At 47.9% G+C, this 230,686-nt stretch carries 204 protein-coding genes, 1 tRNA gene, 1 pseudogene, 4 riboswitches and 2 other annotated features (1 of these 212 cut by a window edge); of the genes and pseudogenes, 44 read left to right on the top strand and 162 right to left on the bottom strand.

The annotated features are described in order from the left end of the window. Positions 1-403: 403 nt before the first annotated feature. From ACQ5BJ_RS21145 to ACQ5BJ_RS21170, 6 genes are all read right to left on the bottom strand, one after another. Entirely contained in the window at positions 404-2,734 is a 2,331-nt protein-coding gene (locus tag ACQ5BJ_RS21145) for a LysM peptidoglycan-binding domain-containing protein (protein ID WP_430112265.1), read from the bottom strand. Between the two features lie 151 nt (positions 2,735-2,885). Continuing rightward, on the bottom strand, positions 2,886-3,746 hold the full coding sequence (gene pheA / locus ACQ5BJ_RS21150) for a prephenate dehydratase (RefSeq protein WP_005547397.1): 861 nt from the start codon (positions 3,744-3,746) through the stop codon (positions 2,886-2,888). A gap of 21 nt (positions 3,747-3,767) precedes the next feature. Further along, complete coding sequence (gene thrB, locus ACQ5BJ_RS21155) at positions 3,768-4,727, bottom strand: homoserine kinase (protein WP_367667684.1); 960 nt, start codon at positions 4,725-4,727, stop codon at positions 3,768-3,770. Next, positions 4,727-5,794 (bottom strand): threonine synthase, encoded by a 1,068-nt coding sequence (gene thrC / locus ACQ5BJ_RS21160; RefSeq protein ID WP_430112268.1) that lies wholly within the window; start codon positions 5,792-5,794, stop codon positions 4,727-4,729. Before thrC ends, thrB begins: the two co-directional genes overlap by 1 nt. A 35-nt stretch (positions 5,795-5,829) precedes the next feature. Beyond that, positions 5,830-7,116: a homoserine dehydrogenase gene (locus tag ACQ5BJ_RS21165; protein WP_005547392.1), complete on the bottom strand. Its 1,287-nt coding sequence runs from the start codon at positions 7,114-7,116 to the stop codon at positions 5,830-5,832. 84 nt (positions 7,117-7,200) lie between these two features. Next, positions 7,201-7,638 carry an ACT domain-containing protein gene (locus ACQ5BJ_RS21170; protein ID WP_005547391.1) on the bottom strand — a complete coding sequence of 146 codons (438 nt, stop codon included), beginning with the start codon at positions 7,636-7,638 and terminating at the stop codon, positions 7,201-7,203. Between the two features lie 295 nt (positions 7,639-7,933). On the opposite strand from ACQ5BJ_RS21170, the gene ACQ5BJ_RS21175 reads away from it, so the two are divergent. Continuing rightward, positions 7,934-8,536: an aldo/keto reductase gene (locus ACQ5BJ_RS21175; RefSeq protein WP_430112270.1), complete on the top strand. Its 603-nt coding sequence runs from the start codon at positions 7,934-7,936 to the stop codon at positions 8,534-8,536. Positions 8,537-8,611: 75 nt separating this feature from the next. Here the strand turns inward: ACQ5BJ_RS21175 and obgE are convergent, their stop codons facing one another. The 17 genes from obgE to ACQ5BJ_RS21260 form a co-directional block, all read right to left on the bottom strand. Further along, positions 8,612-9,928, bottom strand: coding sequence for a GTPase ObgE (obgE, locus tag ACQ5BJ_RS21180; protein ID WP_005547389.1), 1,317 nt, complete (start codon positions 9,926-9,928; stop codon positions 8,612-8,614). A 12-nt stretch (positions 9,929-9,940) separates the two neighbouring features. Continuing rightward, positions 9,941-10,696: a Spo0B domain-containing protein gene (locus ACQ5BJ_RS21185; RefSeq protein ID WP_005547388.1), complete on the bottom strand. Its 756-nt coding sequence runs from the start codon at positions 10,694-10,696 to the stop codon at positions 9,941-9,943. Between the two features lie 371 nt (positions 10,697-11,067). After that, positions 11,068-11,379 (bottom strand): 50S ribosomal protein L27, encoded by a 312-nt coding sequence (rpmA, locus tag ACQ5BJ_RS21190; RefSeq protein WP_005547387.1) that lies wholly within the window; start codon positions 11,377-11,379, stop codon positions 11,068-11,070. Between the two features lie 22 nt (positions 11,380-11,401). After that, the gene (locus ACQ5BJ_RS21195; protein WP_005547386.1) at positions 11,402-11,728 is read right to left on the bottom strand and encodes a ribosomal-processing cysteine protease Prp; all 327 of its coding nucleotides are present in this window, start codon (positions 11,726-11,728) and stop codon (positions 11,402-11,404) included. Positions 11,729-11,739: 11 nt separating this feature from the next. Next, the gene (gene rplU / locus ACQ5BJ_RS21200; protein WP_005547385.1) at positions 11,740-12,051 is read right to left on the bottom strand and encodes a 50S ribosomal protein L21; all 312 of its coding nucleotides are present in this window, start codon (positions 12,049-12,051) and stop codon (positions 11,740-11,742) included. A gap of 13 nt (positions 12,052-12,064) precedes the next feature. Beyond that, positions 12,065-12,144, bottom strand: a sequence feature (ribosomal protein L21 leader region). A gap of 53 nt (positions 12,145-12,197) precedes the next feature. Next, positions 12,198-13,463 (bottom strand): Rne/Rng family ribonuclease, encoded by a 1,266-nt coding sequence (locus tag ACQ5BJ_RS21205; protein ID WP_268599230.1) that lies wholly within the window; start codon positions 13,461-13,463, stop codon positions 12,198-12,200. 164 nt (positions 13,464-13,627) lie between these two features. Beyond that, a complete protein-coding gene (locus ACQ5BJ_RS21210; RefSeq protein WP_005547382.1) occupies positions 13,628-14,497 on the bottom strand; it encodes a site-2 protease family protein in 870 nt (289 codons plus the stop codon). Further along, positions 14,490-15,422, bottom strand: coding sequence for a peptidoglycan DD-metalloendopeptidase family protein (locus ACQ5BJ_RS21215; RefSeq protein WP_430112274.1), 933 nt, complete (start codon positions 15,420-15,422; stop codon positions 14,490-14,492). Before ACQ5BJ_RS21215 ends, ACQ5BJ_RS21210 begins: the two co-directional genes overlap by 8 nt. 223 nt (positions 15,423-15,645) lie before the next feature. Beyond that, on the bottom strand, positions 15,646-16,803 hold the full coding sequence (locus ACQ5BJ_RS21220) for an FtsW/RodA/SpoVE family cell cycle protein (protein WP_005547378.1): 1,158 nt from the start codon (positions 16,801-16,803) through the stop codon (positions 15,646-15,648). 7 nt (positions 16,804-16,810) lie between these two features. After that, positions 16,811-17,608, bottom strand: coding sequence for a septum site-determining protein MinD (minD, locus tag ACQ5BJ_RS21225; protein WP_005547377.1), 798 nt, complete (start codon positions 17,606-17,608; stop codon positions 16,811-16,813). A gap of 4 nt (positions 17,609-17,612) precedes the next feature. Beyond that, on the bottom strand, positions 17,613-18,269 hold the full coding sequence (gene minC, locus ACQ5BJ_RS21230; RefSeq protein WP_040736033.1) for a septum site-determining protein MinC: 657 nt from the start codon (positions 18,267-18,269) through the stop codon (positions 17,613-17,615). A gap of 227 nt (positions 18,270-18,496) precedes the next feature. Continuing rightward, the gene (gene mreD / locus ACQ5BJ_RS21235) at positions 18,497-19,024 is read right to left on the bottom strand and encodes a rod shape-determining protein MreD (RefSeq protein ID WP_005547373.1); all 528 of its coding nucleotides are present in this window, start codon (positions 19,022-19,024) and stop codon (positions 18,497-18,499) included. Continuing rightward, positions 19,021-19,923 carry a rod shape-determining protein MreC gene (gene mreC, locus ACQ5BJ_RS21240; protein WP_040735979.1) on the bottom strand — a complete coding sequence of 301 codons (903 nt, stop codon included), beginning with the start codon at positions 19,921-19,923 and terminating at the stop codon, positions 19,021-19,023. The genes mreD and mreC overlap by 4 nt, the downstream gene beginning before the upstream one ends. A gap of 187 nt (positions 19,924-20,110) precedes the next feature. Beyond that, positions 20,111-21,145, bottom strand: a complete 1,035-nt coding sequence (locus ACQ5BJ_RS21245) for a rod shape-determining protein (protein WP_005547368.1) — start codon at positions 21,143-21,145, stop codon at positions 20,111-20,113. 43 nt (positions 21,146-21,188) lie between these two features. Beyond that, positions 21,189-21,875, bottom strand: a complete 687-nt coding sequence (gene radC, locus ACQ5BJ_RS21250; protein WP_005547366.1) for a RadC family protein — start codon at positions 21,873-21,875, stop codon at positions 21,189-21,191. 170 nt (positions 21,876-22,045) lie between these two features. Beyond that, positions 22,046-22,654 (bottom strand): Maf family protein, encoded by a 609-nt coding sequence (locus ACQ5BJ_RS21255; protein ID WP_005547364.1) that lies wholly within the window; start codon positions 22,652-22,654, stop codon positions 22,046-22,048. Positions 22,655-22,918: 264 nt separating this feature from the next. Then, a complete protein-coding gene (locus ACQ5BJ_RS21260; RefSeq protein ID WP_367667624.1) occupies positions 22,919-24,280 on the bottom strand; it encodes an SPOR domain-containing protein in 1,362 nt (453 codons plus the stop codon). A gap of 183 nt (positions 24,281-24,463) precedes the next feature. On the opposite strand from ACQ5BJ_RS21260, the gene ACQ5BJ_RS21265 reads away from it, so the two are divergent. Beyond that, entirely contained in the window at positions 24,464-24,700 is a 237-nt protein-coding gene (locus tag ACQ5BJ_RS21265) for a hypothetical protein (RefSeq protein ID WP_005547360.1), read from the top strand. A 124-nt stretch (positions 24,701-24,824) separates the two neighbouring features. Here the strand turns inward: ACQ5BJ_RS21265 and murC are convergent, their stop codons facing one another. The 3 genes from murC to ACQ5BJ_RS21280 all read right to left on the bottom strand — a co-directional run bounded on the left by murC (position 24,825) and on the right by ACQ5BJ_RS21280 (position 30,308). After that, on the bottom strand, positions 24,825-26,192 hold the full coding sequence (gene murC / locus ACQ5BJ_RS21270) for a UDP-N-acetylmuramate--L-alanine ligase (protein WP_040735977.1): 1,368 nt from the start codon (positions 26,190-26,192) through the stop codon (positions 24,825-24,827). Positions 26,193-26,199: 7 nt separating this feature from the next. After that, positions 26,200-27,579 carry a bifunctional folylpolyglutamate synthase/dihydrofolate synthase gene (locus ACQ5BJ_RS21275; RefSeq protein WP_005547355.1) on the bottom strand — a complete coding sequence of 460 codons (1,380 nt, stop codon included), beginning with the start codon at positions 27,577-27,579 and terminating at the stop codon, positions 26,200-26,202. A gap of 92 nt (positions 27,580-27,671) precedes the next feature. Next, complete coding sequence (locus ACQ5BJ_RS21280) at positions 27,672-30,308, bottom strand: valine--tRNA ligase (RefSeq protein WP_197266668.1); 2,637 nt, start codon at positions 30,306-30,308, stop codon at positions 27,672-27,674. A 200-nt stretch (positions 30,309-30,508) separates the two neighbouring features. After that, positions 30,509-30,802, bottom strand: a binding site (T-box leader). A gap of 163 nt (positions 30,803-30,965) precedes the next feature. On the opposite strand from ACQ5BJ_RS21280, the gene ACQ5BJ_RS21285 reads away from it, so the two are divergent. After that, the gene (locus tag ACQ5BJ_RS21285; protein ID WP_005547353.1) at positions 30,966-31,130 is read left to right on the top strand and encodes a hypothetical protein; all 165 of its coding nucleotides are present in this window, start codon (positions 30,966-30,968) and stop codon (positions 31,128-31,130) included. A gap of 81 nt (positions 31,131-31,211) precedes the next feature. On the opposite strand, the gene ACQ5BJ_RS21290 is transcribed toward ACQ5BJ_RS21285, so the two are convergent. The 3 genes from ACQ5BJ_RS21290 to hemL form a co-directional block, all read right to left on the bottom strand. Then, complete coding sequence (locus ACQ5BJ_RS21290) at positions 31,212-32,795, bottom strand: LysM peptidoglycan-binding domain-containing protein (protein WP_430112279.1); 1,584 nt, start codon at positions 32,793-32,795, stop codon at positions 31,212-31,214. 143 nt (positions 32,796-32,938) lie between these two features. After that, positions 32,939-33,826: an RluA family pseudouridine synthase gene (locus tag ACQ5BJ_RS21295; RefSeq protein WP_430112281.1), complete on the bottom strand. Its 888-nt coding sequence runs from the start codon at positions 33,824-33,826 to the stop codon at positions 32,939-32,941. Between the two features lie 146 nt (positions 33,827-33,972). Next, on the bottom strand, positions 33,973-35,277 hold the full coding sequence (hemL, locus tag ACQ5BJ_RS21300; protein ID WP_171418338.1) for a glutamate-1-semialdehyde 2,1-aminomutase: 1,305 nt from the start codon (positions 35,275-35,277) through the stop codon (positions 33,973-33,975). Between the two features lie 78 nt (positions 35,278-35,355). On the opposite strand from hemL, the gene ACQ5BJ_RS21305 reads away from it, so the two are divergent. Beyond that, complete coding sequence (locus ACQ5BJ_RS21305) at positions 35,356-36,033, top strand: Crp/Fnr family transcriptional regulator (protein ID WP_005547342.1); 678 nt, start codon at positions 35,356-35,358, stop codon at positions 36,031-36,033. Positions 36,034-36,131: 98 nt separating this feature from the next. Here ACQ5BJ_RS21305 and hemB read toward each other — a convergent pair whose 3' ends face one another. From hemB to ACQ5BJ_RS21370, 13 genes are all read right to left on the bottom strand, one after another. Next, the gene (gene hemB / locus ACQ5BJ_RS21310) at positions 36,132-37,136 is read right to left on the bottom strand and encodes a porphobilinogen synthase (protein ID WP_005547340.1); all 1,005 of its coding nucleotides are present in this window, start codon (positions 37,134-37,136) and stop codon (positions 36,132-36,134) included. 1 nt (position 37,137) lies between these two features. Further along, entirely contained in the window at positions 37,138-38,724 is a 1,587-nt protein-coding gene (gene cobA / locus ACQ5BJ_RS21315; protein ID WP_268599234.1) for a uroporphyrinogen-III C-methyltransferase, read from the bottom strand. A 5-nt stretch (positions 38,725-38,729) separates the two neighbouring features. Next, entirely contained in the window at positions 38,730-39,662 is a 933-nt protein-coding gene (gene hemC / locus ACQ5BJ_RS21320; RefSeq protein ID WP_197266639.1) for a hydroxymethylbilane synthase, read from the bottom strand. 20 nt (positions 39,663-39,682) lie between these two features. Next, positions 39,683-40,345, bottom strand: a complete 663-nt coding sequence (locus tag ACQ5BJ_RS21325; RefSeq protein ID WP_268599235.1) for a precorrin-2 dehydrogenase/sirohydrochlorin ferrochelatase family protein — start codon at positions 40,343-40,345, stop codon at positions 39,683-39,685. A 3-nt stretch (positions 40,346-40,348) separates the two neighbouring features. Beyond that, positions 40,349-41,176, bottom strand: coding sequence for a cytochrome c biogenesis protein CcsA (gene ccsA, locus ACQ5BJ_RS21330; protein WP_005547335.1), 828 nt, complete (start codon positions 41,174-41,176; stop codon positions 40,349-40,351). Between the two features lie 27 nt (positions 41,177-41,203). Beyond that, positions 41,204-42,589, bottom strand: coding sequence for a glutamyl-tRNA reductase (gene hemA, locus ACQ5BJ_RS21335; protein ID WP_430112285.1), 1,386 nt, complete (start codon positions 42,587-42,589; stop codon positions 41,204-41,206). A 198-nt stretch (positions 42,590-42,787) separates the two neighbouring features. Further along, entirely contained in the window at positions 42,788-43,324 is a 537-nt protein-coding gene (locus ACQ5BJ_RS21340; protein WP_005547327.1) for a hypothetical protein, read from the bottom strand. 136 nt (positions 43,325-43,460) lie between these two features. After that, a complete protein-coding gene (gene speD, locus ACQ5BJ_RS21345; protein ID WP_005547325.1) occupies positions 43,461-43,859 on the bottom strand; it encodes an adenosylmethionine decarboxylase in 399 nt (132 codons plus the stop codon). A 337-nt stretch (positions 43,860-44,196) separates the two neighbouring features. After that, complete coding sequence (locus ACQ5BJ_RS21350; protein ID WP_430112287.1) at positions 44,197-44,781, bottom strand: non-ribosomal peptide synthetase module; 585 nt, start codon at positions 44,779-44,781, stop codon at positions 44,197-44,199. A gap of 158 nt (positions 44,782-44,939) precedes the next feature. After that, positions 44,940-45,533, bottom strand: coding sequence for a ribosome biogenesis GTP-binding protein YihA/YsxC (gene yihA, locus ACQ5BJ_RS21355; RefSeq protein WP_005547321.1), 594 nt, complete (start codon positions 45,531-45,533; stop codon positions 44,940-44,942). Positions 45,534-45,653: 120 nt separating this feature from the next. After that, complete coding sequence (gene lon, locus ACQ5BJ_RS21360) at positions 45,654-47,987, bottom strand: endopeptidase La (RefSeq protein ID WP_005547319.1); 2,334 nt, start codon at positions 47,985-47,987, stop codon at positions 45,654-45,656. A 97-nt stretch (positions 47,988-48,084) separates the two neighbouring features. Beyond that, entirely contained in the window at positions 48,085-49,821 is a 1,737-nt protein-coding gene (lonB, locus tag ACQ5BJ_RS21365) for an ATP-dependent protease LonB (RefSeq protein WP_163978789.1), read from the bottom strand. Positions 49,822-49,923: 102 nt separating this feature from the next. Then, positions 49,924-51,339 (bottom strand): alanine/glycine:cation symporter family protein, encoded by a 1,416-nt coding sequence (locus ACQ5BJ_RS21370; RefSeq protein ID WP_005547315.1) that lies wholly within the window; start codon positions 51,337-51,339, stop codon positions 49,924-49,926. Between the two features lie 287 nt (positions 51,340-51,626). Here ACQ5BJ_RS21370 and ACQ5BJ_RS21375 point away from each other — a divergent pair, with 287 nt between their 5' ends. Continuing rightward, positions 51,627-52,694 carry a M23 family metallopeptidase gene (locus ACQ5BJ_RS21375; RefSeq protein ID WP_268599237.1) on the top strand — a complete coding sequence of 356 codons (1,068 nt, stop codon included), beginning with the start codon at positions 51,627-51,629 and terminating at the stop codon, positions 52,692-52,694. Positions 52,695-52,721: 27 nt separating this feature from the next. Next, entirely contained in the window at positions 52,722-53,129 is a 408-nt protein-coding gene (locus ACQ5BJ_RS21380) for a bactofilin family protein (RefSeq protein WP_430112290.1), read from the top strand. Between the two features lie 118 nt (positions 53,130-53,247). Here ACQ5BJ_RS21380 and ispG read toward each other — a convergent pair whose 3' ends face one another. The 5 genes from ispG to ACQ5BJ_RS21405 all read right to left on the bottom strand — a co-directional run bounded on the left by ispG (position 53,248) and on the right by ACQ5BJ_RS21405 (position 59,009). Continuing rightward, positions 53,248-54,345 carry a flavodoxin-dependent (E)-4-hydroxy-3-methylbut-2-enyl-diphosphate synthase gene (gene ispG / locus ACQ5BJ_RS21385; RefSeq protein WP_005547310.1) on the bottom strand — a complete coding sequence of 366 codons (1,098 nt, stop codon included), beginning with the start codon at positions 54,343-54,345 and terminating at the stop codon, positions 53,248-53,250. Between the two features lie 43 nt (positions 54,346-54,388). Next, a complete protein-coding gene (gene clpX, locus ACQ5BJ_RS21390; protein WP_005547308.1) occupies positions 54,389-55,636 on the bottom strand; it encodes an ATP-dependent protease ATP-binding subunit ClpX in 1,248 nt (415 codons plus the stop codon). A gap of 13 nt (positions 55,637-55,649) precedes the next feature. Then, entirely contained in the window at positions 55,650-56,246 is a 597-nt protein-coding gene (gene clpP, locus ACQ5BJ_RS21395) for an ATP-dependent Clp endopeptidase proteolytic subunit ClpP (protein ID WP_005547306.1), read from the bottom strand. A 353-nt stretch (positions 56,247-56,599) separates the two neighbouring features. Next, entirely contained in the window at positions 56,600-57,886 is a 1,287-nt protein-coding gene (tig, locus tag ACQ5BJ_RS21400; protein WP_430112293.1) for a trigger factor, read from the bottom strand. Between the two features lie 172 nt (positions 57,887-58,058). Then, positions 58,059-59,009, bottom strand: coding sequence for a hypothetical protein (locus ACQ5BJ_RS21405; protein ID WP_268599238.1), 951 nt, complete (start codon positions 59,007-59,009; stop codon positions 58,059-58,061). A gap of 256 nt (positions 59,010-59,265) precedes the next feature. Here ACQ5BJ_RS21405 and ACQ5BJ_RS21410 point away from each other — a divergent pair. Beyond that, a tRNA-Arg gene (locus ACQ5BJ_RS21410) sits at positions 59,266-59,342 on the top strand. A gap of 156 nt (positions 59,343-59,498) precedes the next feature. Here the strand turns inward: ACQ5BJ_RS21410 and ACQ5BJ_RS21415 are convergent. The 3 genes from ACQ5BJ_RS21415 to ACQ5BJ_RS21425 all read right to left on the bottom strand — a co-directional run bounded on the left by ACQ5BJ_RS21415 (position 59,499) and on the right by ACQ5BJ_RS21425 (position 60,364). Beyond that, on the bottom strand, positions 59,499-59,627 hold the full coding sequence (locus ACQ5BJ_RS21415; protein ID WP_005547207.1) for a hypothetical protein: 129 nt from the start codon (positions 59,625-59,627) through the stop codon (positions 59,499-59,501). Between the two features lie 73 nt (positions 59,628-59,700). Continuing rightward, positions 59,701-60,051 carry a hypothetical protein gene (locus tag ACQ5BJ_RS21420; protein WP_005547205.1) on the bottom strand — a complete coding sequence of 117 codons (351 nt, stop codon included), beginning with the start codon at positions 60,049-60,051 and terminating at the stop codon, positions 59,701-59,703. Next, a complete protein-coding gene (locus ACQ5BJ_RS21425) occupies positions 60,038-60,364 on the bottom strand; it encodes a hypothetical protein (protein WP_005547203.1) in 327 nt (108 codons plus the stop codon). The genes ACQ5BJ_RS21420 and ACQ5BJ_RS21425 overlap by 14 nt, the downstream gene beginning before the upstream one ends. Before the next feature lie 205 nt (positions 60,365-60,569). On the opposite strand from ACQ5BJ_RS21425, the gene asnB reads away from it, so the two are divergent. Further along, positions 60,570-62,417: an asparagine synthase (glutamine-hydrolyzing) gene (gene asnB / locus ACQ5BJ_RS21430; protein ID WP_268621090.1), complete on the top strand. Its 1,848-nt coding sequence runs from the start codon at positions 60,570-60,572 to the stop codon at positions 62,415-62,417. Positions 62,418-62,516: 99 nt separating this feature from the next. On the opposite strand, the gene ACQ5BJ_RS21435 is transcribed toward asnB, so the two are convergent. The 4 genes from ACQ5BJ_RS21435 to ACQ5BJ_RS21450 form a co-directional block, all read right to left on the bottom strand. Next, positions 62,517-63,824, bottom strand: coding sequence for a homocysteine synthase (locus tag ACQ5BJ_RS21435; protein ID WP_005547200.1), 1,308 nt, complete (start codon positions 63,822-63,824; stop codon positions 62,517-62,519). Positions 63,825-64,030: 206 nt separating this feature from the next. Next, a complete protein-coding gene (locus ACQ5BJ_RS21440) occupies positions 64,031-64,690 on the bottom strand; it encodes an XTP/dITP diphosphatase (RefSeq protein ID WP_005547196.1) in 660 nt (219 codons plus the stop codon). Further along, a complete protein-coding gene (rph, locus tag ACQ5BJ_RS21445) occupies positions 64,674-65,459 on the bottom strand; it encodes a ribonuclease PH (protein WP_005547193.1) in 786 nt (261 codons plus the stop codon). Before rph ends, ACQ5BJ_RS21440 begins: the two co-directional genes overlap by 17 nt. An 81-nt stretch (positions 65,460-65,540) precedes the next feature. Then, positions 65,541-66,608, bottom strand: coding sequence for a GerMN domain-containing protein (locus ACQ5BJ_RS21450; RefSeq protein WP_268599240.1), 1,068 nt, complete (start codon positions 66,606-66,608; stop codon positions 65,541-65,543). Positions 66,609-66,882: 274 nt separating this feature from the next. Between ACQ5BJ_RS21450 and ACQ5BJ_RS21455 the strand changes: the two genes are divergently transcribed. Next, positions 66,883-67,434, top strand: coding sequence for a phosphatidylglycerophosphatase A family protein (locus ACQ5BJ_RS21455; RefSeq protein WP_005547188.1), 552 nt, complete (start codon positions 66,883-66,885; stop codon positions 67,432-67,434). A 4-nt stretch (positions 67,435-67,438) separates the two neighbouring features. On the opposite strand, the gene ACQ5BJ_RS21460 is transcribed toward ACQ5BJ_RS21455, so the two are convergent. The 8 genes from ACQ5BJ_RS21460 to ACQ5BJ_RS21495 all read right to left on the bottom strand — a co-directional run bounded on the left by ACQ5BJ_RS21460 (position 67,439) and on the right by ACQ5BJ_RS21495 (position 76,211). Further along, positions 67,439-68,410 (bottom strand): MBL fold metallo-hydrolase, encoded by a 972-nt coding sequence (locus ACQ5BJ_RS21460; RefSeq protein ID WP_430112298.1) that lies wholly within the window; start codon positions 68,408-68,410, stop codon positions 67,439-67,441. A gap of 103 nt (positions 68,411-68,513) precedes the next feature. Continuing rightward, positions 68,514-69,251 (bottom strand): class I SAM-dependent methyltransferase, encoded by a 738-nt coding sequence (locus ACQ5BJ_RS21465; RefSeq protein ID WP_268599242.1) that lies wholly within the window; start codon positions 69,249-69,251, stop codon positions 68,514-68,516. Positions 69,252-69,487: 236 nt separating this feature from the next. Beyond that, entirely contained in the window at positions 69,488-70,624 is a 1,137-nt protein-coding gene (locus ACQ5BJ_RS21470; RefSeq protein ID WP_430112300.1) for a glycosyl hydrolase family 8, read from the bottom strand. 662 nt (positions 70,625-71,286) lie between these two features. Continuing rightward, a complete protein-coding gene (locus ACQ5BJ_RS21475; protein ID WP_430112302.1) occupies positions 71,287-72,336 on the bottom strand; it encodes a Gfo/Idh/MocA family protein in 1,050 nt (349 codons plus the stop codon). A 39-nt stretch (positions 72,337-72,375) separates the two neighbouring features. After that, entirely contained in the window at positions 72,376-73,095 is a 720-nt protein-coding gene (locus ACQ5BJ_RS21480; protein WP_268621093.1) for a ThuA domain-containing protein, read from the bottom strand. A gap of 154 nt (positions 73,096-73,249) precedes the next feature. Further along, on the bottom strand, positions 73,250-74,218 hold the full coding sequence (locus tag ACQ5BJ_RS21485; protein WP_430112304.1) for a sugar phosphate isomerase/epimerase family protein: 969 nt from the start codon (positions 74,216-74,218) through the stop codon (positions 73,250-73,252). Between the two features lie 58 nt (positions 74,219-74,276). Beyond that, a complete protein-coding gene (locus tag ACQ5BJ_RS21490) occupies positions 74,277-75,359 on the bottom strand; it encodes a Gfo/Idh/MocA family protein (RefSeq protein ID WP_268594120.1) in 1,083 nt (360 codons plus the stop codon). 93 nt (positions 75,360-75,452) lie between these two features. Continuing rightward, positions 75,453-76,211, bottom strand: a complete 759-nt coding sequence (locus ACQ5BJ_RS21495) for a sugar phosphate isomerase/epimerase family protein (RefSeq protein WP_412071038.1) — start codon at positions 76,209-76,211, stop codon at positions 75,453-75,455. Between the two features lie 213 nt (positions 76,212-76,424). Between ACQ5BJ_RS21495 and ACQ5BJ_RS21500 the strand changes: the two genes are divergently transcribed. The 4 genes from ACQ5BJ_RS21500 to nagA all read left to right on the top strand — a co-directional run bounded on the left by ACQ5BJ_RS21500 (position 76,425) and on the right by nagA (position 80,215). Continuing rightward, the gene (locus tag ACQ5BJ_RS21500; protein ID WP_005547179.1) at positions 76,425-77,294 is read left to right on the top strand and encodes an AraC family transcriptional regulator; all 870 of its coding nucleotides are present in this window, start codon (positions 76,425-76,427) and stop codon (positions 77,292-77,294) included. 155 nt (positions 77,295-77,449) lie between these two features. Beyond that, positions 77,450-78,307: a MurR/RpiR family transcriptional regulator gene (locus ACQ5BJ_RS21505; protein ID WP_163978770.1), complete on the top strand. Its 858-nt coding sequence runs from the start codon at positions 77,450-77,452 to the stop codon at positions 78,305-78,307. Positions 78,308-78,315: 8 nt separating this feature from the next. After that, positions 78,316-79,044, top strand: coding sequence for a glucosamine-6-phosphate deaminase (gene nagB, locus ACQ5BJ_RS21510; RefSeq protein ID WP_268621098.1), 729 nt, complete (start codon positions 78,316-78,318; stop codon positions 79,042-79,044). After that, entirely contained in the window at positions 79,037-80,215 is a 1,179-nt protein-coding gene (gene nagA, locus ACQ5BJ_RS21515) for an N-acetylglucosamine-6-phosphate deacetylase (RefSeq protein ID WP_430112308.1), read from the top strand. The genes nagB and nagA overlap by 8 nt, the downstream gene beginning before the upstream one ends. A gap of 276 nt (positions 80,216-80,491) precedes the next feature. Here nagA and ACQ5BJ_RS21520 read toward each other — a convergent pair whose 3' ends face one another. Together ACQ5BJ_RS21520 and ACQ5BJ_RS21525 are read right to left on the bottom strand one after the other, a co-directional pair. Further along, complete coding sequence (locus ACQ5BJ_RS21520; protein WP_005547175.1) at positions 80,492-80,716, bottom strand: helix-turn-helix domain-containing protein; 225 nt, start codon at positions 80,714-80,716, stop codon at positions 80,492-80,494. Positions 80,717-80,961: 245 nt separating this feature from the next. After that, positions 80,962-81,804, bottom strand: a complete 843-nt coding sequence (locus ACQ5BJ_RS21525) for a YhcN/YlaJ family sporulation lipoprotein (protein WP_430112311.1) — start codon at positions 81,802-81,804, stop codon at positions 80,962-80,964. Positions 81,805-82,123: 319 nt separating this feature from the next. On the opposite strand from ACQ5BJ_RS21525, the gene ACQ5BJ_RS21530 reads away from it, so the two are divergent. Continuing rightward, the gene (locus tag ACQ5BJ_RS21530) at positions 82,124-83,134 is read left to right on the top strand and encodes a ketoacyl-ACP synthase III (RefSeq protein ID WP_430112313.1); all 1,011 of its coding nucleotides are present in this window, start codon (positions 82,124-82,126) and stop codon (positions 83,132-83,134) included. A gap of 97 nt (positions 83,135-83,231) precedes the next feature. On the opposite strand, the gene ACQ5BJ_RS21535 is transcribed toward ACQ5BJ_RS21530, so the two are convergent. The 10 genes from ACQ5BJ_RS21535 to ACQ5BJ_RS21580 all read right to left on the bottom strand — a co-directional run bounded on the left by ACQ5BJ_RS21535 (position 83,232) and on the right by ACQ5BJ_RS21580 (position 95,443). Then, entirely contained in the window at positions 83,232-84,278 is a 1,047-nt protein-coding gene (locus tag ACQ5BJ_RS21535) for a DUF4340 domain-containing protein (protein ID WP_268622186.1), read from the bottom strand. Then, a complete protein-coding gene (locus ACQ5BJ_RS21540) occupies positions 84,275-85,660 on the bottom strand; it encodes a GldG family protein (RefSeq protein ID WP_430112440.1) in 1,386 nt (461 codons plus the stop codon). The genes ACQ5BJ_RS21535 and ACQ5BJ_RS21540 overlap by 4 nt, the downstream gene beginning before the upstream one ends. 6 nt (positions 85,661-85,666) lie before the next feature. Beyond that, on the bottom strand, positions 85,667-86,374 hold the full coding sequence (locus ACQ5BJ_RS21545; RefSeq protein WP_005547168.1) for an ABC transporter permease subunit: 708 nt from the start codon (positions 86,372-86,374) through the stop codon (positions 85,667-85,669). Further along, complete coding sequence (locus ACQ5BJ_RS21550; RefSeq protein WP_005547166.1) at positions 86,367-87,311, bottom strand: ABC transporter ATP-binding protein; 945 nt, start codon at positions 87,309-87,311, stop codon at positions 86,367-86,369. Before ACQ5BJ_RS21550 ends, ACQ5BJ_RS21545 begins: the two co-directional genes overlap by 8 nt. A 251-nt stretch (positions 87,312-87,562) precedes the next feature. Continuing rightward, positions 87,563-89,932, bottom strand: a complete 2,370-nt coding sequence (locus ACQ5BJ_RS21555; RefSeq protein ID WP_430113418.1) for a histidine kinase — start codon at positions 89,930-89,932, stop codon at positions 87,563-87,565. 9 nt (positions 89,933-89,941) lie between these two features. Then, positions 89,942-90,526, bottom strand: coding sequence for a potassium-transporting ATPase subunit KdpC (gene kdpC, locus ACQ5BJ_RS21560; RefSeq protein WP_005547162.1), 585 nt, complete (start codon positions 90,524-90,526; stop codon positions 89,942-89,944). Between the two features lie 97 nt (positions 90,527-90,623). Beyond that, the gene (gene kdpB, locus ACQ5BJ_RS21565) at positions 90,624-92,633 is read right to left on the bottom strand and encodes a potassium-transporting ATPase subunit KdpB (RefSeq protein ID WP_430112443.1); all 2,010 of its coding nucleotides are present in this window, start codon (positions 92,631-92,633) and stop codon (positions 90,624-90,626) included. A 94-nt stretch (positions 92,634-92,727) separates the two neighbouring features. Further along, a complete protein-coding gene (kdpA, locus tag ACQ5BJ_RS21570; RefSeq protein WP_430112316.1) occupies positions 92,728-94,407 on the bottom strand; it encodes a potassium-transporting ATPase subunit KdpA in 1,680 nt (559 codons plus the stop codon). 54 nt (positions 94,408-94,461) lie between these two features. Next, positions 94,462-94,542: a K(+)-transporting ATPase subunit F gene (kdpF, locus tag ACQ5BJ_RS21575; RefSeq protein ID WP_065291998.1), complete on the bottom strand. Its 81-nt coding sequence runs from the start codon at positions 94,540-94,542 to the stop codon at positions 94,462-94,464. Positions 94,543-94,843: 301 nt separating this feature from the next. Beyond that, positions 94,844-95,021: riboswitch (cyclic di-AMP (ydaO/yuaA leader) on the bottom strand. Positions 95,022-95,035: 14 nt separating this feature from the next. Further along, positions 95,036-95,443: a hypothetical protein gene (locus ACQ5BJ_RS21580; RefSeq protein WP_005547154.1), complete on the bottom strand. Its 408-nt coding sequence runs from the start codon at positions 95,441-95,443 to the stop codon at positions 95,036-95,038. Positions 95,444-95,513: 70 nt separating this feature from the next. Continuing rightward, positions 95,514-95,704, bottom strand: a riboswitch (cyclic di-AMP (ydaO/yuaA leader). Positions 95,705-96,096: 392 nt separating this feature from the next. Here ACQ5BJ_RS21580 and ACQ5BJ_RS21585 point away from each other — a divergent pair. Continuing rightward, positions 96,097-96,468 (top strand): hypothetical protein, encoded by a 372-nt coding sequence (locus ACQ5BJ_RS21585; protein WP_005547152.1) that lies wholly within the window; start codon positions 96,097-96,099, stop codon positions 96,466-96,468. 139 nt (positions 96,469-96,607) lie between these two features. Here the strand turns inward: ACQ5BJ_RS21585 and ACQ5BJ_RS21590 are convergent, their stop codons facing one another. The 5 genes from ACQ5BJ_RS21590 to ACQ5BJ_RS21610 form a co-directional block, all read right to left on the bottom strand. After that, the gene (locus ACQ5BJ_RS21590; RefSeq protein WP_005547150.1) at positions 96,608-96,826 is read right to left on the bottom strand and encodes a hypothetical protein; all 219 of its coding nucleotides are present in this window, start codon (positions 96,824-96,826) and stop codon (positions 96,608-96,610) included. Between the two features lie 51 nt (positions 96,827-96,877). Continuing rightward, the gene (locus tag ACQ5BJ_RS21595) at positions 96,878-98,266 is read right to left on the bottom strand and encodes a glycosyltransferase family 2 protein (RefSeq protein WP_005547149.1); all 1,389 of its coding nucleotides are present in this window, start codon (positions 98,264-98,266) and stop codon (positions 96,878-96,880) included. 82 nt (positions 98,267-98,348) lie between these two features. Then, positions 98,349-99,341 (bottom strand): dTDP-glucose 4,6-dehydratase, encoded by a 993-nt coding sequence (gene rfbB / locus ACQ5BJ_RS21600; RefSeq protein ID WP_005547147.1) that lies wholly within the window; start codon positions 99,339-99,341, stop codon positions 98,349-98,351. Continuing rightward, positions 99,338-100,069, bottom strand: a complete 732-nt coding sequence (locus ACQ5BJ_RS21605) for a sugar phosphate nucleotidyltransferase (protein ID WP_005547145.1) — start codon at positions 100,067-100,069, stop codon at positions 99,338-99,340. The genes rfbB and ACQ5BJ_RS21605 overlap by 4 nt, the downstream gene beginning before the upstream one ends. A gap of 230 nt (positions 100,070-100,299) precedes the next feature. Beyond that, entirely contained in the window at positions 100,300-104,793 is a 4,494-nt protein-coding gene (locus tag ACQ5BJ_RS21610; RefSeq protein WP_430112320.1) for a WIAG-tail domain, read from the bottom strand. A gap of 292 nt (positions 104,794-105,085) precedes the next feature. Between ACQ5BJ_RS21610 and ACQ5BJ_RS21615 the strand changes: the two genes are divergently transcribed. Further along, entirely contained in the window at positions 105,086-106,183 is a 1,098-nt protein-coding gene (locus tag ACQ5BJ_RS21615) for a YheC/YheD family protein (protein WP_430112322.1), read from the top strand. 160 nt (positions 106,184-106,343) lie between these two features. Further along, a complete protein-coding gene (gene asd / locus ACQ5BJ_RS21620) occupies positions 106,344-107,162 on the top strand; it encodes an archaetidylserine decarboxylase (RefSeq protein WP_430112324.1) in 819 nt (272 codons plus the stop codon). 857 nt (positions 107,163-108,019) lie between these two features. Here the strand turns inward: asd and ACQ5BJ_RS21625 are convergent. The 7 genes from ACQ5BJ_RS21625 to ACQ5BJ_RS21655 form a co-directional block, all read right to left on the bottom strand. Continuing rightward, complete coding sequence (locus ACQ5BJ_RS21625) at positions 108,020-109,348, bottom strand: Spo0E family sporulation regulatory protein-aspartic acid phosphatase (RefSeq protein ID WP_430112326.1); 1,329 nt, start codon at positions 109,346-109,348, stop codon at positions 108,020-108,022. A 107-nt stretch (positions 109,349-109,455) separates the two neighbouring features. Next, positions 109,456-109,566, bottom strand: a complete 111-nt coding sequence (locus tag ACQ5BJ_RS21630) for an aspartyl-phosphate phosphatase Spo0E family protein (protein WP_412070992.1) — start codon at positions 109,564-109,566, stop codon at positions 109,456-109,458. A gap of 580 nt (positions 109,567-110,146) precedes the next feature. Beyond that, the gene (locus tag ACQ5BJ_RS21635; RefSeq protein WP_430112328.1) at positions 110,147-110,347 is read right to left on the bottom strand and encodes a hypothetical protein; all 201 of its coding nucleotides are present in this window, start codon (positions 110,345-110,347) and stop codon (positions 110,147-110,149) included. 47 nt (positions 110,348-110,394) lie between these two features. Further along, positions 110,395-110,625, bottom strand: a complete 231-nt coding sequence (locus ACQ5BJ_RS21640; protein WP_005550971.1) for an aspartyl-phosphate phosphatase Spo0E family protein — start codon at positions 110,623-110,625, stop codon at positions 110,395-110,397. A 215-nt stretch (positions 110,626-110,840) separates the two neighbouring features. Then, on the bottom strand, positions 110,841-111,008 hold the full coding sequence (locus tag ACQ5BJ_RS21645) for a hypothetical protein (RefSeq protein ID WP_430112330.1): 168 nt from the start codon (positions 111,006-111,008) through the stop codon (positions 110,841-110,843). Between the two features lie 12 nt (positions 111,009-111,020). Further along, positions 111,021-112,286: a helix-turn-helix domain-containing protein gene (locus tag ACQ5BJ_RS21650; protein WP_430113419.1), complete on the bottom strand. Its 1,266-nt coding sequence runs from the start codon at positions 112,284-112,286 to the stop codon at positions 111,021-111,023. Between the two features lie 276 nt (positions 112,287-112,562). Further along, the gene (locus ACQ5BJ_RS21655; RefSeq protein ID WP_268620032.1) at positions 112,563-113,348 is read right to left on the bottom strand and encodes a helix-turn-helix domain-containing protein; all 786 of its coding nucleotides are present in this window, start codon (positions 113,346-113,348) and stop codon (positions 112,563-112,565) included. Positions 113,349-113,654: 306 nt separating this feature from the next. Here ACQ5BJ_RS21655 and ACQ5BJ_RS21660 point away from each other — a divergent pair, with 306 nt between their 5' ends. The 3 genes from ACQ5BJ_RS21660 to ACQ5BJ_RS21670 all read left to right on the top strand — a co-directional run bounded on the left by ACQ5BJ_RS21660 (position 113,655) and on the right by ACQ5BJ_RS21670 (position 117,899). After that, the gene (locus ACQ5BJ_RS21660) at positions 113,655-114,953 is read left to right on the top strand and encodes an aminotransferase class I/II-fold pyridoxal phosphate-dependent enzyme (RefSeq protein ID WP_289354838.1); all 1,299 of its coding nucleotides are present in this window, start codon (positions 113,655-113,657) and stop codon (positions 114,951-114,953) included. A 248-nt stretch (positions 114,954-115,201) separates the two neighbouring features. Further along, complete coding sequence (locus ACQ5BJ_RS21665) at positions 115,202-117,397, top strand: ABC transporter ATP-binding protein (protein ID WP_430112333.1); 2,196 nt, start codon at positions 115,202-115,204, stop codon at positions 117,395-117,397. Continuing rightward, positions 117,390-117,899 (top strand): DUF1854 domain-containing protein, encoded by a 510-nt coding sequence (locus ACQ5BJ_RS21670; protein ID WP_430112335.1) that lies wholly within the window; start codon positions 117,390-117,392, stop codon positions 117,897-117,899. Before ACQ5BJ_RS21665 ends, ACQ5BJ_RS21670 begins: the two co-directional genes overlap by 8 nt. A 107-nt stretch (positions 117,900-118,006) precedes the next feature. On the opposite strand, the gene ACQ5BJ_RS21675 is transcribed toward ACQ5BJ_RS21670, so the two are convergent. The 8 genes from ACQ5BJ_RS21675 to ACQ5BJ_RS21710 form a co-directional block, all read right to left on the bottom strand. Next, on the bottom strand, positions 118,007-118,981 hold the full coding sequence (locus ACQ5BJ_RS21675; RefSeq protein WP_430112336.1) for a hypothetical protein: 975 nt from the start codon (positions 118,979-118,981) through the stop codon (positions 118,007-118,009). Then, positions 118,971-119,144 carry a GapA-binding peptide SR1P gene (locus ACQ5BJ_RS21680; protein ID WP_005550983.1) on the bottom strand — a complete coding sequence of 58 codons (174 nt, stop codon included), beginning with the start codon at positions 119,142-119,144 and terminating at the stop codon, positions 118,971-118,973. Before ACQ5BJ_RS21680 ends, ACQ5BJ_RS21675 begins: the two co-directional genes overlap by 11 nt. Before the next feature lie 613 nt (positions 119,145-119,757). Then, entirely contained in the window at positions 119,758-121,023 is a 1,266-nt protein-coding gene (locus ACQ5BJ_RS21685; RefSeq protein ID WP_005550985.1) for an ABC transporter permease, read from the bottom strand. Beyond that, positions 121,020-121,805 carry an ABC transporter ATP-binding protein gene (locus ACQ5BJ_RS21690; protein WP_005550987.1) on the bottom strand — a complete coding sequence of 262 codons (786 nt, stop codon included), beginning with the start codon at positions 121,803-121,805 and terminating at the stop codon, positions 121,020-121,022. The genes ACQ5BJ_RS21685 and ACQ5BJ_RS21690 overlap by 4 nt, the downstream gene beginning before the upstream one ends. Positions 121,806-121,989: 184 nt before the next feature. Then, positions 121,990-123,414 carry an ABC transporter substrate-binding protein gene (locus tag ACQ5BJ_RS21695; RefSeq protein ID WP_268599828.1) on the bottom strand — a complete coding sequence of 475 codons (1,425 nt, stop codon included), beginning with the start codon at positions 123,412-123,414 and terminating at the stop codon, positions 121,990-121,992. A gap of 205 nt (positions 123,415-123,619) precedes the next feature. Further along, a complete protein-coding gene (locus tag ACQ5BJ_RS21700) occupies positions 123,620-125,008 on the bottom strand; it encodes an ABC transporter substrate-binding protein (RefSeq protein ID WP_005550990.1) in 1,389 nt (462 codons plus the stop codon). Between the two features lie 191 nt (positions 125,009-125,199). After that, on the bottom strand, positions 125,200-126,492 hold the full coding sequence (locus ACQ5BJ_RS21705) for an ABC transporter substrate-binding protein (RefSeq protein ID WP_430112339.1): 1,293 nt from the start codon (positions 126,490-126,492) through the stop codon (positions 125,200-125,202). A gap of 357 nt (positions 126,493-126,849) precedes the next feature. After that, entirely contained in the window at positions 126,850-128,142 is a 1,293-nt protein-coding gene (locus ACQ5BJ_RS21710; RefSeq protein WP_268620027.1) for a DEAD/DEAH box helicase, read from the bottom strand. Between the two features lie 170 nt (positions 128,143-128,312). On the opposite strand from ACQ5BJ_RS21710, the gene ACQ5BJ_RS21715 reads away from it, so the two are divergent. Beyond that, positions 128,313-128,570, top strand: a complete 258-nt coding sequence (locus ACQ5BJ_RS21715; protein ID WP_005550996.1) for a DUF2573 family protein — start codon at positions 128,313-128,315, stop codon at positions 128,568-128,570. Positions 128,571-128,696: 126 nt separating this feature from the next. Here the strand turns inward: ACQ5BJ_RS21715 and ACQ5BJ_RS21720 are convergent, their stop codons facing one another. Then, on the bottom strand, positions 128,697-129,473 hold the full coding sequence (locus ACQ5BJ_RS21720) for an SDR family NAD(P)-dependent oxidoreductase (protein WP_005550997.1): 777 nt from the start codon (positions 129,471-129,473) through the stop codon (positions 128,697-128,699). An 81-nt stretch (positions 129,474-129,554) separates the two neighbouring features. Next, complete coding sequence (locus tag ACQ5BJ_RS21725; RefSeq protein WP_040736915.1) at positions 129,555-130,034, bottom strand: chemotaxis protein CheX; 480 nt, start codon at positions 130,032-130,034, stop codon at positions 129,555-129,557. Between the two features lie 779 nt (positions 130,035-130,813). Between ACQ5BJ_RS21725 and ACQ5BJ_RS21730 the strand changes: the two genes are divergently transcribed. Continuing rightward, positions 130,814-132,889, top strand: coding sequence for an acyltransferase family protein (locus tag ACQ5BJ_RS21730; protein ID WP_268620024.1), 2,076 nt, complete (start codon positions 130,814-130,816; stop codon positions 132,887-132,889). A 302-nt stretch (positions 132,890-133,191) separates the two neighbouring features. Then, positions 133,192-133,854, top strand: coding sequence for a 5,6-dimethylbenzimidazole synthase (gene bluB / locus ACQ5BJ_RS21735; RefSeq protein ID WP_289354842.1), 663 nt, complete (start codon positions 133,192-133,194; stop codon positions 133,852-133,854). Between the two features lie 84 nt (positions 133,855-133,938). Here bluB and ACQ5BJ_RS21740 read toward each other — a convergent pair whose 3' ends face one another. After that, complete coding sequence (locus ACQ5BJ_RS21740; protein WP_005551002.1) at positions 133,939-135,264, bottom strand: glycoside hydrolase family 125 protein; 1,326 nt, start codon at positions 135,262-135,264, stop codon at positions 133,939-133,941. Between the two features lie 319 nt (positions 135,265-135,583). Here ACQ5BJ_RS21740 and ACQ5BJ_RS21745 point away from each other — a divergent pair, with 319 nt between their 5' ends. Beyond that, on the top strand, positions 135,584-136,543 hold the full coding sequence (locus ACQ5BJ_RS21745) for a zinc dependent phospholipase C family protein (protein ID WP_005551003.1): 960 nt from the start codon (positions 135,584-135,586) through the stop codon (positions 136,541-136,543). A gap of 54 nt (positions 136,544-136,597) precedes the next feature. Here the strand turns inward: ACQ5BJ_RS21745 and ACQ5BJ_RS21750 are convergent, their stop codons facing one another. Continuing rightward, the gene (locus ACQ5BJ_RS21750) at positions 136,598-138,163 is read right to left on the bottom strand and encodes a hypothetical protein (RefSeq protein WP_430112344.1); all 1,566 of its coding nucleotides are present in this window, start codon (positions 138,161-138,163) and stop codon (positions 136,598-136,600) included. Positions 138,164-138,584: 421 nt separating this feature from the next. On the opposite strand from ACQ5BJ_RS21750, the pseudogene ACQ5BJ_RS21755 reads away from it, so the two are divergent. Further along, positions 138,585-138,836: pseudogene (locus tag ACQ5BJ_RS21755) on the top strand (RNA degradosome polyphosphate kinase); the annotation flags it as partial. A 330-nt stretch (positions 138,837-139,166) separates the two neighbouring features. Here the strand turns inward: ACQ5BJ_RS21755 and ACQ5BJ_RS21760 are convergent. Then, positions 139,167-140,477, bottom strand: a complete 1,311-nt coding sequence (locus ACQ5BJ_RS21760) for an MFS transporter (protein WP_005551006.1) — start codon at positions 140,475-140,477, stop codon at positions 139,167-139,169. A gap of 320 nt (positions 140,478-140,797) precedes the next feature. On the opposite strand from ACQ5BJ_RS21760, the gene ACQ5BJ_RS21765 reads away from it, so the two are divergent. Both ACQ5BJ_RS21765 and ACQ5BJ_RS21770 read left to right on the top strand, forming a co-directional pair. Next, the gene (locus ACQ5BJ_RS21765) at positions 140,798-141,700 is read left to right on the top strand and encodes a LysR family transcriptional regulator (RefSeq protein ID WP_005551008.1); all 903 of its coding nucleotides are present in this window, start codon (positions 140,798-140,800) and stop codon (positions 141,698-141,700) included. Between the two features lie 58 nt (positions 141,701-141,758). Then, on the top strand, positions 141,759-142,571 hold the full coding sequence (locus ACQ5BJ_RS21770; protein WP_289354831.1) for a histidinol-phosphatase: 813 nt from the start codon (positions 141,759-141,761) through the stop codon (positions 142,569-142,571). Between the two features lie 286 nt (positions 142,572-142,857). On the opposite strand, the gene ACQ5BJ_RS21775 is transcribed toward ACQ5BJ_RS21770, so the two are convergent. From ACQ5BJ_RS21775 to ACQ5BJ_RS21805, 7 genes are all read right to left on the bottom strand, one after another. Next, on the bottom strand, positions 142,858-143,832 hold the full coding sequence (locus ACQ5BJ_RS21775; RefSeq protein WP_268620022.1) for a DMT family transporter: 975 nt from the start codon (positions 143,830-143,832) through the stop codon (positions 142,858-142,860). Positions 143,833-144,028: 196 nt separating this feature from the next. Then, on the bottom strand, positions 144,029-144,781 hold the full coding sequence (locus ACQ5BJ_RS21780; protein ID WP_005551014.1) for a metallophosphoesterase family protein: 753 nt from the start codon (positions 144,779-144,781) through the stop codon (positions 144,029-144,031). Between the two features lie 145 nt (positions 144,782-144,926). After that, the gene (locus ACQ5BJ_RS21785; RefSeq protein WP_005551016.1) at positions 144,927-145,757 is read right to left on the bottom strand and encodes a metallophosphoesterase; all 831 of its coding nucleotides are present in this window, start codon (positions 145,755-145,757) and stop codon (positions 144,927-144,929) included. Positions 145,758-146,039: 282 nt separating this feature from the next. Continuing rightward, positions 146,040-146,399, bottom strand: coding sequence for a hypothetical protein (locus ACQ5BJ_RS21790; protein WP_005551019.1), 360 nt, complete (start codon positions 146,397-146,399; stop codon positions 146,040-146,042). A gap of 215 nt (positions 146,400-146,614) precedes the next feature. Continuing rightward, positions 146,615-147,379 carry a succinate dehydrogenase iron-sulfur subunit gene (gene sdhB, locus ACQ5BJ_RS21795; protein WP_040736919.1) on the bottom strand — a complete coding sequence of 255 codons (765 nt, stop codon included), beginning with the start codon at positions 147,377-147,379 and terminating at the stop codon, positions 146,615-146,617. 2 nt (positions 147,380-147,381) lie between these two features. Then, positions 147,382-149,139, bottom strand: a complete 1,758-nt coding sequence (gene sdhA, locus ACQ5BJ_RS21800; protein ID WP_005551021.1) for a succinate dehydrogenase flavoprotein subunit — start codon at positions 149,137-149,139, stop codon at positions 147,382-147,384. A gap of 16 nt (positions 149,140-149,155) precedes the next feature. After that, positions 149,156-149,827: a succinate dehydrogenase cytochrome b558 subunit gene (locus tag ACQ5BJ_RS21805; RefSeq protein ID WP_005551022.1), complete on the bottom strand. Its 672-nt coding sequence runs from the start codon at positions 149,825-149,827 to the stop codon at positions 149,156-149,158. 329 nt (positions 149,828-150,156) lie between these two features. Between ACQ5BJ_RS21805 and ACQ5BJ_RS21810 the strand changes: the two genes are divergently transcribed. Both ACQ5BJ_RS21810 and ACQ5BJ_RS21815 read left to right on the top strand, forming a co-directional pair. Further along, complete coding sequence (locus tag ACQ5BJ_RS21810) at positions 150,157-151,062, top strand: LysR family transcriptional regulator (protein WP_005551024.1); 906 nt, start codon at positions 150,157-150,159, stop codon at positions 151,060-151,062. A 110-nt stretch (positions 151,063-151,172) separates the two neighbouring features. Beyond that, positions 151,173-151,952 carry a hypothetical protein gene (locus ACQ5BJ_RS21815; RefSeq protein WP_430112349.1) on the top strand — a complete coding sequence of 260 codons (780 nt, stop codon included), beginning with the start codon at positions 151,173-151,175 and terminating at the stop codon, positions 151,950-151,952. A 76-nt stretch (positions 151,953-152,028) separates the two neighbouring features. Here ACQ5BJ_RS21815 and ACQ5BJ_RS21820 read toward each other — a convergent pair whose 3' ends face one another. Both ACQ5BJ_RS21820 and ACQ5BJ_RS21825 read right to left on the bottom strand, forming a co-directional pair. Beyond that, complete coding sequence (locus tag ACQ5BJ_RS21820) at positions 152,029-152,700, bottom strand: potassium channel family protein (RefSeq protein WP_430112351.1); 672 nt, start codon at positions 152,698-152,700, stop codon at positions 152,029-152,031. A 39-nt stretch (positions 152,701-152,739) separates the two neighbouring features. After that, the gene (locus ACQ5BJ_RS21825) at positions 152,740-154,098 is read right to left on the bottom strand and encodes a TrkH family potassium uptake protein (RefSeq protein WP_005551029.1); all 1,359 of its coding nucleotides are present in this window, start codon (positions 154,096-154,098) and stop codon (positions 152,740-152,742) included. Positions 154,099-154,156: 58 nt separating this feature from the next. Next, a riboswitch (cyclic di-AMP (ydaO/yuaA leader) is annotated at positions 154,157-154,315 on the bottom strand. Between the two features lie 249 nt (positions 154,316-154,564). Between ACQ5BJ_RS21825 and ACQ5BJ_RS21830 the strand changes: the two genes are divergently transcribed. Next, positions 154,565-156,265, top strand: coding sequence for a CPBP family intramembrane glutamic endopeptidase (locus ACQ5BJ_RS21830; protein WP_268599824.1), 1,701 nt, complete (start codon positions 154,565-154,567; stop codon positions 156,263-156,265). Between the two features lie 97 nt (positions 156,266-156,362). Here the strand turns inward: ACQ5BJ_RS21830 and ACQ5BJ_RS21835 are convergent, their stop codons facing one another. The 12 genes from ACQ5BJ_RS21835 to trxA all read right to left on the bottom strand — a co-directional run bounded on the left by ACQ5BJ_RS21835 (position 156,363) and on the right by trxA (position 172,021). Beyond that, on the bottom strand, positions 156,363-157,631 hold the full coding sequence (locus ACQ5BJ_RS21835) for an ABC transporter substrate-binding protein (protein ID WP_005551031.1): 1,269 nt from the start codon (positions 157,629-157,631) through the stop codon (positions 156,363-156,365). A 138-nt stretch (positions 157,632-157,769) separates the two neighbouring features. Beyond that, positions 157,770-159,011, bottom strand: coding sequence for a response regulator transcription factor (locus tag ACQ5BJ_RS21840; protein ID WP_005551032.1), 1,242 nt, complete (start codon positions 159,009-159,011; stop codon positions 157,770-157,772). Next, positions 158,992-160,794: a sensor histidine kinase gene (locus ACQ5BJ_RS21845; RefSeq protein ID WP_005551033.1), complete on the bottom strand. Its 1,803-nt coding sequence runs from the start codon at positions 160,792-160,794 to the stop codon at positions 158,992-158,994. Before ACQ5BJ_RS21845 ends, ACQ5BJ_RS21840 begins: the two co-directional genes overlap by 20 nt. A 199-nt stretch (positions 160,795-160,993) precedes the next feature. Continuing rightward, positions 160,994-162,748 carry an amylo-alpha-1,6-glucosidase gene (locus ACQ5BJ_RS21850; RefSeq protein WP_268599820.1) on the bottom strand — a complete coding sequence of 585 codons (1,755 nt, stop codon included), beginning with the start codon at positions 162,746-162,748 and terminating at the stop codon, positions 160,994-160,996. 3 nt (positions 162,749-162,751) lie between these two features. Next, positions 162,752-164,335 (bottom strand): aminomethyl-transferring glycine dehydrogenase subunit GcvPB, encoded by a 1,584-nt coding sequence (gene gcvPB / locus ACQ5BJ_RS21855; RefSeq protein ID WP_268620017.1) that lies wholly within the window; start codon positions 164,333-164,335, stop codon positions 162,752-162,754. Beyond that, positions 164,335-165,822, bottom strand: coding sequence for an aminomethyl-transferring glycine dehydrogenase subunit GcvPA (gene gcvPA, locus ACQ5BJ_RS21860; protein WP_268620016.1), 1,488 nt, complete (start codon positions 165,820-165,822; stop codon positions 164,335-164,337). The genes gcvPB and gcvPA overlap by 1 nt, the downstream gene beginning before the upstream one ends. 37 nt (positions 165,823-165,859) lie before the next feature. Continuing rightward, positions 165,860-166,642: an SDR family NAD(P)-dependent oxidoreductase gene (locus ACQ5BJ_RS21865; protein WP_163978889.1), complete on the bottom strand. Its 783-nt coding sequence runs from the start codon at positions 166,640-166,642 to the stop codon at positions 165,860-165,862. 30 nt (positions 166,643-166,672) lie between these two features. Then, positions 166,673-167,485: a carbohydrate ABC transporter permease gene (locus ACQ5BJ_RS21870; RefSeq protein WP_430112356.1), complete on the bottom strand. Its 813-nt coding sequence runs from the start codon at positions 167,483-167,485 to the stop codon at positions 166,673-166,675. Positions 167,486-167,499: 14 nt separating this feature from the next. After that, positions 167,500-168,420, bottom strand: coding sequence for a carbohydrate ABC transporter permease (locus tag ACQ5BJ_RS21875; protein WP_430112358.1), 921 nt, complete (start codon positions 168,418-168,420; stop codon positions 167,500-167,502). 429 nt (positions 168,421-168,849) lie between these two features. Then, positions 168,850-169,353 (bottom strand): hypothetical protein, encoded by a 504-nt coding sequence (locus ACQ5BJ_RS21880; protein ID WP_430112360.1) that lies wholly within the window; start codon positions 169,351-169,353, stop codon positions 168,850-168,852. Continuing rightward, positions 169,343-171,514 (bottom strand): excinuclease ABC subunit UvrC, encoded by a 2,172-nt coding sequence (uvrC, locus tag ACQ5BJ_RS21885; RefSeq protein WP_430112362.1) that lies wholly within the window; start codon positions 171,512-171,514, stop codon positions 169,343-169,345. The genes ACQ5BJ_RS21880 and uvrC overlap by 11 nt, the downstream gene beginning before the upstream one ends. A 186-nt stretch (positions 171,515-171,700) precedes the next feature. Then, positions 171,701-172,021: a thioredoxin gene (gene trxA / locus ACQ5BJ_RS21890; RefSeq protein ID WP_005551049.1), complete on the bottom strand. Its 321-nt coding sequence runs from the start codon at positions 172,019-172,021 to the stop codon at positions 171,701-171,703. 249 nt (positions 172,022-172,270) lie between these two features. On the opposite strand from trxA, the gene ACQ5BJ_RS21895 reads away from it, so the two are divergent. Beyond that, on the top strand, positions 172,271-172,420 hold the full coding sequence (locus ACQ5BJ_RS21895) for a hypothetical protein (protein WP_005551050.1): 150 nt from the start codon (positions 172,271-172,273) through the stop codon (positions 172,418-172,420). Between the two features lie 192 nt (positions 172,421-172,612). On the opposite strand, the gene dnaI is transcribed toward ACQ5BJ_RS21895, so the two are convergent. The 4 genes from dnaI to ACQ5BJ_RS21915 form a co-directional block, all read right to left on the bottom strand. Then, positions 172,613-173,560 (bottom strand): primosomal protein DnaI, encoded by a 948-nt coding sequence (gene dnaI / locus ACQ5BJ_RS21900; protein ID WP_005551051.1) that lies wholly within the window; start codon positions 173,558-173,560, stop codon positions 172,613-172,615. A 30-nt stretch (positions 173,561-173,590) separates the two neighbouring features. Further along, entirely contained in the window at positions 173,591-175,099 is a 1,509-nt protein-coding gene (locus tag ACQ5BJ_RS21905) for a DnaD domain protein (RefSeq protein WP_040736925.1), read from the bottom strand. 607 nt (positions 175,100-175,706) lie between these two features. Beyond that, positions 175,707-177,446, bottom strand: a complete 1,740-nt coding sequence (gene abc-f, locus ACQ5BJ_RS21910; RefSeq protein WP_430112365.1) for a ribosomal protection-like ABC-F family protein — start codon at positions 177,444-177,446, stop codon at positions 175,707-175,709. A 479-nt stretch (positions 177,447-177,925) separates the two neighbouring features. Beyond that, complete coding sequence (locus ACQ5BJ_RS21915; RefSeq protein WP_163978897.1) at positions 177,926-178,222, bottom strand: YuiB family protein; 297 nt, start codon at positions 178,220-178,222, stop codon at positions 177,926-177,928. A gap of 247 nt (positions 178,223-178,469) precedes the next feature. Between ACQ5BJ_RS21915 and hemQ the strand changes: the two genes are divergently transcribed. After that, complete coding sequence (hemQ, locus tag ACQ5BJ_RS21920) at positions 178,470-179,222, top strand: hydrogen peroxide-dependent heme synthase (RefSeq protein ID WP_005551058.1); 753 nt, start codon at positions 178,470-178,472, stop codon at positions 179,220-179,222. A gap of 430 nt (positions 179,223-179,652) precedes the next feature. Here the strand turns inward: hemQ and ACQ5BJ_RS21925 are convergent, their stop codons facing one another. Continuing rightward, positions 179,653-180,849, bottom strand: coding sequence for an NAD(P)/FAD-dependent oxidoreductase (locus ACQ5BJ_RS21925; protein ID WP_430112368.1), 1,197 nt, complete (start codon positions 180,847-180,849; stop codon positions 179,653-179,655). A gap of 518 nt (positions 180,850-181,367) precedes the next feature. Here ACQ5BJ_RS21925 and ACQ5BJ_RS21930 point away from each other — a divergent pair. Together ACQ5BJ_RS21930 and ACQ5BJ_RS21935 are read left to right on the top strand one after the other, a co-directional pair. Continuing rightward, positions 181,368-182,378, top strand: a complete 1,011-nt coding sequence (locus tag ACQ5BJ_RS21930; protein WP_268594138.1) for an NAD(P)/FAD-dependent oxidoreductase — start codon at positions 181,368-181,370, stop codon at positions 182,376-182,378. A 63-nt stretch (positions 182,379-182,441) separates the two neighbouring features. Then, positions 182,442-182,693: a hypothetical protein gene (locus tag ACQ5BJ_RS21935; RefSeq protein WP_005551067.1), complete on the top strand. Its 252-nt coding sequence runs from the start codon at positions 182,442-182,444 to the stop codon at positions 182,691-182,693. A gap of 20 nt (positions 182,694-182,713) precedes the next feature. Here ACQ5BJ_RS21935 and ACQ5BJ_RS21940 read toward each other — a convergent pair whose 3' ends face one another. Further along, complete coding sequence (locus tag ACQ5BJ_RS21940; RefSeq protein WP_028533731.1) at positions 182,714-182,863, bottom strand: sporulation histidine kinase inhibitor Sda; 150 nt, start codon at positions 182,861-182,863, stop codon at positions 182,714-182,716. 280 nt (positions 182,864-183,143) lie between these two features. Beyond that, entirely contained in the window at positions 183,144-183,806 is a 663-nt protein-coding gene (locus tag ACQ5BJ_RS21945) for a YheC/YheD family protein (protein WP_005551068.1), read from the bottom strand. A gap of 196 nt (positions 183,807-184,002) precedes the next feature. On the opposite strand from ACQ5BJ_RS21945, the gene ACQ5BJ_RS21950 reads away from it, so the two are divergent. From ACQ5BJ_RS21950 to ACQ5BJ_RS21965, 4 genes are all read left to right on the top strand, one after another. Then, positions 184,003-184,209: a hypothetical protein gene (locus ACQ5BJ_RS21950; protein WP_005551070.1), complete on the top strand. Its 207-nt coding sequence runs from the start codon at positions 184,003-184,005 to the stop codon at positions 184,207-184,209. A gap of 155 nt (positions 184,210-184,364) precedes the next feature. After that, positions 184,365-185,045, top strand: a complete 681-nt coding sequence (locus ACQ5BJ_RS21955; protein ID WP_430112371.1) for a response regulator transcription factor — start codon at positions 184,365-184,367, stop codon at positions 185,043-185,045. After that, positions 185,042-186,454 (top strand): sensor histidine kinase, encoded by a 1,413-nt coding sequence (locus ACQ5BJ_RS21960; RefSeq protein ID WP_005551072.1) that lies wholly within the window; start codon positions 185,042-185,044, stop codon positions 186,452-186,454. The genes ACQ5BJ_RS21955 and ACQ5BJ_RS21960 overlap by 4 nt, the downstream gene beginning before the upstream one ends. 93 nt (positions 186,455-186,547) lie before the next feature. Then, positions 186,548-186,946, top strand: coding sequence for a DUF2871 domain-containing protein (locus ACQ5BJ_RS21965; RefSeq protein WP_005551073.1), 399 nt, complete (start codon positions 186,548-186,550; stop codon positions 186,944-186,946). Positions 186,947-187,085: 139 nt separating this feature from the next. On the opposite strand, the gene ACQ5BJ_RS21970 is transcribed toward ACQ5BJ_RS21965, so the two are convergent. Both ACQ5BJ_RS21970 and ACQ5BJ_RS21975 read right to left on the bottom strand, forming a co-directional pair. Then, positions 187,086-187,307 (bottom strand): hypothetical protein, encoded by a 222-nt coding sequence (locus tag ACQ5BJ_RS21970; RefSeq protein ID WP_163978907.1) that lies wholly within the window; start codon positions 187,305-187,307, stop codon positions 187,086-187,088. 209 nt (positions 187,308-187,516) lie between these two features. Further along, on the bottom strand, positions 187,517-187,876 hold the full coding sequence (locus ACQ5BJ_RS21975) for a HesB/IscA family protein (RefSeq protein ID WP_171416896.1): 360 nt from the start codon (positions 187,874-187,876) through the stop codon (positions 187,517-187,519). A gap of 267 nt (positions 187,877-188,143) precedes the next feature. Between ACQ5BJ_RS21975 and mqnE the strand changes: the two genes are divergently transcribed. The 3 genes from mqnE to ACQ5BJ_RS21990 are packed head-to-tail and all read left to right on the top strand — an operon-like array spanning position 188,144 to position 190,563. Then, positions 188,144-189,250, top strand: coding sequence for an aminofutalosine synthase MqnE (gene mqnE, locus ACQ5BJ_RS21980; RefSeq protein ID WP_005551078.1), 1,107 nt, complete (start codon positions 188,144-188,146; stop codon positions 189,248-189,250). Between the two features lie 47 nt (positions 189,251-189,297). Beyond that, a complete protein-coding gene (locus ACQ5BJ_RS21985; protein WP_005551079.1) occupies positions 189,298-189,459 on the top strand; it encodes a hypothetical protein in 162 nt (53 codons plus the stop codon). A 30-nt stretch (positions 189,460-189,489) separates the two neighbouring features. Continuing rightward, positions 189,490-190,563, top strand: coding sequence for an NAD(P)/FAD-dependent oxidoreductase (locus tag ACQ5BJ_RS21990; RefSeq protein WP_005551080.1), 1,074 nt, complete (start codon positions 189,490-189,492; stop codon positions 190,561-190,563). A 46-nt stretch (positions 190,564-190,609) separates the two neighbouring features. Here ACQ5BJ_RS21990 and ACQ5BJ_RS21995 read toward each other — a convergent pair whose 3' ends face one another. Continuing rightward, entirely contained in the window at positions 190,610-190,864 is a 255-nt protein-coding gene (locus ACQ5BJ_RS21995) for a YuzB family protein (RefSeq protein WP_005551081.1), read from the bottom strand. A 91-nt stretch (positions 190,865-190,955) separates the two neighbouring features. Here ACQ5BJ_RS21995 and ACQ5BJ_RS22000 point away from each other — a divergent pair, with 91 nt between their 5' ends. Further along, entirely contained in the window at positions 190,956-191,201 is a 246-nt protein-coding gene (locus tag ACQ5BJ_RS22000) for a NifU family protein (RefSeq protein WP_005551082.1), read from the top strand. Positions 191,202-191,319: 118 nt separating this feature from the next. Here ACQ5BJ_RS22000 and ACQ5BJ_RS22005 read toward each other — a convergent pair whose 3' ends face one another. The 9 genes from ACQ5BJ_RS22005 to ACQ5BJ_RS22045 all read right to left on the bottom strand — a co-directional run bounded on the left by ACQ5BJ_RS22005 (position 191,320) and on the right by ACQ5BJ_RS22045 (position 202,124). Beyond that, positions 191,320-192,465 (bottom strand): glycerate kinase, encoded by a 1,146-nt coding sequence (locus tag ACQ5BJ_RS22005; RefSeq protein WP_005551083.1) that lies wholly within the window; start codon positions 192,463-192,465, stop codon positions 191,320-191,322. Between the two features lie 154 nt (positions 192,466-192,619). Then, positions 192,620-193,888, bottom strand: a complete 1,269-nt coding sequence (locus tag ACQ5BJ_RS22010) for a GntP family permease (protein ID WP_005551085.1) — start codon at positions 193,886-193,888, stop codon at positions 192,620-192,622. A 191-nt stretch (positions 193,889-194,079) separates the two neighbouring features. Then, entirely contained in the window at positions 194,080-195,252 is a 1,173-nt protein-coding gene (locus ACQ5BJ_RS22015) for a sugar diacid recognition domain-containing protein (protein WP_005551086.1), read from the bottom strand. 125 nt (positions 195,253-195,377) lie between these two features. Beyond that, positions 195,378-196,160, bottom strand: a complete 783-nt coding sequence (locus ACQ5BJ_RS22020) for an SDR family oxidoreductase (protein WP_367667810.1) — start codon at positions 196,158-196,160, stop codon at positions 195,378-195,380. A 234-nt stretch (positions 196,161-196,394) separates the two neighbouring features. Continuing rightward, positions 196,395-197,237, bottom strand: a complete 843-nt coding sequence (locus ACQ5BJ_RS22025) for a MetQ/NlpA family ABC transporter substrate-binding protein (RefSeq protein ID WP_262866865.1) — start codon at positions 197,235-197,237, stop codon at positions 196,395-196,397. Positions 197,238-197,467: 230 nt separating this feature from the next. After that, positions 197,468-198,133: a methionine ABC transporter permease gene (locus ACQ5BJ_RS22030; RefSeq protein ID WP_005551092.1), complete on the bottom strand. Its 666-nt coding sequence runs from the start codon at positions 198,131-198,133 to the stop codon at positions 197,468-197,470. Next, complete coding sequence (locus ACQ5BJ_RS22035; protein ID WP_040736976.1) at positions 198,133-199,158, bottom strand: methionine ABC transporter ATP-binding protein; 1,026 nt, start codon at positions 199,156-199,158, stop codon at positions 198,133-198,135. Before ACQ5BJ_RS22035 ends, ACQ5BJ_RS22030 begins: the two co-directional genes overlap by 1 nt. A gap of 253 nt (positions 199,159-199,411) precedes the next feature. Then, positions 199,412-199,552: riboswitch (SAM riboswitch) on the bottom strand. Positions 199,553-199,629: 77 nt separating this feature from the next. Further along, a complete protein-coding gene (locus tag ACQ5BJ_RS22040; RefSeq protein WP_268620007.1) occupies positions 199,630-200,325 on the bottom strand; it encodes a Cthe_2314 family HEPN domain-containing protein in 696 nt (231 codons plus the stop codon). A gap of 5 nt (positions 200,326-200,330) precedes the next feature. Further along, the gene (locus tag ACQ5BJ_RS22045) at positions 200,331-202,124 is read right to left on the bottom strand and encodes a UbiD family decarboxylase (RefSeq protein ID WP_262866866.1); all 1,794 of its coding nucleotides are present in this window, start codon (positions 202,122-202,124) and stop codon (positions 200,331-200,333) included. A 308-nt stretch (positions 202,125-202,432) separates the two neighbouring features. Here ACQ5BJ_RS22045 and ACQ5BJ_RS22050 point away from each other — a divergent pair, with 308 nt between their 5' ends. Next, positions 202,433-202,567 (top strand): hypothetical protein, encoded by a 135-nt coding sequence (locus tag ACQ5BJ_RS22050; RefSeq protein WP_005551097.1) that lies wholly within the window; start codon positions 202,433-202,435, stop codon positions 202,565-202,567. Between the two features lie 134 nt (positions 202,568-202,701). Here the strand turns inward: ACQ5BJ_RS22050 and ACQ5BJ_RS22055 are convergent, their stop codons facing one another. Then, on the bottom strand, positions 202,702-203,670 hold the full coding sequence (locus tag ACQ5BJ_RS22055; RefSeq protein WP_268620006.1) for a COX15/CtaA family protein: 969 nt from the start codon (positions 203,668-203,670) through the stop codon (positions 202,702-202,704). 294 nt (positions 203,671-203,964) lie between these two features. Next, the gene (locus ACQ5BJ_RS22060; RefSeq protein ID WP_005551100.1) at positions 203,965-204,303 is read right to left on the bottom strand and encodes a thioredoxin family protein; all 339 of its coding nucleotides are present in this window, start codon (positions 204,301-204,303) and stop codon (positions 203,965-203,967) included. 226 nt (positions 204,304-204,529) lie between these two features. Here ACQ5BJ_RS22060 and ACQ5BJ_RS22065 point away from each other — a divergent pair, with 226 nt between their 5' ends. Continuing rightward, positions 204,530-205,801: a DUF2515 family protein gene (locus tag ACQ5BJ_RS22065; protein WP_268620005.1), complete on the top strand. Its 1,272-nt coding sequence runs from the start codon at positions 204,530-204,532 to the stop codon at positions 205,799-205,801. Between the two features lie 435 nt (positions 205,802-206,236). Here the strand turns inward: ACQ5BJ_RS22065 and ACQ5BJ_RS22070 are convergent, their stop codons facing one another. From ACQ5BJ_RS22070 to ACQ5BJ_RS22170, 21 genes are all read right to left on the bottom strand, one after another. Further along, complete coding sequence (locus ACQ5BJ_RS22070) at positions 206,237-207,847, bottom strand: acyl CoA:acetate/3-ketoacid CoA transferase (protein WP_268620004.1); 1,611 nt, start codon at positions 207,845-207,847, stop codon at positions 206,237-206,239. Then, the gene (gene fabG / locus ACQ5BJ_RS22075; protein WP_430112380.1) at positions 207,844-208,587 is read right to left on the bottom strand and encodes a 3-oxoacyl-ACP reductase FabG; all 744 of its coding nucleotides are present in this window, start codon (positions 208,585-208,587) and stop codon (positions 207,844-207,846) included. The genes ACQ5BJ_RS22070 and fabG overlap by 4 nt, the downstream gene beginning before the upstream one ends. Positions 208,588-208,607: 20 nt before the next feature. Then, positions 208,608-209,558, bottom strand: a complete 951-nt coding sequence (phaZ, locus tag ACQ5BJ_RS22080; protein WP_430112382.1) for an intracellular short-chain-length polyhydroxyalkanoate depolymerase — start codon at positions 209,556-209,558, stop codon at positions 208,608-208,610. Then, positions 209,555-210,619 (bottom strand): 3-oxoacyl-ACP synthase, encoded by a 1,065-nt coding sequence (locus ACQ5BJ_RS22085; protein ID WP_367667325.1) that lies wholly within the window; start codon positions 210,617-210,619, stop codon positions 209,555-209,557. The genes phaZ and ACQ5BJ_RS22085 overlap by 4 nt, the downstream gene beginning before the upstream one ends. Then, a complete protein-coding gene (locus ACQ5BJ_RS22090; RefSeq protein ID WP_005551106.1) occupies positions 210,606-210,905 on the bottom strand; it encodes a hypothetical protein in 300 nt (99 codons plus the stop codon). The genes ACQ5BJ_RS22085 and ACQ5BJ_RS22090 overlap by 14 nt, the downstream gene beginning before the upstream one ends. After that, positions 210,902-211,918, bottom strand: coding sequence for a branched-chain amino acid ABC transporter permease (locus ACQ5BJ_RS22095; protein WP_005551107.1), 1,017 nt, complete (start codon positions 211,916-211,918; stop codon positions 210,902-210,904). The genes ACQ5BJ_RS22090 and ACQ5BJ_RS22095 overlap by 4 nt, the downstream gene beginning before the upstream one ends. Further along, positions 211,918-212,784, bottom strand: a complete 867-nt coding sequence (locus tag ACQ5BJ_RS22100; RefSeq protein WP_040736928.1) for a branched-chain amino acid ABC transporter permease — start codon at positions 212,782-212,784, stop codon at positions 211,918-211,920. The genes ACQ5BJ_RS22095 and ACQ5BJ_RS22100 overlap by 1 nt, the downstream gene beginning before the upstream one ends. Positions 212,785-212,812: 28 nt before the next feature. Next, positions 212,813-213,517, bottom strand: a complete 705-nt coding sequence (locus ACQ5BJ_RS22105) for an ABC transporter ATP-binding protein (RefSeq protein WP_430112447.1) — start codon at positions 213,515-213,517, stop codon at positions 212,813-212,815. Beyond that, complete coding sequence (locus ACQ5BJ_RS22110; RefSeq protein WP_430112385.1) at positions 213,495-214,358, bottom strand: ABC transporter ATP-binding protein; 864 nt, start codon at positions 214,356-214,358, stop codon at positions 213,495-213,497. The genes ACQ5BJ_RS22105 and ACQ5BJ_RS22110 overlap by 23 nt, the downstream gene beginning before the upstream one ends. A 15-nt stretch (positions 214,359-214,373) precedes the next feature. Beyond that, the gene (locus ACQ5BJ_RS22115; RefSeq protein WP_430112387.1) at positions 214,374-215,750 is read right to left on the bottom strand and encodes a substrate-binding domain-containing protein; all 1,377 of its coding nucleotides are present in this window, start codon (positions 215,748-215,750) and stop codon (positions 214,374-214,376) included. 144 nt (positions 215,751-215,894) lie between these two features. Continuing rightward, the gene (locus tag ACQ5BJ_RS22120) at positions 215,895-219,245 is read right to left on the bottom strand and encodes a BTAD domain-containing putative transcriptional regulator (RefSeq protein ID WP_430112389.1); all 3,351 of its coding nucleotides are present in this window, start codon (positions 219,243-219,245) and stop codon (positions 215,895-215,897) included. Between the two features lie 103 nt (positions 219,246-219,348). Beyond that, the gene (locus ACQ5BJ_RS22125; RefSeq protein WP_430112391.1) at positions 219,349-221,013 is read right to left on the bottom strand and encodes a class I adenylate-forming enzyme family protein; all 1,665 of its coding nucleotides are present in this window, start codon (positions 221,011-221,013) and stop codon (positions 219,349-219,351) included. After that, positions 220,982-222,163, bottom strand: a complete 1,182-nt coding sequence (locus ACQ5BJ_RS22130; protein WP_430112393.1) for an acetyl-CoA C-acetyltransferase — start codon at positions 222,161-222,163, stop codon at positions 220,982-220,984. The genes ACQ5BJ_RS22125 and ACQ5BJ_RS22130 overlap by 32 nt, the downstream gene beginning before the upstream one ends. Positions 222,164-222,470: 307 nt before the next feature. Continuing rightward, entirely contained in the window at positions 222,471-224,450 is a 1,980-nt protein-coding gene (locus ACQ5BJ_RS22135) for a methyl-accepting chemotaxis protein (RefSeq protein ID WP_005551119.1), read from the bottom strand. 247 nt (positions 224,451-224,697) lie between these two features. Beyond that, positions 224,698-226,347 carry a putative polysaccharide biosynthesis protein gene (locus tag ACQ5BJ_RS22140; RefSeq protein WP_430112395.1) on the bottom strand — a complete coding sequence of 550 codons (1,650 nt, stop codon included), beginning with the start codon at positions 226,345-226,347 and terminating at the stop codon, positions 224,698-224,700. A gap of 143 nt (positions 226,348-226,490) precedes the next feature. Beyond that, entirely contained in the window at positions 226,491-226,976 is a 486-nt protein-coding gene (locus tag ACQ5BJ_RS22145; protein ID WP_005551121.1) for a DUF456 domain-containing protein, read from the bottom strand. A 45-nt stretch (positions 226,977-227,021) separates the two neighbouring features. Next, positions 227,022-227,756 carry a Cof-type HAD-IIB family hydrolase gene (locus tag ACQ5BJ_RS22150; protein ID WP_430112397.1) on the bottom strand — a complete coding sequence of 245 codons (735 nt, stop codon included), beginning with the start codon at positions 227,754-227,756 and terminating at the stop codon, positions 227,022-227,024. A gap of 252 nt (positions 227,757-228,008) precedes the next feature. Then, positions 228,009-228,893, bottom strand: a complete 885-nt coding sequence (locus ACQ5BJ_RS22155) for a metal ABC transporter permease (protein ID WP_430112399.1) — start codon at positions 228,891-228,893, stop codon at positions 228,009-228,011. Next, on the bottom strand, positions 228,890-229,843 hold the full coding sequence (locus tag ACQ5BJ_RS22160) for a metal ABC transporter permease (RefSeq protein ID WP_289354791.1): 954 nt from the start codon (positions 229,841-229,843) through the stop codon (positions 228,890-228,892). The genes ACQ5BJ_RS22155 and ACQ5BJ_RS22160 overlap by 4 nt, the downstream gene beginning before the upstream one ends. Before the next feature lie 5 nt (positions 229,844-229,848). Then, positions 229,849-230,619 carry a metal ABC transporter ATP-binding protein gene (locus ACQ5BJ_RS22165; RefSeq protein WP_005551128.1) on the bottom strand — a complete coding sequence of 257 codons (771 nt, stop codon included), beginning with the start codon at positions 230,617-230,619 and terminating at the stop codon, positions 229,849-229,851. A gap of 48 nt (positions 230,620-230,667) precedes the next feature. Continuing rightward, a protein-coding gene (locus ACQ5BJ_RS22170; RefSeq protein WP_430112401.1) for a metal ABC transporter solute-binding protein, Zn/Mn family crosses the window boundary here: on the bottom strand, positions 230,668-230,686 show its final stretch. Its footprint extends 980 nt past the window's final position; only the last 19 of its 999 coding nucleotides appear in the window; its start codon lies beyond the right edge, outside the window; its stop codon occupies positions 230,668-230,670.

Raw genomic sequence — 230,686 nt, forward strand, 5'->3', positions numbered from 1 at the left:
GCACGCCGCCAGCGTTCGTCCTGAGCCAGGATCAAACTCTCCGTTAAAGTTAAGTTTGAACTGCTCATATCTTTTGACGAGGTATTGCTACCTCATTCACAAACGTTGCTCGTTGTTCAGTTTTCAAAGAACAATCTTCGTTTCTTGTTGCTCCGACATCTTTCAACATCTTTCGCAACAGGAACTTCATCTTATCACAGGAGCTGATTTGTTGTCAACACTTTTTTTGAAATCTTTTTTCGAAAAAGATTGTTTCAAGCGTTGAAGCTCTACTGCGCCGCCGCATCTCGCGGCTGGATTTATAATATATCACGGCTTGTCCTACTCTGACAACAGGAAATATCAACCATGATAAACTGCGTTTTGCAGTTCCTTCATAGTTGATATTTCAATTCCCTTATGGCTAACCGTTGATCCAAGGAATACTTCTTGTTTTTATAGAAGAACGTTCCTGCGCTGTCGTCTTTTTCGACGATTTTTTCTTTTTAGTTGTCCGTGATGGAGTCCCCTTGATCTTGGCTTGCTTTCCCTTTGAACCCACATTGGAAATATGGCCTTCTTTATCCTCGGTGTTTTCAGTATCGACGTTCGAGTCTACTTCTTCTACTCCTCCCTCTGCACGCTCGCCGAGACCGTCAATATCCGCTGTATTTGAAGCGTTGCTCTCAATTGACGAATTCGCCAGTCCCGGAATTGCCCCATACAGGCTTGGATTGTAATTCACACCATCCGAGCTATAACCAGAGGGCCGCATATAAGAATCATTCTCTTTCATAATAGGGGCATGCATATTGGATGCATTTGGCCATGATTGATTTTCATAACTATGTTTGCCATGTTCACTTTCATAACCACAAGGATACACGAACGGTTGGCAGCCGACTGGTCCCCACACCCCTGTTGGAATGGCGGCCGGGATTGCAGATTGGATGTATCCAGGTACTGTTGAAGCTGCCCCACCATACACCGGAGGATAAGGGGGATAAATGGCGGTTGGAATAGGCGGGAACCCTGGATCGCAAAAGATCGGCGTCGGCATACAATGATAGTCGTAAGGAGCCAACTGGCTATTCGGTTCAACTTTTGGTTTCATGTTTGGTTCTACATTTGGATGGACATTAGGATGTATATGCGGATGGATGTTTGGTTCTATATTTGGATGTACATTAGGCTGGATATACGGATGAATGTTTGGTTCTACATTTGGATGGATGTTAGGATGTATATACGGATGGATGTTTGGTTCTACATTTGGATGGATGTTAGGATGTATATACGGATGATTGTTTGGTTCTATATTTGGATGTACATTAGGCTGTATGTGCGGATGGATGTTTGGTTCTACATTTGGATGGATGTTAGGATGTATATACGGATGGATGTTTGGTTCTACATTTGGATGGATGTTAGGATGTATATGCGGATGGATGTTTGGTTCTACATTTGGATGGATGTTAGGATGTATATGCGGATGGATGTTTGGTTCTACATTTGGATGGATGTTAGGATGTATATGCGGATGGATATTTGGTGTTACATTTGGCTCGATATAGGATGGATACCAATTACTATTTATTTGATTACAGCCACAAGACTCATAAGGGATCGGGGAAACATATTGCGGAAGAACTGGAACAGGAATCTCATAGTTTGGCGGGCATGATGGAGCCGGGGCTGCAAAAGGATGTTGGATATTGGGCTGATTCTGAAAAGATTGATTCCCCATAGGCTGATTGAAGCTCGACGGATAGTTCATCGGCTGATTATAGTGCAACTGTTCATTCCCTACCCATGGCACATTTTGTGGACTAACTATATTTACCTTTTCCATTTCATACATAAATTCCGTTTTACTCTTTGGTTTCTTCGTCTCTACTTTCGGTTGGACAATTTCAACTTTTGGTTTTTTTACTTCCTCTTTCGGTTTTATCTCAGCATTCGGCTTTGTTACTTCTTCCTTCGGCTTTATCTCAGCATTCGGTTTATTTACTTCCTCTTTCGGCTTTATCTCAGCATTCGGTTTATTTACTTCCTCTTTCGGCTTTATCTCAGCATTCGGTTTATTTACTTCTTCCTTCGGCTTTACCTCAGCATTCGGTTTATTTACTTCTTCCTTCGGCTTTACCTCAGCATTTGGTTTATTTACTTCTTCCTTCGGCTTTACCTCAGCATTCGGTTTATTTACTTCTTCCTTCGGCTTTACCTCAGCATTCGGTTTATTTACTTCTTCCTTCGGCTTTACCTCAGCATTCGGTTTATTTACTTCTTCCTTTGGCTTAGTAACTTCCGATTTGGGCTTCGTTATCTCTTCCTTTGGCTTGGTATTTTCGGATTTTGGCTTGGTCAGTTCTTCTTTAGAAGGCGGTGGCACATTCTCATTAGGTGCTGGAACATTTCCGTCTGCTTGCACTTTCGGAATGTTCACAACTTGACCGATTACCAGCACATTCGGATTTTTGAGCTGTGGATTCGCATCAATCATTGTTTGAAGAGGTATTCCCCATGCCTTGGACAGCTTCCACAGGGTATCCCCTTCCTTTACTACATGCTTGTGTACAATCTCATGCCCGCTAGAAGGAACCGGAGTAGAGGGAACTTTGATTTTCATGCCTACATCCAATTCATTCGGGTTTGCAATCTGACTATTCATGGAAATTAGTTTTTCTAATGTTATTCCGTATTTTTTCGCCAGCGCATAAAGCGTGTCGCCTTTCTTAACAATGTGTATTTTCACTCCATGCAACCTCCCACACGTTCGTCATCCTACTCCAATCGGACATACGCCCGTAATCAACTATTATATCCTATGCAGCAAATAGGCGTTTGACATCCTAATATACAATAAAAACTAAAAAATCCTCCCTATAATAGGGAGGACAACAACTCTAATCTGCTAACGAAAACTCGTACGAGTAACTTGGATAAGTACCAAGGATACGCACTTGACAGCCAATTGCTTCGATTTCTTCAATTGCAGCAGGAAGCAAGACTGTGTCTAAGGCCATTTCAACATCGATATAGAAATAATAGCTGCCTAGCTTTCTCTTTGTTGGCCGGGATTCAATACGCGACAAGTTAATTCGTCGCCATGCAAATGCAGAAAGCACCTGATGAAGCGCCCCCGGAAAATCCTCAGGCAGCGTAACCAAAATCGTCGTCTTCTGTGCTGCGGAAGGAGGTAATTGAAGCGGCTTCTTCCCAATGAGCACAAAACGTGTAAAATTATTTTGGTGATCCGTCACCTTCGGTGCCAATATATCCAATCCATGGGTTTGCGCACCGATTGTAGTTCCAATGGCTGCCCAGCCGCGGTCAGGATTTTGCTTCACAATTCTAATCGCTTCAGCCGTGCTGCTCACATGTTCCAGCTCGGCATGCGGCAAATACGTACGGATATACTGCATGCATTGAGCCATCGCCACTGGATGAGACATTATTTTTTGAATATTGCTCCAGTCCCCCTGCACTTCTTTTTGGCGGCCTACAAGATTTTGAATAGACGGATACACCCATTCCGCTTGAAACGGCAAATCTACCTCGTGAACAATCCAGTCCATATGGAGATTGACCGAGCCTTCAATTGTATTCTCAATCGGTATAACACTATAATCTGAGTCGCCACGCGCTGTAGAAAGGAATACATCCGAAATCAGCTTGTAGTGTACAAATTGATGGTCTTTTCCAGCTAGGTGCAAAGCGGCCTCATGAGAAACTGAGCCTTCCGGCAATAATGCAATTCGTGCCATGTACGCTAACTCCTTTATCGGCTATTCACGCATGTGTGCGGATAAAATCGATGCCATATCGCCCCATGAACCGATGCATACCGCACCTTCCCGGCTTGGCTCTAATTCCTTCACTACAGCTTCAATGCGATGTTCCGCAAATGTATCCTTCATAAACATAATCAACTCACGGCTATTACGGCGTTTGTCAATCATGGCAAGCAATGTCGGGCCGGCGCCACTTAGTGCGGCTCCAAGCGCACCATACTGAACAGCATGTTCTAAAATATAAGTCATGCCCGGTATTAGCTGTGCACGATAAGGCTGATGCAGGCAATCTTTCATCGCCTCAGACAGTACATCAAATCTTCCATTGCTGAGAGCAGCAACTAGCAGCGAGGAACGGCTAATATTAAATACGGCACTTGCTACATCTACTTGAGTAGGCAGTACGCCACGAGCTTGCTTCGTTGCGAGCTGAAATTGTGGAATAGCGACCACCGTAGACAGATGGAAGTCCGGCTCAACACGTACATATGTCGTATGCTTGCCATCCCATGCAGCTGCTACAACCCCGCCCACAAGAGATGCACCAACATTGTCCGGATGCTGCTCAATTGCTGTCGCCATGTCATACAAACGATCAAGATCGAGCGGTTCACCAATGAGCTTATTAGCGGCAACCAAACCGCCAACGATAGCTGTGGCGCTGCTCCCGAGACCTCTCGTTAATGGGATTTCACTGTATACGTCCATTTCAATCGGACACTGCTCAACACCCGCTTCGGCAAATACAGATTGTGCAAGGCGATAAATTAAATTGCTCCTATCTGTCGGAATCCCGTTCAAATTAGAGCCATGCAATCTGATGACAGTATGATCAGCCGGCTTCATTGCAATCCATAGATGCAGCTTAAGGGCCATGCCAAGCGTATCGAACCCTGGACCTAAATTTGCAGTGCTCGCCGGTACACGCACGAGCACGCCTTCTTCCCGCCACATTATTGTTCACGCTCCAGCTTCGCAATAGCTTCCATAACTGCCTCTTCGGTATCTTGGACAACAAGCGGTTCCTTGGCTACCGTCTTAATTGCGATATTCGGATCCTTCAAGCCGTGCCCTGTGAGCACACTCACTACCGTTTCACCACCCTTGAAGTATCCTTCCTTATGAAGCTTAAGCACGCCTGCTAGCGACGCTGCAGAACCAGGTTCAGCAAATACGCCTTCCTTCGCGGCCATCAATTGATAAGCTTCGAGAATTTGCTCGTCGGTTACGTAATTAATTTGACCGTTCGATTGTTCCGCAGCTTCCACTGCTGTCTTCCAACTCGCCGGATTGCCAATACGGATGGCCGTAGCAATGGTTTCCGGATTCGCAATCGGCTCGCCTTTCACGATTGCCATAGCTCCTTCTGCTTCGAACCCAACCATTCGCGGCAAGGAACTCGTCTTGCCCGCAGCATGGTACTCCTTGAAGCCTTTCCAGTAAGCTGATATATTACCGGCATTACCAACAGGGATCGCAAGTACGTCTGGCGCTTTCCCCAATTGATCGCACACCTCGAAGGCCGCTGTTTTTTGACCCTCGATTCGATATGGATTTACCGAGTTCACGAGTGTTATTGGATGCTTTGCCGTAATTTCTCTTACAATTTCAAGCGCACGGTCGAAGTTACCCTCAATGGCGATAATTTTGGCACCGTAGATCATCGCTTGCGCAAGCTTGCCAAGTGCAATGTTATTATTCGGAATAAGAACGATGCAATTCAAACCTGCACGAGCTGCATAAGCAGCAGCCGCAGCGGAAGTATTGCCTGTAGACGCACACATAATGGTACGGCTTCCCTCTTCAACCGCCTTCGCTACAGCCATTACCATGCCGCGATCCTTGAACGATCCAGTAGGATTTAGCCCTTCATATTTAAAGTACAAATCCAAACCAAACTCTTCGGATAGACGATCCGCGCGAATCAGCGGCGTATTGCCCTCATGCAGCGTTAGCTTCGGCGTATTGTCGTTGATCGGCAAATATGATTTGTATGATTCCAATAGTCCCATGTATCTCATCGAAATAACCCCTTTTCTGCTGCCAAAGTGAAGAATTAACCTTCTACCCGATATGCGCTCTTGATGGATTTAATAACGTCCAGTTCTTCAAAATGTTTAAATACCTTCTTCATACTGGCTTGGCTAGCTTGATGCGTAATAATAATAATTTCAGCATCTGGATGATGTGGATTCGGCTGCTGAACCACCGAGTCAAGACTGACATCGTATTCTGCAAACACTTGCGTAATCTGTGCAAGCACCCCAGCCTTATCTTCGACATGAAGAAGAATAAAGTTTTTATAGGAAATCTGATCGTCCGTCTTTAATTTCTTTTCCCTATAAGGAGTCAACGCCCGCAGACCATTCACGCCGAGCTTCATATTCTTGATTACAGCAGCCAAGTCCGACACCACTGAAGTTGCAGTAGGCATCTCACCTGCACCCGGACCATAGAACATCGTTTCCCCTACAGCCTCACCGTATACGTAAACTGCATTGAACACACCATTGACCGAAGCGAGTGGATGTGCACTGCTGATCATGGTAGGCTGAACAACAACGCTGATCTGATCGTCCTGACGCTCTGCAATGCCGAGCAGCTTCATCTCATAGCCAAGCCGCTTCGCAAATAAGATATCTTCTTTCTTAATTTGCGAGATGCCGCAGACTTCAACATCCTCTAAGGCTACGTCTGCATGGAATCCAAGTGTCGCTAATATAGCCATCTTACGTGCAGCATCCAGCCCCTCTACATCAGAAGTTGGATCGGCTTCTGCGTATCCAAGTTGCTGGGCTTCCTCCAACACTTCCTTGTACCCAGCACCCTCCTTGCTCATTTTCGTCAAAATATAGTTCGTTGTTCCGTTAACGATCCCCATAATCTTCTTAATGCGATCGGATGAAAAGCTCTCCATCAGCGTACGAATAATCGGAATGCCGCCAGCCACACTCGCTTCGTACAGCACATCACAATGGTTGGCTTTTGCCTTTGCCATAATCTCTCGACCATGAAGTGCCATCAAGTCTTTATTTGCCGTCACCACATGCTTGCCGCGATCCAGCGCATCCATGATATACTGCTTCGTCGGCTCAAGACCGCCCATGACCTCGATCACAATATCGATATCAGGGTTATTAATAATGTCTTCAGCATGTTCGGTTAATTTATACTCAGGAATGCTAATACTGCGTTCCTTATGAATGTTGTTCACGAGTACCTTCTCAATTACAATCGGAGATCCTACTTGGCTGGACAAATCTTCTTGATGCCCCTCCACAATACGTACAACACCAGTTCCTACCGTCCCTAAACCTAGCAATCCAACTTTAATTGGCTTCATAAACCGGTTCCTCCCCTTCTCCCAGCAACTGTCTGTATCTTCATGTAGTGATAACGAATACCGATGTAAATTAAGCAAGTACACTTATCCTTGTCCGATGATTGTCACACGCTTCACACCAGGAATATCACGAAGCGCATCCAGCATGTTACCGAACGGCTCTGCAATCAGTGATGTTTCTACTGAAATCACTACATTGGCTATTCCTTGCAGTGGAATCGTCTGATTAATCGTAAGTACGTTTCCTTCAAATGAGGCGACGGAACCAAGCACCTTGGACAAAATGCCAGAACGATGATCCAAATCCATAGAAATGGTTACAATCCGTTCGCGCTCCAGTTGATTAAGCGGGAAGATGCCGTCTTTATATTTGTAGAAAGCACTCCGGCTCAAATCAACTCGCTCAGCAGCCTCATGAACCGTCTTTACTTCACCTGTTGCGAGCAATTGCTTTGCTCTTACCGTCTTCACTACCGCCTCTGGCAATATGTCTTCTCTCACCAAGTAATATCGCTCTGCCATGATCAAGTCCTCCGTATAAAGACTTTTGTTTATTTATAGAGGACATTATAGCGGATATGTACATAGGTTGGCAATAGGCTATCTATAAAAATCGCTTATTCATGCAACTTGCTGTTCTAAAAAGTTGAATACATTATACATGATTATCCCCATCGTTTTCCTAGTTTTTTTCTAAAAATAAAATCTCGCTGAAAAACACGAAACCTTTCTCTCGCAATACAGTATCACCTTACAATCAGTGAAAATAAGCGCTTGCCTGCTGTATCCAACGATTTTTTGGGAGGTAGAATTTTTCATGATACAAACATGGCTTGGCAATTCTAATACGAAGGTATCTAGACTAGGTCTGGGATGCGCTCCCTTATCCGTCTCCGGCAGACCTGACAGGTCACAAGCAATTGCTGTCATTCAAGCTGCATTCGAAAGCGGTATTTCGCTATTTGACACGGCAAATACATACTGCCTCGATGAACACGATCTCGGTCACAATGAGCACTTGCTGCAAGAAGCGCTGTCCGGCTATTCGAGTGATGATTATCTGATTATAACGAAAGGGGGCTTGGCTCGTCCGAACGGTACATGGATTTGTGACGGCAAGCCCCACTCACTTCGAGCGGCATGCGAACACAGCCTGCGCACCTTACAGCGAGAATACCATCCTATGTACATCCTGCATGCCCCAGATCCTGATGTCCCGTTCGAGGAATCAGTAGGTGAATTAATCCGGCTGCAAAATGAAGGAAAAATTCTTCATTTGGGCTTGTCCAACGTCTCTGTCGCTCAGTGCCAACAAGCGCTTAATATGACTGACAGTACACGCGGTATCGATCTTCTGCTGGACGCGGCCGATATATCGCTTCTAACGAATCTTGCTTCGTCGAGCAAACACTCCATTTGATCAAGAATATGGCACAAATAAAAAACGCCAGACCCAATATAGGATCTGGCGTTCCATCGTTGATACAGTAGGCAATCAATAGTAGCTGCTGCCTTCGACAAATTCAAACTCAAAGTCAGCAATGCGCACAATCGTTCCATCCGTTGCGCCGCGCTTCCGCAGCGCTTCGTCGATTCCCATATGGCGAAGCGTACGTGCAAAACGCAAAATAGCATCATGCGAGTTCATTTGCATACGCTTCAGCATATTTTCAACCGCTTCGCTTTCGACAACAAATGTATCGTTCTCGCGACGAATTGTAAATTCTGAATCGTGTTTCGTTTTCTCAAAGCGGTAAATTTTACGTTCTTCAACCTCTGCAACTTCTTCTACTTCAGGCGCCTCAGGCAAAGCTTCAAGCATATCCATTGCTTTATAAAGCAGCTCTTGAATCCCTTGGCGTGTAAGTGAAGAGATTGGCATAATTTCGATATCGCTTCCCGTCATCTCACGAACTTTCTCACGGAATATTGCCAAGTTCTCTTCCGCTTCGGGCATATCCATTTTATTGGCTGCAATGATTTGAGGTCGCTCGGCCAACTTCTCGTTATACAGCTTTAATTCCTCGTTTATCTTCACCCAGTCGTCAAATGGCTCTCGCCCCTCAGTGCCAGCCATATCAACGACATGGATAATGATACGGGTACGCTCAACGTGACGAAGGAATTCATGACCTAGTCCAATCCCCGTATGAGCACCTTCGATCAATCCTGGAAGATCGGCCATTACGAAACTGCGTCCTTCTCCAACATCGACCATCCCTAAGTTCGGTGTAATTGTCGTAAAATGATACGCGCCAATCTTCGGCTGTGCCGAAGACACAACGGAAAGGAGCGTCGACTTGCCAACACTCGGGAATCCGACTAAGCCTACATCAGCCATAACCTTCAGCTCAAGAATAACCCAGCGCTCTTGTCCTTCTTCTCCACGTTCAGCAAGCTCTGGCGCAGGATTATTTGCTGTCGCAAAACGAATGTTACCCCGGCCTCCTCGACCGCCCTTCGCGATAACAACTTCTTGCCCTTGACGTGTCAGGTCTGCAATAACTTCCTTCGTATCGTCATCGATGACTACTGTTCCAGGCGGAACGCGGACAATCATATCCTCGGCATTCGCCCCATGCCGGCTCTTATTCCGGCCCTTCTCGCCACGGTCAGCCTTAAAATGCTTCTGATAACGGAAATCTACAAGCGTACGCAACCCTTCATCAACACGGAAAATAACGTCGCCGCCATTTCCTCCGTCACCGCCAGCGGGTCCACCCATTGGCACATATTTTTCCCTGCGGTACGAGACGATTCCATCGCCTCCGTCGCCGCCTTTTACATAAATCCTCGTCTTATCTACAAACATGCTGTCACCTCATTATGCACTGCATGGCACGACTATATGGTAGGCATCCTGCCCATCATGTTGATTCGCCGACAACTGCTCCAGCCGCACGCCGCGTTCCATCGCAATTCGTCTGAGCTTCTCGGCCACTTCGCCCGGCCGAAGCAGTTTACCCTCTAATTGATATTGAATGTTAAGTTGGTTCGGTTCACACCATATCGCAAGCTGCAGCGGACAATAAGCATCCCCCTGCTCCTTGGATGCGAAGCGGAACGTGTGAACTGACTCCACAATCATATTCGTCAAGCGGACGGCATCCACCGTCAGGTTCAATCGGTCGAGTTCAAGCGGCTCTGGAATTATTACCTTAAGCGGCATCGTACCTCCAGAGGTACGGTGCTGCATTAAAAACATAATAAGTTCCGGAAGACCAAGCTTGGCAATACGGCTTTCCTCCGCCATTCTTTCCTTTATTGTTTCCACGCAGTCCGGTAATTTATCGTATTTTTTCAAACGAACATATCCATACAGAAGCTGCAAGTCATTCATCCAATCATGACGCTGATGATTCATTAATTGAATTGCGGATAATTGGGCGTCTTGAAGCATTTCTTCACTTCGTCGCTTCAGTTGTCGCGAGAACAGCCAAAATGCTGCGCCAATACTGGCAGCCATAACGAATGTGAGTCCAATACGCCATCCGATGTGCATATTGCAACCAATGATCGCTGTTGCGCTAACTGCAGCGACAGCAAAACAACAGCCGATCCATAAGCTTGTCCTATTCATCCCTTCGCTCCCCGATACTCACACATTTCCATTTATGTACAAACTCCCCGAATTTCAGTATATCATGTGCCTGAAATCGCGTCCAAACAAAATCATACTAAGAATTAAAGGATTTACATAAATCATTCCAAATCTCAATAGAATTTAGAAAGCATGCGGACCGCTTGAAGTGCGGTGATATGCGGGAAATCGTAAGCAGGTTAAAAAGGAAATGTTGAGGCGCAACCTCTAACGAGACAGCCCTCTGCTGTGTAACTACAGTTTTGAACGAGCTGCCATATTTACAAGGAAAGCTCTTTGTATGACTGAGGAATCTCGTCACTCTTATCATTAAAAAAACCCTCGGCTCAAGCCGAGGGTTTTCAGTCGTCTTAGTTCTCCACAGCTGCTGCAACTGGTGCAGCTTCAACCGGGTAGACGCTCGCTTTTTTGCGATCGCGGCCCCAACGTTCGAACTTAACAACGCCGTCCACTTTTGCGAACAGAGTGTCGTCCTTACCGATGCCCACGTTGTTACCTGGGTGAATTTTCGTACCACGTTGACGCACCAAAATGCTGCCAGCAGTAACTACTTGACCGTCGGAGCGCTTCACACCAAGACGGCGACCGATACTGTCACGGCCGTTCTTTGTGGAACCTACCCCTTTTTTGGATGCGAACAACTGAAGGTTCAGTTTCAACATTATAGTCTACCTCCTTGCTCACTTAATTGTCTTCTATTTGAAGATACGAATCGTATGAAGTTTCGATCGTGTACAAACTGACGATCATCGACTCCAACAGCAATTGAACCTTAGCTTCGATATCAGGCTGTCCAATGTGCGGAACACGTCCGCTCAAAAAGCCATCCTTCATCTCGCAATCAAGCTCAATGCCTGTCAATGCTTCAATGGCGTTCACCACGCCCACCGATACCGAAGAGACTCCCGCACATACGATATCCTCTCCGTGGCGAGCATAATTCGCATGTCCTTCAATGGAGAAACTCTCGATTGAACGATCCGGCTTGCGCCGTATAGTAATGCGAATCATATGGCACCCTCTTACGCCTGAATGTTCTCAATCGTCACTTTTGTATATGGTTGACGATGACCTTGCTTACGACGGTAGTTCTTTTTCGCTTTGTACTTGTACACGACAATTTTCGCGCCTTTTCCATGCTTTTCAACTTTCGCCGTAACAGTAGCACCGGATACTACCGGAGTACCTGTGACCAAACCGTTGTCCTTGGATACTGCCAATACACGGTCAAATGTCACGCTTTCGCCTTCAGCAGCGTTCAGCTTCTCGATGTACAATACATCACCTGCTTGAACTTTGTACTGCTTGCCACCTGTTTCGATAATTGCGTACATTGTGTTGCACCTCCTCATGTCTCAGACTCGCCTAAATCAGGTGGTAAAGCATGGCTTCACTCTTATACCTGTCTGGAGCGGTTACAGCATGTGCAGCACTAGACTTTACACATACCCGTAGATCTTAGCATAGTTCGTCATAAAAATCAACGTATAAATTCCGTTCCCCGTTCGGAAAGAGAAGAGGGAACTACCCCGCTCCCCTCGCACTCGGGACAAGTGTGGAACAATTGATGCATAACCTGTGCACGAACTTTTTTTCGTGTCAGTTCCATCAGACCAAGCTTCGTCCAGCCAACAACCAGACACTTAGTGCGATCCTTCCGCATCATCGTCTCTAATCGTTCTACAACACGTACTCGATGTTCTTCCGTTTCCATATCGATGAAATCAACAATGATAATGCCGCCGATATCGCGAAGACGAATAAGACGCGCAATCTCTTCCGCCGCCTCCAGATTCGTTAAAAATACGGTTTCTTCCAAATCGCTTGTTCCCGTATATTTTCCCGTGTTCACATCAATAACAGTCAGCGCTTCCGTTTGATCCCATACAAGATACCCTCCGCTTTGCAGCCATGTCTTGCGCTGAAAGGCCTTGTCCAGTTGATCTTTAACCCGGTAACGAGTAAATAGCGGCTCGCTGTCCTTATATACGTGAATTCGATTTTCCAAATCAGGGGCAAACGAACGAACAAACGACTGAACCTTTTTCAATTGGCGGACATCATCAATGAGCAGCTGATCAACCTCGCGCGAGAATGCATCACGAACAAGCCGTTCCACCATGCTTAAGTCACGGTGCAGCAAAGTGGGAGCCTGAGCCTCCTTGGCACGTATACCGATATCCCCCCACAGCTTGCGAAGTGATTCAATATCCCCCTCGAGCGTCTCAGTTGATTCGCCTTGAGCAACGGTACGAATGATCATTCCCTCTTCGTCTTGGCGAAGCTGGTCAGCAAGCTGTTTCAAACGACTGCGTTCCGATTCTTGCTCAATTTTCTTAGATACACCGATATAATCAGCATATGGCATAAACACCGAATATCTGCCAGGCAGCGAATAGTGCGTTGTAACACGAGCGCCTTTGCTGCCTAACGGATCCTTCATTACTTGCACGATAAGCTCCTGTCCGACACGCAGCAGGCTTGTTATCGGCGGTTTTTGCTTAGGTTGTTTCTCCAAATGAGGATGCAAACAATCATCGACATATAAAAATGCATTCTTCTTCTGTCCGATGTCCACGAACGCAGCCTGCATTCCAGGAAGCACATTCACTACTCTCCCCTTATATAAACTGCCGACCAGCGTTGTGCCAGTTGCACGTTCGACTGCAAATTCGACGAGCCGACCATGTTCAAGCAACGCCATCTGCGTCACCTGTTCCTCACAGTGAACAATCATCTGATTCATGGTATCACCTCTACTACAGCGCGTCATCATCCATTGTAACATGAAGCAGGATACGGTGAACATGCCGGTTTATGGAACAGACCAGAAAAAATCTTTTTCGATCCTCAATTTAATTCTATAAGCTTGGTAAAGCAGTAAACTAAGCCAAAACCGCACACCTTGGTTCATTCCTTTATACTATTGCGAGGCGGCGGCTCTTCAAAAAAAGCATCGATTAGCTGCTGCTCTGGCATTATCCGTACAATTCGCCCTTCATCGCCTACTACGTATATAAAATGATAATCATCTCTTCGGAACAGACGCACAATTCGTGATAACGAGCGTCCGCCTTCTGTTACAATCGGGCGCCCTAATGTCACCGCCCGTTCCCACTCTCGCAATCTTGTTGGGCGATGCATAAGGAAGCGTACGAAGCGAAAAGGGATATTTCGATGCTCCTCCCAGTTGGTCCAAATCAAAAATAACGCCATCATCATGAGATTAAGATTCAGCTTGCCGCCTGTCAGTAACGGATACATGCTGTATAACAACATGATCACACTACAGCCAAGACTGATCCGGGCACCAATCAACAGTGTTCGATGGTAACTCATCCATAGTGAGTACGCAGCTTGCATCATTCTGCCGCCATCAAGCGGGAGGATCGGCAGCAAATTGAACAATCCAATAAAAGCATTCGCCTGAATAAATCCATCTGCCCATTCCGGGCTGCACCACCCCATCGTTTTCAAATACAACGCAATGAGTATCATGAGTCCGTTCTGCACGGGGCCAGCTATCGCTACTACCCACTCTTGCCATGCAGGAGACAGGGCCCCATCCTCGGTCTCTGCCATCCCCCCGAATGGAAGCAGCTTAACCTCAGTGATGCTCCAGCCAAATGCTTTGGCGCAAGCAACATGTCCTAATTCATGAATAAAAACAATTGCAAATAAGGTAAGCAGTTCGTACATATAACCTGTAACAGCAGCTGCAGCCATGAGAATGATGAATAATGGATGAAGCGAATAGGTGGTTCCACCCCATTTAATCAAGTCGTATCACATCCGCCGGGTCAATATATACTCCGCGCTGCTGCATGGCAAAGGTAAGCACGGGATTAGTGCCTATCCCTGCAGACTTTCCATTGCCCTGAATCGTGCCTATGGTCGCACCAGACTCAAGCCAGTCATCTACTTGAACCGAGCTGGATGAAAGTCCACCATATACCGACACTAGACCATCAGCATGCTGAACGACTACCGTGATGCCGTTCTTCTCATCTGTTGTTACTTGTTCAATTTTACCAGTAGCGATATTCTGAACTTCGATCGCTGTACCATTAGAATCATCAGGTTCAATAGCGACGCTCCTTAAATTCATAGCAAAAGGTTGCACAATCTGCCCCTTAATCGGAGGCGGATAGGAATGAGCGGCCTGTACAGTCTTCGTAGATTCCTTATCTTGTGGAAACAAAGGGATGAATACAGGTGTTCCAGCAAAGGTTCGTTCATACCAGGCCGCAATCGGCCGCATATCCATTTCGTCATGGAGAGACGTTTGTATCCAGGCCCGCATTGGTGCATTCCACTCAGCCGGGAAGGATGTAATTCCGTAAGCAGCAGCGAACAACAGAATAGATACAAGAAGTCTGGAACGCCAAGAACGCCACACACTGCCTCCCCTTGAAGGAGGTTCCTCCCATCCATAACGCTCATTCCATTGTGTTCGGTTCAGCTTCCACTGCTGCTCAGGGTCATATTGAGACCTCCGGCTCGATTCGTAGTCCTCGCGCTGTTCTATGTTTTTATTGTCAACCGTTGCGGAGGGATAGCTCAACACCACTTCAGGGTGAACAAAGGCAGGCGGAGACGATATTCCATCCACATCTTCCACCGCATGCGACTTGCGTTTTACTTCTTCAGCAATTAGAATGTCTCGGATTCGCTCCTGTCTTCGACGTCGAATGTCCTCTTTCATGCTTGTCTCATCCCTTCTTAACCCAATTCATCAGCAAGTATGCAAGTTTTAACCGACTTAATGAGGTGCTTATCCCATATGTATGACAAGCCCGCAGCATATATGAACAGCGAACTAGAGAACAAGCGGTTGTACGAAAAAGCGGCAGCACGTCCGTTATGGACATGCTGCCGCCGCAGTTGCAATCTGTGTATAGTAAGACCTTGGCTCAAGCCAGACCTAATTAAGGCTCTATTTGATATTTTTCCTGATAGATGTGTATGCTCATGACCAGTCCAATACAAATCATATTTAAGAGGAGCGATGTACCGCCATAACTGATGAATGGCAATGTAATCCCGGTAATTGGCATCAAGCCAATCATCATCCCTATATTCTCGAAAATTTGGAACACGAACATCGACACGATACCGATAATCATGTAGGATCCCCGCAGGTCATAGCACTGGAAGGCAATGAGAATCATCCTGTAAATCATCAGAAAGTATAACAGCAGCAGTAGGGCTGAGCCCTGGAAACCGAATTCTTCGCCAATTACGACGAATATAGCATCCGAGTACGTATATGGTATGAAGCTGCGCTGCTTCAGCTCGCCCTTCAAATACCCGTCGCCGCTTAGGCCGCCAGAGCCGATGGCAATCATCGCATAGTTGGACTGATGCTTCGCATCATCCGTTGCATCGTCTGGGTTAATAAACGTATTAATCCGTTCATACCAATGTTTCTTCTCGAGCTTGTAGACGAAGAAATCCTTCACTTCTTTGTTGAAGGTCGTAAACGAAGCATACACTGCTCCCCCTAAGACAGCCACACAAATGAGGGCCACAAGAACATGCCGGTATTTAACAGCTCCTATCCACAGCATCCCAATTAGAATAACGATATATATAATGGCGTTACCGAGGTCAGGCTGAATAACAACCAGTCCAAATGGAAGTAGCGTTATAAGTCCGATTGGAAGCAAATCCTTCGTAAACGTTAGCGGATCTCCGTCCCTTCTCCCTAGCAATTGCGCGAGCGCGAAGATGAGCGTAATTTTCGCAAGCTCAGCAGGCTGGAAGGTCTGCCCTCCGGGGAGCTTATACCAGCCAACAGCACCGTTTATATTCGCCCCAAAGAAAAACACGCCTACGAGAAGCACGATTGTGATTCCCATCGAAATGGGCCAGCTTTTTAATAACAGCCGATAATCGAACAGTGCTACAGCAAACATAAGGATGAAGCCGATCACATAAAATATGATCGTTTTCATCATCATGGAGGTATCACTAAACGTCGCATCTCCATGCGTTGCACTCAAGATGACCAGTGGGCTGAATATTGAAAACACGAGCAAAATACTGACTATTATCCAATCAATTCGTTTCAGCTTGTTCAGCACTGATTAATCATCCCATTCCAAAAAACTTCTTCACGCGGTTCAGCACGCCCTTCTTCTGCTCAAGCGGCATAAGCGGCACTGTATCCCCTAGGATGCGGCGCGCGATATTGCGATAAGCCACAGCAGCAGGAGCATCCGGATTCATGACCGTAGGCTCCCCAGAGTTAGCGGCTTTAATAACCAATTCATCATCAGGAACCACGCCGAGCAGATCGATATTGAGCACTTGCAAAATATCGTCCAACTCGAGCATTCCGCCATCCTTCTTCATCATATTGGCACGAACCCGGTTTACAATCAGCTTCGGCGAGGAGACTTCGGAATTCTCCAGAAGCCCAATAATTCGATCAGCATCACGAACTGCTGCATTCTCAGGTGTCGTAACGACGATAGCATGATCTGCGCCGGCAATTGCATTTTTAAACCCTTGCTCAATACCTGCCGGACAGTCAATGATAATATATTCGAAGTCCTTTTTTAACTCCAGAACGATATCCTTAACCTGCTCTGGCGACACTGCCAGCTTGTCCTTTGTCTGTGCTGCAGGCAGCATATACAATTCATCAAACCGCTTGTCCTTGACAAGCGCTTGATTCAAGCGGCAACGGCCATCCGCAACATCGCAAATATCATAGATGATACGATTTTCAAGCCCCATCACGACGTCTAGGTTGCGAAGACCGATATCTGTATCGATCATACACACCTTTTTGCCGAGCAAAGCAAGCGCGGTACCAATATTCGCGGATGTCGTCGTCTTACCGACGCCGCCTTTGCCCGAAGTGACGACGATTGCCTCTCCCATCCTCCTACACTCCTTTGAACATATTGATGTCCTTGCGAACGCGATGAAGCTGCGAGATTTTATCAATTTGCATGACATTGTCATGCACATAAGCAAACTCCATATGCGATTGAGTAACCCCCCATTCATCCGGCGGTCTGCTAATGATTTCACCTATGCGCAATTGCGTCGGTGCAAATAACGAGGCCGCGATGACAGCGGAAAGTTCTCCTTCTACTCCTGCATGAACCGTTCCACGCAGTGCCCCCAGGACAAATACATCGCCTGTGCATACAATTATTCCGCTAGGGTTGACATCCCCTAAAAACAATAAATTTCCTTCGTGACGCAGCACCTGTCCGGAACGTACCATACCGGTTCTCGTTTCGATATGATACCCCTTCTGCTCCGCCTTCTTATCCACAATAGATTCAATCGAACGTACGAGTAAATTCCCTTGCTGCCGCAGCACGCCCAGCACTTCTGTCTTCTGCTCGTCTGTCACAGCACGGGCTCCTAACTTGACATCGACATAAACAATTGGCCCGTCGAAAAAATGCGGTGTATGTTCAAGCTTGTCGCGCAATTCACCCAACAAGACTGTAAATTCACACTTATCGTCAAGCAGGAACACTAGGCCGTCCTTCGTGCCTTTAATCGTTACCAGTGGCTTGGCCGTCATGAAAGGTCCCTCCCCAATTTTATCTTTTTCGAGATGGAAGAGGAAAGTTCCTGCAATACCGTGTTGAAACATAAGAAATTCCCTCATAATTGTCTGTTTCTTCGAACGGGCTTTGTTTTATGAGAGTTGCTTTGTTACAAGCACATGTATTACGTATTCAACATACAATTTCTGATACAGGATCATAAAAAGGCACAAGCCGTCTGGAAACAATTCCAAGACGGCTATCACCCCTGTTCATCTTCGGTAGATTTCTTCCCAGATAAATGGTCGAACCATCTTCGCATCGGAACATATATGGCCAACGAAAATATAAGCTGCACAATCAGGCTCGGAATCATAAAATCGAATATTGCATATTCGAACGTCATTCCATGCAAGCCAAACAGCCGGTAGGCCGCATATAGCATCGTCTGATAGGCAAAGGTGCCGAATACTGAAATGATCATCATCGAAATCATGGCTGTGTGGCGGGACGCAAAAAGCAATCCCGTCAAATATCCGAGCAGCCCCATGCTAAATGTATGCGGGCCCAGCATATGTCCATAATATACAATATCCTGCAGAAACCCGAATCCCAATCCCATCATCAATGCAGCATGCCGATGATGATATACGGCATGATACAGGATTACGATGAATACCAACTGCGGCACAATCCGTCCTTGCCATGCATCTGGAATTAATACAGGCAGCAGCGATCCTTCCATCAGGAAGAGAATGAACATGAATACGATCATCCAGTTTCGATTCATTGCTGCGCCTCTTTCCCAGTCTCATTCATATCTGGTGTGATGACAATGAACAGCTCACGCCAGTCGCGATAAGTTGCAGCAGGCTTAACAGTTGCGGAATGCGTTAACCCAATATCCCCTACTTGCCGTGATACAACTTGCCCAAGAACGAGACCTTTCGGGAATGAACCTCCAAGGCCAGACGATACAATTGTATCCCCCTCCTCCAGTTCATCATCCTCTTGAATACGTGTCATTAAGAACGTACCGCTACTATGATCATAAGACTCAATTATGCCGAAAGACTTGTTTTCCTTGCCGAGCACAGTAGCCGAAATCGCAGGTGAATTCGGATCCTTCTCATCCATATTCGTCAGCAGCTGAACAGTTGAGGAGAATTCGAATACACGGCTCACAATCCCCACTACACCTTCCGTCGAAATGACAGGCATCCCTTGACGCACACCATTTTTTGAACCAAGGTTCAAGTTCAGCGTCTGGTTGAACGGATCCGCTACATTAATCGACGTCACCTGTGCAATGCGGTACTTGTAAGGCAAATTCATTTGCTTCTGCCGCTCTGTAAAGTTCAGATCGTCCTGAAGCCGTTTATTTTCCGCTGCAATCGAATTGTAGTAAGCTTTATCCCGTGTATATTGTGCGAGCATCGTCTTCAACTGCACGTTTTCTTCATGCAGGTCTTTCAGATTGCCAATATCCCTCACGAAATTCGATACATAAGAAGCTGGCCGATAGAAAATTTGCTGCACAAAGGTTACGGTGTCATGTACAAACTTCTCTGGCCATGTAAGATTCAGTCGTCCGCCTAACGTAAACCCCATCAACGCAATAAATAAAATAAGGCCGAACAACATCAAAAATAAACGTTTGTTCCCCAAAAGCTTAAACAGAATTAACACCTTCTCATCGTAAAGAGGTACTCGTTCCCTCAGAAAAGAGGTTGCTCATGATGCCCGCTTGCCATCATCCAGTCGTTCCCGCAAGCATCATGCCAGCATGAAGCTTGGCAGCAACCCTTAGCGATAACAATGCCCGCGTCGGTGGAACGAATCGACGCGGGTATCAGACTACCTCATGGGCGTATTCTTATCGTTTGGAACGAAGCGCTGAACTGCTGCGTCCCTTGAACAAATGAATATTGTCAAGCGCGCGTCCAGTACCAATCGCTACGCAATCTAGCGGGTTCTCTGCCACGATGACCGGCATTCCAGTTTCACGAGCCAACAGCTTGTCTAGATTGCGGAGCAAGGCGCCGCCGCCAGTCAGAACAATACCGCGATCCATAATATCAGCTGCCAATTCAGGAGGACATTTCTCCAACGTTACCTTAACAGCTTCCACAATTGAGCTCACTGTATCTGCCAATGCATCTGTAATTTCGTTCGAGGAAATCGTTAGTGGCTTCGGAAGACCTGTCAACAAGTCGCGGCCGCGAATTTCCATCTTTTCTTCTTCATCAAGTCCCATAGCAGAACCGATATCCATCTTCAACTGTTCTGCCGTACGCTCACCAATCATCAAATTGTATTGGCGCTTAATGAATTGAATAATTGCTTCGTCCATTTCATCGCCTGCAACGCGAACGGAACGGCATGTCACAATACCCCCGAGGGAAATAACAGCTACCTCAGTCGTACCGCCACCAATATCAACAACCATGCTTCCTGTCGGTTCCCATACAGGCAGATCAGCACCGATAGCGGCCGCAAACGGCTCTTCAATCGTATAAGCTTCTCTAGCTCCCGCTTGCTTCGTAGCGTCTTCAACCGCACGCTGTTCTACGGCCGTGATGCCGGAAGGCACGCATACCATTACGTTCGGATGGCGCGGGAACAGCGAACGCTGCTTCTGAGCTTGCCGAATGAAATATTTTATCATTGTCGCAGTTGTGTCAAAGTCTGCAATGACTCCGTCTTTCATTGGACGGATTGCACGGATATTCCCCGGTGTACGTCCAATCATATTTTTCGCGGCTTCACCTACCGCCTCGATCGTCTTCGAATCTGTGCGGATTGCTACCACAGACGGTTCACGCACAACGACACCTTTTCCGCGTACATAGACCAATGTATTTGCAGTTCCCAAGTCAATTCCTAAATCTTTCGTAAAGCCACCCAACATGATGTTAATCTCCTTTTTATAACCTTCAATCTCAATCATTATATTACATGAGCCCGCGTTCCTTCAAACTCACATATTGGTTATCGCCAATAACCAAATGGTCCAGCAGTTCGATGCCAACAATCTCCCCAGCCTCCATGAGCCGCCTTGTAAGGGCAACATCCTCCGGGCTTGGTGTTGGATCTCCACTCGGGTGATTGTGAGCACATATGATGGAAGCCGCACCGCACTTCAGAGCGGCTTTAAACACTTCGCGGGGATGTACCAAAGAGGCATCCAGGATGCCGATCGAAATCGTTTCCTGAGCTATAATTCGATTCTTCGTATTCAAAAACAAACAAATAAAATGTTCCTTGTCATAGTATCGCATAGATTCCATCAGCAAATCAGCAGCATCTTGCGGCTGTCGTATCTGCAGGGCATCTTCCAGACAAGAGCGCGACATACGGCGTCCTAATTCTAATCCGGCCTTCAATTGCAGCGCCTTAGCGTCCCCTATACCACGAATTGCAGTCAATTCCGTGATAGACATATCATGCAAATGCCGCAGTTGACCTACCTGATTCAATATTCGCTGCGCCAACGTAATAGCAGACTCGTTCCTTGTACCTGTACGCAGTAATATAGCAAGTAATTCAGCATGGCTTATCGATTCTGCCCCATATTGCATCATGCGCTCTCTCGGACGTTCTTCATGGGGAAGATCGCGTAGAAGTGGACTATGTCCCATTCTTACAACCCCCTATAGTCGATTGTCCGGTCGCCATCATGCGCCGACGAGGCATATCATTGTCGGCATCCGCTGTTCATTTGGACCGTCTTGTAATCATCATTTCACATTCATTACCCAATTGCAATCCATGCTTGCCATGCCGCTTTCAATTGCATTTCAGCTCGCCGCTACGGAACAATGATGTCGAACGTCGCCAGCATATCGCTGACGAGCGACAACGGCAATCCAACTACATTGAAATAACAGCCATCGATGTGCGTAACGAGCGTAGAGCCAATTCCTTGAATCCCATAGGCCCCGGCCTTGTCCATTGGCTCGCCTGTTGCAACATAGCGACGTATTTGCTCTTCTGTCCATGGCTTCATATGGACGGTTGTAACCCCATGCGCAACCTCAGTATGCTTTCCTGCTGCGTCGATCATTGCTACACCAGTATAGACCTTGTGAGCATTTCCTTGCAGCGAGGTCAACATTTGAACCGCATCTTCTTCATTTATAGGCTTGCCCAGTACCTTGCCATCCAGCACTACAATAGTGTCTGAACCGATAACAATACCACCCTCACCTGCTGCTCTGCGAATATCAGCTACTGCCCTCGCCTTGCGCAGCGCCAACGTTTCAACAATGCAATCTGGCGGCATATCAGCGGCTACCGTTTCATCAGCATCGCTTGGATGCACCACATAAGGAAGACCGAGTGATCGGACAAGCTCCTGTCTCCGTGGAGAGGAGGAAGCCATAACGATAGTTGGTCTCTCGAATTTTGATTTACTCATTTTCGAAGTCGCTCCTCGCCATTTTTTGACACTGTTCTATTATACGCGGAACTGACTGTCGAAACAAACATTCAAATGATGATCTTTGTAATAAATAGATGAACAATTTATGGTAATTCAACCAACACCCCCAATTTCCATCCGTTCGTCTCTCCCTTTCACTATTCCGATACGAATACAAGTTCTGTTATAGAAAAAAAACAAAGTCCATTACCGGACTCTGTCCATATGAGCAATCTAATGTGTCCGCTTCTGCTTCGCGTTTTAAACCTTCATCGTTTCTAGCCAAGCCGCCTCCGCATTGCGATAATGCATAACAGCCTGCTGAATGCTCCACAAATGCGAGGATGAAGGCTGCTTATTATATTCATTCACCGCGCTGATAGCCGTGTTCATGCTCTGAACCAGTTCTGTCCATGAAGTCTTGGATTGATCAGGGATCCCCTTTTGTACAGCGCTCATTTGCTGTGTCCACTTCTGGTGATCCTTTCTTAGCTGTTCCGTGATCTCTTGAGAGAATGCTTCTGTATTTGCCTTTTCTAAATAAACGATTGATTGCGTCATTAGCCAATCATTCACAACATCACTTTGACCAAGGAACTGCTCAACGGAGGCAGAATCGCCTTGAAATGCAAGCTTGGCAATGGCGGGCCGATTCAATGTCCGTACATATAACTCCATCTGTTTGTTTTTCAGCAGCGAACTTAATCCCATCGCATCCTCCTTCGAAGTTGCTATCGCTGCATAGACGCGATGCTGATCAGACTTCTCCGCCATCGCAGCCATACCGAGTTCCCTTAGCTCAGACGCTGCTTTCTGAGCCCCTTCTTCCTGCGCGAACACACCGTATTGCAGCATGTAAAATACTTTTTCCGGTATATTTACATCCGTTACATACAAGCCTGTAGCGGTGGCAGCCGAGCCTCCTCCACTCGCAGCAGACGACGGCTTGCTTGTTGTATCTCCTGCCTTCACCTTACTCTGTTCATTAGTTGCCGTTCCATGAGCGGAGGACTCGCCGCCTTTCCCTTGTTTATCGTTGGCGAATACGGGAATAGCATTGTTTGGATTCGGCATCGACACTTCTCCCTTGAACAAGGACAAAGCAAGAAAGCCGAATAAAGCACCTGTAGCAAGCGCTCCTGCAACCGATGCTATGACTCTCCATACCGGGGGCTTGCGAGAGCGTGTATGAACTCCATTCCATAGCAATTCCCCTTGATCGCTTAACGAACCGGAAGCAGGATCCTCTATAGAGGAGGAAAGAGAGTAACCGTTTTTCGGAATTTCATATCCAGGCTGATGATCCGTCTCACGAATCCATCTCTCTACTCGTTCATGCTCGTTCTCTACGGGTTCATGTATTGGTTTAACTGGAAGAATATCACTTTCGGCCTTCTCTATATGTCGGTTCTCCACCGTAATTGCCTCACTGTATTCCTCGTGTTCTGCCTGGCCTGTCCGGTCAGGCTCTATGCTATTCACAATCGTACCATCAGACAGCTCCTCCCAGTCCGTAAGACGCTCACTCTTCTTGTTCGTCTCCATCCCTTGGCGTTCAAGCTTATCCTTACCTTGATTGGAATCATCGAATCGAAATGTCATTTTCGCTCTCATGTTACTCATTACCGAACACCTACCTTGTCCTATTGGTTATTAGTAGATTTATGCTAGATTGCATTCCAATAGAACCGAACTCACAAATTAATTGCTAGAAAAAACACTTAATATATCATGCCGCAAGAGTCTTATCGCATCTCATAACTCTAGCATAGGATACAGAAGAAAGAACAAAGGAGGTGTAGTGGAGTGAAAAAAGCTAGAATTCAAAATTTTGGGTTGTCTCCTATCGAGGTTCGTCGATTTGTTAGACGAAATGTTGGTCGTCTCGTAGTTGTCGTTCTATGTTCAGGCGAAGTGTTGGTAGGTAGAATCATTTTTGCAGGTATTTTCTCCTTCCGCTTACGAATACGCCGCCGCGGAATCTCTATCATACGACGGATTCGATATGATGATGTACGTGCGATCAAACGTGTTTTCTGTTAAGCTCAATGCGTCAAACGGATAAACAAAAAGATCGAGTTAGAGGATCTGCATCCGAACTCGATCTTTTCTATACAATCATGTAATACAGACTTTATTGACCTTAGGAGTATTCCTTGCCAAGCTGCTATTTTAGCACCTCAACCAATCCACGCGCCGTCTTCCAAATATCGCCCGCTCCCATTGTGATGACCAGATCACCAGGTTTTACGATCGATTTCAGACGCTCCAACGCATCACTCTTATCCGCAATATACTGCGCATTGCGATTACTATTCTCACGAATGCGTTCAACCAGCTTCGAAGAGTGCACTCCTTCGATCGGCTTCTCTCCAGCTGGAGAATAAATATCTGTCAAAATCAACTCATCCGCACCAGCGAATGCGCGGCTGAATTGATCGAACAGGAAATAAGTTCGAGAATATCGCTGCGGCTGGAATACCGCAACAATGCGGCGGTTTGTTGCTTTGGCAGCTGATAGAGTTGCTTCGATCTCTGTCGGATGATGTGCATAGTCATCTACAACCAGTACGCCCTGCTCTTCACCGATGACTTGGAAACGACGTTTCGCCCCAATAAAGTCCACAATGGCTGCCGCTGCCTGCTCGAATGGAATTCCAGTACGCATAGCAACAATAATAGTAGCCATTGCATTCAATACATTATGCGTACCCGGAATAGATAGTTGAACCGAACCAAGCGCCTTGCCTTGATGATTCATCGTAAAGGTCATGCCGCGATCTTCCGCGATAATCTCTGTAGCTGTATAATCAGCCGCTTGCTCAATGCCGTATGTCACAACACCTGCACCCAAGCTCGGAAGCATAGCTCCGACAATTGGATCATCTGCACACAATACAGAGCATCCATCCGCGCTTACTTGAGACAGAAACTGTACATAAGCCTCTTTCAAGCGTTCGAAATCTCCGCCATAATTCTCTAAATGATCGGCTTCAATATTGAGTACAACCGCGATATGAGGGTGATAATTCAAGAAGGAGCCATCACTCTCATCCGCTTCCGCAACTACATACTCGCTGTTACCTGCTTGGGCATTCGTCCCTAGGTTCGTCACTTCGCCGCCGATGATATAAGTCGGATCCACACCACAGCGCTCCATAACAAACGCGATCATCGAAGAAGTCGTTGTCTTTCCGTGAGCGCCTGCTACAGCAATGCCTTTCTTCGCATTCAGTAAGCGTGCCAGCATTTGTGAGCGGTGAATAACTGGAATACCCTGCTGTTCAGCTGCAACCCGTTCCACATTGTCCTTCGGACAAGCTGTAGAATATACCACTGTATCTGCGTTCTGAACATAGGCTGGGTCATGCCCGATATGTACAGTCGCCCCTTTTTTGCGTAACTTTTCCGTCAAATCCTGTTCGGCCACATCGGACCCCGTGACGGTGTACCCCATTTCCAGCATGACACGAGCGATGGCGCTCATCCCATAGCCCCCGATGCCGATAAAATGAATATGTTCCGTCGTATTCAAAACGAACTCACCAACCCTTTTCAGATTCGGTCCGATGCAGAACGAAAGAACGAACGTCTGCAATCAGATATAAAGTCCCCGTAACTACTGCTAAATCTCCTGGTACTGTCATCGCCTGGAGCTGTTCCAAAGCTTTATGCCAGTTAGGCTCTACAAGGATAGTCGGACGATTCGTATTGTCTCCCATCACCTGCTCGGCAATATCTCGTAAGCTTTCCGCTTCCATCTTCTTGCGGAAATCAGGTTCTGTAAAAATAACGGTATTAGCTAAAGGTAGTATATGTCGCAGAACATCGTGATGATGCTTTGTCGACAGCATCCCCATCATAATATGAAGCCCTTTGTACTGGTACGTATCCCGCAGCGCTTGTGCAAGCGTCGCAGCCCCTTCCGGGTTATGCGCACCATCGAGCAGCAAGCGAGGTTCCTTGCATACCATTTCTAATCGTCCTGGCCACGCAGCACGCTTCAGTCCATCTCGCGTAGTTGTATCTTCCAAAATGAAAGCCATATATTGTCGCAGCACTTCAAGCGCCATCAATGAGGCAGCCGCATTCTTCAATTGATGAGCCCCGTTCATCGTAAGTGACATTTCTTCCATCGTTCGGAATGGGCCAAAGAATGTGAAGTTCTGTTCATTTTCAACCGCATTGAGCAGTTCCACTCGGAACTGTTCGTTCATGACATACAGAGTAGATTGATTCTTGGCCGCAGCCTGCTTAATGACCTCCAGCGCCTCTGGTTGCTCTACTGTCGTCACAGCTGGAACTCCAGGCTTAATGATGCCCGCTTTCTCGAAAGCAATCTGCTCGATAGTATCCCCCAGTATGTCCATATGATCATGACCGATATTCGTGATAATGGATACGATTGGAGTCACGATATTTGTTACGTCAAGTCGTCCGCCAAGCCCGGTTTCCCATACAACAACATCCGGGAACGTCACTGTCGCATAGTACATAATGGCGAGCGTAGTAGATACTTCAAACGTCGTCGGCGATCCTAGCGGCGTTTGCGCGATTTCATCCACCAACGGCTTCAGTTTGTTCACAAGTTGAAGCAGCGTTTCTTCAGGAATGTCCTCGTTATTGTATTTTAAACGATTCGTATACTTCTCAATATAAGGAGAAGTAAAGGTACCGACATCATACCCGTTAGCAAGTAAAACACTCGTTAACATCGCACAAGTCGAGCCTTTGCCATTCGTGCCCGCGACATGAATGAATTTTAATCGACGGTGTGGAGAACCTAACCGCTCCATCATCAATTCTACCCGATCCAAGCCCGGACGGATTCCAAACGGAATTAATGAATTGATCCAATCAATTGCGTCTTCTACCCGAACAAAAGGAAAATCGGTTGCTTCCGTCTCATTTGTCTCCGACATGATCCTCATCCTTTATCAGATGTCATTAAACGGCCGAACCGGCAAAGAGCAATGCCCAAACCCGGATCGGCCATACATATCGCACAGGTTGTTTACGCTTCTGTTAATTCTGTAATACGCGCCAATACTTTGTCTCTCTTCTCGCTGTAATCACGCTGCTTGGCACGCTCTTCCTCGATGACCGAAGCAGGCGCCTTCGCGATGAAGCCTTGATTAGCAAGCTTCTTATCGACACGTTCAACTTCTTTGTTCAGGTGCTCGACTTCTTTCTGAAGACGGGCAATTTCTTGTTCAATGTCAAGAAGGCCAGCAAGCGGCAAATACAGCTCAGCTCCAGTAACAATGGCAGTCATTGCCTTGTTCGGCGCACCAGCCTCTATGCTTACCTCCAGCTTGGATGTACCACAGAAACGCTCTACGAACTCTAGGTTATTCGTAATGTTCGCTTCGATCGTGCGATCAGCCGGCTTCACAATCAGCTCTACCTTCTTACTCATTGGCACATTCACTTCAGCACGAATATTGCGCACTGCACGGATCATATCCATAAGAAGCATCATCTCGCGGACTGCTTCAGGCGCTTCGAATTCGGCATGGTATACAGGCCATTCCGCAAGCGTTATCGTTTCGCCGGAGTGCGGCAAGTGCTGCCAAATCTCTTCTGAGATGTATGGCATGAATGGATGAATCATGCGCATTGTACGGTCAAGCACATAGGCAAGAACAGATTGCGTCTTTTTCTTCGCTTGCTCATTTGAGCCATACAAGCTGAGCTTCGCAAATTCAATGTACCAGTCACACAGATCGTCCCAAATGAAGTTATTGAGCACACGTCCTGTTTCGCCGAACTCGTATGCATCCATGAGGCGCGTAATTTCACGAGCCGTCTCGTTCATACGGTGAAGGATCCAGCGATCCGCTGTGCCCAATTCGCCTGTAATGTCGATATCCTCATAGGTCACGCCCTGCAAGTTCATTAAAGCGAAGCGCGATGCATTCCAAATCTTATTCGCAAAGTTGCGCGCCTGCTCGACACGTTCCCAACGGAAACGCAAATCTTGCCCTGGCGTACTGCTTGTGGAAATCATGAAGCGCATTGCATCGGCACCGTACTTCTCGATAACTTCAAGCGGATCGACGCCATTGCCAAGCGATTTGGACATTTTTTTGCCATCAGCATCACGCACCAAGCCGTGCATCAGAACGTCCTTGAACGGAATTTCATCTGTAAATTCCAGTGCCGTAAAGATCATGCGGGACACCCAGAAGTAAATGATGTCATAGCCTGTAACGAGCACGTTCGTTGGATAGTAGCGCTTCAGATCTTCCGTCTGATCCGGCCAGCCAAGCGTAGAGAACGGCCACAACGCAGAACTGAACCATGTATCGAGTACATCTTCATCCTGCTTCAAATGGCTGCTTCCGCACGATGTACATGCAGTTGCATCTTCTTCTGCAACATGAATGTGTCCGCAATCCTCACAATACCAAGCAGGAATGCGATGGCCCCACCACAGCTGACGAGAAATACACCAGTCGCGCACATTCTCGATCCAATGCAAATACGTCTTCTCAAAGCGTTCCGGCACGAAATTAACGCCTTTGCCCGTTTTTTGCGCTTCGATTGCGCGCTCTGCGAGCGGCTTCATTTTCACGAACCATTGTGTTGACAAATACGGCTCTACAACTGCGCCACTGCGCTCGCTGTGTCCAACCTGATGGACATGATCCTCAATTTTGATCAACACACCTTGTTCTTGTAAGTCCTTCACGATCTGTTTCCGGCAATCCGCACGATCCATTCCTTGATATTGACCAGCCAGCTCATTCATTTTGCCGGACTCATCCATTACCGTTATTTGCGGCAATTGATGGCGAAGTCCCATTTCGAAGTCATTCGGATCATGGGCTGGTGTAATTTTAACCGCACCGCTTCCGAAGTCTTTATCTACATATTCGTCTGCAATTACAGGAATCTCACGGCCTACAATCGGCAGCACCAACATTTTGCCAATCATATGTTGGTAACGCTCATCCTTTGGATGAACCGCTACTGCTGTATCGCCGAGCATAGTCTCTGGGCGAGTTGTTGCAACAGTAATTGAGCCGCTGCCGTCTTTAAGTGGATACTGCAGATGATATAGATGCCCCTGCACTTCCTTGTACTCAACCTCAATGTCGGACAATGCCGTGCGCGCTGCCGGATCCCAGTTAATAATATATTTACCGCGGTAAATGAGCCCTTTCTCATACAGCTTCACAAATACTTGGCGAACCGCACGGGACAGACCTTCATCCAACGTAAAGCGCTCACGGGAGAAGTCCAAGGACAGCCCCATCTTCGCCCATTGTTCGCGGATCGTATTCGCATATTGCTCCTTCCAATCCCATACACGTTCCAGGAACGCTTCACGCCCCAAATCATAGCGTGTTACTCCTTCTTCGCGCAGCTTCTGCTCTACTTTCGTCTGCGTTGCAATACCAGCATGGTCAGAGCCTGGAAGCCACAGCGCATCATATCCCTGCATCCGCTTGAAGCGAATAAGAATATCCTGCAATGTAAAGTCAAGCGCGTGACCAATATGAAGCATGCCGGTAACGTTTGGAGGCGGAATCACGATCGTGAACGGTTCAGCATCCTTGCGAACACCTGCTTTAAAATACTCGCCTTTCATCCAGAAATCATACCATTTCTGCTCCGCTGCCTTCGGATCGTACGTCGTTGGCATGGACAGTTGCTCTTGATTCTCTGTCAATCAAAATCCCTCCGTTACTTAATCATGAGTGTCTAATCGACAATACTATGCCTATAGAACCGAAGCGAATAACAACCCTGCGCTGTCTCCCATAACACTTCCTCAAGCGTCTAAACTATGGCATTTGTAAGGGATGCATTCACTTCTGCAGGCAAATAAAAAAACCTTACGTCGCAAAGGACGAAAGGTTTATCTTCCGTGGTACCACCTTTATTCCGCTCTTATATACAGACTTCCAAGCATACAGATTCTGCTGAGCGGCACTTCAGTTGCAAATAACGGCTGCGGCCGGCCTGTTCTAGCGTATGAGGAACACGATGAACACAATGTTCATACATTACCTTGATACGTTCAAATGGGCAACTCCCAGGTGACTTCAGCGCTGGACGATCCTGCAGGCGTTGCACCGTGTCGCTCTGCTCTCTGTAAGGGGCCGATCGCTTACTAATCCTGTTCATCGTTTTTCAATCAGTCAGCTATGAAAGTAAACAATAACATTTACGATATATTGTACCTTCGCACAACCTGCGAGTCAATAGACGGAGCGCAAAAGGATGCTGATAATTGGTTCCCTATTAGTCATAACCTGTTTTTCGTTTTTCATAACATGTACTATAGGAGGTGTTTTATATGGAACGGTGGTGGTGTCGTGTTCGAGGTTCCATTAAAGGGGTTCTTTTCCCCATCATTTGCTTGCAATTTATCCGCACGTTGCTTCTGCCAACAGCATTTGACGTATTTTTGCTTTTTGTACTATTCCTCATTTTCATTGGATTTTTGTGGGACGTGTATTGAAGCTTGTACAGCTGCATGCAGACACAAAGAAACCCGTCGCTCAATGAGCCATACGGGTTTCTTGCCTTTATGGAGATATCGTTACGAGGTGGGAATGTAGAGAACTTGCCCTTCGGATACATCCGATTCCGCCAAGCGATTGTAGAGAGCAATCTCTCGTGAATTCATGCTATATCGGTCTGCTATCGTGTCGAGCGTTTCGGAACGCTGCACAATACACAAGCGCACTTTTTTGAATGCACGTTCATCATCCAAACGTTGGAGGAATAACGACTGCCACTTTACTTCCTCTCCAGAGGCCTCCGTATTCGTCGCTGCCTGCTTCGCAGTCTCCTCTTCCGTCTGAACCCGATCCGACTCTTGTGGCTCCCGCTTCTTCGAAAGCAATGAACTGAACCCGAGCGGCTCGGCTGCTTCTGGCTCACTATTTTTCCCCTTGCCAATCGCAATCTTCATTTCCTGCTTTACTGCAGCTGCCGGATCAGCATCCGACTGTTCATTGACAACAGATCCGGCTTCTACACTCTCCCGCTCATCATCATGAGTTGAGACAAGTGACTCAAGCTCTTCTGACAATTGGGCAGCCGCTGAATCATCCGTTTCTGTAGAGGATACACGTTCCTTACGCTCACGCTTGTCATGGCTTGCAACGGGTTCGCGAGCATGGGCTTCCTCAGAGAATGTATGGAAATCAGACGGAGCTCCCTTCGGTGTGCGCACATGTTCACCTTCATGCGAATCAGCATTCGTTTCGCTTGATGCCTGCCGCTCGTCCTCCGAAGCTTCGGCACTTTGGCCTTCCATTCGCTCTTCCGCTTCTAGAATCTCCTTGTTCCATTGGGAACCACTCCACGTCAGTGGAACTCGTTGAGAATTGGATGAAGTGGTGTCGGATGGCTCATGATTTGATTGAGCAATCAACTGCTCATCTTCAGTTTCATCTTCGCTGGCTTCCAGTTCTTCTGCAGCTCGAGTATAAGATTCAGATTCTTCTTCCTCTTCATCTTGCATAAACTCGTGATCCTGTTCCTGCTTTTGTTCTTCGGAATTCCATGCAGAGCTGTACTCTCTATATTCCTCTCTTGGATCTGCATCCGATTCTACATTCGATGATTCGTTATTCGATTCATCATTCGATCCTCCGTTGCTCTCAGACAAACTCTCTTCATGACTCGATGTAAATGCCGGTGTATATGTACCGTAGTCACGCAGCCATGAAGGTTCCTCCTCATCCTGCTCGATCTCTGTTTGATGCACGACCGTAAATTGCTCAGGTTCCCAAGCTGCAGGCTCGATACTTTCCATCGAGATGCCGCGCAGCGATAAAATTCCTGTTATATTCAATGTTCGTGTCGATAATAGATCAACATCAAAGTGCTCAATGTCGACCGAAATATCTTCTAAGCTGCGCACCCGGTTTAAGGGCAGTGTGATTTCAACTGGTATCCAATGCTCAAGCGAATGGCTGCTTCGCAATTCATCGGCACCTACGTATGCTCCTGCCAGCAGCAAGCTGCCGCGCACCGTCACCTGGTCACCAGCAGGAATGACCTGAATGTGCGGTGTCAACTCCACTTCTTCCAATTGATCAATGCCGACCACTTCGTCGGACAAATGCACACGTTCATAAATATCAAATCGCAATCCATATGATTCATCGTTCACAGACCGCTCCTCCTCCCGCAGTTCATATGCCATCCTCCCTTGTGACCAGCACACATGCAATTCGACAACGATGTTAAGCTACAGTCGCAAAGTCAGACTCGTATCACTACTTCATCTATATGGGAAGAAAGAGAGGAGCATGACTATATTTTTTGCCGTAAACGCAACATGTCCTCTGGCCACGGGACATCCACCTGAATGTGTTCTCCCGACAACGGATGGCGGAAGCGCAAGCTTTCTCCGTGAAGCGCTTGTCTGCGAATCAGCTTGTCATCCCCGCCGTACATCACGTCTCCTGCAAGCGGGTAGCCCTTTGCACTCATATGCACCCGAATTTGATGTGTTCTCCCTGTCTCCAGAGACAACCGAACTAGAGACAGCTCTGAACCAGGCTGCAACGTATCATAATGAGTGATCGCACGTACCCCACTGTCACTTACCCGATATTTTCCGCGGTGATGACGATCCTTTCCTATTGGCGCATCAATTGTTCCAGAAGCCGGAGTCGGCGTTCCGTGAACAATCGCATGATAGATACGTTCAATCTTTTTTTCGCGCATCATTTCATCAAGAATAACTTGCGAACAGGGCTGCTTTGCATACAATACGGGCCCTGTTGTATCAACATCAAGCCGATGGATATGCAGTACCTTAGCCGACTGTCCTGTCCAAGCATAATGGCATGCTACAGCATGAGCCAAACTGTCCCGTCTCTTGGCCTGCTCAGGTGTCGAAGGATGAACCGCCATTCCCGAAGGCTTATAGGCAACAAGACAGGCATCATCTTCATACAGCACCTCTGCAGGCTCATCTGCAGGTTCATAGGAATCCGATTCACGAGTAAACCATCTCAGCCTCAGCCTATCTCCAGCCGTGCAAATATCTCCCTCATGCTTCATTCTTTGAACGAAATTTTTCGGCAAGCGCAGCTCTCCGATTAACCAAGAAAATGTTGACTCTTCCTCTTTGAGCACTCCCTTGCCAGGCATGAACTCTACCCATTCACCTTGGCGTCTCCAATACCGTGTCATGCCGCACCTCCACTCTAATTCCTTTTCATTTCAAAGCCCGGCACTCCGCTAGAGACGGGAATCGCCGGGCTTATCGTCGTTCTATTCCGTTGCAGGGTGTAGTCTAAAAGACTAATCTTTCAACCCCGTTTTAATTCACTCTATGCTTAGATGGACTTTTTCAGTGCTGCGTAGTGAGCTTGTATCGTAAACTCAATATCTTCATCAGTATGAGCTGCTGATACAAACATCCCTTCGAATTGCGAAGGCGCTACATTGACCCCTTCATCCAACAAATGCTTGAAATAGCTGCGGAACAATTCCAAGTTGGAAGTACGTGCCGTATCAAAGTTCGTGACCGCTTCATTCGTAAAGAACGGACAAACCATCGAGCCGATGCGATTGATTGTACATGGCACTCCAAGCTCCTGAGCATTTCGCGTGAAGCCTTCCTCAAGCATTGCGCCCTTGCGATCCAGCTCATCGTACACCTCCGGCGCAAGCAAAGACAATGTCGTGTAGCCCGCAGCCATCGCCAGTGGATTACCGCTTAACGTGCCGGCTTGATAGATCGGTCCGCTTGGCGCAATCTGCTCCATGTATTCGCGTTTTCCTCCGTATGCACCTACTGGCAGTCCTCCGCCAATAACCTTTCCAAAGCAAGTCAAATCCGGTATAACGCCAAACAAGCCTTGCGCACAGCTATAGCCTACACGAAATCCGGTCATGACTTCATCGAAAATGAGCAAGCTTTCAAACTGCTCTGTTAAATTCCGCAGCCCTTCCAAAAATCCTTCCTTCGGCGGAACAACTCCCATGTTACCTGCTACCGGCTCCACAATGACACAGGCTATGTCTTCGCCATAGCGTTCAAAGGCCAGTTTCACTGCCTCCAAATCATTGTAAGGAACTGCTATCGTATTGCTGGCCACCCCTGCAGGCACCCCTGGGCTGTCCGGCAGTCCTAATGTAGCTACACCAGAGCCAGCCTTGATCAGCAAGCTGTCTCCATGACCATGGTAGGAGCCTTCAAATTTAACAATCTTACTCCGCTTCGTTATTCCACGGGCCAGCCGGATCGCACTCATCGTTGCTTCCGTTCCCGAATTAACCATGCGGACAATATCTACCGAAGGCACACGCTCACATACCAGCTTGGCCATAGCCGTCTCGATCTCAGTAGGCGCACCAAAGCTTGTCCCTTTCGCCGCCGTTTCTTGGATTGCACGAACGACCTCTGGATGCGCGTGACCCATAATTAACGGCCCCCACGAACATACATAATCGACAAATACGTTGCCATCGATATCATACAGTCGGGAACCTTCCGCCCGCTCAATATAGGCAGGCGTTAGTCCGACAGATTTAAATGCGCGAACAGGGCTATTCACACCGCCAGGTATGTATTTTTTTGCTTCTGCAAATGCTGCCTGCGAACGAGTGTCTACACGGCCAGATTTTTTTTCAGACATGTTGGTAGCTCCTTCTTATTTATTCCTCTGTTCTATGTTACACTAGTAAAAAATCGGCTTGGCAAAGAGGGGAAAGTCATGATTGAATTGCTAAAACGCGTCCCACTGTTCTCTGATTTGACTGATGAACAGCTGGAAATCGTATCGTCCATCACATCCCGTCGGGAGTATGCCCCACATACGATTTTGTTCCAGCAGGGAGATCCAGGACACACATTCTGCATCGTATTACGCGGTGCCGTCAAAGTATACACATCCAACAAGAAAGGACAACAAAAGATCCTTTCCGTCTTCAAGAGCGGCGACAACTTCGGCGAGCTTGCGCTTATTGATGGCAAGCCGCGTTCTGCTACAGCAGAGACACTGGAGGATACCGTATTATTGACCGTTACTTCTGAAAGCTTCCATCTATTGCTGCGAGCCCATTACGACATTGCGAAGCAGGTTATGATTCAACTGTGCGGGCGGCTTCGTTCGACGAACGGATACGTCTATGACTTAACGTTCCTGGATGCTCCTAGCCGCATCGTGAAGAACATTGTCCGTATCGCTCAGCAGCAAGGCGAACGCCGTGGAGACAAAATCTACATCCGTACCGCCTTCGATCCCGATGCCATGTCAGGGCTTGCTGGTGTGCATCGCAACGTATTAGAGCAGGTAATCCGCGATTTGGAGCATCAGCGCATCTTGACGCTGCAACCTACCGAATACACACTGGATGTATCCAAGCTGTTCCAGAGTCCTTACGTAAGCTAGCTTCCTAAATGATTGGGCAGACAAGTACCCCTCCGCTGCATTTCGCTAAATGTGCTGGAGGGGTGCTTGCTATATATTCCATCCGCTTGCCCTGATAATTAGGAACGATCTGACAGCCAGCGCGCTGCATCCTTCGCATGGTACGTAATAATCATATCCGTTCCTGCACGCTTTAAACCAAGCAGCAGTTCAGTAACTATTGCCCGCTCGTCAATCCATCCAAGCTTGCTCGCAGCCTTCACCATGGAGTATTCGCCGCTCACATTATAAGCGACCAGTGGCAGATCGAACTGATCCTTTATCACACGGATGACATCCATATATGCCATGGCCGGCTTCACCATCAGCATGTCCGCGCCCTCCAGAACATCCTCTTCTGCCTCGCGAACCGCTTCACGCACATTAGCAGGATCCATCTGGTATGTCTTGCGATCGCCAAATTGCGGTGCGGAATGCGCTGCATCCCGGAATGGGCCGTAGAATGCCGAAGCATATTTCACAGAATAAGACATGATTGGCACATCACTGTAGCCCGCTTCATCCAGTCCTGCTCGAATCGCGTGCACGAATCCATCCATCATATTGGAAGGCGCAATGATATCGGCTCCCGCTTCGGCCTGGGATACAGCAGTACGAACTAAGTACTCGAGCGACTCGTCATTATCGATTTCGCCAATTTCACAGCCATTCACTTCATGCACATGTATCATGCCGCAATGACCATGATCAGTATATTGACAGAGGCAAGTATCTGCGATGACGAGCAGTTCGGGATGAGCAGCCTTTATTTGTCTTGTCGCTTGCTGTACAATTCCGTTCGTGTCGAACGCAGAACTTCCGACAGCATCCTTCGATGCCGGAACGCCAAACAACACGATAGCTTGAATCCCTACTTGTACGATTTCATTAATTTCTTCATCCAGACGATCTAGCGAAAAGTGGTACACGCCTGGCATGGAGCTGATTTCTTCCTTAATATTGGTGCCATGCGTTACAAAAATAGGCATAATTAAATCATTTACGGTTAATACTGTCTCGCGTACCATATTGCGGAGAGCTGCCGTCTTCCGTAGGCGGCGTAATCTTGTAGTTGGAAATACCATATTAGCAACCTCCTTGAATGTGTATATTTGACTTTTCACTATTGCATAGCTTGCTCATTGCTTCTACCAATCCTTTTATGGTAGAACGCTCGGCTACTGCATCAACCTGCAAGCCTAATTCGCGCGCTGTACGCGCTGTAATATCTCCGATGCAGACAACCTGAGCGCCGCTCAGTTTCGCTACTGGATTCGACACGCCCATGCGTGTTAACGACGCGATCAGGTTCGTTACAGTCGAAGAACTCGTAAAGGTAATAAGATGAATGGCGTTATCCTCAAGCAGTTCTAATAAGCAAGGATCATCCTCTTCGGGCAATACAGTCTCGTACAGATCGATCTCATCGACAATAAGACCATGCTGATGCAGGGTCTCCTTTAGCCAAGGACGTGACAAATCCCCGCGCGCTAGCAGTACGCGCTCCCCTGACGCAACGAGCGGGCGCAGTACGTCCCATACCCCTTCTTGACTAAACTGAGCAGCAGATACATCCGGCTGTACACCGTATTCACGAAGCGCCTCAGCCGTTTTTGGTCCAACCGTCACAATTCGTGCGCCAGCCCATTGACGAATGTCCTGGCCTTGATCCTGCAAATGCTGGAACCAATACGAAACACCATTCACGCTCGTTAGAATGAGCCAGTGATACTGCCTAGCCTGCAGGAATGCCTGTTGAATCGCCTGCTTCTGCCGCGCCGAGACAGGCGCACGCATTTCAATGACAGGAAATTCATAAGGCTCCCCTCCAAGCTGTTCGACGGCCCGCACAAGCTCGCTTGCTTGGCTACGGCTTCTCGTCACAAGCACACGCTTCCCGAATAATGGCCGCTCTTCTGCCCATGCAAGCTGTTCCCGCAGCTTAACAACGTCACCTACGATAATGATTGCAGGCGATTCAAATCGGATCCGCTCTGCTTCATCCGCAATCGTCGCTAAAGTTCCAACAATGGTGAACTGCTCTGCCCGTGTTCCCCAGCGTATCAATGCAACAGGTGTCTCCGCTGCCCGCCCATGGCTCATTAATCGTTCTACTATCGCACGCAGCTTGCCAATCCCCATAAGAAACAACAAGGTGCCTGCTGATTGAGTCATCTGTTCCCACTCAATGAATTCGTCCAGCTTGTCAGGATTTTCGTGTCCTGTGACTACGCAGAAGGAAGAGGCATACTCACGATGTGTCACGGGAATGCCGGCATAAGCCGGAACCGCCACCGCTGAGGTGACACCCGGAACGATCTCGAATGATATCCCATGCTCCTTCAGCACAGCCGCTTCTTCTCCTGCTCTGCCAAATACACATGGATCTCCTCCCTTTAAGCGAACAACCCGGTGTCCTTCCAGAGCCAGATCGGCAAGAAGCTGATTAATGTCCGCTTGCTTCATCGCATGCCTATCAGGCAGCTTACCGACATAGATCCTGCGTGCGCCGGGCTTCATATGCCTAAGCAGCTGAGGACTGGAAAGGCGATCATAGACAACAACATCCGCTTCCTGCAAACAGTTCAAGCCTTTGACCGTAATCAAGCCAGCATCTCCCGGCCCTGCGCCTACTAGATACACGATACCTAATTCAGAGGAATGCCGTTCCATTCTTATCAGCCCCTTAATTGGGATAACATTTGTTCCGCTCCTTGATCCAGCAGCCGCTCTGCAACTGCAATACCAAGTTCCTCTGGATGTTTACCTACCATAGTGTCGCTCACAATCGTATTGTCCTCGGCTGAGCCGACAAGGCCAGTCAAGCGCATCGTGCCATCAGCACCATGAAGCTCTGCATATGCCCCGATTGGAACTTGGCAGCCGCCATTCAAACGTCCTAAGAAGGCACGTTCTGCCTGAACCGTAAGAGCGGTGTCTGCATCGTGATAACGTGCAAGCAGCGCCAATACTTCTTCATCATCTGCGCGGCATTCAATCCCCAGTGCCCCTTGGCCTACTGCCGGCAGGCTTACTGCTGTGGGCAAGTAAGATGTAATGCGATCCTGCCAGCCCATCCGGTGCAGTCCTGCTGCAGCAAGAACAATCGCATCGAACCCTTCCGTATCAAGCTTCTTCAGCCGCGTATCAATATTGCCGCGCAATGGCTCGATTTGCAGATCAGGACGCTGCGCCTGTAATTGACAAGCTCTGCGCAGGCTGCTGGTACCCACCTTGGCGCCTATGGGCAAATCTTCGATCGAGGTGCCCGACTTCATAATCAAGCAATCTCTCGGATCCTCCCGTTTCGGCACTGCGCCAACCGTAAGTCCATCCTGCAGCTCCCATGGCATGTCTTTCATACTATGAACCGCAATATCAACTTCCTTGTCAATAAGCGCCTGTTCGATTTCCTTTACGAACAGCCCCTTGCCGCCTACCTTGGACAAGGTCACATCCAGTATGCGATCGCCCTTGGTTACGATCTTTTTAATTTCGAAGCGATACGGAAGATTATTTTCTTGGCAAATGGCTTCCAACGCTGAAATAACATGCCCGGTCTGCGTCAGCGCCAAGGCACTCTGCCTTGTTCCAACAATGATAGTACGCATCTAGTTGCCCTCCTGCTTGCCTATATTATGGATTCATTTATTGATAATTGCGCGAGCCATGCCTCTATCCACTCTTCCCACTTGGGAAGCGGAACGTGTTGCTCATAAGTTCGCCAGCATTCCTCTGCATAATGCCGCATTGCACGCTGGCGCTGGGCTGTGTCAGGCAGTACCGTATGGGCAGCTTTACGTGCGTGCAGCAGCAGTTCCGCAACTTGCGCCAACTCCTCGTCCATGAGCTTGGACAGCTTAGCAAGTATGCTTCGCGTCAAGGTGGGACTCGCACCACCCGTCGATACAGCCAGATGGACATCACCATGCTGAATCGCCCCAGGATTGGCAAAGTCACTATGATCCGGACTATGAGCAACATTAATTAGCGCACCGCAGCGCCTTGCCTCTGCTGCCACCCGTTCATTAACTTCACTATCGTCTGTCGCAGCAAACACGAGCAGCGCTCCGATAGCGTCCCCCTCCTCATACTCTCTTGCAACGTGCATAACGATTCCATTATTCACAAAATGCCAAAGCTCCGGAGTCAATATGGGACTGACCACCTTCACTTTAGCACCACTTGCCAGCAAATGGCGAATTTTGCGGGCAGCTACCTTGCCGCCGCCAATAACGGTACATGGCTTGCCGGCAAGCTTCAGCATAATTGGATACAGAGGGGAATCTCCCATTCGCTACACTCCAATCCAGCGATGAAATGTCGATAATGAATTCAATGCGAAATTGAGCATGATTACCGCATAACATCCTAAATTCAACAAAGAAAGTCGAAATCCTGTTGAATCATAGCGCGAGCGTTTCACAACATAGGAGCCATACAGCAGAAGCGCTGCTAATGTAAACCATATTTTTAAATCGATCAGCAGTTCCGTACGGTTGTCCAGCAGGATAGCTCCCACCGCTACAGCAAGCGACAACAGGAACATCGGAATGCCGATTACCGCTGCCAGGTAGGAGAATCGCTCAATTCGTTCAAGACTAGGCAAGCGCCTCACCGCATCCGACCACTGCTTGGCCTTAAGCTTATGATGCAGAAATACATACATGCCTGCAAATACTGCACTGACCGTCAAGGCTGCAAACCCAAAGGCCGCAAGCGAGATATGAAAGGAGAGCAAATTGCGCATCATCTCCCATTCCTTCATTGATGCAGGCATCGTTGGATCATTAAGCATGTTCACCAGCAATAAAGCAAAACCAATCAGGTTTACAAAGAATACGATAAATTCGATATGAAAAAACCTGCTAATAACAATGGATACGGTCACTAAGAACCATGAGAATAAGAACATGAATTCAAAACTGCTAAAAACAGGAACATCCTGATGTCGCACCATCCTCACAATTAAGAAAATGGTCTGGAGTACCCATACAAAAGTAAGAAGCCCTGCGCCCATCCGCTTCGCTTTCCGATTGACTCCTACCACATCGGAAAAATAAAACAGAAGGCTCAGGGCGTATGTGTATATAATCGCATCGTAAATCCAACTATTCGTAACCATCGATGCCTGCCGCCTCCTGTTCTTCCACTACCATGTGACGGCTGCCCAAGACAGCACAGACTTCCCCCGTTCGGGTTCAGCATTCCGATTCACGGGGACTTGCGTGGAGGGCTGTTCCTCTCCTCGCTCCTTCTTGCCATCCGCTTCCGGCTCCTCAAGTGCGAAGATTTGCGAGAACAATTGCAATGCCTCGTCTCCATTCTTCTCTGCGGCGAGCTCTTTAATTTGGTTAATTGGGTCGTGCATCATTTGATTCAGCATACTTTTCGTCAACCGGCGTATCAGCTTCGCTTCCCGGTCGGACAGCTCTGGTAGCTTATTGAACAAGCTTTGGAGCGTATCCTGATGAATACGGTCTGCCTTGGCCTGCAATGAGCGAATCATCGGGGTTACACCTAGCATTTTGAGCCAATGGCGATGCTCCTCGAGTTCATCTGCAATAAAAGCTTCAATCTTTGCCGCTTCCTTGCGCCGCCGAGCCAGATTGCTTTCTACAATACCTTGCAAATCATCAATGTCATACAAGAATACATTCGACAAATCGCTAATCGCAGGATCCAAGTCACGCGGTACGGCAATGTCAATAAAGAATAGCGACCGAGACTTGCGCTTGCTCATCGCCCGCTTTACATCATCCGCCGATAACACATATTCCTTAGCCCCAGTAGAGCTTATAACGATGTCTGCTTCAGCCAGCATTAGATCAACCTCGTCGAGTGTCCCCGCTCGTCCATTAAATTGCTTCGCCAGTTCCTCCGCACGAGATAATGTACGGTTCGCTACCATCACCTCAGCGGCACCGTTCGCATACAAATGCTTTACGGTAAGCTCGCTCATTTTGCCTGCGCCAAGGATGAGCACTTTCTTGCCATGGAATGATCCGAATATGCGCTTGCCAAGCTCAACAGCAGCATAGCTGACCGATACCGCATTTTCGTTAATGCTTGTTTCGGCATGTGCTCTCTTCGCGAGTGTTATCGCCTGCTTAAATACCGTATTGAGCCACGTTCCTGTTACCCCTTCATGTTGCGCAAAAAAGAAGGCATTGCGGATCTGACCAAGAATTTGCGTTTCACCGATGACCATGGAATCCAAGCCGCAGCTGACCCGGAATAAATGTTCAACGGCCTGATCATCTTCATATATATAGAGGTACGGTGTAAATTGCTGTCTAGGGATGCCGAACCATGTCTCCATAAAGCTGCGGATGAAGTAACCGCACATGTGCAATCTGTCGACAACCACATACAGCTCTGTACGGTTGCATGTCGACACCATCACACATTCGAGCACGCTCTTCGTCTGTCTCAATTGTCTCAGCGCCTCTTGCCATTCACTTTCGGGCAGCGCGAACTTTTCCCGAATCTCTACGGGCGCTGTACGATAGTTCATGCCGACGACGATGATGTGCATTCATTTCACCTGCTTTTCGATATTTAGTACATTCTCAGATGATAATCATTATAACATACATCACAGAGAACATTCGTTCGTAATTTGAAAATATTATGAAATGCATGTCAAATTTTAGTTTGTACGTGCTAACTGCACCTTATACTAACATTGCTGCGACCTAATGTCATTCTTTTTTATGCACTTTTTGCCAAACTATTACGGTGCAAAATAAGAATCCAGCACACTTATGAGCTCTTTATCGGCCAAGATGAGCTCTTCACGCTGTGACGCAATCCAATGTCCACTGCTGTTATAAATGAGAGCGTAACTGTCAACTAATTTGTTCGCTGCATCGGCGGAGGTGCTTATCACCTCTTTTTCACTGTCTGCAAGCGGGCGATCCCCATTTAATTGCAGCAATGTTATCATCTCTACAACCTTATTCATACTAGAGAGCTCTGGCAGCTTATCCTTGCCAACTGCACGCACCAGCCGTTCATGTGCAAAGGCTGCTGAGTAGGCAACCAGCTTCAATTTTTGCAATTGATCGGTTGTATGAACCCGTTTAGCTTCCTGCATCGATCCTTTTAACAAATTCATTTGAAATTGAGCTACCTCATACAGCATTTTTAGCGGATCGGATGCTTCTATCTTCGGTGACAAGAAGTTGTACACCTGAATAGAAGGCCAGATAAGCAGCATGAACAATACGACCATCCATACGACACCGCTTCGAAATCGCTTTGGTCTCATAGGCATTCTCCTACTATATATGATTATGTATATAGCTTATGGAGCTGCAAGTGGACAAATAACCAGGGTAAAATGAATAAAAAAAGCCCGCTCAACCCGGTGCCAAGCACTTAAGTGAGCGGGACTTTATTGTGTTCTATACCAATTCGGATACTTTCATATCCGGAGTAACCACTTGCAATTCGCCTAATCCGCGAACGAGCTTCTTCGCGTACGTTTTCTCCGGTTTCAACATAGAGACCAGGTAATCAATGGCTAGCTGCGGGTCTACTGTTTCTCCGCAAGTGTAACAATCGATTGCTGCAAATCCACGTTCAGGATAAGTGTGGATTGAAAGATGACTTTCTGACAACATAACTAGAACTGTTGCCCCTTGTGGGTCAAACTGTTTAGATTGAACAGACAAGACGGTTGCACCACACGCTTCAGCGGCTTCTACCAGTTGTGCTTCAAGCAATTGAGCATTGTTCAGCAAATCGAAGTCGACTCCCCACGTGTCAACAGCAACATGTCTTCCGAAAGTTGAGTATTCCATCTTCCGGTTCCCCCTTCCTAGGAATAAAATGTTTGAAAAAAATAATTTCATCCGCTAGGACCTACGTCATTCACTTCCCGAGGGAAAAATCTCTCGCAACATGCAATGTCCTGAGTGAATCCTGGTTCCTATATTGTTTTCAACGAGATTAAAAATAACATCTTATACACATAAATGCAACACTTTTTTATTCGCTTTTCACCAGACCATTTGTAATTCCCTGTCTACTATATGGAAAAAGCAGCCGTTAGGTGTTTATTTTCTTCCGCCCAATATGTGCAGAAAATAAAAAGAACTTAAGGCGCATGCCCTAAGTTCTTTTCTATTCCAATGCCGCTCAGGCTTCCAAGATGAACAATTGCTTTGCCATTTCTGCCAGCTCATGATCCACAGCTTGAATCTCATCCGCCGACAGACTGTGATTTCGCTTATCGAGGAGGCTGTTGATGCGCTCCTTGATACTCGCAATACGTATTTCTACACGATCGTTACGGTACATATTCTGCAAGTCTAGCACCGTATCCTTATGTTCGAAAATAACGCGAGGCTCTTCCTTCTGCTCCACAATCTTGCGAACTGCCCCATCCACGTAATAATAAGTGATTGTAAATCCCGCAAAAATCCGATTGACTACCGCTTCGCCACGGAATGTCGCCACAAGCTTATGCATCACTTGCGTCAATTTCGGATGAACCAAGCGGCAAGACGTTACACAGACATACCGATTGCCTTGTTTCTCGAACAGGAATATGATCTCATCACCCTGGCCGTCCTCAAGAACCACCTCTTGATTACCGTTTTCTAATACTTTCACCCGCCCTACAATAGATTGCTTCGCGAGCGATTGCACAAATCGGGCCAACTGAGCTTCCGTTAACTGTAAACTGGCTTTCACATACTCTGTGGCTAACCGCCGAGCCATAAAAACTCTCCTTAAACCGTATTCAACAAATTATATTTACACATCTTTATTATACTACAGGGATCACATGAATTCCTGTTCACGAGCCGCCATTTTATGGTGCATTTCGCAAAAAAACGGACTGAGGACGGAACTATCCCATATTTTATCCAACATGCTTACGAATTAACGCCTGCATGTTGATTAATAATCTCCCATAACTCTTCTCGGCCTTGTCCAGTTTCCGAGGAGAACATGACGAAGGGAGCATCTGGTGATAATCCGAGTGTGGTTCGGACTTGCTTTACATGTCTTGGAAGGTGATTCTTTGAGATTTTATCGGCCTTTGTAGCGACAACGCAGACCGGAATGCCATAATGCGTCAGCCAGTCATGCATCATACAATCGTCCGCTGTAGGAGCATGACGCAAGTCAACGACCAGCAGCACAAGCTTAAGTGTCTCACGTTCTTGGAAATATGCCTCAATCATGCGTCCCCAAGCAGCGCGCTGTGTCTTTGACACCTTTGCATATCCATATCCCGGAACGTCTACGAAATACATATTGTCATTGATGCGGTAGTAGTTCAATTGCTGCGTCTTGCCTGGCTGCGAACTTGTGCGCGCCAAGTTTTTGCGCATTATCAACCGATTAATCAAGGAAGACTTACCGACATTTGATCGACCTGCCAGTCCAATCTCGGGAAAACCGTCGTCAGGATACTGTGATGCTCCAACAGCACTAATAATAAATTCTGCATTTGTTATTTTCATGTTCGATTATCCTCACCTTACATTCTGTTCTGTCCATTGTACAATTGTACACGATTCCCGTCATTTCACAAAAACAAGAAAAACGGATGCGCTTACGCGCACCCGTCTACTTCTACATATTTATGAGGAAGCTTGCTCCAGCAAGGCATGCCGCAGCACTTCATCCATATGAGAAACCGGTATAAAGGTTAACTCCTGCCGTACCGTATCCGGGATATCCGCAAGATCACGTTCATTGTCATGCGGGAACAGAACCGTCTTGATTCCCGCACGGAGCGCGGCCAGCGACTTCTCTTTCAGTCCGCCTATCGGGAGAACGCGCCCGCGCAGTGTAATCTCACCAGTCATTGCAACATCCTTGGATACGTACCGGTTGGTGAACGCCGATACAAGTGCCGTCGCGATTGTGATTCCGGCAGAAGGACCATCCTTCGGAATCGCCCCTTCCGGTACATGGACATGAATATCCAGCTTCTCATGGAAGTCTGGCTCCAACTCCCACTGCGCTGACTTCGAGCGGATGTAGCTAAATGCAGCCTGCGCAGACTCCTTCATGACATCGCCAAGCTTACCTGTCAATTGAAGCTTGCCAGAACCAGGGACAACGGTTACCTCAATGTTAAGCGTGTCTCCCCCCGCTTCCGTCCACGCAAGACCTGTCACCGTTCCTATTTGGTCATCTTGTTCTGCCAGCCCGTAGCGATATCGAGCTACACCTAAATATTCAGATAATTGCTGGGCGTCAATCTGAATCTCATTTACCTGTTCAGACACGACACGCTTAGCTGCCTTCCGGCATAACGCTGCCAATTGCTGCTCGAGCTGACGAACGCCAGCTTCACGTGTATACTCGCGAATGACTTGTAGGATGCCCTCCTCTGTAACGGTCAACTGACCTTCCTTCAGCCCGTGCGCTTCTTTCTGCTTCGGAAGAAGGTGACGGTTCGCAATTTCCAGCTTCTCCAGCTCTGTATAGCCAGACAAGTTAAGCATCTCCATACGATCAAGCAGCGGACGCGGTATATTATGTACGGCATTAGCGGTTGTAACGAACAAAACTCGTGATAAATCAACCGGCAGTTCGACGAAATGATCGCTGAATGCGTTGTTCTGCTCTGGATCGAGCACTTCCAGCAATGCTGCTGCAGGATCCCCGCGGAAATCCGAAGCCATTTTGTCAATTTCGTCCAACAGCATCACAGGGTTCATCGTGCCCGCATTTTTGAGAGCTTGCACGATCCGACCCGGCATTGCCCCTACATATGTACGACGGTGACCGCGAATTTCTGCTTCGTCACGCACTCCACCTAACGAGATACGGACAAACTTCCGGCCAAGCGACTTCGCAATGGATCTCGCAAGCGAGGTCTTTCCTACACCCGGAGGGCCAACGAGACACAAAATCGGCCCTTTCATTTCCTTGACAAGCTGCTGTACGGCCAAGTATTCCAGCACACGTTCCTTTGGCTTCTCCAATCCGTAGTGGTCTGCCTCTAGAATCGACTCAGCCTTACCGAGATCAAGGTCATCCTCCGTCATTGTTGACCACGGGATTTGAAGCAGCCAATCAATGTAATTGCGAATGACCGATCCTTCTGCTGAGGAAGCAGGCATTTTCTCCAATCGGTCGATTTCTTTGCCGATCTTCTCTCGAACTTTATCCGGAGCATCAAGCTCCTTCAATTGGGCACGCAGTTCCTCAGCTTCCCCTGCACGTCCTTCTTTATCTCCCAATTCCTTTTGAATCGCCTTCATCTGCTCGCGCAAATAATATTCCTTTTGCGTCTTTTCCATTTGCTTTTTCACGCGCTGGCCAATTTTCTTCTCCATCTCCAGCACTTCGCTCTCATTATTGAGCAGCTCAAGCAACTTGTGCAGACGAGCCTTACTGTCCACCGTTTCCAGAAGCGCCTGCTTATCCTTCAGCTTGATTGATAAGTGGCTGGCGATTACATCTGCCATCCTGCCCGGTTCCTCAATGTCCGTGACGGATGCAAGCGTCTCCGGCGACACCTTCTTCGACATTTGCACATAATTTTCGAATTGAGTTAATGCCATGCGCATGAGCGCTTCGGTCTCTGAAGACTGATTTGCCTCTTCATGCAGAACACGCACCTGAACCTCATAGAATTCATCATTTGGCACATATTCAACGATTTCGGCACGCTCTACTCCCTCAACAAGCACACGTATCGTGTTATTAGGCAGACGAAGCATTTGGCGCACCTTCGCTATTGTACCAATGCGGAAAATATCATCCTGAGACGGCTCCTCGATGCTAACCTCTGACTGCGTACACAACAGCAGAAGCTGGTCCTCCAGCATCGCATGTTCAAGTGCCCGTACTGACTTATCGCGTCCCACATCCAAATTCAACACCATGCTCGGGTACACGAGCAAGCCTCGTAGCGGGAGCAGAGGCAGGTGGCGGTCTTTGTTCGATTTAAGCCCCATCGTTCGGCACCCCCATGGCTATCATGATCTATCTAGTATATTGCAAGCAACATTTTATCAAATGTTCATCTAAAACACCAATTTTAGGAGCGACCGATCAGCTATAGCTATTCCCGTCTGCGGAATTGCCGCTCTTCTCAGACGCTTCTGCATGAAGCAGCGGCAAAGAAGCACCCGCAGCTCGTTCGTATGGCTGCGGCTTGTGCTGAGCATCTCCCTTCCATTCGCTGCCGAACGCATGCTGGAAGCTTTCCTCAATATGTTCAACCGGAATCACCTGAACACCTTCCAGGCCTGCGAAAATTTCCTGCCAATTCTCCTTCGGAATGAGCACGCGAGTCGCTCCCGCTTGGAAAGCAGCCTCAACCTTGGCAAGCACTCCACCAACTGGCTTAATTCGCCCATGTAAACTAATTTCACCCGTCATCGCAAGCTTGTTATCCACAGGCCAGCCATTCAGAGCCGACGCGATCGCAATCGCCATTGCCATCCCCGCCGAGGGGCCGTCCACCGGCGATCCGCCTGGAAAGTTAATATGCAGATCGAAGTTCGATGTTTCATGTCCCAAGCTGCGTAGCACAGTTAATACATTCTCGATGGAACCCTTCGCCATGCTCTTGCGGCGCAGCGTTCGGCTTCCTCCACCCAGCTCTTCTTCCTCCACAACGCCCGTAATCGTATATTTTCCATGTCCGCTCTTCACGCGGATCGCACTCACTTCAATTTCCAATAGAGCCCCCATGCTAGGTCCATATACAGCTAACCCATTCACAAGGCCAACCTGCGGCTCTACAGGCACCTTGCGATCAGGACGCGGAGCAATCTGACTGCAATTGGCTACCCACTCTACGTCAGCCGCATCTATGGAAGCGCGGCCTTCCGACATCGCGAGACCCGCTGATAGCTGCACAATGTTGACAGCCTCTCGCCCATTCGTAGCGTACTTCTTTACCATATCTACCGCTTCCGGTGAATGTGGGAACCCGATTTTCTTCAGTCCATTCTCTGCGATGGTTCCGATTTCATCTGGCAGCAGAGGTCTGAAGTATATTTCCATGCAGCGAGAACGCAGCGCTGGCGGTAGCTCTTGAGAGGAGCGCGTCGTCGCTCCAACCAGTCTGAAGTCCGCAGGCAGCCCATTTTGGAAAATATCGTGAATATAAGACGGTACATTCGAATCTTCTGAATTGTAATAGGCGCTTTCTAAAAACACCTTCCGATCCTCAAGCACCTTCAAAAGCTTGTTCATCTGGATCGGGTGAAGCTCCCCAATCTCATCAATGAACAGCATGCCGCCATGCGCCTTTGTAACCGCACCCGGCTTCGGCTGCGGGATCCCTGCAACCCCCATCGCTCCTGCTCCCTGATAAATCGGATCATGTACTGAGCCGATTAACGGATCGGCAATGCCGCGCTCATCAAATCTAGCTGTCGTTGCGTCAATTTCTGTGAACTTCGATTCCATGGTGAACGGAGAGCTTGGATTCTTTTTCGCTTCCTCAAGCACAACCCTGGCTGCTGCCGTTTTCCCTACACCTGGCGGACCGTAAATAATGACATGCTGCGGGTTTGAACTGCACAGAGCTGCCTTCAACGCCTTCAGCCCATCCTTTTGTCCGACTATATCACTCATAATCGCAGGTCTTGTTTTCTCTGCAAGCGGCTTCGTCAAAGATATAGACCTCAGCTTGCGCAGCTTATCCATCTCTTTGCGAGATTCTCGATCCACAGCCGTGCGGTTGCCTTTCTGGCTGCGCAGCAGATTCCAGAAGTATATGCCGATAACTACGGCAAAGAACGCATTGATTAACATCAATATCACGCTTAAATTCATCGTTTCATCCTCCCATAACGCCCTCGTAAGGACAAAAAAATCCGGCAAAGTTAACTACTTGGTAGTATTACCCTTTGCCGGATGCATTATAAGCGTATGTGATTATGAGTTATTATTTCTTTCCCAACATTCTGCATGCTTCAGCCCTGGAACAGCATCTGCATAGAAGACTGGCTCCTCGCCGCGCTTACGCTGACTCATATAATCTTTCAAAGCCGCAAATGCCACTTTACCAAGCAGCATAATGGAAATGAGATTAATGAACGCCATGAAGCCCATGAACAAGTCTGCCAAATTCCAAACTAGGGTCATCTTCGCAACAGAACCGAAGAGAACCATTGCTACAACGCCTAACCGATAAGCAAGCATCCATCCCTTTTTCTTCGTAATGAATTCGATGTTGCTTTGACCGTAATAGTAGTTTCCGATAAGTGAAGTAAATGCGAATAAAAAGACAGCTAATCCAATAAAAATGTGCGCCCAATCTCCAACCTGAGTCGCAAGCGCATGTTGTGTCAATCGAATGCCGTTCTGCTCGCCCGTCGTTGAAATCCCGGAGAACAGGATAATGAACGCTGTTGACGAACAAACAAGCAATGTATCGACGAATACCCCGAACGACTGGATCAAACCTTGCTTGACTGGATGGCTAACATTGGCCGTTGCCGCCGCATTGGGAGCACTACCCATCCCGGCCTCGTTCGAGAACAGACCACGCTTAATTCCGTTCATCACCGCTGCGCCTACACCGCCAGCCAGCGCCTCCTCAAATCCAAAGGCGTTTTTAATAATAGAAGCAAATACGGCCGGAATTTCGCTAAAATTGACCAGCATGACGAACAAAGCAATCGCCATATATGCTAGCGCCATGATAGGGACTACGGTCGCAGTAACCTGCGCAACCCGCTGAACCCCTCCGAATATCGTCGGGATGACAAGGATTGCCAATACGATCCCCATCCAAATCGGATCCAAGTTAAATATATCCTGGAACGCCGCACTTGCTGTGTTAGCCTGTACAGAATTGAAGACGAATCCGAAACTGAAAATGATGAGGATGGCAAAAATAATGCCTAGCCAACGCGCGTTCAACGCCCGTTCCATATAGTAAGCCGGGCCGCCTCTAAAATGCTTGCCATCACGCACTTTATAAACCTGTGCCAATGTAGATTCGACGAACCCCGAAGCCGCGCCAATAATTGCAATCATCCACATCCAGAATACAGCGCCAGGGCCGCCTAACGAAATGGCAATAGCGACTCCGGCCAAATTCCCCGTACCAACACGCGAGGCTGTACTCATTGCGAATGCTTGGAAGGAGGAAACGCCTTGCTTTTCACCGGAAGACTTTCCTTTATCCCGCCCCAAAATAAGACGGAATGTTTCTTTAATTGCGGAAAGCTGTACAAAGCTTGTACGTAATGAGAAATAAAGTCCTGCTACTACAAGAACAAATATAAGCATTAAATACCATAAATCATTAAACTTCCCGATCCAATCCTGAATTTGATCAATCAATATATTGCACCTCACTTGTTGTCTAGTCCTAAGCCCGCGATATGTCAACTTTGCTAACACGGTACTAAATGATTGTAGCGTAAATCGAGCATAATGGCAAAATGTTTTTTATCATTTTTCAATTAATGATAAATTTTACCTTCCCCACCTTTCGACACAAACCGATTTTTATGTCGATTCCACACAATATCTACTTACTTTTCGCCGAAAATCATGTACAATAGGAATGTTATGTAAACATATTAGCTTATTTTACCTTGGAATCAATAAGGAGGAATCCTTGCAATATGGCGCAAGCAAACGATCGCCGCTGGACGTGGATGCTCATGCGCGGGCCAAATCGACCCGTTATACAATACAGTGTTCCAACCGTTGTTGTTAGGCTTGTTATGTTTATTGTCATTGGCGGAGTTGGCGCATTATTTCTTTCGTTGGTTATTCAGCGCTTTGCCATGCATGATATTGTTGTACGTCATGCACAATTGGAACAGGAACTGCAGAAGAAAGATCAGCTGTTAGCTGATATGGACAAGCAATTAACCATTATTACCGCCTCTTCCAACGATATGAAACAACGAATGGACAAGATATCTCAATGGGAGCAGCAGCTGCAATCTTACTTACAAATACCGACCGGCACTGGCCGGCAAAAAAATAACAATTCAATATCCAAAACAAGTCATTCAACGACTAACTCTGCAGCCTCCAAGCAAGAAACTGCCTCCCTTCCTCCTCTGCCGCTCGGCGGCGAGTATATCATGCTTCCAGCAACGAAGTTGTCTCCACTGCTATCCCCTGCCACAGAGAGCAAGGGCATTATTCCACCTGCCTCTCCTCTAGCAGCATGGGTAAGTATGAGCAAGCAGTTGCAAGACATGAATAAGAAGCGGCAGGAATGGGAGCAATCCATGCCCCAGTTGTTTAAAAATGCAAACGCCTTCCAGCGGCAATTGAACGCTACGCCTACTTTATGGCCGACAGAGAGTACGCGTATTACGTCCTTATTCGGGGAGCGAAGCGATCCATTCCAGCGCAGTGAAGCTTTTCATGCAGGCTTGGATATTGGAGGAGATACAGGGGATCCGGTATACGCAACTGCCGAAGGGGTTGTCCTTGCATCAGATAGAGATGAATTGAAAGGAAATTATATCATCATTAGCCATGGGAACGGACTTACAACCCGATACTTGCACTTAAGTGAAAGAATGGCAGCAAGCGGAGATAAGGTGAAGAAGGGAACACAGGTTGGCAAGGTTGGCACAACCGGTCGCAGTACGGGGCCACATTTGCATTTTGAAATTCGCAAAGACGGCGAGCCAATCGACCCAACCACTTATGTGGGTACGCCTGAATAAAAGCAATCAGAAAGGAAAGGAGCAGACATGTTCGCAAAAACATCTTCCGGCAAAAAAACAATCGGTACAGACTCCTTAATTGGGCAAGCGACTACAGTGGAGGGCAAGCTGGTATGTGAAACTGATCTGCGGATTGAGGGGACAATTACTGGTGATGTTCACTGCAGCCAAAACGTGATTATAGGGGAATCTGGCAAGGCTTACTCGAATATTCATGCTTCCAGTCTTATTATCGCCGGTCTGATGCAGGGCGATGTCAGCGTAACAGAGACCGTCATTATCGAGAGCTCCGGTAGATTAGAAGGCAATATATTGTGCCGTTCCTTTATCATCAAAGAAGGCGGGAAATTCAACGGCAATAGCCAAATGCAGCAGGACACCACTGCAGTGGCAAACATTTCTACATCTACAGATATCATCACTTCTGACCTATAAACCAGAGACCGTAACAAAATCGTATAAGCACAATAGGAACACCCGACAGCAGCCAACCTGCATGTAGGTGTTCCTATTTTTCGTAAAATAACTGGATTATCTATTTGTCTATTCCCGATTAGTGCTTGCGTCCAGGAATAGTGCCTGTCCGCTCATACTCAGCAACAATGTGGTCGATCTCTTTCTTCAATTCGGAGACAAGCTGATCCTCTGGCACTTTTCGAATCATCTCTCCGTAACGGAACAACAATCCTTCTCCACGAGCTCCAGCAATACCGATATCTGCTTCGCGCGCTTCACCCGGTCCATTTACCGCACAGCCCAGCACCGACACCTTAATCGGAACCTTCACCTTAGAGATATATTCTTCTACTTCGTTCGCAATCGAGAACAAATCAATATCAAGTCTGCCGCAAGTTGGACAAGAGACAAGTGTAGCCGCATTCGAGATTAATCCAAAGCACTTCAGCAGTTCGCGTGCGACCTTCACTTCCTCTACCGGATCCGCACTCAAGCTAACGCGTACTGTTGAACCGATACCAAGCGACAGCAAGGCACCTAGCCCCGCAGAGCTCTTAATCGTACCCGAGAACAGTGTCCCTGCTTCCGTAATCCCCAAGTGAAGCGGATAAGGAATCACCTCAGCAGCCTTGGTATACGCAGCTATAGCCATAGGAACATCAGACGCTTTCAGCGAGACAATAATATCATGGAAATCGAGCTCCTCTAGAATTCCGATATGGAACAGAGCACTTTCTACCATGGCCTCTGGCGTTGGATATCCATATTTCTCAAGCAGGTGATTTTCCAGCGACCCTGCATTAACTCCGATCCGAATCGGAATACCGCGTTCTTTGCAGGCCTTCACGACAGCTTCCACTTTCTCACGACGCCCAATATTGCCCGGATTGATCCGCACCTTATCGATGCCGTTCTCAATCGCCTTCAAAGCCAGTCGATAGTCAAAATGAATGTCTGCTACAAGCGGAATGGAGATACGCTTCTTAATCTCCTTAATCGCATTCGCCGCATCCTCATTGTTGACAGTTACACGGACAATCTGGCATCCAGCTTCTTCTAGTCGATGAATCTCTGCAACAGTAGCTTCTACATCTGCCGTCTTCGTCGTGCACATGCTCTGAATGACAACTTCATTGTTGCCGCCAATCGTTACATTGCCTACTTTTACAGCTCTAGTCTGATGTCGCAAATACATGATACATTCTCTCCCATGTCGGAAACGGACGGAAAAGCGCCTATTAGGCGCTTTCCTCTTGTTTCTTATCTGTCGTCAGTTCCGGAATCATTCGTTCTTTCACTACTTGCTCCGTAATGACACACGTTGTTACATCGTCGCGTGACGGCACCTCATACATCACGTCGAGCATAATGCCTTCGATGATGGCACGCAATCCACGAGCTCCTGTATTCCGCTTTATCGCTTCCCGAGCAATGGCCTCCAATGCTCCAGACTCGAAGTCAAGCTTCACGTTGTCCATCTCCAGAAGCTTCTGGTACTGCTTCGTCAGTGCATTCTTTGGTTCGCTCAAAATACGAACCAGTGTATGCTCATCAAGCGGCTCCAATGTCGAGATAACTGGAAGACGACCAACGAACTCTGGAATAAGACCAAACTTCAACAAGTCCTCTGGAAGTGTCATCGTCAAATATTCGCCAGGCTTCAAGTCCTTCTGACCGCCGTCAGCATTGAAGCCGATAATTTTCTTACCTACACGACGCTTGATAATTTGTTCCAGTCCATCAAATGCACCGCCGCAAATGAACAAGATGTTCGTCGTATCGATTTGGATAAATTCTTGGTGCGGATGCTTGCGTCCACCTTGAGGAGGAACGGAAGCAACAGTGCCTTCCAAGATTTTTAGCAATGCTTGTTGTACGCCTTCGCCGGATACGTCGCGCGTAATCGAAGGGTTTTCGGATTTGCGGGCAACTTTATCAATCTCATCGATGTAAATAATGCCGCGCTCCGCCTTCTCTACGTCGTAATCTGCAGCTTGAATCAGCTTCAACAAAATATTTTCAACGTCTTCGCCTACATAGCCTGCTTCAGTAAGCGATGTTGCATCAGCTATCGCGAATGGCACGTTCAAGATTTTAGCCATAGTCTGCGCCAAGAGCGTCTTACCGGAGCCGGTAGGCCCTACAAGCAAGATGTTACTCTTTTGCAGTTCTACATCCTCAATCTTATTCTGTGTGTTGATCCGCTTATAGTGGTTATATACCGCTACGGACAACGACTTCTTCGCTTGCTCTTGACCAATAACATACTGATCCAGAATAGCACGAATTTCCTTTGGCTTTGGAATGTCTTTCAGATCGACTTCCTCTTCGTGACCGAGCTCTTCCTCTACGATCTCATTGCAAAGCTCGATGCACTCATCACATATATATACGCCAGGACCGGCAACCAACTTGCGCACTTGTTCCTGCGACTTGCCGCAGAACGAGCATTTCAATTGCCCCTTCTCATCATTAAATTTAAACAATCGGTGTCCCCCCTTACTTCAAACCCGGGCTTGCCGGATGCAAAACTTGGTCAACAAGGCCATATTCCTTCGCTTCATCAGCGCTCATGAAGTTGTCGCGATCCGTATCGCGCTCAATCTTCTCGATCGGCTGACCTGTACGTTCCACATAAATCTGGTTGAGCTTATGTCTTGTCTTCAAGATCCAGTCTGCGTGAATCTTAATGTCGGACGCTTGACCGCGTACACCACCAAGCGGCTGGTGAATCATAATCTCACTGTTCGGCAATGCGATACGCTTGCCTGGCGCTCCAGCTGTTAACAAGAGCGAGCCCATACTGGCAGCCAAGCCGACGCAAATTGTAGATACGTCCGGTTTGATATGCTGCATTGTATCGTAAATTGCCATGCCGGCCGTAACTGAACCGCCCGGTGAATTGATATACAAGAAAATGTCCTTCTCTGGATCATCTGCTTGGAGGAACAGCAATTGCGCAATGACGCTGTTCGCTACGTCATCATCGATGGCGCTGCCCAGAAAGATAATGCGATCTTTCAGCAGACGCGAGTAAATATCATAAGAGCGTTCGCCGCGATTTGTCTGTTCGATGACCATCGGGATTAAATTCATGGTACCGACCTCTTTTCTTTACATAGCTTTACATTTTTATTTTAACATTTTCTGACCGTGGTGTCATTTTTACACCGATTACCATTATTGTATGTGCGGCAAATGCCCGTAATCCCTACAGATAAGCTCTATATTACAGCTCATCCACAGACGGAATTCACCTAATATGTTACATATTGATTATGTACACCCATAATAGGGTGGTGAAACGTTATGTGGTCAATCAAAGAACTTACAATTCACAAACTTTCGCCAAGCAGGTGGTAAAAAATAAGGCACGCCCTTGAAAGTAACGTGCCTTATCCTGTTACGCCACGCCCGCATTTTCCATGCGTTGCGTAGCCGATATGCAATTAATTTTTGCTATTGTCCACGATGAATTTAACTGTTTTGCGAAGAGCTGCCTCTTCACGCAAGTTTTCGAGCGTACCGTTTTTCTCCAAGATTGTGCGAATTTCCTCCGCAGAACGTTGGTAGGAAGCTGCCATTTTGTCAAGCTCTTCTTGAAGCTCTTCATCGGAAATCGTGATGTTTTCCTCTTTAACGATTTGCTCAAGAACGAGGTTGTTTTTCACACGCTTGTTAGCCTCTATTTGCATTTGCTCGCGCAAGTCTGCAATAGTTTGGCCGGACAAAGTCAAGAACATGTCCATGTTCATGCCTTGCATGCGAAGACGGTTGTCCAAATCTTTTACCATGTGCTGAATTTCAGTTTCGATCATCGCACGTGGAATTTCTACTTCTGCGTTAGCAGATGCTTTTTCAACGAGTTCAGCTTCACGATTTGCTTCCAGTTCGCGTGTTTTGCGTTCTTTCAACTGTTTTGTAAGATCAGCTTTGTACTCATCCAAAGTTTCGAACTCGCTAACGTCTTTAGCGAACTCATCGTCAAGCTTAGGAAGCTGCTTGCGCTTGATTTCATGAATTTTCACTTTGAATGTTGCAGGCTTGCCAGCCAAGTTTTCTGCATGATAGTGCTCAGGGAATGTAACTTCAACGTCTTTGAAGTCGCCTGTTCCAAGGCCAACCAATTGATCTTCAAATCCAGGAATGAACGTATTAGAGCCAAGCTCCAATGTGTAGCGCTCACCTTTGCCGCCTTCAAATGCTTCGCCATCAACGAATCCTTCGAAGTCGATAACAACGCTGTCGCCTTTTTGTGCTGTTTCTTCATCAACGATAACGAGTTCAGCATGACGCTCTTGCAGACGCTTCAACTCAGCGTCAAGCTCTTCTTCAGTAACTTCAGCTTCCTTAGTTTCCACTTCAAGACCTTTGTAGTCTCCAAGCTTAACTTCAGGCTTAACAGTTACTTTTGCTTTGAATTTGAACGTTTTGCCTTTTGCAAATTGTTCAACTTCGATTTCCGGCTGATCAACCGGTTGGATGTTTGTTTCTTTTACAGCTTGTGTGTAAACTTCACCCAAGATGATGTCAATTGCATCTTGATACAAGCTTTCCACACCATATTTAGCTTCGAAAATTGGGCGAGGTACGCGACCTTTGCGGAAGCCTGGAACGTTTACACGCTTTGACACTTTTTTGAATGCCAAGTCCAATCCTTCTGCTACGCGATCTTCATTAACCTCAACTTCTAATACCCCAACGTTCTTCTCTATTTTTTCCCAAGTTGCTTTCATTTTATGCCTTCCCCTCCAAAAAAGATCATGGCTAGAGTGTACCTACCATAACACGTCCTGAATAACCATTTTAGTATAGCCGACTATGATAACTTTTTCAAGGAGTGCATCATTCCTACATTCACCCTCCTTGGAAAGCGCTATCGGCCGCCTGTTGCTTAGCATCCGGATCCTATGATTGCACGCGCAAGGATCGATTCAGCGATCGAAGTGCAAGCTCATATTGGACGCGCATCTCATTACGAATGCCGTACAATTGCTTTACTTCCACTTCTTCATCTATATGCAGCATTCGAGCTATGATAAAGTGCAGGGCTGCTGCCCATGCGACTGACTCCTCCTGCCCATGCTCACACAACTTCTCGTAAGCGGATGAACCGTAAATATGCTTCACATATTGCTGCCATAGCTCTTGAGCAAAATAGGCTAATGACGGCTCTCTTACAGAGGCAGCCTCGTTCACGCGCTCTGCGGGTGCCTTCGCCGCTGCCGGGAACGCCGTATAGTCAAGTGGCGTATCCTCTACTCGAACGTTCAACCATTCCTGCCCGCGAGGGAATCGAATTTCGCCATGCATCCCCCTCCGCTTCAAGACTTGAAGAATTCCGAACTGAAGCAAAGAGCTCAGTTCCTCCTCCTTCAGCAGTTTGACCAGAGCTTCGTCAATCCCCGCATCTTCTGCTGCCGCAAGCTGCTCCAGCACAAGAAGTTTACGATCATCCATTTCCCCATCCGCAAGTGTCGCGAGCAATCGTTCCATATATTGTCCATCTGCATTCAACTTCTGCTGAAATTGACGTCGCAGGATATCTTGTTCGGTTTCTTCCGATTCCTCTTCTGCAGTTGATTTCGTCCAGCCGGCTAATCCCTCTGGTATGTCCAGTTCGCGAGCATCTCTCTCTGCTTCTGGAAACGCCGATACGAGCCATTGAAGCAGCGCATCCCACTCTTCCCGAATCCGTGCATCCTCGCCATCACAAGTCAGCAGGAATTGAAGAAGGGCAATGGCTTCACCGTAGCGTTCAGATTCCAGCATCCGTGTTAACTCAATTTGGTAATAATCATGAGTTTTCGGAAATAGGATAACGTTGTTCCTGGACGGCTCTTTGTAATCTTCTGACATACGAACACCTGCTTTCTGTACTGCGCCTATATATTGCAAAAATCTCTGCTATGTATGCAACTGTATCAATTTATTCAGGCAAGTCTCTTATACGATGCATTATATCATACTCGCCCTTTATCCTGCGCGGTTGCCACGAGTGCTTTCCTGCACATCCAACTGTAAATATGATAGGTAAAATATTTTTTGATTTTTATGTTGCTAAAATTCAAATTCTTTGCTACAATCATACATGTTCTAAATTTACTTAACTTATGTCCCAGTAGCTCAGCTGGATAGAGCAACGGCCTTCTAAGCCGTCGGTCGGGGGTTCGAATCCCTCCTGGGACGCCATTCATTGCTTACAATATACATGAGCAGCCTCGCAGAGCCTAATTTGGTATGTGAGGCTTTTTTTATATCCCCAAAATCTCTACGGACATCTAACTGCATAAGAGGCCCTGCATATCGCAGAGCCTTGAATAATTGCGCTTCATTTCAGAATCCAGCTTATTTATTGTGAAACTCCCAATGGTTCTTTTCGCCCGGATGCTTGAAGTTCTTCGACAGAACCGCATCCGCATGTTTCTTCTGATGCGCATATTTATTGCCCTTATTTTGCTTGAATTGTTCTGGCATATTTACTCACCTCCCTTCATCGTACATCAATCACCTTAGTATGAACACGATGATAAGAAGCAAACCAAGTTGTTTACCAATTCATTTGGAACAAGTCGTCAACCGCTTCCCGTACCTCACTCGATCCAAGCACTGCATCTACGATCGAATCCCGGTCGCTGCAGCTAATTTCGTTATTATTGATAAATGTCTCTGCAGCCACTTCCTCAAAGGCATTATGCAAATTATTGTCGTACCAGTCTGCTTCAAAATGTGAATCATTGCGCAGCAAGCGAACAATCTCATAACCGCCATTTTGTACAGGAGCCACATACGCAAGCAGGGGAGTCTCCTTGTCATCATCTGGGATAAGTCCTACTTCTGCACACAGACGCCCTTCGATTTCAACCGGACGGCGAAATTTTGCAGCCTTAAATTCCATCATTGTCTTCGCTCCTCACTTCTCGTAATTGCTCCACAAATTGCTTTGTTTCTGTGGTTCCGAATTTGTGTATGTAGGCATATACACTATTGAGGTTTTGCTGATACGGCTCGTTAATCATGTCATTCGATTTGCTTGTAAATAACATGAAGCTGTATACTTGATCCGTTTCGGCGTCTCCCACCCCATTCAGCAGCCTTTGAAGCTCATCCCTTTCTGCCTCATTCACATGGACTACAAATTCATAATCACCCGCATCTTGTTCCGCAACAACAGAACGATTCTGTACGGATACATAATAAGGTCGGCGCTCCATTAAGCACCTCCTTTCCTTAATAGAACCATTGCTTCGCTTTGTTTAGATCAGGTTTCAGCTTTTAAGGGAAGCTTTTTTTATCATCTCCCGATGGACATACATCTTATGCCGATTTGCGCATACCCATGGTATTATCTCAATCTTCCAGCATACCGGTATTCGGTCTTCCGGGTGGACAGATTGGTGCGGAAAGGATGAACGTAACATGTGTGGAATTACAGGATGGATTGACTGGAACCGTGATTTGGCCCAATGTTCCGACGTTGTCGAGCAAATGACCGAAACATTATCTTCTCGGGGCCCTGATGCGAAGGGAACATGGATAACCGGTCCATGTGCACTGGGACACCGGCGCTTGTCTGTTATTGATCCAGCTAACGGCGCCCAGCCGATGATTCGGCACACGGAGCATGGCGTGTTCGCGATTGTGTATAATGGCGAGCTGTACAATATGAGGGAATTAAGATCGGAGTTAATGAGCCGAGGACATTTATTTGTAACACAGTGTGATACGGAAGTGCTGCTTGTAGCCTATCTGGAATGGAAAGAAGCATGCGTAGAACGGTTCAACGGCATCTTTTCTTTTGCCATATGGGATGAAGCTGGAAAGCATTTGTTCATGGCCCGCGACCGGCTTGGGGTGAAGCCTCTATACTATTCTCAAGGTGAAGGATGGTTCGTATTTGGTTCCGAGCCTAAGGCGCTGCTTGCCCATCCGGACATTGAGCCTGTCATCAGCTTAGAGGGAGCAGCTGAAATATGGATGATCGGGCCTGCCCGAACTCCAGGACACGGCATCTATCAAGCAATGTCAGAGCTGCGTCCAGGTCACACCTTGCAGTATAATCCAGATGGCCTGCGCATCCGCAGTTATTGGAAGCTGGAGAGCACTCCGCATGAAGAGGATGCCGAACAAACAGCCAAACATGTGCGCGAACTTCTGGAGGATACCGTTGAACGCCAGCTTATTTCTGATGTTCCTGTATGTACCTTATTGTCAGGAGGATTGGACTCAAGCGCGCTAACCGCCCTAACGGTTCAACATTATAAGCGTCACAAGCTTGGTCAGGTGCATACGTATTCGGTGGACTATGTGGATAACGACCTTTACTTCCAATCTCACGCCTTTCAACCAAATGCGGATGAGCCTTGGATTCGACGAATGGTAGAAGAGCTCGGAACGACTCACCATTGGATTCAATTTGATACCCCTGAGCTCGTTGCTTCGCTTGAGCACGCGGTAAGGGTTAGAGACATCCCGGGCATGGCCGACATTGACGGTTCATTGCTTTTATTTTGCAAAGAAATCAAGAAAGGCGCCACTGTCGCACTCTCTGGTGAAGCTGCTGACGAAGTATTCGGCGGATATCCTTGGTTCCACCGGAAAGAGGCGCTCAATGCCGGGACATTCCCTTGGGCGCTTGCTACGCCTCTCAGAGCCAGTTTGTTGAAGCCTGAGGTCGCTCATTTGCTCCGCGCAGAGCAATATGTAGCTGACCGCTATGCAGATGCGGTGCGCGAGGTGCCTGTATTGCCCGGAGAAGAGGCTCAAGCCGCGAAAATGAGAAATATGTCCTATCTCAACATTACCCGCTTCATGCCAACCTTGCTGGATCGCAAAGACAGAATGAGTATGGGCGCTGGTCTCGAGGTTCGCGTCCCATATACCGATCATCGGCTCGTCCAATATGTATTCAATATTCCATGGAACATTAAAACTTACGGCGGACGGGAGAAAGGGATCTTGCGAAAGGCGCTGGAGGGCGTTTTGCCAGATGATGTCCTCTATCGCAAAAAGAGCCCTTATCCAAAAACCCACAATCCAAATTACTTGAATACGGTTCGCCGACTGGCACTTGAGAGATTGGATGACCCTTCATCCCCACTCCATCAATTTGTCAATGCAGAACGAATACGGACGATTGCCGCTTCCGAGGAAGCAAGCTCAAATCTGCCTTGGTTCGGCCAGCTGATGTCTGGCCCTCAATTATTCGCTTATCTGCTGCAGGTAGATGCATGGCTGCGAGAATACGGCATCCGTGTAGCATGGTAATCTAACACTGAAATGCTGGTACCCACTGGCTTCCAACAAAAAGACACACGGTAAACGCTGCAGCGTACCGTGTGTCTTTCTTCATTTGTACATCGATTCTTATTTTACTGAGGCAGGCTGACTCGCGCGAATCGCCTGATCCAAATCATACAAAATATCGTCAATCGATTCCGTACCGATAGATAAACGTATAAGTCCTGGAGTTACACCGGCAGTAATTTGCTCCGCTTCATTCAATTGCTGATGCGTCGTACTTGCTGGATGGATGATGAGCGACTTGGAATCGCCTACATTGGCGAGATGAGAGAAGAGTTTGACATGATTTATTACCTGCCGCCCCGCTTCGATTCCACCCTTGATCTCAAATGTCAAAATCGCACCCTGTCCCTTAGGCAAATACTTCTGTGCCAACTCATAGGAAGAATGGCTTGATAGGCCACTGTAGCTGACCGACTGCACCCCTTCATGCGCTTCCAAGAACTGAGCTACCTTCAAAGCATTCTCGCTATGGCGCTCCATGCGCAGATGAAGCGTTTCGAGCCCCTGCAGAAGCAGGAATGCGTTGAATGGAGAGATCGTAGCCCCCATATCACGCATCAATTGTACACGAGCCTTAATAATATATGCAATTGGCCCGACTGCATCCGTATACACTAACCCATGGTAGCTAGAATCTGGCTCTGTCAATCCAGGGAACTTATCAGTGGCAGCCCAATCGAACTTGCCGCCATCCACGATAATCCCGCCAATCGAAGTACCGTGGCCGCCAATGAACTTCGTAGCGGAATGTACGACAATATCCGCACCATGCTCAAGTGGACGAAGCAGGAATGGACTCGGGAACGTATTGTCCACGATGAGTGGAATGCCATGCTCGTGTGCTATATCGGCCACTGCCTCGATATCCAGTACATCGCCCTTAGGGTTGCCAATCGCCTCCGCATACAGCGCCTTTGTCTTATCCGTGATCGCCTTTCGGAAGTTTTCCGGATCACTGGAGTCAACGAAGCGGACTGTAATGCCAAGCTTCGCCAATGTCGTTGAGAATAGATTGTAGGTTCCGCCATACAGACTCGTCGCAGAAACAATCTCATCTCCTGCTCCCGCGATATTCAAAATGGCATACGTGATCGCAGCTTGGCCTGATGCCGTAGCCAATGCCGCTGCCCCACCTTCCAATGCGGCTACACGCTTCTCAAATACATCTGTCGTTGGATTCATCAGCCGTGTATAGATATTGCCGAATTCCTTCAAACCAAATAAATCTGCAGCGTGATCGGTATCTTTGAAAGTGTAAGACGTTGTTTGATACAACGGGACTGCACGCGATAGTGTAGTCGGGTCGACCTCCTGTCCTGCATGTACAGCCAATGTTTCCAAGCCAAGTTCACGTGGCGCTTCACTCATCTTCATCAATCCTCCTTCGTCTTATTGCCCATAATTCTCTCATATTTTTCCGTTGTTGGAAAGTATAAAATCTGAGTATTTTGATAAGAAAAAAAGGACACCTAAACTGGTCATCTAGTCAGGTGCCCTTCGCTGAAAGGTTTTTGCTTTTAATTTTCTTATCTTTGTTGTGTCATCACGCTTCGAAATACGCTCGATTGACATGGTTACACTTGTGAGTGCTCCTTCTGCAGTACATCAAGTAGCATACGAATTGCATTTCCACGATGGCTAATGCTCTGCTTCTGCTCCGGAGTCAGCTCCGCCATTGTCTTGCCGAATGCAGGAACGTAAAATAGCGGATCATAGCCGAAGCCATGTTCCCCGCGCGCCTCGTCCAAGATGAACCCATCACATGTACCGGTCACATCGACATACTGCCGCTCTGCAGGATCATACAGTACTAGGCAGCAAACGAATTGCGCAGCACTAAGCACATGCTCCGAAGCTTCTCCCAGCTTATCGTGCTCCACGCGGCGAGCAGGCAGCTTCTTCAGCTCCTCAAGAAGCTTAGCATTATTCGCCTGCGTATCCCCGTGCCCACCGGCATATCGTGCGGAGTATACGCCAGGCGCACCAGCTAAACGTTCTACACAAAGGCCCGAATCATCAGCAAGAACAGGAAGTTGTATCGCTTCTGCCACTTCCTTAGCCTTCTTGAGCGCATTCGCATTGAAGGTATCCCCATCCTCTACCACTTCAGGCAATTGAGGATAGTCGGCCATACTGAGCACACGCTTGCCGAGCGAGGCGAAGGCAAGCTGAAATTCCTTTAGCTTGCCTTGGTTGCTGGTTGCAACAATAATCGTATCACTTGCTAGATGCATGTCCGGCCGCCTCTCCGCGTTCTAACGCTGCTCGTGCAGCAATCTTGTCCGCAATTGGGCCGAGTGCCTCCTTCTGCATCTCAACAAGCTCCAAGATTCCCTTCTCCGCAATGGCCAGAAGCCCGTTAAGCTCTTCGCGCGTAAATGGACTCTCTTCCCCTGTACCCTGTACTTCGACGAACTTGCCCTGACCTGTCATCACGACATTCATATCAACCTTCGCCGTGGAATCCTCTTCATAATTCAAGTCAAGCAGCGTATTTCCTTGGATCACTCCAACACTAACCGATGCAAGAAAATCCGTTATCGGATATTTATTTAATGAATGCTGGCTCGCTACTTTATGAATCGCCATTGCCATCGCAATAAAGGAGCCGGTAATGGAAGTCGTACGCGTACCGCCATCAGCCTGAATAACGTCGCAATCAAGCGTTATCGTTCTTTCACCTAATGCATGCAAATCAACAACCGAGCGCAATGCCCGTCCGATCAACCGCTGGATTTCCATCGTACGACCGGTTAGCTTGCCTCGATTCGCCTCACGCTGGTTGCGTGTCTGCGTTGCACGCGGGAGCATTGAATATTCCGCTGTAATCCAGCCTTTGCCTTGCCCCTTCATAAAAGGAGGAACTTTCTCGTCAACCGTAGCCGTGCAAAGCACCTTCGTGTCGCCTACTTCAATGAATACGGAGCCTTCCGCGTATTTGTTCGTGTTAGTTCGAATCGTAACTGGGCGGAGTTCATCCGCCTTTCGTCCGTTGCTTCTCATTTAATAGTGCCTCCTACATTTCCACTGTCGTCCGTAAAAAGTAACATCCCCTATTCTACCAAAGAGCTTGGCGAAAAGCATCTATCCTTTCCAAGCCATGTTCACAACAGGCCGCGAAACCGGCTCCGAATAGTTTATCTTGTCTGTTCCTTGAATATCCACATCGCCATTGATTTTCAACTTCACCTTCTTCACGCCCTGGCGCTCTGTAAGGGATAGAACGACAGCCTTAACCAACTCCGCAGGGACTTGATCTCCTTTTTCGAACATCGTGTCTGCCAAATCGATCGTAAGCATATCGCCATCAACCGCAATATCATTTATTTCCGTTTCCTTGGTTGCAACCATGTTCATCGATTTTTTGTCCAACGGTCCCGCTATCATCTGTTCGAGCGTTGTTCTCACTGGATCAGAAGATGGCTCAACCAATCTTGTCACAGGAATAAAGTAAGCTCTTCCCTCTTCGCTGTAGCTTGAGAAATATAAAGTCACCGGCATCGAGTGCAGGTAATTGACCGATAGATCCTTCTCTAAATTAATTCCAATTTGGCGTGACAATGGGGTGTCCATCGGCGTATGGTCAACCGGCATTTCGGTCAGTCTCTTGGAATCCATCCATAACTGCACCTGATCTACATTTGGCAGCGATGTAAGGGTCCAGGCGATAGACTCCATCACCTTACGTTCATCGTTTTTGTCGTATGAAGCAAATTCCTTGGACAGCTCCACCAATGCGGTCTTCTGCTCTGGCTTGAGGGTAACCTTTAAACTCGTCCCCTTCGGAAGGGTAGCGGTAAATCCCGGAGGCAGCATTCCCTGATGCACACCATCCTTCACAAGCATCTCCAGTGATGCTTGGGCAACAACGGCAGGATCTTCAGAGCTCCATTGATACGAAATGGGCGCCAAATAGCCATGGCGATCTTGAGCGTAAACCGTCATATTTGCTTTCTGCTGCGCTGCATCAGTTGGATTGACAGCACGATCAACCGCACCGCCCTCTCCTCCTGCTGCAGCCATCATTTTGGCTTCCACATCTGCTGGCGGCGGATCGATTGCACCGCTTGTGCCACCACAAGCCGTCAATAGAAAGGGCAGCATCAGTACTGCTGCCAGTACACCTTGTCGAAAATATTTTGTCCGCACCATAAGCGCAGCAACCTCCTCTATGCATCTATCGTGTGATCTGCGGGAGCCTGTCTACCTACATCGTGCATGCATAGGCGTCCCTTCGTCATACCCCTATATATACGATAAGGCTGTCCAAAACATGACGTAGTTTCATACATTGTAGCCTCAAAAAGCAAAAAGGAAGAGTAAGGAGAGAAGGGAATGGGTATATCATTGTCATATACCTTTCTCATGCTATGGTGAAGAATGAGTAGGTAGCATGCAATACGAATCAGAGATCGAGGTGACTTCCATGTCAGAACAAAAAGACACGAGAACAGCCAAAGCCTACAGCCTGGACAGCGAGAAGGTCGAAGCAGAAACACGCGAGTGGCTGCGCAAACGGGGAGTTCGTGTAGAGGATATTGCAGAATTGGTCATGTTCCTGCAGCAGAATTACTTCCCTGAATTGACAATAGACTACTGCATCTACAATGTGGAACAGGTGCTGAGCAAACGCGAAGTTCAAAACGCCGTCCTGACCGGAATCCAGCTTGATATTATGGCAGAAGAGGGCAAGCTTACACCTGCGCTGCAAGAGATGATTGAGAATGATGAAGGATTGTACGGCGTGGATGAAATACTCGCCTTCTCCATAGTCAACGTATACGGAAGTATCGGGTTCACCAATTATGGCTATGTTGACAAGTTGAAGCCAGGTATATTGGAGCGCTTGAACAATAAGGACAGTGGACAAATCCATACGTTCCTCGATGACATCGTAGGCGCAATTGCTGCAGCGGCAAGCAGTCGGATTGCCCACCGCAAGCAGGCAGAGCGTGAACAAGAAATGCAGTCCTTGTAATTCACTAAGATGATTGCCACCTTATGACTTGCTCAGAGTCCGTATTGGCAAGGCCACGACGTCTAAGCTCTACGAGATGAGCAAGAGTCTCACCCATGGCGAAACGGAACTGATGCACCATTAAACGATCCAGCGTACCGAAGCTGATACAGCACAACTCGTAAGCCGTCATCGGCTGATGAAGCGCGGCCTGCATCTCCTGTAGCCGTGCTTCATGATGCCGGATCAGCTCATCTGTCCGGTTCTTATAATAAGGAAACGGATGCCGGTGTCCCGGAAGCGCCAGTTCAACATCGAAAGCAGCGAGCCGTTCCAACCCAATAAGGAAGGAGTACAGCGGCTCGGGATCACTATTCGGCATAAGGCTAACATTGGGCGTAATTTGCGGAAGAACGTGATCACCGCACAGCATAATGCGCGAATCAGCATGATAGAAGCTCATATGCCCCGGAGCATGGCCACCCGTCTCTATTGGCTGCCAGTAATTATCTCCCAACAGCAATGGTTCTCCATCTCTGATGAAGGACACTTCCGGCAAAGGAGAAACTTGGGGGATAAAGCTATTCATATGTATGCCAATTGATTCTACAACCTCTGCAGGCGCTCCCTGCTTGTGGAACAGATCCTGCATATCCATCGTCATTGCAGCAGTTCCAGCCCACATCCGTTCCACATGTCTCCACCCGATTTCTGATAACCATACTGGTGCAGCTAAGCGCTGCTGAAGCCAGCCTGCCATACCGCTGTGATCTGGATGATAGTGTGTAAGGACGATGGAAGCCGTGTTTCCAGCCTCTATATTTAACTCTTCCATCAGATCAAGCCATGCAGCCTCTGTTTCCTCAGTTCGAAGACCTGGATCGACGATTGTCCATCCGGTTGAGCCTTGCAGTAAATATGTATTCACCCACCGAAGCGAGAAAGGAAGCGGCATTCGAACCAGAAAGATATGCTCATTCACTTGCTGAAACTTCATCTTAGCGTTCCCCCCAGACTAGATTGAGTCAATCACGAACCACGCATGCCATTATTTTCCTATCTTATCATCAACAGTGCTAGCATACCAACATCTCAATATCTCATTCCGGACGGGATCCAACCATAATCATTCGGGAGGAAGTAAACTCATCATATAACGACCCGTCATACCCGCCATATACCCTATCCATATGCAGCCCAGCCTGTTCAATCATCGAATGAAAATCCGCCAATTCATACAAACGAACAATTTCTTCATAATGGCGCCGTTCCCCTGTAGACTCGTCTGTTAGTGTAATCTCCTTCTTCACGAACCCATCCTCAATGAACCGGCGCTCTTGAATGGTTACCTCTTCATCCCTACGCTCCGATTCTGGAACCAGATGCTGTGATACATAGCTTGGATTTAGGAAATCAATAATAAATCGTCCGCCTGGGCGAAGCACCCGATTAATTTCATGGAATACCTTTCCATTGTCTTTGTCCACTTGAAAATACCCAAATGAAGTAAATAAATTCACGACGGCATCAAACGGCCCGCTAACTGGGAGCTCCCGCATATCCCCGGATAAGAAGGTTACTGCATGCATCTCATCTTGCTTAATCGCTTCCTTCAAAAGAACCTCAGATAAATCCACTCCTGTCACCTTGTACCCTACTTCCGCAAGCGCAAGAGAATGTCTGCCCATCCCACAGCATAAATCCAGTACCATCGCTGCAGGAGAAAGCTCCAGCCATTCCATCATCTGATGCACTTCCTTAGCTGCACCCTGAAAATCACGATGCTTATATACAACCAAATAGTCACGACCGAAGCTTCGCTCGTACCATTCTTTCATAACCATTCACCTCAATTTAAGTCTTCACTCCATTGTATCGAGTTGGGTTCGAAATGCAAAGATTCTTGCCTCATCCCTGCTGCAGGGTTTACACATATGATGGAAAAGGACTGCCCGACAGATAAGTAATTATCAGCGCTAGGCAGCCCCTTCCTATTAATTGCAAAGGCAAAAAAATTCTTATTCCCTATTCGTTCGATTCCCTATTACTTCCCTTTTCCTTGCACACTTTCGTTCTACTTCCCGGCAGGATTGATTTCAGTGAGCAGTACTTGGAGCTGATCAAACGAATAAGCGCTGTTGTCCTTCTCTTCCACAAAGCCACCGTAATTAGGGGATGAAGGGTGCTGTACAGCAAATGCATACATCCTGTGCTTCAATTGCTCAGCAAGCTCATGCTCATCCTTGTACTGAAGGAGTCTAACCGCAAGCGCATAGACCGATGGGGATTCGAATTCTTCTCGAACACTTCCATCCTCCGCATACACACTCGGAATCTTCCCTTTGTTTCTGCTCCACTCCTGTTTCAGAAATTGAATAGTTGCACTGACATCCTCGCCCTCTTCCGCCAAATAAAGCGCGGTATATAAGGAATCAATCATATTAATTTTCCCTGTTGAGGAAAAGCCTGTAGAAGGATTCCAATTGGCCCTAAACAACCCATTGCCCAAAGAGGAATCCTTCATCAGATTCAAACTGTTCATTCGAACCGTCTCCCACTTCTTATCAAACGCAGCAAGCATCCCCATCGTATGGATATCCATATAAGACATTGTTACACGATCCGAGCGGGATTTGAATTTCCAATCATAGTGATCGAACATGTAATCCTTGCTCACATTGCCATCAAGCAATGCCTTGCTGATCCCCTTCGCGATCCGTCTCGCCTCTTCAATTCCCCATTCCCGATCCGCTTCAAGCAATGCACGTGCAATGCGCAAATCATCGACTGCTGCATTCACCGCCGTCGGATCGTGCCGAGGGGAATACCGCCAACGGATATAGCCCTTGTCGGCTAATAGACGCCGCTGCAAAAAGGAAAACTGATTATCAAACAAATTGCGGTTGTTGATTTGTACCGCATGCAGCAGCATCAAGCCTGTTGATTCAGACAGCATCTGATGATTGGCCGCCTGATGCTCCGATTCGGGCAGATCATCACGTAAATTCGTGAAGATGCCCCCTTCTCCGCTCATCATGTGCTTCGTGACAAACAGCATGAGCGGGGATTCCTGTCCCGTCAGCTGGAGCGGCACTGCTGAAACCTGATTCGTATCTGACATCCATATATGTGCACCCACCCAAATGACTACAGTGAGTAGAACGGCCCCTACTAGCTTCCAAATAGTCGACCGAATTCTATTCTTTTTCAATGGAGATGGCTCCTTCCAAGTGAAATTCCGTTATTTCCGTCTCCTCTGTATTTCTCTTCAAATAAGCTCCGTTGTCCCTATAAGCACAATGCCGGACACTGCCGCTTTAGCAAACCGCACCTAATTGAACTTGCAATGAAGCCAGCCATTGCGTTCACCTTGCTTTTCCTTGATCAGATTATACGAACATGTTCGGTTTAGCGCATTAATAGCCATTACCTAGTCCTCGAGACGCATTGCCGCTGTCTTCATAAGTGATCTTTCTTATGAATATGCGTTCACGAGCCATTCTGCGGCGCACCGCAATCATCATGCAATGATCCCCGCTCAATGCGGTCAGTGTGTATTCATCCGTACAGAATGGTTCGCACTTTAAGGAGCTGCATCATTTCAATTCTTCAATCCTTTTCAGGATGCCATACTTCTCCCTCCAGTGTCCACCCTTCACGCGAGCCAATGAATATCCTCTTCTGATCCAGCCTGCTATACAGCTTGGAACTCAGAAGTCTATTGTTCCATGATGCATTCTCCATTTCGATGATAAAGCTTAATGCTGCAGGCATCTCGCACTAGGATGTGCTCGCTGTACGCAAAAAAACCTGAATGGCGAGGAAGCATGAGGCTCCCTTGCCATTCAGGTTGCGTTAGCAAAATGAATGAAATTACAGTCTAATTTCTCGGCCAAGCTCCGCCGATTCATAAATCGCATTCAGGATGCGAATCATATCTACACCTTGTTCTGGAGTAAATATAGGCTTCGCTTTGCCTAAGATGACGTCAACAAAATGATCAACATTTTCCTTATGTCCCGCTCCGTCTGTGAAACCTTCCGGCTTCATATTCATATGCTTGCCTGCTGCGACAGTGAACATTTGAAGCTCATTGTCATGCAGACTAAAGCCCGCTTCTGTCCCGCGCAGCTCAAGGAACGATTGCTCCTTCTCAATATGAGAAGCCCAGCTTACCTCAAGCTGAAGCGTCGCTCCATTGTCAAACCGGATAAATCCAGTCGCCAAGTCTTCTACATCGAACGTATCCCGACTGGCAGCAGGCGCTGCCTTATCCATGAAATGGCGGTATGTTGCTCCTGATACAGATACAGGCTTCGGATTGCCCATCAACCAAATAGCCAAATCGATCATGTGCACACCCAAATCAATGAGCGGGCCTCCCCCAGATTTCGATTTGGTCGTGAACCAACCGCCTGCACCTGGGATGCCTGATCTGCGAATCCAACCGCAGCGTCCCGTATACAACTGACCCATCTGGCCTTCCTCAATATACTGCTTCAAAAATTGGGAACGAGAACGGAAGCGGTTATTGCGCATTACCATCAGCACTTTGCCTGATTTCTCGGCAGCCTGCTGCATGCGAAGCGCATCTTCCGGGTTTGTCGCATCCGGCTTCTCGCAAAATACATGCAGCCCTTTCTCTAAAGCAGCAATTGCAACAGGCGCATGCAAGTAATTCGGGGAGCAAATATCTATAATATCCAGTTCCTCGCGTTCAAGCATCTCCTGCCAATCCTCATAAATCCGAACCTGACCAATGTGATCGGCAACTTCGCAGGCAGATGGCTTGTGCGGATCGCACACAGCGACGATCTGGACATATGGATTTGAGAGAAATGCGGGCATATGCGCCCCACGGAATATGTTCCCTGCCGAAACGACTCCGACGCGTAATGGTTGTGTAGAATCTATTGATGTCATGTTAAATACCCACTCTTTCTTTCCTAAATTGCAAAATGCTTAATTCAAAGGCTCTAACGGCTGTGCATTCCCATACTTCGGATAAGGACGCTCCGACGGCTTCGCCCATTTCACTGCATTTGCGATTACACGACGAATCTGCTCATTGTAGTAAGTTGGATATGTCTCGTGTCCTGGACGGAAATAGAACACTTTTCCCATACCGCGGTTATAACAGCATCCGCTGCGGAATACTTCCCCGCCTGTAAACCAGCTGACGAATACCAGTTCATCAGGCGCTGGAATATCGAAATGCTCTCCATACATTTCTTCGGCTTCTAGCTCAATATATTCCCCAATGCCTTCTGCAATCGGATGCCCAGGAGATACGACCCACAGCCGTTCTTTATCATTCGCCTCGCGCCATTTCAAATCACAGCCGGTGCCCATAAGCTTCTTGAAAATCTTCGAAAAATGTCCGGAATGGAGCACAATCAGTCCCATCCCGTGGAGCACGCGTTGATAGACGCGCTCAACAATCGCATTGTCCACCTCGTCGTGTGCCTTATGCCCCCACCAAATTAACACGTCGGTATCATTCAATACTTCCTCCGTTAAACCGTGCTCAGGCATATCGAGCGTTGCGTAGCGCACATGAAACTCCTGACCCAGTCCTTCGCCGATAGCTGTATGAATTCCTGTCGGATAAATGTCAGCCACCGTTTTGTTGTGTTGTTCATGTCTGTACTCATTCCAGATCGTTACGTTTTGTTTTGTCATCGCTGCATGCTCCTTTGTAGTCGAATCGTCCATTCGATTATATAAATCCATGAACAGACATTTGCTATTGTTCGTAAAGCAAAACGCATCTCCCTAACATCCCCTTGTGGACGAGAACGAGGAAGATGCGATGCATGTACACCTTATTTCTCGATTATACCCACCACATCTCGCCAAGCGGTTCCTTCATCAGAATTGGCTTCAAATTCTCAACTGCCTTCGTGAAGCCTTCATCAACCGACATTAAGCCGTCTTCATGCTCAATACTGACAACATAGTCATAGCCTAAAAGACGGAGAGCACTAATTATATCCGCCCATGTCTTCATATCATGACCATAACCGACCGTGCGGAACTGCCAAGCGCGATCCAACATCATCGTATAAGGCTGCATGTCTGTAATCCCGTGCTTATGCACGTTCACAGGATCAATTGTCGTATCCTTCGCATGGAAATGATGAATCGCATTTGACTGCCCTAATATGCGGATCGCTTGAACAGGATCGATGCCCTGCCACCACATATGGCTTGGGTCAAGGTTCGCTCCAATCGCTTCGCCTGCTGCCTCACGCAGACGGAGCATAGTGCCTGGAGAGTGAACCGAGAAGCCGCCATGCAGCTCAAGTCCGATTTTCAAGCCGCGTTCAGTTGCTAGCTTGCCAACCTCTGTCCAATAAGGAATGACCTTCTCATTCCATTGCCAGTCCAAAATTTCCTGATAGTCATTAGGCCATGGCGCTACCGGCCAGTTCGGGTATTTTGCGCCCTCATGGTCGCCCGGGCAGCCGGAGAAGCCGTTCACCACCGGCACATCCAGCTTCGCAGCCAAATCCAGCGTAGCGATGAAGTCGTCATGATATTGCTTTGCAATATCCTTCTGCGGATGCAGTGGATTGCCATGACAGCTCAATGCGCTAATCGTCAAACCACGGGAAGCAACTGCTTCCTTGAAAGCCTTGAGCTTCGCATCGCTAGCCAGCAGCTCATGCGGATTACAGTGCTTGTTGCCCGGATAACCGCCAGTACCGATCTCTACTGCCTCTACGCCTTTGGCCGCTACCGTATCAAGCGCCTCTTCCAAGGGCAATTGTCCGTACAATACTAAGAATACACCTAATTTCATAACCGTTCTTTGCCTCCTTCGGTTCTCAGTAAGCTCGCCTTCGTTGTCTTCTTACCGATTAGTCAAAGTAAATTGCTTTGCCGGTGCGGGAAGATTCGTAAATCGCTTCAAGAATCTCCGAAACCACGCAAGCTTGCTCAGGCGTAATAATTGGTGTCTTATCATTGTCAATCGCGTCGATCCACATGCGCATCTCTACATCTGGCGGGTTCTCAGAAGCACCCTCATAGAAATCAACGCCGCCAGCATTCAGCTCGAATTTTTGTTCATACAACTGGCCATACTTTTCGCCATTAATAGACAGACCATCATTCATGTCCGCTCCGCCTTCTGTACCGCAAAGTGTGCACTTCGCTTCAATACCGGAAGTCACGTTCAGCGCCCAGCTTGATTCCAAAATAATGGTCGCGCCGTTTTTCATCACGATCATACCAAATGCGGAATCTTCTACCGTGAATTTTTCTGGATCCCACGGCCCCCAAGCGTTTGCTGCATTCTCGCGGCTGCTCAGCTTATGGTAAGCTTTGCCGAGCACAATATGCGGCTCATAGTTGTCCATCATCCACAATGTCAGGTCGAGCGAGTGGGTACCGATGTCGATAAGCGGACCTCCGCCTTGCTTCTCTTCATCCAGGAATACGCCCCATGTGGGAACCGCACGGCGGCGGATGGCATGTGCTTTAGCAAAATAGATGTCGCCAAATGTGCCGTCTTCACACAATCTCTTCAAGTAGCGGCTGTCGCTGCGGAAGCGGTTGTTATATCCGACAGTCAGCTTCTTCCCTGTCCGCTTTGCCACTTCAACCATACGGCGTGCATCTTCTGCCTTCTTCGCCATTGGCTTCTCGCACAGAACATGCTTGTCGCTCTCCAAGAAAGCGATCGTAATTTCAGCATGAGAGTCGTTCGGCGTACATACGTGCGCGATGTCGATGCTGTTATCTTTCAAAACTTCTTTATAATCCGTATATATTTTCGCATCTGCCGTGCCGTATTTCTCTTTGGCTTCTGCCGCGCGCTCTTCAATGATGTCGCAGAATGCTACCATTTCCACATTGTTCAGCTTCGCCAGACTTGGCATATGCTTGGCATTCGCAATGCCGCCGCATCCGATGATTGCAATTTTATAAACCTTGGACATGAATCCATTCCTCCCAGAAAAGTGAATTAAATTGATATAAGATAAAGAATTTATCGTTCTATTTGTAGAGGCACGCACCTCTTGAAGTTCGTGTTACAGCCCAAGATTGTCCTTAATCCATTCACGGCTGCCGCGCACGCTATCAAGCGGAGCGCGCTGACAATCATCCTGCTCGACAATCAGCCATTCCGTTCCTGCTGCACGTGCAGCCTGTGCTACAGCTACCAGGTCGAGTTCGCCTTGACCAAGCTCCATCGTCATTGGATTGCCATTGTCATCATACTTCAAATCCTTGTAGTGAATGAAAGGAACACGGCCTGAATACTGATTGATGATCTCGAGCGGGTTATATCCGCCATGCTTCACCCAGCATACGTCCAGCTCAGTGAACAGCTTGTCTCCGGGCAACTTGCCAAACAGCAAGTCAAATACGGTTTCATCCCCGATTTTCGCTTCGAATTCATACCCGTGATTGTGATAGCCCAGCTTCATCCCATGAACTGCAAGCCGTTCAGCGACAGCCTCAAGCTTGCTTACTGACTCATTCAATATGTCTTCATCGGCCTCATGCAGCTTCGGGATACCTGGACAAATGATGTTACGGTTGCCAATAGCAAGATTCATTTCAATCTGCTCATCCAAATGATCTGTCAATTGCTCGATGCTGACGTGCGAACCTGCTGCCTTCAAGTTCAACCGCTTCAGTTCGCTGGCCAATTGCTCTGGCGTCAATCCACCGTAACCTGCAAATTCCACTCCCTCATAGCCCATAGTTGCCACTTGCTCCAGCGTTCCGATAAAGTCTCTGCCCATATCGTCGCGCAAGGTATAAAGCTGCACTCCAATTTTCAATGGATCCACCTCATTTTGTGTATGAATCTTTATGAAAGATAATGATATTAAGTTGTTTTTGAAAAGGTTTTCAATGAGCTGACTTCATTGTGCCACATTGCAAATTTGGTGTGAATGAAGGATATCCTTTTAACATGAACAATCTTGCTATCTTTGCTATACTCTTTGTAAAAGAAGCGAGGATTCTGAATTATAGGCACCGCGGAGGAAAATATGACTGAACCTGCTGTCAAACAAGAAGAATTTACAATTATGTACTCTGGACATGCCAGACACACCAAGCCATTCACGCTCGGCATACCGAAGCTGGAGCATTATCTCATTCGGATTCAGCTAGAGGGCAATGCCCATGTTTGGCTTGATGAAAGATATGTCGAATTCAAGCCTGGCGATATGCTAATGCTGGCTCCAGGCAGCCACTATGACTTGAAGATTGGTTATCGCCAGCCTGAAACTGGCGTTCCCCATAAAAAGGTTCATAGCCTGGACTATTATTTTATCTTAAATGGGCCTTGGATACAGGAATGGTGGAATCAGATGAAACCGCTCGGAAAGGCAGACATCGGAATCGATGATCGCCTCCTTTCCATTTGGCGGGAGATTATGCAGGAGCAGCGTTTATACGGAAGCCACAACATGAACGATATTGTTAAACACCTAAGCTTCGCGTACTTCCGCATGCTGGAGCGAACACTGAATGAGCGGGCACATCCCTCCTATTTGAATCGAAATCGAACAGAGCAGGTCGCCCATCACATGAAGCATTATATTGAGATGAATGTAACCGAGCCGTTCACCCTGCAAAATGTTGCAGACCGTGTCCAGCTCAGCGTCTCGAGAGCCTCTCATATTTTCAAAGAAACGTTCCATCAATCCGTCATGGATTATGCCATTCAACTCCGATTGACGATGGCATGCGAGCGGATTCTGCACGGATATATGCCGCTGGAGCAGATTGCTGAAATGTGCGGATTCCAGAGCTATTCGTACTTCCATCGTACCTTCAAAAATCGTCTCGGCATCGCCCCAAGCGATTTCCGAGAACAGCGTCAATTGGACAACCATGCCGAATCAGGCAAGTGATTAGGGCAAGAGTTGTGAGGAAATTGTGGTATTTTGCATAACTTCCTTGTGTTTCTCCTATAGATTGACTATGATGATATTGAAATTATTTTCATGATTATGAGATTTATCACTAAAATTATTTTCACCATATTGATGTAAGAGGATGATTGTTTTTGTCTAGCATATTGCACGCGATTCGGCAGCAGGTTCAGGATTTCCATCCGCAGGAGCGCAAAGTGGCGGACTATATTTTGCAATTTCCGGGTAATGTAGTGACGATGGGCATCACGGAGCTGGCTGAACAGTCCGGCACTTCACCCGCAACCGTCACTAGATTTTGCAAATCCCTTCATTTTCGGGGTTATCCGGATTTCAAAACGAAGCTGGCAGCCGATATGGCACAGCAATCCACTCCACTCTCCTATCAGGACATTATCGCAGGCAATCCGCTGCGCGATATTGTTACGGCCATCGAGTCCAATCATATTCGCTCGATATCCGACACGACGCGGCTGTTAGACATGATCACACTGGAACGTGCCATGCGCGCCTTCCAGGCGGCAAGACAGATCGATCTGTACGGGATGGCGACATCCGGCATTGTAGCCTTGGATTTCTATCAGAAGCTGATTCGCGTAGGCAAGCGTGCAACCTGCTTCTCTGACCCGCATATGCAGATTACATCTGCCGCCAATTTGAATGAGCAGGATGTGGCGTTCGCCATTTCCTATTCCGGAGAAACACCAGAAACGATTGATGCCTTGCAATGCGCGAAGGAGCGCGGAGCGACGACTATCTCACTTACGAAGGTCGGCGCCAACCGCCTAGCATCCCTGGCCGATATTAATTTATCCGCCTCCTCCTTGGAGGAGGGCATGCGCCGAGGCGATATGGCTTCACGCATCGCACAGTTGCACATCATCGATATCTTGTTCGCCGGAATGGTTAGTGAGAAATTCGATGATCATATTCCGAAGCTTGAGCAGTCGTATCGCATGGTACGCAAGTACCGTAAAGATAAAGGGAGGTAAACCTACTAATGAACATCTTGACTTTCCAAACGAATGAAGAATTGAACCAAATTGGTGCAGGCATCATTGCAAGCCTGGTTCAAACGAAGCCAAACGCCGTTCTCGGCTTAGCTACAGGCAGTACGCCAATCGGCATCTACCAAGAGCTGATTCGCTTGAATGAGAAAAAGCATGTTAGCTTCAAAAATGTACGTTCCTTCAATTTGGATGAATATGTAGGCCTTCCTGAAGGTCATCCGGAATCATACATGTCGTTCATGAACAAGCAATTGTTCGACCATATTGATATCAACAAGGACAACACTCGTGTACCGAACGGAAATGCAGCTGACTTGGAGCAAGAGTGCAAGCAGTATGATGAGATGCTCGCTGACGCATCTATCGATCTTCAATTGCTCGGCCTCGGCCACAATGGCCACATCGGCTTTAACGAGCCAGGCCAAAACCTGCATGCAGGTACACATCTCGTACAATTGAAGGAAGAAACGCGACAAGCAAACAAACGATTCTTCAATTCTATTGATGAGGTTCCTACCCAAGCGGTAACCATGGGTGTAGGATCGATCCTGAAGGCGAAAATGATTATGCTCGTCGTTCGCGGTGCGGACAAGGCGGACATTGTACATCGTGCGCTTAAAGGCCCGGTTACGACTGAAGTACCGGCATCGCTCTTGCAAACTCATCCGAATGTAGTAGTTCTGCTTGATAAGGAGGCTGCACAACATTTCCATGACTAATTCAACATTTACCTTAACCAATGCAAATGTCGTAACACCGAACGGCGTATTGTATGACGGAGTCGTTCGGGTAGAAGATGGTCTGATTTCCTTTATTGGAAAGTGGTCGGAATTGCCACAGCCCGAGCAAGATGCTTGGGGCAAGGAAAGTGTAGACGCTAAGGGCGGCTGGGTGCTCCCTGGCTTTATCGATTTGCATATTCACGGAGGCTTCGGCGCAGACTTCATGGATGCTAACGCTGAATCCTATAATAAGATTACGAAGTTCCATATGGAGCATGGTACAACGGCTATGCTTGCTACTTCCATGACGCAATCTCATGAAGCATTGGATCAGGTTATGGCAGCCGTTGATGCTTATATGAAGCAAGGTATGAAATACACTCAACTGGCAGGCGTTCACTTGGAAGGCCCGTTCGTGAATCCGAAGTACAAGGGAGCGCAGAACGAAATCTACATGATCGACCCTCAAATTGATTGGTTCGAGGATTGGCATGCACGCTTCCCTGGATTAATGAAGCAGGTCAGCCTTGCTCCTGAGCGCGCCAACGCCACAGAAGCCATTCGCTGGCTGCGCGCTCACAACGTAAATGCTGCAGCCGCGCATACGGCCGCAACGTACGACCAAGTAACAGCCGCAGCAAATGCAGGCTTGAATCAAGCGGTTCATACCTTTAACGCCATGACGCCGATTCATCACCGCGATCCAGGTGTAGCAGGCGCTGTGCTGACAGATGACCGAATTACAGCTGAGATCATTTCTGATGGCATTCACGTGCATCCGGCTTGTATCAAAATGCTAAGTCGTACGAAGACTTCCGGCAAGCTTGTAATGATTACAGATGCTATGTCTGCAGCAGGTATGCCAGATGGCCAGTATGACCTGGGCGGCCTCGCGGTAACGATGAAGGAAGGCGTATGCCGCCTGACTGAGGGCGGTTCGCTCGCCGGCAGTACGCTTACGATGATTCAAGCTGTCAAAAATATGATTCAATTCACAGGACTTCCGCTGCATGAAGTATCGCGTCTTGCAAGCTTGAATCCTGCGAAGCAAATCGGAATCGACAGCTTTACCGGCAGCATCGAAGTTGGCAAACAAGCTGACTTAGTATGGACAGATGCTGATTTGAATATCGAACGCGTATGGGTGAAGGGCAGCACTCATATGTAAGTTATTTTTAGAAAACAAGCCTATAGGAAAAAAAGATGGCTTCCCGATCGATGCGCATCATCGTACTTCGGGAAGCCATTTGTTGATTGCAGGGCATGACCATCGGAACAAAAAATAAAGCGTATGGGCCACGATGCTCGTTTTACTGCAGCATGGATATACGCTCGAATCTATCCGAGTCTGTCATTCGGACCTACTCTCAGAGAACCTTTCTTCCCACATCAAGCGATATGTTCCAGAAGGCTGAATTGTCAGGGCGATGGGCTTAGCTTATTGTTAGATTTTTAACTCCCCAAGCTTGATTAGCTCGACAACCGCTTGCGAACGACCTTTTACGTTCAATTTCTGCATCACATTCGAAATATGATTTCGAACGGTCTTCTCACTGATGAATAACTGCTGCGCAATGTCACGGGTCGTTTTGTCCTGAACTAATAATTCAAAAACTTCGCGCTCACGATTAGTCAGTAGAAACTTATTTTTGTGATCGCTACCCTTCAAGTGTCACCCCTCCTTGCCCGAGTTTTTGTAATTTAACAAGGTTAAGGGATACAGTCAAATTTATACTATGAAGGGTCATTACACTTGGTGCGGTACTGCTCAAAAATGGGCTTACTTATGTGGTGGAAAGATGCATTTCACGTATAATTCCGCTTGCATGACGAATGCTAAGCCTTATGTGCGAATATGTAAACAGGACTCCGTCCTCAGCAGTTGTGAGGAATGAAGTCCGTTCGGAACGAAAATTAGCGAGTTCCTGGTGCCATGTTATGAATGCGAGTCGGTTGATTGTAAGATTGGCTCGCAGCATTTGTTGGGAACAAACGGTACACCAGTTCTTGGAACTCATTGGTAAACCCTGCGATTGGATGTCCGGCAGCCGCTTGCTTGCTGTAATCATTCATGCGGTTGACGAAGTCTGGATTCGCAGATACATACACATTATTGCAGTTTGGAGCTTCTTTCTTCACAACGTTGGCAATATGTTCTTTGACAGAAGTAGACACATTATCATTTCCAGCAGGTGTGCCGTCATATGCACCCAAGTTCCCTGCAGAGTATGGACGCGGGCCACGGCCGGCTGGGTGGCTTTTGCTCTTCATGCCGGATGTTGTGTGATCCGTAACTACAGCAACATAAGCATTGTTATTGTTCGTCAACATAACATGTGCCGACTTTACACCCTTAACGGATGTCAGCTTGTTTGCAATCTTTTGGCTCATTTCCATTTTATTTACCGAATGAGCTCCATAGCGGCCGCCATCCATGCGGTTGTAGCCATCCATACGATTAAAGCCATCCATGCGATTGTAGCCGTAGTTGCGATAAGTACCGTTGCCGTAGTTGTAGTTGTTAGAACGGTAACCGTCTGGGCCGAAATCATTGCTGTAAGAGCGCAAACCGTCGCCTTGGAAGTTCGTATTGTAACGGTTCGCGTTGTAACGATGATCCGTTCCAAGTGGATTTATGCCATCATAATTATGCTGGCGCACACTCTTCGTGGACATATTTCTATTTCCACAACCTGTAATCCCCATTGTCATCACTAATGCTGCCGTCAACGTTAGCAGAACTGCTTTTGCTTGCATCAATGTTCCTCCTTGTTCAGTTCATAATTGGGGTGCCACCAACTTTAGCATGCGCCGACGCTCTAATGTTATGCCGATAGGTTTTTCCGATAATTCCACTCCTTGACTTTCATCATGAAGCTTTTAACAGAATGAGGTATGTTAGGATAATACTAATGAGAACAGAAGCTTGGATTGACAATAATTAACGTGAAACGTATTATTTTAGTATTAGGACATAGTACCAGGTACTAATTTTATTTCACAATTTCACTAGCCCTCATTATGAAACGGATTATTCAGCCTATACCCCATCATTGATTAGGAGAGGATATACCATATGCAAACGGTTAAGCTTCATACGAAAGCCCAAATCACAGCTTTTGGTACCTTTGTGCCTGAACGCCGTTTAACGAATGAGGATCTGTCGCAAATGGTCGATACGAATCATGAGTGGATTGTTCAACGAACGGGCATGATTGAACGCCGTATTGTTGATGAAGGAACCTATGCCAGCGATCTTGCTTACGAAGCTGCTAGAAATCTCGCCGACACGTATCATGTTGATCTCCATACGGTTGATGCGGTGCTTGTAGCTACATCAACACCAGACGCCTTCTTCCCGAGCACGGCTGGCATCATTCAGGGTAGACTTGGCATTCCTCATGCAATGGCACTGGATATATCGAATGCCTGTGCAGGTTTTGTTAGTGCCATGCAATTGGCAATAGGACTCATTGATGCGGGCATGCATCGGAAAGTATTGGTGATTGGCACAGAGGTTCTGACCCGTACGGTTGACTATGCGGATCGCAGCACCTGCATCTTGTTCGGAGATGGGGCTGGAGCGATTCTTCTGGAGGCTGGCACTGCTGAGCAGCAATCTTGTTTCCTTGCTTCTGGATCATTGACGACAGGAGATTTAGGCGGAATATTGCATCGAAAGGCTGTCGCCGATCGGATTGGCGATGTAGAGATGAAGCCTGACAGCACTTTAGTTCAAAACGGGCGTGAAGTTCTGAAGTGGGCACTCCGCCAAGTTCCTGCAGGCATCCAAAAATTGCTCCATGATACTGGATATACAGCAGAGCAAATTGATATCTTTGTGCCACACAGCGCTAATCTGCGGATGATCGAATCAATCTGCGAACGCAGTGGGATTCCGCTGGTGCGTACCCTCACAAGTGTTCAGTATTACGGTAATACATCCGCAGCCAGTATCCCGCTAGCCATCGCTGAGGGATTACGTGACGGACGTCTAACTCCAGGAGCACTCACCTTGTTGTACGGATTTGGCGGGGGTTTTTCGCAGTCGATATTACTGATGCGCTGGCCAGAATTACGGACGTGACCATTTGTGATTTCCCAGTTTCCCTACTAAAATGAATCCTGCACAAATAACCCGGCTATGTTTTTTCATAGCCGGGTTATTATAAAGTGCAACTACGCTATTTTGCTTTTTCCACTCTAGAGTCTATCCAGGCCTTGCATGTCTCGTCAAACGCATTCTTCGGAACAGCAAAGGCCCATGCTTCGCCCTGAGGGATGATCCATACCTTATCCCCTATTACATACCCTTCATAGCTCTTTTTCTCCGCTGAGCTGATCTCATCAGGCTTTAAGGACAGTTCGAGCTTCCAATCCGGATTGCGGGGTTTTCCGCCCAAAAGTTCTTTTTTTTGCTTCGGAAGCTCATTCGTAGACCAATCCCGAAACTGATTCATAAGCACAGAAGCCTTATCCTCCGTAATGGGCTTGCCCTGAAGCTGCCAATCCAGCTCGGTTTGCTCTGTCTGTTCAGCTTGATCGGATTTCCCCTCACCTACTGTAGTTGTATCCTGTTTTTTATCCGCTTGTGAAGGCTTGGATTCCTTCAATGGGTTCAATGTATAGGTCTTGCCTCCATAGCTCCACACGAACTGTTCTACACGTTCAAGCGGAAAGGTAATCGGCTCCTTCAGCACGAAATCATACGTACTCCGCTTCAGTCCCGACCATTCGGATTCCGAGACTTGATATACCTTGCCTTGATCATTCACCAAAGCGTAATAGGTGCCCGAAATCGGCGATTCATTGCCAATCTTGATCGTATACTTCGCTCCGTCTGCACCGATTGCCTCAAACGTCCATGCTGGCTGATCCAGACCGTATTTCTCTAAATGATCGGCCTGTTCCTCTACGACAGACTCTGCCTTCGCCTTCGTCAAAAGAGAAAGCCAATCCTGTACTGGATAAGTGTTGAGCGGATATGCGTTAGGCTCAGTCATCCCCCATTGTCCATTTTTCTTGTGAAACGATACCTTAGAGCCGTCTTCCGCTCCTGTTATTGTAAAAGAATTTACGTCCTGCTCCTGTAGCGATAAGAGCGACACGGATGTATCCTCCTTCTTACTACGGAAGAAATCATGAGAAGAAGCATATACATAGCCGGCAATAAAAACGAGCACCAGCAGCAAGGTTGGAATAAGCTTCTTTACTTGCGTATTCTTGTTCATGCAGCCCTTCTCCTTCTCCACCATAATGCAGCTCCGATCCCTAACAGGAGTACAGGGAAGCCGATAACTGTCGTCCAAAGTATCGTTTTACCTTGCCCAGGCGTGAGATAGGCGATTTGGTACGCTTCATTTTCCCGTGGACGAATCGTCACTTGATCTTGATTGCCTTGCAGCCAGTTCATGCTGTTCAATGCAAAATCACGATTGCCCTGCGTATAGAGATTCTGATCCTCAACATAGCTGGAACCACCGACAATGACTGCCTTCGGCTTCCCATCTGCAGTCGTCACAGCTGCTCCCAATGTCAATGGGCCCGCAATATCCTTAGCATCACGCTCACTCCCCTCCTGCATAAGGCGAGGAATATCTGTTTCACCATAGGAGTTGGCGGAAGTCTTCAAGATAGGCTCCACCTTTAGCTTATCCGTTCCCACTGCATCCAAATGTAGGCCAAGTGTAAGCAGCGTAAGCAAATTATATTGCGACAACTTGGATGTTAATTCATGCTCTCCGTATTCAGGCACAATTGTAAAAGGATCATACAGCGTGCTCTTCTTCGGCTCGACAGCGACTGCATGCTTGTTTGTCACACCTAGATGCTTCAGCAGACCATCGATATTTTTCCACGACTTAGCCATGTCCGGATTGAAGCCGAGCGCAATGTACAGTTTCCCTTTGTTGTCCACATATTGCTGCAGCAGCTTCGCTTCCTTGTCCGTTATATCCTTATTGGCTCCCAGCATCATGACAATATCCGCGTCTTGCGGGATTGCGCCCTCTCGATACAGGTTCAGTTCTTTCACTTGAATATTGTCCTCTTCCAGACTTGAGCGAAGTGCAGATAATTGCGATAACGGCAGTTCCTCATGTCCAGACAGTACGTAAGCTGTCGATTTATGATCATTGGTCAAGCTTCTTACTGCTTGCGTCATTTTTTCCTCACCACTGAAACGATAAGCCCCGTATCCTTCACCACTGCTGAACATTTCATACAATCCCACCGTCTTGCGCTTCGTCCCGCGCTCGAACACAAGGGAGCTCCCTGCTAGCCCATATTGCTGAGCTAAGGATGGTTCCTTCATTAAATCAATCTGCTCGAACGTAATATGCTTATTCCGCTTCGCATACTGCTCCGCCATGTCAGCAACCTCCCTAACAAGCACAGCATCATCCTGCGGCGTATAGAACAGCTTCAAATTCACCTTATCCTCGATCGAAGATAAAGCCGTAGTCGTTTGCTCGGACAGTGTAAAAGACTTGTTCTTCGTTACATCCCATTGCCAACCCGTCATCGATTGCAAAAAATAAGTCAACAACACAAATATTCCGAGAACGGCAGCCGATCGCACAACCGCATTCGTTCTTCGCAGCCATTTGTTCATCATTCGTTACCTCCACCGTTTTCTTTCAAGCACTTGGATGCTCAGCACAACGAACACAAGCGCAAGTGTTAGGAAAAAGAGTACGTCGGATCCATTCAGTACCCCTTTCATAAAGGATTGCAGCCGGTTGTTCATCGAAAAAGGAGCAATCCAATCGCCGACGGCAGATGACGATACGGAATCTAACAGCCAGAACATCAGCAGGATCACGAATGCGGCAATGGCAGTTACCATCTGATGCTCAGACAGTGCAGATGCGAATAAGCCAATGGATGCCATGGCAATCGTTAGCAGCAGCAGGCCAAGTACTGAAGTCATCAGCACAGGCATGTCCAATTTTCCAAAGAACGACATGACAAATGGATAGACCAAACTAAATCCGACCAGTACAACCATTAAGACACATGCCGCTGCATATTTGCCAAGCACAATTTCACTTATTCGCGCAGGTGAAGTGAGCAGCAGTTCATCTGTACCATGGCGGAACTCATCTGCGAATAGCCGCATCGTCAGCAGGGGGACGACAAAGATATACATAAAAGTCGTATTACCCGTTACAAGCCGGAAGTCAACGATACTCGGCTGAAACAACACAAAATTCAAATAGAACATAATCCCGGAAATCAGCACATACACCGCAAAGGCCGCATAGGATGTCGGCGATGTGAAATATGCAAGCATTTCTTTGCGAAATATCGCGCTACATCTACGCATCCCCAGACTCCTCCTCTGTCGTCAATCTTGTAAACACATCTTCCAGGCTTGTTGATTCCCGCTTCATTTCGAGAATTGGGAACCCTGCATTCGCCAAAGCAAAGAATAGGGCTTCCCTTACATCCGCCTGTTCTGTCGAGGTTATGCAAAGATGAACCTCTTGATCATGGCTTTCAGACTCAATATGAGCAATCTTCGGCACATTTGTTGCCGCATCTACTACCTCTGAAGCAGGGCCCTTCACGATTAGATGAAGTTTCGTTTCCTGACCTAGCGCCGCTCCCACCCGTTCAGGCAGTTCGTCTAGAACGATTTGCCCTTGGTGAATAATAATAACCCGGTTGCACAGCGCGTTCACTTCCGGAAGAATATGTGTACTTAGCAGTACCGTATGCTGCTCTCCCAACTCACGAATAAGCTGGCGTATCTCGACAATTTGGTTCGGATCAAGACCAGATGTGGGCTCATCAAGCACAAGCAGTTCCGGCTTATGAATGATGGCCTGCGCCAATCCCAGCCGCTGCCTGTATCCCTTGGACAGCCCACGAATAGTCTGAGTTTCTCTCCCTTGCAAGCCTAATCTGACTACCATCTCATCCATTCGTTTGCTTCGCTCCCGAACTGATACGCCTCTAATATCTGCTACAAAGCGCAAATACGACTTCACCGTCATATCTGGGTACAGCGGCGGCGTTTCTGGCAAATAACCTATCTTGCTTCTCGCTTGTTCCCCATGATCCGCCATGGAAATGCCATCAATCGAAATACTCCCGCTTGTCGGATGCAAATAACCCGTTATCATTCGCATCGTCGTTGTCTTCCCTGCGCCGTTAGGGCCGAGAAAACCCACGACTTCGCCGCGAGCCATAGAGAAGTCGATATGGTGAACACCTCGACGTTCGCTGTACAGCTTGCTGACGTCTTTCACTTCCAGCATCATAATCCCCCTTGTTCAGACTTGATACAAGGCGTACCTCGCCAGCAAGCATAAAGTACGCCTCTGTATGAATCGTTACTTCCATGTTATCGATCCAACTCTAAAGCAAGCTGAAAATAGGCTGAAAGGCAACTTAAAAACTTGTGTCTAATTTGTGAATAAAAAAATCATAGCCCGCTTACGGCTATGATTCATTCAGTTTATATGGGAAGCATGATCATCATACGCAGTTCCTGTAATTTTCATAGTCGTTATTTCGTTCGCAAATCCTCCCATTCAGAGAGGACGAGTACATCCATATGCCTTGCCTGGCGCATCAGTGCCTCCATTGCCCCCAGCCTGCCCCAGCGGCGGGAGCGGATTGGCATACCTACGATAATTTGACTGGCACGAAGCTGATCGGCCATTTGTACAGCCGACTCAGCCCATTTTCCTCGCGTCACTGCCGCGCGCTCGTGGAACGTACCTCCAAGCCGCTCGGTCAGTGCCCGCACTTCGGACATTTCCCTCTCCAAAACAACAGATATCTTGCGCTGCCCCCAGGGTGCAACCGGCAAATGAACGACATGCATGGGGGCCTTCAGGCGATGAGCAATCCGAAATCCATGCCGAACGAGTCCTTCTGGACGCACGTCAGGGCCAATGCAGACGAATATCACCTCTTGCCTCCGCCATGGACCGCGGAACAGTGCCCTTCGCTCCCACGATTCCAATCGCTCATCGACATCGTCAGCCACCTCTCGCAGCGCAAGCTCCCGCAAGCCGATCAGATTGGGAACGCGGAAGAAGTTCGATAAGGCTTGCTCTACTTTATCCGCCTTATAGATCAACCCAGCACGCATTCTTTCCTGTATCGTCTGGGGAGTTACATCTATTAATTGAATTTCCCGCGCTTGCCGAAGCACGATATCAGGCACAGTCTCGCGCACACGTACCCCGGTCAAATGCTCTACCGCGTCATTCAAGCTTTCTAGATGCTGGACATTGACTGTCGTGACCACGGATATGCCCGCTTCGAGCAAGCATAATACATCCTCATAACGCTTGGCGCGCATACTTCCTGGTACATTCGTGTGGGCCAACTCATCAACGAGCACGACTTCGGCATGAATGCGAAGCAGTTCTTCTGTATCCATCTCCTCCAGCATCTTGCCGTTATACGCAATACGCTTGCGCGGAACGATTGTCAGTGCTCCTACTTGAGACGCCGTTTCAGCTCTGCCGTGCGTTTCCAGCAGACCAATAACGACATCAACCCCTTGCTCAAGCAACCGATTGCCTTCTTGCAGCATATGATACGTTTTGCCTACGCCGGGTGCTGCACCAATAATCACCTTGAGCCTTCCCCGCTTCAAGCCAGCAGCCTTCTCTTGAATCCGCTGCTCCGTGACCCGCTTAAATAGCGGCTCCGCCTCAGCCGATGCAGCTAGGCGAGCAGGCAGTATCCGCTCTCCTTTCACGAGTGAATGATCGGCGATCAGGAACAAGTCTGTCGTTTCAATGCGTCTTAGCAGCGCCCCAATTAGCGAGCCATTCCACCACTCCTGCCATCGTGTCTGACGAGAGTGGCCGAGTACAAAGCGCGTGATGCCATGAATCTTCGCATACTCAGCTAATGCAGCGGCCATATCGCGGCGAGAGCGCGAAGGAATCTCCTCCCATACCGCTTCAGTCTTCATGGCCATCTTCTTCAGAGAACGGCGAAAAGCAGCCTGCTCCGTCGTTAATTCCATATCCGGCTGAACAAAGGTCACAATATAAAGCTCCCCGTTCAACCGCTTAGCAATCTGCTGCCCTCTTCGAACATATATCGAGCCATTCCAGCCGAATTGCGCGAGAACAAGAATTCGTTCGGATGCCCCCGATGGCCCCATAAGCCCCAGCTCATTTCGATGCTGCTCCAGAGAACCGTTCACATGATCAGCCATCGTTCGCAGTGCAAGCTCACGCAAGATGCTGATTCGGCTGCGTTCTTCTGCCCGGTGCTTCCGCGAATGACCCTTGCCTCTAAGCTGCCCATACGTTCTGCGCTCCATTAAAGACTCCGCAGACACGTCAAGGAGGCGGACTTCGTCTGCCTCCTTCAACACCTCACTTGGTACGGTCCATTCGCTGACGACCCCTGTCATTTTCTTGGCCGCCGCTTGAACACTTTCATCTTCATAGGCATTCATCGTCGCAATGACACTGATGCCGCGTCTGAGCAATTCCCGCACATCCTCTAGCCTTGTAGGACGCAAGGCAGCCATTCGATTACGATGAGCCAGCCCATCAATTAATACAACATCGGGCATCCGTGCCGTAATCGCCTCCACATCGATATCGTATCGATGCAGACCATCCTTCTGCCATGCGATCATCGCTATTGCTTTAAGGGGAGGCTCTTCTCCGCCTGCATCCAATCCTACCTCAGACCATATCTCCTGTGTTGGCAGCGCTGTCCCATATACGACATCAAGCCCTTGCTTGGTGCAATTCCATCCTTCAAGCAGAAGCTGCGTAGTCTTGCCCGCTCCACTAGCAACGGCCATCAAAATACGGAGTCTCCCCCGCTTCATTTGCTCCAGCATGCGCAATATCATTTCTGGCGACTGCCGACGATATTCATCCCCTTCATTCACAGCCGACACCTAGCCTTTCATTTCGTGCTGCACTTCCAGGTTAAGCATAAATACATTGACGCGCATCTGTCCAAATACGCCCAAGTCCCTGCCTTCCGTATATTTCTCAATCAATTGTTCCAACCGTTCCTTGGAAATACCGCTTGCTTTCGCTACACGAGTCAGCTGTACGCGCGCCGCTTCCGGTGTGATATGCGGATCAAGACCAGACGCGGAGTTCGTCAGCAAATCCTGCGGGATCGGCTTTGCAGCTACATCTGGGTTCACCTTGCCCCATTCCTCAACCGACTTCACTACTCTCTCCTGAAGAGCTAGATTTGATGGAGCGTAGTTCGGCGAACCAGAGCCGGCAGCATCATTGCCAATGCTCGAAATTCGTCCATGAAAATATTGCGGTTCTGTAAAATTCTGTCCAATCAGCTTCGAGCCTAGCAATTGCCCCTTCTCATTGTATACCATGCTTCCATTCGCCTGCTTCGGCATGACCGCCTGCGCAAGCCCCGTCATCGCAAATGGATAAGCTAGTCCGCACAGCAGCAGTAGACCGATTGTCGTCCGTACCATCGCTCCACCAATATTCATACGCTCTCCCATGTTCGTTCATCCTCTCTTCTTCCTTGATCGAACCCGAAATCATATATTCAACAATATTCTCTATCTATGTCATTGCCGCCAAACACCCAAGCCGATGCTACACCAGCATTCCCACAATCAGATCGATCAGCTTAATGCCGACGAAAGGAGCTATCAGCCCGCCCAAGCCATACACGAACAAGTTACGCTGCAGCAGTTTAGCCGATGACATCGGCTTATAGGCGACGCCTTTGACCGCCAACGGAATTAATAACGGAATAATAATGGCATTAAAGATAAGTGCCGATAAAATGGCCGATACTGGCGAATGCAAGTCCATTATATTCAGGGCAGACATTTGCGGGATGGCAATCATAAACATTGCGGGTATAATCGCAAAATATTTCGCTACATCATTTGCAATACTGAATGTCGTCAGAGCACCGCGCGTCATTAGCAACTGCTTGCCGATAGACACCACTTCAATAACCTTCGTCGGATCAGAGTCGAGATCAACCATGTTCGCAGCTTCCTTCGCTGCGGCCGTACCGCTGTTCATCGCAATGCCGACATCGGCTTGCGCCAGCGCAGGAGCGTCATTCGTACCGTCCCCAGTCATTGCTACAAGCTTGCCCTCCGCTTGCTCCTTGCGAATAAGCGCCAGCTTATCTTCCGGCTTGCTCTCCGCGATGAAGTCATCGACACCAGCTTCCCGCGCAATCGTCGCCGCCGTCAACGGGTTATCCCCTGTACACATCACGGTACGGATGCCCATGCGGCGAAGCTGCTCGAACCGCTCCCGCATCCCGGGCTTCACCGTATCCTTCAAATAAATTAAGCCATATATGTCACGTCCTACGGCTACCGCCAGCGGCGTGCCGCCGGCAGAAGCGATCGCATTCGAATTGGCATCCAAATCCTGAGGCACAGTACCTCCTTGGGCGATAACCCAGCGTTTCACCGCATCGACAGCTCCCTTGCGCACACAGCGTCCATCCTTCAAATCCACACCGCTCATGCGCGTTTCCGCTTTGAAAGGGATGAATTCTCCTTGGACAGCAAGCTCAGCATTATACGTAATTCCTGCCTTGGATACCCAATCCACGACGGAGCGCCCTTCAGGCGTTTCATCATGATGGGAGGCAACTGCCGCCCATTCAGACAAGGTATTCACACTCACGCCTTGAACCGGAATGAGCTCATGAGCCAAACGATTACCGAACGTAATGGTTCCTGTCTTATCCAAAATAATCGTATGAATATCCCCGCACGCTTCAACCGCCTTGCCTGATGTTGCAATGACATTAAAGCGGGTTACGCGATCCATACCAGCGATCCCGATAGCGGACAGCAAGCCGCCAATCGTGGTTGGAATCAAGCAGACCAGCAGGGCAATCAGTACCCCGGCATTCAATTCAACCTGCAAATAGTTACTGAATATAGGCAGCGTAACGACAACGACCAAAAAGATAAGCGTCAAGCTGACAAGCACGGTATGAAGTGCAAGCTCATTTGGTGTCTTCTTGCGCTGTGCGCCCTCTACAAGCGAAATCATCCGATCCAGGAACGATTCTCCAGGGTCGCTTGTAATTCGAACACGAATCTCATCACTGATCACTTTCGTTCCGGCCGTTACAGAGCAGAAATCCCCGCCTGCTTCTTTCAATACAGGAGCAGATTCTCCCGTAATCGCCGATTCATCAACAGAGGCCAATCCAGAGATTACCTCACCATCTCCAGGAATTGTTTCCCCTTCGCGAACAATTACGACATCTCCCTTGCGCAGCTCGGATGAGGATACGCGAACCGTACCTGCTTCCGTAATTTTATTAGCCCATAAATCCCGCTTCGCTTGCTTCAAGGAATCTGCCTGTGCCTTGCCCCGACCCTCTGCAAGAGCCTCAGCAAAGTTGGCGAACCACACTGTAATGAACAAAATGAAGCTGACTGTGCCGTTGAACCAACGCGGCATTGGCGAGCCAAATGCATCTGGTGCGAATGTAAGCAGCAGCGTAATGACGAAGCCTACCTCGCAAATGAACATCATTGGATTTTTAACCATCTGACTCGGATCAAACTTTCGCAGCGCATCAATCGAGGCTGCCCGCATTAAGCTGCCTTCGAACATGCTCCGTTCCTTCGTATCTGTAGTATGTCTGCGCGCCGGTTCATATGGTGCGGGTGTTTTCATCTGTTTTTCCGTTCTCATTTTCCGTTCCCCCTTATTTCCACAACGTCAGATGTTCTGCGACCGGTCCAAGCACGACTGCCGGGAAGAACGTCAGAGCACCTACAATAAGCACTGTGCCGACAAATACGATACCGAACAGCGCCGTATTCGTTTGGAACGTACCGCTTGTATTCGGAATCGGCTGCTTCTTCGCCATCGAACCGGCTACTGCCAGCAGAGTAATGAGCGATACATAGCGCCCTAAGAACATGACGATCCCTGTGGAAATGTTCCAAAATGGTGTTGCGTCGCCCAACCCTTCAAAGCCGGAACCATTGTTCGCAGCCGAGGACGTAAACTCATACAACGCCTGAGACAATCCATGGAACCCTGGATTGGACAGCGTATCCGCCTGTGTAGCAACTGCAATCGCAGTCGGTACAAGAATCAGGATCGGATGCACCAGCAAAGTAACTGCCAGCAGCTTCATTTCCCGGCTTTCCAGCTTGCGTCCCAGAAACTCAGGTGTTCGTCCGACCATGAGACCGGATAGGAATACGGCAATCATAACGTACAGCAGCACATTCATAAAGCCTGCACCAACACCGCCAAATACGGTGTTCAGCATCATATTCGCCATCGGGATCAAGCCGCCAAGCGGTGTCAGCGTATCATGCATATTATTGACGCCGCCCGTCTCTGATGCAGTCGTAACGACCGAATATAGCGAGGATTGAGCAACGCCAATGCGTACTTCTTTCCCTTCCATGCTGCCAGGTCCGCTTAATCCCGCAGCGTTCAATACCGGATTCCCCATATATTCCGCCGTAAGAGAGGAACTAAGCATAATTAGGAACAGGATCGCCATCGAGACGAATAGAACTCGTCCTTCCTTCTTGTTGCCGACCATACGGCTGTAGGTAAATGGAAGTCCTGTACACAGCATTAGCATGAGTAAAATATGAATTAAATTCGTCACACCATTCGGATTCTCAAATGGATGAGCAGAGTTCGCTCCAAAGTGGCCGCCACCATTGTTGCCAAGCTCCTTAATCGACATCATAGCTCCTACAGGGCCAAGCGGAATGTGCTGCTCTGCTCCTTCAACAGTTACTGCACTTTCCATTGGACTTAAGGATTGCGGTACCCCATTCCAGATGAACAGCACACTGGCAACGATCGCAATTGGCAGGAAAATACGCGTAATCGAACGTACAAGGTCTGCCAAGAAATTGCCGAGCGGTTTGCCAGTCAAACCGCGAATAATCGCCATCACTGCCGCAAGAGCTGTAGCAGGAGACGTGAACATTAAGAAAATAATGCCCATCATTTGCGACAGCAGGGACAGCCCACTTTCACCGCTGTAGTGCTGCAAGTTCGTATTCGCCATGAAGCTGATCGCCGTATTGAATGCCACTCCCGGTTCCATGCCCGGAATCCCATTCGGATTAAGCGGCAATACCCCTTGAAGGCGGAATATTGCATATGTCACCACAATCATCAGCACGTTGGTGGCAACTGCCGTAAAGGCGTATGCCTTCCAGCTTTGCGATTTGTCCTTAATGCCGAAACATGTAAATAAAAATCGATCTATCGGCCCAAATACAGAGTCCAGCGGTCTTGGAGCTCCGCTATTATCAAACACCCCTGCCATATATATTCCGATCGGACGCGCTATCGCCAAGGCAAGCAATAAGGTAATTCCAATGGCGATCCATTCGATTGCACTCATCGTTCCGTTCCACCCTTCTCTAATGTACAAATATCAACAATGATTCTGCCTAAACTAAAATCGTTCCGGCTTGACTAAGGCATATAACAAGTAAATGAACAAAGCCGTAATCAAGGTGAATAAGACGATCATCATGAGCGATCACCTCGTTCTTCCACTTCCGCCTTGCACCAATGGAGAATTCCCAATACGCTCAGTCCAAGCAGCGCGATAAGAATCATCATGACTGCATCAAACATTGTCCCTTCCTCCTCCTGAATAAGGTTCTCATCTTACAGGCAATGCTGCCGCGATCCCGTTCTTATCAAGCCTTATTGGCTCAATAAGAACGCGCAGGCAACACAAAAAGCCACACGGAAAGAGGGACCCTTTCCGTGTGGCTTCACTCACGCATTGTCAAATAAACGTACGCGTAATTGTTCCACGACGAAATAAAGGCTGCCTCCTTGGACGCTTACGAGGTTAGCTGACGGATTCGGGCGCGAAGAGTCGCCCTACCAGCCAGGAACGGATTCCTGTGCCGGATTCACCCCTTGCGCGAACTGTAAATGTACAGTTGGCGCACGAACGTTGGTTCCCCCGTTCCCATGAATGGGATTCAGCGGTGAGCATTGCCTATATGGATAAATTAGATGATATCAGATAGTAAAAATGATACTTGATCCGATTGCGTATAAATGACGTAATTCGCACCAAGCAATCGGTAAATCGACTGCGGATGATGACGCTTCGTTACGATTGTGATCGGCTCCGTCGTCCATTGTCGGCATATTTGAAGCAGCCGGCAGGATAGTGCAAAGCTTTGTTCAAATACATAGATTCGGCCAATTGGAACATGAGGCACAGCCCACGCCTTCGGCTCCGTCGTATTGATTCGACATACCGGAGTAACTCCAATACCTTCCAATCGCTTCGCCAACCGTCCATTATGGGCGATACCCGCTATCGAATATCCTGCTCCTTTCAATTGGCGTATAAAGTCAATTCCCATCTCACAGCCTGCGAACACTGCAATGACCCGGTCCGCATCGTACATATCCATTTCCTCCTGTTCATCTGTCCGAAGCCCTGCTTGCAAGAAAGAGGTACGTCGCCATCTGATCAGGCGCGCCTCTCCCGTACGCTTACGAGGTTAGCTGACGGATTCGGGCGCGAAGAGTCGCCCTACCAGCCAGGAATCGATTCCTGTACCGGATTCACCCCATGCGAACGTTGGCTGCTGACGATTACTCAGCTCTGCATTCGCTTTATTGGTTCCCCCGCTTCCGCTTTCTGCGCAATTCAGCGATTGAGACGCAACGGATATCGTTGTTGTTGCTGAACTGAATCTTACGCCTTTCCCCCTCCTGCTGTAAATGAAATGAAAACCATAATTTCTCCATTTCCAAGCAATTGTGATGAACTAATCCCATCTTATCTCTCATTACAGCCTTATTACCTCGCAATTTCTCCACTTTGCTTGTACGGCGATGATTTCATGAGAAAAACAAAGAAATTTAAATAAATACCCGTATGTAAACGCTTTGCTTGACAATTCATTTCAAAATCATGGATTGGCATCTATTTACAATCTTTGTGCCAAAAGGTAGGATACGCAATACGATCGAATGGCTTTCCCATTGCCGTCGGTACAGACAGATTCAATGCATATGTGTAGCGCTTCAATACAAATACAGGAGGATGGACAGAATGTCATACGCAGAGCTTGGCGAGTCCCAAAAATACAAGCTTACAGAACAATGGAAAATTTGGAACGACCTGCATGGCGAACAGCTATTCCAGCCGCAAGATACACAAATTTATATATCTGACGAGCTTGTTTTTGTTCGAATGAAGCCCGCTCAGCTCCATGCCGACTACATGCCTAGCAGGATCAATAAGCACTTACTCCAACGGGCGCAGCGCGCCTTTTCCCAGTGGGAGCAGCAGCAGCGCGGCATCATGTGGGAATCAATTATTCCCCGCGCCCTGGGAGTTCATATTGCACGCATGTGGCTTTCCATGCCTTTGCAAGGAGGTTCTACGTTGGATGTCATTCAGCTTGAGGTGCGGCCAAAATAAGAGATCGTTACAATTAGGGAGATGTTGAAAACAGCGAAATTCGCAATTCAAAAGGGGATGCCATCACCGAAGACTTTATGTCATAAAACACAAAAAACAGCCCTCCTCTTGCTTCGCAAGCGTCAGACTGTCTTTGATCCTATACTTGATTGGAATATATCAGGTGATGGCCATCTTCGAACCCCTTGGCAAACCCGGCTTCGAAGCCATCTCGATACGCAGTTGCTTCAGCTCCCTTATAAATGTTCGAATGCGTCTTCTTTGTCAGCTTAGATTTTCGGTGTCGAATACGTTGCTTCAGTCCCGACAATTGTCTATCCGTTTGTCGGATTTTCCGTATCCGCTTCATTTTATCCAATCGTGTTCTCCCCCTTTCTGCCGCCATTCAACTGCTGCTTAACGGACTCATTTATAACAGATGCAAATGAATTTCTGGAGCTGCCATAATGGGGAGCCCTTCCTCAAGGGCTTCCTTGTCGATCTCGGTACGCTCCACTACTTTCTCAGTCAATTCCCAGCGCGTTAAAGCATGCTCACTCATGAATTCCCTGTATAGATCCCCTTGTCGTTGATAATACCTTCCGGATTCTGTAGTAAACACACTGCCCTCCGCGATTCCCCCATCTTCTGTATGTGATTCCTTCCATTTCTTCGTCACGCTTTCCGCGTCTACCGTTGATCCTGTCGGCCATCCCCTCAGATCAACCTGACTTACGCTTACGATCGGGATGGTTAGGTTCCCTTCAACCGGATGCTTGGTACCCTGTTCAATCCAATAGACAGTCTCTGACAATCCCGCCACAGCCACATGAGTCGGATAGAATGTCTGGCAGCGTTCACCGTTTTGTTTGCCATAACGTTCACGAACACGATGCATCCAATTATAAGGGTTCCGCCACTTTTTCTGGAACAGACTTGCATAATTATCATTTGTGGATTGAGATTGATCCCCAGATGCAGTTGTCCCTTTACTGACAACCTGATATATGCATGTATCCTGAGCGACGACTAGCTTCCGACCACTAAGCCTGATTCGGACATTGTAATCCTCGACCTCATAATATACATGACCATAGCCCTCGTCAAAATAACCAGTCTCTTCAAATAAGCTACGACGGAACAATAAACAACCGCTTTCCAAATGATCAGCACTGTTCCATTTACTAGGATCCAAAACAGGGCTAGTGGATTCTGAATGATAGTGATGCAAATTTTCCATCTGTTCATCGGTATCCGCAAGCTGCTGCTTCTCATCCAGAACGTACGTCACTGGGCCAACCATTCCAATCTCAAGATCACTATTCAGACATGCCAGCATATTCGTCAGCCAATTGGATGTAACGAACGTGTCTGGGTTCAAAATACATATCGACGTGCCTTTTGACATCATCAATCCTGTATTCACAGCACCAGCAAATCCTCTAACTTTCTCATGAATATAAAACCGAAATTGTCCGGATTTCTTATTCAAAAAAGCAGATGTACCATCCGTAGACGCATTGTCAACGACGATAATCTCATAAGGCACTTCCGTATAGGCGCGTATGCTGTCTACACACTGTTCAAGAACATCCACCTGATTGTAAGTAGGTATGATTATACTCGTACCCTCAAACTGCTCACCATACTTCTCCTGTCCAGCTTGAAGACCTTCTATATATCCGAGCGAATAGCCGTATTCATAACGTTCAGTCAGCCTTTCACCCTTGCGCTTTCCTAGTAAATGGCGAGCTATTCGCTGGCCTTGAGCCTTTGTCTGCCGAGATGTTCGCGGCAACGGTCGGCGTTTTTTGAACATATCTTTCGGCCCCTTTTTCTATCGTTTTACCAATTGTCACTCTTGTTCGTTGAAGGCAGCCGCTGCTTGCTTGAACCAAAAACTAGCGGCTTTCTAAATACGCATTAGAGCGCACTCGCTCACACCATGCTTGATTCGATACATACCATGCAACCGTCTGGCGCATCCCCTGTTCAAGCTCAATTTGGGGACGCCAGCCTAATTCTCGCTCACTCTTACTAGGGTCAATAGCATACCTCTTGTCATGTCCTGGACGATCCGAAGTAAACGTAATAAGAGATTCCGGCTTATTAAGCACTTGAAGGATCATCCTCACGACATCCAGATTCGTCCGTTCATTATGACCACCTATGTTGTATACCTCACCGACTTTGCCCACTCGCAAAGCAAAATCAATCGCAGTGCAATGATCTGTCACATGCAGCCAATCCCGTACATTTGATCCGTCTCCATAGATAGGAATCGGCTCGTCATGCAATGCCCGCAAAATAATAGTCGGAATCAGCTTCTCCGGAAATTGCCGCGGTCCATAGTTGTTCGAGCAGCGTGTAATAACAACAGGCAGTCCATACGTCTGCCCATACGCGCGGGCAAGCAAATCGGAGCCGGCCTTGGATGCGGAGTAGGGGCTATTAGGTGCAAGTGGCGACTCTTCCGTGAAACACCCGGTATCCTCAAGCGATCCATACACTTCATCTGTGGAGACATGGATAAACTTCGAGACTCCGTGCCGTTTGGCAGCCTCCAGCAGTTGAAACGTCCCCCATACATTCGTTCGAACAAACGCCTCTGGATCAGCTATACTTCGGTCAACATGGGATTCTGCCGCAAAATGCACAACCGCATCGTAAGCCGTTTCAGCGAAAATACGCTCCAGTTGCACGTGATTTGTAATGTCTGCCTTAACGAACCGATAGCGCTCAGAAGACGACACCTCTTCCAAGTTATCAGGATTGCCTGCATACGTCAGAGCGTCCAGATTCGTAATGCGTAAGTTGCTATATTGGGACAGCATGTAGAGGATAAAATTGCTCCCGATAAATCCCATGCCGCCTGTTACCAGCACATGCGTCATAACTGCACCTCCCATAGCTGCTGAGATGCCTCAGACAAGGAATCAAATGTCCCCGCATCGATCCACCATTTCTCCAGCAAATTGTAATGCAGCTTGCCAGCTTGGGCGTAACAGTTGTTCACGTCTGTAATTTCCAGTTCTCCTCTGGTAGAAGGAGCGATCGACCGAATGTGCTCAAATACATGAGTGTCATACATGTAAATGCCGGTTACACAATAAGAGGAAGCAGGGACTTTCGGCTTCTCAACGATTCTTACAATGCGATCCTGGCGCTCCTTATCGAAAATCGGTACGCCATATCGATGCGGATCCTTGACCTTCTTAAGCAAAATACGCGCTTCCCCAAGATCCTGATTGCGATATTCGTCTACATAAGGCGTTAAATTATCCAAAAATAAATTGTCTCCTAACAAGACAACGAATTTTTCATCTGGCGGAAGATAGGGCTCTGCTAGCGACAGCGCCTGTGCAATGCCTCCTGCCTCTTCTTGAACTGCATACGTAATATTGACCCCCATGGATTGTCCGCTTCCGTAATATTCGGTATATAGCGCAGCTGACGTTTTGCCGATGACCATGAAAATATCCGTGATACCCGCTGAGCGAAGACGCTCAATCGCATAACTGACCATAGGATGCTTCCCAACGGGTATTAAGTGCTTATTGATCAGCTTCGTCAATGGATAGAGGCGTGTCCCCGTGCCTCCAGCCAAAATGATGCCCTTCATTACATACACCCTCCCTGAGTGGAACATATAGAAATGAGCTCTCACGTCATAGATTTTACTCATCGCTCGTGTTCAATTGTGACATGTGCGGAAAGTCCATTATATGTGGGAACAATTTGTCATGTGAGTAGATGTTGGTTGGCAAGGATAGAACGCAACCGCCAGCTGCCACAGATGAAGCTGACGGTTCCGGTAAGCTGGGAATATGGGAGTATCACACTCCGTTACTCCTACCCAATTGCTATCCAAGACACCAATCCATTCGGATGTGGGCTAATGCGTGTTCGCATAATTTCGATAATAGCGTGATCAGTGGATTGGGATTTCATTACGGCGTAACATGCAGAATGATTCGTCATCGCTACCAGTACATAATTCTCATTTTGATAGGGCTCATCAAATGAAATACGCAATTCGATCATCTCATCAAGATCTCGGAATGAAAATGGCACCGTGCCAAATTGCTGCAGAGCGGCAGTATGAGTCGATGAGGCTCGAATTGGTGTAAATGCACAATGTTCTGTTGTGATTACGCCAGGAGTGATATCCGCTGAGCCAATTAACGGTTGCTCAGATATTTTGGAATCCCACGTTTCGGATAACATAAGAAACAGTTCCTCATCCAAATGCTCGACACTTATTACTCCCGACGCCAGATGATCACGCTCAATCGACTGTGCTTGAATATGCGATCCACTGACTGCATGCGGAGCAATATGGTGCTGTTGAACCGATTCTACTGCTAGATGATGCGGATGCACGGCTCCCTCTGACAGATGATTCGGGTGCACGGCTCCCTCTGCTAGATGATGCGGGTGCACGGATCCTTCCGCCAGATGTTGCGGATGCACGGATCCTTCGGCCAAATGATTCGGATGCACGGATCCCTCTGACAGATGATGCGGATGCACAGCTCCTTCAGCCAAATGATTCGGATGCACGGATCCCTCTGACAGATGATTCGGGTGCACGGCTCCCTCTGACAGATGATGCGGATGCACGGATCCTTCGGCCAAATGACTCGGATGCACGGCTCCCTCTGCTAGATGATGCGGGTGCACGGCTCCTTCAGCCAGATGTTGCGGATGCACGGATCCTTCGGCCAAATGATTCGGATGCACGGCTCCCTCTGACAGATGATTCGGATGCACGGCTCCTTCAGCCAGATGTTGCGGATGCACGGATCCCTCTGCTAGATGATGCGGGTGCACGGCTCCCTCTGACAGATGATGAGGATGCACAGCTCCTTCAGCCAAATGACTCGGATGCACGGCTCCCTCTGCTAGATGATGCTGTTGCACGGCTCCCTCTGACAGATGTTGCGGATGCACGGCTCCCTCTGCTAGATGATGCTGTTGCACGGATCCCTCTGACAGATGTTGCGGATGCACGGCTCCCTCTGCTAGATGTTGCTGTTGCACGGCTCCCTCTGACAGATGATGCGGGTGCACGGATCCTTCGGCCAGATGTTGCGGATGCACGGCTCCCTCTGCTAGATGTTGCTGTTGCAACGCCCCTTCAGCCAGATGTTGCGGATGCACGGCTCCCTCTGCTAGATGATGCTGTTGCACGGATCCTTCGGCCAGATGTTGCGGATGCACGGCTCCCTCTGCTAGATGATGCTGTTGCAACGCTCCTTCGGCCAGATGATGCGGGTGCACGGCCCCCTCTGCTAGATGATGCGGGTGCACGGCTCCCTCTGCTAGATGATGCTGTTGCACGGATCCCTCTGCTAGATGATGCTGTTGCACGGATCCTTCGGCCAGATGTTGCGGATGCACGGCTTCCTCTGACAGATGATGCGGATGCACGGCTCCTTCAGCCAGATGTTGCGGATGCACGGCTCCTTCAGCCAGATGTTGCGGATGCACGGCTCCTTCAGCCAGATGTTGCGGATGCACGGCTCCTTCAGCCAGATGTTGCGGATGCACGGCTCCTTCAACCAGATGTTGCGGATGCACGGTTTCCTCTGACAGATGTTGCGGATGCACGGCTCCTTCAGCCAGATGTTGCGGATGTACGGTTCCTTCGGCCAAATGACTCGGATGCACGGCTCCCTCTGCCAAATGATTCGGCTGCACGGATCCTTCGGCCAGATGTTGCGGATGCACGGCTCCTTCAGCCAGATGTTGCGGATGCACGGCTCCCTCTGCTAGATGATGCTGTTGCACGGATCCTTCGGCCAGATGATGCGGGTGCACGGCTTCCTCTGACAGATGATACGGTTGCACGACTCCCTCTGCTAGATGATGCGGGTGCACGGCTCCCTCTGACAGATGATGCGGGTACACTGCCTCTTCCGCTAGATGATTCGGATGCACGGCTCCTTCCGCTAGATGACTCGGTTGCACGGCCTCTGCTGCTAAATGAACGGAAGCAACACTGCCATTGGCTAATTTGTCAGAGGTAACGCTCATATTCGCCAGTTTGCTTGAGGTAACCGCCATATCGGCAAGCTTTTCGCTTGATACACTCTCTGGTGATAGCTTCAGCGATGTGATTACATGGTCAGACAAGTGATGAGAATAGATCGAGGATGAGCTTATGTGCCTGTCGCGCACTGCATGTGTAGCGAGCTTTTCACTCGTCACTGTCTCTTGCTTCAGCATCGCCGAGTCTATCGACTCGGAACGGATATGTTCGGAGCCAATTGCTCCTGAAGTAATGTGTTCACCCTTAATCGAATACAACTCTATTTCCTGAGTCCCTACAGCGCCTGAACTAATATGGCGAGATTGAATACTATTGTCGGCTAGTGCCTCTGAGGTGACACTCTGATCCGCAAGCTTATGCCGGGTTACAGCATCATCAGCAAGCTGCAAAGTGGTGACACTATGAACAGCCAATTTGCTCGTGGTCACAGCTTCATTGGCAAGGTGTACCGAAGATACAGCATTCGCATCAATATGTCTTCCTTGTACCGCCCCGTGTGCAATGTTCTGCTTATTAACAGCTCCATCCTGCAAATGCCGATTCGCAATGCTGTCCTGTTCAATATGCTCCCCGCTAATTGACTCTTCCTGAATATGAGACGTTCCAACTGCCATTGGCGCAATCTGTTGGTAGCCCACTGCATACTTGGCAATATGACGGGTTTGAATCATGTCGTCGGCAATTTTTTGCGAGGTGATGCTTTGATCCGCGATTTTGGAGGAGGTGACAGCTTGATCAATCAATTTCACAGTTGCAACAGATTGATCGGATAGTTTATCCGTCGTGACCGCTTGTTCGTGCAAATGCCAGCTATGGATTTCGCCCTCACGCACATGCTTCTGATGAACCGCCTTCTGCTGCAAATGGTCAGATTGAACAGCATCTGCTGCAAGATGTATTGCATGAATGGATTGAGATTGAAGATGCTGGCTGCTTATCGACTCCGTTGCAAGATGCGAACCGTCAATTTGGCCGGAGCCAACATGCCGACTTTCTACTGCACGCTCGGCAATGACACGACCGAGTATGATTTCGTTGGCTAGATGATCGCTTGTAATACTTGAGGGGGCTATTTTCCCGCTCGTAATGGAATGATCACGCAGCTTGGAGGCCGTTACGGCATCATCACGCAATTTAGAGGTGTCTACAACTTCATTGGCTAAGCTTTCCGTCTGAATAGCGCCGCTGCGAATCTTCTCCGCAGTTATGGATTGATCCTGAAGCAATTCATTCGAAATGATCAGTTCACTTAAATGCTTCGTTTGAATTGAGCCCTCTGCTAATTTATTGGAATCAATCGTCTTATCGGCAAGCTTCTCGGATGTAATACTGCCGTCTTTAATTTTGCCTCCTGTAATTGAACGATCCCTGATTTTGCTCCCTGATATCGCATTGCGGGCAATATGCTCCCCTATTATCGCCTCAGGTGCAATTTTCCCGCCTGTAATTGCTTCATCAGCAATCTTGATTGAGGTAACGGCAAAATCCTTCAACGCTTCTGAGTCTATGCTCTCGCGTTTGATCTTAGTTCCACTTATCGAGTATGTGGCCAGCTTTTCATTGGTAACTGCCTCATCCACAATATCATCGGTATATATAATCGCTTTTGGCCGGAAAATGCTTCTCTTCTCGAACAGTTGTCTTTCCTTCTCTGCCTGCAACGCTTCAGCATCTTCTGTTCGAACTGTTCCATCGCTAACGGTTTCTTCAGGTAAAACGGAGTTGTCCTGTGAGCTAGACGCGGTCGAGACAGCATCTACTTCTTCATTAGCAACGGTTCCCCTGATTGGCTTGGAAGATTTCTTAGATTTTTTCTTATCGGAATGGCCGCTTGATTTTGAAAGCCTGTTAACAGATTGCTTCGTTATCGAATCATCTGAACCTGTATGATTTGGATCAACAGTTCCTACAGTATCAGTAATGCGCGTCGCCTGTATGTCCTGCTTGCTTTGCCCGATGGATGAAGCAAGCGTTGATGTTGCGGCGCTTCTGCTTGCCTGAACGTCAAAGGAGATAACCTTGCTCGAGTCCCCTCCTTCTACAGCAGTTCGTGTTCCTTGTACAGAATCATCAGGTGCAATCCATGCTTCCTGAATTTGTGCTTCTTTGACCTGATTTTGACTGAATTGCTGCGCCGCCGCAAATGAAGTAATCGCCGCTTTATTTGACTGTACTGCACTTTTCGATTTCGATAAACGATCCAGCATCTTCAGCTCCGATTTATTCGGATTATCTACATAATACGAAGTCCTTTTTCCTTTTTGGGACGAGCTTCCTTTCTTCTTTTTCAATCTGCGCACTCTCCTTTCCGATGGGCTTCTACCTACACCTACCCCATCATATGCACCTAACCGGCTCCCCGACACTCGCCTAAGCGTGAATCTCTATTCATCGACAAGGGTGTATCCTTGTTAGCCATCCCAGCATCCATTCATTCCTCTTAATCTGTATGAAGCAGGCTTCGAATCCAATTATTGAAGTTTCTTCTATACTCGTCCAAGCCACAGCTAAAGGACATGCATACGATGCAATACCCGCCGCCGGCTGGCTGCTTATCGCATGTTTCCTTAAGGAGGTAAGGCTATGTCCGACAATCGAATCGGAATATTGTTCAGTGCACGAATGCTGCGTGAATTTATCAGTGGCAAATTGAAATTCGAATCCACTTATTTATATGAAGAGGCAGCACGACAGTACGGACTCGTTCCTTGCTTCTTCCGAATTGAGGATGTTCATCTTCGCCAAATGGAAGTAGACGCCTATGTAAAGGGCCCCTCCGGCTATGTTCGCTGCCGCATGCCAGTGCCATCGGTCATTCATAACCGTGCTATTTATAAGCGCTCGTTCTTACATGCACGAGTCCGTTCCTTGGTTCAAGCAAATATTATCTTGTTCAATGAGGTCAATCGCTATAGAAAAATAAGCATTTACAACCTGCTGCGGACAGATCCTCTGCTCGTTACTCATTTGCCTAAGACGTTGGTGGCTACCTCGTCTGCCATCTCTGACTTCATGACACGCTATGGAGCGCTCATCTTGAAGCCTGACAACAGCAGCGTAGGCCTTGGGCTCACCAAAACGGAAAGAACGAGCAAGGGATGGAGAACGACTTACATGCTGCGGACATCAGCAGGACGAGCACGCTGGAGAACCGTAGATTTGCCGGCAGGTGAGCTGCCTGCTGCTGTAAAGCGCGATATGTTGAAAAAAGTCTATTTGGTTCAGCAATTGCTGCCGCTTGCTCGTTACAAGGGCAGACCCTTCGATCTGCGCGTATCCGTACAGAGAGATGGGTCTAAGCAGTGGCAGATTACAGGGATCATCGGTAAGGTCGCACCTCCCTATACGTTCGTTACGAATGCTGCACGAGGAGGGACCACCTATAGATTTGAACAGTTAGCTGCATCTTCATTTCCTCATCTTGCAATAGATGTCCTTCGGGATCGCATATGCCGCTTTTCTCTGCGTATTGCTTCCCGTTTGTCTAAATCGCTTCCTCAATTGGCTGACCTCGGGCTTGATATCGGCTTATCTCCCGAGGGTTTGCCTTTATTTATCGAATGTAACGGAAAAGATCAACGTTACGGCTTTCGTGAGGCACATTTACTTGATTGCTGGAAAGCAACATATGCAAATCCGATTGCTTATGGCGCGGCTTTATTGCACCAAATTAAGGGGTAATCGCTCGTTATTACCTTCGTAATGGACTATCATATTGAAAATGATGGCGTTCTGTGTCAAGATAGTCCACAGGAAACATGGTTTGATTTCGTTTCTTGAGATGCTGAAAATACAGGACGCCATTAATGAAGCGTCTTATAAACCAGGTGATTAATTGAAGATGAAAAAAAGAATTTTACGCTTGTTAACTGAATTATCCTCCCGCAAGTGGGTATCGCGCATTGCAGGGCGCTTCGCCAATTCCGGCTTAAGCCGCCGATTTATCCCCACCTTCGCCAAAACGTACAATATCCGTGTGGAAGAAGCTGAGAAGCCAATAGAGCAATACGGAACCCTGAATGAATTTTTCACACGCAAGCTGAAGCCGGGAATGCGTCCAATGTCTGCTGAGGCAGATCAATTGGCAAGTCCAGTTGATGCCGTCATCACTGGCATGGGTCCAATTCAGGAAGGCAGCATCTTTAATGTAAAGGGGCAGGACTATACGCTCGATGAACTGCTGCATCACTCTCCGCATCGACAAAAATACAATCATGGTTACTGCTTTGTACTCTATTTGAGCCCTTCCGATTATCATCGGATTCACGCTCCTGTTACGGGTGTCACAGTAGAAAGCGAACATGTACCCGGACGCGTCTATCCGGTGAACGACTTCGGTCTGCATCATATGCCGCGGGTGCTCAGCCGAAACGAAAGACTGATCACATACATACGCCACCAGTTGGGTGAGGTGGCCATTGTCAAAGTCGGAGCGCTCAACGTGAGCAGCATCCGCTATGCCGACGATCGAGTTAAAGCTTCATACGAACAAGGGCAAGACCTCGCCTATTTCGAATTTGGTTCAACCGTTGTCCTGCTTACGGAGACGAATACGTTCCAGCCTTTGGAGGGATTAGCGCTCGGGGCTAAGGTGAGGATGGGCGACTGCTTAGGGACGTTCCATGCAAAGCCAGAACGAGGACAGAAGATTCAGTCCTAAGTAAAAATAGGCCTTTGATAAGTCGTGATCTAAAGACTTATGCAAAGGCCTATTTCAAACGTTTCATTTTTTATAAAGTAAACTATTTTCAAATTCCCCCTCCAGTATGGGGATTCGGTCATTTACCCAAATCACTCTAAAAACTCTTAAGTAACTAATTACCAAAGTGCAAGTGCTAGTATGTCTTGGACATACAGTGCTCCTGTTACAGGAAACGCAACTCAATATCTAATCCTTAATGTCGGAAATAATTCTGCAACACCTGAATTTACTACTTAAGTTATGGTGATTTATGCAACTTACAGGAGGAATTCGTTTGCTTGATAAATTAAAACGGGTTATTACCAATCCGGTTTATTTTATTTACCTGGTAGTTATATTTATAGTTGTTGCGTTCCTGATCGGAGCCTATGCTTTGAATAAATCCTAAATATAAAAAAGTTCGAAGCCGCATTTTTATTGTAATAAACAGCCACTAAATTCCACCTTTTAACTGTAACACAGATAGTGGATAGTTTATGACAAGCAGCCTGAGTTAAATAACAAGCAGATGACCTCTGAATTAATCGGGGTCATCTTTTTTTTGCTTCGGCGGATTCCAAATCTCGCTTTTGAATATAAATTTGCAGGAGGAACTCACGATGTTCATTTTATAAAGGGAGATTTCGTCACTGTTGCAAATGCGAGATGGCTGTCTCATATTCAATTCATTCCGATATAGGCGAATCAAACATCTCTAAATTTTGCTTAGTAGACTTTACAGCCTTCATGCAGTTTTCCTCTATTAGACTTGCTGTTTGGATCGTGAGACCCGCATTTTGATTCGATAGATAAACAGTAAGCGCTATAACTTTATGTCAGTTCGGCAGCGATAATCTTTTCAAAATGCTCTTCTTCTGTATTTCGACAATGTAGCCATCCAGCTCCTGGCTAAGTCGAACGACAGAAACATCAGTCAAATTCCGGCCAGCCTCTACCGCGCTAATCATATTCAACCGCGTCTGCTCCATTTGTCTTAACAAGGCCTCGTCCGTATCTGTTAATCTAGTGAACATGGTTATCCCCTTCTTGAAAAAATCGATAGCTTCTTTCTGTCTATTCATTCCGCTCAGCAACTTCCCTTTATTGATATAATAGTTTGCAAGCTCATTGATTTTTATCGGATTTGTGAAGTCTTCTTCCAAATAGTCGGGTTCACGCAGTAGCAACTGTTGGGCGGCATCCATATCTCGTTTTTGAAGATAGATATGAAGCAGTGAGTTTACGATGTTCAATTTATAAACTGACGATTTCAAGCAGAGCTGCAATTGGAAGATGGCCGACTCCACATCTCCTCTTTTCTCATACAGCTTGGCCTTCATAAAAGCGACATGATCCTTCAGGAATGGGAATCGGGTCAAGCTAATACGTGCTAAATACTGCTCTGCCAATTCATAGTTGGATTTCTTAAAGTAAGATGAACTAATAAGCAGAATGGAATATGCTTTATAGGTACTGTCTTTCCCGTCACTGTCCAGCAGCAATTTGCTAAACTCAATACTTTCCTTATAAAAATGCAAGGTATATGCATGTACACCTAACTTGTAATAGAGAATAATGCGTTCATCACACGACAAAAATTCAGCATAGGGCAACACCTTTTTTCCCGAAAGATAAGTTTCCGCCATTTTGCTGAAGTTATCCCGCTCCACGAGATAGCGATAATACTTTCCTTTGGCAACATAAGTATCCATGCCTCGCATTTGAGCATGTGCAATTGCATAATCCATTAACGCAAGCCGATGCTCAATACTGCCCGATCCTTGTTGTACAACGCTCATTAGCTTGCCTAGCCGTGCTTCAGTGCTCTCGTCTTTACAGGCCAATACATGCACCATTACATCTCTTGCAAGCGAAATATCACCTTCTGCAGAGACGAGCTGTTGCAGCAGACCAAGCCATATGTCCGAATGGATTTTCGTAGTGGCTAGTGCCGTCACTACCTCATGAGCAGGAATATTCAAAGCCGTGAAGATTGAGTCCAACGAAGCATAATCTCTTGGAGTACCACCATATTCTAGAATCGAAATCATTTTTCGATGTACACCAGATATTTTCACAAGATCTTGCTGGGTCATATTCAATTCATGCCGATATCGGCGAATTAACACCCCCAAATTCTGTTTAGTAGACTTTACAGCCCTCATGCATCTTTCCTCCATTAAACTTGCTGTTTGAATCGTGGGTACCACATTTTGTTGCGATAGATAAACAGTCGCGCCCATATTTCATCAATTTCTTAATAGGGAGCTTTTCAATATCCCCTTTTTCTGTATTTCAACAATATATCAAGCTCTTGACTGAGCTGTACAACAGAGGCATCTGTTAAGTTGCGCCCCGTTTTACCCGCGCTCATCATACTCAACCGTGTCCGTTCAGCTTCCGTAATAGCTCTATATCGTTTTCAGTCAATTCAACAAACATGCTTACACTTTGAATATAACAATCAACGGCTTCACTGTTCTTTCCCCATCTATGAAGCCATATTTCTTTAATTTTGTAATAGTATGCGTGTCCTGATATTGAAATCGGATTTAAGTAGTTTACATTGAGGTATATATGTTCTTGTTGGAGTAGTTGCCTAGCTGAAGACCTATCATTTTTTGATAGATACAATTCTAGAAGTGAATTCACAATGCCTATTTTTATAAGAAGACACTGTAAAACATTTTTGCAATTGGCAAATTGCCAATTCTATGTCTCCTCTTTTTTCATGGAGTTTAGTAGTAAGAAAGTCGACATGTTCTTGTACAAAGGAAAATGGAAACTGGCTATAGAATTCAAATACCTTTCCGCCTCATTATAATCTTCAAGACGAAAATATGATGAACAAATAAGCAAGGTGGAGTATGCCTTGTAAATGCTCTCTGAGCTATCTTCATCGATTCCTAGCTTAGCCATTTCTATTCTGGACTAGCTAACCTCTTCTGTCGATAGGGATGCCACTATTTCCGCCCCTGGGATACGCAATAGGTAATCAGTGACTTCAACACTGCATGTTCTAGTGGCATTTCTCCCTCTTCAATTGCGATAACACTTTCATAGTCTACACCTGCTTCTTTTGCAAATTCCTGCTGTGTCATACTCACATTCCGGTAACATTGAATTAGTTCCCCGAATTTCTCGTACTCCATAACGGAACCCATGTAAATATCCTCCGTTATACCGGATAGTCATCGCCTTGCTCACTAGCTCAACCAGCTATTTCAATCTCCAAGATTGCCTTTTTTAGCAGTCTTTTCTTTTGAATTTCCACCAAATACTCATCGAGCCGCTGACTAAGCTCAATAACATCGGCGTCAGTGAAAGTTTTGCCGGCTTCAAGTGCTTCTTGCAGCTGTTCGCGAGCTTTTTCGATTTCATCCAGCAGTATTTCATCCGACAAACTAATTTCATTAGTAGGGATATCAAAGTAAAACCGCATCTTGTTAGCCTCCCGATTTAATGAGATTCTATTTTATAGTGATTGTTTCTATTATCCGACAATTATGTATCATTGTCATTATATAACATTCTGCTTATTTCACTATGTTTCTCTAAAATAAGATATATTCGACGCTCTTCAACATTTGTTGCGATGCGTACTAGACAACAAAAAAGGACGCTAACGATTAGCGTCCTCGTCTCTTACATTATTTCTTACCAAGGTATGTCGACATCATGACCTCCACCAAACATGACGACATAATGAACTGAAGTCTTGGCCACTTGACACTTTACATCAGAGAGACCATTGGCAATCGAAGGAATTAACAACATTGATGCCATTAACAACGAAGCACACAATGTAATAATCTTTTTTTTCATACAAGATTCCTCCTAGTTTTTCAGCTCAGCGAACAACGCACTAAGCTTTTTCATCATTTCAAAATCATCTTCAAATGACTTCATATGTTCAAAGATAAGCTCCAAGCATTCATAAATTTGCTTATGCTCACTTAAATCGGCAAATATTTTGGCGCTATCAACAAAATTTTCAATGGCCTCTTTCTTTCGATCCAGTTCCAGCAAATACTTACCCTTGTTTACAAAATAATGCGCGCGGCCTGAAATGGAGACAGGTGTGTTCGAGCTCTGAGCCAAAAATTCACTTTCACGTTGGATCAGTTCACCAGCTGCTTCCATATCATTATTGTTGCAATATATTTCAAGTAACGAGTTTACGATATTCAATTTGTATGAAAAAATATCCAAGCACTTCTGTAACTGAGACGTCGCTAATTCAATGTTACCCTTTTGTTCATTGAGCTTTGCTGTCATGAAATCTACATTTTCCTTTACAAATGAAAAGCTAAACAAACTAAATATTTTCAAATACTTTTCTGCCATCTCATATTGTTCTAGACGGTAGTAAGAATTACAAATACCTAAAGTAGAGTAGGCACTAAAACTGCTTTCGGCATCTTCTTCAATAATAGCCTTCTTGCATAGCTCAATACACTCGTCAAAACGCTTTAAATTATACGCATGGATACCTAGCTTGTAATATAAAGTTGCTTTTTCCTCACGAGAAAGAAATTCGACATAATGGAGCACATACTGCCCGGATTGATAAGTTGCCTCCATTTTCGAGAAATCGTCCCGTTCAATTAAATACTTATGTAAAGTTCCTCTCGCAACAAAGCGCTGAATTCCATGACTTCTTGCATAGGTAATAACGATGTTCAGTAATGAGAGCTTTAGCTCATTATCGTTCGCTATTTCTTGAATCACATGGAAGAGCTTGTCCAACAGAACTTCGCTTTCTTCATTGCGGGATGCAAGTAAATTGGAAGCTATCTCGGCTGACAAGGAGTAGTCCCCACTCGATGTTGAATTATGCAATAATCCGAACCAAGTGTCTGAACGATGGTCAGTCAAAGACAAGGCATCGATCACTTCGCGCAGCGGAACGTTCAAAACGGAAATAATGGGTTGTATGGTCGCGTAATCAGGCCGTTTAATGTCCCCATTCTCAATCTTGGAGATGCTGCCTCGGTTAATTTGTGTCAACTCCGCTAATTTCGCTTGCGTCATTGAGCGTTCATACCGATAACGTTGTATCAATTCTCCTAATGTCGAATAAACAGCACTGACAGAACCCACTCCATCACCTCCTTATTATGGAATTTATTGTCTATATTCTATCATTATATATATCTCTTGTAAATCCCTCACTATCCAACAAAATTAATATTTATTCGACTCCTTCCATCTAACAGGAAAGGCAAATTAGCGAACATGTTTTGTCGATAGTCTCGTGTTGATCCTTGTCGTTCCCGAGCAGCTTCCCTATACCGTTAAGCATAGCAAAGTTTGTACAGTCATCCAAACCAAAAAAGCTGCTCGGGCCCGTATGCCCAAAACAGCTTAATGATGATCTTATCGAATTTCAGACGGACTCCGTCCTGTATATTGCTTGAATTGGCGGCTGAAGAAGAAGATGTCCCGATATCCTAATGCATCCGCCACTTCCGTCACATTCATGCCCGCATGGTGCAGCAGATGCTCCGCACGTTCAATCCGAGAACGAATAATATAGGTTTGTACAGACATCCCGATCAGCTCTTTAAATTTCACAGAGAAATAACGCGGGGATAATTGTGCTCGCTTCGCCAAATGCTGAATGCGATGGTTTGCACCTGGATTTTGCCTGATGTAATTGGCGATTTCGTGAATGGATTCCGCAAGCTGATGACTTGTTTTCCGCTCATCCGGCTCTTCCTTGTCTCCACGCAGCAAATGAATCATCAATTGCTTCAGCACAAGCTGTGCTTCCACTTCCGCCCCATACGTATCCCGCAGGAACAAGCGCACATATCTAGCAAGCAAGTGCTCGAAGTCAACCGTTTCACGCAGTTCTCTATACGGCACCGGAATGTCTGATAAGGACGCATCCACATCAAAATGAATATAAGTTAATGTCAACGGCTTTTGCGGATTATGTGTTGCAGACGTGTGATCGCCTGGCCGGAACAAGAAGCAGCTCCCTTTGCGAATCTCATAGGCTTCGCCGTTCAGAGTCAGCTCCCCTTCCCCGCTCCATACATAGAACAGGTCGTAGTTCGGCATTGGCTTCTCTCGCTTTTGCCATTTCCAATTCGGTTCACATGTAATCTTGGCACACGCCGGCTTCAGAACGTATTGTGTTGGTGATGCTTGTAACACGGTAGTGCCCCCTTCTTTCTCTCTAACATGGTCTCTACTCCGTCATATTAAGTCAATTTCATGTAGGATTGCTCGAAAAATTTGCACTATTTCACTATAGTACCATCACTTTTGCAAAATTTGAACCTCATTCTTAATCTCCAGACAGAATTCAAATGCGCGTCGCCTACTTCCTATAGGTAATGATAACCAATTCATCGTGACGAATGAAGAGCCAAAATGCTATAATAAAAAAAGTTATTTACAGGGCGTGTTCAATACATACATTGAACGAACCCTTACAATGATGGTGGAAGGATGGACGCCATGAACCAACTGGCTCAACAATTGAACGAAACAATTCAACAGCACAATCCGAACATTTATGCCATGCTCTCCCGACTCGCACAGCAAATCTACTTCCCGAAAGAAGGGATTTTGAGTCAATCGGCTGAAGCGAAAAGCAAAGCAAAAGCGGCGTTCAATGCCACGATAGGCATCGCAACAGAAGGCGGCACTCCAATGCATCTTAGCGTCATCCAGGATACACTGTCCGCTTATGCCCCTGCCGATATCTATCCCTATGCACCGCCAGCGGGCAAGCCTGAACTGCGCAAGGCATGGAAGGAAAAAATGCTTAAGGAAAACCCATCATTGCGCAATGCGACAATTAGCAATCCAATTGTGACGAATGCATTGACCCACGGTCTAAGCATTGTGGCCGATCTGTTCGCAGATGAAGGCGATGTCGTTGTTCTGCCGGAGAAGAACTGGGAGAATTACGAGCTTACATTTGGCATTCGCCGCAATGCAGAGATGGTTTATTATCCGTTATATAATGACGACTGGAAGTTCAACAGTACAGGACTGCGTGACGCTTTGCTTGCAAATAAGGACAAGGGCAAGGCAATCGTCGTGCTGAACTTCCCGAACAACCCTACCGGCTATACACCTGGAAGAGAAGAGGGCGAGCAAATTGTCGCAGCCTTGCTCGAAGCGGCAGAAGCAGGCATGCGTCTTGTCGTAGTAACCGATGATGCGTACTTCGGTCTCTTCTTCGAAGATTCTATGCACGAATCCTTATTCGGAAGATTGGCTTCTCTTCATCCGAACGTGCTTCCAATTAAGGTCGACGGGGCTACGAAAGAAGAGTATGTATGGGGCTTCCGTGTAGGCTTCATTACGTATGCGGCTGAATCCGAAGCTTTACTCTCTGCCTTGGAGCAGAAGACAATCGGCATCATCCGTGCTACCATTTCCAGCGGGCCTCACCCTTCGCAGACTTTCGTACTTCATGCCCTTCAATCTGCTGATTATGAATCGCAAAAGCAAGCGAAATTCGATCTGATGAAGGCACGCGCGAACAAAGTGAAGGAGCTGCTTGACAGCGGCAAGTACGGAGACAAGTTGAGCTATTATCCGTTCAACTCCGGGTACTTTATGTGCTTGAAGCTTCATAATGTCAACGCCGAAGCCCTGCGCTTGCACCTGCTTGAGCAATATGGCGTCGGTACGATCGCACTCGGTGAAACGGATTTGCGTGTTGCATTCTCCTGCATAGAAGAAGATCAATTAGAGCAATTATTTGATATGATCTATCAAGGTGTGCTTGATTTAACGAAATAATAAGGGACTTGAGCAATCGCCAAATACCTATATCGTATAACGAATAGAGCCGTCGAGGGAGTGTAACAACTTCATCGGCGGTTCTTTTTTAAGTTCCCTCAGATTTCCCGCCTATTTGACATCCCCTAGTAAAATGAAGTTTTCCTCTAAAAAAATGAAGCAATGCGAAATATCACTCCCCAAGCCTATTATTTTATGTTACAATCTTCCAATGTTGCGTATTTGTTCATATAAAAAGGGGGATGTCCATGCGATTCATCGAAACATCGCCATTTGCAACCGCTGATATGACCTCTAACGAATTACTCTTTTGCGGCAAAGCAGATATTCAGGACGATGCCACATTGTCTGAACGCTGGCTGCTGATTTCCAAAGATGAGATCTTCATATGTACTTCTTCAGGGAAATTGGTAAGACATGTTCTTGTAAGCGCTGTCAACAATTGCAGAACGAGTGATTCGATTGGTGGGTCACAGCTTATTGCAGATACCGAGAACGGGGCAGTTGTCCTCGTTCGATACACGTCGATGCAAAACGCGAAGTTCGCTTATGCCTGCCGGCTGCTGCAAGCACTTATCAAGGAGGAGGAGCTTCCTATACCGTCTGCTGACGACCTGCCTAAACGCTGCAGCAAGTGCGGGGCTCAGCTCATCAATCACTATGCGAATTGTCCTCGCTGTACCGACAAAGTAAAGGCGTTCAAGCGTGTCTTAGAATATGCCAAGCCATTTAAAAAATGGATGGGGATTACTTCACTGCTTGTTATCGTCACGACCTTAATTGAACTTATCCCGCCTTACCTCACGAAAATTATTGTAGATGATGTTTTGCAGCCAACCCATCCTGCTGCATCCCTGCTTGCATTCGTTCTAATGCTTGGTCTCGTCCAGCTTACCCTGTCGGCCATGACAACAATTCGCGGCTATATTGGCGTCCACACCGGAAGCAAGCTGATGCACAACATTCGTGAAGATGTATATCGTTCCCTTATGAGGCTGTCGTTAGGCTACTTCGACCGCCGCCAGACATCACAATTTATCGGTCGAGTCAATCATGATGCAGAGGCACTCAACCAATTTTTAAATGAAGGGATCATATGGGTATCCAGCCAAGTGCTGCTTATTATATCGATTTTTATGATGATGGGCTCATTAGATTGGCAGTTAACATTGCTCGCACTCCTTCCTGCCCCGATTATCATGTTTTTCTCGTTTGTCATTTGGCCGATTACTCATCAACGCTGGTATATGCATTGGAGAGCCCTCTATCATGTCAATACAATCGTTGGGGATACCTTACAGGGCATTCGGGTAGTGAAGGCATTCGGTCAAGAAGAGAAGGAACGCGGCCGCTATAGTGAAGCGAATGATGCGCTGATGAGGCAAACGATCCGGGTCAACAGCCTTTGGGCGGGCATCTCTCCCTTTTTTTCACTCATTATTCAATCTGGATTGCTGCTTGTCTGGTACGTGGGCGGGCAATCTGTACTCGGACAGGAAATGACACTAGGAACACTTATGGCGTTCATAGGATACATGGGGATGTTCTTCGGACCGCTTCGCTGGTTCAGCCAAGCCGTAAATTGGACCAGCCGTGCGTTCGCCGCAGCAGGCCGTATTTTTGAAATTATCGATACGAAACCGGAAGTCCCGGATCACGAACAGGCATTGGCTTTGCCATACGTATACGGCGAGGTGAAGTTTGAAAACGTCAGCTATGACTATGAGAAGCATCGGCCTGTTTTGAAGGAAATTTCATTTACTGTACAGCCTGGGGAAATGATCGGCATCGTCGGCCATTCGGGAGCAGGCAAGTCTACACTCATCCATCTTCTCTGCCGCTTCTATGATCCGGACAATGGCACGATACGTATTGGTGGAACAGATATTAAGGACATGAAGCAGGATAGCTTGCGCCAGCATATTGGCGTCGTCCTGCAGGAGACCTTCCTATTCGACGGTTCTGTAGCCCAAAATATAGCCTATGCCAAGCCTGACGCAACACCGGCTGAAATCATGCGGGCTGCTAAAATCGCAAATGCACACGACTTTATCATCCGTATGCCGGACGGATACGATACACGTGTTGGGGAACGAGGAACCTGCTTGTCTGGCGGCGAGATGCAGCGCATTGCTATCGCCCGCGCCATTCTTCATGACCCCGCGATCCTCATTCTTGACGAAGCTACTGCTTCCGTCGATACCGCTACTGAACGCCAAATTCAAGAGGCCATGATGCGGCTGATTTGTGGCCGGACGACCTTTGCCATTGCACATCGCTTGTCCACGCTTCGCCATGCGAATCGCATCATCGTGCTGGATCAAGGCAAGCTGGTCGAGGCCGGTTCCCATGAGCAGCTTCTCGCTCAAAATGGGGTGTATGCGAAGCTTGTACAAGCTCAGCAGGAAATGTTTGAAATGAAAGGGGAGTATCTCTTTGCCTGATAGCTCTATCCCATTAGTAGAAGATATCCGTTATTTGCCCTCCACCGTATCTTTTCGCCATACCGAAGGAGGAGTGCTGGAATTGAAAGAAGAGGACAATGTAATACCTGAAGTGTCGATATATCGCGCATTTCCATTCTCTCATGCCGAGTGCTACTTATCTGTTCGGGATCGCGATGGCAAGGAAATCGGCATTGTACAGGAATTGCAGCAACTGGACATGAACAGTCAAGCTGCTATCCAGCTCGAATTGAAACGAAGATACTTCATTCCGAAGGTGAACACTATAGTAAGCATACGAGAGAAGAACAATCTATGGAAATGGGATGTCCTTACGGATAGAGGATCGTTGAGGCTTGAGCTGGAAACATTGCACGAGCATGTCCAGCCGTCCCCAGACGGCGGTATGATCCTCATTGACAGCTTCGGTCGACGCTGTATCGTCCCGCCGGCATCTGAACTGGATGATGGAAGCAAACGATGGTTGAATCGGCTGTTCTAACCGCAACAAAAGCCAGCGAAGGCGTGTACCCTGCCTTCACTGGCTTTGCTCATTTTCATATATCGCTCTCTTCTTGATTCATTTATGATGTAACAACATCGTCCAGATTATATGGTTCGCCCTACTCCCCGGCTTAACCAGACGAAGTCAACATCTTCCCAGTCCATATCGATCTCCGGCAAGACAGGCTGCCCATCAGATTGCGACGTATTCCCTGGAACATTGACCGTTTGCTCCATTCGTATCCCTACGATCGGATAATTTCGTGTGGCGTGAACACCAAGAATTTGCTCAGCAGCTAGGCGAACATAACTCACATGCTGCTTCCAGCATCCCGCTTCATAGGGCAACAGCACCGTAAGCTGGATATCATAGCCTTGGGCTGCTAAGCGTTGTTCGGCTCGGAACAGTGCTTCTGCCTGCATGTCGATCCACTCCACAACTGTATTGGATAACATGCAATTGACCTCGCTCCCGGAATGGAGCCACTGCTTCCATTGCTTGAGCTTCAGCCACTGCTGATGTAAGCGATGCCGCTCCATCGATCGGTCTGAGTCAGCCGCCAAGCGTTGAATCACTTCCATCCTTAGATCCAAATCAGCGATACTTGGCAGCAGCAGCACGATCGGTGCATCAAGTAAGCGCACATATCCATGTATGGCTGCATTTCGATGAAGGCTGTCCAGCATATGTTCATATTCTGCTGTCATAAGCGGGAGAAGTTTCTGAAGCGCTGCCTCCCGTTCGATGGTTGTTCCTGCAAGCAAGATCTCCCGTATCAGCCGCACACGTCCAGACTTCAATAGCAAGTAATGACATGGCGCCAGCAGCAATTTATTGTACCCTGCTTCTGAAGCAGCTTGCACATCTTCAGGACTGTTGCAGCAGGCAATGTGTATGCTGCTGGATTTGGTCGTATTCGAAATGCCCGTGTGCTCCGTTTCCCTCCATAGCGTGCCAACATGGGGAATGTGCTGCTGTTGCAGTTCAATAACCTGAATGCTTGTCGCACTGCTGGAATTGTCATGGAACTGAGCATTCGTACCATGCCATTGCTCCGCCTGATTCGAACTAAGCTTCAATGTACTGTACCTCTCTCTCCGCCACTGCTTGCTCTTTGCAATCCCGTTTATTGCACTCCACATAGTACACGATGACTTTTTCCGTATCTTGCTCGGCAATGATCCGATCACACTTTTTGCATATAATTGTCCCGAGCAATAGCTGACGGCGTCCTTGTTCCATCGGACACTCACCTCTCCCTTCATCTACATGACGGGAATCCCCTGCTGAATTCAATTGGCTGCATATTTGAAGCTGATAGCGGATTCATCCATTCCATTACCATAACTATGACGTCACAATGTATCGTATTCTTTCCCCTGCTGGTTAGTTCAAGTATGAAAGCACAAAATAATCTACATATACCTGCCTTTTTTCGGACATACACAGTAAAAAGGACAAAGAAGCAACGTTATTTCCATTTTGAAATAGAGAGAGTAGATAAAAAAAGCAAGCTTCGCTCCTGTAGCGTCGTATATTGTCTCACGGACTGGAGCTACTTCGATGCGAACCTTGCCGATCTCCATCATCTGCGAGCGCAGATCATGACCTTGGATAAATTGTAAGAGTGCAAGTCTTAAAATATGAGTGTAAATATGATACACGTTACAAAAAAAGAGGTTCATGCAAGTCAAGAAGCGACGGCGACTTGTCGCCGCTTCCTCCTCAATATTCAAATCCGGATGCATCTGTATGAAGAAGCTTTCCCCTTTCTTCACTAAATAGGGGTCGATCGTTATCTAAGATGCCGTTCTAGGAACCCTTTATTTTGTAATCTATATGCTTCCTATTATACTTAATCCTCGTCATCCTTGCGTGGTTTCGATCGTTTCCATCTGGTTAACGCCACGATAAGCAAGCCTGCTCCGATCATGGCCAGCTTGAATGCGACCGTTAATGGCCCGACTGCAATTGGCAGCAGCAGCACGATAGCTGCCAGCGCATGGACAACCGTACTAGCGTATAACGCCGCTTCATGGCGAGCATGATTGGGAAGCGGATATACTTCGTTCCATACATCATGACGATGAAAGGCAAAAACAGCTCCCATCTGTGTGCCAATCACGAACACAACTGCCGCATAAAGCAGCATGCTCCACTCCGTTGCATTTGTCCAAAACAAGAGCACAGCGCCAATAACGACCAGCCTCATAATGATGCCAAGCAGTTCACTTCGTGATAATGTCTTCATGAGTAAATATCGATAAGCAAATTGCTTGTTCAGCGCAAAGCGATTTCCTATAAAATTGAGCCATGGCCGCGCATATCGACGTTCATCTGTTGCCGGAAGATCTACGAAACCGCTCAAAAATAAATAGACTCGTCCTTCATGCGCTTTCTCCGCCTCAAAGTGTGCCTCCCAAGGAAAGCGCAAAGTTCTCCCTGTTACCAACCAGCCCATATAGGCCAAACCGCTGATTCCAATGAACAGGAGCGAAGAAGGCACACTGAGCCACAGCCAGCAAGCAGTGGCTCCCCAAGACCATAGGTAACGGATATACCTGGCAGCAATTCGAAGACGCTTGTCACTGTAATGTCGCTCTTTCCAAGCGCCGAATGCAGCTACAGCCTTAATCAGCAGCAGCAGCGCTAAGCTCAGGATGAAGCTCTTTGGATGATCCTCTGCACGGCTGTACAATGGCCATAGCACACACCATACTGCGACAAGAAGTACTGTTCGCGGCCATAGGCTATAGCGCACACTTCTCTTCATATAGCCTGACATTTGGTGCTCAATGCGAAGCAGGAATGCAAGATCAGCAGGCCGCAGCAATGTACGATATGTTGTATACGCCACCGTAGGCGCTACCAATAACAGAGCAACCTCCTTGATCGGAAAAGAGGGCGGAATCTGTTCGATGAAGGACGCATATAATGCCGTCCCTGCCACGAGGACAAATAGCACGAGCGCCCCCAGACCGCTCTGGATGACATAACGCATATAGGGCATAACCTTGCCCCAAAATTCTCGCTTGCGACTTGTCCATAATGCTTCCGGATGCAGCAGCGCCTCCGTCAAAGGAGTAACGGTAGTCGCCTCTTTGGTTCGAGTCTGTGTCATCGAGGCACACCATCCACAGGGCCTGTTATACGTTCATCACTCACCCACGCATAGAATAGCTCCTCAAGCCGCTCCTCGGCCCGTGTACCGGACTTGGCCGCATATTGATCTTGCATCTCTTGAACCGATCCTGCTCCGAGAACCCTGCCTTGATGCAGAAGTACGAATGAATCACAATAATGCTCGATCGTCGATAAAATATGTGAACTTACCAATAAGGAAGCTCCCTCGGCCTGAACCTGCTTCATATATTGCAGCAGGGAGCGAATACCGAGTGGATCCAGTCCAAGAAAAGGCTCATCGATAATATATAAGGGCGGGCGAACTGCGAATGCGCACATGAGCATCGTCTTCTGCCGCATCCCCTTCGATAAATGCTGTGCAGCCTTATCCAGATGCGCGGTCATGTGGAACAATTCCGCAAGCTCCTGCACCCGCTTCTCAAATACTCCTTGTTCGACGCCATAAGCAGTAGCCGTCCATACAAGATGCTCGCGCACGGTTAGCGCATCATAGAGGATCGGTGATTCCGGCACATAAGCGATCGCAGCCCGGTACGCTTCTGCATCCTCCGCAAGTGTTTTTCCATTTATAGCAACGGTTCCTGCTTGCGGTTCAAGCAGACCTAATATATGCTTCATCGTCGTACTCTTTCCTGCACCGTTCAATCCAATGAGACCTACCATTTCACCAGCATTCACCTGCAAGGATATGTCATGGAGTACGGGCCTTCCTGTACTGTATCCGCCTGTTAGACGATCAATCTTCATCAAGGGTTTCATTCCTCTTCACCTCACTAATTTCATTATAGCGAACAACCCGACAGGAAGCGAATGGATATCATAAACTGAAAATTAGTTGACACGGCAATCTATTAAATAAGCAAAAAAGCATTCACACATGAGTGAATGCTTTCATTCGCTAAATCTACATTTTCCATCTCGTCATACTCTATATATAAGTTGGTTAGCCTCCAGATTTAGTAGACGACCCTTCCTTCTTTTCTTTGGCTAGACGCGCCTTCTCAGCCTCGCGTGCCTTCACCAACTCTGCCTGTCCCTTCGCTTCCAATTCAGCAACTGCTTCGTTTACGGACTTCTTATTATCGATGATATCCTGCAAGGCTTTCCGCAACAATTGGCTATAAGGTTCATAAAATTCCATAGGAATATTTTTGTTGTAGCGCTCTGTGTTAGATTTCGGCTTGAGCATGTAGAACGGCTCCGTGCTTCTGCCGTCGATTTCTTTAAAAAATTGATTGCGGGTCGGAAGCTGTCCACTCAGCGTTCTGGAAGCGGCCTTTGCCATCTCCGTACCGTTGACAAACTTGACGAATTCCCAAGCCGCACGCTTGTTCGGAGAATCAGCGGCTATCGCATAGATTTCAGATAAAAATACATTGCCAGATTCTTCAGGCGTTGCCGGATCTACCGGTGCAGTAACAATATCCCAATCGATTTGCTTCGTTTCCTTGTCAAAGCGATAACGATCTTTTAATTGACGCGCATACCAGGTGCTCTCAACTATCATCGCTGCCTTGCCCTTCATAAAAGCATTATCCCCGACACTCATCATTCGTCCGTTCTCACCGCCGTTGTCTCGTGGCGGGATATATACCGCCTTCGACCGCACCGCATCGGTAGCAAGAGTGATTGCCTTCTTCCATCCATCTGAGTTAATGAGCAGTTTCTCACCCTTCTGGTCTACCAATTTCAAGCCGGAGGTAGAGACAATATTGTCCATAATTCGCTCCACATCACCATATTCCTGATACAAGCCGAACACTTGATTGTCGCCTGATCCGATGCCAATAAAGCGCTTCGACAGATCAATGACCTCCTGCCAGCTCATCTTGTTGCGCGGCGGCTCAATATTGTGCTCCTTGAATAGTGCTCGGTTATAGTACAGTACATTTGTATAGAAATAAGGTGCAAGGCCATACAAGGTACCGTTCCCTTTGGCCCGAATCATATCAACAAGACCAGGCATATAGCCTTCCAAATCAAACTTTTCCTGAGCAATGATCTCTTCTAAGTTGTACAATTTTCCGTCTTTTGCATAGGTTTCGAATGAGGAATCATCCAAGAATAAGACATCCGGCTTATGCTTTTCAAGGAATTTTTTCATTTCAGCTTCATAATCAAACGGCTCGCCATCCTTGCGATTCGCGTACATCTCCTCTGAGCTTACCACCTCAAATTCGATATCTGGGAACTTTACATTAAAATAGTTGCCATACTGTTGATAGAAGGATTCCTCGCTATAGTAGAGTACCTTAATTTTCCCTTTCCCTTCCTCAAGCTGTTCCAGTACCGGCTTCTCTCCGAGACATCCGCTTAACATAGAAGTAATCGTTAGTAGTAATATGACGAGCTTCGATTTCGTCCACACACACAACTCCCCTTCCTGTTTTTCCAAATATCAACAACAAGTATATAGACAAATTTTCCATATTACAACCAAATAATTATCATCCTACTAAAAAATCGTATATTTCTTCTCTCTGTCTCTATTCCAGCATGCATCTACTAACAAAAAAATCCGCCATAAAAGGTTTTATGACGGATTCTTCATATATCTTCAGTTCAATGCCTGTTTATTTTTTATCCTTTGATTTGGCCTTTTGCTCTTGATGCGCTTTATCCAACAATTGTTGACCCTTCGCTTCCAGCTCAGCCACAGCTTCTTCTACCGTTTTCTTATTATCGACGATCGCCTTTAGCGACTCTTCTACTAATGGATTGAAGTTCTTATTGAAGGTGTCTGGAACATTATAGTTCCCCCAAAATCCAGAATAGGATGTGCCCAATTTAGGTTTCAGTAAGAAGAATGGCTCGGTACTGCGGCCTTCGATTTCTTTGAAATAGTCCTTTCGTGTAGGAATTCGGCCGCTCACTGTACGTCCCGCAGCCTTCGCTATTTCAGGTCCGTTCACGAACTTGACGAATTCCCAAGCTGCCCGCTTATTTGGGGAATCCGCAGCGATCGCATAGATATCGGTTAAGTTCACATCGCTCGATTCATCAGGACTTGAAGGATCGATTGGCGCCGTTACGATATCCCAATTAATTTCCTTAAACTTCTTGTCATAAAGAGGGCGGTTTTTGATTTGCTGTGCAAACCAAGTCCCCTCTATTACCATTGCCGCCTTGCCCTGATAGAATGCTTCACCCCATCCAGTTTGACTCTCTTCGGGAGATGGAATGGCTATCGATTTGTCCCGCACGGCATCCGTCGCCATTTTAATTGCCTTTTTCCACCCATCCGAATTAATAAGCAGCTTTTCGCCCTTCGTATCGAACAAATTCAATCCAGCAGATGAGGCGATATTATTAACGATAAACTGAACATCTCCATAGGACTTATAAAATCCATAGATCTTATTGTCTCCTGAGCCAATACCAGTGAAGCGCTTCGATAAATCAATGACTTCCTGCCAGCTCATCTTATTGCGCGGCGGCTCGATATTATGCTCCTTAAATAAATCTCGGTTATAGTACATCACATCCGTATAGAAGGCCGGCGCTAATCCATATAAAGTGCCGTTCCCTTTAGACCGAAGCAAATCAACAAGCCCCGGCATATAGCCTTCCAGATCAAATTTTTCTTGGCTAATAATTTGATCCAGGCCATACAGCTTGCCATTTTGCGCAAATTTCTCAAACTGCTTCCCATTTAACATCATCACATCAGGCTTATTTTTCTCTATAAATTTCTCTAATTCTGCATCAAAATCGAATGATTCGCCTTCTCCTTGCTTCGCCGCCAGCTCTTTATAGCTGATAACTTCAAATTCGATATCCGGATATTTAATATTAAAATAATTGCCATAATCACTATAGAAAGATTCCTCACTATAATGAATAACCTTAATTTTTCCTTTTCCCTCTTCCAATTGATCCAATACCGGCTTCTCCCCAAGACAGCCGCTCATTAAGGCAACTACCGCAAGCAACAGCACGCCTATTTTCCACTTTGACGCCAATTCTTTCTCCCCTTCCGCTTTTTGTACATTTCATAGATTGAGTATATTTGTGTGTGTACATTTACTCATATATTATGACGCCACAGCCCAGTATTTGGTTTCCGCTATTGTACATTTATTTTTAAAATTCACCGTATACTATGAAATCTATGAATAATTCTCTTCTTTCTCCTATTTAAAATTTCCGTTTTCTACTTCTTTGCATCCACGTTTTCTTTCGCGCTTTCAGCCTCTTTTTTCTTTATCTCCTCAGCATGCGTCTTGTTCAGCAGTAGCTGCCCCTTCGCATCCAACTCATTGACGGCTTCCTCCGGTGTTATCTCGTGCTGCATGACCGCCTGCAAAGATTTGTCCAACAACTCATTGAATGGTGAGTAAAAGTCTTCCGGTACATGCTTATTGCCGTATCCCACCCAAAATCCCCAGCTTCCTTCAGGAGGCGAAGACTCCGTAGAGAGCCTTGGCTTCAACATATAGAATGGTTCCGTGCTTCGTCCTTCCAATTGTTTGAAAAATTGATGCCGCGTCGGCAGAGTGGATATCGGATTGCGGGAAGCAACCTTCTCCATGCTCAGCCCATTAACGAATTGGACAAATTCCCACGCAGCCCGCTTGTTGGTGGAGTCTGCCATTATCGCGTACATTTTTGTCAATCTGACCTTTGAAGACTCGTCGGGTCTTTTCAAATCGACTGGTACCGTAACCATGTCCCAATTCATCGTGCTCAATGTTTTATTGTGCAGAGGGGCACGCTGCAGTTCCTTCGCGAACCAAGGGCCATCCATAATCATGGCCGCCTTTCCCATGAGAAACAGGTTGTTCATCCCCTCTACTTGTCCGGGCGGGTAATTTCTCACCGCATCCGTTGCCATCTGCATGGCCTGCTCCCAACCATCCGATCGAATGCGCAGCTTCTCTCCCTTCGCATCAAAGACTTGAAGGGATAAAGTATTTGCGATATTAATCAATAAGCTGGAGGGACTTTGATATAATCCATAGATTTCATTGTCCCCCGTTCTCATCCCATCAAAGCGCTTGGATAAAGCCAATATTTCCTGCCAGCTCATCTGATTGCGCGGCAGCTCTATGTTGTACGCTTGGAATAAGTCGCGATTGTAATAGATCACTTCGTTATAAAAATAGGGAGTCAGCCCGTACAGTTTCCCTCTGCCTTTCGTGCGGATCATATCTATCAAGCCCGGCATGTAGCCTTCCAAATCGAATTTTTCCTGTGCAATAATATCATCCAGCGCATACAGCTTTCCTTGCTGCGCATACGTTTCGAACATGTGCTCACTTAGCAGCACGACGTCTGGCTTCTGCTTGTCCAACAGCTCTTCCATATCGGTTTCAGCAGTGCTGATGACCTCAACCTCAATATCCGGGAATTTGATATTAAAATAATTTCCGTAATCGCTGTAGAACGATTTTTCACTGTAATAGGTTACTTTTAGCTTTCCCTTGCCCTCGTCCAATGGCTCCAATACCTACTTTTCCCCAAAGCACCCCGTTAATACAGACATCATACCCAGCAACAGTATGCTCGTCTTCCATCTCCTACTCACCATCCATTTCTCCTCCCTTTCAGCTTCTCATTTGCGTAAAACACTGAAATCTATGTACACAAATATAGTTCTCTACTAAAGTAGATGGAAAATTCAGCTCTCAGGTTCATAGGATTCGAAAATCCATTTCATTTTTCTGTTTGCAGAATGTACATGAGAGGAGATCAAATTGCTTTCCGTATAAATAGTCATGCCTCTAACCGATGAGTGAAAAAGAAAAACCGCTGTAGATGCATCATCTACAGCGGCCTAGTAACCAGCTCGCATTTATTCAACTTAACGACGCTTCTGCTTCTCTTTCAACCACTTCGGCGCGCCTTTATCTTTATCCTTGCCAGAACGCTTGTCCCGTGACTGAGAACGAGCCCCCGCCGATGACTTGCCGAACGGCTGCTTGGAAGCTGGCTTCGTCTTCGGACGACGGTCTGCATCATTCGAATCGATAATGCGGCCATCATAGTAACTGCGCTCATGGATGACAATCTCAAGCTCGCGCTCGAACTTTTTCATAATGAACTGCTCGCGAGGAGAGATCAGGTTGACAGATACGCCTTGACGTCCCATTCGACCCGTACGCCCTGCACGATGCACATAGTGCTCGGCATTCAATGCAGGCTGAGCGCTGAAGACGAATGGCAAATCAGGTATATCCAATCCCCGCGCAGCTACATCGGTTGCCAACAGCAACTGGAAGTGACCTTCACGGAAGCGTTTAAGGACATTAACCCGCTCCTGCTTCGGGGCATCGCCATACAACGAGGCGACTGACAAATGGGCATAGCTTAACTTCTGTTCCCATTCTGCAATTTCGGCAGAGTCATTGATGAACACGATCGCCTGCTTCGGATTCCAATGCCGAACGAGGCGTCTCAGCATATCAATCTTGTCCCGCTCCTCGCAAACGAACACAAGGTGCTCAATCGTATCAGCTATTCGCTTCTCCGGCTCAATACCGATGTTTACCGGGTCTTGCATCCAGCGCTCTGCAAGCGCCTTTACTTCTTCAGGCAATGTGGCGGAGAAGAATAAAAGCTGGCGATCACGCAGCGCGCTGCGCATAATATAATCCGTATCGCCTGCACCGCCCTTCTGCAGCACATGATCGACCTCGTCTACAACGATGGTGCGCACTTCGTGCATCTTTAGCTTGCGCATCTCTATCAGCTCACGGATTCGGCCCGGTGTGCCGATGACGAGCTGCGGGTGCAGCTTCAGCTTCTCTACCTGCCGCTTCAGTGCCGCGCCGCCGATTATCGCTGCAATCTGAATGCTGCTGCCCTCGCTGTAATATTCCGCTTCACGCACAATCTGCATCGCAAGCTCTTGTGTAGGCGCTACAATCACAGCCTGCGTTGTCCGCTCATTATGCTGTATGCGTGTTAGCACAGGGAGCAAATAGGCAATCGTCTTTCCCGTGCCCGTTTGCGATTGCGCAAGCACGTCGCGCCCTTCCAGTGCAGCAGGAATAGCAGCTGACTGAACCGGCGAAGGTTCCGTAATATGTCTGGCTTGCAGCCGCAGCTTCAGCTCTTCACGTATTGAAAATGATTCAAAGGTAGCACTCAACATGTATCGTTCCTCTCTATGGAAAGCGGTTCATATCCACTGAACATGAACATACCTTCCCTTTGTTCGCTGTACCCATTATATCGAAAAGAAGTCTCCGCTCCAACTTTCCAACTTCTGCTCATTATGATAGCCTAATCATACACACCTATAAAGTGAGGAGGTTGCTGCAAATGAATGACAACATGACCGCTTTATTCGACGCGCTCGTCGAAAAATATGCAGAGCTGTTGACTGGACACTCCGACCCAGCCACAGTTGAAAAGGTGAAGATGTGGGCGCTCTATAATCAAATGCATAAAACAATGCCCAACTTGACCCGCCATTGGAACAATGCGAATCCGGAAGGCAAAGCAGGAGTTCGCGCACTATTTGAGGAAATTAAGCAAATGAATGAAGCGCACCGTGCCGATGGAGGCAATCAACAATAATCTTCACAGCTCAATAGGTATCGCTCAAGCACAAAAAAAGTCCGCTATCTCCCGATCTCAATACGAACAGGAGAAGCGGACTTCGCCATTTCAACCATCATACAGCGCCACCAATGGTTACCTATCCTATTTCTTGTTCAACAGCTTCGAGGCAACACGATTCGATATCCGCGGGAACATGCCGTACAGCCTCGTTCCGAGCGCACCAAGCCACGGGAGATCCACTTCCTGCTTACGTGTCTCCATGACGCGGACAATATGACTTGCAACCTTCTCCGGTTCCATCATGAACCAGCGAATATTGTTTACATATTGCCCACTTGGATCCGCCTGATCGAAGAACGGCGTATTCACAGGGCCGGGGTTGACCGCTGATACTGCGACACCTGTTCCTGCCAGCTCCATGCGCAGAGCATTCGTAAAGCCGAGCACAGCGTGCTTCGTTGCCGTATAGCCTGCGGACTTCGGAGAACCAATCTTGCCTGCCATTGAAGCTACATTGATAATATGTCCTTCGCCCCGCGCCAGCATATGAGGCAGCACAGCCTTCGTGCAGCGCACCGTCCCCATGTAATTCACATCCATCATCGCGGCAAACTGCGAGATGGGCATATCCACCGTCCGCTCAAAAAATCCGAAACCTGCATTGTTCACTAAAATATCAATGCGCCCATACTTCTCCAACACAGCTGCAATACCGTGTGACACGTCCTCTTCATTCGTTACATCCATCGTATAGATGGCAGGTGAAGGCGTCACCGAGACAGCCGCAACTTCCAACTTTTCTTTAGAGCGTGCCGTTAAGATCGGAACAGCTCCCTTCGCAGCAGCTGCTTGGGCTGTCCAAGCTCCAATTCCGCTTGATGCACCTGTGATCAGAACAATCTTACCTTTCAGTTCCATCGCCCTACTCCTTTACCTTCCCATCCACACCGTTCACACCCTATGTATAGCAGCGCGGTTGGTCAGAACTGCGTCGCCGCATCAGGATACAACGTCGACTCTTTCACTATAGCCGATATGCATAAGTACATCAAATCGCCCAATTCCGTCCAATAATAGCGGCACAGCCATGGCCTCTAGAATAGGGCCTGCATGCTCAGCAGATATGAGCAATTGGGGAGGTGTTATGTCAACGCGCATGCCCTGATTGTACATCAGTGTCGTTGCGTTGCCACTAATCATGTTGCCTAGCTCTGAAATGGCGCTTTCACCTATAGCATCAAGGGATGCAAGAGGAAGTCCTCCCATCATAGCTGATGCCATTTTTAACGCCACGTCCTCATTCAAGCCAAATGCCACCTGCCCGGACAACTGCCCCGTCAGACCGACCTGGATGCGTAAATCATGCGTGCCGCTCCAATTCAACATTTGAAGCTCTCCCCGACTAGGACGGACTTGCACAATTTGTTCAATAACTGTGCTTGCCGATTGCAAAAAAGGATGAATCCATTCGGCTCTCATCTCAGCTATCTTTTCCCCTTTCCGACATTAATGGAGTATATTCGACACAATCCGATCGTCCTATATATCCACTTTTCTATGCCTATTATACTGAAAACGATTCATTCAAGCACTATCTGATTTATCATTTTCACAAGAAAAACATATCCAGATTTATATTTTGAGTATAAAGAACTACTCCTAGAGGTTTATTTCGACATATTTTCGTCGATCCAGCCTCTTTGCATTTCATGATGCTCAGCGCATCTTATAGCCAATTAACCTCGACAAAAGGATACAGGAGTATGCATTTGCAATGACCACCACTGCTCCTTGAAAACATTTCCACATCCTCTCATCACAACTCTTTGTTTCTTGTAAGCGTAACAAGTAATGGATCAGTTTGAAGTGGATCATTTAAAAATCCGATAAATAACAAAAATGAATAAAATATGTAATAATTCTGTAACGAGTACATATGTGCTTTCCGATATAGTAATAGAGGTTATTCCGAAATTTTTACACTTGGTAGGAGAAATGAACTCAAGGAACGAGTAAGAGCATATCCTAAACTCACTCCTCTTTATCCTCTTCGCTACTACGAACATCGTTCGAATGATCAGGACTTGCCTTGAAGCTTTACTACTTTGCCAATTGCTTATACAACCAATCATTTCTCAACATCACAAGAAAGGACACCATGAATACAATGAAATGGTTATGCACGAGACTTCATCCGAATAACGATTCAATCGTATGGTTATTCGTTGCGGTTATACCTTACGTAGGGGGCGTCCAAGATGCATGAGCTCCGTCGCAACAATAGACGCTACATACCCGCTCTGGACGGCCTGCGAGCAATTGCTGTTCTGGCTGTCATTGCCTATCATCTGAATCTTGGATGGGCGCAAGGAGGCTTTTTGGGAGTCGGTATATTCTTTGTATTATCCGGTTATCTCGTAACGGATTTGCTGCTCGCCACAAGACAGCAGCGAGGCTCAATTGATTTGTACACATTCTGGGTACACAGAATGCGCAGACTTGCCCCTGCTCTCATTGCCATGCTGATGCTCAGCGTCGCTTGGCTCACGATATTCGATCCGTCGCGCTTGATACGACTTCGAGGGGATATTTGGTCAACCTTTATATACGGCAATAACTGGTATCTTATTTTTCATAATGTTTCTTATTTTGACAGCTTCGGATCACCCTCACCATACCTTCACTTATGGTCTCTCGCCGTCGAGGGACAATTTTACTTGGTTTGGCCTTTATTGTTGTTCCTTGGTATTAAGCTTGCACCGAGACGAGGTCAGCTGCTAATTGGCATTGCAGCGGCAGCCACACTATCTGCCTTCGCAATGGCGTGGTTATACGAGCCAGGTACCGATCCAAGCCGAGTCTATTATGGGACAGATACGCGGGTATTTGCACTACTCATTGGAGCAGCCCTTGCCGTCGTGCTGCCTAGCAGACGTCTCGCTTTACAGTCAACGGGCAGAGCAAGCTTTGGCCTTGATGCCATTGGAGCTATCGGGTTAGGAGCTATCCTTTATATGATTTGGAAAATAAGTGAATATGATGATTTTCTATATCAGGGGGGATTCGTGCTGCTCTCCGTTCTGAGCGCACTTACGATTGCGGTGCTTGCCCATCCAGCCAGCCGCTGCAGCAAGCTGCTGAGCTGGGAACCTCTCGTATGGATTGGCAAACGATCCTATGGCATTTATTTGTGGCATTATCCGGTTATCATTCTTACCAATCCAGAAGTCAATACAAGCGGCTTCGATTGGTCGCGTGCCGTTTTGCAAATAACAGCAAGTGTACTGCTTGCCGCCTTATCTTGGCGCTATATCGAGCAGCCTATCCAGCGCGGATACCTCTCCTATCTGTGGCATAAGGCTCGTACAGAACGAGATGCTTGGCACCGGTTGTCATGGAAGCATTGGTCTGTATCGGCCTGCTGCGTCCTGCTGCTCACTTTGTTTTATGTCGGCATGAGCAGCCGCTATCCAGTAGATGCCGCTCAATCGACCGTGGGAAGACAAGAGCCAGACAATCAACTTATGATAACGCAAGATGAACTAGGAGCAGCCTCGCAGGCTCAACAAAAAGAACATCATGGTTCCAACATGATCAAAGAACCTGAACAGAAAGATCAGAAGCAGCCTAATGGATCTTCCAATCACATTAAAAAGCCTGACGGTTCGGGGCACAGCAAGCCCAATCCTGCCGAATCGCAGCAAAATGCCAAGGATAAGCAAACCGATGCCAAGCAAGCTGATGGCCGACAACCAAAACGCTCTAATCCGCCATCCAACGGAATTTATCCCCCCAATACGAAGCAGAAGTGGTCGGTGACAGCAGTTGGGGATTCTGTCATGCTGGATGTTGCTCCTTATCTAATCAAGCATCTGCCGGGTGCCGTGGTTGATGCTCAAATTGGAAGACAGATGTCCGAAGCCGGCAATGTGCTTCAGGAGCTAAAAAAGGCCGGAAAACTGGGCCGTTGCGTCATCATTGCCCTCGGAACGAATGGTATATTCGGTGAAAAGCAGCTCAACAAACTCATTGAGTCGCTTTCTGGTGTAGAGCATATTATTTTCGTCAATACCCGCATGCCTGAGAAATGGGAAAGCAAGATTAACGAACTATTGGCAAAAACGGCTGCTGCCAATCCAAAAGTCACTTTAGTCGATTGGTACAGCGCTAGTGAAGATCAAGACGATTATTTTGAGCCGGACGCTACTCACCTCGTCCCTAAGGGAGCCAAGGCCTATGCCGCCTTATTGGCAGAAGCGGTGCAGTCACTTCCGAGATCCAAGACGGAATCTCCCGCTCCTACCAACAAGAAAACAGCAGCAACTCGTTCTTAACATCATGATCACGCACACGCGGGCATACAGAAAACATACAGAACGTACGTGATACTTGTTCCCCGCAATCATGCGCTGTCCTTAATCAACTATCATGTTTACTGACGGGTCTCGCCATATCTGCATATGGCAGACCCTCTTCTTTTACCAGCCAGAAAGAAAGGAACTAAGGCGATTATCTGTCCTTATCATTTCACGATTCGCAGCATGAATAACTTGTACGCTATAATAAACATATGATGATCGTATTCAAAAGTATGACATCCCTTGCAAATTCGAGAAAAGGAGCCTAACTCATGACGATGAATAGACTATCTGAGCAGGAAAAAGAAGGCGTTTACAAAGCGATATATAACCGCAGAGATATTCGCACCTTCCTTCAACAGCCCGTGTCCGATGAGCTGCTGGTTAAATTGCTGGAGGCCGCTCATCACGGGCCGTCAGTGGGCTTCATGCAACCATGGAACTTTATCGTGATCAAAGACGCCGAGACCAAAGCCAAGCTGGCTGAGGTTGTAGACCGGGAACGACGTGCCTTGGCTATCCATTATGAAGGTACAGATCGCGACACTAAATTTATGGAAATTAAAATTCAAGGCATCCTGGAGGCTCCCGTCACAATCTGCATCACATGCGATCCTTCGCGTGGCGGCGATCATGTGCTGGGTCGCAACTCTATTCCTGAGACCGACATTATGTCCGTAAGCTGCGCCATTCAAAATATGTGGCTTGCTGCCTATGCCGAAGGCTTAGCAATGGGCTGGGTCAGCTTCTACAAGAAGCCAGACATTCGGCGCATCCTCAACATCCCGCTTCATATCGATCCTACTGCACTCATCTCCATTGGGTATACTGAGGACTATCCAGAACGGCCACTGCTTGAAGCTTACAACTGGGAGAAGCGAAAAGTATTAAGTCACCTCGTTTACGATAACCAGTGGGGCACCTCATCCAGCTTGCTGTAACCAAACCGATCATACTGGCACAACAAAGCCTTCCATCCCACATAAGGAGATGGAAGGCTTCTTTATGATGAACGCGAATCTAGTTTATTTATCCAGCAATCCGCGCTGCATCGCTTTCCATACAAGCTGTGCGAATAGGCTGTTCGACCAAGCGAACCAAGGACGTGTGAACACATTCGGATCGTCTGCGAGGAAGCCTTCATGCATGAATCCAGTATCTGCATCCGTTGCTTCCAGCATATCAATCATCGCAAGCATTTCCTCATCATTTGCAGCCGTCAAGCCTTGCATGGACAACGCCATATGCCATACATAACCGTCTGGCGTATGCGGACTGCCAATACCTTTCGCAACCTTGCCTTCAAAGTAATACGGATTTTCTTTGCTCAAAATAAATTTGCGTGTATTTTGATAAATCGAATCGTCTGCCGCCGCATATCCAATATAAGGGATCGATAACAAACTTGGCGTTCCTGCATCATCTAGAAGGCAGGAATTTCCGAAGCCATCCGTTTCATAAACATATATTTTGCCGAATGTAGGATGATTGTGAACCCCATACAGCTGAATGCCGTGGTTGATCTCCTCTTCCAGCTTCGCCATTTCGCTCACGAATTCCTCGTCGCGGAAGCCGTACTTGGAAATTTCCTGCATTTGACGCAGGCTGACAACTGCGAACATATTCGACGGAATGCTGTAATGGAAATCGCATGCATCATCGCTTGGACGGAATCCAGACCAAGTCATTCCTGTATAATTCACAGGCATTCCCTTGCCATCGTTGCGAATCGTATCAATGGCTGGACAGTTCACACGTGTGAAGCGGTATGGAGATTGCTCAAAGTGACGCTGCTCCGTTTTCCATACGTCCACAATTTTACGCATCGCAGACTTGAAATTCGTATCGAAAATGTCAGTGCGCCCTGTTTCTTTCCAATACATATAGGCAAGGCGAATCGAGAAGCACATCGAATCCAGCTCATACTTGCGTTCCCACACCCACGGGGACATTTCAGTCTGGTCGTTGGCATCCCAGTGCCAGTCATTTGCCGTCTCGTTGAACGCGTTTGCATAAGGATCAATATTAATATAAAACATATGACGCTTGATCAATCCGCCGATAATGCGCTGCAAGTCCTTATCGTCCTTCGCGAATGGTACGTAATGAATCACCTGCTCTACGGAGTCGCGCAGCCACATTGCAGGAATATCCCCGGTCAAGACGAATGTTGTTCCGTCATCTAATAATTTTGTCGTTGTTTCAAGAGTGTTAGGGAAGCAGTTCTTGAACAGCTTCAACAGCTTAGGTCGATGCGCAAGCTTCTGCTCCGCTTCTTCCATAACGCGGGTGACTGCTTTCGGCAAGTCGAATGCAGGTACATCGATTTTGGGCAAACGAAATTGTTCCATGTTATTATCCTCCACCTGTTCTCCACATGATGTATATATCTCTACTGTCACGGTTGCTTGGAGCCCCACATTGCAGGCTTGTTCCCCGTGGCTCCTTACAGTGTACATGCAAACGCTTCATCTTGCTAGACAGATCATGAAAGTTCATCATGTTGCACAAAAATGTTCCACATAAAGAAACCGGACACTATCTTTTTCTATCATCGTATAGGATTGACATTGCCCATCATTTCGGGTGAACTGATAGATAAGCATCTCCACTGCGATAGCTTCCAAAGCCGCTTAAACACCGAGATGCCCTGCAACGAGGAGGAGAATTATGCCTAACGTATGGACACATTTATTATTCGGCCAGGAGATACTAGCCAATACGGGCATTTCCCATTGGATTTCCCGCGACGATCAGAAGCGCATGTTCAACATGGGATGCCAAGGGCCGGATTTTTTATTCTATCATCAATTTCTGCCCTGGCAGCGCAATAAAGTAATGAATGAGTTGGGAAATGCCATGCACAATAAGCAGTGCGGGCCTTTCCTGCTCGACTTGATAGATTCCGTTCCGAAAGGAGATATGCTTTCGCGAGTATATGCACTTGGATTCCTGTTGCACCATATCCTTGATCGGAATATGCATCCTTATGTATTCGTCCGTTCAGGATTTCGCAAGTGGGATCATCAACGATTCGAGGTGCTGATGGATACTCACATCTTGCATGCCAAGCGCAAGATCGCTACATGGAATACACCGGTATGGAAAGAGATTGACACTGGAGGGCAATTCCCGAAAGCAATCGTTTCTGCCTTCACAACATTGACGAGCCGATATTACCCGGAGCTGTCGGCTCGTGTTCAGAACCGATTCTGGAATGATGCGAACCGAGATATGGTAGGTGCCCAGAAGCTGTTTCACGATCCGGCCGGAATCAAGCAACTGCTGTCATTTAATCAGATTGAACCCTTTGTATATAAACGGAATCCTCCAGCCTATGATGTGTTAAATGAAGCGAAGAGACCTTGGCCGGATCCAACAGGAACAGGCGAGATCCGCACCACCAGCATATGGGAGATGTGGGAAGTGGCAAGTGAAGACGCGAAGCATGCAGTATCGGCTGCTGCCGTCTATTGGAGCGTCAAGGAAGAGCCAGGCGCTGATCAACGAGCGATTGCCAACTCGTATGCGGCTTTGCAGAAAGCAATCAGCAACCGCTCTTACGAAACAGGACTACCGCTTGATCAGGATCGTCCAATTATAATCGAAGACCCAATCTGGGAGCATTAACAAATAAGGCGCTATGGGCAGGAGCATCCTGCACCATAGCGCCTTATGATTATGTTAGCGTGACTGCGTCACATGAGCTACGATGACAAGATCCCGCTTGAAGCGCTTGCGAAATGCCGTGCGAACCGCATACGCTTCCGACACTTCAAGCAGTGGCGGAGTCGAGGCACGCACATGGAATACAACCTCCTGCTCCTCAATATCGCAAGCATCTAATGCAACGTCCGTCGCCGCTCCACGGTTGAAGCTGATTGCCAGCCGCAGCAATATGCTGAGCGTGCGCACTCCCTCTTTATCCCCTGGATGGAAGAGTGCTTCATAGTCACTCCACGCTTCTCCTGCCTTCAGCTTCTGATCAGCCGAGGCAAGGAACGCGCTAAGCACCAGTTCACGGGGAGTCAGTCCGTACAAGTCCGAATGCAGCAGCATATACAAAGCGTGCCGCTCACGTTCAAGCGGAGAAATGACGATCCCACAATCATGGAGCATAGCACTCGCGCACATAATCTGTGACCAGTCCCCCTCCAGCTCCATAAGTGCCCCCATATCCTCCACAAGCCGTGTGAACAACACATGGACTCGCCTCGCGTGCTCGACTTGCAAGTGGAATCTTCGCATCATATTCGAGATAGATAAGGATAGGGGATCATCGATCGTCAATCCATTACCCTGAAGCATATCGAATAATACGCCTTCACGTATCCCTTTTGCGCTGACCATCAATGCTGGCATATCCAAGCGTTCCATCACATGCTTAATGAACGTAAAGGCACCCATAAATATATCCGCGCGATCCTTGGACAGCCCCTGAATCTTCTCCCTCTCCCCAAGCAACAGCGGCTTTAGACTCTTATGCCACTGCTTAACCTGTTCCCGTTCAAGCACATAATGGTGAAGCGAAGCCAGCGGAACCTTCACCTGAGCCTTATCCATCTTGGCAATAGTCCGTATTGTGCCGCCAACACCGATTAGCGTATAGCCCTCTGCTTGCTGCAGCCAATCAATCTGGCTTAGAAGCTTCTCCATATCGGCAATCAGCCGCTGCTCCTCTTTCGCCTGGAGTGCCCCCCTAACCTCATATTGGCTTGCAAGCGTCAGTGCGCCTATCGGTATACTGATGCTCTCCTTCAATTCCCGCTGCTGAATAAGCACCATTTCTAAGGAACCGCCCCCAATATCTATGAGCAGTCCGTTCTGAATGTTCATCGTAGACACGACAGCGAGGTAGTCTAAATAAGCCTCTGACTCTCCACTTATCACACGAACAGACAGCTGAGTTGCACCCAATATGCGGCTTAAAATCAAAGCACGGTTCGTCGCCTTGCGCAGTGCAGCAGTTGCTACCGCTATGATCTCGCATGGTTCATAACGGCTGCATAACTGCTTAAATAATAGAAGCGTAGAAATCAATTTATCAATTTTATATTCAGGGATTGCACCGTCTTCATCATACTCATCTCCGAGGCGCACGACTTCCTTCCATTGATCTACAATTTGGAAAGTCATATCCTCACGAATTTCCGCAATCATGAGACGTACCGAATTCGAACCGATATCTACGATGCCCTGATGGCGATTTTGTCCGGGAACCTTGGTTTCCTGTGCCTTCTTAGGTCGCATTATATGGTTACTCTCTCCTTCCTTACTTATCGCAGCACGTTTGGCACCCGACATCATCTTGCCATACCGCTTTCACGAAAATCTGCGATTATGGTTGTTTGCAGCGCATACCGAGCGCGATTATGCAAAAAAAAAGTTTGCAATGTTCTTTTCATTTTGCCATGCCCAGTATGAAAACTCCATCCGAAAGCGCGCTGCACGATGTTAATCTTTCGTAAATCTATGACCTGCGCCTGCCATTTCCATTACTCTAGCAGTAGACAGCATTGTTGGGTCTACTGGAAGCAGTATTCACACCTAGGATTGCACTCATTCCTAAACATGAATAGCCTGCGACACCTGACATAAGTTTGGGATGGGAGCATTGCCATGCATCTAGTTTCATTCACTCGAAACGAAAAAGCAGCCCGAAAGAAGAAAAGCGCATATCATCCTGAAAAGGAACGCGCTAGTAGACGAAAAGTTCATATCTCTGCTGTACAAAGCTTCCAAGGCTAACGTGTGCATCGAACTCATTGTTCGCGGCATCTGCTGCCTGCGCCCAGGGATACCGAATCTGAGTGACAACATCACAGTACGAAGCATTGTCGGGCGCTTTCTGGAGCACACCCGCATTTTCTACTTTGAGCATAGCGGCAAGGGAAAAGTGCTGCTCAGCAGTGCAGACTGGATAAAAATCCTGAGACCAAATAAATGAGGCCCTATCCAGCATGCCACCCTGCTAATGATGCAGTAGCAGTGAGCATAGGGATAAGACCTCTATGTTGCTTCCGACAGGGTCAACAGCATGAACGTCAATCCGAGAATAGAAGATCCTTCATTCCACGGACCAAAGGGGATAGTAGAACAAAGAAGTAGGTCATTGTTCTTGATCAGTCCTCGCAACGAGACGAAAAAAAAAACAACCCCTCGAATGTCGGAACAGGGCTGCTTCAATGACAGCTTTTATATGTCAATATTGTTCTTATGTCTGTTACGCACTATGTTACACATACAGACCTAACTACATCGGCATTTCTGTGCCTGCAGCAGAATCCGTATTCCACATGCCCTCTTCCATTGCCGCTTCTCTGCGTCCCTTCTCAATATCAACGAAGGCAAGCAATACAATTCCAATAATGAAAAAGACAAGAATAGACAATATCGCGACACGCGTTGAACCTGTCAGCAGCCCTACCATGCCAAATACAGCCGGCCCAATCGAAGCTGACACCTTGCTCGACAGACTGAGGAAGCCGAAAAATTCAGATGCGCGGCTGATTGGCACCATCTGACTGTAGACAGAGCGCGCCACTGCTTGGCTTCCTCCTTGCACCATCCCGACCATAAAGGCCAATATGTAAAAATGCAGCGCTGTTGTCATAAAGTAGCCGAAGAAAACAATTAAAATATACGTGCCGAGCGATACATACAAGGAACGCTTGGAGCCTAATCTGCGAGCGAACTTCGCAAACAAATACGTAAACGGTATTCCTACAAACTGCGTAATGAGCAGTGAAATAATGAGATGACTCGTCTGAATGCCTATTCCAGCACCATAAATAGCCGCCATTCCAATAATAGTGGAAATGCCGTCATTGAAAAACCAAAAGGAAACCATATACTTCAGCAGTTCCGGATAATGCTTCACACGCTTGATTGTGTGAGCAAGACGGCTAAACCCTTGCTTCGTATAATAAGAAATCGATTGCCGCTCTATCCGTGCAGGATCCTTCAAATTACGGAATATCGGCAAGGAAAATGCAAGCCACCATATGCCAACAGACAAAAACACGGCCTGCGTTGCGACTAATTTATTTGGGAAGCCCAGCATCTCCCACTTTTCGAGCATAACGATGTTGACAGCTAGCAGCACGCCGCCTCCGATGTATCCATACATGTAACCCTTCGCAGATACTTCGTCCCGCTCTTCTGGCGATGCAATCCCCGGCAGAAGCGAATCATAAAAAGTATTGCCTCCTGAAAAACCGATCGTCGCAAAAATAAACAACACAGATACATACAGCCAATCTCCATTTCCCGCGAAAAACAGGAGCATGCATGCAGCCGAGCCGCTAATCGCAAAAACACGCAAAAATGCCATCTTGCGGCGAGACAAGTCGGCCATCGCCCCCAAAATCGGAGACAACAGCGCAACAAAAATCATGCCAATCGTCTGTGTAAATGCCCAATAGCTCGTCGCTTCGTGATTCGGCAGACCGGAAGCGGCTACAGATTGATAAAAAATAGGAAGCACTGCCGCCAACATCGTCGTTGCAAATGCGGAGTTCGCCCAATCATACATCATCCAACTGCGTACTTGTTTCGAACGCATCATTTTCCCCCTAAGCGACAACATAACGTTATGAGAATATCTTCATTTCATTGTGCGGTATGGCCTCACGATGGTCAACTAGTTCAATTATTAAGTTTTGTATAAGCCGCAGTATTGGAAAACATTGTTTGACAACATAGCTTCCGCATCTAATCTAATGTATAATGAGAAAAACATTTTATTAGCCCCATAAAAGCGATAAATAGTTTTGAAGCTTTCGCCTGATATCCTATATCAGTTATTACATATCCACCTAGAAACATCCATCTCATTACATACTTGAGTCCTATGATTATATAGGCAAGAAAGGGGGAGCAGTAATGAATTTAAGTCAATTGGAAACACTAATCACCATTTCCAAGACAATGAGTTTCCGCAAGGCTGGTGAATTGCTTAACCTGACACAGCCTGCAGTATCCGCTCAGATCAAAAGCTTGGAGGATGAATTCAAAACGGTGCTCATTGACCGAAATCAACCTGTCACGCTGACTGATAGCGGCAAGGTATTTTTAGAACATGCAACGCGCATCTTAGATATCGTCGACGAAGTCAAGCAGAAGCTGAGTGATTTGAACCAAATTCCACAAGGTCATATTGTTCTTGGTACAACAACATCCATTGCCATTCAAATATTGCCGCGGGTTCTTTCCTATTTCCAGGATCAATTCCCGCTCATTAAGACGACCATTATGTCCATGTCTTCCTCACAGATCATGGCCCATATCGAAAATGGCACCGTTGATATTGGCATCGGATATTTGAACGAACAGAACCCGAATCTGAACACGTCCGTGCTCTACTATGATTCGTTCGAACTCGTCGTCTGTCCAGAGCACCCACTGGCTAAGCATGAGCATGCAACGGTTGATATGCTAAGAGAAGTTCCGCTCATTTTGCTGTCGCCTGATACAGTAGGCCGCCGGTTCGCTGAAGAAATCTTCCGCCAATACAATATCACTCCCCATATTGTCATGGAGCTGTCCAGCAGTGAGGAAGTCAAGCGGATGGCCGAGTTGAATCTCGGGGCAGGCATCATTTCCAAGCTATCTGTCAGCAATGAGCTGCGCCGCGGCACACTGAAGATCGTTCAAATACATGAGCTCGAAACCGCGCATCCCGTAGGGGTTATGTATCGCTCAGGCCGTTACTTAAATTCAGCGATGCAGCAATTTTTAAGTGACTTGAAGGGTATGCCCGAAGCCCAATTTATCGGTTCCGAATAACCATACCGACCACATCGCAGAGTTGAAAATTGCCACTCATTGTATAGGAGGGGAAGCTATGAAATTCGATTTGCACACTCATCATTTTCGCTGCGGTCACGCAGATGGCAACATCCGTGATTACATCGAGGCAGGGATCGCACATGGCCTTCAAGTCATAGGCATATCCGATCACACGCCATACTTCGGACAGAATGAAGATCATCCACATCCGAATATTACGATGGCTAAAAGCGATTTCCGCAACTATGTAGACGAGGTGCTGCGCCTCAAAAAGGAATATGAGGGACGCATCGACGTACTGCTGGGCATCGAGTCTGATTATTTTCCTGAACATGCGGAAACCTATCGCAAGACACTTGCGCAATATCCGTTCGATTACATTATAGGCTCCGTTCACAGCACAAATGGCGTCAGCATTTTCAATAAAAATAGATGGAAAAAGCTTAACGCCGAGCAGCAAATTGCTGAGAAGCGAACCTATTACGAGATGATTCGTGACTCGGCACGTACAGGAATGTTTCAAATTTTAGGCCATATCGATGCCATGAAGGGCAATTATCCGCCGTTCTCGGATATTCAAACCCCTGACATTATTGACGATACCTTGAAGGTCATTGCAGAATGCGGCGTTGCCATCGAAATCAATACATCTGGGAAAACGAAGCTGAGCGGAGGCTGGTATCCCGCGGATTCCATCTTGGAACGGGCCCTTCATTACGGTGTCGAAGTTACCTTTGGCTCGGATGCGCATAAGCCATCCCGTGTTGGCGAAGACTGGGAAGAAGTCCGCTCGCGCCTGAAGGAAATTGGTTTTACTTATTGGGTGTATTATAAAGAGAAGCAGAAGCAAGTCGTACCGATTGAATAGCAATCTTGTCGAAAACGATGGGATTGTGGTTATGAATAATAGATGTGTACAAGGATGCTTCCGGAGCAAAATAGGCTTTTATTATTCAAAGGCCTATCCCTGTTCTGGGTGCATTTTTTATATGTCTACCGAATTCAGGGCAAAAAAAAGGGGATCTGTATCTCACAGATCCGTCTCAAGGGATATATATTCATCAAAAGGGGGTCTTGCTATTTACTATACCCTTTGTACATTAACTAACGTTAACAGGAATATTACCGTTGTGTAACAAATCATTAAGCCTGTGTTAAACTGCTCTCCGAATTGCCTTGCGAGCTGCCTTCCCAGACGATGAACGATTGACAACAATGATTCCCGCCACCACGAGTCCAAGAGCTGCCAATGTACCGCCGTTCCACGATTCATTCAACAGCCAAGCGGATAAGAGAACCCCAAACAATGGAATGAGGAAAAGGAACATGGATACTTTGCCTACTTGATTATATTTCATAATTAGATTCCATAGACTGAATCCTGCTGCCGACAGGAATGCCAGATAGAACAGCAGCATCAGAGATGAAGCGTCCCATTGGAAAGGGGCAAATCCTGCACGCCATGCGCCCACTATAATAAGCCCAACGCCACCAAGCGCCATTTGGCGTCCCGTCAACCATAATACCGGCAATTCGCGCGCCTCATAACGCGCCAGCACATTCCCTATCGCACCGAACAATGCCGATAAAATCAAGCAAACATCACCGATGCCAAAGGACATACCTGCGTCGGCTGTATTACTGAAAGTCACAATAATAACTCCTACGAAACCAAGACACAACCCGAGTGTCTTACCGAATGTGAAGCTTTCACTGCGATCAACCATCCTTGCGACAATCATTTGGAAGAAGCAGGTTGCCCCAGAAATAATCGCTCCCTTCATTCCGGTGCTTAAGCTTAGTCCAATATAGAAGAAGATATACTGTAAAAATGTCTGTATGACTGCAAGACGCGTTACCCGCCAGCCAACACGTCTAGATTTGCCGCTGCGATTCAGATCAGTTCGCGGCCTACGATTCATACAAGCAGTCAATAAAATAAGCATAATTCCAGCCAGGGCAAATCGATATCCTGCAAATACCCACTGTTCATTAGCTGCATCCGAGCCAATCCCAAGCGCCTCGTACCCAAGCTTAATTGCTGGCATCGCACTTCCCCACAACAGTGTAGCGATAATCGCGCTTACGGTCATGCCTACAGGATGAGTAAACCATTTCTGCGCTGTCACTGATGAACCCTTCCTTTCTGCATGCGGCTTACGCCGCCCGGTGCATAATGCGCGAATGGGTCAATCACTGTTCCATCCGCTCCCATTACGTTCTAGTTGAATTGTGCAACAATAATGCCGCCCTTAACTGGACGGCATCTCATAAACCTATTCTATCCTAGCACGAAAGCATGCAGACAACAATCATTTCCAACAATTAATTTTCATTCTGCTGAAGCCCGCGATATACCCCTGTACGAAGCTCTCGAACATACGGCTTCACCCCAGGCACATCACTCATTTCCGCTGCCCGTACAGCCTGTTCAATATCATAGGGAACCCGATGGAATTGGATCGAAAATTCACTTTGCTGAACCTGGCCGAAATGACCCTGCAACATCACATAGGACGCTTGTGTCATATCAAGAGGATTGCCGACACTTCCGCAATTCACTAAGGTATGACCTTTAAAATGCTGCAAAAACGCATTATGAATGTCTCCATAAATGACCACATCTGGTGATTGGCATGGATGGAGCGGTTCAGTCAGTGATGGAGTAAAATCGAACATGCCCAGACGTTTTTCCTTATCATCCCAAGGCTGTACTCGATTGAACACACTGTGAGGGGAAGCGTGGAATAGACGAATATGCCGACCGCTCATATTGAAGTCATACGAGAACGGCAGCCGTTCCAAGCGGGCTAACCTTTCTTGGCCCAACTGCTGCGCGTGCCAGCTGAACTGTTCGTCATCCTGAATCTGACGGACAAGCTCGTCCCAGTTCCCCTTTACAATGACATCACAATAATCGAACAATAAATCTACAACTTCTGCAGGGTTCGGCCCTTTCCCCACTAAATCTCCCAGGCAGTATATTTTATCAGCGCCTTGTCGCTGAATATCATTAAGTACGGCTTCGAGAGCCTGTAAATTCCCATGTATATCGGAAATGATAGCTATAGACTGCATATCGCTTCGTCTCCTCCCTAATATCCTTCATATCCCCCATAGGGTTATGTAGGGGTCCTTCACCAATCCTCATTTATAGCTAGCCGTGTAAACCATACTAATATATCTTTGCTATGCCTTGATCGGCCGTATTATGCCTAATTCCTTATACAATCGCCCTTAGCGTCAGCAAGGTCCATTCTGGTGGACAAAGCAAGCGTATGGGCAGAAGTGTTGTACCAATTCCTCTGCTTGTATATATAAGAAGAGGACGTTCTGGCATGTTCTCACGTTTTAGCACATATAATCCATCAGGGTATCGCTCTCCTAATTTTGGAAGGAACAGCGGCCCGATAAGCGGCAAGCGCACCTGTCCTCCATGACTATGTCCGGACAATTGAAGATCAACCTTATACTCGCGAGCAACCATTCCCCAATCTGGTTCATGGGCAAGCAGTATGCAGCACATCGTATTCGATATTCCTCGCATAGCACGCCTCATATCAGGGGTACCTTCCAGTGCATCGTCAATGCCTGCTAGTGCCAGCATATCCTGATTCCGCTTGAGTACCACATGATCATTCGTCAGCATTCGGATATCTGCCTCTTCCATTGCTTTTAGCACGGCCTGCGCGCCGTTCCCCCGATAATCGTGATTGCCAAGCACAGCATAGGAACCATACGGCGCCCGTAGTTGGCGCAGCACAGATACAATTTCGGCTGGAACAACATCTCCATGATCAACAATGTCCCCTGTAAAACATATGACGTCTGGCCGATTCGCTAGTACATCCTGGACGATGCTCTCGAGCTTCGATTTATTCAGGTTATGGCCGTAATGAATATCCGATAGATGTGCAATCGTCATTCCGTCGAAGGAAAGAGGCAAACCACGTATTCCTAACTCGATCTTGCGCTGCCTAACATAGGTCGGCTCAATGTATCTGGCATAGCCCCCAACTGCTAGCGGCAGCGCCACAATTGCTCCTGTCATCATACGCAAGAAGCGCCTCCGACTAGGATTTGCAACCGAATTGTCCTTTTTCATATCTTCCGTAATTGGAGATTTTATAGCTATCCCCTGCCTTTATCACATGCATTCGGTCTTCGCTATTTTCAGAATAAGCTTCTATCATATCTTGTCCTTTTATTATGAATCAGCACCGTTTTCAATGCAAATCATTGTAGAATATGCTTTAATAACAACTGCCGACCGCTATAATAGGGTCGGCAGTCCATTGCCTATGTTGTTCATCAGCCTCAATTGATTGCGCTTCCATTATGTTGAAGTATAATACTCTGCATATTGCTGGACTACCGGCTGTACTAGCCAATCTAAACGCTTACAAAACATTGAAATACTCATTCTCCAACGCTGGAGCCGTTCCTCCCCCATGATGGAAGGCCCTATTCCAAAGTGCTCTTCCATGCATTGTTCAAGTTCCTCTTCCATCATCTTCATGTCCGAGCTGACATCACTAAGCTTCACTATGTACGCGGTAAGGCAATCGTATTCATCGTCGGGCGCGCCAAGTGCACGCAAGCCTAGTGGATCCCATTCGTCCACGAGCAGTTTCACCTTGCTGAAGAGGCTGTTCTCATCCCAACTGTTCTTGTCCTGTACTGGCAAATGGAGCATCAACTCGGCACCTCCTAGTCATCTCACAAGCATCCGGCGCACATTCAAGTTGTTATCCAATACTATAATCGATATTTCAATTTTGGAATACAAATTTTTCTTAAAATTATTTAATTTTTTACTGGCTTATTTCACGATCTGTACACCGTATCTGTATATATTTGTTTCTACAAGTTATAAAAAAGCGCCCCTCAGAGGGGCGCTTTTGCTTGCAGTTATTGCATAAACCAACGCTTGAACATTAGCTTCGTTGTATCTTTGTTCATCTCAGCAATGGAAGTTGTGAGCGGAATCTCTTTCGGACAGGAGCGGACACAGTTCTGGGAGTTACCACACCCTTCAATACCGCCGTCATCAAGTAATTGTTCCAAGCGCTCATCCTTATTCATTTCACCTGTCGGATGCGCATTAAACAGCCGAACCTGCGAGATTGGAGCAGGCCCGATGAAGCTCGTCTTCTCATTTACGTTCGGACATGCTTCCAGGCAGACACCGCAGGTCATACACTTGGACAATTCATAGGCCCATTGGCGCTTCGTCTCTGCCATACGAGGACCTGGCCCGAGATCGTACGTACCGTCGATTGGAATCCAAGCCTTTACTTTCTTCAAGGCATCGAACATCCGCTGACGGTTGATAACCAAGTCACGAACGACTGGGAATGTCTTCATAGGAGCGATACGAATCGGCTGCTCGAGCTTATCGATCAGCGCAGAGCAAGCCTGTCTAGGCTTGCCGTTAATGACCATGGAGCAAGCTCCGCACACTTCTTCCAAGCAGTTTGATTCCCAGCATACCGGAGCAGTTGTTTTGCCGGATGCATCCACAGGATTCCGTTGGATTTCCATTAATGCGCTAATGACGTTCATATTCGGGCGATATGGGATCTCGAATTCTTCCGTGTACGGCTGCGCGTCCGGCGCATCCTGACGCGTCACGATCAACTTGACTTTTTTGGATTGTGCCACAGCTTCCACCATCGTTATTCCCCTTTCTTCTTGTTCGCCGTATAGTCACGCTTGCGCGGTTTGATAAGCGATACGTCCACATCTTCGTATGAAATTTCCGGCCCATCCGGAGTCCATGAGGCAATTGTCGTCTTCAGGAACTGCTCATCATTGCGATCCGGGAATTCAGGCTTGTAATGTGCCCCACGGCTCTCGTTGCGAAGCAGTGCGCTCTTCGTCATTGCTTCTGACAACTCAAGCATATTCCACAGTTGGCGAGTAAAGGCTACTCCTTGGTTGCTCCAGCGCGCAGTATCCGTCATATTAATATTACTGTAGCGCTGCTTCAGTTCTTTGATTTTATTGATTGTATCTTCCAGCTTGTTATTGTAGCGAACGACCGTCATATTGTTGGTCATCCATTCGCCCAATTCCTTATGGATTACGTACGCATTTTCCGTGCCATCCATCGTCAGCAGCTTCTCATATTGTGAAGTTCTCAACTTCACCTCACGCTCAAATACGCTTGTCGATACATCCTCTGTCGCTTTGCTCAAGCCGCGGACATATTCTACTGCTTTAGGACCGGACACCATACCGCCGAATATCGCTGACAACAGCGAGTTCGCACCAAGACGATTCGCTCCATGATATTGATATTCACACTCTCCAGCCGCGAACAATCCCTTAATGTTCGTCATTTGGTTGTAGTCAACCCACATGCCGCCCATCGAGTAGTGCACAGCCGGGAAGATTTTCATCGGTATTTTGCGTGGGTCATCACCCATGAATTTTTCATAAATCTCAATTATGCCGCCGAGCTTCACGTCCAGTTCCTTCGGATCTTTATGCGACAGATCGAGATAGACCATGTTCTCGCCATTGATGCCCAATTTCTCATCAACGCACACATGGAAGATTTCACGAGTTGCAATATCACGCGGAACGAGATTTCCATATGCCGGGTATTTCTCTTCAAGGAAGTACCATGGCTTGCCATCCTTATACGTCCAGATGCGACCGCCCTCACCGCGTGCTGATTCAGACATAAGACGGAGCTTGTCATCTCCTGGAATTGCTGTTGGATGAATTTGAATGAATTCACCGTTCGCATAGCGAACACCCTGCTGATACACTGCGCTGGCCGCAGTCCCTGTATTAATGACCGAGTTCGTCGTTTTGCCGAAAATAATTCCTGGGCCGCCTGTTGCCAAAATAACGGCATCAGCAGCGAAGTGCGTAATGTTCATGCTGCGCAAGTCCTGCGCTGTAATGCCACGGCATACGCCTTCATCATCCACGATCGCGGAGAGGAATTCCCAATGCTCATACTTCGTTACAAGACCCTCTGCTTCCCAGCGGCGAACTTGCTCGTCAAGCGCATACAGCAGCTGCTGTCCTGTTGTTGCGCCAGCAAATGCAGTGCGGTGATATTGTGTGCCCCCGAAGCGGCGGAAGTCCAGCAAGCCCTCTGGCGTGCGGCTGAACATAACCCCCATGCGGTCCATTAAGTGAATAATGCCGGGCGCTGCTTCACACATAGCCTTAACAGGCGGCTGGTTCGCCAGGAAGTCTCCCCCGTATACCGTGTCATCAAAATGCTCCCAAGGGGAGTCTCCTTCCCCCTTCGTATTGACTGCGCCGTTAATGCCGCCCTGCGCACAGACGGAGTGAGAACGTTTCACAGGAACTAAAGAAAAAAGGTCGACGTGAACGCCTGCTTCCGCTGCTTTAATCGTTGCCATCAGACCAGCCAGTCCTCCGCCAACGACGATAATGTTCTGTTTTGCCATAATGCGTCACCCTCCCTTATCCGATAAATGGAATGATTGATTGAATTGCTTCAGCCGCTTGGAATTCTGCTGACCGGAATCCGATCAGCGACAATGTGAACATAATTGCCATAACGATGAACAAGCCCATGCAAATTTTTGCGGATACATTCTGTGCGCGCGGACCAACTGTAATACCCCAGCTCACAAGGAATGCCCACAATCCGTTCGTAAAGTGATAAGATGCAGAAATTGCACCAACCAAATATATGATAAACATCAGTGGAGAAGTAATAATGTCATGCATGTATGTGCCAAGCTGTTCATGCGTAATATTTCCAAGCGCAATTTGGACACGTGTTTCGTATACATGCCAAATGACAAACACAAACGTAATGACACCTGTTATCCGCTGCATCAAAAAGGCTACGTTGCGGCCGTAATTGTAATTGCCAACATTGTTCTTGGATGTGTACGCAATGTACAATCCGTATACGCCGTGATACAGAAGCGGAAGCCAAATGCCGAACAATTCTAGGAAAAATATTAGCGGCAATTCATTTAAAAATTTGACACTGCCTTGAAATGCTTCCTTCCCGCCTTCGAACGCGGAGTAGTTCGTCAGCATGTGCTCGACAAAAAAGAATCCGAGCGGGATAATTCCAAGAAGCGAGTGCAACTTGCGCGAGTAAAAGTATCCTCGTTTCATAAGCGTGCCGGTTCCCCTTTCCTTTTGTGTTCCAGTAGATTTTGGTAACAAACATCCTCATTTTACCTGCGCTTGTCGAAAGCGTCAATAATTTGTCACATCAATAGAGGCTTGAAATGGCGCGGTTGTTACCGCTTTCGACAACATTCGCGATTCTTCTTAAAAATCGCTTTCTATAGTTATGTGAACAACTTGTGACACTACCATGTTACTCCTAATCCCCTTATAATGGAATTGCAATGTTTTTATATCTTTTATAACTAAAACGCATAAGCAATCATTCATTTTTCTGTGCAGCCCATCATTCATATAATAGGAGGCTATGAAATATGCTCGATTTATTAGAATCATTCGCAGCCGTTGTTGAGCTGACAAGCTTGAATCAAGCGGCGAAGCGGCTGAACATCTCTCAGCCCGCGTTGTCCAGGCAAGTGGCAAAGCTTGAAGAAGAGCTTGGGGTAGAGCTATTTATTCGCAATGGCAAACGGCTTGAACTGACGCGTGTCGGTCAGCTTACGTATGAATTCGCACTCGATATTCGGAATCGGCAGCTCGACTTCCTGAAGTCCATCGCAGCCTTCAAGGCAGAAGGTCAGGCAACCATCACGATTGGCGCCAGTTTAACCACACTGCAAACGACGCTGCCTTTGTTCATTTCCTCCTTCGTCGAGAGACACCCAGACGCAAGACTGAAGGCCGTTACCGGCAAAACGCATGAGATCATCTCTCTTGTCCGCGAGCAGACCATTGATCTAGGCATTGTAGCCGATGCCATCCGTGAGCCTGGACTTATGTGCATCCCGTTGTTCGCTGATCATCTTCAACTCGTGCTGCCGCGGAGACATCCACTTGCAAGCATCCGCAACTGGTCAATGGATCGCTTGGACGGTCTCCCTATGCTTCTGTTTTCAAAAGGAACCTGGTATCGCAAACTGATTGATAATCTGTTCCGCCGATACCGAATCATGCCGGACATTCGTATGGAGATCGACTCCTTTGAGGCAATCGTACGCTTGCTTTCCACTTGTCACGCAGCCGCCCTGCTGCCGCACTCCTATTTGCGTTTGGAGTGGCTCAAGGATAATGATCTGATTGCCGTTCCCTTGAAAGAGTTGAAGCAAACTGAACGTGTAACTTCCATTGTATACGGCGAACAGGCACTATTAAGTCCTATCGCTACCCAATTTATTGATGAAATGATGGAAGCAGCAGCCTTATCGAGATTAGGTAAATAAATCTAAATGATAAGGAAGAAGAAGGATTTTACGCAGTTGCTGTCGAATTTAGTTGGCTTTAGATAAATAGAAAAAAATCACTAGGGGAAAATAGGGAGGAGATCGAAACCATGAGTGTATGTACTCGTTGTGGCAAACCTATCAACGAACATGAATTTCATCAATGCAGTGTGGAGAACACTGCTAAGCAAGCCAGCCCAACAGCCGATGAATTTGTGCAGCAGGTCTCTGCTGCCGCAGAGAGCGATCCTTTCACGACGCCTCAAGCGAACCACAAAACCTCAGGCAATACTGTACCAGATTGGGCCAAAACAATCGACAAAAAGAACATCCTTCAGTTGCTAAAAAATCCTGCGAGTGCTCGCAGCCTTTCCGTGTCCGACTGGATATATGCGGTCATTGCAGCGTTAGCATCTGCTTTGGGCTTTGCTCTTTTTGGCTATACACTTTTTGGAAGCCTTTTCGCTTCGCTGATGGGCTCAGTCAACTTCTTAAGTTCAAGGTCAGTCACGCCGCCATTTAGCTTTTTCCTTCAATTGTTCGTCTATCAATTGATTGTACTGGCGGTGCTCTTTATTAGCATATGGCTCATTAGCCGCTGGAAAGGCAGCAAGCCGCTTGATTTCAAGACTACATTGATTCAACTTGCGGCGATGCAAATGCCGTTCGGCTTGGGATATCTGCTCGCATTCCTTCTTGCACTCTTAAACTTCGGAGCATTAGCGGTAGCCGTAGCTGCCTTTACTTGGTTTGTATCGGTTATTGTTGCAACAACCGAATCGATGGAACAAGCAGAAGTCATACGTCCGAATCGCTTCCCGTTCATCACAGCCAGCATGGGCATGTACTTCTTCCTTACATATCTCGTATTCAAAATTGTCATCTTGTAATACTATTCATAAAAACACAAAGCCTGCAGCTCGCTTTCCATTCCAGCGACAACTGCAGGCTTATTTGCAACGTATTTTACTTCCCTTTTAACATGAACGCTTCTTCGAAATCCTCAATTTGCGTATTCGTACCGATCATCACCATAATATCCTTCTCATCAAGCACATCTTCGGCTGTTGGTGCAATAATAATGCCCTTAGGCTTATTAAGCGCAACGATGCTGCATCCGAACTTGGCTCGTGGATTCACATCCTTAAGCGCCATGCCTTGCATACAGTTCGGCACGCTTAGCTCAGCAATGGTATATTCCTTGGACAATTCAATGTAGTCCAGCAAGTTCGGCGATACAAGCTGATGCGCAACGCGGATGCCCATATCCCGCTCCGGATAGATTACCCTATCCACACCTAACCGCTCTAGGACACGTCCATGCAGCTCTGATAGTGCTTTGGCAACAACCTTCTTCACGCCAAGTTCCTTCATTTGTATACTAACAAGAATGCTTGTCTGAATATCATCACCGATGGCTACGATCGTACAATCGAAGTTCCGTATGCCGAGCGAGCGCAGCACCTCTTCATCCGACGCGTCCGCTACTACCGCATGGGTTACGAGCCCTGTCACATCCCCGATTACTTCCTCATCCTTATCAATGCCAAGAACTTGATGTCCGAGCTTTACAAGCTCCTTCGCGAGACTCGAACCGAATCGTCCCATCCCAATCACTGCAAACTGCTGCAACTCCATATCCCTGTATACTCCTTCGTCCGTTACAATCTAACTTGCTTATCCTATCGTTATTTTTCCTTCTGGGTGCCGGTATAATTCCCGTTCATTTTTCGGGCCTAACGCATAAGCCAACGTTAATGGGCCAAGACGGCCCGCGAACATCGTCAGACTTAGCAGCACCTTGCCAATATCCGATAAATCCGTCGTCAATCCCATCGTTAACCCTACTGTCCCGAACGCCGATGTTGTTTCGAACAGAATCATCAAAAAGCTGTGATCCTCTGTCGTTGATAGTATCATCGACACAATAATGACAAGGAACAACGACAGCAAGGTTAAGGTAACTGCCTTAAAGATTCGATCCTTCGCCAAACGATACCGGTAAATGACGATATCTTCTTTGCCGCGAATCATGGCAAGTACAGCTCCTACGAGAATAGCGAACGTCGTGGTCTTAATACCACCGCCGGTGGAACCCGGTGAAGCCCCAATGAACATGAGGATGATCATAAAAAATTGCGAGGCCTGCCGCATGGCTCCGATATCTATCGTATTTGCCCCTGCTGTACGCGGACTGACCGACTGGAACAGCGACGCCCAAAATTTCTCCCAGCCAGTCAAGCTTCCCAGCGTGCGCGTATTCGTAAATTCAAAAATAAATATAACGATCGTTCCGAGCACAATGAGCAGCCCCGTCATCGTTAACACGATTTTAGAATGGAGAGACAACTTACGGGAACGCTTATAATCCACTAAATCAGACAATACGATGAAGCCAATACCGCCAAGTATAATGAGCAGCATGGCTACCATATTGATAACGGGATCCCCTGCATAGCTGGTCAAGCTTGTAAACGGCCCGCTCACGGAACCGAACAAATCAAAGCCAGCATTATTAAATAAAGAAACGGCATGGAATATACCGAAATAAATCGCTTTGCCTAATGGAAGATCGAATGCCCAGCGTACCGAGAACAGCACAGCTGCAACTCCCTCGATACATACCGCAAACAAGATAACTTTACGGATAAGGCGTACGATGCCTTCCATACTGCCTTGATTAAGTGCTTCCTGCAAGATAAGCCTTTCCTTCAGCGATATCTTCTTCTTCAAGGCAAGTGCAAACAGCGTTGCCATTGTCATGAACCCAAGACCGCCGATTTGGATGAGCAGCATAATGACTACCTGCCCGAATACCGTAAAATGAGTGCCCGTATCAACTACTACGAGCCCGGTCACACAGGTTGCTGACGTTGATGTGAACAGTGCATCAAGAAACGGTAAAGGAACCCCTTTGGCGTTCGATATCGGAAGCATAAGTAAAAATGCGCCCAATAATACAATAGCTGCAAATCCAGCAACCAGCACTCGCGCCGGTGTCAAATTGAATCGAATGGCCTTTTTTGTTCCCTTCAAGGGAGTCACCTCTTTTTTTCCACGAAAAAAAGCACTGGAAATCCCAATGCTATCGCTGGTATCCTGACGTACATGCCTACGAGGTTAGCTGTCGGATTCGGGCACGTCCAGGCTGCCCTATTCGCTAGCGGACTCTGTTCATCCACATTTGCGAAATTCACCCCATCTATCGGGTCCCCCGCTTTCGTTCATTCACGAAACTCGGCTTGTATGCAATTCATAACGAGATTATATACGTTTCCCTTGCTGCATACAAAGTCAAAGAATGAACAAATTAACCAGAATAAGACGAAAAACTTGAATAAATAGCGCTTACAATCCCCCATTTTCTTCGATTGTATTCAAAACACTCATTATCGCTGATTGTTTCTACATTTTCTCTGCTGGACTTTACAAAGTTGAAGTGGATAAAATGAACAAATAAGCAATCATACGCGATAACGTGTGATGTGATGGAGGTTCTGACATGTCCTATATATCGAAGCCGCTTCTCCTTGCTTCAGTGGCTGGATTTCTATTATTCCTCATTGTGCAGGTATTCATTCCCTTTCAACAAACAGAGGCCATATCTGATTCGACAACCACTCAAGCCATCTTAACGAAAGAGGAGGCGGCCCGCAAAGCGCTCACATTTGTGCAGGATTTAAACCGGCATCATATCTCGATGACAACTGAGCCTAATATCGCCCCTACCGTTGTGTATCGCAGTCAGCCTACCGTGTCCGGCTATATTAGCAAGGAAAAGCTGGCTTCTTCCTTCCAGAAATGGGAGCCATCCAGCCCATATGATACCTACCAAGTATTGCTGAATACGATGCATTCTGGCAGATCAGGTGTGATGTGCATTGACGTGCACATGACGAGTGGCCGTATCATTGGATTTGAATTCAAAGATCAGCCATCGAGCGCTGCCAGCTTAGGCTGGGTCATGGGAAATCAGGCGGGTGAGACGTCAGCAGAAGAAGAGGAGCCTGTATTGGATGCAGCGAGCCGCAAGAAACTTGCAGACGCACTCTTGAAGCATATGGGATGGAATTCTTCCCAATTAAAGCATAATGAATCGTCTACAGAATTAGACACCGTATCGTACTTCGTTCCTGAAGCCCATGTCGGGCAGGCTGCATTGAACGTGAAGGCTGTCTTCTCGCAGGATCGTATCGTCATGCTGAAGCCCTTCTGGTCTATTCCACACAGCTACCAAGCAGAGGAGCTTCATCAAACGAAAACCGCTTCTTCCATTTACAACATTGGATATAGGTGGATGACAATTCTGTTAAGCGCATGTTCCCTTATCGCCTGCATCGTCTACCGCCGCGACCTAAAGTTCGGATCGAAGACACTGTTCGTACTAACGGCTGTCTCATGCGGAATTTCACTGCTGCATGTATGGAACGCACTGCCGGGACTCTTTGCGCTTGAACTCCAAATCACTTTGGATAGTGTGAATATGGGGCTGTCCTTCGCCATTCAAGGCGCGGTTACGGTTATTCAGGGCGTTATTCTCTATTTCTCTATCCATGCGGGCAAGCGAGCATGGGCATTGTCTGCCTACAGGGATGTACTGCCTACATGGAGCAATACTTCATTCGGCAGCAAGCTGGTTCAGGCATTATGGATCGGAATCGCGTATTCAGGTGTATTGCTCGGTCTGCAAACTGTTATTTTCTTTATTTTAGAATCCGGATTTCATGCGTGGTCATCTACAGATGCCTCCCAATCGCCGATTAACCTGCGCATTGCACCGTTGTTCCCTCTTCTCGCATGGGTTGCAGCTATTTCTGAGGAGGGCGTGTATCGCTTATTCGGGGTAGGCCTGCTGAATCGTTGGCTCCGCAATCCATGGCTTGCTGGCATTCTACCGACACTCATATGGGCGTTCGGCCATGTCACCTATCCGATCTATCCTTATTATTCAAGACCAGTAGAGCTGTTGTTCATCGGAATGTTGTTCCTCTTCATTATGCTGAAGCATGGTTGGTGGACCGCCATGTTCGCACATCTAATGCTAGACAATTGCTTAATGTCCTTGTCATTCCTGCTTGATGGAACCATGAAGGGCTTTATCATTGGATTTGTGTATCTCATTTCACCCATCGCCATTGTGTATATACTGGCTAAGATGCATCACAACCATCGCCGAAGCACATATCGAATCCAATGGAAGTAAGCTTGTTGCCAAGTGCATAGTTTCTATAAAAATAGAGCCGTTGCTTCGCAAGGTGTTATGTATATACGCACCTCTCGAAGCAACGGCCCATTGTTTATTATTTCTTTTCAACGAATTTTTTGGCTTCCTTCACTGCTGTATCCAGTGCTTTCTGTGCATCTTCACCCAGCATGACAGAATCAATTGCGGTCGAAAGGTGACGGTTCATTTGGTTCCAGTTGCTGTTGAGCAAAAAGGCTGGTGTGTTGTCGGAACGCTCCAGCATGTGATAGAACGGTGCATACAGTTCGGATTGATCAAGCTTCATTTCCTGCACAACGCTCTTGCGAATCGGCAGGTCAGCATCGCTCTTCATTTTAACGGCTTCCTCCGAAGTAAAGAACTTCACGAACTCCCATGCCAACTCTTTTTGCTTGGATTGTTTCGCTATCGATACTGCACTTACGGAAATTACGCCTTTTACAGGCTTGCCAGGGAACGCCGGCATTTCAACGGTTCCGAAATCAACCTTTGCCTCCTTGAATCCTTCAAGCGGCCATACGCCACTTTCCCACATCCCGATTTTCCCCGCTTTGAAAATGTCATTACCGCCCAGTTGTGTCTTTCCGCCTACCAGAACTCCATATCCATCTTTCACCATATTGCCGAACATTTGAACTGCAGCTACGGTTTCTGATCCATTCATAATGCCTTCGATCGTTTTGCCATCATCACTGATGAAGCTTCCCCCGTTGCTCCAGATGAATCCTTGCAAATCGTATGGATCATTCTCAGCGCGAACACCGAACCCATACTGCTTCTTCGATTTATCTGTCAGCTTCGTTGCAATATCCTTAAAGTCATCCCATGTCCAGCCATCCTTCGGATATGGAACGCCCATCGCGTCGAAAACTTTCTTGTTGTAATACATAGCACGCGTCGTGAAGCCCGCAGGCAAGCCGTACGTCTTGCCGTCTACTTTCACGTAATTGAACAAGCCTTCGTATATATCATCTAATTTCAAGCTTGCATCCTTTTCCGTAAAGGAATCGAGCGCCTCCAAGTTTGAATGATACGTTGGGAAATCCCACATCAGCATAACATCCGGCGGATTGCTCGCACCGAACGATGCAGCCAGCTTCTGATCGAAGCCATCTGCATAAGGCTCAATTTGTACTTTAACGCCTGAATGGGACTTCTCGAACGCTCTCGCAATATTTTCTTGAACCTTCAGCTTTTCGCCTGTATCCCAGGTAGCAAACCGAAGAACTGTTTGTTTCCCTTTGTCTCCTCCGGAGGAACCTTGTTCTCCAGATCCTCCGCCACAGCCAGCAAACATAAGTGCAAAGATCGTTAACAGAATAACCAATCTTGACCTTCTCTTCATCCTGCTCATTCCCCCCAAATGGTTGCATCTCCAACATATCTACACTTTAATAACAATAAAGCGTTTTCAAAACGGCGAATTGTTTCGAATACGGGGTGAATTTGTTCGATGGAAAGGCGGAATATCGTTCGCCTCTCGTCATTTTTGAGCAGTCTGTTCTCCCTTTTGTCCGCTCCTATATTGACTCGGTGTCATCCCACAGCAGCGCTTAAACCATTTACTCACATATTTCCCATCTACCATTCCAATTCGTTCAGCAATATCTTGCAGCGTCATCGCCGTGTTGAGCAGCAGATCCTGCGCCGTTTTCAACCGCATCCGGTATAGGAAGGTAACAAAATTCTCCCCCGTCACCTTTTTGAACAATGTACTGAAGTGGCTGCGGCTTAAGCCAACTCGATTTGCCACATCGCTCACCGACCATGGCTCACTCACATTATCCGCAACCAATAGCACGGATTGCATTACCGTTTCCGGCCACGAATTAACCCTGAGCTCGAATTTGCGCTCCACCTCTGCTGCTCGATGCAGCTCCTGTACCGCTTCCAGCCACCCCTCCATCCCCTTCAACGGGCCTCGTCTGCTCCAATGCAGCTGAGGGCAGGAGGATTTACATTCCTTCAGCAACTGCTCTACCTTCATCCAAGCAGAAGGATGATATACATAGAAGCAGCGATCGATACCGCATGGAATATACGAACATGGCCCCTTTGTTTCATGCAAAAGTGTATCTCCAAGGTACTTCCAGTACTCTCCGCCTCGATTGGAGGCCTTACCAGCAGAAGGAACTTGCTCGAAACTGTCAAATATTTTGACTAACATGATTTCATGAGGCTCATTCAGCCAGCTCCATTGTGTCTCCCAGCGTAGCTTCAACTCATGATGGAAGTCATTGCGAAAACCGCACAGCCACGCATAGAATGCCGCATTCCACTGCGTATCTTCCTCGCTGGAATCCGCGGAGCGAACAATTGGAGAAGACTGTTGGTCGCCGGCAAGCTCCTCTTCGAACTTATGTAGATAATAAGCAAGCTCCTCGTCTTCGAACGCCGTTTTTAACAAATAGCCTGACGCTCCAAGCATCATGCCTTTTTGTGCGTACTCGAAGTCGCGATGGCAGCTAAGCAGAAGCACCCTTGTTTGCGGCGCCTTTTCCTTTATACGCTTTGCCAGTTCAATGCCGTCCATCTCGGGCATCACGATGTCTGTTATGACAACCTCTGGTTCGTGAAGCAGGAAAGCTTCCCATGCCTTTTGACCGTTCGGGGCATCGGCTACGACTGCCATGTTGAATCGTTCCCAATTTACGGTTGCCATCAATCCTCTGCGAACAATACTCTCATCATCAGCGATCAGCACTTTAATAGGGCTGTCTGTCATTGGGTGCTTCCTCCTTTTTTGGCCAGCGTATCGCAATCGTCGTGCCGCTTCCTAATTGAGATTCGATACTTAATCCATATTCGGAACCAAAATGCAGCTTGAACTTTTGATCCACGTTGTACATACCAAGCCCATGCCTCTGAGTAGGGTCACTCGGAGCCTGCAGCAAAGCACATCGACGCTCCTCGCTCATCCCTTTTCCATTGTCAGTCAAGGTTAAGTACAGGTCTGAATCGTTGTCAATGAGACGTAGGGCAATCGTTCCATACCCATCTTCGAAAGCGTGGAAAAAAATATTTTCAAATAACGGCTGCAAGCTCATACGCGGTATGACTGCTGTCATCGCACTTGATGCGATGTCCACCTTATATCCGAATTCTCCCTCATACCGAACATGTTGAATTTGCAGAAAATGATCAATAAGCTCCAGTTCTTTCGATATCGGAACCAATTCCCGCGTCACATCCAAGTTCGCTTCTAGCACAATCGTCAAGTGAGCGATCATTTTCCTTATATCTTCATTGCCCTGCAGCCTAGCCTTCCATTGTATGGAGTTCAACGTATTGAACAATAAATGAGGATTGATCTGGTAGTGAAAAGCCCGCAATTCAGCTTCCTTTTTGAGCTGCTCTTTGGCGGCGATCTCCTTCACCAGTTCTTCGATCTGACCGATCATTTTATTAAAGCTGTTCGCAAGTGATCCAAGCTCATCTTCGTCCCGCACTTGGATTCGGGTTTTTAGTCGGCCAGCCCCTGCTGAATTCATCGATTCTTTGATCCGCTTAATTCTTCTTGTTACACGTGTAGAAAATAAATAGGCAAGGACAAGTGCGAAAAAGCCAGACAGTCCTAAACCGAATAGGGTGTAAGACTTAATCACGCTCGAAGGCTGATTAAAATATTGATAGGGAAGTCTGGCTTCAATCGTCCAGTCATTGATTTGCAGGCTCTGCTTCCATACAATATCATTCTCTTGCACAGTGTTGTCGCCTGATGAGCGATATATCGTCTGTCCGCTTCCGCTCGTGACCGTCACAATCGACTTCGTGTCCTCTTCGAACATGCGAAACAGCTCAATCAGCTTATCTGCGTTCATTTCAATGAGAATTTTACTGTCCTGCAAGGGCCCTGACTGGTTGCGAATCGGTACGACCAAGCCAAGCAGCTTCTGGTTCGGTGTATCTTTCTCATCCCGATAATGTAATGGCGAATAGAACCCTGCCCAATACTCTCCAGCATGATCGGCAGGTATTTGTTGCCACCAAGGCTGTTGGAACAAGACATCGACATTTAACATACTGTCTCCGTAGTAATATCCGGATTTTGTAATAATGAAGATCCCTCGATCATGCAATCTTTTAAGCGCTTTCAAGAAATCTTCCAAATCGTTTTTATCCTGCACCTGTGAATACGTCCTGGGAATCTCCGCAGAGATAACATTCTTATATGGATTAAGCAAATACGAATAAATATAGCCTGCAATCATACTCATCTGATTTAGTTCCGTATCCAGTTGGTATTGCAGCTGATTAACACTGTTCTGACCATATTTGCCGAACTGCTCTTGCAGAAGACGAGAGGATTGTTGATAAGAAAGCACGCCCTGAATCATTAGAGGAAGAAGCGATGACGCCAAGAAAAACAGCACGAGCTTCAAGCGCAAGCTTCGCCTAGGATTCGGCGGCATATTGGCCATCCATTGCTGTAGCCGATGTAAGACGCCAGACTGTGTCATATGAGTTATTCCAGTTAGCTTTTCACGCGGCGCTTCGATACGAATCATCCCCTGTTGCTCATATGGACTAGTTATGATGTGGATGAGCGTTAATGTTATGTGAAGTTTATCATAACCAATTTTAACCTGACAATGGAGACCGAGGTCCCTCTAATCATTTTGATCGAGACACCAATTAGGCAGATAGGACGAACAAATAACAATAGCTCCCGTGCGCGCTGAGCAGTAGGGAGCCTGTTCATTCCGTTCATTGGAGTGGTTGATTGACATATTCATTGGCCAGGATAAGGAACACACTGGAGGTCCAAGTAAAAGCCCGATCACGGAGTCCACAGCCAGTCTTCGCATCGAAGTTCTCTGCCATCCCGCTGCGAGAAGCCATGCGGCAGAAGCGAATTGCGGCCTCTTGTGCCACTTCCCGCTGCCCGCTGCGCTGCAATCCATCGATTAGCAGCATCATGACCGGAGCCCAGATTGGCCCAAGCCAATAGCCGTCCGGCTCGTAAAACGGGCTATTCAGACTTTCCGTAGCGAAGCCATTCGGGCTGAAGAATCGTTCTTCGTCGGCAACTGCCTTTACAAGTGCTTGCAGTACTGATTCTGGAAGGCGATCACCCAACAATATCGGCATAAACGGAATCAAGCTGTCCCCTTGTGCCGGCTCATGTGTGCCTGAGCGGATAGCCCTAAACTCCCCCCCCTGCCAAAAATGCTCCATCATCCGTCCGAGCAAACTGTTCGCAGCATTGCGCCATTCCGCCGCTTCATAAGCCTTGCCTAGCTGTTCCGCTATTTCCGCGAGCACCTCGAACTGAATAATTAAGTACGCCGACAAATCTGGACTTTCTATAGGACCAACACAGCGAAAAATCGTGCTATTATCCCAGCCGCTGTCATTGCCGTGATTGTACTGAGGAATTCCGTCATGATCGTCATCTCGGCAATTCATCCACCATTTGCTCCACTGTGCAAGCGGATCATAAATTTCACGCAAACGATCCGCATGTCTGAACCACTCATTGCGCTCCATCATCCAGCGCAGCGTCCAGCCATGAATAGGAGGCTTGCAGCAATTCCACAGCGCATACTTGTCATTGATGAAGTCTGGAAGCTGTCCAGATTCATCCTGCTTGTCGAACATGATCATGAACTGATCCCAAGCAAGCTCGGGTTGGTTGGCAGCAAGCGCCATTGCGTTGAAGCAGTGATCCCAGCTCCAAATGTTCGTCATCCAATTTTTTGACATATACATCGCAGGGCGTGATAAATGTCCAGCCTCAGGTACCACACACGACCATGTGATGTAAGCAGCTAAAGCACGCGCTTTCTCCAATTCCTCCAAGGCAACAGGCAAACTTTTGTCGAGCCATGCGTCAAATTCCTGCTTAATGCCTGCAACCGCCTCATCAAAGCAGCCCACTGACGCCAATGTCCGTATGGCTGGCGGCTGTATCCGATACTCTTCCAGCATCAGTTCCGCCTCCGCTGTCCCATTGTTGATTGCATCAGTCGGGCTACACTCCACTACAGCATATTTGCATCTGGATCGTTCCCATGGAGCATCTACCGCAAGCTCCCCTTGCAGCAGCGTAAGCATAAATCGCATTTCGGTCGTGAAATGGTTAACCTCATAGCGTCCATCCTGATGCGGCAGTACATAATCATAAGAACCAGCGACTAATGTCAGCCGAATCCCTGCTCCCCGAGCTCTTATCCGCATTGCGCCAGTCTCGGGCAGACATAATTCCGCTCTTCCTTGCCCGCCTTCTTCAAGGAGAGTCAAGGAAGAAGGAGAAGGATGAACTGAGTAAGGAACGACTTGATCTTCAGCCATCAGTTCCAGACGAAAAACAGCACCGCTCGTGTCATCTCCTCCGCGAACCGTACGGAAATACAAACCTTCCTCTCGCTTTCCATGCTGTGGCAAATACGATACCGTTAGAAAAGTTCCAAACCGGCTAAATGGGATGTGATGAATATCAAATGGTATGGTTGCCGACATCCGTTACTCCTTATCTGGCAGGCCTTTTGCCTGCCCTGTCTTCTTCAAGTAAGCTCGCCATGTAATGCACCACTCAGCCGGATTATCCAGCGATTCCTCGATGTTCTGATGCACTGTGCTGTGATGCGGCGCAGACTTGACGATCTCTGGCACGCTGCGAGCTTCCTCTGCAATATGGGCTAACGCTTGAATATACTCATCAAGATCATCCTTGGAGTATGATTCCGTCGGCTCCAGCGTGAACGGCTGCGGTACAATATATGGATGGTGACTCGTCCAGTAATGTAATCCGAAATCACACATTCTGCGCTGAATGTCTTCGGTCGTCACCCCTGTCTCCCTCGTCAGCTTCTCCCAACTGTAGCGAACTTGCTCAAGGCGTCCTCCTTTTACATAAGGAACGCTAGCGCCTGAGATCTGTAATATTTTATGGTACAAGTAATTATTGTTCAAGACAGCAATTTCCGCTACATCGCGCAGTCCTTTTGCTCCTAAGCTGCGAATCCAAGCATAAGCGCGCACAATTGTCTGTGCAACGCCATGGAAGCTTCTTACTTTGCCGATGCTCAGCTCTTGATTGGTGTGCAGTACGAAGCGTTCGCCGTCTCGTTCTACAATCGGCCCTGGCAAGAATGGCTTCAGCTGCTCTGTAACCCCCAGAGCGCCTGCAGCAGGCCCGCCGCACATATGAGGAGCCGCAAACGTCTTGTGCAGGTTGAAGAAGCACATATCGAATCCTGCTTCCTTTGCACGTGCAATACCGAGCAGACCATTGGCATTAGCTTGATCGTAATAGCAAATTCCGCCCGCCGCATGCACAATATCCGTGAACTCCTTTATGCGTGGATTGAAGATTCCCGTATCTTCCGGGTTGGCTACGACGAAGCCTGCCGTACGATTTGATATCGCTTTTTTAAGCTTTTCAATATCTGGGAAGCCATCCTCATCCGGATGCAGGGTAATAATCTTGTATCCCTTCACAGCCGCCGTTGCAGCCTGAGATGGATGAGAGAAGATCGTCGTAATCATTTCATCGCGCTGATCGCCTTCTCCATTCGCCTCATGGTAAGCTCGAACGATGGACGTCATCGCAAATAAGGCTTGAGTCCCGCTGCCAGGCTGGAATGAGAAGGCATCCATCCCAGATATTGCACGCATCGCCTCATCCAGCCGATAGATGATTTCCAGTGTTCCCTGTACCGTGCGGCTGTCCTGCAATGGATGCAGTTCCGTCAGCTGTGGATTGCGCACAAGCAGCTCATTGATGCGTGGAATGTATTTCATCGTGCACGTGCCTTGGCCAATCTCTATATTAAGATCGCTGCCAAGAGTTTCCTGCGACAAACGCAAGTAATGGCGAAGCACCTTCGCCTGACCAATCTCAGGAAGCTGCGGCGCCTTCGTGCGCTGCATCGAAGCTGGAATGTGAGAAATGACGTCGCCCACCGCTTGGATAAGCTCCTGCTCCGCCTCTGGAACGAGAACCCCGCGTTCTCCTTCCCGATGAAGTTCAAAAATGACCGGCTCATCCCATTTCGCCTGATGAAATTGTCTGACTGTACGATCCTTGCGAACGATTTGTTGCATTACTCATCACACCTCTCTGCCATATTCGCGGCTGCTTCCGACATACCTTCTGCGGATGTCCTTGTAAGCGAGCAGTTGATGTCCGGCTGTATCGTCTTATTCAGCAAAGCTGTGAGTTCGTCAACCAGATGGTCAATCTGCTCCTTCGCCATGACCTCGGTTACACAGAACAAAGCACTCTGCCCTATTTCAGGGAATGATCCGGACAGATCCAAGCCTCCAAAGATATTTCGTGTAAGCAGATGCTCATTGATCTGGCTAACCGTTAGACCTGTTGCCGTGAAGTCGATGACGAATTCCTTGAAGAAGGCATTCTCATAACGCAGCGCAACACCAGACAATGTGCTCAAACGAGCCGCTGCATAACGAGATTTCTGCATGATCGTCTCGCCTATCTCGTACATGCCATGCGGTCCAAGCAAGGCCAAGTAAACGCCAGCCGTAATCCCCCATAATGCAGTCTGTGTGCCAACAGACTCCTTTCCCTGCTCGCGCTGTGCGAAGGAGGTACGCTCATAAGCTACGTCGCCGAAGCCATACTCTCCCTCGACAACAGTTGGGACTATGCCGAACAGCCGGGACGGATACTCCATGACGAAGCGTTCTTCATCATGTACAGCAATAAAACCTGACTGCCCGCCGCCATAGTTCATACGAATGCCGAGCGGCTGCAAATCCCCGCAGACGATATCTGCACCGTATTGGCTTGGAGGGGTCAATACGCCGAGCGATATTGGATCAACGCCTACAACACTGATTGCCCCATATTCGCGAGCTAGGCGGTTGATTTCTTCACCCTGCCGCTCAATGATACCGAAATAATTCGGATTCTCTATATAGACAGCTGCCGTCTGATCAGACAACTTGCTCCGCAGATCATTCAAATCCAATAGTCCGCTATCCGATTCCGTTTGAACCGTGATGACGCGGATATGCGGATGCAAGTAATTTTTAATAATCATTCGCTTGTCAGGGCAGAGAATCGCTGGCAGGAGCACCTCTGTCCGTCCTGTCATCCGAGCAGCCATCCGCAGCGCAGTCGATGCAGCTTGCGGCCAGTCGAATGTCGGTACGTTGACAACATCCATATCGACCAGTTCAGCCACAAGACTCTGATATTCGAACAAGGCCTGAAATCTGCCATGATCCTCATAAGGTTCTCCGGCATAAGCTGTCACGAATTCCGATCGTTGATTGATCTCATCGCATACAGCCGGCACGAAATGCTGCCAACAGCCTCCACCTAAGAAGCTTGTAGCCTGCGAAGTGCTCACATTCGCCGCCAGCAAACGTTCAATATGACGCTTCAACTCAAATTCATTCAATGCGGGCGGCAAATCCATCTCCGACTGCATGCGCAAATGCTGCGGAATATCGCGATACAGCTCTTCAATGCTTGCAATGCCGATCTCCTGCATCATCTGTGCCTTAACTTTCGGAACCGTATTCGGAATATAAGGATGCACATTCGATTGACGTTCCTTCATGACGTGCGTTCTCTCCCTTCAATATTCAGATCAAGTGTTACGCCAGTCCCCCGCCGTCCACAACCAGCACGCTTCCACTAACCCATTGCGATAGATCGCTTGCCAGAAATAGTACTGCATTTGCAATATCCTGCGGTGTACCAATACGCTCCAAAGGTCTGCCTACGGCAGATGAAGCAAGGAATGCTCCCTCCTCGACCGCCAATTGTACGGCCTCTTCACGCAGCAGCGGCGTATCTGTATCGCCTGGACATACGCAGTTGACACGAATATTGTCCTTACCGAAGTCGATTGCCATGGCACGCGTCAAGTTCACAACTCCAGCCTTCGCAGCACAATACGCTGCGGCTTGATCGCCGCCCTTCAGCCCCCATCCAGATCCGGTATTAATAATGCTTCCGCCTCCTCTAGCGGCCATAACTGGAATCGCATATTTGGACAACAAGTACGTACCCTTAAGGGATACGTCCACGACCAGATCCCAATCCTGCTCCTCTAGCCCAACGACCGTCTTGCGACGAATGACGCCAGCATTATTGAACAGAATATCAACGCCCCCATACCATTCCTGTGTCAGGCGGACTGCACGCTCACAATCTTCCGCTTTCGTGACATTGCAGGACACAAATTGTGCTTCTCCCCCTGCATTTCGAATTTCCAGGACAGTCTCCTGCCCTTGCTGTTCTCCAATATCAGCGATGACCACATTGGCTCCGAAGCGTGCCAGGCATTGTGCCGTAGCGCGTCCGATACCAGATGCTCCGCCTGTAATCATCGCAGTCTTGCCTTTCAAGCCAAAAACATCTATTTGCTGCATCATGAATAGTCCCTCCGTTATCTGTTCAAGTTGTTACCCCTTCATCCCTGTTGTTGCAATACCGGTTACGATATAACGCTGCGCTGCAAAGAAGATAGCAAGCGGAGGCAAGCAAATCATGCACGTAACGGCCATAATCGCATCCATCTTCACCTCGTACATCCCTTTGAACTGCGACAAGCCCAGCGTCAGCGTGTACTTGCTCTGATCATTCAAGAAAATGAGCGGGCCCAAATAATCGTTCCATGTGCCAAGGAAGTTGAACACCGCAACGAGGATCAATGCCGGAGCCATAAGCGGTACAATCAGGCGGATAAACGATTGAAGCGGATTCGCGCCATCGATGCGGGCTGCCTCCTCAAGCTCTGGCGGAATCGTCATGATGAACTGACGAAGCAAGAAAATATAGAATGCCGAGCCAAAGAAAGAAGGAACAATCAATGGCTTCAATGTGTTAATCCAGCCAAGTGCATTAAATTCCATATATAACGGAATCATTGTCACTTCCCAAGGAATCATCATCGAGGCAAGCAAAATAATGAACAATGTCTTGCTTCCCTTAAATCGAAATCTGGCGAATCCATAGGCAACAAGCGCAGAGGACACAACCTGACCAATGAGTGACAGCACCGATACGATCAATGAGTTTTGCAGGAACACATCAAACGGTTGTGAATTCCATGCCTTCGCAAAGTTCTCGAAATGAAAGCTGATCGGAATCCACTGCGGCGGAAAAACGAACAATTCTTCGGGCGACTTCAATGATGTTGAGACCATCCAATAGAAGGGCGCCAAGAACAATACGGTAAAAAAGATGAGCAGTGCGTAAGTCGTTATTTTTTTCATCACAATCTCCCTCCTCAGCCTTTGCCGCCCTTCACTTCACCTTCGTAATACACCCATGCCGACGAAGAACGGAATACAAGCATCGTCAGAACAAGTACAATCGCAAACATAAACCACGCATTGGCAGATGCGTAGCCCATCTTGGAATATTTGAAGGCATTTTCGTACATATACATCGCATAGAAATACGTGGAATTGAGCGGGCCTCCCCCCGTCAACACCAATGCGAGCGTCAACTGCTGGAACGCAGAAATAATCGTGGTGATCAGGTTGAACAAAATGGTCGGACTAAGCATCGGCAGTGTAATTCGGAAAAACTGCGACACCGTACCTGCCCCATCAATTGCGGAAGCCTCATACAGCTCACGCGGGATATTTTTCAAGCCTGCCAAGAAAATAAGCATCATCGATCCCTGTCCCCATAAGCTGGCGAACACCATCGCTACAAGAGACCATTTCGGGTCATTCAGCCAATTCGGCCCTTCTACCCCAATAAGTGATAAGGCATAGTTCAAAATCCCGTATTCTCCGTCGTACACCCATGACCAAATCATCGCCAGCGCGACACCGGAAATAACGGAAGGGACATAGAACGCTGTTCGGAAAAATCCACTGCCTCGCACGTTGCGGTTCAGCAGTATCGCAAGTCCAAGCGCAATTAAAATGTTAACAGGCACAAATATAATGGCGAATTTCACTGTGACCGTTAGTGATGTCCAGAACAACGGATCATCCGTGAACATGTTAATAAAGTTATCCAATCCGACAAACGTCTTCTCCCCTACAATTGGCCAATCAAAGAAACTGATAATGAATGAAAAAAGGAGTGGACCGAGCGTGAATGCGAGAAAGCCGATTATCCATGGCATAATGAATAAATAAGGCACGGCTGCATGCATGCGAAGCGAAAACGATCGTTTTTTTCTCATATTCATAAGGGCTTCGTTCCTTTCTTTGTTGTTCGTGATCATAGGTTGCAGTGTAACAGGCGCTGCCGTTCGATGATGTCAGGACAGGATGCTCGGCTCTTCTATAGCACAGCCCTAATTTGATGGGCACATCGTAGGTACCATTGTAGATGAGATGTAAGCGTTTTTACACGGAAGGCTGTTTTTCATTAGGGGGGACTTTGTTCGAATATATTTTGCGGGACAGGCAGTAAGGGGGATTTTTGTTTGTTCCATGACGTTATTTTGTTCGATAGGAAAAAAGAAGACGTTGACGAGGATGAGTTAAGCAGTACATGCAGCCTCGTTTTTCACAGTAATGAATGTTTTTGCAAATGCAAACGGTTAATAAGCTTGCTGCGAAAAAAGGCCCGGTCAAGGTTTATCCTTGCCAGGCCTTTTTTATGTTGCGCAATATCACTTTGGCTCTTTCTTGATGAAAAACGATGCGATAATCAAAACAACGGCCAGCCCAATCTCAATATTGAACATTGTCCAGAAACTATCGTTAATATAGTAGAAAGGTTGGTTTACTGCTGTTCCTGTATCTTTCAACGTTCTCATGTATACGTAATCATTCCAAAACATAACCAGCAACAGATGCGTAAAAGCCCCATATAGAAGCCCTACTCCACACTTAAAAATAAAATCTCCTCCCCCAATTACGATGGCAAATCTGGCCCGTTCCATCTTAATGATAAAAATGATTTTTTGAATGATAAACCCAAAAGAATATAGCATATTATTCCAACCCATGACAGAGTGAAAGTACACTCGAATATAAGGAGGAGCCGAGCCGCCGCCCGATTCCAGGGCCAAGCGGAAGTCCATTACGTCAACCGTAACTGTCGGAACCAGCTCAAAAAAAGAAGCCTTGCAGCAACGATCTGCAAGGCTTCCAGCTTTCCTTTTATTTATCATGGTTCACGTCATTATCCACATCGGCAGCCTCCAGGTCTGGGGCATCCGGCTCGGCTTCCTGTGGTTCCTTCTCGTGCTGGAGAGCGGCTAAGATCGTATGCGCCAACTTCTCGCCAATCCCGATTTGTCGGAATTCCTCAACCGATGCTTCCCGAATCTTCTTCAATGATCCGAAATGCTTCAACAGATGCTTGCGCCGCTTCTCACCAATGCCCGGGATCGAATCAAGCGCTGAGACGACCATCGACTTCGCACGCCGCTCCCGGTGGAATGAAATCGCGAAACGGTGAACCTCCTCCTGAATGCGCTGAAGCATGTAGAATTCTTGGCTGTCCCGGCCAAGAGGGACAATTTCTGGCGGATCACCGGCCATCAACTGCGCCGTCTTATGCTTATTGTCCTTCACGAGTCCACAGACCGGTATCGTTAATCCAAGCTCGTTCTCCAGTACATCAAGCGCGGCAGACATTTGACCCCTGCCTCCGTCTACAATAATCAAATCAGGCATTTCGAGCTGTTCTTTCAACACCCGCTCATACCGTCTGCGAATGACCTCGCGCATCGTTTCATAATCATCAGGCCCCTGCACCGTGCGTACCTTATACTTGCGGTATTCTTTCTTCGCAGGCTTGCCGTCGATGAAGACTACCATAGCCGATACTGGATCCGAGCCTTGAATATTCGAGTTGTCAAAAGCCTCAATACGGCGGGCATTGTCGATGCCGACCGCTTCTCCGAGCCGTTCAGCAGCACGCAAAGTGCGATCCTCATTGCGCTCCTGCATCTTGAACTTCTCATCCAGCGCAACACGTGCATTTTCCATTGCCATCGAGATCATCTGCTTCTTAAGCCCGCGCTTCGGAATGTGCACCTTGACGTTCAACCATTGCTGAAGCGCCTCTGCACCGGCAATCCCGTCATCCGTTCCGTGATTTGCTCCCTCATCTATTTCCTCTATGCGGCTCTGTTCATGTTCATTGGCAATGGATGAGTCATCTTGTGTGTCCACTGAGTCATCCTGTGTATCCACGCCCGCAACAGATGAAGTGCCACTTGATTCCTCTGCCTCAGCATCGTTTTGTGCAGCAGATGTGTCGAACAGTTCCGAATCAGGAAGCAATATTTCCTTAGGCAGTGCCGGGTTCTCACTATAATATTGCGTCACGAACGACATGAAGTCCGCATACGCTTCCCCATAGAATGGGAACTTTGTTGCATGCCGTTCAATCATTTTGCCTTGTCGAACATACAAAATTTGAACACACATCCAGCCTTTATCTACAGCAAAGCCGAATACGTCGCGATCCAGTTGGTCGGATGTATTTATGTTCTGCTTTTCCATAATGGCACGAATCGCGATCAACTGATCCCGATATTCCTTGGCACGCTCGAATTGCATCTCTTCAGCGGCTTCTTCCATCTTTCGCTGCAGTTCCTTCTTAATCTCCTCATGCCCGCCGCTTAAGAACTTCGCGATCTCCTGCACCATTTCTTCATACTGCGCCTCCGTTACCTCATACTCGCAAGGTGCAAGGCACTGTCCAATATGATAGTACAAGCACACCCGATCCGGCAGTGTTTTGCACTTGCGAAGCGGATATAAGCGATCAAGCAGCTTCTTGGTCTGCGTAGCGGCAAATGCGTTCGGATATGGCCCAAAATATTTGGCTTTATCCTTCAGCACGCGACGTGTAACCTCAAGCCGCGGGTGGCGCTCATTCGTAATTTTAATATATGGGAACGTCTTATCATCCTTGAGCAGCACGTTATATCTCGGATGATGCTGCTTAATCAGATTACATTCTAATATGAGGGCTTCCATGTTACTGGAAGTGACGATATATTCAAAGTCGCGAATTTCCGATACCAGCCGCTGCGTCTTACCGTCATGGCTGCCATTGAAATACGAACGTACGCGGTTTTTCAATACTTTAGCCTTACCGACATAAATAATGGTTCCCTCACGGTTCTTCATGAGATAGCATCCCGGCGAATCAGGAAGCAATGCTAGCTTATTGCGAATTCGCTCCAATGCCTGTTCCCGTTCTGCAAGCTCCTCTGGCGACAGCTCCTGCTGCTCGTCCGTAGAATAACGTTCGTTCCAGCGCTCCTTCCAGCGCTCTACCCGCCAATTGGATTGGTTGTTGTCTATTTCGCTCATCGTCCTCCCCCTTTCCTCTATAATACGAATATATGATCCTATTGTATACGAGTGAAGACATAAGAAAAAGCCCTCCCGCAACGGGAAGGGCTGGCAATCTATCGCTTGCGATTCACATCAAGCTCAATCGAGATGTCCCTCAGCAGAACACACCTTTTATAGGTTGTCCTCTGTAATAAATCTCGATTATTGATGTTTGCTGATCAAGTTCTTCAATGCATCCTTGGAGTTCAAGCCTACAACCTTATCAACAGGCTGACCGTCCTTGAACACGATGATTGTAGGAATGCTCATTACGCCAAAGCGGGAAGCGGATTCTGGGTTCTCATCCACGTTCACTTTTGCAACAGTCGCTTGACCGTTTACTTCGCTTTCCAATTCATCGAGGATAGGAGCAAGCATTTTACAAGGGCCGCACCATGGCGCCCAAAAATCGACCAATACAACGCCTTGCTGACCTTCAACTTCAGTCTTGAACGTTTGGTCGGATACGTTAACGATAGCCATATTTGGTTCCTCCTTTATGTTAGAAGCTTACAATCTGAGTCAACATGTAAAGTATACCACAGTTCAATGTTTTATGTGAAATTTGCACTTCATTTTTGCATCCAATTTGTCACATCCTAAGAGAGCGCTGTCTTTACAGTCATGGCGCAGTTCGGTATACTTATAGCGATAAGAAATTGGGTTAAAATACCTGTTGATGCCGTGACATACGTCATTGTATCAGACATGTAAGAGATAGGAGGCCCCTTGATGGAAGCGAGAGCAATTGATCCGCGTGAGCATGTGAACGAGGAACCGCGCAACGATTTCTCCGATTTGATGTTCGGGTTCGGTGCAATGGCCGGATTTATGACGGTAGTCTTTTTCGGCATGGTTATCGTGAAGTTCATCATCTCCTAGCCCTGATCATGGTGCGTTCCCCTCAATGGAGCGCACCACAGTGGCATCCCTATTACCATGAATAAGCCCGGTTCGCATTGCTTGCGACCGGGCTTTTATTTGCAATTATATAGCATGAACGGGAGGCATACTGGCTTCTTAGCCGAAGCTGCGATGCTATGCGGCATGAACAGCTTCAAGCTTTCTCTCTAGCTAGCTTCCCCGTTTGTTCCGTCCTTGTACATGTACCACTTTCACAAATGGCTGAATCCGGTGCATAAGCCGTTCGGCCTTATGCACATCCTCTCCTTCACGCGTGAAGCTGAAATGCTTCTGCAGTGCTTCCAAATCATAATTCGACGTGTAGAATGTTGGCTTACGGTTCATTCGATAATTCAAGATAGAGCCCAGCACATGGTCGCGAACCCAAGGAGTAATATTTTCTGCCCCGATATCGTCGAATACCAGCAGATCGGTTTCCTTCATCATTTCAATCGTTTCCCGCAGCTTCTGCGGCTCTTGGAACATTGACTTGAGCTCTTCGACAAACTCCGGCATATAGACGATTACCCCGGTGTAATTGGCCCGAGCGAGTTCGTACAATACGTAGCTCATAAGAAATGTCTTGCCCGTCCCAAAAGGCCCGACGAGGTACATGCCCTCAGGCATCAATCCTTCTTTCTTTGTCTTCTCAATATATTCAATGATATTTAAAACGGCAGGCGATCGATCAATATCATTCTCTAGTATTTCGGAGGCAGAGTATCCGCGCTTGAGCGCAGTCTCATCTACATAGAAGGAACGTACCCGGTTATAAATCGCCTGTTGGCGCTCACTAGCCAGCAGCTTCTTGCAGGGTACCTTCCGATCATATACATAGTTGTTCCCGTTCAGGTTATCGGCGCTCAGCATCGTATAGTGGCCATGGAAGTCATTCGGACACTGATCCAAGCCCGGACAGTTGGTACAGTGCCCAATTTCCGTTACATATTGGTATAGCTTATTCATATTGATGCGAAGGTCGCGATCCGACAACTCCGGATATTTGGAGCGAAATTGCACGATCAATGGATCGTTGAGCAGCTTTTCTATTTTCTGTTCCGCCTGAGTCCGGCGGGCGTTGACCGGCAATTGCTTCAAAATATCTCCGATAGATTCCATAAGTCGCACCTCCTATCCGCTGTAACTTTATTATACTCGTCCTTCGTCCAATCGTCGCGCCAATTCACGAGCACGCTCTAATTCTTCCGGTGTCAGACCTGATCCCGCTTCACTCGGTTTAACGACAGGAATCGATGGCTTGGCTGCTTTATTATTGTATCGGCTGCGCGGCCGCTGCTGTCTGCCAGCGTCTTGGCGAGAAGCTTGCGTTCGACCAGAACCATTGACCTGCGCCTGTTCACGAGTATACATAACCGCTTGTTCATATGTGCGTATCTGCTTTACAAGCATATTGGATACGATCGCTTCAACGAAGTTCCGATTTAGTCTGTGCTCCGATCCGCTTACCAGCATCGTCATCAAATAATGAATGAGTACATTGATGACCTCATCAGGCATCTTATAATTCAAATCCATCTTGGTAAACATATCAAGGAAGGAGTCCGGGACTGCCCCTGGGAAAAACTTTTCAAGCAGCTGCGTATACGGTGTATTGCGGAGCAGCATGTTATATTGATGAATATCGCATTTGTCGCGGAATTGCGGGGGAACCTCAACATAGAACTCCATTTGCACCGCAACTTCCTCTTCATGCTCTTCTTTCACTTGCTCCTTCTGTTCAATTCGATGCTGCACTCGCTCCCGATGCTCGCTTCTCCGCTTATTCTGACGGAAATGAAGGTGAGCACGGTGCTGCAGTTCTTCCAATGCGACCAAGCCGTCCTGCGTGAAGACGCCGTCTTCATCCAGCAAACGGCACAGTTCTTGCAAAGTCAGCTCGAATTTGCGGACAACGTAATTAATTGTACTCATACTTTCTTTATTGTAACGAAGCTGCTCTACGAACTTGCGGTTGTAGGACTGCTTAGGGAACCGCATAATAATATCTGCATAATTGATTTCAACAGCTTCAGGTTCGGCATCCGCAATCGCGGTACGGCTTGGGGCGACTTCTTGAAGGGCCTGCTCGAGCTCGAAATCAATGACATGCGTATTCAGGCGGAACAAATCGTAGAATGGTATAGATATGTTCTCCCGATGCATATTGGATGCCATTCCTTCAAAGGGGTCATCCGTAGTAAACTGCTGCCGTAAGGACAGCACCGCGTATTTTCCAACCTTATCCCGCAAAAGAAGAGTTAAATGCTGTGTTTCGAAAAATTCTTTTGGGGACAAGGGCTGCTGCAGCTCATATTCATACATACAATCATCCATATCAGGCAGCATCACTCTTGACGTATTCAACAGTCCGACCGCTTCCAGCTTGGAAGCCTGTTCAATGAAATAGGTGCGTCCCTTCTCACTTGGCTCCAATCCAAGGAGCAGGAACAATCGGCGCTGCGCATCTACAGCTGAATAGCCTGTCTTATCTGATGCCACATGCTGGCAGAGAAGCTGATACATGCCGATCGCAAATGCCCCCACCATTGGTTGATACACATGGGACAACATCTTTAGATCCAGTTCGCTCAAGCTAAACTCTCGATAAGCCACATATCGATGATGTTCTGTAAAATGGTGCATATTCGACATCCGCATCGTCGTACCTGTTTCTCCTTCCGCTCTACTCAGTCCACCTATTGTAACATATATAGAGTCTGCCCGTCCGACAAAATCGTGGTAAAAAAGACATGCAATTCCGATCAAAAAAGCATAAAAAAGCGCAGAGAGCATGCCAGATGCTCTTCTGCGCAGAAAAGGAAAGATGCTAGTTATATCTTCTATTGTATACCTAGGCAGAATACTAATAATCGTTAAGATCGCACGCTCTCAATCACGTTGTTTTCCATAAATACAATTTTCGCCCCATCTTTCTCGAAGCAGAGAAATCCTTATTTCCCAACAACCCTAGAGCCCCTCGTTAACATTTCTTGTCGGAATCGCTGGCACTGCTTCTTGTTCATGGTGCAGCTTCAGGAATTCGACGATGGCTCGATAGACGCGCATCTCATTCTCTTTTTTAGAGAATCCATGTCTAACGTCGAAAATAATCTACTGCCGCACGGAAGTAATCTGCATGCCGTCCAGCATATCGTTTCATTGATCCGGGTAAAGTCCCTAGAACCTACAAGCCGCAGCACCTTCTTGCAGGCGCTGCGGCAGTTCAGATTGTATTTGATCCGCTTTCGTATCACTTGCTCATTGCTCATAGCTGCTTGCGCCGCTTAAGCAGTTCCGCATATTGCCGCTCCAGTTCCTCGATATGGTCTCCCTTGCGCGGGGCAGACAAACGCCCCATCAAATCCGCCCATTCCAGATCCAGCTTCAATCGCTCCTCAGCCGACATCGATGAGGACGACTGTTCAATTTTCTGCACTTCCTGTGCTGGTACAAAATCTGAAGTAACGCCTCTCTCAACAGGTCGAGGTCGCTGACGCTCGCGAAATGCTTCAATTGTCATCCATTCCAGTTCGCCGTCTCGGAACACAATGGTATGTGTAGCCGTTCGATCCAGCAGCATGCGATCATGCGTTGCGAACAGGATCGTACCTGGATACTCCAGCAGCACACGCTCCAGTTCCTCGCGCGTGTCGATATCCAAGTAATTCGTCGGCTCATCGAGGAGCAGCATATTCGCTTCGCTCATGAACAGCTTGGCGAGCTGAGTCTTCACCTTCTCGCCCCCACTCAACTGCCATACCGGCTTCAATGCCTCATCCCGTCGCAACCTAAGCCGCGCCAATACCGTCCGCACCATCGTCTGATCATAGGCGCTCGACTTCAATACATTGTCCAGTACACTGGCCTGTAGATCCAAGGCATACAGCTTCTGATCGAAATACGCCATTCGAGCGCTTGGGGAGAAGCGGATCCGTCCTCCCTCCACTGTGACATCACGCTCTCCTGCAGTTCTCAGCTCATATACCTCCACCAATCGGCGGAGTAAGGTTGTCTTCCCTGCTCCATTCGAACCGACTAAGGCGACACGCATATTCGGCCGAATGCTGAAGGAACTGCTGCCCACCAGTTCACGGTCGCCTGCACGCAGTGCAAGCCCTTGAACCTCCACAGCCTGCTTGCTGCGAATCGGAGCATGGCATTCCGCATTGAATAATACCTGCACCTGCTCAAATGGCTTCTCCACAATCTCCAACTGATCAAGACGCTTCTCTATCGCCTTAACCGTCTTCTCTACCTTTGCCTTCTTGCGATTGAAGTAGGGACGCGCAAGCCTCATTTCCTTACTGGTCAATCCCTTCTTAGGCCTGCTGACCTTACTTGCATGCTCCTTCTTCTCTACAATCGCTTCCTGCAAGCGGCCTCTTTCTGCGACATAATTGTCATACGAGCGTTGATGTTCCAGCCGCAGCCGTTCCTTTTCCCTGCGATAGTCCTCATACCCGCCGGTAAAGACATGAATCTGTTCGTTCTCCACTTCCCAGATTCTCGTTGCCACATGATTGAGCAGCGTTCGGTCATGTGAAATGAACAATAGTGCACCCGTTCTAGAGTATTCGATCATCCGATCTTCCAGCCACTCCATTCCTTCCACATCCAAATGGCTTGTCGGTTCATCGAGCATCAGCAGTCCTGCCCCTGCGTTCATGGCCTCATTCAATCGGCGTTTCGTGCGCTCCCCGCCGCTTAATATCACTTCCTCTGCTTCTTCCTCCCGCGCATCATCCAACTGCGGTACGAAAGACGTTACCACATTACATACTACGGTTCCTTCATCCGGCTCTACCATGCCAGCCAATATGCGCTGCAATGTCGTCTTCCCGACTCCGTTGACGCCAATAAGTCCGATACGATCCCCTGCATAAATGCGAAGAGAACTGTCTGTGCGGAATAAGCGGCGATCGGCTACATAGGCTGCCAATTGATGAGCCTCTAACACGATTTGGCCCGATTTATTCTTTGATTGTGCTGTATATTTGTTAGTCATAAAAAAACCTCCCTGGTAACCCAGAGAGGATAGTGTGCATGCGGCTGCAAGCTTGCACTTCGCTTATGTCATGGAATTGAACACGTATGTTACGCACGTGTCTCTAAACGTATGCCACAGCAATCCGTTCTAAGCAACGATTCGTCTCTCCCCGATTCTCCTCATCCAATGTTGAAACTGAGGCAGTGGGGACAAGTGCAATACCGTTGCGTTATTCCATTACAAAATAAGTGATGAATCATGCAAGCTATCAAATATAACGGCCGATATCAATCTGCGAAAATGGGCAGACCTATCCTCTCTGAACGTACATTTTGAAATATAAAGCTGTCAAAATGACTCCTATCAGATCAGATTAGTTCAACATCGCAGTAGATACCTTGCCCTTTCATTCGAATAAAATCTATGCATCGAAAAGTCCCGATGCGTTCTGTATCATTGTATGCCAATTAGCTCAAATTTATCAAGTACAATTTTCATTAAAACATCTGATATCCACTCTTGCGTAAAAAATGAATTGTCTTTCCGCTAATAAATGCCCCTGCAAGTCCAGCTATCGCCGTTAAATATCCCTGCAAGCCGATGCCCGTCAAATTGTCCATAACCGATGCATCCTGCTTCCACAGCATGATAACCATTGCCGGCAGCAAAACGACTAAATATACGCCGATTGGGAACCACGTTGTCTTCATCAGCATGTTCAGAATAAAGCCAATGCCGAACATCATCACAAAAAAAAGCACCATTAAAATGATGACCATTATCCAGCCTAACATGTTGCAAACCGCCTCCTGCTTTTCTTCATCCAATCTATAATTATCCAATAAAATATCCATATTTCGCTAATTGCTGATCAGTCTTAGTGTACTTGCACCTGGGCTAAAAATCAACGAACATTCAGTGACATTTATCACCTCTTAGTTGAATGCGATGCAAATTATAGCTACAATGGCTTTAGAATGGCGATTTTCACAATAGTGGTTGTGGTACACAATCTTTTACGATAACGGAGGATAACGCGATATGAATGAAGCAGCTTTAACGCTCGACGGTTGGTATGCACTCCATGATTTCCGCACGATCAACTGGGCTCAATGGAAAAAGGCGGACGATGAAGAGCGTGCGCATGCGCTTGAGGAATTGCAAACGTTATGGTCGGAATGGTCCGAAACGGAAGCAGACAAGAAGGGCAGCACTGTCGTATACAGCATCGTAGGCCAAAAAGCCGACTTTGTCATTTTCCACCTTCGTGAAACACTCGAAGAGCTTAATGCGCTTGAAAATGCGCTGAATAAAACGTCTTTCGCTCAATTTACGACACCAACATATTCCTATGTCAGCATCGTAGAACTGAGCAATTATATGACGAAGCCAGGATCAACCGAGGATCCGATGGAGAATCCGGAAATTATTGCGCGTCTTAAGCCAACCTTGCCGCAGAGCAAGCACATCTGCTTCTATCCAATGAATAAGAAGCGCGACTTGTCCGATAACTGGTACATGCTGTCCATGGAAGAGCGCCGCAATATGATGCGCAGCCATGGCATGATTGGTCGAGGCTATGCGGGTAAAGTGAAGCAAATCATTACAGGCTCCGTAGGTTTGGACGATTGGGAATGGGGCGTTACGCTATTTAGCGATGACCCGCTTCAATTCAAAAAGCTGATTTATGAAATGCGCTTCGATGAAGTCAGCGCGCGCTTCGGCGAATTCGGCTCCTTCTATGTAGGGAACCACCTCACTATGGATAAGCTGAATGACATGATGAAGCTGTAGCTTCATGCATTCACGGCTACCATCATACTCAAGAGCGACAAACCGGGAAGCCTATGCGGGCAACCCGGTTTTTTTGCTTTCCTCTTTATCAAAATCATGTACATTCAATTCCATCAGCCCCTATGCATACATGCCCTAACCTTCGGCAATGGTTAGCTCGGGAAAGTGAGCAAGGAGGCAGGGATCAAGGCGGATCCCTCCACCAAATCTCCTTACGGTTCGACCACAAGCGGCCCGCGTTACGCGCCAATCAGCTTCTTCTTGCACAACGGCTGATTCAGTTTTCAATTGATTGCATACCGCTGTCTCTGCTGTTAAAGCAAAAAAAGCCATCCTCGCACATTCGTGCGAAGACGGCCTCTCAAATTTATAACAATCGTATTCGTACAAAGCCATCAACAGAATGACTTGTACAACATAATGCTTCGGCTTAGAAAAACTTCCCTTTACGAAGAGCAAGGGAAACTCCGCCAATGATGAACAACCAGCGGATATCGATTACTTTTTTCAATTGAGCAGCCCAGAAGCCTTTCAGCTTCTTCTTGCCCACTACGCCAATCGCTTCGCCTTTACCCAAAGAAGCAACAGTCCCTTTGTTGTGGAACTCGAACTTCTTCAGCGGCTGGTTGCGGATCGAAGCAACGATGTTGCTTGCACATACCGGACCTTGCTGCATCGCCATTTGCGCTGTAGGCGGATATGGACGATCAATTGCCGGGTTAATCATGAGCGAGTTGTCTCCAATAATAAAGATGTTATCATGGCCTGGCGCTCTCAAGAATTCGTCAACCTTCACGCGGCCGCGCATTGCCTCGAAGCCTGCTTGCTCAATTAAGCGGTTACCGCGAATACCACCTGTCCATACAACAGTAGAAGATTTAATTTCTTCGCCTGTTGCAAGTACTACACCTTCAGGTGTGCATTCTTTAATCGCTGTTGCCAGCTTGAACGTAACGCCTTTTTTCTTCAATACATCCATTGCATACTCAACAAGCTCAGGATCGAAGCCTGGAAGTGCTGTTGGTGCTGCTTCGACGTTATAAATATTGACCAATTTTAGATCAACATCGAACTGTTTGCACAGCATCGGAATGCGATCGGACAATTCACCGATAAACTCAATACCTGTGAAGCCTGCACCACCTACAACAAAGTTCAGACGCTCAGGATGAGTCTCATCTTGCTTATATAGAGCAAATTGATGTTCGATATGCTCACGGATAACGCGAACAGAATTAATGCTGCGAATGCTAAACGCATACTCAGCAAGACCCGGAATACCAAATGTTTCTGGCTCTCCACCGACACCAATAACCAAATAATCATAAGACAAAGTTCCGTCTTCAAGAATGACTTTCTTATCTTGAATACGAATTTCCTTCACCGTAGACTTCACAAAATCAATTTTGAATTCATCGATCAGCTTCGAGATGGACACCCGAGCATTCTCGTAGGAATCCGTACCAGCAGCTGGCATATGCAAATGAGTTGTAAAGTAATGATAGTCATGTTTGCTAACTAACGTTACGTCTGCCTCATTATAGTTTAGTTCTTTTTGAAGACGTTGCGCTGCCATAATGCCACCGTAACCCGCGCCTAGGATTACGATTTTAGGAATGTTACTCATCTTTCATTAGCTCCTTCCAATCAGGTCAATCATTTTGTGTTGGTTGGTTATAACATGTTACAACTTTAATTATGAATACCTTTGTTCTAGAAACCCGCGTATATCCTCAATCCAACGAAGTTGTGAAAAACCCCACAAAAAACCTTAAACGTTATCTAGACAGTAAAACATCATAGCAATCGGTAATCACTTTTATTATGATCCAAATGAATGAAAGTAAACCAAACAATAGAACCATAATCACTTGCACATCGCATTATGCCCAACATCGACAAATTGTCGACAATTTACATACAATTCAACTGCAATGATATCGAGTTTCCAAATAAATTACAAGCACCTTTTTTGTAGAACAATCAATGAAAGCGGTTAATTTTGATAATTTTCACATTTATATCGACTTCCTTAGGCAAAGTACGGTTTCCTTCTTGTCGAGCTCCGTTTATAATGATAGATGTGCCTAAATACACAATGACCATGATCACATGGTCAGACATCGCCATTGGAGGTGCTCTGCCTTGAATTCACAACTTGCATCGCAACCAGATGATGTAGTAGATATTTTAATTATTGGTGGCGGGCCTGCCGGAATGTTCGCCGCGTTCTACGGCGGAATGCGACAAGCTTCCGTTCGCCTTATTGAAAGCATGCCTCAGCTCGGAGGCCAATTAGCAGCATTATATCCGGAAAAATACATCTATGACGTTGCCGGATTCCCGAAAGTAACAGCGCAGGAACTTGTTAATTCCTTGAAAAAGCAGATGGAGCATTTCAATCCAGATGTTCGCTTGGAAGAGAAGGTTCTTGGTGTAGAAAAGCTTGGAGAGCGTCTATTTGCCGTTACTACAGACAAAAGCGTTCATCATGCAAAATCAGTTATCATTACAGCAGGCGTAGGTGCATTCGAACCTCGTCGTCTGGAGCTTCCAGAAGCAGCACAATACGAGAAATCGAACCTGCACTACTTCGTAAGCGACCTGCAGCAGTTCAAGGGCCAGCGCGTGCTAATCAGCGGTGGCGGCGACTCTGCTGTCGATTGGGCACTTATGCTGGAGCCTATCGCAGAGCAAGTTACACTCATTCATCGCCGCGACAAATTCCGTGCGCATGAACATAGTGTGGAGCAGTTGATGAACTCTAAGGTTAAAGTCATTACGCCAACAGAAATTACCGCGCTGCATGGAGATGCAGGCCGTATTGAGCGCGTAACACTGGCTGACACCAAATCGAAGGAAGCATTCGATATTGATGTAGATGCAGTAATCGTCAACTTCGGCTTCGTATCCTCGCTCGGTCCGATTTCCGAATGGGGGCTTAACATCGAAGGCGGCTCCATCGTTGTCGATTCCCGCATGGAAACAAACATTCCAGGCTTGTTCGCTGCCGGTGACATTACGACTTATCCTGGTAAGCTGAAACTGATCGCAGTCGGCTTTGGTGAAGCGCCAACCGCAATCAATAACGCTAAAGTATATATCGATCCAACAGCCAAGCTGTCTCCTGGTCACAGCAGCAGCATGAAAATGTAACTAAATAAACGAAAAAAAGGGTATCCTATCTCCAACATCTTTATATAACGGAGGAGGATACCCTTGTTTCATGTTTGTCCACTATGCAACGGCATTATCAGTACAGAAATCATATGTCCGAACTGTTTGAACCCAGCCACTGACAGCGGCAAACTGGAAGATTATGTTGGACCTTACGCCCCGTATCAGCCAGACGATTCCACATCTCATGAAATCATGCTTCATGATGGTTCTGTGTCGATGCAGTGCCTGCATATAATCTATTGTGAGCACTGTCATGCAACTAACTATGTGAACGGCTTAGCTTGGGAGTAAAGTCTCGGCATGCCGGTCATCTATGTGCATACCGGTATTCGGAAGAGGGTCGGACAAAGGCAGCGCCTTTTCATTTCCTCAAGCAGCAGCGCGATGAATTCTTCATCCAATCGGAGCCTGATTGCCTGCTCATAAGAATCAATAAGCAGTTCATCGGAAAGCAAAGCCATCTGCATCACAACCTTTCCTAAACTTTCCTGCCGGGTTCATCATATCACGGCTTTAGAAAGCAGAACAAGCGTTCCAATATCCACAGGCAACTGTGGAAAAAATGTGAGTAATATGTTGATAAACGTCAAAAATCGTTGTCTAGCAGTGGGGATGATGTGGATATGGTTATTCACATCTTTTTGGCCTGTTCATTAATAAAAAAGTTTAATCACATCATGATATCTATTAAATGTTATCTATCAAATTTACACTTCTGGAATCTATACCCAGTGATTGTGGTTACTGCGGTCTCGTGTTTACCTCAAAAATCCAAATATGTCCCGAACGGTCTATCCCATAATCGAAGCCCAACTGTCCGATTCCAGGGTATTTCTTCTCTAAAATGGCTGTGGATACTCTTGTCAGGTGTTTCATTTTACTCTTTTTAGCGCTAACGCTTTGTCCAGGAAGCGATTGAGTAATGCCTTGGGCTGCGGTAAGCATCGTGCCTCCCTTGCACAAGTTCGTCACGAACAATCCTCTTTTCGCTAATCGTCCAACCATTGCACGAAATCCCCATTTGCCGTTCTTCTTCACTACCTTTACTCGATAATCAATCGGTCTTCCGCCAATTGTAGCAAGATCAATTCCCCGCTGTATCAGGTTGGCGCGCTTTTTTTTCACACCTGACAATGATCGCACCATGGCGTCGAACTCGTCGAAGCTGCGCGTATTTGAGCGGTACGTATAGCGATAGGTCGATCCACTTTTCGTTACTTTTATTACTCCCGAACCACCAGTACCAACGACAGGCTTGACGACGACATAACCGTATTTGTTCAACATTTGGTGAAGATTGGACGTATTATAAATGCGCGTTGCTGGAATATGCCCTGCGATGCGCGGATCTGATAATAATGCCGCAGTCTTCAACCACTTGTTAGCTAGCTGTCTGCCTTCCATTCGTGTCTCCCCTTTCGTCTTCAATACTTATACATACTCAAGAGAAGCTCACGATTCTTGTATGATTGTCCAAGGCACACGCCTTATTTCATTGAACTGGATCAATATGGACGCTTAATGCTTGTCATTTTCAAGACTGGGATGGTATCGTATAAGGGATAATAATGGATGGATATAAAGGATGGGAGCGACCGTCATGTCAACTGCAGCTGTATATGAAGCGTTGTACTGGATAGCGATCGTATCCATGTCTGTCGTGCTTGTGCTTGCCAATGTCGGAATACTTGCGATCGGCTTTCAATTTTGGAGAAAGCATAGACGGGTGCTTGGTGCAGCATGCTGGCTGTTCTCCGTATTTTGCTTCTATTTGATCTCCATCATGATCAACAAGACGTTCTTATGATGGTCATGTCCTGATCAAAAAGCTTGATCGTCTCCCGCATGACGGACAACGGGGCAAAATCCTTGAGCTGCGCGCTATGCGCTGCCTCAAGGATTTTTGTGCTTCACCCTGCATTGAGCCGCTTAAGCCGTTCCTATCTGAATGGAGGAATCCCTTTGATCATTCATGTACTCGTTGCAGATGATGATCCGAATATTGTAACAATGCTGCGCCTTGTGCTGGAATCGGAACAGTATCACGTCTTCGACGCAAGTGATGGGCAAGCTGCAGCACGTATCCTGGAGCACGAAACCATACATATTGCAATCGTGGATGTGATGATGCCGCTAAAGGACGGATGGACCTTATGTGCCGAAATTCGCCAGCAATATGATATTCCGGTTATGATGCTGACCGCGCTGGGGGAGCTTGAAGACAAAGAGCAAGGATTTGCAGCCGGCACCGATGATTATTTGGTGAAGCCATTTGAACCGAAGGAACTGTTATTCCGCATGAAGGCGCTGCTTCGTCGGTATCAAATTGTCTCTGACAGCCTCATACGTATTGGTGCAACGACTATAGATCGTCAAAGCTATACGATAACCACATCCGGTGCAGAGCATACACTCCCCCGCAAGGAGTTTGAGCTGTTGGCTCAGCTTTCTTCCTATCCGGGGCGCATCTTCACAAGAGAACAACTGCTTGCTTGGATATGGGGTGCCGACTACGAGGGAGATAGCAGAACCATAGACGTACATATTAAGCGTCTACGTGAGCGCTTCCCTGAAGATTCGAGCGATTTTCGCATCACGACGATTCGAGGTCTTGGCTACAAATTGGAGGTTCATGAGCCTTGAAAACACTCTATACTCGAATTGTATTCTTTTCCGCCGTTATCGTCTTTATCAGCTTCGTGTGCGGCGTTTTTCTCGCGAATATTGCACATAATCAGGCGATCTCGAGCCATTATGAGCAGAAGATGGAGAAGGTTGGCCAAGCACTGTCCCACATGAACAGTATGCTGTCGGCTGGTACCCATTCGACGGATGAAGCCCTTTCGAACCTAGCTGAGCTAGGGTATCAATTGTATCTTGTTGATCCGGAACACCATGTGAAAACATTCGGCAGACCTTTTAAGCACGCAGATATTGCCTCTAAAGATATTGATAGTGTGCTTACAGGCAATACGTACCTCGGCATGCTTAAGCAGGGTGAATGGAGCAGCCTGTTCGTTCCCGCTATATTCGAGAACCGACTTGCGCTCAGCCATGGCATACCACTTGTCATTCATGGAGAACGTCATGCCTTGTTCATCCGTCCCGACATGGTGCAGCAGACTGAAGAAGTTCGCGTCCTTATTGCCGTGCTGCTCATTTCTACCTTCGTCATTAGTTTGGTGCTCATATCTGTGAAGACACGCTATCTGGTCAAGCCGCTTCAACGGCTAACTCGCGCTACGATGGAACTGGAGAAAGGCAACTATGAGGTGAAACTGGATCTTCATCGCAATGACGAAATCGGGGAGCTTGCAAGGCGGTTCACGGTAATGGCTGGCGCACTCGGTCAGCTCGATTCTGTACAGAAGCAGTTTGTAGCGAACGTATCCCATGAAATTCAATCTCCATTGACCTCCATACAAGGTCTAGCCCAACAGTTGATGGATCATCCACTGCCGCCAGAGCAGGAACGACGCTATTTGCATATCATTGCAGAGGAATCACGGCGCTTATCCGGCATTAGCCGGCAGCTACTGACTCTCGCCTCGCTGGAACGAGGTAAGGAGATGATGAAGCAGGCGCCTATCCGGCTGGATGAGCAGCTGCGCGAGGTCATTATACTGCTGGAGCCGCAATGGGGCATAAAGGACATGGAGCTGAATCTCCAACTCGATCAGGTGATATGGATAGGAGATGCTGGATTGCTTCATCAAGCATGGACGAATCTGCTGACGAATGCGATTAAATTCACTGCGCCGCAAGGAACAATTACGGTACGATGCCATCAACAGGGAGAAGACATTATCATAGTTGTATCTGATACGGGGAGAGGAATTCCTCAAGACGTACTTCCGCACATTTTCGAGCGATTTTACAAATACAACGAACATGTGGAGCCAGGACAAGCACAACTAGGCACAGGTCTTGGTTTAGCGATCGTCAAACGAATTATTGAGTTGCATAACGGGACGATTAGTGCATTAAGCGAATCAGGAAAAGGCACGACCTTCACCGTCCGATTAGCTGCCTCAGACAAACACAGAACATGACCTCGTTGTCATGTTCTGTTCATATTGGGTTCATACAACTGCGGTACACTCCTATCATCCATGCGAATGACACTACAAAGGAGAGAGTTTACTGTGAAAAAACTGTATTACACTTCATTCTTTTATGCCATTCTTGGCCTTATATCGGGTATCTTTTACCGAGAGTTCACGAAAGTAAACGAATTCATGGATTACACAGCGCTAAAACCGCTGCATACTCATATTCTCGTCTTGGGCTTTCTGTTCTTCCTGCTGGCTACCCTGCTCGCGAAGCAATTCCGTGTACATGAGGTTCGTTCATTCAAAGGCTGGTACTATGTATACAATATCGGCCTGCTTATTACAATTGCCGCAATGACGGTGCGCGGTCTTCTGCAAGTAAATGGAACAGATATGAAGGGCTTGAGCCATATGGCAGGCCTCGGACACGCTGTATTGGGAGCAAGCATTATTTGGTTCATGATCTTGCTGGGTAAAAAAATTAAGGAATAGCTTTACACATACCGAGCATAGCGGAAGGCTGCACCGGCTCCCCCATCAGGAGTAAGGGCAGCCTTCTTTGATTGAGACAGACGACTGATTTGTCCAACTTTGATTTCAACTGCACGACGATACAATTACAATTGCTGCATTAGCAGCTGCCAGAGCTTTCAATGACAGTTGCCCCTGTCGTCCCTGCATGGTACGTGTTGTTGTGATTTTGCGCGTCTCTTGTTGATTCTTGACGGGAACTGTAGCAGGTTCCTTGCCATCCTCCCGGACATTCTGAGCAATACGCTCTATAGGACACCAGCGTCGTACGATCCACATGAGTGGATTGCTGTACTTGGTGGGCATCATGATGTTCATTCATAGGTATCACCTCCTACTCGTTATAAGGTTCGCTGAAATAATTTGCAGTATGTTTAGAAATATTAGGATTTGTGGTAAGAAACGCAATAAAAAAGACCTCTCTTACGGGAGGACGATCTACCGTAATGAGAGGTCTTCTGTATCAGCTGAATCACGATCATCGAATCAAGCTGTGCGATTCAATTCTATAATTATAGTTCAAGTACTCGACTAGTCGTCACACTTCTCTGCTTTTCCCGCATCTGTAGCAGTACGGAAGCTGGAGCCGCAGCCGCATGTCGCTACCGCGTTCGGGTTGTCGATCGTGAAGCCGCCAGACATGCCAGATTCCTTATAATCGATGACGAGTCCGCTCAGGTGAGGCACACTCTCTTTGTCGATAACGACCTTCATGCCGCCAATCTCCGTGTGCACATCTTCCTCCGTTTCCTCATCATCAAATCCCATACCATAAGAAAACCCGCTGCATCCGCCAGGGCGAACACCAATACGCAGGAACAAATTTTCATTTTCTTCTTGTGCAATCATTTCCTTTATCTTTTCAATCGCTTCATCGCTGATTGTAATCATTCTAATCACCCTCCTCGTATTACTAAGTATAACCATCCCTTTCGGCATATACAAGAGAACATGCAATGCTGGTAATTTGCACCTTTACTTCCTGTAGACGTATTGCCCCACCTCTTATGCGAATGTATAATGGTACTGACATCAATTATTGTGATTCGTTTCACTGCAATCTCCGACGGAACTTATCCGCCGCGGAGTTTTTTATTTGTCAATAACAGCATTTTGGTGCTGAAAATGACATGATATCTACCTGAAGGGGGCCTGTTTATGACTACAGTCATGACACGTCATGCCGATCCACGTATGGCCGAAATCGCAGACAAAGTCGAACGCGGCGAACGCCTGACACTCGAAGATGGCATTTATTTGTATGAAACAGACGACCTGTTGACTTTGGGTCAATTGGCGAATCTTGCGAATATGCGCAAGAACGGCAAGAATGTTTATTTTATTGAAAATATGTCCTTATATTTCACAAACGTATGTGAAGCGCATTGCGCCTTCTGCAACTTCCGTAAAGATCAAGGGGAAGATGGCTCTTACACCTTGTCCGGCCAAGAAATGATCGACTATGTGGAACAGCATATTCATCCGGGCGTACGTGAGTTCCATATTGTGGGGGGTCACAACCCTCATGTACCGTTCTCCTATTATGTAGATTCGCTCCGCGCGCTTAATGAAAAATATCCGGATGTGACGCTGAAAGCCTACACAGCGGCAGAAATCGATTTCTTCACGCGCATCAGCGGCTTGAGCATTGAAGAAGTGCTCAGAGAACTGATGAATGCCGGTCTTGAATCCTTGACTGGTGGGGGCGCAGAGATTCTGTCTGATGAATATCGGAAGAAAATGCGCGTCGAAAAAGCAGGCGTTGAGCGTTATCTCGAAGTTCACCGCACCGCCCATCAGCTTGGCATGAAGACACATACAACGATGCTGTATGGCGCAATTGAATCTCATGAGGATCGCGTTCGCCATATGATCTCGATCCGTGAACTTCAAGATAAGACGAATGGCTTCCAAGTCTTCATCCCATTGTCCATGCAGCCAAAAAGTCCAAAGGCCAGCATCAAGCGGCGCAATTCCGCTTATGAGGACTTGAAGACAATTGCAATCAGCCGTCTCATGCTGGACAACATTCAACATATTAAAGCGTACTTCATCAATATCGGAACACAGTTGACGCAAGTCGCCCTTACGTTCGGCGCTTCTGACGTGCATGGCACGCTTGTGAAGGAACGCATCAGCCATGCGGCTGGCGCACTTACACCAGAAGGCTTAACGCGCGACGAGCTTGTATGGCTCATCAAGGGTGCAGGACGCACGCCAATCGAGCGTGATACGTTCTACAACCCGATAAAAATATATGAATAATTCGTTGTAATCAATCATGGACCACAATAGAGAGATAGAGGTATTGCATGACCCTATTGGATACGACAACCCAGAATCAGCAACCGTTGGCACGATTCATCTCACTGGAGACTGAGCTTCAAGCCGGCTTCATTGAATCGCGTCCCAGACAAATGAGTGGACCCATACGACGTAATCGCCGCTTGCGGCACAGCACCTACCATACTTAATCATTCGGCAACATGGGGGGAGTCGAACAGATGAAACGATACGTCATACTCGGTGGCGGCTACGGAGGATTGGCCATCATTAGTCGGTTGTTGGAGGGCGAGCTGCCTTCCGATGTACAGCTTGTATTAGTTGACCGCATGCCCTATCAGGGACTCAAGACGGAATACTACGCATTAGCAGCTGGAACAGTGTCGGATATGGATATTCGCGTTTCCTTTCCGAACGATCCACGCGTGCATCTGCACTATGGCAATGTTCAATCTATTGACTTGGACGGACAGCTCGTCCATTTTACGGATGGCGATACACTAGTCTACGATCACTTGGTCATAGGGCTAGGTTGTACAGATAAATATCACGGCATTCCAGGGGCCGAGCAATTCGGCAATAGCATTCAATCACTCGCCAGCACAAGACGCACCTACCAACTGCTTAATGACATCCGGCCATACGGTCAGGTGAGCATCGTTGGCGGCGGACTGAGTGGAGTTGAAATGGCAGCAGAGCTGCGTGAGAGTCGTCCTGATATCAACATCCGAATTTTGGATCGGGGATCACGCGTGCTGTCAGCGTTCCCGGAGAAGCTCTCTCACTTTGTCTCCGGCTGGTTCCTTGAGCACCATATTGAGCTTCGTTCCTTTGTAAATGTAAGCCATCTGGAGGAAGGGGTCATCTATAACCGGAAGGAAGACAACGAGGAAGAAATTTTGTCTGACGTAACGGTATGGACTGCCGGCATTCAGCCTGTGATTCCTGTACAGCAACTCCAAGTTGCTAAGGATCAACAGGGTCGCGTTATCATTAATGAGTACCATCACATTCCGGAATATCCGAATGTATACGTTGTTGGTGATTGCGCGAGCCTTCCGTTCTCGCCAAGTGCACAGGCTGCTGGAGCCCAAGGCGAGCAAATCGCTGATGTGATACGAGCTAGATGGAAGGGTGAAACGCCTCAACTAGGTAAAATCAAGCTTAAGGGTGTCCTTGGAGCATTGGGCAAAAAATCCGGCTTCGGCGTCGTTGGCAAGCGTGCCGTTGTAGGCTATGTGCCTCGCGTCATCAAAAGCGGTGTATTATGGATGTCTAAGCACCATTTCGGATAATATATGCAATGATTCTCCTCTATAACAAAGCATGGGAGCAGCGGCATCAATCGATGTCCAACTGCTCCCATGCTTTTATTTCATCTATTTTGTTCATAATCTTGTCATATAACTCATCTGCCGATTCCCCAGCCACGATTTCGCCATTTACGAGCGCAAACGGAAACATGTAGCACTCCCCGCAATTCCCTAGACATCCATACTCCAGCACATCATACTCTGGATTGCCTTCCAGGCGCTTCATGACCTTGTCTGTTCCATGATGCATATTATTCACGCAAAATTCTATGATTGGTCGCATTGACATTATCCCCCGCTTTCATGTAATGCCTTTGAATTCGGATAGCTTTATAATATAATAAAATCAGCATGGATGAAAGGAGTTGTCATAGATGAGCGAAAATGCACAAAGCAGCATTTACGATGAAGTGCTGGAAGTGTTGGATAAACTGCGCCCGTTCTTGCAGCGCGACGGCGGCGATGTCGAATTGGTTGATGTTGAGGACGGCATCGTTAAGCTTCGCCTGATGGGCGCTTGCGGCAGCTGCCCAAGCTCCACAATCACTTTGAAAGCGGGTATTGAACGCGCTTTGGTGGAAGAAGTAGAAGGCATTACAGAAGTCGTCCAAGTATTCTAATTGAATCATTCGGCTTCCTAAGACAAAAGGCTGTCCGCCAGCAGTTCGTTCTGCCGGCGACAGCCTTTTTTCAATCCGAATTGAAAACGATAATTGCCGCTTCCGCATCCAGCTACCGCTACGATTTCAACAGCTTCCCGAACTTTAATGCCATTCCAATATTATAGGCGGTACGCTCCATATTTGCCGATGCATGCTGCATGGCATCCTCTAATGTTGTTACCCCTGGCACAATCGTGAATACCATATCAATTCCATGCTCATGAACTGATTCATATCCTGCTGCAAGTGTACCTGCAATTCCGATAACGGGTATATCATGCAGCTTGGCAGCTTTAGCTACGCCAATAGGCGTCTTGCCGTAGATGGTCTGTCCATCAATTTTGCCTTCTCCGGTAATCACCATGTCCGCACCAGCAGCGTGTTCCGCCAATCCAGTGGCATCGACAACAATATCTACTCCGCGCTTTAATTCCGCTTGCAGGAAGGCTACAACTCCTGCTCCAAGCCCACCTGCAGCACCAGCGCCAGGCATATGGGCCACATCACAGCCTACGTCTGCCAGCACCTGCGATGCATAGTGAGCTAGGTTCGCATCAAGCTGCTTCACCATGTCCGCTGTCGCCCCCTTCTGTGGGCCAAATACAGCCGAGGCTCCGCGTTCTCCGACAAGCGGATTGTCAACGTCACAGGCTGCAATGAATTTTACCCTTGCGAGCCGTGGATCCACACCACTCATTTCGATATGCGCGATACGGCTAAGCTCACCGCCGCCATACCCGATTTCCGTACCGTCTTCAGTCATTAACCGTATCCCAAGCGCCTGCGCCATACCAGCTCCACCATCATTTGTAGCGCTGCCGCCAAGTCCAAGAATAATGGTCTCTACTCCCTCGTTCAGTGCAGAAAGAATCAGTTCTCCCATTCCTCGCGTCGTCGTTACAAGCGGATTCCGTTGTTCTGGCGGTACAAGAGCCAGTCCCGACGCCGCTGCCATCTCAATGACCGCTGACTTGCCATCACCGAGAACGCCATAGAATCCTTCCACTGGTGTTCCAAGCGGCCCAGTCACTGTCGTTCGTACAATTCGACCACCTGTCGCGTCGACTAATGACTGTACCGTTCCTTCTCCGCCATCAGCCATCGGCACATGTACCAGTTCCGCTTCTGGGAATACTCGTTCCAAGCCACGGCCAATCGCCTGGCATGCCTCCCATGCGGACAAGCTTTCTTTAAACGAGTCTGGAGCAATTACAATTTTCATGCTGATCCACTCCTATCCATGCAATCTGACTTTTTGCCTACGAATACGTCCATCTATCTGTCTATATCTTAATTAGAGCCTATTCACGATCCAGTGAACTTCTCCGTTATTTCTATCATTCGCTATTACCATTCAATTGGATGCCGTACGCTGCTTACAGGAACCAGCCGAAGACACCGAATACAAGCGTTGATACAATGGCGAGCACAAGACCGATTAGCGTTTCATATGGGATAAGACGAAGACGTTCCTTCATCGCCATATTTACGCTGCCACCGGTAGCATGGAAGAAGCTTCCGTGCGGCATATGGTCGAATACGGTTGCCCCTGCATGTATCATTGCTGCTGCCCCTAAGGAAGCAACACCAAGCTCCATAATGGTCGATCCGAATACCGAGCTGGCTACAGCAGTACCTGCTGTTGTGGAAGCTGTTGCTAAAGACATCAAGGCGCCGCTGATTGGTGCGAGCAAATATGCTGGCAAGCCAGAAGCCGTCAAGCCGTCAATAATGACATCCTTAAGCTGCGAATTGGAAATAATGCCAGCAAGTGTCCCTGTACCGATGAGCATAACAGCAACACCTGTCATTTTGCCAAGACCGGAAGTCGCATATCGATTAATATGCTTGAGACGTCCCATACAGAGCGCTCCTACCAAGCCTCCGACCGGAAGCGCGATAATCGGGTCAATGACAATCCCTGCTATCGGACGCAAAGCCAGCAGCGCAATTGCGGTAATTGGAGCCATCATCGCGGCTAAGAAGCTAGGAAGCTGCTCCTTGCTTTCTTCGACCTGATCAGCCAATGCGATTTTAGTCCCTTTATTCGTCAACTTCTTCGCAATCCAATAGGTGACGAACAAACCAATCAAGGCTGGGATAATACCAGCTGCCATTATGGAAGTCAACGGCACATGGAAAGCATCTGCCGCCGAAATCGCATTCGGGTTCGGCGACATAATGTTGCCGGCCTTGCCGCCCCCAATCATCGCCAGCAATATCGCCATGCGGGACAAATCTGCACGCTGTGCAATTGCAAGAGCGATCGGAGCTACCGTAATAACCGCCACATCAATAAATACGCCTACCGCCGTCAATACCATCGTTGCAAAGGCTAGTGCGAACAAGGCGCGAGTCTCGCCTACCTTGCGCACCAAGGTTTCCGCAATGGTCTTTGCACCGCCGGATTCAATCAATACTCCGGCCAGAATACCTGCTGCTAAAATCCGCAGCACCGCCGGAATCATCGTCTTCGCCCCATCCATCATCAGCGTAACGGAATCCACCAAACCAATTCCTCCGACTACGCCCCCCACCAGTGCACCAATCATCATGCCGTACGCCGGCGGGACTTTCCGCAAAATAAGCACGATAGCAACCGCCAAAGCCGCCAGTGCGCCAAGTACAGATACCGTAACTGTCATAGTCCCCATCCTCCTTGAAGATGCAGTGTTTCGTTGTTGTACTTTTACTTTACTTCTAAAATGAAAGCGCTTCATCATGCATTGACATGAAATAAAGCGCTTTATAAAGTCGGTTTTTGTTCAAATGCACAATCCAACGATCTGCGATCGACTCCTTAGGAGTAGAGGTACCACTTGAGAAAACTACCTCCTTAATGCTCAGGGCGCTGGACTTCGCGGCTGGGTCTCATCTCGTAAAGCCATCCGGCGGTCATTAAGGTAAATAGGTCGCGATAGCTCTTCGGATCCTTGCCGGTCACATCAGCAATCCGCTGAAGACGATATCGAAGCGTATTGCGGTGAATTGCCAGACGCTGTGCGATCCGCTGCTGCTCTCCACTTTCCACGAAGTACACCTGCAGCGTCTGCCGCAGCTCCCCGCTTCGATCCTCCTGTATAAATTTCTCCCACATCTGTTCCAACTCATCCGTAATCCAGCTGTGACTCACATTTGCCAGTACAGTTTCATTAGGCATATCATCGCTATAATATACGGTCTGCTCTGGCAGGATCGCCTGCCCTGCCCGCATTGTATCTTGGGCAGATCGATAAGAGGCTATAAGACCGTCAATCCCTGAATAAGCTTTGCCTACAGCTATTCTTAGCGGAGCAATCTGCCTCTCTTCCAGCAGTTGCCGAATGTGCCGAATGCCTTCGCATATATCCATATTCGGCTTGCGCGGATGAAGATGCGGCTTGAAAAGAACAATTTGCCGTGTATTGCGTATGGCGATAAGCTCAATAGTTGGGCGGCCCTCTAACAGCTCAACAACTCTCCGCAGTGTCGGTACAGAATCCGCATCTTGTTCATCTGTAAGCTCCAGAATACAAGCGACACGCGGCTTGTCCGGCTTCAATCCAATCCGTTCCGCCTGCAGGCGAAGCATAGCCTGATCCCCTTGCTCCGCATGAATGACCGATAGCAGAAAATCCTCCTTCATCCGCTTGTCCCAACGCGCCTTCTCTAATAAATCTGCCTGCTCCAAATACATCTCGGCCGTCATCTTGACGAGCTCCCCATACTTTGTCACTTCCGCTGGATCGCCGGTAATCCCGATCACACCAACAACCTCGCCGCGAAATTGAATAACGAGATTCGTCCCTGGCATAACACCATGAAGATTGCGTGCGCTCTCTTCGTCGATTTCGAACCGGCCCTTGCGCTCTATGGCAATGAGTGCCCCTTCATGCTTCTGGTTCATACGAGATGGATCGCCTGAACCAATAATGCGTCCGCGCTCATCCATCACATTTACATTGTAGCCAATAACCTGCATCGTCCGCGTGACGATTTCTTGCGCCAATTGCTTTGTCAGCCAACTCATGTCTATCTACCACCCACCACGCTAAAATCGCTGGAGCATAGTCTCCTCAGAATATGAAAACGCCCTCGTTCCAACCGAGCACAGCATGCGCTGTGCCAGTCAGCCAACGGGGCGTACATGCAGCATTAAGATTTCGAGCTTATCGTTGTACGAATCGGGTCGAGTCCACCTGAGACATTAATAATATTGCCTGTAACAAAGTCCGATGCATCCTCACATAGGAACCGAATAACTCGCGTTACATCTTCCCCGCTGCCAGGACGGCCGCGCGGCGTTTCCTCATCTGTCAAATGAAGCACTTCTTCGATCTTCCGCTCCTTGTTGTCGCCCCGAATGTCGCCTGGGCAAATCATATTTACCGTAATGCCATTTTGCGCTTCCTCTACGGCCAATGTCTTCGTGAAGGACACTAACCCCACTTTAGCAGCAGCATACACGGCCCTATGCGGCCAAGAGCGAGCTTCGGAGGCATGACCAAAACCATAATGGATGATGCGCCCCCAGCCTTTTTCCCTCATCGATGCAAGTAACAAATGATCAAGCAAAATGACACCGCTTAGATTTCCATTCAATAAATACATGATTTCTTCTTCCGAATATTCGGCGAACAATCGCCGCTCCCTAATGAAAGGCCCTGCATTGTTCACCACAATATCAGCTGGACCTATGCGCTCATTCATTTCCTGAACGAGCCGCTTGACTTCCTCCGGCTTGGATATATCAGCACGAATGGCAATACAGCGTATTCCTGTTTCCTCAAGCTGGTGACGCAGTGCTTCAGCCTCTGTCTCACTATGTACGTAATTCAGAACAATATTATGCCCGGCTTCGGCCAATGCCATAGCTGTCATCTTCCCGAGGCCTTTGGCGCTCCCCGTAATAAGAGCAATTTTACGCTGCTGTTCCACGTCATAATCCTCCTTCTGAGCGCTTCAAAGAACTTCCACGTTCAGTATAAGTCATTTGTCTTAACAGAACAACTTTGCGTTAGGAACGGACCGAAGCTTCCTTACAGGAATCAGAAATACGACGCTTCCCATCTATCAGAGTGAAATAAAAAAGCCCTGAAAGAACCACCTTTCTCAAAAGGCAGCTTACTTTCAGGGCATTTGTTCATGGATTACTGAATCGACGCGCCATCATTAGAAGGCAGGGACGATTGCACCTTTGTACTTGTCTTCGATAAATTTCTTCACATCATCGGACTGCAAAGCAGCAAGCAATTTTTTCATTGCGTCGCTATCCTTGTTGTCATCGCGAGAAGTCAGGATGTTCGCGTATGGGGAATCTTTATCTTCAATGAACAACGCATCCTTCGTAGGATTCAAATTTGCTTGCAATGCATAGTTCGTATTAACAAGCGCAAAGTCTACTTCATCAAGCGTACGCGGCAGCATTGCAGCTTCCAACTCTTTAAACTTCAGATTTTTTGGGTTTTCCGCAATATCGTTCACTGTCGCTTCAAGACCTACGCCATCTTTCAGCTTGATAAGTCCTTGCTTCTCCAGCAACAGCAGCGCACGCCCGCCATTTGTTGCGTCGTTCGGAATCGATACCGTTGCGCCATCTGCAATTTCGCTAACCGATTTAATCTTTTTGGAATAAGCGCCGAATGGTTCTACGTGAACATTGCCAACACTCACCAAATTATATCCCTTTGATTTCACTTCATTGTCCATGTACGGCTTATGCTGGAAGAAGTTCGCATCAAGCTGCTTCTCATGCACCTGTACGTTAGGCTGTACATAATCCGTAAACTCCTGAATTTCCAGATCAATTCCTTGTTCAGCCAGCTTTGGCTTAATATGATTCAAAATTTCCGCATGAGGTACCGGCGTTGCGCCTACGACAAGCTTCACTTTCTCCGTGCCAGACTTGCCTGCCTCACCAGAAGCGTTCGTGTTATCGCCAGTATTCTTGTTGCCGCAAGCAGCGAGCACCGCTACGAGCGTAATAAGCGTCAATACAAAAGTCCACTTTTTCATGTGATTCACTACTCCTTCCAAAATCCCCGTTTTGATTATATATTTGGTGTAAGTTGAAGCTCCCAAGAGCATGCTTCCATTAAGTATTAGGTATTGAGATGCAATTTATCATGTCATCCCGCCTAAAAATGATGAACACTCCCGATAATTCCAATTGTATTACTTGGATTATATCATACTTTGTGCTGTCGGCGACCACAAAATGACCGCCTCAGCACAATAATTTTTTATTATTTTCTCGTAAAGCGGCGAACGAACGCATCACCGATCCATTGCAGCACTTGCACGAGCACAATCATAATGATGATAGCAACAATCATCATTTCGAATTCATAACGATGGTATCCATAGCGAATCGCGAGATCACCGAGACCACCGCCGCCGATGAGACCTGACATTGCCGTATACGATACAAGTGTTACCGCAGTAATCGTTGTTCCTGCAATCAAGCCCGGCATTGCTTCTGGCAGCAGAACTCTGCATACAATTTGCCATGTAGATGCACCCATTGCCTGAGCCGCTTCAATCACGCCGCGGTCGACCTCGCGAAGCGAAGTCTCAACTAGCCGTGCGAAGAACGGTGCAGCCGCGATAACAAGCGGAGGAATGGTTCCTTCTACGCCGATAGATGTGCCTACAATAATACGCGTAATCGGTATGATAGCAATCATGAGAATAACGAACGGCACCGAGCGCAGCACATTTACAATGAACGACAGTACACTGTATACCAGCTTTCCACCAACACTCTTCGTGCGGCCTGTTAAATACAGGAGCACGCCAAGCGGCAGGCCGATGAGAAACGTGAACAAAACTGAGAAGAGCATCATTTGCAGCGTCTGTCCGGTTGCGGAGGACACATCGCTCCAATTGACAGTAGAGAAATCGAGCTTCATTACGCGATCACCTCCACTTCAAGACCTTGTGCCCGCAAAGATTGCAGCGATTGCTCCACAGCATCCGTGTCGCCGTCTAGGCGAACGACCAACTGCCCGTATGGAATATCCTTCATGCGAGAAATCGTCCCTTGCAGTATTGCGAAGCTGACTCCCGCTTCCGTTAGAATACGGTGCAGTACCGGTTCATACGTAACATCGCCAAGGTAGTTGATTTTAACAACACGGGAATGAGCCGCAGCCTGACTTTTGAAGGCAGCCCAAGGCTGAATATCTGCATCGCTGCGCTCTTCAAGAATGAACTCTCTCGTGACGGCATGCTGAGGCTTCAAGAATACGTCTACAACCTTGCCTTCCTCTGCAATCTTACCGCCATGGATGACTGCAACCTTGTCGCATATTGCCTGTATGACATGCATTTCGTGAGTGATCAGCACAATTGTAATCCCGAATTTGCGGTTAATATCCAGAAGCAAATCCAAGATTGCATTGGTCGTCTGCGGATCAAGCGCCGACGTAGCTTCATCACAGAGCAGTACCTTCGGATCATTCGCTAGCGCACGTGCAATGCCTACGCGCTGCTTTTGCCCCCCGGACAACTGGGACGGGTATTTGTTCTTGTGCTCCTCGAGCCCAACAAGCCGGATTAGCTCATTCACCTTTTCTTCCACTTTCCCCTTGGCTTTTCCCGCCAAGCGCATCGGGAAGGCAATATTGTCATATACCGTCGCTGAACTAAGCAGATTAAAATGCTGGAAAATCATCCCAACCTTGCGACGCTGCTGCTGAAGTGCGGACTTCGACAGCTTCGTCAAGTCAACTCCATCGACCTCAACTAGGCCAGTTGTAGGTCTTTCCAGCAGGTTAATGCTGCGGAGCAGCGTACTCTTACCTGCACCTGAGTGCCCAATAATACCATAGATTTCGCCTGCTTCAACAGTCAGGCTTACATCATCTAGCGCCAACAGGCCTTGTGCCTTGCCGCGCGAATCATATCGCTTGCTTATATGTTCCAAACGAATCAACGAATCGTCACCTTCCTCCATGCTTGCAATTCTTGAATAGGTAGGAGGGCAATTGCAATCTCCTATATCTATTCGTCTGCTGTATCCTCTCATGAACTGTGGCCGAATATACCATTTTGCTTAACTTTCTTCTTGGTGAATGTATCAGAAGCGGTTTGGCCTGCTATGCAAAAAGCCCCCTCTTGGCAGATGCCAAAAGGGGGCGGATACTCGGTATTCTGTAAAGAAACCAGATGGAAAATCGACTCTCCCTTTCTTATCTGCCAGAACATCATGTTCTGAAGGAATTAGCACCATTGACATCTTGCAATCGTATAACATTGTTATACATCCGGGTTGCAAGATCGGTTGCCGGGCTTCGCAGGGCCTGTCCCTCCGCCACTCTTGATAAGAACACAGTTATGAAATTAAATTGAGTATATAGCAGCAGGTGAAAGTTGTCAATTAACTTTTATTCCCTTTTCAATTCCATTACTTAACGGGAAGCAACCGAAATACAAGGGTCAGTGCCCCACACACCATCTCCAGGCCATGCTGCAAATCAGCTACGTTCGCCTGAATGTCCTCCAGCTGAATCTTGCCATTCAAACTGCGATGACGCTGCCATAAATCATCTTGCATTTCTGGGTTCATATGATGAATCTCCATATTGCGCCGCTTGCGCAACCGCTGAAGCGCATCCCCATGCCCCTCCTTCAGAGCCGTGAGAGCATGCTCCAACTCAGGATGCTGCCCCTTGAAGCGCAATTGGCGGAGCACCGTAAAATAAGAGAAATGATGCTTCACCTTCTCCGTTTCCAGTGCAAGAACATTATTCAGAAGCATTCCAAGCTTGTCCAAAATCGAAAATACGCGAATAAACCCATTTTTATAAAAATAGACATACCGGTAATAATCGTCCTGTTCGGCTTGCGTCATCTCTGCTTCATAATGCTTCGATACCCGATCGGCAAATTTGTCAGATGCGTATACGCTTTGCTCCAATTCGTCTAAGGAGGTCTTAATTCCGACCGTCCACACTTCCACCTTGCGCCAGAAGTGATCAGGATCGCCTGTACCTTCCATCTGACTGTGTACGGCTTCCAAATAATTGTCCATCTCTGCCATGGCATCCTTCAACATTCCACTGTCAACACGGGGCGGCTCCCCGAACAAGCTGCGCAGCATGGAATTCACCCCCGCTTAATTCCGTTTGGGAAATAGTCTTTCCAACGACGGTCGACCAATTCCACAATATCCTCACGCGGGAATAGTTCATCTGGATACCCCGGCTTCATGCGGGCATCGATAACGATTGGCAATTTATATGAGAGATGGTGATTACGGACTTCCATTGCCGCGTATATATCAGATGCGGGGTTAAATCGCGTAAACACTGTCCACAAGAATGACAATTGAGTATTTGCCACCTGAGCATCGTCAACAAGGAAGACGAGCGGCCATTTCGTCTCTTGTGCAGCGAGACGCTGAAGCAGTCGTTCCGCCAGTTGCGGCTCTGCTTCATACGAAGCGCCGGACATCGTCAAGCAGCCGCGGCAAAATACAGCCACATCGTTAATTTCGTCGATCGGGCCTTCTTCGTACGAGCCAGGCAATTCACGAACGACTTCACCAACCCCAAGCATGATGCCCTTGCTGCCATGATTCAGCTTATGCCCCGTATAGTCAAGTGTGTCATGGGACGTATTATTAATGACGTACAAATCCGTTTCTGGCTTGAAACGCTCCAGAACCGCTTCTGTAAGCTCTGCAAAGTTCTCCAAATCGACCGGCTGATCGGTCAGCATCAAGAACTTCGTCAAGCTGAGCTGGCCCTCGCCAAGAATGCGGAAGCCTGATAGTAGCGCTTCGCGAGAGTAGCTCTCCCGAACGACAGCTGCCGCCAGCGAGTGAACGCCTGTTTCTGGATATGGATGTACCTTGCGCACCGTTGGCATGACCATCGGGAACGCCGGCGACAACAATCTGACCAGGTACTCGCCTAGGTAATAATCTTCTTGACGCGGCTTGCCAACGATTGTAGCCGGGTAAATTGCATTTTTACGGTGATACATGTGTTTCACATTTAAGAATGGAAATTCATGTGCCCACGAGTAATAGCCGTAATGGTCGCCAAATGGCCCCTCCATGCGGCGTTCATGCGGTGGAACATAGCCTTGGATAACAAATTCTGCTTCCGCTGGGATACGATGTCCTTCGAAACCGCTGTCCACAACTGGAAGTCGTTCACCCATAACGAAGGATGCCATTAACAGCTCAGGCAGCTTCTCAGGCAATGGCGCAATTGCTGCCGCAATAAGAGCCGGCGGGCCGCCGACTATAACGGATACCGGAAGCGCTTCATTGCGCAGCTCTGCCTCATGATGATGGAAGCCGCCGCCCTTTTGAATCTGCCAGTGCACGCCAGTAGTCTGGTCATCATAAATTTGGATGCGATACATGCCGAGATTGTGATCGGCGCTCTTCAGAACCGGATGTTCCGTATATACAAGCGGAAGCGTGATGAACGGTCCGCCATCCAGCTGCCAGCTCGTTAAGGCCGGCAAACCGTGCATCGGCTTGTCCGTACGCTTCACTGCCATAATCGGGGCTTGGGAGGCAGATACATTCTTCATGCCGACCTTCATCAGGCTGAACAGCTCCTTAACCGTTGAGCGCTCTTCCCACAACTTTTTCGGAGACGGGGGCATAAGACGGTTTACGGCTTCTACGCACTTATTGGCGAATTGTTCTGGACGCGTTCCGAAAGCCATATCTACCCGGCGCATCGTACCGAACAGGTTCGTCGTCACTGCAAATGGGCTGCCCTTCACATTCGTGAACAAGAGCGCAGGGCCAGCCTCTTCTATGACGCGCCGATGAATTTCTGCTATTTCCAAATACGGATCTACTTCCGTTTCAATAACGACTAGGTCATTCTCACGCTTCAGTGTGTCGACAAAGTCGCGAATATTCGTAAATGACAACTACGAGCCCTCCTTGAAAAAATAAGCATATCTGTGCTGCTGTTCATTAACAGTTACGTGGATGCCGCACGATGTCTGCAAAAAATTGCATTTACAAACGAAACAGCATTTATGAAATTGAAAACTTCCTCTCCTGTAGTATAGCTGTTTTTGAAGTGAACCTAAAGCCTGACTGGACAGACAACTTGCAACATTATTACGACATTGTAAGATAGCCGTAAGCCGATTGCATGGTACGAGCGGGATATTGCATGTACAATGAGGACATCAAAGGGAACACAAGCAAAATTAACAGGAGGTAGATTGACATGAAAAACAACAATACAGCGGTCGTAAGCAAGCCTTGGAATGTTCGCTGGTTGGCAGCAGCAAAAGCAGCAGCATCCATCGTATTGCTTGGTGCGCACTCCAATGAAACTCAGCAAGTGAAGGAAGGCGCTTAATTCAATGAATGTGTATCTGAGAAAAAGAAGCAGCTCGCTTATCCCTCGCTGACAATCCGCATTGTCCACCATTAAGCGATCTGCTTCTTTAATTTATACACACAATTCAAGCTGCTAACTCACTTGTACTTTTTCTATTTCCCTACAGAAGCGGAAGCCCCGCCATTCGTCCATTCCTGCTTACGACGCAATTGCCATACACGCACACTCATATAACACAACACACTGAACAAGCCGCAAATTAATACCGTATGTAATAAGCTTGCAAAGAGGAATAAATCTGGGTTCGTGATCGTACTGGCCACGACTGCACCGCTTGCAATTTGAGCTGCGCATAAAATAAGCGCCCATATGCCGCACAGTTGAATCTCTCGATTGTCCTTGTGACTATGGTAAGCAAAATGAGACATAATCGCGATGACGACAAACAATAATGCTGCGGCGACACGATGCATGAAAGCAATCCCCGTTCCCCCCGACAGCTCCGGAATCCATTCGCCGTTGCATAGCGGCCATCCCATACACGCCCCCGAAGAATCCGTATGTCTGACAAATGCGCCCACATAAATCACGATGTAGGTATACAGAAGAGTAAACCATACTCCATATCGAAACTCTGCACGAATAAAGCTGTCGGCCGACACCGACCCACTGCCTCGTTCATAACGCCGTGCCACTACGCTCATCATAAAGGAAGAGGCGAAGGCCAGCAGTGAGAAGCCGAAGTGAAGCGCCATAACAGGCGGAGACTGAGTATAGACTACCGCAAGCGCTCCCATAATTGCTTGGATAACGGTGAATAACAAGGTGAGTGAAGAGTAGCACAGCGCCTCACGATGATGCTTCGCATAGCGAATAACGTAAATGAACAAGGCCAGAACAAGCAATCCCACAACACCTGTCACAGATCGGTGAGAATATTCGATCATGGATTCGATCGTATATGCCGGAACAAACTTGCCATTGCATAGTGGCCAATCCGTGCCGCAGCCACTTCCGGAGCCTGTCTTCGTAACAAGCGCTCCGTTTAACACTACGATAAACATACCGATGCAAACCGCGTAAGATAACCGCTTCAATATACGGTAGATGTTCCCGTTCACTAGTTTCACCTGACCCGTTGTTCAATTTTTTACCATTACAAATTATGAAAACAGTTCCAATCGTCCTCCATTATACAAGATTTCCTAGCTGAATGTACGGCTAAATTGTGACAAATATTACATCTTCCTTATGAAAAGCTGCCTCTAGGTTTTTCCACAAAGAACACAGATAGCTGATGAGCTCGGATACCGGTTTCATTTTTTCGGAATTACCCGCCTTCTTACGATAAGAAAAACCGTCCCAATCAATGAAGATGGGACGGTTCTTATATGTGCACTATTGACGATATTTTGTTATATTGCAGCAGATACAGCTATTGCCCGATCAACGAACTGCTCGATTTCTGTACGAGTCTTGCGCAGCTTGTTCACAAAGCGAATGGTTTCCTTGCCGCCTTTAAAGGCTACGAAGCTTGGGATACCCAAAATATGATATTGCTGTGCAACATCAAGAAGCTTCTCGGAATCGATTTCAACGAATGTCACCTTACCTGCGTAGTTGGCCTCAACTTCAGGCATGAAAGGATCGATAAAATGGCAATCTGGGCACCAGGATGTTTTAAATACGGCTACAACCGGCTCCTCTTGCGAGATGACCTCATTGAAACGCTCAACTGTTTCTATTCTTTCCATACACGCTTCACTCCCAACTAATTCACGAAATCAAACATAGAACTTCTATTTCCTACTCCCAACAGGTGCACTTCGAATACTTCCTGCTTTCTTGAACTTATAACATTTGGAGAATAGAAAAGTCAAACTGCGCACATGAACGTCTACGCCTGTTTTTGGGCATACTATGAAGAAAATCATTGAATTCGGTCACGTATCGTCGTCTCGAAATGGAGGGGAACAATCGATGCTGTCCAACTTTTCCAAGCGGATGCGCCATGCGGTAGAGCTTATGCGCCACACGTTCGATACGGCATACAGTGTCGTTCGTTCAACTTGGAATGAACTATATCAACAAGTTGTACATTGGCGGGAGCGCCCATCCCTTGATTGGAATCGCGCAGCAGCCAAGCGAGCAGAAGAACAGGCCAGCAGACTGCTGAATGAGAAGATTCGCCAACATGGAACTGTCAGTGTCTTCCGAGATCGAGGAGATGCAGAATTTTCACCGGAAGAATGGAAACTCATTCGGCAAATTCAAAACTCCGTGCGTACATCCAACCGCAACAACATTTCTCGTACTGCAGCCTATGGACGGATCTATCAATCCTACCCCGAATTGCATTGGGCTTTGCTCGCACATATGGTCTCTCGCAATGGTGGCTGGAGCATGACCGATCTGCAGGGCGAATGGCTGCCGCGCATAATGAATGCGAACCATAGACTATGGACGTATCGCGTGCTGGAGCGCTCAAATGCGCTCATTTTTCACGATGCATATCCACAGTTGCTCCTGTATGCAGCGAGCCGCCGTGCTGGGAAAAGCCTGTTCCACCTCCTCCCGGCCTTCGGCGTATCTTCGTTCATGACCCCATTCTGGGATGGCTTTTGGGTGCAGCAGACAAGTTCGCTGCTCACGACGGCACTTATCATTAACGAACAGAACGTAATTGAAGGCAGAGTGATACAAAACCCTACATATCGCGCACACGTACTTAATGAATGGGACTTTCAGCTGCATGGGTGGATGCAAATGAATCAGGTTATTTTCCCGCTCGGCGTGCCTTCGCCGCGAGAAGAGGAGGCGGTTCCGCTCGTCGGGTTAAATCTTGGAAACTTTACGGACTTGGATGAACGGATTACCTTTGGCAAAAAGCTGTATGCGCTATTGCTACACACCCCTCATATTTATAACGGTGCTGTTCGATTTATGAGAGCTGTTCCGCATACTGGATCACGGGCAGATTATTGGCCGCATCGCTTTGTCAAGCATACTGCCCCATCTGACAAACCTGAACTGTCTCGTTCACACCGTGCATACAGCCCAACCTTAATCGATGTATGGAAGGACGAACCTGCCCGGCAAATTGAAGAGGGCGATTGGTTCATAGATGAGCGTATGTACCAGCATCTTCAACCGATACAGCCTCCTATGCAGGCTGATATGACCAGCTCGCATGATCGGATGTGGCGGGAGACCGCATCACTCGCTGGCTTTATTCATCCGGGTAAGAGCTGACGATACAGCTTCCTTTCGATTACAGCAATAAAGGACACTTCCCCAAAAGTGTCCTTTTCTGTTCATACCACTGATTCCACATATTCATCCGGTTTAATGCTTTCATACCGCGCAAATGCACGTTTGAAAGAATATACGTTATACGGATCGTTAAAGAATTCAATAAAGTGTGAGAAACCAACCCGTTCGCATCCTTAAATGAGAAAAAGAGCTTTCCCGGGAAATAATCCTGAAAAGCGATGATTATCCCGTACATCGAACTATAACTAAATATAAAAATATGAAGTAGAACGGGAAGCTTTATAAGGTAAAGCTGAGCTGAGGGCAGTAAATTATGAGCAAAAGATCGAGTTTGGGCACAAATGGTCCCCCTAACTCGACCTTTTCAAATCCAGATATCATTTTATAGATAATAGCCAACTTGCTTGTGAGACTTCACTGTTGAAACAAGCTCTCCTCCATCCACTTTAGCTGTGGGCTTATACGAGGCACAATGTCCATGTTGGCTAAGAGATCCTTTTCCAACGAGATGCCCTTTGCGATCTCGATAAGTTCCAATTCACCCGCATGCAAGCGGAACACGGCTCGTTCTGTTACATACAGCACTTCAATGCCGCGTTGTTCCGCATAATCTGCACAGAATGTAAGATGCTCAACCTGTTTGACGAACTTGCGGAATCGCCCTTCCTGTAGAATACGCAGCCCCCCATCAGCCAATTCCACCTTAAGCCCGCCAGCGGTAAAGGTGGAGCAGAAGACAAGCCGCTTCGCATTTTGACTAATATTAATAAAGCCACCGCAGCCGGTCAGCTTGCCGCCATACAGACTGACATTCACATTCCCGCATCCGTCCGACTCTGCCATTCCCAGACAGGCCACATCAATACCGCCCCCATCGAAGAAATCGAATTGTGCCGGCTGATCGATAACCGCTTCTGCAAAGGCTGATGCACCGAAGCTCAAGCCTCTGGCGGGGATTCCCCCTACAGGTCCTGATTCAAGCAGCATCGTCATATCCGTCCGACCGAATTCAAGCGCTGCATAGCCAACTCCCTCCGGGAGTCCAATGCCAAGGTTAACAACGCTGTGCGGGGGTATTTCCATTAGGGTACGCCGTGCAATAACAAGACGCTCGTCTCGCGCCATCGGAGTCACATATGCAGAGGATGACTCGGGTACAGCATCGCCCGCATATGCAGGATTGTATCCCTCAGCGAACGTCATCGCATGTTCCTCTGGAGCAGCAACGACAACAGCATCGATCAGCATGCCTGGGACCACTACCTGCTTCGAATGGAGGGCTCCTTTTGGCACTACGCGCTCTACTTGGGCAATCACAATCCCTCCGCTATTCCGTGCAGCTTGCGCAAGAGCCAGCATCTCCAATGTTACCGCCTCTCGCTCCATCGAAATATTGCCCCGCTCGTCTGCCGAAGTGCCGCGTATGAATGCACAATGAATCGGGAAGGCTCGATAAAAAAGTTGCTCTTGTCCCCCGAGCTGCACCACCTCTACCAGTTCCTCCTCCGTCCTCGCATTCAATCTTCCTCCGCCATTCCTTGGGTCAACGAAGGTATGAAGCCCGACATGAGTTAACGTTCCTGCCCGGCCTGCGGCAATATCGCGATAGAGATGCACGATTACACCTTGCGGAAGATTGTATGCTTCGATGCGGTTATCGAGCGCAAGCGCACCCAGACGCGGTGCGAGCCCCCAATGCCCTCCAATAACCCGCTTCACCATTCCTTCATGCGCAAGATGATTAGCACCGCGCACAGCACCATCGCCTTGCCCTGCTGCATAGACAACCGTAAGCCCAATTGGTGCAGCCTCGTTCAAGAAGCGGCGCTCGAGCGCTGACGTCAGCGCTTCAGGATTCGCGCATCCGGCAAAGCCGCCTACCGCAACTGTTGCATGATCAGCAATGAGCGCCACTGCTTCATCTGCACTCATGACACGTGTCCCGCAACGTGAAGCGCGCTGTTGATTGCCTCCTTGATCGATCCGATTACCTGCCAAGCTGAGATGAGCGTCTACTCCATTCAAATGGACAACCCTCCGTTCACTTCCAGCACCGTTCCGTTCACATAATCAGCCGCATCTGACGCCAGGAACAGATACGCCTGTGCAACATCAACTGGCTGTCCTAGACGACGCAGCGGCACTTTATCGCGCATGCCTTCAATGATTTTTTCAGGCATTTTTGCCACCATTTCTGTAGCAATGAAGCCCGGTGCAACTGCATTGACGCATATGCCTTTATAGCCTAGCTCGCGGGCCCATGTACGCGTCATGCCAATAACGCCTGCTTTCGTTGCTGCATAGTTGGTCTGCCCAATATTGCCTTGAACGCCAACGATTGATGAGGTGTTAATAATTTTGCCCTTGCCTTGTGCAGCCATATAAGGGGCGGCGTGCCGGGTGCATAAGAATACTCCGTTCAAATTCACATTAATTACATCCTGCCATTGCTCGGGAGTCATTTTCAACAGCATCGCATCACGCGTGATTCCGGCATTGTTAATCAATATATCGATACCGCCAAACTGCGCAACCGCCTGCTCCATCAGCTGCCGCACACTTTCCTCATCAGCTACATTGGTCTTTACGAATAATGCGCGATCACGCTGTTCGCTCGCCAGTCCTTCAATCACTTGCTGTCCTGCCGCCTCATTGAAATCAGCGATGACAACATTCGCCTCTTCCTCAAGAAATAAGCGGGTCGCCGCAAGTCCAATCCCATTTGCGCCGCCTGTAATAATTGCCGTTTTCCCTGTAAGCTTCATGATTAATCTCCTCTCTCCCTTCATTCTGTTTGGCCAACTGAGGCAGCTGGGGCAGTTGAAGCTTCCGGTGCTGCATCTGATGTTGATGTCAAGAAAGACTCCATCTCATGCAACAGCTGTGCAGAATCATCAACTAACGGAGAATGTCCACATCCCGATAAGGAAATGAACTCCGCTATGTCTCCCAAATCGGCCAGCGTCTCTTTCGTCATCGCCTCAGTAATGACGAAATCATGCACGCCCCGCAGAACTAAGACAGGGACTTTTATTCGCTTCACTGCCCCGCTTCCCGCTGATGCCTCGTGATCGAATACGCTTACGTTAAAGGTGTTCAGAGCATGATACACGTCCATCAGATTGCGCTGCGTCAAAATATCGTCTAAATAGGTTTCGTATCGCGTCTCATCCGGCTGATTGCGATCATAGATGACAGCCTCATACAGCTGCTTCATAAACTGGCGATCCCGGCGCATATTCGCAGATTGAATAAGTTTATTGCGAGTCAGTGATCGAATGCCCTCTATCGTCGTAATACGACGTGTAACATCAGGCAAGCCGTTCGCTCCATCCTCATAGAATGGATAACCGCGCGTCGAGACACTTGCCAGCAGCACCAGCCGTGATATATCTTCTGGATAAGCGGCGGCATATTCCATTGCCACCCCGCCGCCAGTCGACCAGCCGACAAGAGCAAAACGAGTTAAACCGAGCATATCAGCCCATTGCTTCACATCTGCTGCGAAATCAGACAGGGATTCAATCGGTGTATGATAGGTGGAAATCCCAAATCCACGGAGGTCGACTGCATATAGCTTATATCCCGGATCCATCTGTTCCAGCACAACGTCCCAGTGGCAGGAAGAATTCATATTGCCATGAATCAGCACGACAACTTCATCGCCACCGTCTCGTTCACGGTATCCGAGCGTTTCCCCATTCGGCAATTCAACAGATTTCAATTGAACCTTCATGATGCTCGATCCCCCCATCGTAAAGTAAGTGCCCCCCATGCATAGCCGATGCCCGCAGCTGCCAGTACAACAATGCTGCCTGGTTGAATCAACTTGCGGTTTACGCCTAATTCAATACATACTATCGGATCGAATTGACCGATATGTCCATAATCCTCTAAATAAACGGAACGGTCTTCGGGAATCCCCAGGGAACGCAGCACGAATTCATGCGCGGATCGCTTCATATGAAGCAAGCCGATGAAATCAATATCCGAGATCAGGTATCCGCTTCCCTGAATCGACTGCTCCACCACTTGGGTGAACCGCTGCATCGATACCGCATCAAGCCGAGATTTCATTTGCTCTGGATCAGGTACACGGAAACAAGCCTGCCCTTGAGCCAGAAGCTCTGCCGTCAATGGCTGCTTCGTTCCTCCGGCTTGAATAATCACATCCTTCGCAAATGATCCGTCCGTAATCATTGCCGAATCCAACACCTCAGGATACGAAGACCCCGCCCCCCGCTGCAGCAGCATCGCCCCGCCGCCCGCACCTAGATTCGCCATAAAGCGTGTGTTCGGATCCGTTAAGTCAATCAGGTCGCCATTGCGATAACCGCCTGCAAGCAGCACAGTCCGAATGCGGGAATCTCCCAGCATCATCGACTTCGCTGTCTGAACAGCCATAATTGCCGTACAGCATCGTGAGCCCATATCGAAGCCCCACGCCTTGACAGCTCCAATCTCATGCTGCAGATGAAGGGCTGCCGTCCATACTGGGTATTCCTTATATTCTTCACCGATATAAATAATGAGATCAATATCCTCAGGTGCGATATGGGCACGTCGTATCGCTTCCTTCGCTGCTGCCACCCCCATTGCACAGGGATGGTCATCAGGCCCTGGAACAGGCTTCTGCCTAATTCCCAGCTTCGACTCCACAATATGCTGCGGGATGCCTGATGCTTCCGCGATGTCGCCACTGGTCATTTTCTGCTCAGGGATGTAAGTCCCTACAGACAACAGTCGGATGATCGACTGTTCATTCATTTCGCTTTCCTTCATTTCATTCTCGTTCATGCGCTTCGTTCCCCCGCTTCATCATCAGTTGCATAAAGCCTACCGCTTCCTCCCATGAAGCAACGGTCTGCTCTTCCTGGCCTTGCACATAAGTAATCCGGATGCGCCAGTCGCCTGCCCCATCCGCATCCTGCCGTACCCGGCAGCGGACGACAAAAGAACCGACGGTCGATGTATCCTCTAGCAAGCGGCTGCAACAATGGAGGCTGCTTCCATCGTGAGGCTCTAGATGCATATTCTCGTTGGAATGTCCAGCAGATGCTCCATTTCGATTATGAGAAGTCACCCTGTCCCCTCCTTCCCATACTCAGCTGCTGTCTCTGTATGAGACGATGAGACTCTCCTTCCCTTTCGCTTCATCCACCATAAGCGGAGCGTGCCTGTAATACCGGCTGGGAAGATGAGCACCACAACAATATAGAGAAGGCCAAAGAAAATGATCCATCTCTCGAATATGGGATGAAACTTGGCCAACTCGGTTAAACCATGATGCGCCCATTCAATAATTGCGGAGCCAATAATCGCTCCGAATAATGTGCCTACCCCGCCGATAATCGTCATCAGCAGTGCATTCAAGGTCATATCCATCGCAAATACTGTCGTATTTACGAATCGCAATGTCAGCACATACATCGAGCCGCTAATGCTGGCCACAATACCTGCGACTACACTCGCAAACACCTTGTAGTGAATAATCTCATAGCCGAGTGAGGCGGTTCGCTGTTCATTTTCACGAATCGCAACCAATACTCGCCCGACCGGTGATTGTGTAAATCTGCGGAGCAGCATGTAAATGACGACCATCACCACCAGCGATACCATATAAAGCACCGTCCGATCCTTCAGCTCCGCTGGTATTGGAAATGTGAAGCCGTCATTTCCTCGCGTCAGAGTCCGCCACTTCTCCGCCAGAACAAGCAGCAAGCCCGAAAAAGCCAACGTAAGCATCGCATAAAAGTGGTTTTTCAAACGTAGAGAGAGCATTCCTACTATATAACTGAGCAGCGCCGATAGGACTACACCTGCAGCAATCGAAAGCAGCAATACTCCGATGTTGGCTCCCATACGATCCAGCATGATACCGCTCGAATAAGCGCCAATCCCGAAGAACATACAATGACCGAATGAGACAATCCCTGTGTAGCCTAGTAAAATATCGTAGCTCATCGCAAAAACCGCAAATATGCAAATTTGCGTCATCATAATGAGAAAGCTGCGAGAATCATTGATCCATGGCAGAACGGCAAGTACGACAACGAGCAGAAGGAACCATCTCGTTCCGATATTGGTGCTTCTCATTACGTTCCCCCCTTCGCCCCGAACAAGCCTGACGGCTTAATGAGCAGGACAATTACCATTAACAGCATATTGCCCGCAAGTGACAGATCCGGTACATAATAAGCCATAAATGCCCCAGACAACCCGACCAGCAGCGCCGCAAGTGCAGAGCCTTGAATGCTTCCCATACCGCCAATGACCACGACGATGAAGGCGAGAATCGCAAATTGCATGCCCATCTCGGCAAATATCACGCCTGAATAAGGAGCGAGCAGCACCCCTCCCAGGGCGGCTAAACCAGCCCCAACCATAAATACAAGCGTGAATACGCGCCGAATTGGAATGCCGAGTGCTTGAACCATTTCCGGATTCATGACGCCTGCACGAACAATTAGACCTATCTTCGTACGTTTTAATATAAATAGAAGTCCACCATAGACAAGCGCGCCTACAACAATGATAAAAAGTCGGTATTTGATGAAAATGATCCCTTGGACTTCCCAGCTTCCACTGAGTAGGGGCGGAGCGTCTGCCTTAAGCGGATTCGGTCCAAACACGACCTTAAGCAGCTCGCTCAACACAAGCATGACGCCTAACGTGACCAGAATCTGCTGCACATGATTGCCGTACACAGGACGGATGACAATGCGCTCCATCAGGAAGCCTAGCAGCATGCCAGCTAGTATCGCTCCCACAATCGCTAGGACGAATGATCCTGTAGCGGCGTACAGCCACACTCCCGTATAGGCCCCCCATGCAAACAAGCCTCCATGTGCAAAATTGAGCACGCTCATAAGTCCAAATATTAATGTCAATCCCGACGCAAGCAGGAAGACGAGCATTCCGGTCGCTAGCCCATTGACAATCAGATTGATGAACCCGTTCAATACATACTCCCTCCTCTCTAGCGATCGGTTATGCGATGCCCAAATACTTCCGTCGCGTCTCCTCATCGTGCCGCAGGTCATCCATCGTGCCCGCCTTCACGATCCGTCCTTCATCCATCATGTAATACGCACTGCCAATTCGGCTCGCCATCAGGAAATTTTGCTCGACTAGAAGCACAGTCGTCTTCTCCTTCATCTGCTTGATGGCTTCCATGAGCTTCTCCACCATAATAGGGGCAAGCCCTTTGCTGGGCTCATCAATGAGGAGCAGTTCATTGTCGTTCACATAGGCGCGCGAGATGGCCAGCATCTGCTTCTGTCCCCCGCTCAACAGTCCGCTCTTGCGGTTCCAGAAACGCCGAAGATCCGGGAATAGTTCCAATGTCCATTCGAGCCGCGCAGCAGCCTGATCGCTGCTTCCCCGCAATGCAATTCGCATCGTCTCTCCCACGGTCAAATCGGCGAATATTCCCTGATCTTCGGGAACGTAGCCAATCCCTTTGTGGGCAATTAGATGTGTCGGAAGCCGATCTACACGCTCGCCCTTATAATGAATCTCTCCTCGCGATGCCGGATTCAATCCCATAATAGAGCGAAGAGTAGTCGTTTTGCCTGCTCCGTTGCGGCCAAGCAGAACCGTAATATCGCCAGCTTGCACTTGAAAGGTCACTCCTTGCAAAATGTGAAACTGTCCAATATACGTTTCAATTTCATTCACCTGCAGCAGCGTCATCATACAACCCTCCCAAGTAAGCCGACTGTACCAATTCATTGTTCATAATCTCATCCGGATGCCCGTCTGCAAGCAGCTTGCCATTGAACAGAACGGCGATTGAATCCGACAGATCAAGCACCATGTCCATCTTGTGCTCGATCAGCAGTATCGTGCGATCCTTGGCATCCTTAACACGACGGATAACCTCCATAATCGCGGGCACCTCTTCTACCGATATGCCAGCCGTAGGCTCATCCAACAGCAGAATAGAGGGTTGAAGCGCCAGAAGCATCGCAAGCTCGAGCTTGCGCTTCTCTCCATGCGCCAAATGCTTCGCCGTGGAGCCGCCCCTTCTCCCGAGCAGCACCATATCCAGCCAATGCTGTGCTTCTTCCTCGAACTGTCGGTATGCTCGAAGCGACCGATACCAATTCATCCGTACGCCATGTCTGGATTGGACAGCCAGCCGGACATTTTCCATAACCGTCAAATTGGGAAATACATTCGTAATCTGAAAAGAACGGCCCATCCCCAGTCTCGTCCGTTCAAACGGGGGCAGCGACGTAACATCGCGCCCCTCGAATCGAACTTGACCTGACGTTGCCCGCAGCTCCCCGATTAACAAATTAAATAACGTCGTCTTGCCTGCCCCATTCGGTCCTATAATGGACTTAAAACGATTGCGCTCGACCGTTAAATCTACTTCCTGCACAGCGATATGCCCGCCAAACGCAATCGTCAGTCCTGTCGTTGCCAAAATCGTATCTGCAGCCGGGGACGAATGGGAGCCGCCAGCTCTATTCGTCCCTTTTTCAAGCAGCGAATCGGCTGTATGGCGCTTGTTCTCCGCTCCGCTCATGTCCCGACCTCCTTGTTAACGTTTGTTGTGAATCGGCGGTGCCGTCTCTTCCGGTAATAATTCACGGATAAGCACAGGAGCCGGATAATCGGTTCCGTCCTTCATCTCCAGCTTTACTGCGTACAGTGTCTGCAGCGCTTGATGATCTTCCGCACGGAATGTCATTTTGCCCTTAGGCGCATCAAATGTCATTCCCTCCATCGCTGCGATCAGCTTGTCGGCCGAAGTATCTCCGTCTGTCTTCTTAACTGCTTCCACGATTGCGATCGCCGCAGACATGCCGCCAGGCGTGAACAGATCAGGCAATTCGCCATTAAATCGCTTCGTATGCTCTGATACAAGCCATTTGTTCACCTCATTGTTAGGCAGGGAATGATAATACACCGAGAAGCCTTCCATACCCTCCAGCTCATGCATCGTTTTCAGAGCCGCAATATCTGGAGCACCGGTTGACAGCTTAATGCCTTGCTCAGTAACTTTCATGTCCTTGATCTGCTTCCACGGGGTATTCGCTCCGGCCCATACGACGAACAAATAATCCGGCTTCGCACTAACAATCTTCTGGATGTTCGCTGTAAAATCCGTAGCTGTTGCATCAGCGTATTGCTCTTCTACAATTTCCGCGCCAAGCTTAATCGCAGCTTCCTTAAACGCCTTTATTCCATCTCGGCCGAACGCTCCGTCAGGTGCAAATGTTGCAATTTTAACGCCCTGTTTCGCAATTGCTGCAGCGCCTGCGATCGCATCCTGCGAGGAATTGCGAGCTGTGCGGAATATATATTTGTTCCACATCTCGCCTGTGATGCTGTCTGCAACAGCAGGTTCTACGATCATGACCTTCTCATATTCCTCAGCAAGCGGCAGAACCGCGAGCGTATCTCCTGAACTGGATGATCCGACAAGGAAATCCACCTTATCCGTTTCTAGCAGCTTGGTGGCCTTTTTCACTGCCGCATCCGGCTTCGTTTCAGTATCTTCCACAATAAATTCGATGGATCGTCCATCGACCGTCTTCGTTCCCTGTGTTGCGTAGTCGATGCCCAACTCGAATCCGCGCACGGTCTGCTTACCGTAGCTCTCCAGCGCTCCCGACATCGACGCAAGCACGCCGATCTTAATCGGAGTCTTGTCCCCATCCGATTTCTTCTCTCCCCCTTGATTGTTCTTATTTTCGGACGAAGCTGCTTCATTGCTCTCCTGCTTCACAGTCTTCCCGCCTGCCTCACTGCCGCTGCTTCCGCATGCAGCCGTCAACAGCAGGAGAAAAGACATAAAACTGAGCAGCAGTAGTCTTGTCATCTGTATGCGAACCGCTGGCTGCTTGCCATGAATGCGCTGCGATTGTTGCTTATGGTTGCCTGTTTCACGATTGAATAGTTGTTTCATAGACACCAAAAAACCCCCTTACGAGTCATTTTCATTCATCATAAGAGGGTATAGTTGCAAATGAGTTGCATCGGGTAACCATTCGCTGCACATTTGCTGTTCGCTTTATCTAGTCATGTAAAACAAGCAGTATTCAGCAGCAGTACCCTCTTATTCATAGGGAAGCCCGCCCGATATTTCCAGAATAAGCGCTTGGATATCCTTCATTGGCTCAATGCCAAGTTCTTCTTCCAGCGCCTTGCGGCACTTCTGATACCAGCGCAAAGCTTGATTGCGATTGTTCATCTGCAAATAGCAAGCTATCAAAATCCGATATGCCTCTTCCCAGCAGCGATCCTTACCTACCATCGACTCTGCCCATCGGATGGCCTTGTCGAACGTGTGCATGGCAGCATAATGGCAGGACAACCTTTCTGCCCCGCGCATGAACAGCACCTGAAGCCGTTCTCGCTCCTCGATGCACCAATCCTCATATCGCCGTTCAGGCATATAGTCTCCTTCATAGAGAAGGAGCCCTTCTTCGAGCAGTCCAATCGCCTGCTCTGCTTCATCCGCTTCAAGTCCTTGCTCGATTAATTGCTCGAAACGAGTCGCATCCATTATCCACCCTGCGTTCGGATTCAGTTGGTAGGTCGTTCCTCGTCTAATGATGTAATACGGGGTTGAACGAACGCGACGATGCGGCTCCAAGGCAGTATTCAATGCATTAAGCGCTACCTTGAAGTCCCGATTGGCCGCCTTCTCTTCCGCTTGGGGGAATAACGACTCCAATAATTCCTCCTTCGTCAGCGGGCGATTACGTCTAGTCACAAGAAGCTGGAACAACTCCTTTGCTTTCCCTCGCTGCCAGTCCTTGTCGGATAATTCAATATCGCCAAGCTGAACCGCGAAGTTGCCAAGCGTGTGGATATACAGTGTATATCCAGGATGGTACGTAAGCTGATCCAATCCCAGTTCTGTCAGCAGCATAGATGCATAGGAGCGGCCTATATCAAGCCGAACCGCCTCAATGAGCAGTGGTATAAGCTGCTGCGTGTCACTAGGCCCGAACAAAGTACGACGCGTAATAAGAAAAGCGTAGCCCTCTCGCTCCGTCCGTGCCAAAAAGCGCTCCATTGCGACCGCAAACTTACTGTCCTGCCCTGTCCGATACGCACATAAGGCCAGCCACATCTCTACGGCGGCACTGCCGAATCCATCCCCGCAAGCAAGGAAGCGCTCGCTGCACTCACGGAATACATCCTCTGCCTCTGCATACCGATTCGCATTGAACAGTCCCATGCCCATGCTTAGTCGAATGAGCGAAGTAAGCCAGCCATCGTTGGCATATTGCGTCTTTTCCCACGCGTGATGTCCGTACCGCAGTGCCGTATCGGCGGAACGGGCCCGGCCGAACAACAGACACAGCCCCATGTACGGTTCTGCACTGCCGCGCTTTACATCAAGTCGTTCCATAATGGACAATGCCGCTTGGTAGCAGTCTCCAGCCACTTTTGCATCATACTTGCCGGTCAATTGTGCAGCATGCCCCATTCGCATCCACCCGCAGGCTTCAACGAAGGGCGCCTTGAGACGAATGCCCTGCATCATCCCCGCTTCCGCAGTCTGCTTCGCCGCAATCGGCTCGCCGCATATACTGCTAATCAGCGACAACAGCAGGTCGATCTCACGATGTGAGCGGGACAGCGTCTTCGAATGGTAGCTTAGACCACGGAACAGCGAGCCCTGCTCCTGCTCCATCGCCTGGGCCTGCATCAGCCTCGCCTTCGCCTTATGCAGCCTGCCTGTACGCAGGAACAGCCTTGCCTCCAGCAGCCAGTCCCTTCCCTCTGTGTGAATATGAATGGCACGGTCATACCAGAGCTGCGCCTCCGTACCTCTGCCCGCATTAAGCATATTTTCAGCCATCAGTGTATATAAACGACCTAAACGCTTACACTCCCCGGTTCGCACTTTCCTGCCTGCTTCATGGATAGAAGCTCGCAAGTGAACACTTTCAATTCCATTTATTTGCGCAGCACGCCCTCCATAAAGCGACTCTGCAAGTGCAATGGCTCGCTCCAGCAGCGGCTCTGCCTTGCCAGGCTGAATCGTATCCAAGAACAAGAGAGCCTGCCCTTCAAGCGCCATCATCTGAACGATACGATTCCCGGCACTATCCGCCTCATACTCCGCTATGCGATATTGGACAGAGGCCTCCTCATACTGGCAGCGGTAACGCAGGATGTCCCCATGGAGCACATGCAAATAAGGATGCCTGCGCATCGTACGCTCTGGAATCGTCAGCAGGGATGCATGGACAAATTCCAAATGACCTCCCTGAATCAGCTCTTCGCCCCCATCCTGCAGCAGAAGCGCCGTCTCCTCGGCATCCTGTAGCACCATTGCCTGCGCCATCGCCAAATCATAGCGGCTGTGCGACGCGAAAATGTGGATCGCCTGCTTCGCCAGTGATACGTATCGGTCTTGCTGTCTTCTGAGTTGATCCAGCAGGAATTCACGGAACAATGCATGGTAGCGAAATTGTTTGTCGTCGACTGCCGTCAGGAAGCCGCCTCCGCATAGATCGGACAGCAGCGCGTGCGACCCGCTTCTTCCGCATACAGCATCACACCACTCGCCTGTAAGCTCGTCAAAGATGCTCGTCTCCAGCATGAAGGCGCGCATCGATAAGGATTGCTTTTGGAACAGCTCCAAGGCAAGGAATTGGAACAACTCCTCCATCGTATCTCTTGGCGCCCGCAGAAGCTCTTCCAGCGAGCCATTGGAAGACAACTGCCGCTGCCATATGAGCTGCACTGCAATAATCCAACCCTCCGTCTGTCTATATATCCGCTCAAGCTGCCGCTTAGTAAGCGGGTATCCATAATAATCACTATAGAGTACATCAATTTCTTCTTCATTGAATGCAAGCTGTTCCTTGCCGATTTCCAGCACATGACCTCGGATGCGCAGTGCTGCAAGGCCATCCCACTGCGGTCTAGCGCGTGAAGAGATGACAATGCCCAGCTTGTCGCAATCCGGCAAATAGGACACGACATACTGCATCCACTCGTCAACGCTTGTATTCGGCTCGACAAGGTGGTAATCATCAATGATAAGCACCGTTTTCTTTGTAAGCGATACCAATTCATTCAAAAAAATATCCGCCAATGCAATGATGTCCTCACTGCTGTTCCGATTTCCGCCGCTATGCAGCTCAGCAAGCAGCGATTCCCCAAATTCAGAAACCGACTGCCGCAACGTATAAATGATATGGGAAACAAATGGGATGAAGTCGTTATCTTGAGGAGATGCTCCGTACCATGCATACGTCATGTCCGAGGAGCGCAGATAGGCAGAGAGCGCCGTCGTCTTGCCGAATCCCGGGCCAGAGGTCAATATTGTAAGCGGGAAGTCCATGATGCGGGATAATACCTTGGCAAGGCGAGGACGATGGAGCAGCTGCTTCTTCAGAGGGGGCGGCATTAATTTCATTTTCAGCACGCGGCCTTCTTTCATGCAGAACCTCCAATTCCTCCATTTTCCAATGTTGTCCTGACTATTGTATCATAGTTGCATTCGCTTCAAGCATTTTTACAAAAAAATGAGCGGCTGACCTCGGTCAACCGCCAAACCATACCTTCATTTCCTTTTTGTCAAGCTTGCCAACCACCGTCTTCGGGAGCTCTTCCGCGAGAACGAATCGCTTAGGCACCTTATATTTTCCAATTCTCGCTAGACAGAATTGCTTGAGCTCTTCCTCCGTCAATTGCGCAGCTTCTCCCGTACCGACCGCAGCCACGACAACCTCGCCCCATTTCGGATCTGCGATCCCAAGCACCGCAGCCTCCAGCACCTTCGGGTGACTTTCGAGAATCTGTTCTACTTCAAGCGGATACACATTCTCGCCTCCAGTAATAATCATGTCTTTATTTCTGCCCACAATATAGTAATAGCCTTCCTCATCCCTTCGGGCCAGATCCCCAGTCAAGAACCAGCCATCCCGCATCGCTGCCTCTGTAGCTTGGGGATTGTTCCAGTAATGAGAGAACAAGTGACCACCCCGGAGTGCAAGCTCACCCACTTGCCCCTTTTCCAGCACATAGCCGCCATTGTCTATAATTCGGGCTTCTCCAAGCAGCATCGGCATTCCGACCGATCCCGGCTTTGCCCGCGCTGCTCCCGGTTCTATGACGAAATTGTTCGGGCCAGTTTCTGTCGCGCCATATCCTTCTTTGAAGGGCAACCCTCTGGCATGGAATGCTTCATACACCGGGAGCGGACATGGAGCTCCGCCAGAAAGGAAGGTGCGCATATTCGGGAACGTCTCATTTTGAAAAGAGTCGCATTGGACAAGTAGATGATACATCGTCGGTACCATCAACACGATCGTACAGCGCTCTTCTCGGAGGAGCCGAACCATATCATTCGCTTGAAAGCTTCGTACAAGCACAACCGTCCCCCCAGCCATAAGCATAGGGAGAGTCAGCGCATTAATCCCTCCTGTATGGAACATGGGCAGGATGGTTGCCGTGACGTCCAATTCGTTCAATTGCCAGCTGATCACGGTATTCGCCGCATTCCAAAATACAGAGCCATGTGAGAGGACAACCCCCTTTGGCTTCCCCGTTGTCCCTCCGGTATAGATCATGAGCCACGGATCGGCAAGGCGGATCGCGGCCTGCGCAATTGCCTCGCCAGGCTGTACATGCTCAACTGTTGAGACTCCGACGGCAATCTCTGCCGCAGCTTCATCCATAGTCTTGTCCCCTGCATTTACACGCTGCTCGTAACTAACGTCGGACTGTGCATACAACGGAATCGATACATCCAAACGTTCAATTGTATCCCCCTGAATAGCTTCAGAAATGACAGCAAGCGAAGGATCAGTTCCGTCATAGAGCAGCACCTTGGGAGAGCAATCGCGTACAATTTCATTAAGCTCTGATTCGGCAAGCCTCCAGTTCATCGGAACGGCAATCGATCCAAGCAGCCGGCAGGCAAGCAGTGCATCCACCATTTCCACTTGATTCAGCAGCAGCACAGCGACGCGATCTTCTGCACCGACACCATGATGCTGAAGGACAAGAGCCAGCCGCCTTGCGCGAAGGGCAAGCTCCCGATACGTGCACCGCTCCCCCGTATGAACATCTACAACTGCGATTTTATTCGGCGTCTTCTCACATCGATGCTCGAACCAGTATGCGGCGCTGTCTCCTTGTTCAAGGAATCGCCCGAGAACTTGACGTTCATGTTCAGCCCCGTTCGACGATGACTGCGACACCATGACCGCCTCCTACGCAGAGCGCAGCCGCGCCGTATTTCACATTTCTCCGTTCCATCTCATGAAGCAGGCTCACGAGCACTCTTGTTCCACTGGCGCCGATCGGATGGCCGAGAGCAATCGCCCCGCCGTTCACATTGAGGTTCTCTGTATCAATGCTCAGCTCCTCGGCAACAGCCAGCACCTGTGATGCAAAAGCCTCGTTAATCTCGAACAGTTCAATGTCCTGCATGCGAAGTCCCGCCTTCGCAACTGCCTTTTTCAGAGCCGAGACAGGCCCCAACCCCATCCATTCCGGCTCCACGCCAACTGCAGCGTAGCCGCGAACAATAGCAAGCGGGGACAGGTTCCGCTTCACACCTGCTTCTGAGCTGCACAATACAACTGCCGCGGCCCCATCATTGATGCCTGATGAATTGCCTGCCGTAACTGTTCCATTCGCGATGAATGCGGGCTTCAGCTTACTTAACGCCTCAAGTGTCAGCCCATGGCGAGGGTGTTCATCTGTGTCCACTATCCGGTACGTTCCCTTGCGTTCAGGCACACGAACATGAACCAGTTCCGCCTCGAATTTCCCTGCACGCATTGCAGCTTCTGCACGCTGTTGGCTGCGCAGCGCATAGTCATCCTGCATGTCGCGCGTAATCTGATAGCGCTCAGCAAGCCGCTCCGCTGTAACGCCCATCGGCTGCTTTAAGAAAGCACAGGTCAGCCCATCATGCAGCACGGTATCCAATAGCTCGCCATGCCCATACTTATATCCCTGTCGCGCTTGCTTCAGAATGTAAGGGGACTGCGTCATATTTTCCATGCCGCCGGCTACAACGATGTCCGCATCTCCTGTCCGGATATTCTGCACGCCGAGCATGACTGTCTGTAAGCCGGAGCCGCAGACAAGGTTCACCCCTGCGGCAGGCGCATGAATCGGGATACCTGCCTGCAACGCAGCTTGACGTGCTCCATTCTGCCCAACGCCAGATTGCAGCACCTGTCCCATCCACACTTGATCCACCTGTTCCCCCGCTACGCCAGCGCGACTGCAAGCTTCTTGAATCGCAATGGTTCCCAATTCCACTGCGGTAACCTCTCGATAACTCCCTTGAAACGATCCAATCGGGGTGCGCGCTGCACCCGCTATCCACACCTCATTCATCTGTTCCACCCCACGTTCAGGACTTGGATTGACGCTTGCTAGAGCAGGTCAACAACATATTCACAACTCAGAATTACATGCCATTAGTCATTAGACCGTGCATGAAACCTGATTTTGGATCGTGCACCCGCAAGCCTGTATATCCACCATTTCCAGTAAACGCGATAGCAGTTACAAATCAGTTGCATGGAACAGATTTCCCATTCGAAATAACAAAAAGCACCTGACTCGCAAAAGCGAGTCAGGTGCCGTATCAATGCAGTATTTCATTCTCGTTCCAATTATCAGGGGATCCCCATATCAACAGTTATGCCTTGAATCTAGCAGCAAGCTGCTGCAAATCATCGGCAATCGTAGCAAGATGGTTGGCGTACGAAGCCATTTCCTGCATGGCTGCATTTTGCTGCTCGCCCGCCGTCGCTACATTTTCCATCTCAAGCAGCGTCGTATTTGTCATTTCACTTGCTTCATCGAACGAAGACACTATTGTGCCATTAGCTTGAGCAAGCTGTGTGCTCATTTGAGCAATATGAGTTAACTGAACGTTCATTTCATCGACTGCTGCGAACATATCGGCAAAGCTGCTCGTCACTGTCTTCGTGACCTGCTGACCTTCCTCTACGGAAGCTGAACCGTTCTGCATCGCAGACCATACTGCTTCAGAACGCTCATGCACATGCTGAATCATGCCTGTAATTTGTCCTGCAGCCTCATTGGTCTGCTCTGCCAGCTTGCGGACTTCGTCAGCTACTACCGCGAAGCCCCGTCCGTGTTCGCCCGCATGCGCAGCCTCAATGGCTGCATTCAAGGCAAGCAGCTTTGTTTGCGCGGACAATTCTTGAATGAATACGACAATGCGGCGAATATGCTGCGATTGCTCCATTAGCTGTTCTGTCTCATTTTTAGCCAGCTCTGTATGCTCCGTGATGGCATTCATTTGCGAGCGTACATTGCTCAATGCCTGCTCGCCTCGCACTGCCCATTCACTCATATCATTAGCAGCCTCGGAGGACAGACTTACCAGCTCAACAACTTCCTTCAGTTGTCTTCCTGATTGGTGGGCATCGGATCGTACTACCTTCAGTCTATCATTCAATAGTGACGATTGGGCTGACACCTCTTGATAAGAAGCTGCAACCTGCTGCAGGGAAGCTACATTTTCCTCTGTATTAGCAGAAAGCTCCTCAGCAGAAGCGGCAACTGTCTCGGATACTTCGCGAATACGCAGCAAGACATCGGTCAAAGACTGCGCCATTCGATTGAAGTTTTTCTCCAAACTGCCAATCTCATCACTGCGATTCGATTCTTTAATCCGCTCTGTAAAGTCGCCTGCTGCAATTCGTTCCGTCAATTGCTGTACACGTACAACTGGACGAATTATGCTCGTTACAAATCGCCATAAAAATAATCCCATTAAAGCAATAAGCACCGCAAGGAAAATCGAAGCGATGAGAAAAATGTTATTCGCTTGACTGTTAATTTCCGACAATGCGACAACAGATACGATGTTTAATCCCATTTTGTTCCGTTTATCGTAGCTGACGAACTCATTGCGGCCAGCCGCATTCGACTTATAAGAACCGTGGTCGTTTGCCGTTACCAATTCACCATATGTTGCCTCATCCAGAACCGTTCCCTGCTTGTATACCGGATGCGTTACGACCTGATTATCCTTGTCGACAAGGCTGATATAACCGCTTTTTCCTACTTTGTATCTCTCTACGGCCTTGTTAATCCGATCGATTGCCACATCAATGGCAACAACCCCGTTCTTCTGTGGGAGCTCCTGAGCGAACGTAACGACCAAATCATTCGTTATCGCATCGCGATACGGCTTTGTTACAATGACTTTGCCGCCGTTATTCATTGCCTGCTGATACCAGCCCCGCTTCTTCGCATCAATCGTCTCATCACTGTCATTAGAACTGTGTATGTATTGATTATTTACGAAGACATATGCCGCATAGATATTGTCAATATCTTTGGCAGTATCCAGCATCCGCTCACGAATCCAGTCCTTCTGTTGCGACTTCTTGCTAATGCTTTCAGCCAGGCTGTTCACCGTATAGGCATTCGAATCATACATATCATCCAACATGCCGACAATTGATTCGGTAGCCTCATTCACTTGATTGTAGAACATGTCCTTCGTATTGCTAGCTGCCGTTCCTGTTAGGATAATAATAAGAATGATCGTCGGAACGACAATAAATAGTGCAAGCAAGCATATTATCTTTTTGTGCAAGGAACGTTGTATTCCTGCAGTCCATTGAAAAGTCCTCTTCATGCTGACTCTCCTTTACCGATTCTCGTTGGCAAAATACGTTTGGTATATCGGTATAAAACGGTAAAAGATTAATACATTGTTACAAAATCAGCGCATGGTAATTCACACCAAACTTCTTTTGGCTTAAAATAGCAGGGTTTGCAGTCTCGTGAACAAAGCCAAATATAAAAAAGCCCATTGGGAGCGATGTACAAAATATGCACATTCCTCCCAATGGGCTTATCATGCTTTTATAAATGAATATGGACTATCCTCGTTCTCCCTGCAATCTCATTAATGGTCGTAGTACCTTTTGAACCGCACGCGGATACCCAGACAATTCATCATGTCGAATTACACGGAAGGCAACTAACCCAATTACAAATAAGGCCACGACCACGACAGCTACGATTCCAGCGGTGAACATAAAGGCCAGCTTAGCCGGCAATATGCTTACCAACTGCTCTCCCAGCCATTCGCAGGCATACCCGACTCCACCTGACAGCACAATTGTTAGCAGGAAGCCTATCCAGCTATTGCCCAGCACGGAAAACGGAACAACCTTTTTCATGACACGAAGATTGAGCCACGTAATGAGCAGGAAGCTTAATGCAGTTCCCCCAATAATTCCGTAAATGCCGAAGAAATGAACAAGCGAGAAGCTGGCAATAAGCTTGATAATAATACCTAATGTTACACTGATCATGGCGATATAAGGTTTGCCAAGACCAATTAGAATCGAGCTTGACGTCATCATCGTTATCTGGAAAATCGTGCCGAGCGTTAATGCCGCGATAATTCCTGCGCCGTCCAACGTACTGAACAGGAAGCCGTTCACGGAGTATGCCGCTACCGATAATGCCAATACGATCGGCATGCCGCTCAATACAGAAATTCGCATCGCCAGAGTTGTCTGCCGCTTCAAGTGAACCATATCCCGCTTTGCGAAAGCCGCGGAAATAACCGGGATGAGCGACGTGCTTAACGCTATCGCCAGTATTGGCGGAATGCCAGCGATCGATTGTGCGCGCTGACCCAGGATACCATACAGATGCTTCGCCTCATCTAATCCTACTTCTGGATTCAGCAATGGGATCGTTATAGAAGTATCAATAAAGTTAACAGCCGGCACGGCAAGCGATGATAATACAATCGGTACGGACATGGCAAAAATGGAACGGAAAATATCAGTAAGCGGTACTTTCTTCGCACCTCTGCGCCGCGCGCGCACGCCCGCTTCGCGATCTGCCTGCCGCAGCTTGCGCAAGTAATACAGCATAATGATGAAGGCACCAATGCTTCCCAATACTCCGCCGAAGGAAGCTCCAGCTGCGATCCAATCTTGGGTCTGCCCCGTACTCATCAATATATAAGCAAGGCCAATCGCCGTAAAGACACGCAAAATCTGTTCTACAATTTGCGATACACCGCTTGCCTGCATCATATTGCGTCCTTGTGTATAGCCGCGCATCATGGCAATGACCGGGAACAGCAGCAGCGCTGGGGCCAGTGCGCGAATAGCAAGTGCGGCTTCCGGCAATTGAATCATGTCCGCATACACGCCTGCAAACGCGATGAGCAGCAAGGTTGTGATCACACCAGATATGAGACCGAACAGCAGTGCAGCATAATAGACCCGCTCTGCTTCGCGCACCTTGTTCAGCGCATAGCGTTCGGATACCATCTTACTTAATGTGCTCGGGATACCCGCTGTCGCTATTGCAAGTATCATCAAATAGACTGTCTGTGAGGCAGCAAAAGAGGCGTTACCCACAGAACCGAGCATATGCTCAAGCGGAACGCGCTGGAATAGCCCTAAGACGCGAGCGACGAGGGTAGCCGCTGCAATAATGAGCGTTCCTTTAATAAATGATTCCTTTGCCAAACGTTTCCCTTCTTTCTGTATGCTAGCCCGCATCCTTATCAGTCCGAACATACTTCATTCATTTCTATTCATCGTGGCAGCTGCCACTATACCTTCACCATAAAGAAGGAAAAAGCTGCTCCATAAGACAAGCCCTGTCTCATTCAGACAGCAGCCGTCTTATGGAACTTTTACTATTAGAACACAAACAACCAGAGGAAGAACAGGACAATCATCACGATTTGCAGCGCAAATTTGACGACAATACTTGTAAATAGACCGACAACCGCCCCGATGGCTGATTTTGTCGATCTTTCCATACTCGCTCCTGTTATGATCTCTCCGATGAACGCGCCTAAGAGAGGCCCGAGAATAAGACCGAACGCCGGAATGACGAATGGGCCAATGATGACCCCTATCGTACTTCCGATGATCGATGCTCTTGAGCCTCCGAACCGCTTGACGCCCCAAGCATTGACAACGTAGTCGGCAATAAACAGCACGGCTACAATCAGCGTCTGAATCGTCCAGAACCAGAATCCGAATGGTTCAAAGCTAATGCATAGTCCATACACAAAGAATGCTGCATAAATTGCCAGCGCACCAGGCAAAATCGGATAAATTGCCCCTGCCATCCCGACAAGGAACAACACAATCACACTAATCCAACCAAAAATAACCATCCGTTCCACCACCTTGCACGAGGATAACCGCTCGTGAACAACCTTTTACAGCAAATACTCTTTAATCACTTGAGCAACACCATGCTCGTTGTTCGTTCGTACGACGACATCCGCAGATTGCTTTACTTCGTCCTGCGCATTTCCCATTGCTACACCAAGCCCAGCGGCTTGAATTGCCGCCATATCATTCAAGCTATCCCCTACAGCAACCGCTTGGGATATGTCGCAGCCTATAAGCTCGCATACTGTCTGTATCCCTGTCGCCTTATTAACGCCGGCAGGGTTAATCTCAATATTATGCGGCGAGGAATTCGTCAATTCCAAGCCTCCCATGGCACGCAGCTCGCGCCAGAGTATTTCGCGCACATGATCGTCTTTTGTAAAGTAACCGAACTTGAGCCATTCCTCCGCTTCAATATCCGCTCCCCAATTCTCCTTGTTGTACAGCCGTTCCGTCGAATATGCCCAGAACCAGACATCATGCTCTTTAGACATCGCGTACATGCGCTTGATGGCTTCGCGATCCAAAAGATGGCGCAAGTGCAATTCGCGAGGATTTTTCCACACTTCACTTCCATTCACTGTGATCATGGGAGAATCCAATCCCAGTTCTGTCGCATAAGGAAGTGCGTTAACGAACGCACGGCCAGTGGAGAACATAACCGTTATTCCCGCGTCGCAAGCACTGCGAATTGCATCGGAATTTTCCTTCGAAATTCGCTGATCATCATCCAATACCGTTCCATCCATATCGAGAGCCAATAGTTTATATTTAGTCATCTCATCCGTCACTCCTGTCCCTGATGCGTCTGCTTCAGACGAGTTGTGATTCGTTATTTGTCGAAGCTTGTAACACTAATGTCATTCATTGTCATGCACAAAATTTGCATAACGACATTGTATCATACGGAGGCATTTACAACAAAGAATTCCTTTCCTTCACCTGTGTCGATTCAGGCACTCTTTTTCTTGCGAATATAACAAAAACACCCCCATCTCCGAATTCAGGAGCAAGGGGGTGTCTACAGGCAGCTACATTGCCGTCATCTCAGCTATGCGGCGGCGCTTCAGCAGTCGAGCAAGCATGCCGTGAGACGGGGACAACACAAAGGCAAGCACGAACAATGCACCAGCCACCGTTACCATCATCCCTGCAATTGAGGCATCCAACAAGGAGGACAAATAGTATCCCGCAATTGCGCATATAATCCCAATCGCCACACTGTACATAATCATGAGACTCAGGCGCTCTGTCAGCAAGTAGGCCGTAGAAGCCGGGACGATAAGCATGCCGACGACAAGGATAGCACCCACACTTTCAAATGAAGCCACCGTCGTCATGGACACGAGCCCCATCAGTAAATAGTGGAACAGCGCGACCGGAATGCCGCAGGCAATGGCCATCGCCGGATCGAAAGCACATATTTTGAATTGCTTATAGAACAGCCCGATAACGAGCAAAATCACAAGCAGTGTAAAGCCGAGTATCCACACTGCCTTTGGCACAATGTCAATGCCGAACAAAGTCATCGTATTCCAATGAACATACGCAATTTCACCAAAAAGGACACAATCCAAATCCAGATCCACATTGCGTGCATTCAAACTTACGAGCACCACTCCAACCGCGAACAATGCGGTAAACACCACACCGATCGATGCATCGGATTGGACACCGTTATGCTGGAACAGCTGAATAAGAAATACAGTTAGTAATCCTACTGCGGATGCGCCAAGCAGCATGATGAATGAGTCACGCGAGCCGCTCATTATGAATGCAATGACGATGCCCGGGAGAACCGAATGACTAATTGCATCCCCAATCATCGACATTTTGCGAAGTACAAGGAAGCAGCCCAATATGCCGCAAGTTGCAGCCACTAGCGCTCCGGTTAGTATAATCCATAGGTCTGTCACAGAGACGCCTCCTTTCGCAATCGAGGTTCCGTCTCCTCCAGACGGATTCGCTCCTCCATCCGAATCGTTTGATGATTGCGGATTCGACGAATCCATTTCGCAAGCACACCGCGGCGCGGTGCGATTATTACCGAGCAGCAGAAAACAAAGGTAGCAGCCAATACACTGAGCGGGCCAGTAGGCAAATTGCTCGTCGTCGTACTAACTAGCGTACCGATAATACCACTGACCGCTCCAAACAACCCGCTTAGCAGTACCATCAATCCGAGCCGATCTGTCCAATAGCGCGCAGATACCGCAGGCGTAATCAACAGTGCCGCAACAAGCACAACGCCAACCGCCTGAATGCCAACAACGACAGCAATTACGGTAAATAACATGAGCAGCTGCTCCAGTACGCCGACCGGAAACCCAAGCCCGCGCGCAAATCCTGGATCGAAGCTAAGCAGCTTGAACTCTTTAAACAACAGGCTGCATGCAACAATGATTAACACCGACACACCCGCCATTGTGTACACATCACTTTGTATCATAGAGGCCGCTTGTCCAAAAAGGAACTTGTCGAGTCCGCTTTGGTTCCCATAGCTGGAATGCTGAATTTGCGTCAGCAATACAATGCCTACACCGAAGAACACCGACAGCATGATGCCCATTGCCGCATCCGCTTTAATGCGCGTATAGCGCGTCACAACCGAAATCCCCGCTGTCGCCAGCATCCCGGACAAAAAAGCGCCGAAGAAGAATAATGGCAGTGACTTGACCCCTGTCAGCATAAAAGCAATACATATGCCCGGAAGGGCAGCATGGGCGAGTGTATCTCCAACCAAGCTCTGCTTCCGCAAGTAAGCGAAGCTGCCGACGATGCCGCTCATCAGACCGAGCAGCAAACAGCCAACGAGTATCCATTGCGTATTCGGATCGCGCAGTATATCCCAAGATATTCCGAACATTGTACTCACCTCGATCCTACCATGACGGCGCCCGCATTTTGATCCAGCACGGTAAGTCTGCCGCCATAGGTTTGCTGCAGCATGCTTGTGTTAAATATTTTCGCTGTTTCTCCACATGCAACCAATTCCACATTCAGCAGCATCACCCAGTCGAAATATTCCTTCACCGTTGCCAAGTCGTGATGAACAACGAGAACGGTTTTTCCCTGACGCTTCAATTCATTTAATAACGTAATGATTGCCTTCTCCGTCATCGCATCCACACCGACAAACGGCTCATCCATAAAGTATAAATCCGCATTTTGGGCAAGCGCCCTTGCTAAAAATACACGCTGCTGTTGACCGCCGGACAACTGGCTAATTTGCCGATCCGCAAAGTCCGCCATCCCTACCTTTGCTAAACAATCCAGCGCGATCGCCTTCTCCTTCGCCCCCGGACGCTTGAACCATCCTAAGTGACCGTAGCGGCCCATCATTACGACATCAAGTGCATTCGTCGGAAAGTCCCAATCCACAGATTCACGCTGTGGGACATAGCCTACCCGTTTGCGGCTTTCCGAATAAGGTTTGCCGAATATGCTCACCTCTCCGCTAACTCTAGGAATCAGACCGAGGACGGATTTGATAAGTGTCGATTTTCCTGCACCGTTCGGTCCAATAATACCAATCAAATTGCCCTCCGGTATCGTAAAGCTCACATTGCGTAAAACTGGCTTCTTCTGATAGGCCACAGTCAAGCCGCTCACGCGAAGCGGCGAGTTCCCCTTCTCTTTCATTCTTATTCGCTCCTCTCCTGCTGCGTTATCCAATTGAAGTTATGTACATTACTTCAGCGCATCCACA

Source organism: Paenibacillus sp. B1-35 (genome assembly GCF_050474385.1).
GTDB classification, from domain to species: domain Bacteria; phylum Bacillota; class Bacilli; order Paenibacillales; family Paenibacillaceae; genus Paenibacillus_B; species Paenibacillus_B alvei.

Bases quoted from the DNA above. Each gene is read 5' to 3' on its own strand.
- bluB (WP_289354842.1), top strand. From the start codon at position 133,192: ATGAATAGACTATCTGAGCAGGAAAAAGAAGGCGTTTACAAAGCGATA.
- pheA (WP_005547397.1), bottom strand. From the start codon at position 3,746: ATGGCACGAATTGCATTATTGCCGGAAGGCTCAGTTTCTCATGAGGCC.
- sdhA (WP_005551021.1), bottom strand. From the start codon at position 149,139: ATGGCAAAACAGAACATTATCGTCGTTGGCGGAGGACTGGCTGGTCTG.
- ACQ5BJ_RS21425 (WP_005547203.1), bottom strand. From the start codon at position 60,364: ATGGAGCGCCGACCTTATTATGTATCCGTACAGAATCGTTCTGTTGTT.
- rpmA (WP_005547387.1), bottom strand. From the start codon at position 11,379: ATGTTGAAACTGAACCTTCAGTTGTTCGCATCCAAAAAAGGGGTAGGT.
- speD (WP_005547325.1), bottom strand. From the start codon at position 43,859: ATGGAATACTCAACTTTCGGAAGACATGTTGCTGTTGACACGTGGGGA.
- ACQ5BJ_RS21940 (WP_028533731.1), bottom strand. From the start codon at position 182,863: ATGGCTTTGCTTTCCGATGAACTGCTTATTGATTCTTATGAGCAGGCA.
- uvrC (WP_430112362.1), bottom strand. From the start codon at position 171,514: ATGAGCGAAATAGACAACAACCAATCCAATTGGCGGGTAGAGCGCTGG.
- ACQ5BJ_RS21195 (WP_005547386.1), bottom strand. From the start codon at position 11,728: ATGATTCGCATTACTATACGGCGCAAGCCGGATCGTTCAATCGAGAGT.
- ACQ5BJ_RS22140 (WP_430112395.1), bottom strand. From the start codon at position 226,347: ATGCGGGCTAGCATACAGAAAGAAGGGAAACGTTTGGCAAAGGAATCA.
- ACQ5BJ_RS21805 (WP_005551022.1), bottom strand. From the start codon at position 149,827: ATGAAACGAGGATACTTTTACTCGCGCAAGTTGCACTCGCTTCTTGGA.
- ACQ5BJ_RS21865 (WP_163978889.1), bottom strand. From the start codon at position 166,642: ATGATGCAGCAAATAGATGTTTTTGGCTTGAAAGGCAAGACTGCGATG.
- ACQ5BJ_RS21415 (WP_005547207.1), bottom strand. From the start codon at position 59,627: ATGCCAGAACAATTCAAGCAAAATAAGGGCAATAAATATGCGCATCAG.
- ACQ5BJ_RS22010 (WP_005551085.1), bottom strand. From the start codon at position 193,888: ATGACAGTTACGGTATCTGTACTTGGCGCACTGGCGGCTTTGGCGGTT.
- obgE (WP_005547389.1), bottom strand. From the start codon at position 9,928: ATGTTTGTAGATAAGACGAGGATTTATGTAAAAGGCGGCGACGGAGGC.
- tig (WP_430112293.1), bottom strand. From the start codon at position 57,886: ATGAAAGCAACTTGGGAAAAAATAGAGAAGAACGTTGGGGTATTAGAA.
- ACQ5BJ_RS21325 (WP_268599235.1), bottom strand. From the start codon at position 40,345: ATGGGAGATTCCCCTCTGTATCCAATTATGCTGAAGCTTGCCGGCAAG.
- kdpF (WP_065291998.1), bottom strand. From the start codon at position 94,542: ATGATGATCGTCTTATTCACCTTGATTACGGCTTTGTTCATTTACTTG.
- dnaI (WP_005551051.1), bottom strand. From the start codon at position 173,560: ATGGAATCTATCGGAGATATTTTGAAGCAATTGCCGGTCAACGCCCGC.
- ACQ5BJ_RS21465 (WP_268599242.1), bottom strand. From the start codon at position 69,251: ATGAAAGAATGGTACGAGCGAAGCTTCGGTCGTGACTATTTGGTTGTA.
- ACQ5BJ_RS21985 (WP_005551079.1), top strand. From the start codon at position 189,298: ATGACCCTATTGGATACGACAACCCAGAATCAGCAACCGTTGGCACGA.
- ACQ5BJ_RS21215 (WP_430112274.1), bottom strand. From the start codon at position 15,422: ATGAAAGAGGACATTCGACGTCGAAGACAGGAGCGAATCCGAGACATT.
- ACQ5BJ_RS22165 (WP_005551128.1), bottom strand. From the start codon at position 230,619: ATGAAAGAGAAGGGGAACTCGCCGCTTCGCGTGAGCGGCTTGACTGTG.
- ACQ5BJ_RS21745 (WP_005551003.1), top strand. From the start codon at position 135,584: ATGCCTAACGTATGGACACATTTATTATTCGGCCAGGAGATACTAGCC.
- thrB (WP_367667684.1), bottom strand. From the start codon at position 4,727: ATGTGGCGGGAAGAAGGCGTGCTCGTGCGTGTACCGGCGAGCACTGCA.
- ACQ5BJ_RS21730 (WP_268620024.1), top strand. From the start codon at position 130,814: ATGCATGAGCTCCGTCGCAACAATAGACGCTACATACCCGCTCTGGAC.
- rplU (WP_005547385.1), bottom strand. From the start codon at position 12,051: ATGTACGCAATTATCGAAACAGGTGGCAAGCAGTACAAAGTTCAAGCA.
- ACQ5BJ_RS21950 (WP_005551070.1), top strand. From the start codon at position 184,003: ATGTCAACTGCAGCTGTATATGAAGCGTTGTACTGGATAGCGATCGTA.
- ACQ5BJ_RS21995 (WP_005551081.1), bottom strand. From the start codon at position 190,864: ATGCGACCAATCATAGAATTTTGCGTGAATAATATGCATCATGGAACA.
- ACQ5BJ_RS21975 (WP_171416896.1), bottom strand. From the start codon at position 187,876: ATGATTACAATCAGCGATGAAGCGATTGAAAAGATAAAGGAAATGATT.
- ACQ5BJ_RS21625 (WP_430112326.1), bottom strand. From the start codon at position 109,348: ATGAGGGCTGTAAAGTCTACTAAACAGAATTTGGGGGTGTTAATTCGC.
- ACQ5BJ_RS21660 (WP_289354838.1), top strand. From the start codon at position 113,655: ATGAACCAACTGGCTCAACAATTGAACGAAACAATTCAACAGCACAAT.
- gcvPA (WP_268620016.1), bottom strand. From the start codon at position 165,822: ATGAAGGAACGTCAATCGAATGTGCATCCTTATATTCCGAATACGGTT.
- ACQ5BJ_RS22135 (WP_005551119.1), bottom strand. From the start codon at position 224,450: ATGAAGAGGACTTTTCAATGGACTGCAGGAATACAACGTTCCTTGCAC.
- ACQ5BJ_RS21490 (WP_268594120.1), bottom strand. From the start codon at position 75,359: ATGTCCAAGGTTTATAAAATTGCAATCATCGGATGCGGCGGCATTGCG.
- kdpB (WP_430112443.1), bottom strand. From the start codon at position 92,633: ATGTTCGAAGGCAGCTTAATGCGGGCAGCCTCGATTGATGCGCTGCGA.
- ACQ5BJ_RS22105 (WP_430112447.1), bottom strand. From the start codon at position 213,517: ATGACGCTGCTGCAGGTGAATGAAATTGAAACGTATATTGGACAGTTT.
- ACQ5BJ_RS21245 (WP_005547368.1), bottom strand. From the start codon at position 21,145: ATGTTGGGTGGCTTTACGAAAGATTTAGGAATTGACTTGGGAACTGCA.
- ACQ5BJ_RS22040 (WP_268620007.1), bottom strand. From the start codon at position 200,325: ATGCTGCGCAGCTTGTTCGGGGAGCCGCCCCGTGTTGACAGTGGAATG.
- ACQ5BJ_RS21305 (WP_005547342.1), top strand. From the start codon at position 35,356: ATGATTGAATTGCTAAAACGCGTCCCACTGTTCTCTGATTTGACTGAT.
- ACQ5BJ_RS22000 (WP_005551082.1), top strand. From the start codon at position 190,956: ATGAGCGAAAATGCACAAAGCAGCATTTACGATGAAGTGCTGGAAGTG.
- asnB (WP_268621090.1), top strand. From the start codon at position 60,570: ATGTGTGGAATTACAGGATGGATTGACTGGAACCGTGATTTGGCCCAA.
- ACQ5BJ_RS21715 (WP_005550996.1), top strand. From the start codon at position 128,313: ATGAATGACAACATGACCGCTTTATTCGACGCGCTCGTCGAAAAATAT.
- ACQ5BJ_RS21710 (WP_268620027.1), bottom strand. From the start codon at position 128,142: ATGTTGAGTGCTACCTTTGAATCATTTTCAATACGTGAAGAGCTGAAG.
- ACQ5BJ_RS21585 (WP_005547152.1), top strand. From the start codon at position 96,097: ATGTCATACGCAGAGCTTGGCGAGTCCCAAAAATACAAGCTTACAGAA.
- ACQ5BJ_RS21275 (WP_005547355.1), bottom strand. From the start codon at position 27,579: ATGTCGGAGACAAATGAGACGGAAGCAACCGATTTTCCTTTTGTTCGG.
- ACQ5BJ_RS21750 (WP_430112344.1), bottom strand. From the start codon at position 138,163: ATGCGACCTAAGAAGGCACAGGAAACCAAGGTTCCCGGACAAAATCGC.
- hemC (WP_197266639.1), bottom strand. From the start codon at position 39,662: ATGCGTACTATCATTGTTGGAACAAGGCAGAGTGCCTTGGCGCTGACG.
- hemA (WP_430112285.1), bottom strand. From the start codon at position 42,589: ATGCACATCATCGTCGTCGGCATGAACTATCGTACAGCGCCCGTAGAG.
- ACQ5BJ_RS21725 (WP_040736915.1), bottom strand. From the start codon at position 130,034: ATGAGAGCCGAATGGATTCATCCTTTTTTGCAATCGGCAAGCACAGTT.
- lon (WP_005547319.1), bottom strand. From the start codon at position 47,987: ATGGGGCTTAAATCGAACAAAGACCGCCACCTGCCTCTGCTCCCGCTA.
- ACQ5BJ_RS21850 (WP_268599820.1), bottom strand. From the start codon at position 162,748: ATGTCGGCAACCATACCATTTGATATTCATCACATCCCATTTAGCCGG.
- minC (WP_040736033.1), bottom strand. From the start codon at position 18,269: ATGACGGCCAAGCCACTGGTAACGATTAAAGGCACGAAGGACGGCCTA.
- rfbB (WP_005547147.1), bottom strand. From the start codon at position 99,341: ATGACGCATGTGCTGGTAACAGGCGGCATGGGATTTATCGGGAGCAAT.
- ACQ5BJ_RS21170 (WP_005547391.1), bottom strand. From the start codon at position 7,638: ATGGCAGAGCGATATTACTTGGTGAGAGAAGACATATTGCCAGAGGCG.
- ACQ5BJ_RS22060 (WP_005551100.1), bottom strand. From the start codon at position 204,303: ATGGAAAGAATAGAAACAGTTGAGCGTTTCAATGAGGTCATCTCGCAA.
- ACQ5BJ_RS21280 (WP_197266668.1), bottom strand. From the start codon at position 30,308: ATGCCAACGACGTACGATCCGAAGGCAGCGGAGCAGAAATGGTATGAT.
- ACQ5BJ_RS21810 (WP_005551024.1), top strand. From the start codon at position 150,157: ATGCTCGATTTATTAGAATCATTCGCAGCCGTTGTTGAGCTGACAAGC.
- kdpC (WP_005547162.1), bottom strand. From the start codon at position 90,526: ATGGGAGAGCGTATGAATATTGGTGGAGCGATGGTACGGACGACAATC.
- ACQ5BJ_RS21580 (WP_005547154.1), bottom strand. From the start codon at position 95,443: ATGTACGATGCGGACCGGGTCATTGCAGTGTTCGCAGGCTGTGAGATG.
- ACQ5BJ_RS21780 (WP_005551014.1), bottom strand. From the start codon at position 144,781: ATGCAGTCTATAGCTATCATTTCCGATATACATGGGAATTTACAGGCT.
- ACQ5BJ_RS21740 (WP_005551002.1), bottom strand. From the start codon at position 135,264: ATGGAACAATTTCGTTTGCCCAAAATCGATGTACCTGCATTCGACTTG.
- ACQ5BJ_RS21255 (WP_005547364.1), bottom strand. From the start codon at position 22,654: ATGAGTAAATCAAAATTCGAGAGACCAACTATCGTTATGGCTTCCTCC.
- ACQ5BJ_RS21380 (WP_430112290.1), top strand. From the start codon at position 52,722: ATGTTCGCAAAAACATCTTCCGGCAAAAAAACAATCGGTACAGACTCC.
- ACQ5BJ_RS21915 (WP_163978897.1), bottom strand. From the start codon at position 178,222: ATGTTAGGCTGGATAATGGTCATCATTTTAATGGTGCTTTTTTTTGTG.
- ACQ5BJ_RS21640 (WP_005550971.1), bottom strand. From the start codon at position 110,625: ATGCGGTTTTACTTTGATATCCCTACTAATGAAATTAGTTTGTCGGAT.
- mreD (WP_005547373.1), bottom strand. From the start codon at position 19,024: ATGAATCGAAACTGGATGATCGTATTCATGTTCATTCTCTTCCTGATG.
- ACQ5BJ_RS21350 (WP_430112287.1), bottom strand. From the start codon at position 44,781: ATGGCTCGGCGGTTAGCCACAGAGTATGTGAAAGCCAGTTTACAGTTA.
- mqnE (WP_005551078.1), top strand. From the start codon at position 188,144: ATGACTACAGTCATGACACGTCATGCCGATCCACGTATGGCCGAAATC.
- fabG (WP_430112380.1), bottom strand. From the start codon at position 208,587: ATGAAGCTTACAGGGAAAACGGCAATTATTACAGGCGGCGCAAATGGG.
- ACQ5BJ_RS21260 (WP_367667624.1), bottom strand. From the start codon at position 24,280: ATGAGTAACATGAGAGCGAAAATGACATTTCGATTCGATGATTCCAAT.
- ACQ5BJ_RS21450 (WP_268599240.1), bottom strand. From the start codon at position 66,608: ATGGTGCGGACAAAATATTTTCGACAAGGTGTACTGGCAGCAGTACTG.
- ACQ5BJ_RS22085 (WP_367667325.1), bottom strand. From the start codon at position 210,619: ATGAACGAGAATGAAATGAAGGAAAGCGAAATGAATGAACAGTCGATC.
- yihA (WP_005547321.1), bottom strand. From the start codon at position 45,533: ATGAAAATAACAAATGCAGAATTTATTATTAGTGCTGTTGGAGCATCA.
- nagB (WP_268621098.1), top strand. From the start codon at position 78,316: ATGAACATCTTGACTTTCCAAACGAATGAAGAATTGAACCAAATTGGT.
- ACQ5BJ_RS22095 (WP_005551107.1), bottom strand. From the start codon at position 211,918: ATGAGAAGCACCAATATCGGAACGAGATGGTTCCTTCTGCTCGTTGTC.
- ACQ5BJ_RS22065 (WP_268620005.1), top strand. From the start codon at position 204,530: ATGCTGTCCAACTTTTCCAAGCGGATGCGCCATGCGGTAGAGCTTATG.
- ACQ5BJ_RS21405 (WP_268599238.1), bottom strand. From the start codon at position 59,009: ATGTCAGAAGATTACAAAGAGCCGTCCAGGAACAACGTTATCCTATTT.
- ACQ5BJ_RS21895 (WP_005551050.1), top strand. From the start codon at position 172,271: ATGGAAGCGAGAGCAATTGATCCGCGTGAGCATGTGAACGAGGAACCG.
- ACQ5BJ_RS21830 (WP_268599824.1), top strand. From the start codon at position 154,565: ATGTCCTATATATCGAAGCCGCTTCTCCTTGCTTCAGTGGCTGGATTT.
- ACQ5BJ_RS22025 (WP_262866865.1), bottom strand. From the start codon at position 197,237: ATGAAAAAGTGGACTTTTGTATTGACGCTTATTACGCTCGTAGCGGTG.
- ACQ5BJ_RS21835 (WP_005551031.1), bottom strand. From the start codon at position 157,631: ATGAAGAGAAGGTCAAGATTGGTTATTCTGTTAACGATCTTTGCACTT.
- hemL (WP_171418338.1), bottom strand. From the start codon at position 35,277: ATGTCTGAAAAAAAATCTGGCCGTGTAGACACTCGTTCGCAGGCAGCA.
- ACQ5BJ_RS21765 (WP_005551008.1), top strand. From the start codon at position 140,798: ATGAATTTAAGTCAATTGGAAACACTAATCACCATTTCCAAGACAATG.
- ACQ5BJ_RS21870 (WP_430112356.1), bottom strand. From the start codon at position 167,485: ATGAAAAAAATAACGACTTACGCACTGCTCATCTTTTTTACCGTATTG.
- ACQ5BJ_RS21905 (WP_040736925.1), bottom strand. From the start codon at position 175,099: ATGCGGATGTCGAATATGCACCATTTTACAGAACATCATCGATATGTG.
- ACQ5BJ_RS21690 (WP_005550987.1), bottom strand. From the start codon at position 121,805: ATGAAACCCTTGATGAAGATTGATCGTCTAACAGGCGGATACAGTACA.
- asd (WP_430112324.1), top strand. From the start codon at position 106,344: ATGAAAAAAAGAATTTTACGCTTGTTAACTGAATTATCCTCCCGCAAG.
- ACQ5BJ_RS21720 (WP_005550997.1), bottom strand. From the start codon at position 129,473: ATGGAACTGAAAGGTAAGATTGTTCTGATCACAGGTGCATCAAGCGGA.
- ACQ5BJ_RS21530 (WP_430112313.1), top strand. From the start codon at position 82,124: ATGCAAACGGTTAAGCTTCATACGAAAGCCCAAATCACAGCTTTTGGT.
- ACQ5BJ_RS21665 (WP_430112333.1), top strand. From the start codon at position 115,202: ATGCGATTCATCGAAACATCGCCATTTGCAACCGCTGATATGACCTCT.
- ACQ5BJ_RS22120 (WP_430112389.1), bottom strand. From the start codon at position 219,245: ATGAAAGAAGGCCGCGTGCTGAAAATGAAATTAATGCCGCCCCCTCTG.
- ACQ5BJ_RS22130 (WP_430112393.1), bottom strand. From the start codon at position 222,163: ATGAATGAGGTGTGGATAGCGGGTGCAGCGCGCACCCCGATTGGATCG.
- ccsA (WP_005547335.1), bottom strand. From the start codon at position 41,176: ATGGTTACGAATAGTTGGATTTACGATGCGATTATATACACATACGCC.
- ispG (WP_005547310.1), bottom strand. From the start codon at position 54,345: ATGTATTTGCGACATCAGACTAGAGCTGTAAAAGTAGGCAATGTAACG.
- thrC (WP_430112268.1), bottom strand. From the start codon at position 5,794: ATGAGATACATGGGACTATTGGAATCATACAAATCATATTTGCCGATC.
- trxA (WP_005551049.1), bottom strand. From the start codon at position 172,021: ATGGCTATCGTTAACGTATCCGACCAAACGTTCAAGACTGAAGTTGAA.
- ACQ5BJ_RS21205 (WP_268599230.1), bottom strand. From the start codon at position 13,463: ATGAATCAGATGATTGTTCACTGTGAGGAACAGGTGACGCAGATGGCG.
- ACQ5BJ_RS22050 (WP_005551097.1), top strand. From the start codon at position 202,433: ATGAAAAACAACAATACAGCGGTCGTAAGCAAGCCTTGGAATGTTCGC.
- ACQ5BJ_RS22125 (WP_430112391.1), bottom strand. From the start codon at position 221,013: ATGGTGTCGCAGTCATCGTCGAACGGGGCTGAACATGAACGTCAAGTT.
- ACQ5BJ_RS21500 (WP_005547179.1), top strand. From the start codon at position 76,425: ATGACTGAACCTGCTGTCAAACAAGAAGAATTTACAATTATGTACTCT.
- ACQ5BJ_RS21455 (WP_005547188.1), top strand. From the start codon at position 66,883: ATGTCAGAACAAAAAGACACGAGAACAGCCAAAGCCTACAGCCTGGAC.
- ACQ5BJ_RS21475 (WP_430112302.1), bottom strand. From the start codon at position 72,336: ATGACATCAATAGATTCTACACAACCATTACGCGTCGGAGTCGTTTCG.
- ACQ5BJ_RS21635 (WP_430112328.1), bottom strand. From the start codon at position 110,347: ATGGGTTCCGTTATGGAGTACGAGAAATTCGGGGAACTAATTCAATGT.
- gcvPB (WP_268620017.1), bottom strand. From the start codon at position 164,335: ATGCAACAAATCGTTCGCAAGGATCGTACAGTCAGACAATTTCATCAG.
- ACQ5BJ_RS21605 (WP_005547145.1), bottom strand. From the start codon at position 100,069: ATGAAGGGCATCATTTTGGCTGGAGGCACGGGGACACGCCTCTATCCA.
- ACQ5BJ_RS21685 (WP_005550985.1), bottom strand. From the start codon at position 121,023: ATGACACAGACTCGAACCAAAGAGGCGACTACCGTTACTCCTTTGACG.
- ACQ5BJ_RS21840 (WP_005551032.1), bottom strand. From the start codon at position 159,011: ATGACAGACAGCCCTATTAAAGTGCTGATCGCTGATGATGAGAGTATT.
- ACQ5BJ_RS21375 (WP_268599237.1), top strand. From the start codon at position 51,627: ATGGCGCAAGCAAACGATCGCCGCTGGACGTGGATGCTCATGCGCGGG.
- nagA (WP_430112308.1), top strand. From the start codon at position 79,037: ATGACTAATTCAACATTTACCTTAACCAATGCAAATGTCGTAACACCG.
- ACQ5BJ_RS21770 (WP_289354831.1), top strand. From the start codon at position 141,759: ATGAAATTCGATTTGCACACTCATCATTTTCGCTGCGGTCACGCAGAT.
- abc-f (WP_430112365.1), bottom strand. From the start codon at position 177,446: ATGACTAACAAATATACAGCACAATCAAAGAATAAATCGGGCCAAATC.
- ACQ5BJ_RS21880 (WP_430112360.1), bottom strand. From the start codon at position 169,353: ATGATAAATAAAAGGAAAGCTGGAAGCCTTGCAGATCGTTGCTGCAAG.
- ACQ5BJ_RS21875 (WP_430112358.1), bottom strand. From the start codon at position 168,420: ATGAATATGAGAAAAAAACGATCGTTTTCGCTTCGCATGCATGCAGCC.
- ACQ5BJ_RS21845 (WP_005551033.1), bottom strand. From the start codon at position 160,794: ATGATTCGTATCGAAGCGCCGCGTGAAAAGCTAACTGGAATAACTCAT.
- ACQ5BJ_RS22030 (WP_005551092.1), bottom strand. From the start codon at position 198,133: ATGAAGCTCGATTTCTCTACTGTCAATTGGAGCGATGTGTCCTCCGCA.
- clpP (WP_005547306.1), bottom strand. From the start codon at position 56,246: ATGAATTTAATCCCGATGGTCATCGAACAGACAAATCGCGGCGAACGC.
- ACQ5BJ_RS21535 (WP_268622186.1), bottom strand. From the start codon at position 84,278: ATGAACAAGAATACGCAAGTAAAGAAGCTTATTCCAACCTTGCTGCTG.
- ACQ5BJ_RS22110 (WP_430112385.1), bottom strand. From the start codon at position 214,358: ATGAGCGGAGCGGAGAACAAGCGCCATACAGCCGATTCGCTGCTTGAA.
- ACQ5BJ_RS22015 (WP_005551086.1), bottom strand. From the start codon at position 195,252: ATGAGTTGGCTGACAAAGCAATTGGCGCAAGAAATCGTCACGCGGACG.
- kdpA (WP_430112316.1), bottom strand. From the start codon at position 94,407: ATGAGTGCAATCGAATGGATCGCCATTGGAATTACCTTATTGCTTGCC.
- ACQ5BJ_RS22145 (WP_005551121.1), bottom strand. From the start codon at position 226,976: ATGGTTATTTTTGGTTGGATTAGTGTGATTGTGTTGTTCCTTGTCGGG.
- ACQ5BJ_RS21815 (WP_430112349.1), top strand. From the start codon at position 151,173: ATGAGTGTATGTACTCGTTGTGGCAAACCTATCAACGAACATGAATTT.
- ACQ5BJ_RS22005 (WP_005551083.1), bottom strand. From the start codon at position 192,465: ATGAAAATTGTAATTGCTCCAGACTCGTTTAAAGAAAGCTTGTCCGCA.
- ACQ5BJ_RS21295 (WP_430112281.1), bottom strand. From the start codon at position 33,826: ATGACACGGTATTGGAGACGCCAAGGTGAATGGGTAGAGTTCATGCCT.
- ACQ5BJ_RS21485 (WP_430112304.1), bottom strand. From the start codon at position 74,218: ATGAAATTAGGTGTATTCTTAGTATTGTACGGACAATTGCCCTTGGAA.
- hemQ (WP_005551058.1), top strand. From the start codon at position 178,470: ATGAATGAAGCAGCTTTAACGCTCGACGGTTGGTATGCACTCCATGAT.
- minD (WP_005547377.1), bottom strand. From the start codon at position 17,608: ATGGGAGAGGCAATCGTCGTCACTTCGGGCAAAGGCGGCGTCGGTAAG.
- ACQ5BJ_RS21925 (WP_430112368.1), bottom strand. From the start codon at position 180,849: ATGAGTAACATTCCTAAAATCGTAATCCTAGGCGCGGGTTACGGTGGC.
- ACQ5BJ_RS21175 (WP_430112270.1), top strand. From the start codon at position 7,934: ATGATACAAACATGGCTTGGCAATTCTAATACGAAGGTATCTAGACTA.
- ACQ5BJ_RS21790 (WP_005551019.1), bottom strand. From the start codon at position 146,399: ATGCTCCATTTGCCAGTACAGGACAAGAACAGTTGGGATGAGAACAGC.
- ACQ5BJ_RS21990 (WP_005551080.1), top strand. From the start codon at position 189,490: ATGAAACGATACGTCATACTCGGTGGCGGCTACGGAGGATTGGCCATC.
- lonB (WP_163978789.1), bottom strand. From the start codon at position 49,821: ATGAATTTAAGCGTGATATTGATGTTAATCAATGCGTTCTTTGCCGTA.
- ACQ5BJ_RS21440 (WP_005547196.1), bottom strand. From the start codon at position 64,690: ATGCATCTAGCAAGTGATACGATTATTGTTGCAACCAGCAACCAAGGC.
- ACQ5BJ_RS21540 (WP_430112440.1), bottom strand. From the start codon at position 85,660: ATGAACAAATGGCTGCGAAGAACGAATGCGGTTGTGCGATCGGCTGCC.
- ACQ5BJ_RS21165 (WP_005547392.1), bottom strand. From the start codon at position 7,116: ATGAAGCCAATTAAAGTTGGATTGCTAGGTTTAGGGACGGTAGGAACT.
- ACQ5BJ_RS21460 (WP_430112298.1), bottom strand. From the start codon at position 68,410: ATGAAGTTTCAGCAAGTGAATGAGCATATCTTTCTGGTTCGAATGCCG.
- cobA (WP_268599234.1), bottom strand. From the start codon at position 38,724: ATGGAACGGCATTCCTCTGAATTAGGTATCGTGTATCTAGTAGGCGCA.
- ACQ5BJ_RS21945 (WP_005551068.1), bottom strand. From the start codon at position 183,806: ATGGAAGGCAGACAGCTAGCTAACAAGTGGTTGAAGACTGCGGCATTA.
- ACQ5BJ_RS21760 (WP_005551006.1), bottom strand. From the start codon at position 140,477: ATGCGTTCGAAACAAGTACGCAGTTGGATGATGTATGATTGGGCGAAC.
- ACQ5BJ_RS21525 (WP_430112311.1), bottom strand. From the start codon at position 81,804: ATGCAAGCAAAAGCAGTTCTGCTAACGTTGACGGCAGCATTAGTGATG.
- ACQ5BJ_RS21645 (WP_430112330.1), bottom strand. From the start codon at position 111,008: ATGAAAAAAAAGATTATTACATTGTGTGCTTCGTTGTTAATGGCATCA.
- ACQ5BJ_RS21435 (WP_005547200.1), bottom strand. From the start codon at position 63,824: ATGAGTGAAGCGCCACGTGAACTTGGCTTGGAAACATTGGCTGTACAT.
- ACQ5BJ_RS21285 (WP_005547353.1), top strand. From the start codon at position 30,966: ATGGAACGGTGGTGGTGTCGTGTTCGAGGTTCCATTAAAGGGGTTCTT.
- ACQ5BJ_RS21820 (WP_430112351.1), bottom strand. From the start codon at position 152,700: ATGGAGTTGCAGCAGTTTGCAGTGATTGGGATGGGACGATTCGGTTCG.
- ACQ5BJ_RS21185 (WP_005547388.1), bottom strand. From the start codon at position 10,696: ATGAATAGGACAAGCTTATGGATCGGCTGTTGTTTTGCTGTCGCTGCA.
- sdhB (WP_040736919.1), bottom strand. From the start codon at position 147,379: ATGGTGGAAGCTGTGGCACAATCCAAAAAAGTCAAGTTGATCGTGACG.
- ACQ5BJ_RS21615 (WP_430112322.1), top strand. From the start codon at position 105,086: ATGTCCGACAATCGAATCGGAATATTGTTCAGTGCACGAATGCTGCGT.
- hemB (WP_005547340.1), bottom strand. From the start codon at position 37,136: ATGGTATTTCCAACTACAAGATTACGCCGCCTACGGAAGACGGCAGCT.
- ACQ5BJ_RS21595 (WP_005547149.1), bottom strand. From the start codon at position 98,266: ATGTTCAAAAAACGCCGACCGTTGCCGCGAACATCTCGGCAGACAAAG.
- radC (WP_005547366.1), bottom strand. From the start codon at position 21,875: ATGGGACATAGTCCACTTCTACGCGATCTTCCCCATGAAGAACGTCCG.
- ACQ5BJ_RS21420 (WP_005547205.1), bottom strand. From the start codon at position 60,051: ATGATGGAATTTAAGGCTGCAAAATTTCGCCGTCCGGTTGAAATCGAA.
- ACQ5BJ_RS21785 (WP_005551016.1), bottom strand. From the start codon at position 145,757: ATGATGACAGGAGCAATTGTGGCGCTGCCGCTAGCAGTTGGGGGCTAT.
- ACQ5BJ_RS22150 (WP_430112397.1), bottom strand. From the start codon at position 227,756: ATGACTAAATATAAACTATTGGCTCTCGATATGGATGGAACGGTATTG.
- ACQ5BJ_RS21480 (WP_268621093.1), bottom strand. From the start codon at position 73,095: ATGACAAAACAAAACGTAACGATCTGGAATGAGTACAGACATGAACAA.
- ACQ5BJ_RS21970 (WP_163978907.1), bottom strand. From the start codon at position 187,307: ATGAATGAACATCATGATGCCCACCAAGTACAGCAATCCACTCATGTG.
- ACQ5BJ_RS21680 (WP_005550983.1), bottom strand. From the start codon at position 119,144: ATGGAACAAGGACGCCGTCAGCTATTGCTCGGGACAATTATATGCAAA.
- rph (WP_005547193.1), bottom strand. From the start codon at position 65,459: ATGAGAAGCAACGGACGAAAGGCGGATGAACTCCGCCCAGTTACGATT.
- ACQ5BJ_RS22160 (WP_289354791.1), bottom strand. From the start codon at position 229,843: ATGTTCGGAATATCTTGGGATATACTGCGCGATCCGAATACGCAATGG.
- ACQ5BJ_RS21545 (WP_005547168.1), bottom strand. From the start codon at position 86,374: ATGCGTAGATGTAGCGCGATATTTCGCAAAGAAATGCTTGCATATTTC.
- ACQ5BJ_RS21340 (WP_005547327.1), bottom strand. From the start codon at position 43,324: ATGAGACCAAAGCGATTTCGAAGCGGTGTCGTATGGATGGTCGTATTG.
- phaZ (WP_430112382.1), bottom strand. From the start codon at position 209,558: ATGAAGGTTCAATTGAAATCTGTTGAATTGCCGAATGGGGAAACGCTC.
- ACQ5BJ_RS21550 (WP_005547166.1), bottom strand. From the start codon at position 87,311: ATGCTGGAAGTGAAAGACGTCAGCAAGCTGTACAGCGAACGTCGAGGT.